Annotated in this window: 207 protein-coding genes and 1 tRNA gene (2 of these 208 cut by a window edge); 125 read left to right on the top strand and 83 right to left on the bottom strand. The window is 66.9% G+C overall.

Features of this window, described 5'->3' with window-relative positions; all coding sequences use genetic code 11:
- Positions 1–559, bottom strand: partial view of a Bug family tripartite tricarboxylate transporter substrate binding protein gene (locus EV667_RS07885; RefSeq protein WP_131834695.1) — the 5' portion only. It extends 407 nt beyond the left edge of the window; the window shows 559 of its 966 coding nt (coding positions 1–559); its start codon is at positions 557–559; its stop codon lies off the left edge, out of view.
- Positions 560–798: 239 nt separating this feature from the next.
- Between EV667_RS07885 and gor the strand changes: the two genes are divergently transcribed.
- The 4 genes from gor (at position 799) to EV667_RS07905 (ending at position 5,576) form a co-directional block, all read left to right on the top strand.
- Entirely contained in the window at positions 799–2,205 is a 1,407-nt protein-coding gene (gene gor, locus EV667_RS07890; RefSeq protein WP_131834696.1) for a glutathione-disulfide reductase, read from the top strand.
- Positions 2,206–2,343: 138 nt separating this feature from the next.
- A complete protein-coding gene (locus EV667_RS07895; protein ID WP_131834697.1) occupies positions 2,344–3,729 on the top strand; it encodes a class II 3-deoxy-7-phosphoheptulonate synthase in 1,386 nt (461 codons plus the stop codon).
- Positions 3,730–3,826: 97 nt separating this feature from the next.
- Positions 3,827–4,612: an alpha/beta hydrolase gene (locus EV667_RS07900; RefSeq protein WP_131834698.1), complete on the top strand. Its 786-nt coding sequence runs from the start codon at positions 3,827–3,829 to the stop codon at positions 4,610–4,612.
- A 220-nt stretch (positions 4,613–4,832) separates the two neighbouring features.
- The gene (locus EV667_RS07905) at positions 4,833–5,576 is read left to right on the top strand and encodes an alpha/beta hydrolase (protein WP_245516026.1); all 744 of its coding nucleotides are present in this window, start codon (positions 4,833–4,835) and stop codon (positions 5,574–5,576) included.
- Between the two features lie 30 nt (positions 5,577–5,606).
- On the opposite strand, the gene EV667_RS07910 is transcribed toward EV667_RS07905, so the two are convergent.
- Positions 5,607–6,620 carry a zinc-binding alcohol dehydrogenase family protein gene (locus tag EV667_RS07910; protein WP_131834700.1) on the bottom strand — a complete coding sequence of 338 codons (1,014 nt, stop codon included), beginning with the start codon at positions 6,618–6,620 and terminating at the stop codon, positions 5,607–5,609.
- 186 nt (positions 6,621–6,806) lie between these two features.
- Here EV667_RS07910 and EV667_RS07915 point away from each other — a divergent pair, with 186 nt between their 5' ends.
- The 3 genes from EV667_RS07915 to EV667_RS07925 all read left to right on the top strand — a co-directional run bounded on the left by EV667_RS07915 (position 6,807) and on the right by EV667_RS07925 (position 11,031).
- Positions 6,807–7,157: a winged helix-turn-helix transcriptional regulator gene (locus tag EV667_RS07915; RefSeq protein ID WP_131834701.1), complete on the top strand. Its 351-nt coding sequence runs from the start codon at positions 6,807–6,809 to the stop codon at positions 7,155–7,157.
- 113 nt (positions 7,158–7,270) lie between these two features.
- On the top strand, positions 7,271–9,271 hold the full coding sequence (locus tag EV667_RS07920; RefSeq protein ID WP_131834702.1) for a rhamnan synthesis F family protein: 2,001 nt from the start codon (positions 7,271–7,273) through the stop codon (positions 9,269–9,271).
- 65 nt (positions 9,272–9,336) lie between these two features.
- Positions 9,337–11,031 carry an NAD+ synthase gene (locus EV667_RS07925; protein ID WP_131835071.1) on the top strand — a complete coding sequence of 565 codons (1,695 nt, stop codon included), beginning with the start codon at positions 9,337–9,339 and terminating at the stop codon, positions 11,029–11,031.
- Between the two features lie 6 nt (positions 11,032–11,037).
- Here EV667_RS07925 and EV667_RS07930 read toward each other — a convergent pair whose 3' ends face one another.
- A complete protein-coding gene (locus EV667_RS07930; RefSeq protein WP_131834703.1) occupies positions 11,038–11,958 on the bottom strand; it encodes an AEC family transporter in 921 nt (306 codons plus the stop codon).
- Positions 11,959–12,112: 154 nt separating this feature from the next.
- Here EV667_RS07930 and EV667_RS07935 point away from each other — a divergent pair, with 154 nt between their 5' ends.
- Complete coding sequence (locus EV667_RS07935; protein WP_131834704.1) at positions 12,113–13,477, top strand: glutamate--tRNA ligase; 1,365 nt, start codon at positions 12,113–12,115, stop codon at positions 13,475–13,477.
- 22 nt (positions 13,478–13,499) lie between these two features.
- On the opposite strand, the gene EV667_RS07940 is transcribed toward EV667_RS07935, so the two are convergent.
- Positions 13,500–14,510 (bottom strand): DUF2865 domain-containing protein, encoded by a 1,011-nt coding sequence (locus EV667_RS07940; RefSeq protein WP_131834705.1) that lies wholly within the window; start codon positions 14,508–14,510, stop codon positions 13,500–13,502.
- A 208-nt stretch (positions 14,511–14,718) separates the two neighbouring features.
- Between EV667_RS07940 and EV667_RS07945 the strand changes: the two genes are divergently transcribed.
- Complete coding sequence (locus EV667_RS07945; protein ID WP_131835072.1) at positions 14,719–15,255, top strand: CreA family protein; 537 nt, start codon at positions 14,719–14,721, stop codon at positions 15,253–15,255.
- Between the two features lie 27 nt (positions 15,256–15,282).
- Here the strand turns inward: EV667_RS07945 and EV667_RS07950 are convergent, their stop codons facing one another.
- On the bottom strand, positions 15,283–15,615 hold the full coding sequence (locus tag EV667_RS07950; RefSeq protein WP_131834706.1) for a hypothetical protein: 333 nt from the start codon (positions 15,613–15,615) through the stop codon (positions 15,283–15,285).
- Positions 15,616–15,898: 283 nt separating this feature from the next.
- Here EV667_RS07950 and cysS point away from each other — a divergent pair, with 283 nt between their 5' ends.
- A complete protein-coding gene (gene cysS, locus EV667_RS07955) occupies positions 15,899–17,293 on the top strand; it encodes a cysteine--tRNA ligase (protein ID WP_131834707.1) in 1,395 nt (464 codons plus the stop codon).
- Positions 17,275–17,805, top strand: coding sequence for a GNAT family N-acetyltransferase (locus EV667_RS07960; protein ID WP_131835073.1), 531 nt, complete (start codon positions 17,275–17,277; stop codon positions 17,803–17,805). Before cysS ends, EV667_RS07960 begins: the two co-directional genes overlap by 19 nt.
- On the opposite strand, the gene EV667_RS07965 is transcribed toward EV667_RS07960, so the two are convergent.
- Positions 17,794–18,189 (bottom strand): hypothetical protein, encoded by a 396-nt coding sequence (locus EV667_RS07965; protein ID WP_131834708.1) that lies wholly within the window; start codon positions 18,187–18,189, stop codon positions 17,794–17,796. The two genes, EV667_RS07960 and EV667_RS07965, sit on opposite strands and share 12 nt — an antisense overlap.
- A gap of 111 nt (positions 18,190–18,300) precedes the next feature.
- Positions 18,301–18,912 (bottom strand): TIGR00730 family Rossman fold protein, encoded by a 612-nt coding sequence (locus EV667_RS07970; protein WP_165901565.1) that lies wholly within the window; start codon positions 18,910–18,912, stop codon positions 18,301–18,303.
- Positions 18,913–19,083: 171 nt separating this feature from the next.
- Here EV667_RS07970 and EV667_RS07975 point away from each other — a divergent pair, with 171 nt between their 5' ends.
- From EV667_RS07975 to pssA, 4 genes are all read left to right on the top strand, one after another.
- The gene (locus EV667_RS07975) at positions 19,084–19,479 is read left to right on the top strand and encodes an ArsR/SmtB family transcription factor (RefSeq protein ID WP_131834710.1); all 396 of its coding nucleotides are present in this window, start codon (positions 19,084–19,086) and stop codon (positions 19,477–19,479) included.
- Between the two features lie 106 nt (positions 19,480–19,585).
- On the top strand, positions 19,586–21,514 hold the full coding sequence (locus tag EV667_RS07980) for an ABCB family ABC transporter ATP-binding protein/permease (protein WP_131834711.1): 1,929 nt from the start codon (positions 19,586–19,588) through the stop codon (positions 21,512–21,514).
- A 136-nt stretch (positions 21,515–21,650) separates the two neighbouring features.
- Complete coding sequence (locus EV667_RS07985; protein WP_165901566.1) at positions 21,651–22,349, top strand: phosphatidylserine decarboxylase; 699 nt, start codon at positions 21,651–21,653, stop codon at positions 22,347–22,349.
- Positions 22,350–22,371: 22 nt separating this feature from the next.
- Positions 22,372–23,253, top strand: coding sequence for a CDP-diacylglycerol--serine O-phosphatidyltransferase (gene pssA / locus EV667_RS07990; RefSeq protein ID WP_131834713.1), 882 nt, complete (start codon positions 22,372–22,374; stop codon positions 23,251–23,253).
- 48 nt (positions 23,254–23,301) lie between these two features.
- Here the strand turns inward: pssA and EV667_RS07995 are convergent, their stop codons facing one another.
- Complete coding sequence (locus tag EV667_RS07995) at positions 23,302–23,538, bottom strand: transferase (protein ID WP_131834714.1); 237 nt, start codon at positions 23,536–23,538, stop codon at positions 23,302–23,304.
- 315 nt (positions 23,539–23,853) lie between these two features.
- Entirely contained in the window at positions 23,854–24,447 is a 594-nt protein-coding gene (locus EV667_RS08000) for a protease inhibitor Inh/omp19 family protein (protein WP_131834715.1), read from the bottom strand.
- 314 nt (positions 24,448–24,761) lie between these two features.
- On the opposite strand from EV667_RS08000, the gene EV667_RS08005 reads away from it, so the two are divergent.
- On the top strand, positions 24,762–25,532 hold the full coding sequence (locus EV667_RS08005; RefSeq protein ID WP_131834716.1) for an SDR family NAD(P)-dependent oxidoreductase: 771 nt from the start codon (positions 24,762–24,764) through the stop codon (positions 25,530–25,532).
- Between the two features lie 56 nt (positions 25,533–25,588).
- Here EV667_RS08005 and chrA read toward each other — a convergent pair whose 3' ends face one another.
- Together chrA and EV667_RS08015 are read right to left on the bottom strand one after the other, a co-directional pair.
- A complete protein-coding gene (chrA, locus tag EV667_RS08010) occupies positions 25,589–26,809 on the bottom strand; it encodes a chromate efflux transporter (protein ID WP_207907686.1) in 1,221 nt (406 codons plus the stop codon).
- A gap of 78 nt (positions 26,810–26,887) precedes the next feature.
- A complete protein-coding gene (locus EV667_RS08015; RefSeq protein WP_131834717.1) occupies positions 26,888–27,754 on the bottom strand; it encodes a LysR substrate-binding domain-containing protein in 867 nt (288 codons plus the stop codon).
- Between the two features lie 239 nt (positions 27,755–27,993).
- Here EV667_RS08015 and EV667_RS08020 point away from each other — a divergent pair, with 239 nt between their 5' ends.
- Together EV667_RS08020 and EV667_RS08025 are read left to right on the top strand one after the other, a co-directional pair.
- Positions 27,994–29,001 (top strand): DMT family transporter, encoded by a 1,008-nt coding sequence (locus EV667_RS08020; RefSeq protein ID WP_131834718.1) that lies wholly within the window; start codon positions 27,994–27,996, stop codon positions 28,999–29,001.
- Between the two features lie 76 nt (positions 29,002–29,077).
- The gene (locus EV667_RS08025) at positions 29,078–29,416 is read left to right on the top strand and encodes a rhodanese-like domain-containing protein (RefSeq protein ID WP_131834719.1); all 339 of its coding nucleotides are present in this window, start codon (positions 29,078–29,080) and stop codon (positions 29,414–29,416) included.
- Between the two features lie 30 nt (positions 29,417–29,446).
- Here the strand turns inward: EV667_RS08025 and EV667_RS08030 are convergent, their stop codons facing one another.
- Both EV667_RS08030 and EV667_RS08035 read right to left on the bottom strand, forming a co-directional pair.
- Positions 29,447–30,826, bottom strand: a complete 1,380-nt coding sequence (locus tag EV667_RS08030; RefSeq protein ID WP_131834720.1) for a transaminase — start codon at positions 30,824–30,826, stop codon at positions 29,447–29,449.
- A gap of 67 nt (positions 30,827–30,893) precedes the next feature.
- Positions 30,894–32,273, bottom strand: a complete 1,380-nt coding sequence (locus EV667_RS08035; RefSeq protein WP_131834721.1) for an aspartate aminotransferase family protein — start codon at positions 32,271–32,273, stop codon at positions 30,894–30,896.
- A 203-nt stretch (positions 32,274–32,476) separates the two neighbouring features.
- Between EV667_RS08035 and EV667_RS08040 the strand changes: the two genes are divergently transcribed.
- Both EV667_RS08040 and EV667_RS08045 read left to right on the top strand, forming a co-directional pair.
- Entirely contained in the window at positions 32,477–33,886 is a 1,410-nt protein-coding gene (locus tag EV667_RS08040) for a glutamine synthetase family protein (protein WP_245516028.1), read from the top strand.
- A gap of 115 nt (positions 33,887–34,001) precedes the next feature.
- Entirely contained in the window at positions 34,002–35,111 is a 1,110-nt protein-coding gene (locus tag EV667_RS08045) for a polyamine ABC transporter substrate-binding protein (RefSeq protein WP_131834722.1), read from the top strand.
- Positions 35,112–35,239: 128 nt separating this feature from the next.
- Here the strand turns inward: EV667_RS08045 and EV667_RS23055 are convergent, their stop codons facing one another.
- Positions 35,240–35,365 (bottom strand): hypothetical protein, encoded by a 126-nt coding sequence (locus EV667_RS23055; protein WP_280960220.1) that lies wholly within the window; start codon positions 35,363–35,365, stop codon positions 35,240–35,242.
- Positions 35,366–35,630: 265 nt separating this feature from the next.
- On the opposite strand from EV667_RS23055, the gene EV667_RS08050 reads away from it, so the two are divergent.
- The 4 genes from EV667_RS08050 to EV667_RS08065 all read left to right on the top strand — a co-directional run bounded on the left by EV667_RS08050 (position 35,631) and on the right by EV667_RS08065 (position 38,470).
- Positions 35,631–36,080 (top strand): VanZ family protein, encoded by a 450-nt coding sequence (locus EV667_RS08050; protein ID WP_245516029.1) that lies wholly within the window; start codon positions 35,631–35,633, stop codon positions 36,078–36,080.
- Positions 36,081–36,173: 93 nt separating this feature from the next.
- Positions 36,174–36,677 carry a DUF3833 family protein gene (locus EV667_RS08055; RefSeq protein WP_131834723.1) on the top strand — a complete coding sequence of 168 codons (504 nt, stop codon included), beginning with the start codon at positions 36,174–36,176 and terminating at the stop codon, positions 36,675–36,677.
- Between the two features lie 46 nt (positions 36,678–36,723).
- Positions 36,724–37,113 carry a hypothetical protein gene (locus tag EV667_RS08060; RefSeq protein WP_131834724.1) on the top strand — a complete coding sequence of 130 codons (390 nt, stop codon included), beginning with the start codon at positions 36,724–36,726 and terminating at the stop codon, positions 37,111–37,113.
- Position 37,114: 1 nt separating this feature from the next.
- Positions 37,115–38,470 carry an MFS transporter gene (locus tag EV667_RS08065; protein WP_131834725.1) on the top strand — a complete coding sequence of 452 codons (1,356 nt, stop codon included), beginning with the start codon at positions 37,115–37,117 and terminating at the stop codon, positions 38,468–38,470.
- Here EV667_RS08065 and EV667_RS08070 read toward each other — a convergent pair.
- From EV667_RS08070 to EV667_RS08110, 9 genes are all read right to left on the bottom strand, one after another.
- On the bottom strand, positions 38,467–39,138 hold the full coding sequence (locus EV667_RS08070; protein ID WP_131834726.1) for a DUF6064 family protein: 672 nt from the start codon (positions 39,136–39,138) through the stop codon (positions 38,467–38,469). The genes EV667_RS08065 and EV667_RS08070 overlap by 4 nt on opposite strands.
- On the bottom strand, positions 39,138–40,055 hold the full coding sequence (locus tag EV667_RS08075) for an aldo/keto reductase (RefSeq protein ID WP_245516031.1): 918 nt from the start codon (positions 40,053–40,055) through the stop codon (positions 39,138–39,140). The genes EV667_RS08070 and EV667_RS08075 overlap by 1 nt, the downstream gene beginning before the upstream one ends.
- A 191-nt stretch (positions 40,056–40,246) precedes the next feature.
- A complete protein-coding gene (locus EV667_RS08080) occupies positions 40,247–41,152 on the bottom strand; it encodes a lipid A biosynthesis lauroyl acyltransferase (RefSeq protein WP_131834728.1) in 906 nt (301 codons plus the stop codon).
- Between the two features lie 27 nt (positions 41,153–41,179).
- Complete coding sequence (locus EV667_RS08085; RefSeq protein WP_131834729.1) at positions 41,180–42,202, bottom strand: zinc-binding dehydrogenase; 1,023 nt, start codon at positions 42,200–42,202, stop codon at positions 41,180–41,182.
- Between the two features lie 160 nt (positions 42,203–42,362).
- A complete protein-coding gene (locus tag EV667_RS08090; RefSeq protein WP_131834730.1) occupies positions 42,363–43,142 on the bottom strand; it encodes an SDR family oxidoreductase in 780 nt (259 codons plus the stop codon).
- Complete coding sequence (locus EV667_RS08095; protein WP_131834731.1) at positions 43,112–44,392, bottom strand: beta-ketoacyl-ACP synthase; 1,281 nt, start codon at positions 44,390–44,392, stop codon at positions 43,112–43,114. The genes EV667_RS08090 and EV667_RS08095 overlap by 31 nt, the downstream gene beginning before the upstream one ends.
- Before the next feature lie 39 nt (positions 44,393–44,431).
- A complete protein-coding gene (locus tag EV667_RS08100) occupies positions 44,432–45,616 on the bottom strand; it encodes a beta-ketoacyl-ACP synthase (RefSeq protein WP_131834732.1) in 1,185 nt (394 codons plus the stop codon).
- Complete coding sequence (locus tag EV667_RS08105) at positions 45,609–46,115, bottom strand: 3-hydroxyacyl-ACP dehydratase FabZ family protein (protein ID WP_131834733.1); 507 nt, start codon at positions 46,113–46,115, stop codon at positions 45,609–45,611. Before EV667_RS08105 ends, EV667_RS08100 begins: the two co-directional genes overlap by 8 nt.
- A 35-nt stretch (positions 46,116–46,150) precedes the next feature.
- Positions 46,151–46,432, bottom strand: a complete 282-nt coding sequence (locus EV667_RS08110; protein WP_018390121.1) for an acyl carrier protein — start codon at positions 46,430–46,432, stop codon at positions 46,151–46,153.
- A 276-nt stretch (positions 46,433–46,708) separates the two neighbouring features.
- Here EV667_RS08110 and EV667_RS08115 point away from each other — a divergent pair, with 276 nt between their 5' ends.
- Together EV667_RS08115 and pbpC are read left to right on the top strand one after the other, a co-directional pair.
- Entirely contained in the window at positions 46,709–52,012 is a 5,304-nt protein-coding gene (locus tag EV667_RS08115; RefSeq protein ID WP_131834734.1) for an alpha-2-macroglobulin family protein, read from the top strand.
- Positions 52,009–54,120, top strand: coding sequence for a penicillin-binding protein 1C (gene pbpC / locus EV667_RS08120; RefSeq protein WP_245516032.1), 2,112 nt, complete (start codon positions 52,009–52,011; stop codon positions 54,118–54,120). The genes EV667_RS08115 and pbpC overlap by 4 nt, the downstream gene beginning before the upstream one ends.
- Here pbpC and EV667_RS08125 read toward each other — a convergent pair.
- Positions 54,107–54,313, bottom strand: a complete 207-nt coding sequence (locus tag EV667_RS08125) for a DUF1127 domain-containing protein (RefSeq protein WP_131834735.1) — start codon at positions 54,311–54,313, stop codon at positions 54,107–54,109. The genes pbpC and EV667_RS08125 overlap by 14 nt on opposite strands.
- An 824-nt stretch (positions 54,314–55,137) precedes the next feature.
- On the opposite strand from EV667_RS08125, the gene EV667_RS08130 reads away from it, so the two are divergent.
- A tRNA-Gln gene (locus tag EV667_RS08130) sits at positions 55,138–55,211 on the top strand.
- Positions 55,212–55,481: 270 nt separating this feature from the next.
- On the opposite strand, the gene EV667_RS08135 is transcribed toward EV667_RS08130, so the two are convergent.
- A complete protein-coding gene (locus EV667_RS08135) occupies positions 55,482–56,081 on the bottom strand; it encodes a recombinase family protein (protein ID WP_245516033.1) in 600 nt (199 codons plus the stop codon).
- 333 nt (positions 56,082–56,414) lie between these two features.
- Here EV667_RS08135 and EV667_RS08140 point away from each other — a divergent pair, with 333 nt between their 5' ends.
- From EV667_RS08140 to EV667_RS08155, 4 genes are all read left to right on the top strand, one after another.
- Positions 56,415–62,918 carry an autotransporter outer membrane beta-barrel domain-containing protein gene (locus tag EV667_RS08140; protein ID WP_131834736.1) on the top strand — a complete coding sequence of 2,168 codons (6,504 nt, stop codon included), beginning with the start codon at positions 56,415–56,417 and terminating at the stop codon, positions 62,916–62,918.
- Between the two features lie 320 nt (positions 62,919–63,238).
- Positions 63,239–63,778, top strand: a complete 540-nt coding sequence (locus EV667_RS08145) for an invasion associated locus B family protein (protein WP_131834737.1) — start codon at positions 63,239–63,241, stop codon at positions 63,776–63,778.
- A gap of 344 nt (positions 63,779–64,122) precedes the next feature.
- Positions 64,123–65,286: a Ppx/GppA phosphatase family protein gene (locus tag EV667_RS08150; RefSeq protein ID WP_131834738.1), complete on the top strand. Its 1,164-nt coding sequence runs from the start codon at positions 64,123–64,125 to the stop codon at positions 65,284–65,286.
- On the top strand, positions 65,283–66,017 hold the full coding sequence (locus EV667_RS08155; RefSeq protein WP_131834739.1) for an RlmE family RNA methyltransferase: 735 nt from the start codon (positions 65,283–65,285) through the stop codon (positions 66,015–66,017). The genes EV667_RS08150 and EV667_RS08155 overlap by 4 nt, the downstream gene beginning before the upstream one ends.
- On the opposite strand, the gene EV667_RS08160 is transcribed toward EV667_RS08155, so the two are convergent.
- Entirely contained in the window at positions 66,014–67,447 is a 1,434-nt protein-coding gene (locus EV667_RS08160; protein ID WP_131834740.1) for an MFS transporter, read from the bottom strand. The genes EV667_RS08155 and EV667_RS08160 overlap by 4 nt on opposite strands.
- Positions 67,448–67,760: 313 nt before the next feature.
- Here EV667_RS08160 and guaB point away from each other — a divergent pair, with 313 nt between their 5' ends.
- The 14 genes from guaB to EV667_RS08230 all read left to right on the top strand — a co-directional run bounded on the left by guaB (position 67,761) and on the right by EV667_RS08230 (position 86,990).
- Positions 67,761–69,251, top strand: coding sequence for an IMP dehydrogenase (gene guaB, locus EV667_RS08165; RefSeq protein WP_131834741.1), 1,491 nt, complete (start codon positions 67,761–67,763; stop codon positions 69,249–69,251).
- A 43-nt stretch (positions 69,252–69,294) separates the two neighbouring features.
- Positions 69,295–69,726, top strand: a complete 432-nt coding sequence (locus EV667_RS08170; protein WP_131834742.1) for an MAPEG family protein — start codon at positions 69,295–69,297, stop codon at positions 69,724–69,726.
- A 25-nt stretch (positions 69,727–69,751) separates the two neighbouring features.
- The gene (locus EV667_RS08175) at positions 69,752–71,062 is read left to right on the top strand and encodes an RsmB/NOP family class I SAM-dependent RNA methyltransferase (protein ID WP_131834743.1); all 1,311 of its coding nucleotides are present in this window, start codon (positions 69,752–69,754) and stop codon (positions 71,060–71,062) included.
- An 81-nt stretch (positions 71,063–71,143) separates the two neighbouring features.
- A complete protein-coding gene (gene guaA, locus EV667_RS08180) occupies positions 71,144–72,724 on the top strand; it encodes a glutamine-hydrolyzing GMP synthase (protein WP_131834744.1) in 1,581 nt (526 codons plus the stop codon).
- A 327-nt stretch (positions 72,725–73,051) separates the two neighbouring features.
- Positions 73,052–76,705 (top strand): PAS domain S-box protein, encoded by a 3,654-nt coding sequence (locus tag EV667_RS08185; RefSeq protein ID WP_131834745.1) that lies wholly within the window; start codon positions 73,052–73,054, stop codon positions 76,703–76,705.
- A 224-nt stretch (positions 76,706–76,929) separates the two neighbouring features.
- Positions 76,930–77,862 (top strand): ABC transporter substrate-binding protein, encoded by a 933-nt coding sequence (locus EV667_RS08190; RefSeq protein ID WP_131834746.1) that lies wholly within the window; start codon positions 76,930–76,932, stop codon positions 77,860–77,862.
- Positions 77,863–77,934: 72 nt separating this feature from the next.
- Positions 77,935–79,572: an amino acid ABC transporter permease/ATP-binding protein gene (locus EV667_RS08195; RefSeq protein ID WP_131834747.1), complete on the top strand. Its 1,638-nt coding sequence runs from the start codon at positions 77,935–77,937 to the stop codon at positions 79,570–79,572.
- A gap of 46 nt (positions 79,573–79,618) precedes the next feature.
- Positions 79,619–80,857 carry an acetamidase/formamidase family protein gene (locus EV667_RS08200; RefSeq protein WP_131834748.1) on the top strand — a complete coding sequence of 413 codons (1,239 nt, stop codon included), beginning with the start codon at positions 79,619–79,621 and terminating at the stop codon, positions 80,855–80,857.
- A gap of 84 nt (positions 80,858–80,941) precedes the next feature.
- Positions 80,942–83,308, top strand: coding sequence for an acetamidase/formamidase family protein (locus tag EV667_RS08205; protein ID WP_131834749.1), 2,367 nt, complete (start codon positions 80,942–80,944; stop codon positions 83,306–83,308).
- Between the two features lie 173 nt (positions 83,309–83,481).
- Positions 83,482–84,651 carry an extracellular catalytic domain type 1 short-chain-length polyhydroxyalkanoate depolymerase gene (locus tag EV667_RS08210; protein WP_207907688.1) on the top strand — a complete coding sequence of 390 codons (1,170 nt, stop codon included), beginning with the start codon at positions 83,482–83,484 and terminating at the stop codon, positions 84,649–84,651.
- A 418-nt stretch (positions 84,652–85,069) separates the two neighbouring features.
- Positions 85,070–85,372: a hypothetical protein gene (locus EV667_RS08215; RefSeq protein WP_131834750.1), complete on the top strand. Its 303-nt coding sequence runs from the start codon at positions 85,070–85,072 to the stop codon at positions 85,370–85,372.
- Between the two features lie 37 nt (positions 85,373–85,409).
- Positions 85,410–85,652, top strand: a complete 243-nt coding sequence (locus tag EV667_RS08220) for a hypothetical protein (protein ID WP_131834751.1) — start codon at positions 85,410–85,412, stop codon at positions 85,650–85,652.
- Positions 85,653–85,751: 99 nt separating this feature from the next.
- The gene (locus EV667_RS08225; RefSeq protein WP_131834752.1) at positions 85,752–86,027 is read left to right on the top strand and encodes a DUF1488 family protein; all 276 of its coding nucleotides are present in this window, start codon (positions 85,752–85,754) and stop codon (positions 86,025–86,027) included.
- A 144-nt stretch (positions 86,028–86,171) separates the two neighbouring features.
- Entirely contained in the window at positions 86,172–86,990 is an 819-nt protein-coding gene (locus tag EV667_RS08230) for a transglutaminase-like domain-containing protein (protein ID WP_131834753.1), read from the top strand.
- 18 nt (positions 86,991–87,008) lie between these two features.
- On the opposite strand, the gene EV667_RS23060 is transcribed toward EV667_RS08230, so the two are convergent.
- Both EV667_RS23060 and EV667_RS08235 read right to left on the bottom strand, forming a co-directional pair.
- Positions 87,009–87,140: a hypothetical protein gene (locus EV667_RS23060; protein ID WP_280960221.1), complete on the bottom strand. Its 132-nt coding sequence runs from the start codon at positions 87,138–87,140 to the stop codon at positions 87,009–87,011.
- A 197-nt stretch (positions 87,141–87,337) separates the two neighbouring features.
- Positions 87,338–87,547, bottom strand: coding sequence for a cold-shock protein (locus tag EV667_RS08235; RefSeq protein WP_131834754.1), 210 nt, complete (start codon positions 87,545–87,547; stop codon positions 87,338–87,340).
- 422 nt (positions 87,548–87,969) lie between these two features.
- On the opposite strand from EV667_RS08235, the gene EV667_RS08240 reads away from it, so the two are divergent.
- Positions 87,970–88,275, top strand: a complete 306-nt coding sequence (locus EV667_RS08240; RefSeq protein WP_131834755.1) for an antibiotic biosynthesis monooxygenase family protein — start codon at positions 87,970–87,972, stop codon at positions 88,273–88,275.
- Positions 88,276–88,330: 55 nt separating this feature from the next.
- Here EV667_RS08240 and EV667_RS08245 read toward each other — a convergent pair whose 3' ends face one another.
- Positions 88,331–89,050, bottom strand: coding sequence for a carbonic anhydrase (locus EV667_RS08245; protein ID WP_131834756.1), 720 nt, complete (start codon positions 89,048–89,050; stop codon positions 88,331–88,333).
- A gap of 367 nt (positions 89,051–89,417) precedes the next feature.
- Here EV667_RS08245 and EV667_RS08250 point away from each other — a divergent pair, with 367 nt between their 5' ends.
- From EV667_RS08250 to EV667_RS08275, 6 genes are all read left to right on the top strand, one after another.
- Complete coding sequence (locus tag EV667_RS08250; protein WP_131834757.1) at positions 89,418–89,846, top strand: c-type cytochrome; 429 nt, start codon at positions 89,418–89,420, stop codon at positions 89,844–89,846.
- Between the two features lie 43 nt (positions 89,847–89,889).
- The gene (locus tag EV667_RS08255) at positions 89,890–90,867 is read left to right on the top strand and encodes a quinoprotein relay system zinc metallohydrolase 2 (RefSeq protein WP_131834758.1); all 978 of its coding nucleotides are present in this window, start codon (positions 89,890–89,892) and stop codon (positions 90,865–90,867) included.
- Between the two features lie 434 nt (positions 90,868–91,301).
- Positions 91,302–93,047 carry a lanthanide-dependent methanol dehydrogenase XoxF5 gene (xoxF5, locus tag EV667_RS08260; protein ID WP_425359021.1) on the top strand — a complete coding sequence of 582 codons (1,746 nt, stop codon included), beginning with the start codon at positions 91,302–91,304 and terminating at the stop codon, positions 93,045–93,047.
- A gap of 215 nt (positions 93,048–93,262) precedes the next feature.
- Positions 93,263–93,856: a c-type cytochrome, methanol metabolism-related gene (locus tag EV667_RS08265; protein ID WP_131834760.1), complete on the top strand. Its 594-nt coding sequence runs from the start codon at positions 93,263–93,265 to the stop codon at positions 93,854–93,856.
- Between the two features lie 4 nt (positions 93,857–93,860).
- Positions 93,861–94,739, top strand: coding sequence for a substrate-binding domain-containing protein (locus EV667_RS08270; RefSeq protein ID WP_131834761.1), 879 nt, complete (start codon positions 93,861–93,863; stop codon positions 94,737–94,739).
- Between the two features lie 17 nt (positions 94,740–94,756).
- Positions 94,757–95,347 carry a PQQ-dependent catabolism-associated CXXCW motif protein gene (locus EV667_RS08275; RefSeq protein WP_131834762.1) on the top strand — a complete coding sequence of 197 codons (591 nt, stop codon included), beginning with the start codon at positions 94,757–94,759 and terminating at the stop codon, positions 95,345–95,347.
- 98 nt (positions 95,348–95,445) lie between these two features.
- Here the strand turns inward: EV667_RS08275 and EV667_RS08280 are convergent, their stop codons facing one another.
- The 6 genes from EV667_RS08280 to EV667_RS08305 form a co-directional block, all read right to left on the bottom strand.
- Positions 95,446–96,078, bottom strand: a complete 633-nt coding sequence (locus EV667_RS08280) for a hypothetical protein (RefSeq protein ID WP_131834763.1) — start codon at positions 96,076–96,078, stop codon at positions 95,446–95,448.
- A 67-nt stretch (positions 96,079–96,145) separates the two neighbouring features.
- Positions 96,146–97,000, bottom strand: a complete 855-nt coding sequence (locus EV667_RS08285) for an ABC transporter permease (protein ID WP_207907689.1) — start codon at positions 96,998–97,000, stop codon at positions 96,146–96,148.
- Positions 96,997–97,788: an ABC transporter ATP-binding protein gene (locus EV667_RS08290; RefSeq protein ID WP_131834764.1), complete on the bottom strand. Its 792-nt coding sequence runs from the start codon at positions 97,786–97,788 to the stop codon at positions 96,997–96,999. Before EV667_RS08290 ends, EV667_RS08285 begins: the two co-directional genes overlap by 4 nt.
- 87 nt (positions 97,789–97,875) lie before the next feature.
- Positions 97,876–98,304, bottom strand: a complete 429-nt coding sequence (locus EV667_RS08295; protein ID WP_131834765.1) for a cupredoxin domain-containing protein — start codon at positions 98,302–98,304, stop codon at positions 97,876–97,878.
- 41 nt (positions 98,305–98,345) lie between these two features.
- Positions 98,346–99,332 carry a PQQ-dependent catabolism-associated beta-propeller protein gene (locus EV667_RS08300; protein ID WP_131834766.1) on the bottom strand — a complete coding sequence of 329 codons (987 nt, stop codon included), beginning with the start codon at positions 99,330–99,332 and terminating at the stop codon, positions 98,346–98,348.
- Positions 99,333–99,358: 26 nt separating this feature from the next.
- On the bottom strand, positions 99,359–100,600 hold the full coding sequence (locus EV667_RS08305) for an ABC transporter substrate-binding protein (RefSeq protein WP_131834767.1): 1,242 nt from the start codon (positions 100,598–100,600) through the stop codon (positions 99,359–99,361).
- A 222-nt stretch (positions 100,601–100,822) separates the two neighbouring features.
- Here EV667_RS08305 and EV667_RS08310 point away from each other — a divergent pair, with 222 nt between their 5' ends.
- Genes EV667_RS08310 through EV667_RS08325 form a run of 4 tightly spaced genes read left to right on the top strand, consistent with a single transcriptional unit; the run spans position 100,823 to position 103,893 of the window.
- Entirely contained in the window at positions 100,823–101,419 is a 597-nt protein-coding gene (locus tag EV667_RS08310; protein ID WP_245516034.1) for a DUF3280 domain-containing protein, read from the top strand.
- Positions 101,416–102,420, top strand: a complete 1,005-nt coding sequence (locus EV667_RS08315) for an ABC transporter substrate-binding protein (protein WP_131834768.1) — start codon at positions 101,416–101,418, stop codon at positions 102,418–102,420. The genes EV667_RS08310 and EV667_RS08315 overlap by 4 nt, the downstream gene beginning before the upstream one ends.
- 4 nt (positions 102,421–102,424) lie before the next feature.
- Entirely contained in the window at positions 102,425–103,174 is a 750-nt protein-coding gene (locus tag EV667_RS08320; RefSeq protein WP_131834769.1) for an ABC transporter permease, read from the top strand.
- Entirely contained in the window at positions 103,171–103,893 is a 723-nt protein-coding gene (locus EV667_RS08325) for an ABC transporter ATP-binding protein (RefSeq protein WP_245516035.1), read from the top strand. The genes EV667_RS08320 and EV667_RS08325 overlap by 4 nt, the downstream gene beginning before the upstream one ends.
- Positions 103,894–104,172: 279 nt before the next feature.
- Here EV667_RS08325 and fae read toward each other — a convergent pair whose 3' ends face one another.
- Positions 104,173–104,679 (bottom strand): formaldehyde-activating enzyme, encoded by a 507-nt coding sequence (gene fae / locus EV667_RS08330; RefSeq protein WP_131834771.1) that lies wholly within the window; start codon positions 104,677–104,679, stop codon positions 104,173–104,175.
- A 474-nt stretch (positions 104,680–105,153) separates the two neighbouring features.
- Between fae and EV667_RS08335 the strand changes: the two genes are divergently transcribed.
- The 10 genes from EV667_RS08335 to EV667_RS08380 all read left to right on the top strand — a co-directional run bounded on the left by EV667_RS08335 (position 105,154) and on the right by EV667_RS08380 (position 112,398).
- Positions 105,154–105,363, top strand: a complete 210-nt coding sequence (locus EV667_RS08335; protein ID WP_131834772.1) for a hypothetical protein — start codon at positions 105,154–105,156, stop codon at positions 105,361–105,363.
- A gap of 110 nt (positions 105,364–105,473) precedes the next feature.
- Positions 105,474–107,105 (top strand): sensor histidine kinase, encoded by a 1,632-nt coding sequence (locus EV667_RS08340; RefSeq protein WP_131834773.1) that lies wholly within the window; start codon positions 105,474–105,476, stop codon positions 107,103–107,105.
- On the top strand, positions 107,102–107,791 hold the full coding sequence (locus EV667_RS08345; RefSeq protein WP_131834774.1) for a response regulator transcription factor: 690 nt from the start codon (positions 107,102–107,104) through the stop codon (positions 107,789–107,791). Before EV667_RS08340 ends, EV667_RS08345 begins: the two co-directional genes overlap by 4 nt.
- Before the next feature lie 193 nt (positions 107,792–107,984).
- The gene (gene pqqA, locus EV667_RS08350) at positions 107,985–108,062 is read left to right on the top strand and encodes a pyrroloquinoline quinone precursor peptide PqqA (protein WP_081620376.1); all 78 of its coding nucleotides are present in this window, start codon (positions 107,985–107,987) and stop codon (positions 108,060–108,062) included.
- 38 nt (positions 108,063–108,100) lie between these two features.
- Positions 108,101–109,039, top strand: coding sequence for a pyrroloquinoline quinone biosynthesis protein PqqB (gene pqqB, locus EV667_RS08355; protein WP_131834775.1), 939 nt, complete (start codon positions 108,101–108,103; stop codon positions 109,037–109,039).
- Entirely contained in the window at positions 109,036–109,770 is a 735-nt protein-coding gene (gene pqqC / locus EV667_RS08360) for a pyrroloquinoline-quinone synthase PqqC (protein ID WP_131834776.1), read from the top strand. The genes pqqB and pqqC overlap by 4 nt, the downstream gene beginning before the upstream one ends.
- The gene (gene pqqD, locus EV667_RS08365; protein WP_131834777.1) at positions 109,770–110,081 is read left to right on the top strand and encodes a pyrroloquinoline quinone biosynthesis peptide chaperone PqqD; all 312 of its coding nucleotides are present in this window, start codon (positions 109,770–109,772) and stop codon (positions 110,079–110,081) included. The genes pqqC and pqqD overlap by 1 nt, the downstream gene beginning before the upstream one ends.
- Entirely contained in the window at positions 110,078–111,223 is a 1,146-nt protein-coding gene (gene pqqE / locus EV667_RS08370) for a pyrroloquinoline quinone biosynthesis protein PqqE (protein ID WP_131834778.1), read from the top strand. Before pqqD ends, pqqE begins: the two co-directional genes overlap by 4 nt.
- Before the next feature lie 12 nt (positions 111,224–111,235).
- On the top strand, positions 111,236–111,925 hold the full coding sequence (locus EV667_RS08375; protein ID WP_131834779.1) for a hypothetical protein: 690 nt from the start codon (positions 111,236–111,238) through the stop codon (positions 111,923–111,925).
- A gap of 128 nt (positions 111,926–112,053) precedes the next feature.
- Entirely contained in the window at positions 112,054–112,398 is a 345-nt protein-coding gene (locus EV667_RS08380) for a hypothetical protein (protein WP_425359022.1), read from the top strand.
- A gap of 65 nt (positions 112,399–112,463) precedes the next feature.
- Here the strand turns inward: EV667_RS08380 and EV667_RS08385 are convergent, their stop codons facing one another.
- Positions 112,464–113,294 carry a quinoprotein dehydrogenase-associated SoxYZ-like carrier gene (locus EV667_RS08385; RefSeq protein WP_131834781.1) on the bottom strand — a complete coding sequence of 277 codons (831 nt, stop codon included), beginning with the start codon at positions 113,292–113,294 and terminating at the stop codon, positions 112,464–112,466.
- Positions 113,295–113,497: 203 nt separating this feature from the next.
- Here EV667_RS08385 and EV667_RS08390 point away from each other — a divergent pair, with 203 nt between their 5' ends.
- The 4 genes from EV667_RS08390 to EV667_RS08405 all read left to right on the top strand — a co-directional run bounded on the left by EV667_RS08390 (position 113,498) and on the right by EV667_RS08405 (position 116,281).
- The gene (locus EV667_RS08390) at positions 113,498–113,821 is read left to right on the top strand and encodes a YXWGXW repeat-containing protein (RefSeq protein WP_131834782.1); all 324 of its coding nucleotides are present in this window, start codon (positions 113,498–113,500) and stop codon (positions 113,819–113,821) included.
- A 120-nt stretch (positions 113,822–113,941) separates the two neighbouring features.
- Positions 113,942–114,163, top strand: a complete 222-nt coding sequence (locus tag EV667_RS08395) for a YMGG-like glycine zipper-containing protein (RefSeq protein WP_131834783.1) — start codon at positions 113,942–113,944, stop codon at positions 114,161–114,163.
- Positions 114,164–114,244: 81 nt separating this feature from the next.
- Positions 114,245–114,592, top strand: coding sequence for an ArsC family reductase (locus EV667_RS08400; RefSeq protein ID WP_207907690.1), 348 nt, complete (start codon positions 114,245–114,247; stop codon positions 114,590–114,592).
- A gap of 81 nt (positions 114,593–114,673) precedes the next feature.
- Positions 114,674–116,281, top strand: a complete 1,608-nt coding sequence (locus EV667_RS08405; RefSeq protein WP_131834785.1) for a peptide chain release factor 3 — start codon at positions 114,674–114,676, stop codon at positions 116,279–116,281.
- 23 nt (positions 116,282–116,304) lie between these two features.
- Here EV667_RS08405 and EV667_RS23160 read toward each other — a convergent pair whose 3' ends face one another.
- On the bottom strand, positions 116,305–116,919 hold the full coding sequence (locus tag EV667_RS23160; protein ID WP_342636716.1) for a L,D-transpeptidase: 615 nt from the start codon (positions 116,917–116,919) through the stop codon (positions 116,305–116,307).
- A 301-nt stretch (positions 116,920–117,220) separates the two neighbouring features.
- Between EV667_RS23160 and EV667_RS08415 the strand changes: the two genes are divergently transcribed.
- The 5 genes from EV667_RS08415 (at position 117,221) to der (ending at position 121,285) form a co-directional block, all read left to right on the top strand.
- Positions 117,221–117,790: an NnrU family protein gene (locus EV667_RS08415; RefSeq protein ID WP_131834787.1), complete on the top strand. Its 570-nt coding sequence runs from the start codon at positions 117,221–117,223 to the stop codon at positions 117,788–117,790.
- Between the two features lie 36 nt (positions 117,791–117,826).
- Complete coding sequence (gene panB / locus EV667_RS08420; protein WP_131834788.1) at positions 117,827–118,648, top strand: 3-methyl-2-oxobutanoate hydroxymethyltransferase; 822 nt, start codon at positions 117,827–117,829, stop codon at positions 118,646–118,648.
- A 152-nt stretch (positions 118,649–118,800) separates the two neighbouring features.
- The gene (locus EV667_RS08425) at positions 118,801–119,601 is read left to right on the top strand and encodes a tetratricopeptide repeat protein (protein WP_131834789.1); all 801 of its coding nucleotides are present in this window, start codon (positions 118,801–118,803) and stop codon (positions 119,599–119,601) included.
- 10 nt (positions 119,602–119,611) lie between these two features.
- Positions 119,612–119,914: a hypothetical protein gene (locus tag EV667_RS08430; RefSeq protein ID WP_245516036.1), complete on the top strand. Its 303-nt coding sequence runs from the start codon at positions 119,612–119,614 to the stop codon at positions 119,912–119,914.
- A 30-nt stretch (positions 119,915–119,944) separates the two neighbouring features.
- A complete protein-coding gene (der, locus tag EV667_RS08435; protein WP_131834791.1) occupies positions 119,945–121,285 on the top strand; it encodes a ribosome biogenesis GTPase Der in 1,341 nt (446 codons plus the stop codon).
- Positions 121,286–121,346: 61 nt separating this feature from the next.
- On the opposite strand, the gene EV667_RS08440 is transcribed toward der, so the two are convergent.
- The 5 genes from EV667_RS08440 to radA form a co-directional block, all read right to left on the bottom strand.
- Positions 121,347–122,117, bottom strand: coding sequence for an SDR family NAD(P)-dependent oxidoreductase (locus EV667_RS08440; RefSeq protein ID WP_131834792.1), 771 nt, complete (start codon positions 122,115–122,117; stop codon positions 121,347–121,349).
- 17 nt (positions 122,118–122,134) lie between these two features.
- On the bottom strand, positions 122,135–122,551 hold the full coding sequence (locus EV667_RS08445) for a VOC family protein (RefSeq protein ID WP_131834793.1): 417 nt from the start codon (positions 122,549–122,551) through the stop codon (positions 122,135–122,137).
- A gap of 5 nt (positions 122,552–122,556) precedes the next feature.
- Entirely contained in the window at positions 122,557–124,056 is a 1,500-nt protein-coding gene (gene purF, locus EV667_RS08450) for an amidophosphoribosyltransferase (RefSeq protein ID WP_131834794.1), read from the bottom strand.
- Between the two features lie 98 nt (positions 124,057–124,154).
- Positions 124,155–124,760, bottom strand: a complete 606-nt coding sequence (locus tag EV667_RS08455) for a CvpA family protein (protein ID WP_245516086.1) — start codon at positions 124,758–124,760, stop codon at positions 124,155–124,157.
- Positions 124,761–124,860: 100 nt separating this feature from the next.
- Positions 124,861–126,282: a DNA repair protein RadA gene (gene radA, locus EV667_RS08460; protein ID WP_131834796.1), complete on the bottom strand. Its 1,422-nt coding sequence runs from the start codon at positions 126,280–126,282 to the stop codon at positions 124,861–124,863.
- 61 nt (positions 126,283–126,343) lie between these two features.
- Here radA and EV667_RS22860 point away from each other — a divergent pair, with 61 nt between their 5' ends.
- Positions 126,344–126,838 (top strand): hypothetical protein, encoded by a 495-nt coding sequence (locus tag EV667_RS22860; protein WP_245516037.1) that lies wholly within the window; start codon positions 126,344–126,346, stop codon positions 126,836–126,838.
- Here the strand turns inward: EV667_RS22860 and alr are convergent.
- From alr to rpsF, 7 genes are all read right to left on the bottom strand, one after another.
- The gene (alr, locus tag EV667_RS08470) at positions 126,820–127,935 is read right to left on the bottom strand and encodes an alanine racemase (RefSeq protein WP_131834797.1); all 1,116 of its coding nucleotides are present in this window, start codon (positions 127,933–127,935) and stop codon (positions 126,820–126,822) included. The genes EV667_RS22860 and alr overlap by 19 nt on opposite strands.
- Before the next feature lie 10 nt (positions 127,936–127,945).
- On the bottom strand, positions 127,946–129,430 hold the full coding sequence (locus EV667_RS08475; RefSeq protein ID WP_131834798.1) for a replicative DNA helicase: 1,485 nt from the start codon (positions 129,428–129,430) through the stop codon (positions 127,946–127,948).
- 166 nt (positions 129,431–129,596) lie between these two features.
- On the bottom strand, positions 129,597–130,856 hold the full coding sequence (locus EV667_RS08480; RefSeq protein WP_131834799.1) for a cyclopropane fatty acid synthase: 1,260 nt from the start codon (positions 130,854–130,856) through the stop codon (positions 129,597–129,599).
- 221 nt (positions 130,857–131,077) lie between these two features.
- A complete protein-coding gene (rplI, locus tag EV667_RS08485; RefSeq protein WP_131834800.1) occupies positions 131,078–131,653 on the bottom strand; it encodes a 50S ribosomal protein L9 in 576 nt (191 codons plus the stop codon).
- A gap of 45 nt (positions 131,654–131,698) precedes the next feature.
- A complete protein-coding gene (locus tag EV667_RS08490) occupies positions 131,699–132,655 on the bottom strand; it encodes a DUF2232 domain-containing protein (RefSeq protein ID WP_131834801.1) in 957 nt (318 codons plus the stop codon).
- Positions 132,656–132,793: 138 nt separating this feature from the next.
- A complete protein-coding gene (gene rpsR, locus EV667_RS08495) occupies positions 132,794–133,063 on the bottom strand; it encodes a 30S ribosomal protein S18 (RefSeq protein WP_018390316.1) in 270 nt (89 codons plus the stop codon).
- Positions 133,063–133,554 (bottom strand): 30S ribosomal protein S6, encoded by a 492-nt coding sequence (gene rpsF, locus EV667_RS08500; RefSeq protein ID WP_131834802.1) that lies wholly within the window; start codon positions 133,552–133,554, stop codon positions 133,063–133,065. The genes rpsR and rpsF overlap by 1 nt, the downstream gene beginning before the upstream one ends.
- Positions 133,555–134,046: 492 nt before the next feature.
- On the opposite strand from rpsF, the gene fabD reads away from it, so the two are divergent.
- From fabD to gmk, 7 genes are all read left to right on the top strand, one after another.
- Positions 134,047–134,997 (top strand): ACP S-malonyltransferase, encoded by a 951-nt coding sequence (gene fabD / locus EV667_RS08505; protein WP_131834803.1) that lies wholly within the window; start codon positions 134,047–134,049, stop codon positions 134,995–134,997.
- A gap of 22 nt (positions 134,998–135,019) precedes the next feature.
- The gene (gene fabG / locus EV667_RS08510; protein ID WP_131834804.1) at positions 135,020–135,757 is read left to right on the top strand and encodes a 3-oxoacyl-[acyl-carrier-protein] reductase; all 738 of its coding nucleotides are present in this window, start codon (positions 135,020–135,022) and stop codon (positions 135,755–135,757) included.
- 225 nt (positions 135,758–135,982) lie between these two features.
- Entirely contained in the window at positions 135,983–136,219 is a 237-nt protein-coding gene (locus EV667_RS08515) for an acyl carrier protein (protein ID WP_131834805.1), read from the top strand.
- Between the two features lie 73 nt (positions 136,220–136,292).
- Positions 136,293–137,555 (top strand): beta-ketoacyl-ACP synthase II, encoded by a 1,263-nt coding sequence (gene fabF / locus EV667_RS08520; protein ID WP_131834806.1) that lies wholly within the window; start codon positions 136,293–136,295, stop codon positions 137,553–137,555.
- A 122-nt stretch (positions 137,556–137,677) separates the two neighbouring features.
- The gene (mltG, locus tag EV667_RS08525; RefSeq protein WP_131834807.1) at positions 137,678–138,793 is read left to right on the top strand and encodes an endolytic transglycosylase MltG; all 1,116 of its coding nucleotides are present in this window, start codon (positions 137,678–137,680) and stop codon (positions 138,791–138,793) included.
- An 85-nt stretch (positions 138,794–138,878) separates the two neighbouring features.
- Positions 138,879–139,766 carry a YicC/YloC family endoribonuclease gene (locus EV667_RS08530; protein ID WP_131834808.1) on the top strand — a complete coding sequence of 296 codons (888 nt, stop codon included), beginning with the start codon at positions 138,879–138,881 and terminating at the stop codon, positions 139,764–139,766.
- A 5-nt stretch (positions 139,767–139,771) separates the two neighbouring features.
- The gene (gmk, locus tag EV667_RS08535) at positions 139,772–140,434 is read left to right on the top strand and encodes a guanylate kinase (protein ID WP_131834809.1); all 663 of its coding nucleotides are present in this window, start codon (positions 139,772–139,774) and stop codon (positions 140,432–140,434) included.
- Here the strand turns inward: gmk and rsmA are convergent.
- The 6 genes from rsmA to lptF form a co-directional block, all read right to left on the bottom strand.
- Positions 140,407–141,291, bottom strand: a complete 885-nt coding sequence (gene rsmA / locus EV667_RS08540) for a 16S rRNA (adenine(1518)-N(6)/adenine(1519)-N(6))-dimethyltransferase RsmA (RefSeq protein ID WP_131834810.1) — start codon at positions 141,289–141,291, stop codon at positions 140,407–140,409. The two genes, gmk and rsmA, sit on opposite strands and share 28 nt — an antisense overlap.
- A gap of 9 nt (positions 141,292–141,300) precedes the next feature.
- Entirely contained in the window at positions 141,301–142,320 is a 1,020-nt protein-coding gene (pdxA, locus tag EV667_RS08545) for a 4-hydroxythreonine-4-phosphate dehydrogenase PdxA (RefSeq protein WP_131834811.1), read from the bottom strand.
- 7 nt (positions 142,321–142,327) lie between these two features.
- Positions 142,328–143,308 (bottom strand): SurA N-terminal domain-containing protein, encoded by a 981-nt coding sequence (locus EV667_RS08550; protein ID WP_131834812.1) that lies wholly within the window; start codon positions 143,306–143,308, stop codon positions 142,328–142,330.
- Between the two features lie 109 nt (positions 143,309–143,417).
- Positions 143,418–145,712 carry an LPS-assembly protein LptD gene (locus tag EV667_RS08555; protein ID WP_245516038.1) on the bottom strand — a complete coding sequence of 765 codons (2,295 nt, stop codon included), beginning with the start codon at positions 145,710–145,712 and terminating at the stop codon, positions 143,418–143,420.
- A 230-nt stretch (positions 145,713–145,942) separates the two neighbouring features.
- The gene (gene lptG, locus EV667_RS08560) at positions 145,943–147,028 is read right to left on the bottom strand and encodes an LPS export ABC transporter permease LptG (protein ID WP_131834814.1); all 1,086 of its coding nucleotides are present in this window, start codon (positions 147,026–147,028) and stop codon (positions 145,943–145,945) included.
- A gap of 49 nt (positions 147,029–147,077) precedes the next feature.
- Positions 147,078–148,238: an LPS export ABC transporter permease LptF gene (gene lptF, locus EV667_RS08565; RefSeq protein WP_131834815.1), complete on the bottom strand. Its 1,161-nt coding sequence runs from the start codon at positions 148,236–148,238 to the stop codon at positions 147,078–147,080.
- A gap of 200 nt (positions 148,239–148,438) precedes the next feature.
- Between lptF and EV667_RS08570 the strand changes: the two genes are divergently transcribed.
- The 3 genes from EV667_RS08570 to EV667_RS08580 all read left to right on the top strand — a co-directional run bounded on the left by EV667_RS08570 (position 148,439) and on the right by EV667_RS08580 (position 152,072).
- Positions 148,439–149,947: a leucyl aminopeptidase gene (locus EV667_RS08570; protein ID WP_131834816.1), complete on the top strand. Its 1,509-nt coding sequence runs from the start codon at positions 148,439–148,441 to the stop codon at positions 149,945–149,947.
- A 49-nt stretch (positions 149,948–149,996) separates the two neighbouring features.
- Positions 149,997–150,443: a DNA polymerase III subunit chi gene (locus EV667_RS08575; protein WP_131834817.1), complete on the top strand. Its 447-nt coding sequence runs from the start codon at positions 149,997–149,999 to the stop codon at positions 150,441–150,443.
- A 300-nt stretch (positions 150,444–150,743) separates the two neighbouring features.
- Positions 150,744–152,072, top strand: a complete 1,329-nt coding sequence (locus tag EV667_RS08580) for a porin (RefSeq protein WP_131834818.1) — start codon at positions 150,744–150,746, stop codon at positions 152,070–152,072.
- 335 nt (positions 152,073–152,407) lie between these two features.
- Here the strand turns inward: EV667_RS08580 and EV667_RS08585 are convergent, their stop codons facing one another.
- From EV667_RS08585 to EV667_RS08600, 4 genes are all read right to left on the bottom strand, one after another.
- On the bottom strand, positions 152,408–154,279 hold the full coding sequence (locus EV667_RS08585) for an ABC-F family ATP-binding cassette domain-containing protein (protein ID WP_131834819.1): 1,872 nt from the start codon (positions 154,277–154,279) through the stop codon (positions 152,408–152,410).
- A 75-nt stretch (positions 154,280–154,354) separates the two neighbouring features.
- A complete protein-coding gene (locus EV667_RS08590; protein WP_131834820.1) occupies positions 154,355–154,912 on the bottom strand; it encodes a DinB family protein in 558 nt (185 codons plus the stop codon).
- Positions 154,913–155,421: 509 nt separating this feature from the next.
- Positions 155,422–155,640, bottom strand: coding sequence for a hypothetical protein (locus EV667_RS08595; protein WP_131834821.1), 219 nt, complete (start codon positions 155,638–155,640; stop codon positions 155,422–155,424).
- 255 nt (positions 155,641–155,895) lie between these two features.
- A complete protein-coding gene (locus EV667_RS08600) occupies positions 155,896–156,102 on the bottom strand; it encodes a hypothetical protein (RefSeq protein WP_131834822.1) in 207 nt (68 codons plus the stop codon).
- A 220-nt stretch (positions 156,103–156,322) separates the two neighbouring features.
- Between EV667_RS08600 and ndk the strand changes: the two genes are divergently transcribed.
- The 4 genes from ndk (at position 156,323) to EV667_RS08620 (ending at position 160,873) form a co-directional block, all read left to right on the top strand.
- On the top strand, positions 156,323–156,745 hold the full coding sequence (gene ndk / locus EV667_RS08605; protein ID WP_018390338.1) for a nucleoside-diphosphate kinase: 423 nt from the start codon (positions 156,323–156,325) through the stop codon (positions 156,743–156,745).
- Positions 156,746–157,106: 361 nt separating this feature from the next.
- Positions 157,107–157,808, top strand: coding sequence for a TerC family protein (locus tag EV667_RS08610; RefSeq protein WP_131834823.1), 702 nt, complete (start codon positions 157,107–157,109; stop codon positions 157,806–157,808).
- Positions 157,809–157,974: 166 nt separating this feature from the next.
- Positions 157,975–158,718 (top strand): TerC family protein, encoded by a 744-nt coding sequence (locus EV667_RS08615; RefSeq protein WP_131834824.1) that lies wholly within the window; start codon positions 157,975–157,977, stop codon positions 158,716–158,718.
- A gap of 70 nt (positions 158,719–158,788) precedes the next feature.
- The gene (locus EV667_RS08620; RefSeq protein WP_131834825.1) at positions 158,789–160,873 is read left to right on the top strand and encodes a molybdopterin-containing oxidoreductase family protein; all 2,085 of its coding nucleotides are present in this window, start codon (positions 158,789–158,791) and stop codon (positions 160,871–160,873) included.
- A gap of 15 nt (positions 160,874–160,888) precedes the next feature.
- On the opposite strand, the gene EV667_RS08625 is transcribed toward EV667_RS08620, so the two are convergent.
- Positions 160,889–161,098 carry a hypothetical protein gene (locus EV667_RS08625; protein ID WP_131834826.1) on the bottom strand — a complete coding sequence of 70 codons (210 nt, stop codon included), beginning with the start codon at positions 161,096–161,098 and terminating at the stop codon, positions 160,889–160,891.
- Between the two features lie 126 nt (positions 161,099–161,224).
- Here EV667_RS08625 and EV667_RS08630 point away from each other — a divergent pair, with 126 nt between their 5' ends.
- Positions 161,225–161,557, top strand: coding sequence for a hypothetical protein (locus tag EV667_RS08630; RefSeq protein WP_131834827.1), 333 nt, complete (start codon positions 161,225–161,227; stop codon positions 161,555–161,557).
- A gap of 203 nt (positions 161,558–161,760) precedes the next feature.
- Positions 161,761–162,588, top strand: a complete 828-nt coding sequence (locus EV667_RS08635) for a transglutaminase-like domain-containing protein (RefSeq protein WP_131834828.1) — start codon at positions 161,761–161,763, stop codon at positions 162,586–162,588.
- A gap of 14 nt (positions 162,589–162,602) precedes the next feature.
- Here the strand turns inward: EV667_RS08635 and purN are convergent, their stop codons facing one another.
- The 3 genes from purN to EV667_RS08650 form a co-directional block, all read right to left on the bottom strand.
- Entirely contained in the window at positions 162,603–163,256 is a 654-nt protein-coding gene (purN, locus tag EV667_RS08640) for a phosphoribosylglycinamide formyltransferase (RefSeq protein ID WP_131834829.1), read from the bottom strand.
- A gap of 14 nt (positions 163,257–163,270) precedes the next feature.
- The gene (gene purM, locus EV667_RS08645; protein WP_425359008.1) at positions 163,271–164,353 is read right to left on the bottom strand and encodes a phosphoribosylformylglycinamidine cyclo-ligase; all 1,083 of its coding nucleotides are present in this window, start codon (positions 164,351–164,353) and stop codon (positions 163,271–163,273) included.
- 84 nt (positions 164,354–164,437) lie between these two features.
- Positions 164,438–165,586, bottom strand: a complete 1,149-nt coding sequence (locus EV667_RS08650) for a benzoate/H(+) symporter BenE family transporter (protein ID WP_131834831.1) — start codon at positions 165,584–165,586, stop codon at positions 164,438–164,440.
- 217 nt (positions 165,587–165,803) lie between these two features.
- Between EV667_RS08650 and EV667_RS08655 the strand changes: the two genes are divergently transcribed.
- The 4 genes from EV667_RS08655 to EV667_RS08670 all read left to right on the top strand — a co-directional run bounded on the left by EV667_RS08655 (position 165,804) and on the right by EV667_RS08670 (position 171,501).
- Complete coding sequence (locus EV667_RS08655) at positions 165,804–166,931, top strand: AI-2E family transporter (RefSeq protein ID WP_131834832.1); 1,128 nt, start codon at positions 165,804–165,806, stop codon at positions 166,929–166,931.
- A gap of 2 nt (positions 166,932–166,933) precedes the next feature.
- Positions 166,934–167,671: a P-loop NTPase family protein gene (locus EV667_RS08660; RefSeq protein WP_131834833.1), complete on the top strand. Its 738-nt coding sequence runs from the start codon at positions 166,934–166,936 to the stop codon at positions 167,669–167,671.
- A 136-nt stretch (positions 167,672–167,807) separates the two neighbouring features.
- Positions 167,808–169,979: an RNA degradosome polyphosphate kinase gene (locus EV667_RS08665; RefSeq protein WP_131835083.1), complete on the top strand. Its 2,172-nt coding sequence runs from the start codon at positions 167,808–167,810 to the stop codon at positions 169,977–169,979.
- 4 nt (positions 169,980–169,983) lie between these two features.
- Positions 169,984–171,501, top strand: a complete 1,518-nt coding sequence (locus EV667_RS08670) for a Ppx/GppA family phosphatase (protein WP_131834834.1) — start codon at positions 169,984–169,986, stop codon at positions 171,499–171,501.
- A 4-nt stretch (positions 171,502–171,505) separates the two neighbouring features.
- Here EV667_RS08670 and EV667_RS08675 read toward each other — a convergent pair whose 3' ends face one another.
- Both EV667_RS08675 and rnd read right to left on the bottom strand, forming a co-directional pair.
- Positions 171,506–172,441, bottom strand: a complete 936-nt coding sequence (locus EV667_RS08675; RefSeq protein WP_131834835.1) for an amidohydrolase family protein — start codon at positions 172,439–172,441, stop codon at positions 171,506–171,508.
- A gap of 52 nt (positions 172,442–172,493) precedes the next feature.
- Positions 172,494–173,651, bottom strand: coding sequence for a ribonuclease D (rnd, locus tag EV667_RS08680; protein WP_131834836.1), 1,158 nt, complete (start codon positions 173,649–173,651; stop codon positions 172,494–172,496).
- A 137-nt stretch (positions 173,652–173,788) separates the two neighbouring features.
- On the opposite strand from rnd, the gene EV667_RS08685 reads away from it, so the two are divergent.
- The gene (locus EV667_RS08685; protein WP_131834837.1) at positions 173,789–174,259 is read left to right on the top strand and encodes a DUF992 domain-containing protein; all 471 of its coding nucleotides are present in this window, start codon (positions 173,789–173,791) and stop codon (positions 174,257–174,259) included.
- A 165-nt stretch (positions 174,260–174,424) separates the two neighbouring features.
- Positions 174,425–176,212, top strand: coding sequence for an aspartate--tRNA ligase (aspS, locus tag EV667_RS08690; protein ID WP_131834838.1), 1,788 nt, complete (start codon positions 174,425–174,427; stop codon positions 176,210–176,212).
- 87 nt (positions 176,213–176,299) lie between these two features.
- Here aspS and EV667_RS08695 read toward each other — a convergent pair whose 3' ends face one another.
- Positions 176,300–178,294, bottom strand: a complete 1,995-nt coding sequence (locus EV667_RS08695) for a hypothetical protein (RefSeq protein ID WP_131834839.1) — start codon at positions 178,292–178,294, stop codon at positions 176,300–176,302.
- Positions 178,295–178,477: 183 nt separating this feature from the next.
- Between EV667_RS08695 and EV667_RS08700 the strand changes: the two genes are divergently transcribed.
- From EV667_RS08700 to EV667_RS08715, 4 genes are all read left to right on the top strand, one after another.
- Positions 178,478–180,757 (top strand): NADP-dependent malic enzyme, encoded by a 2,280-nt coding sequence (locus EV667_RS08700; protein ID WP_131834840.1) that lies wholly within the window; start codon positions 178,478–178,480, stop codon positions 180,755–180,757.
- A 116-nt stretch (positions 180,758–180,873) separates the two neighbouring features.
- Entirely contained in the window at positions 180,874–181,185 is a 312-nt protein-coding gene (locus EV667_RS08705; RefSeq protein ID WP_131835084.1) for a glycine zipper domain-containing protein, read from the top strand.
- A 235-nt stretch (positions 181,186–181,420) separates the two neighbouring features.
- Positions 181,421–181,633 carry a cold-shock protein gene (locus EV667_RS08710; RefSeq protein ID WP_131834841.1) on the top strand — a complete coding sequence of 71 codons (213 nt, stop codon included), beginning with the start codon at positions 181,421–181,423 and terminating at the stop codon, positions 181,631–181,633.
- Between the two features lie 283 nt (positions 181,634–181,916).
- On the top strand, positions 181,917–182,132 hold the full coding sequence (locus tag EV667_RS08715; protein WP_131834842.1) for a cold-shock protein: 216 nt from the start codon (positions 181,917–181,919) through the stop codon (positions 182,130–182,132).
- 128 nt (positions 182,133–182,260) lie between these two features.
- Here the strand turns inward: EV667_RS08715 and EV667_RS08720 are convergent, their stop codons facing one another.
- Both EV667_RS08720 and EV667_RS08725 read right to left on the bottom strand, forming a co-directional pair.
- Entirely contained in the window at positions 182,261–182,800 is a 540-nt protein-coding gene (locus EV667_RS08720; RefSeq protein ID WP_131834843.1) for a GNAT family N-acetyltransferase, read from the bottom strand.
- 92 nt (positions 182,801–182,892) lie between these two features.
- Positions 182,893–186,603 carry a vitamin B12-dependent ribonucleotide reductase gene (locus tag EV667_RS08725; RefSeq protein WP_131834844.1) on the bottom strand — a complete coding sequence of 1,237 codons (3,711 nt, stop codon included), beginning with the start codon at positions 186,601–186,603 and terminating at the stop codon, positions 182,893–182,895.
- 564 nt (positions 186,604–187,167) lie between these two features.
- On the opposite strand from EV667_RS08725, the gene EV667_RS08730 reads away from it, so the two are divergent.
- The 3 genes from EV667_RS08730 to EV667_RS23220 all read left to right on the top strand — a co-directional run bounded on the left by EV667_RS08730 (position 187,168) and on the right by EV667_RS23220 (position 189,653).
- Positions 187,168–188,358 carry an MFS transporter gene (locus EV667_RS08730; protein ID WP_131834845.1) on the top strand — a complete coding sequence of 397 codons (1,191 nt, stop codon included), beginning with the start codon at positions 187,168–187,170 and terminating at the stop codon, positions 188,356–188,358.
- 90 nt (positions 188,359–188,448) lie between these two features.
- A complete protein-coding gene (locus tag EV667_RS08735) occupies positions 188,449–188,862 on the top strand; it encodes an NADH:ubiquinone oxidoreductase subunit NDUFA12 (RefSeq protein ID WP_280960222.1) in 414 nt (137 codons plus the stop codon).
- Positions 188,863–188,984: 122 nt separating this feature from the next.
- Positions 188,985–189,653, top strand: a complete 669-nt coding sequence (locus tag EV667_RS23220; protein WP_425359009.1) for a DUF2155 domain-containing protein — start codon at positions 188,985–188,987, stop codon at positions 189,651–189,653.
- On the opposite strand, the gene aat is transcribed toward EV667_RS23220, so the two are convergent.
- The 6 genes from aat to EV667_RS08770 all read right to left on the bottom strand — a co-directional run bounded on the left by aat (position 189,584) and on the right by EV667_RS08770 (position 195,217).
- Complete coding sequence (gene aat / locus EV667_RS08745) at positions 189,584–190,264, bottom strand: leucyl/phenylalanyl-tRNA--protein transferase (RefSeq protein WP_131834847.1); 681 nt, start codon at positions 190,262–190,264, stop codon at positions 189,584–189,586. The two genes, EV667_RS23220 and aat, sit on opposite strands and share 70 nt — an antisense overlap.
- A 157-nt stretch (positions 190,265–190,421) precedes the next feature.
- Positions 190,422–191,774: an acetyl-CoA carboxylase biotin carboxylase subunit gene (accC, locus tag EV667_RS08750; protein ID WP_131834848.1), complete on the bottom strand. Its 1,353-nt coding sequence runs from the start codon at positions 191,772–191,774 to the stop codon at positions 190,422–190,424.
- Between the two features lie 10 nt (positions 191,775–191,784).
- Positions 191,785–192,261 (bottom strand): acetyl-CoA carboxylase biotin carboxyl carrier protein, encoded by a 477-nt coding sequence (gene accB, locus EV667_RS08755; protein ID WP_425359010.1) that lies wholly within the window; start codon positions 192,259–192,261, stop codon positions 191,785–191,787.
- 33 nt (positions 192,262–192,294) lie between these two features.
- Positions 192,295–192,738, bottom strand: a complete 444-nt coding sequence (gene aroQ, locus EV667_RS08760) for a type II 3-dehydroquinate dehydratase (protein WP_131834850.1) — start codon at positions 192,736–192,738, stop codon at positions 192,295–192,297.
- A gap of 181 nt (positions 192,739–192,919) precedes the next feature.
- Positions 192,920–193,705 (bottom strand): DsbA family protein, encoded by a 786-nt coding sequence (locus EV667_RS08765; protein ID WP_245516039.1) that lies wholly within the window; start codon positions 193,703–193,705, stop codon positions 192,920–192,922.
- A gap of 36 nt (positions 193,706–193,741) precedes the next feature.
- The gene (locus EV667_RS08770) at positions 193,742–195,217 is read right to left on the bottom strand and encodes a M48 family metalloprotease (RefSeq protein ID WP_131834852.1); all 1,476 of its coding nucleotides are present in this window, start codon (positions 195,215–195,217) and stop codon (positions 193,742–193,744) included.
- A gap of 143 nt (positions 195,218–195,360) precedes the next feature.
- Here EV667_RS08770 and EV667_RS08775 point away from each other — a divergent pair, with 143 nt between their 5' ends.
- Positions 195,361–196,563, top strand: a complete 1,203-nt coding sequence (locus EV667_RS08775; protein ID WP_207907692.1) for a pyridoxal phosphate-dependent aminotransferase — start codon at positions 195,361–195,363, stop codon at positions 196,561–196,563.
- Between the two features lie 52 nt (positions 196,564–196,615).
- On the opposite strand, the gene EV667_RS08780 is transcribed toward EV667_RS08775, so the two are convergent.
- The gene (locus tag EV667_RS08780) at positions 196,616–196,987 is read right to left on the bottom strand and encodes a winged helix-turn-helix transcriptional regulator (protein WP_131834853.1); all 372 of its coding nucleotides are present in this window, start codon (positions 196,985–196,987) and stop codon (positions 196,616–196,618) included.
- Positions 196,988–197,146: 159 nt separating this feature from the next.
- Between EV667_RS08780 and EV667_RS08785 the strand changes: the two genes are divergently transcribed.
- Complete coding sequence (locus tag EV667_RS08785) at positions 197,147–197,986, top strand: NAD(P)H-binding protein (protein WP_131834854.1); 840 nt, start codon at positions 197,147–197,149, stop codon at positions 197,984–197,986.
- Between the two features lie 48 nt (positions 197,987–198,034).
- On the opposite strand, the gene EV667_RS08790 is transcribed toward EV667_RS08785, so the two are convergent.
- Together EV667_RS08790 and EV667_RS08795 are read right to left on the bottom strand one after the other, a co-directional pair.
- On the bottom strand, positions 198,035–198,856 hold the full coding sequence (locus EV667_RS08790; RefSeq protein WP_207907727.1) for a transglutaminase-like domain-containing protein: 822 nt from the start codon (positions 198,854–198,856) through the stop codon (positions 198,035–198,037).
- A 172-nt stretch (positions 198,857–199,028) separates the two neighbouring features.
- Complete coding sequence (locus EV667_RS08795) at positions 199,029–201,845, bottom strand: Rne/Rng family ribonuclease (RefSeq protein ID WP_131834856.1); 2,817 nt, start codon at positions 201,843–201,845, stop codon at positions 199,029–199,031.
- A gap of 749 nt (positions 201,846–202,594) precedes the next feature.
- Here EV667_RS08795 and EV667_RS08800 point away from each other — a divergent pair.
- Positions 202,595–203,902 (top strand): N-acetylmuramoyl-L-alanine amidase, encoded by a 1,308-nt coding sequence (locus EV667_RS08800; RefSeq protein ID WP_131834857.1) that lies wholly within the window; start codon positions 202,595–202,597, stop codon positions 203,900–203,902.
- Positions 203,903–204,020: 118 nt separating this feature from the next.
- Entirely contained in the window at positions 204,021–206,459 is a 2,439-nt protein-coding gene (locus EV667_RS08805; RefSeq protein ID WP_131834858.1) for a penicillin-binding protein 1A, read from the top strand.
- Positions 206,460–206,477: 18 nt separating this feature from the next.
- On the opposite strand, the gene EV667_RS08810 is transcribed toward EV667_RS08805, so the two are convergent.
- A complete protein-coding gene (locus tag EV667_RS08810; protein WP_131834859.1) occupies positions 206,478–207,110 on the bottom strand; it encodes a glutathione S-transferase family protein in 633 nt (210 codons plus the stop codon).
- A gap of 165 nt (positions 207,111–207,275) precedes the next feature.
- On the opposite strand from EV667_RS08810, the gene prfB reads away from it, so the two are divergent.
- Positions 207,276–208,406, top strand: coding sequence for a peptide chain release factor 2 (gene prfB, locus EV667_RS08815; RefSeq protein ID WP_131834860.1), 1,131 nt, complete (start codon positions 207,276–207,278; stop codon positions 208,404–208,406).
- A gap of 62 nt (positions 208,407–208,468) precedes the next feature.
- Here the strand turns inward: prfB and bcp are convergent, their stop codons facing one another.
- A complete protein-coding gene (gene bcp / locus EV667_RS08820; RefSeq protein WP_131834861.1) occupies positions 208,469–208,936 on the bottom strand; it encodes a thioredoxin-dependent thiol peroxidase in 468 nt (155 codons plus the stop codon).
- Positions 208,937–209,178: 242 nt separating this feature from the next.
- Here bcp and EV667_RS08825 point away from each other — a divergent pair, with 242 nt between their 5' ends.
- The gene (locus EV667_RS08825) at positions 209,179–212,700 is read left to right on the top strand and encodes a YhdP family protein (protein ID WP_245516041.1); all 3,522 of its coding nucleotides are present in this window, start codon (positions 209,179–209,181) and stop codon (positions 212,698–212,700) included.
- A gap of 131 nt (positions 212,701–212,831) precedes the next feature.
- Here EV667_RS08825 and tyrS read toward each other — a convergent pair whose 3' ends face one another.
- Entirely contained in the window at positions 212,832–214,091 is a 1,260-nt protein-coding gene (gene tyrS / locus EV667_RS08830) for a tyrosine--tRNA ligase (protein ID WP_131834863.1), read from the bottom strand.
- A 100-nt stretch (positions 214,092–214,191) separates the two neighbouring features.
- Here tyrS and EV667_RS08835 point away from each other — a divergent pair, with 100 nt between their 5' ends.
- The 3 genes from EV667_RS08835 to EV667_RS08845 all read left to right on the top strand — a co-directional run bounded on the left by EV667_RS08835 (position 214,192) and on the right by EV667_RS08845 (position 216,848).
- Entirely contained in the window at positions 214,192–215,328 is a 1,137-nt protein-coding gene (locus tag EV667_RS08835; protein WP_245516042.1) for an anhydro-N-acetylmuramic acid kinase, read from the top strand.
- A gap of 240 nt (positions 215,329–215,568) precedes the next feature.
- Positions 215,569–215,937, top strand: a complete 369-nt coding sequence (locus tag EV667_RS08840; RefSeq protein ID WP_131834864.1) for a hypothetical protein — start codon at positions 215,569–215,571, stop codon at positions 215,935–215,937.
- Positions 215,938–216,128: 191 nt separating this feature from the next.
- Positions 216,129–216,848, top strand: coding sequence for a class I SAM-dependent methyltransferase (locus EV667_RS08845; protein WP_131834865.1), 720 nt, complete (start codon positions 216,129–216,131; stop codon positions 216,846–216,848).
- A gap of 130 nt (positions 216,849–216,978) precedes the next feature.
- On the opposite strand, the gene EV667_RS08850 is transcribed toward EV667_RS08845, so the two are convergent.
- The gene (locus EV667_RS08850; protein ID WP_018390502.1) at positions 216,979–217,644 is read right to left on the bottom strand and encodes an alpha/beta hydrolase; all 666 of its coding nucleotides are present in this window, start codon (positions 217,642–217,644) and stop codon (positions 216,979–216,981) included.
- A gap of 336 nt (positions 217,645–217,980) precedes the next feature.
- On the opposite strand from EV667_RS08850, the gene EV667_RS08855 reads away from it, so the two are divergent.
- The 11 genes from EV667_RS08855 (at position 217,981) to EV667_RS08905 (ending at position 227,468) form a co-directional block, all read left to right on the top strand.
- Positions 217,981–219,150 (top strand): cysteine desulfurase family protein, encoded by a 1,170-nt coding sequence (locus EV667_RS08855; protein ID WP_131834866.1) that lies wholly within the window; start codon positions 217,981–217,983, stop codon positions 219,148–219,150.
- A 118-nt stretch (positions 219,151–219,268) separates the two neighbouring features.
- Complete coding sequence (gene sufB, locus EV667_RS08860; RefSeq protein ID WP_131834867.1) at positions 219,269–220,741, top strand: Fe-S cluster assembly protein SufB; 1,473 nt, start codon at positions 219,269–219,271, stop codon at positions 220,739–220,741.
- Complete coding sequence (locus tag EV667_RS08865) at positions 220,738–221,169, top strand: hypothetical protein (RefSeq protein WP_131834868.1); 432 nt, start codon at positions 220,738–220,740, stop codon at positions 221,167–221,169. The genes sufB and EV667_RS08865 overlap by 4 nt, the downstream gene beginning before the upstream one ends.
- A gap of 1 nt (position 221,170) precedes the next feature.
- Positions 221,171–221,935, top strand: coding sequence for a Fe-S cluster assembly ATPase SufC (gene sufC, locus EV667_RS08870; RefSeq protein WP_131834869.1), 765 nt, complete (start codon positions 221,171–221,173; stop codon positions 221,933–221,935).
- Positions 221,936–221,945: 10 nt separating this feature from the next.
- Positions 221,946–223,259, top strand: a complete 1,314-nt coding sequence (gene sufD / locus EV667_RS08875) for a Fe-S cluster assembly protein SufD (protein ID WP_131834870.1) — start codon at positions 221,946–221,948, stop codon at positions 223,257–223,259.
- Between the two features lie 155 nt (positions 223,260–223,414).
- Entirely contained in the window at positions 223,415–224,656 is a 1,242-nt protein-coding gene (locus tag EV667_RS08880; protein ID WP_425359023.1) for a cysteine desulfurase, read from the top strand.
- A complete protein-coding gene (locus EV667_RS08885; protein WP_131834872.1) occupies positions 224,653–225,027 on the top strand; it encodes an SUF system Fe-S cluster assembly protein in 375 nt (124 codons plus the stop codon). Before EV667_RS08880 ends, EV667_RS08885 begins: the two co-directional genes overlap by 4 nt.
- A 30-nt stretch (positions 225,028–225,057) precedes the next feature.
- On the top strand, positions 225,058–225,489 hold the full coding sequence (locus EV667_RS08890) for a VOC family protein (RefSeq protein ID WP_131834873.1): 432 nt from the start codon (positions 225,058–225,060) through the stop codon (positions 225,487–225,489).
- Positions 225,490–225,807: 318 nt separating this feature from the next.
- Positions 225,808–226,164, top strand: coding sequence for a HesB/IscA family protein (locus EV667_RS08895; RefSeq protein WP_131835088.1), 357 nt, complete (start codon positions 225,808–225,810; stop codon positions 226,162–226,164).
- Between the two features lie 10 nt (positions 226,165–226,174).
- On the top strand, positions 226,175–226,540 hold the full coding sequence (locus EV667_RS08900; RefSeq protein WP_131834874.1) for a TfoX/Sxy family protein: 366 nt from the start codon (positions 226,175–226,177) through the stop codon (positions 226,538–226,540).
- 52 nt (positions 226,541–226,592) lie between these two features.
- A complete protein-coding gene (locus EV667_RS08905; protein ID WP_245516043.1) occupies positions 226,593–227,468 on the top strand; it encodes a mechanosensitive ion channel family protein in 876 nt (291 codons plus the stop codon).
- Here EV667_RS08905 and EV667_RS08910 read toward each other — a convergent pair.
- A protein-coding gene (locus EV667_RS08910; protein ID WP_131834875.1) for a DEAD/DEAH box helicase crosses the window boundary here: on the bottom strand, positions 227,455–227,645 show its 3' end. Its footprint extends 1,471 nt past the window's final position; only the last 191 of its 1,662 coding nucleotides appear in the window; its start codon lies off the right edge, out of view; its stop codon occupies positions 227,455–227,457. The genes EV667_RS08905 and EV667_RS08910 overlap by 14 nt on opposite strands.

Genomic DNA, 227,645 nt, shown 5'->3' on the forward strand with positions numbered 1-227,645 from the left:
CGCCCGAGAAGGCGATGTAGTTCACCTTGCGCGGGTCGACGCCGATGGCCTTGGTGAACAGCCCGGCGGTGATGTGATCGGTACCGCCGGCCGAGCCGCCGGCCCAGGACACCTTCTGCGGGTCCGCCTTCAGCGCGGCGACCAGATCGGCCAGCGATTTGAGCGGCGAGGCGGCCGGCACGGCGATGGCTTCGTACTCGCCGGTGAGGCGGGCGATCGGCGTGACCATGGAAAGGTCGACCGGCGACTTGTTGGTGATGATGGCGCCGACCATGACATAGCCGCCGACGATCATCACATTGGGATCGCCCTTGCTGGAGTTCACGAACTGGGCGAGGCCGATGGTGCCACCGGCGCCCGGCACGTTCAGCACCTGCACATTACCGACCAGCTTGTCGGACTGCAGCACATGCTGGATCGAGCGCGCGGTCTGGTCCCAGCCGCCGCCGGGCGCCGCCGGGGCGACGATCTTGAGCTCGTTGATTTCGGCATAGGCGGCGCCAAAAGGTGCGGCGGCGACGGCGGCGGCGAGCAGCGCCCCGCTGAACAGATGCTTCATGGTTTCCTCCAAGAGATAGCGACGGCACGTTCGACGCTGGCCGCCGCTTGGCACGCGGTGAGCGAAGCTAAGGCCGCAGGGGGCCCGCTGTCGAGTTCGCCGGAAGGATGAGCTTTGCGGTTGCCGGGATTCGCAAACCGGATTCGCAAACGGGATTCGCACGTCAGCCATGCGGGCGCTTGACGGGCGCGTCTCGCAGGGCGACATGCGAGGCACAAGCGCAGCGCGGAGAGTTTCACATGGACCAGTTCGACGTCGACCTGTTCGTCATCGGCGGCGGCTCGGGGGGCGTACGCGCCGCCCGCATCGCTTCGGGCCATGGGGCAAAGGTGATGCTCGCCGAGGAATACCGGCTTGGCGGCACCTGCGTCATTCGCGGCTGCGTGCCCAAGAAGCTGTTCGTCTACGCCGCCCGCTTTGCCCATGAGTTCGAGGACGCCGCCGGCTTCGGCTGGAGCGTGGAGGGCGCGCGTTTCGACTGGGGAACGCTGGTCGCCAACAAGGACAAGGAAATCGCCCGGCTGGAAGGCGCCTATCGCGCCAATCTCACGCGCGCCGGCGTCGAGATCGTTGCTCAGCGCGCGTCGATCGAGGGGCCGCACGCGGTGCGCCTCGCCGACGGCACGGCGGTGACGGCGCGCACCATCCTCATCGCCACCGGCGGCCGGCCCAATCGCGGGCTCGACTTCCCCGGCTGCGAGCTCGGCATCTCCTCGAACGAGATCTTCCATCTCGAACGCTTCCCCGCCCGCATCCTCATCCAGGGCGCCGGCTATATCGCGCTCGAATTCGCCAGCCTGCTGGCGGGGCTCGGGGCGAAGGTCACGGTCATCCACCGCGGCGACAGGCTGCTGCGCGGCTTCGACGAGGATATCCGTGCCCGCATTGTCGACGAGATGGCGCAGAACGGGGTGGAGTTCGCCTTCAACGTCACCATCGAGGGCATCTATCAGGAAGCCAGCGAAAAGCGCGTGCGCCTGAATGACGGGCGCGACCTGTTCGCGGACGAGGTAATGCTCGCCATTGGCCGGGTGCCGAACACGGTAGGGCTCGGCCTCGATACGGTGGAAGTGCATCTCGACGAGGCCGGCGCCATCGCGGTGGACGCGCACGCGCGCACCAACATCCCCTCCATCTACGCGGTGGGCGATGTGACCAACCGGGTGAACCTGACCCCCGTCGCCATCCGCGAGGGCCATGCTTTCGCCGACACCCTGTTCGGCAAGCATCCCTGGCAGGTGAGCTATGACAACATCCCGACCGCCGTGTTCACCGAGCCGGAAATCGGCACGGTGGGGATGAGCGAGCAGGAGGCGCGGGCGCAGGGCTGGCGGCTCGACATCTATCAGACCGATTTCCGCCCGCTGAAGGCGACGCTCTCGGGCCGCACCTCGCGCACCTTCATGAAGATCGTGGTGGACCAGGCCGACGACCGGGTGCTCGGCGTCCACCTCATCGGCGAGGGCTCGGGCGAGATGGTGCAGATGGCGGCGATCGCGATGAATGTCGGCGCCACCAAGGCCGATTTCGACCGCACCATGGCGCTGCACCCCTCCAGCGCCGAAGAGCTGGTGACGCTGCGTTCCCGGCACACCACCAGCGACCCGCTGCCGGAAGCCTCTGCCGAGGCGACGCCGGCGCTGTAGTCTGCAATAGGGGCAGGGCAGCGCTGCAATCACGCACCGCTGCGCGCCTCTGGTCTTGCCGGGATGCTTGGGTGTATAAGGCCCGCCTTTCCGCCGGGGAGAAGCCCTGGCGACGTGTTGAGCTTGTTGGAGGCCGTCATGTCTGAACGCTGGACGCCGGATAGCTGGAGGGCCTTGCCCGTTCAGCAGGTGCCGGAATATCCGGACGCCGCAGCTCTGGCTGCGGTGGAGCGTCAGCTGGCCACGTTTCCGCCGCTGGTTTTCGCCGGTGAGGCGCGCCGTCTGAAGCGCGAGCTGGCCAAGGTGGCGAATGGCGAGGCCTTCCTGCTGCAGGGCGGCGATTGCGCCGAGAGCTTCGCCGAGCATTCGGCCGACAACATTCGCGATTTCTTCCGCGTCTTCCTGCAGATGTCGGTGGTGCTGACCTATGCCGGGGCCTCGCCGGTGGTGAAGGTCGGGCGCATTGCCGGCCAGTTCGCCAAGCCGCGCTCGGCGCCGATGGAGACCGTGGACGGGGTGGAACTGCCCTCCTATCGCGGCGACATCGTCAACGACATCGAGTTCACGCCGGAATCGCGCATTCCCGATCCGCGCCGCCAGATCGAGGCCTACCGCCAGTCGGCGGCGACGCTGAACCTTCTGCGCGCCTTCGCCAATGGCGGCTATGCCAGCCTTGGCAACGCGCATCAGTGGATGCTCGGCTTCATCAAGGACAGCCCGCAGTCCGGCCGCTACCAGGCGCTGGCGGACCGCATCACCGAGGCGCTCGACTTCATGCGCGCCATCGGCCTCGATGCGGAAAACCACCCGGAGATGCGCTCGACCGAGTTCTTCACCTCGCATGAGGCGCTGCTGCTCGGCTTCGAGCAGGCGCTGACGCGGGTGGATTCGACCACGGGCGACTGGTACGCGACCTCCGGCCACATGATCTGGATCGGCGACCGCACCCGCCAGGCGGACCACGCGCATATGGAATATTGCCGTGGCGTGAAGAACCCGCTTGGCCTGAAGTGCGGCCCGTCGCTGAAGCCGGACGACCTGCTGCGCCTCATCGACACGCTGAACCCGCAGAACGAGGCCGGCCGCCTCACCCTGATCGCCCGCTTCGGCGCCGACAAGGTGGGCGACCATCTGCCGGCGCTGGTCCGGGCGGTGAAGCGCGAGGGCCGCACGGTGGTGTGGTCGTGCGACCCCATGCACGGCAACACCATCAAGGCGGCGTCGGGCTACAAGACCCGCCCGTTCGACCAGATCCTCAAGGAGGTGAAGGACTTCTTCGCCGTCCATGCGGCCGAGGGCACCTATGCCGGCGGCGTGCATCTGGAGATGACCGGCAAGAACGTCACGGAGTGCACCGGCGGCGCCCGCGCCATCACCGATGCCGACCTCAAGGACCGCTACCACACCTATTGCGACCCGCGCCTCAACGCCGAGCAGGCCATCGAGATGGCCTTCCTCGTCGCCGAACTGCTCAAGCAGGAGCGCTCGGGCCGGGTGCGCCCGGTGATCGAAGCCGCCGAGTGAGGCGCATACCGGCTGCGGCCCTGACGGGCCGGGCCAGTGCCGGATGGAATGGACACACCGCGGCCCCCGGGTCGCGGTGTTTTCATAGGAGGCGCGGGTGACACAGCTTGAGACCGGACGTCATGTCGTCGTCGAAAGCGAGAATGTGCGCGTGGTCCGCACCGACGGCACCCGCACGGATGTCGTGTTCGTCACCTTCGAGCCGCATGTGCTCGACCGGAATCCGCAGCGGCAGGCCTTCGCCGAGAAGTTCCTCCGCGACAACGGTTTCACGGCCTACCACTTCTTCGCCAACGACAATTTCTGGTTCCAGTACCCCGAAATGGAGGACGTGCTGGCGAAGGTACGGGCCAACATCGCCCCGGGGGTCGAGGTGGTCGCCTATGCCGTGAGCATGGGGGCCTATGCCGCCATCCGCTTCGCCGGCCGGCTCGGCGTCTCCCGCATCCTCGCCTTCTCGCCGCAATACAGCATCGACCCCAAGGTGGTGCCGTGGGACCGGCGGTGGGACGGGCTGTTCGACCGCCCGCGCCAGGTCCTGTGGGAACACCTGATGGTGCCGCGCGGCGTGCCGGTCTACCTGTTCTACGACCCGCACAACCGCGACCGCCGGCATGTCCGGCTCTATGAGCGGGTGGCCGATGTGGTGCGCGTGCGCGTGCCTTATGCCGGCCATGGCTCGATCACCGTCCTGATGCAGTGCGGACTGCTGGGAAAGGCGGTGCTCGATGTCGGCGAGAACCGCTTCGACGCCGCCGCCTTCGCGCGGGAGCTGGCCTCCCGGCTCGACGCCTCGCCCTTCTACCGCGACAAGCGCGCGCGCAAACGCAGCCGGCTGTTCCGACGGATCATCGCCGACATCGTCGATCGCTTCCGCCTCTAGAGCACGCGCCGCGCACGCGACCCACCGGCCACATCCGGCAGCAATCGCGCAATCCTCGGAAATTGTGATTGTCCGCTGACGACGCCTCTGGCTAGTTTGCCCTTCGCAAGAGAGGTCGCCGGGAGGCGGCCAGCGGGGCAGGTGCGTGCGTCAGGTCATCTTCGAGAGCGAGAACCTAACGGTCGTCAAGGTTCCGGGCCCCTGCACGGATACGGTCTTCGTGACCTTCGAATCGATGCGGGCGGACTGGCCGGAAGGCCGCAAGGGCTTCGGCGAGGACTTCTTCGCCAAGCGCGGGCGCACCGCCTACCATTTCATGCCGTCGGGAAATTGCTGGTATCAATACCGGGAAATGCCCGAGGCGCTGGCCCGCGTGCGCGCCGACATTGCCGAGGGTGCGCGCGTCATCACCTATGGCATGAGCATGGGCGGCTATGCCGCCTACCGCTTCTCCGAGCCGCTGGGCGCTGACGCGGTGATCGCCTTCTCGCCGCAATACAGCATCGACCGCTGGCGCGTGTGGTGGGAGCGGCGCTGGGGCTCGCAAAGCCGCGCGGTGATGTGGGACCGCCAGAGGCCGAGCGAGGGCGCGGTCAAACACATCTTCTACGATCCGCTGAACCTGGACCGCCGCCATATCCGCGCGCTGCGGCGCGAGGCGCCGCTCGATCTGGTGCGGATCTATTTCAGCGGCCACGCGTCCATCGCCTATGTCCAGGAATGCGGCCTGCTGGACAGTGCGGTGCTCGACATCGCCGAGGGCCGGTTCGACGCGGCGCAGTTCGAGCAGCGGATCTGGCGCCGCCGGCTGGCCTCGGCGACCTATGCCAAGATAAGGCAGCGCAAGCGCACGGGCCTGTTCCGCCGCCTGCGCTATCTCCTCATCGAGCACGTTCTCGAACGCCGGCTCGGCACGGCCGGCGCGCCCGACGCGGCAGGGCTCACGCCCGACCGCGCCGGCTGACGCCCGTCCCCCCGCGCGCGGGGCAGCGCGTCAGTTCCAGCCTTCCAGCACGATCTTGCCGATGGACCGCCCGCTCTCGACCTGTGCGTGCGCGCGCCTGAGATTGACCGCGTTGATGGGGCCGAAATTCTCCCCCAGCGTGGTGCGCAGCGTACCGGCATCGACGAGGTGGGCGACCTCCTCCAGAATCTCGTGCTGGCGGATCATGTCCGGGGTCTGGAACAGCGAGCGGGTGAACATCAGCTCCCAGTGCAGCGACAGGCTCTTGCCTTTGAGCGGCAGCGCGTCAAGCGTCGCCGGGTCATCGATGATGGCAATACGGCCCTGAGGCTTCGCGCCCTTGATGATCTCCGCCCAATGCTTGTCGGTGTTGGTGAGGGTGTAGGTGTAGTCCACAAGCCCGAGTCCGGCGGCTTCGAGCTCGGCCGCGAGCGGCCGGGAATGGTCGATGACCGCATGGGCGCCGAGGCCCTCCACCCAGGCGCGGCTCTCGGGACGCGACGCGGTGCCGATGACCGTGAGCTTGGTGAGCTGGCGGGCGAACTGCACGGCGAGCGAGCCGACGCCGCCAGCCGCGCCGATAACCAGTAGGCTGGTGGCTTCGCCGCCGTTCATCGGCACCTGGAGCCGGTCGAACAGCCCCTCCCACGCGGTAAGCGAGGTGAGCGGCAGGGCGGCAGCTTCCGCGAAGCCTAGGGAGGAGGGCTTGTGGCCGACGATGCGCTCGTCGACGAGGTGCAGCTCCGCGTTGGTGCCGGGGCGGTTGAGGTCGCCAGCGTAGAACACCTCGTCGCCAACCTTGAACAGGGTAACTTCGGCACCGACCGCCTCGACCACGCCGGCGGCGTCCCAGCCGAGGATGACCGGCGCGTCCTCGCTCCCGGCGCGGCGCATCCGCACCTTGGTGTCGACCGGATTGACCGAGACGGCCTTCACCCGCACCAGCAGGTCGCGCGGGCCGGGCGTGGGCGCGGCGGTTTCAAAGTCGAAGAGCGCGCGCTCTTCGGTGATGGGAAGCGACTGGATGTAGCCGATGGCCTTCATGGCAAATCTCCCGCGCGGCACCCTCAGGCGCGCGCCTCAAGTCATTGACGATGTGCCCCGACATGTCGCCATGCGCGCGCCAAGCGCAAGAACGCACGAGATTGTCGGCAGGTATCGAAAATGTAAGCCCCTTTCCCGGACGCGGCTGACGACCTAAATTCGCAAGGCTTGAAGCGGAGACAGGCCATGGCGAGGCGGCATCAGGATTATGCGTGCGGCGAGGGCTGCCCGGTCGAGGCGACGCTGGAGATCATCGGCGCCAAATGGAAGGGCGGCATCGTCTATCACCTGCTCTCCGGCGAGGTGCGGTTCAGCGAACTGGGCCGGCGCATGCCCAACGTCACCGCGCGCATTCTCGCCAAGGCGCTGCGGGAGCTGGAGGCCGATGGGGTGATCGCCCGCACGGTCTACCCGACGCTGCCCCCGCAGGTGGGCTACCGGCTGACCGAGAACGGCGAGCGCCTGCGCCCCGCCATCCTCGAACTGCATCGCTGGGGAAGCCGGTCGCGCGCGGCCTACGACGTCGCGGCAGAGTGACAATGCACGGCGAGGCTCTGGCCTTCGCTGGCCGCCCTCATTAGAACCGCCCGGAGCGCTGCGCTTCGGCGACGCGCGCTGCACGATTATCCGCATCGGCCCGCCGGAGTGCCATGACCCGTCCCGAGTCTTCCCTGCCGGAACAGGCATCGCCGGCAACCGAGAGCCCGGCTAAGGACTGCCCGGCCAAGGGCCGCCCGACAAAGCGCGCGCGCTATTTCGTGCCGAGGCAGCGCAGCCGGCTGCGGCGCTGGATAACCGCGAACACCCAGAAGACCGGGCGCCGGATTGGCCGGCTGCTTTTCGACGCCGAGGGCCACCCCCGCGCCTTCCTGCGCTCTCTTCTGTTCGATGCCTATCAGCGCCCGCGCCCCGGCCTGGAAGGCGTGATCTTCAAGGAGCCCGGCCGCCCCCGGCGCCCCTTCGCCAACTGGCTGACGGGCTCGGACGCGACGCTGCCCGCGCTGGTCGCCGGCCTGCCGTTTCCGCCGCGGTCGACGGGGCGACGTTCCGTGCTCGTGGTAATCGAGAAGAGTGCCACGTCGGCCTCGCCGCTGCTGCGGCTGCTCGCCCGCGATTACGCGGTGGTCCTGCTGGTGCTCGACGGCGAAAGGGGCGCCGACGAGGCTCTGGCTGCAGACGGGGTCGCTCTTGTGCCGGTCGATGTTGCCCGTGCGCGTGCCCCGCGCGCCGTGCTGGTCGACGCGCTGGCCTTTCGCGCCCGCGAGGACCGGCCGCTCTTCGCGATCACCGTGGGGCTGGCGACCATCGACGCGGCCGACGCGCTGGAGCAGCGCAACATTCCCGTCGTCGCGGTGTTCGGCGAGGCGGATGCCGATCCGGCGCGGCATGAGACGCTGGGCCCGGCGATGGAACTGGCGCTGGAGCGGGCCAGTGCCCTGGTTTTCCCCACGCCCGCCGCGCGCGAGGCGGCGCTGGTGGCCATGCCGCGCTTTGCCGCGCGTCGCCGGCTGGCGGCGGCCGAGGCGCCGCTGGAGGCGGGCGCGGCGGCGGTGCTCGCCATCGGTCGCGAGATCGGCGAGGAACTGGACTGTGAGCTTTCCCTCGTGCTGGCCACCGAGCCGGAGCGGCTGGAAATACTCGATATCGCGCGCGAGAATGACCCGCCCGGCGCGTTCACCGTGGCGCAGAAGCTGGAGCGCCTGATCGCCGACTGGCGGCGCAAGGCGCTGTTGAAGCGCCACCCCAACCGGCCGCCGCTGCGTCGGCCCTATTCCGGCTTTCACCCGCTGATCTATGCCGAGCACCACCCGGTCGCCTGCTTCGACCAGCGGCGCTACCCGCTCTCGCACTGGATCGAGAAGGGACGTCCGCCGGGGCCGTGGTCGATGCCGGTGTTCGGCCCGCTGCCGGGACCGCGTGCGAGCCGGCTGAGAAGCGCGCTGCACGGCCACTTCTTTTATCCGGACCTGCTGCCGGAACTGCTGGAGCGCCTGAACGTCAATGCCTCGCGCCCCGACCTTTTCCTGACGACGGACACGCCGGCCAAGGCGGATGAACTCCGGGCGATGACGGCCAGCTACCCCAGCGCCGTGCAGATCGATGTCGTGCCCAATCTCGGCCGCGACATCGGCCCGTTCCTGACCGGGCTGCGCGATGCGTTGACCGGGGGCGGCTATGACGTGTTCTTCCACGTGCACGGAAAGAAGACCAAGGGCCGGCGTCGTGCCATTGGCGATCCCTGGCGTCATTTCCTGTGGGAGAACCTGATCGGCGGGACGCATCCCATGCTCGATACCGTGCTGGCCCGTTTGGAAGTCAGCCCCGAGGTCGGCCTGATCCATCCGGAGGACTCGCATCTGGTCAATTGGGCGCGCAATGACCGTATCGTGCAGGAACTGCGCGAGGACCTGGAATTGACCGAGCCACTCGGCGCCTATGTCGATTTTCCCGTCGGCAACATGTTCGCCATTCGTCCGGCGGCGATGCGGTCCTATCTGGCGCTCGACCTGAGCTGGGAGGATTACCCGCCCGAGCCGATCCCGGACGATGGCACCCTCATGCACGGGCTGGAGCGGTTGCTGCCCATGGCCGTGCGGCAGGCGGGCTTCAGCACCATCGCCGTGCGGGTGCCCGGCACCGACTGGGACTGAGGTTCGCAGGCGCGGCGGCGATTGCCGGCGCCGGAGGGGAAGGCTAAACGACGCTCATGTCCAGCATGTCGCCATCGACCGCATCCAACGCGCAAGCGCCCGCCGACCAGATCCTCATCGCCTTCGCCCAGCTCAACCCGGTGGTCGGCGACGTCGCCGGCAATGTGCGGCGGGTGCGCGAGGCACGGGCGCTGGCGGGCGAGCAGGGCGCGGATCTCGTCGTCTTCACCGAGCTGTTCCTCTCCGGCTATCCCCCCGAGGACCTGGTGCTGAAGCCCGCCTTTCAGGCGGCATGCCGGCAGGCGGTGGAGGAACTGGCGCTTGAGACCGCCGATGGCGGACCCGCGCTGCTCCTCGGCGCGCCGTGGGTGGAGGACGGCAAGCTCTACAACGCCGCGCTGCTGCTCGACGCCGGCAGGGTGGCGGGCAGCCGTTTCAAGGTGGACCTGCCCAATTACGGCGTGTTCGACGAGCGGCGCGTCTTCTCCGCCGGCCCGATGCCGGGCCCGATGGCGTTTCGCGGCGTGCGGCTCGGCGTTCCCGTGTGCGAGGACATCTGGTCGCCGGATGTGATCGAGTGCCTGATGGAGACCGGGGCGGAGATCCTGCTTATCCCCAATGGCTCGCCCTATCGCCGGGGCGTCCATGACGAGCGGCTGAACGTGGCGGTGGCCCGCGTGGTCGAAAGCGGACTGCCGCTCGCCTATGTGAACCAGGTCGGCGGGCAGGACGAGCTGGTGTTCGACGGCGGCTCCTTTGTGCTCAATGCCGACCGTTCGCTCGCGGTGCAACTGCCGAACTTCCAGGAGCGCTTGCGCCTCACCCGCTGGGAGCGCTGGGCCGATGGCTGGCGCTGCGAGGAGGGTACGCGGGCGCCGCTGCTGGCGGGCGACGAGGCGGACTATGCCGCCTGCGTTCTCGGCCTGCGCGACTATGTCGAGAAGAACGGCTTTCCCGGCGTGGTGCTGGGCCTTTCCGGCGGCATCGATTCCGCCCTTGTCGCCGCCATGGCGGTGGACGCGCTGGGGCCGGCGCGGGTCCATTGCGTGATGCTGCCCTATCGCTACACCTCGGACGAGTCGCTCTCCGACGCCGCCGCCGTCGCTCAGGCGCTGGGCGTGCGCTACGACATCCTGCCCATCGCGCAGGGGGTCGAGGCGCTGGAGCAGGTGCTGGCGCCGCTGTTCGAGGGTCGGGCCCGCGATGTGAGCGAAGAGAACCTGCAGTCGCGGGTGCGCGGCACGCTGCTGATGGCGCTCTCCAACAAGTTCGGCGCCATGGTCGTGACAACCGGCAACAAGTCGGAGATGGCCACCGGCTATGCCACGCTCTATGGCGACATGAATGGCGGCTTCAATCCGCTGAAGGACCTCTACAAGACGCAGGTGTTCCGGCTGAGCGCGCTGCGCAATCGCTGGAAGCCGGCTGGGTCGCTGGGACCGGACGGCGCGGTGATCCCCGAGAACATCATCACCAAGCCGCCGACCGCCGAGCTGCGCGAAAACCAGACCGACCAGGACAGCCTGCCGCCCTATGAGGTGCTGGATGCCATCCTTGAACGTCTTGTGGAGCGCGAACTTCCCGTCACCGACATCGTGGCGGAAGGCTTCGAGCCGGCGCTGGTGGCGCGGGTGGAACGGCTGCTGAACCTCGCGGAATACAAGCGACGGCAGGCCGCGCCGGGGGTGAAGGCCACGACCCGTCAGTTCGGCCGCGAACGGCGCTATCCCATCACCAACAGGTTCCGCGAGGGGGCGTAGGCCCCCTCATCCAGCGAGGTGGCGGGCCAGCGACGTCCAGAGCGGCGCGGCGACGGCGAAGCCCAGTACGCTGACGATGAGTGTCGACGAGGCGAGGTCGACATAGGTCTGCTCGCGTCCGGCAATGACGATGCCGGAAAACGCCGGCGGCAGCGCGGCAAGAAGGACCACCTGCTCGAGATGGGTCGCGCTGACGCCCGTGATCAGCGCCAGGGCCAGCATCGAGGCCGGCATCAGGCCGACCTTGACCGCCGAGTTCCACAGCACTTCCGCGTTGAGCTGGAACTTGTGCGCCGCCAGCACCAGCCCGGCGGCGAAAACCGCGACACCCGAGGTGGCATGGCCGATGAGCGCCAGCGGCGCTTGGAAAAGATCAGGCATGCGGACGCCGGCCAGCACCAGCAGGACCGCGATAATCGGGGCGAGAACGACCGGCTCCTTGGCCGCCTTGAGCAGCGCCGCCGCCGGCTTGGTGCCCTTCGGCGCCACGAAGAACATGCCCAAGGGGACCAGTATCACGTTCACGACCAGCGCCACGATGGCGACGCTGAGCGCCGCGCTGCCGCCGAACAGCGGCGCGAGCACGGCCATGCCGAGGAACCCGACGGTCGGGGCGCCGGCGCTCAGTCCGGCGATTCCCGCCTCGCGACGGTCGTGCCCGAACAGGAAAATAGCGGCGAAAAACGCAACAAAATACCAGAACAGCAGCACGGCTACGGAAATCGTCAGCAGTCGCGTGTCGGAAAACAGCTCCTCGCGGGAGGAGTTGGCAATCGAGACGAAAAGAAGGGCTGGCAGGCAATAGGTGAGAACGAGGTGATTGAAGCCGGAGGCCTGAGCCTGATCGAAACTGGAGCGCTTGCCGGCAACATAGCCCAGGGCGAGAACGAAGAAGATCGAGAAGATATCCTGGATTATCGGCGTCACGTTGGGCTCCAAGGGTCTGTCGGTACGCGGCGAGGGCTGGCATATGGCCGACAGAATGCAAACTACCCAACCCTCCCTGCCGCCGTAAAGATCGGCAACGCCAAACAGGCGTGGCGGCTTGCTCCCATCCCCCAACCTCGGCGATAAGCGCGTCATGTCCCACGCCTCGTCACCCCCCCCGCCCGTCCTTCGCTTCGCGCCATCGCCGACCGGCCTGCTGCATGTCGGCAATGCCCGGACCGCGCTCTACAACGCCCTGTTCGCGCGGCAATGGGGCGGCACCTTCATCCTGCGCTATGACGACACCGACACGGCGCGCTCCAGCGACACCTTCGCCGAAGCCATCGCTGAGGATGTCGCCTGGCTCGGCCTCGCACCGGACCGGGTGGAGCACCAGTCGCGGCGGCTGGGGCGCTATGACGAGGCGGTGGCGCGGCTGAAGGCGCTCGGCCGGCTCTATCCCGCCTATGAGACCGAGGAGGAACTGGAGGCCAAGCGCCAGTCGCGTCGCCGGCGCGGCCTGCCCCCGGTCTATGACCGCGCCGCGCTGAAATTGGACGCCGCCGCCCGCCCGGCGCTGGAAGCCGAGGGCCGCCGGCCGCATTGGCGCTTCCGCCTCGACGGGCGGCAGGTGGTGTGGGACGACATGGTGCGCGGCCGGCAGGGCGTCGACACCGCCACCCTGTCCGATCCGGTGCTGGTGCGCGAGGACGGCTCCTACCTCTACACGCTGACCTCGGTGGTCGACGACATCGACATGAGCGTGACCCATGTGGTGCGGGGCGAGGACCACGTCACCAATACCGGCGTGCAGATCGAGATCATCGAGGCGCTGAGTGGGTGGGTGCCCCGCTTCGGGCACCATAACCTGCTGGTCCTGCCGAGCGGTGAGGGGCTTTCCAAGCGGCTCGGCCATCTCTCGCTGCGGGCGCTGCGCGAGGAGGGCGAGGAATCCCTCGCCGTGGCGGCGCTGGCGGTGCTCACCGGCACCTCGTTGGCGGTGGAGCCGGTGGCTTCACTGGAGGCGCTGGTGGCGAGGATCGACTTCGCCAAAATTTCCCGCGCGCCGGCGCGCTTCGACCCGGCCGAGCTTTCCGCGCTCACCGCCGCGACACTGCTCCATCTGCCCTTCGAGGCGGTGGCGAACCGGCTCGCGGGGTTCGGTGTCGGCGGCGGCGAGGGCTTCTGGCTCGCGGTGCGCGGCAATCTCGCCCGGCTGGCGGAGGCGGCGGACTGGTGGGGCGTGGTCGAGGGGCCGCTCTCTCCGGTGGTCGCGCCGGACGACGCGGCGTTTCTCGCGCAGGCGGCGGCGCTGCTGCCGGAAGGGGCGTGGGACAGCGACGTTTATGCGCGCTGGATCGCGGCACTGAAGCCGGCGAGCGGCCGCGCGGGGCGGGCGCTGTTCCACCCGTTGCGCCTCGCCCTCACCGGGCGCGAGAGCGGGCCGGAAATGAAAACGCTGCTGCCGCTGATCGGCCGCGAGCGGGCGTCGGCGCGGCTGCGGGGCGAGCCGGGGTAGGGCGGACGGAGGCCGACGCCCGTCAGGGCTTCTTCGTCGCCGGCGGTGCGGCCGGGCGCGGTTGCGCCATTTCGCGCGAGGCATCCTCGGTGACGACGATGTCGCCCTTGCGCAAGGTGGGGTCGTCCTGCCCGGACATCGCCTGCGACCAGTTCATGCCGGAGGGGCGGCAGGTGCAGGCGGGGACGAACTGCTTCTTGAACAGCAGCGCGGTGGGCAGCGACATATAGGACTGGCCGTTGATGCCGACCGCCTGGTTGATGTCCTCGCCCGGGTTGCGATAGGCGTACAGCCGTGCCTCGGTGCCGGGGCACTGGCGCTGGCACTGTTGTTCGTCCGAGCCGAACTTGGCCGGGGTGGCGGCAAACGAGACCGGGAAGAAGAAGCCGTCGCAGGTCCGCACGCAGACGGTGCGATAGGTCGAGACCTTCGGCATCTCCAGCGGCTGGACGTCCAGCGGGCCGGTTTCGTCCGCCGGCACGCCGAAGAGCTGCTCGATGAAATTTCGTGGCCGGCGATTCTGGTTGCCGTAATTGCCCCCTGCGCCCTGGCCCCCACCGCCCTGGCCGAGCGCGGCCTGGTACTGCGGGCCGCAGTTATTCTGGGCGAGGGCATAGATGAGCTGCCGGCGCTGCTCATTATTGCCGCTCTGCTGGCCGCGTGACTGCATCATGGTGCGGTCGAGCGACGAGCGGGCCTGGGTCAGGCGACGGTTCAACGAATCGCACTGGGGCGGCAGCTGCGGCTGGAAAATGAGGAAGCCACGCTTGTCGCAGCCGAGCTGGCGCACCTGGGCGGAAAGGTTGGCGATGTCCTGCTGCTGCTGGGCGATGGCGGCACCGAGATCGCGCTGTCCGCCCTGTCCACGGTCGAGCCCGGCGAGCTGGCCTTCCAACCGGATGCAGGTCGAGCGGTCGCCACCCTCATAGCCGCCACTGGGCGGATAATCCTGCGCGCCCGCAAGGCTGGCCGGCGCGAGAAGCGCCGCGGCGATGAGGAGGCGTGCGGCGAGGCGGTGGCTGCGGAGTGTCATCAAGGGGGACTGCAATCGCGATGGCGGACGGAAGCGGGTGTGCCGGAATCGGGCGAGGGCCGCAATGAGCACGGCAAGCTTGTCGAAAGTTTGAACCCGCTTTCGCCGCCCGATGCAAGCAGCACGCGCGGTGCGAAAGAGACGGGGGCGTTGCACGGGGGGCCGGGAGCCCCATATGCGGAACGTTCCGATCGGAGTTCACATCCGCATGATTCCCGCCTTCAGCGCCCGCACTTTCCTCGCGTTCACCTTCGCCGCCCTCGTGCTGGCCACGGGGCTGGCCGTCGGCCCTGCCGGGGCGCAGGAGCCGGACCTCATCTTTCGCAAGTCGACGGTTTGGAAATTCCTCACCCCCGACGACAAGCTCGCCACGTACGGCATTGACGATCCCGTCGTGGACGGCGTCGCCTGCCACTACACCGTGCCCGAGAAGGGCGGGGTGAAGGGCATGCTCGGCGTGGCTGAGGAAGTGTCGGACATTTCCATCGCCTGCCGGCAGATCGGCCCCATCAGCTTCAAGAGCAAGTTCGATCAGGGCGATATCGTCTATCGCGAAAGCCGCTCGCTGATCTTCAAGAAGATGCAGATCGTGCGCGGCTGCGATGCCAAGCGCAACGTGCTGGTCTATCTCGTTTATTCCGACAGGTTGATCGAGGGGAGCCCGAAGAACTCGACCTCGACCGTGCCGGTCATGCCCTGGGGCGCGACCAACGAGGCGCCCAAATGCGGCGACTTCCTGAAGTGAGGGCGCGCCCTCATCGGGAGCGGCCGTTCAGCGCGCGCAGGTAATGGCGACGGCGCCCTGGCACGCGCTACCCTCGCAGGCGGCGGTGCGGACCGGGGCGGCGGCGTTCGCCAAGCCAGCCTGCGCATCCGAGCGCGCCACGCCGAAGCTGGTAGCGCGGGTGAAGTCGTGCACCCGGCACCACGCATCCGCCATCGCCTGGCCGCAGGGCGCGCCGGAAGCGATGCAGGTGTCGATGCCGTAGCCGTCGGAGAGGTCGACGCTGAAGATTCCGGTGTTTTCGTCCGCCCAGGCAAGGCCAGGGGCCAGCGTGAGGGTGAGGGCGAGCAGGGACATGCGCAGGCGCGGCATCGTGTTCATGGGGGGCACGTTGGTTGGTGGCGACATGGTGGCGGCTTGACAACGTCAATGTGGCGAAAAGGTTTGAACCGACCCTTAAAAATTCGCACCACCATCGTCGTGGCGGCGAGATAGCCGTGCCTCCCGCACCCGTCAACCGTGGCCGAGCACGCTTACCTCCGTGCCCTGCAGTTTCCCGCAGCACGTGGCCGTTATGGCGCGCTCGGCTTGACGCGGACGGCCAAACGGACGACAGACGCGGCGCCGCGCCTCACCTGACGCGGCAGGATCCGGAAGGCACAAAATGTCGGGCACCAACGCACAGGCGCTTCCCGAGCTGAAGCTCTACAACACGCTGTCGCGCACGAAGGAGGTCTTCACCCCCCTCGATGCCGCCAAGGTGCGGATGTATGTGTGCGGCCCGACCGTCTACGACTTCGCCCATATCGGCAATGCGCGCCCGGTGATCGTGTTCGATCTGCTGTACCGGATGCTCCGCCACCTCTATGGCGCGGACCACGTCAAATATGTGCGCAACATCACCGACGTGGATGACAAGATCAACGCGCGCGCCGCGACGGAGCATCCCGGCCTCGACCTCAACGAGGCCATCGCCAAGGTGACGTTTACCACCGAGGCGCAGTTCCACGACGATCTGGAGGCGCTCGGCGTGCTGCACCCCGATGTGGAGCCGCGCGCCACCGAGCATATCGCCGAGATGCGCCAGCTGATCGAGAAGCTGGTTGCCTCCGGCAATGCCTATGTTGCCGAGGACCATGTGCTGTTCTCGGTGCCCTCCATGCCCGATTACGGCAAGCTCTCCAACCGGCCGCTGGACGACATGCTGGCCGGCGCCCGCGTCGATGTCGCGCCCTACAAGAAGGACGCGATGGACTTCGTGCTGTGGAAGCCCTCCCGGCCCGGCGAGCCGGGCTGGCCTTCCCCGGCGGGCATCGCGGCTCCGGGGCGGCCGGGCTGGCATATCGAGTGCTCCGCCATGTCGTGGAAGCATCTGGGCGAGACCTTCGACATCCATGGCGGCGGCATCGACCTCGTCTTCCCGCACCATGAGAACGAGGTGGCGCAGTCGCGCTGCGCCTTCCATTCCGGGCTCATGGCCAAGGTGTGGATGCATAACGGCTTCCTGCAGGTGGAAGGCGAGAAGATGTCGAAGTCGCTCGGCAACTTCATCACCATCCGCCAGCTTCTCGCCGACTGGCCGGGCCCGGTGCTGCGCCTCAACATGCTGAAGACCCATTACCGGCAGCCGATCGACTGGACGGTGAAGGGGCTGGAAGAAAGCGCCAAGACGCTGGAGCAGTGGTTCGATGCCGCTGCCCCCGACGCCTATCCGCGCCCTGCGCCTTCGGTGCTGGAAGCGCTGGCGGACGATCTCAACACGCCCAAGGCCATCGCCGAGATGCACGCCTTGCGCGACCACGCCGGCAAGAAGGCGCTGGCCGGCACGCTGGCCTTTCTCGGCTTCGAGCCCGGCCCGCTGGAAGCGTGGGCCGCCGCGCGGGTGCCGGAGCTCACCATCCCGGCCGAGGAAGTCGAGGCGCGCATCGCCGAGCGCATCGAGGCCCGCCGCAACCGCGACTGGGCGGCCTCCGACCGCATTCGCGACGAACTCGTCGCGCTCGGCGTGGCGCTGAAGGACAACAAGGACGGCACCACCTCCTGGGAGCCGAAGCGGTGAGCGGGGACGCGAAGAGGGCGCCCGCCGCAGCGCTGCGCCCGGCGCTGCCGGGCGACGTGCCGATGCTCGCCGCCATCGCCGAGGCGGCGATCCTTGAGCTGACCGGCGAGGATTACGACACCGACCAGCAGGAAGCCTGGGCGGCGGCGGCCTCCGACGAGGAGGCGCTGGCGGCGCGGCTCAAGGACCAGCTCACCCTTGTCGCCACCCGCGACGGCGAGGTGATGGGCTTCATCGCGCTGGCGGACAACAAGCTGATCGACATGCTGTATGTGCGGCCGGAAGCGGTCGGCGAGGGCGTGGCGTCGCTGCTCTACGACGCCATCGAGCGGCTGGCCGGGGCGCGCGGCGCCAAGAGCCTGACGGTCGATGCCAGCGACACCGCGCTCGATTTCTTCAGCACGCGCGGCTTCGCCCCCAAGCAGCGCAACACGCTGTCGCTCGGCGGGGTGTGGCTGGCCAACACGACGATGGAAAAGCTGCTCGGCCCGCCGGAAGGTTCAGTTCATTAGACCGTTGTCGCGACAGTGAGCAGCGGCAGGCAAAACGAACGGATACGGGCAGTCTGCCGAGATCATCTTTTCGCAAGGGCTTTCGCCGACCACCTTGAGCTCAGAGGGTAGGTAACCCGTCGCATAGCCTTGGCGCAATCGTGCGCCATTGTAGCAGCGGACTTCAATTGTCCCTTCCATCTTGGGAATAGTATAAAATAATCCCCTCCAAAGCCGGAAAAGTTTTTGTTCGGCTCCGGTACTGTTTGTTATCACGGCCGTCTCAACTCCATCGGTTTCGTCGATGACGATGACCCAGCCGGAGATCCAGAGAAACGCCCAAACCAACAAGAAAAGAGTTGCGCCCGTCAGCCCGAGCAAGAGACGATAGAGAAGCGTGCGCATGGTTTGGGCGTCCTCGACAAGCTTCCACAACGATGCCGATCAATCTGGCGGGCCGAATGAAACATCCCACACGCCCCGTCGAGCCTTCCCGCGACACTTGCATCGCGCCCGTCACATCCGGTTCAGCACCCGCTCTTCCGCCTCGCCGTGAAGCTCCGCCTCGCTGACATGCGCGACGGCCGCGTGCAGCTTCGGCAGCACGGTGCGCACATTATGCGCCACCAGCAGCTTTACCGGCCGGGCGATGTTGACGAAGCCGGTGGACTGCATGTGGTCCAGCAGCGTCAGCAGCGGGTCCCAGAAATTGGCGATGTTGAGCACCATCACCGGCTTGGAATGCCGGTTGAGCTGCACCCAGGTGAGCTGCTCGATCAGCTCCTCCAGCGTGCCGATGCCGCCCGGCAGGGCGATGAAGGCATCCGCCCGCTCGAACATCAGCCGCTTGCGCTCGTGCATGTCCTTGGTGACGATCAGCTCATGGGCGTGGTCGAAGGCCTGCTCCTTGCCGAGCAGGAAGTCGGGAATGATTCCCGTCACCTTGCCGCCGGCTTCAGCGCAGGCGCGGGCGGTCGCGCCCATCAGCCCCACGCCGCCGCCGCCATAGACGAGGCGGATGCCCTCCGTGGCAAGCAGGCGCCCCAGCGCCATCGCGGCTTCGAGATAGACGGCGTCGGCTCCCGTGGCCGCACCGCAATAGACGCATATACTCTTGATCTTTGTCATGGATACCATGGTGCACCGCAGCACGGGCGGGTTCAAGGGCTCTGATGATCCTCACATGGCATCGCCCGCCTCCGGGTGCAAATGGCCGGGCGGGCGATCCGTTTCCACGGCAGCGCCCTCGGCGTGCCCGAGAAGAGCTGTCTTGAAATCATCGTCTATCGACGATAAACGATGGCGATGATGTCTGCCGACGACCCCTCTCCCGATTCCGACGACATGCTGGCGCTGCGCCTGCGGGCGCTGGCGCATCCGGCGCGGCTCGCCATCGTGCGGGCGCTGGCGCAGACCGAGCGCTGCCAGTGCGGGCAGATCGTGCGCGGGCTTACCCTCGCGCAGTCCACCGTCTCGCAGCACCTCAAAGTGCTGAAGGAGGCGGGGCTGATCACCGGCACCATCGAAGGCCCGCGTTCCTGCTACTGCCTCGACCGTGACACGGTGGCGACGCTGGCCGGCGAAATGCTGGCGCTCTTCGCTTGTCTCGCTACCACACCGGCGGAGGGACAGGACGGGCGCGAGGCCGGCAACGAGGCAGGCAACCCTGATGCGCGCGCAGACGCACTGGTCTGAGGGACCCGCGTCCCCATCTGCGTGACGACGACCGACATTGGCACGGCCCCTTACGACGACGAGACCCGGGCGGCGACGCCCGCGAGTGAGAAGAACGGAAATACGCATGTCTGCTCCCCAGGCCCCCGCCGCCGCGCGCGCCTCCACCGCCTCCGAGATCAACCCACGCGGCAGCCTTCTCGTCGCGCTGAGGGGGCTGTGGCCCTATCTCTGGCCGGCCGACCGGGCGGATCTGCGCACCCGCGTCGTGTGGGGGCTGCTGCTGCTGGTCCTCGCCAAGATCGCCACCATGTCGACGCCCTTCTTCTTCAAATGGGCGACCGACGCGGTGGCGGAGGGCGAGGGGGCCCGCATCTCCACCGACACCATCGCCTGGCTCATCGCCGGGCCGCTGATGCTCACGCTCGCCTATGGCTTGACGCGCATCGTCATGGCCAGCCTGACCCAGTGGCGCGACGGCCTGTTCGCCAAGGTGGCGATCCACGCGGTGCGCCGTCTCGCGCTGGAAACCTTCCAGCACATGCACGCGCTCTCCCTGCGCTTCCATCTGGAACGCAAGACCGGCGGCCTGACGCGCGTTCTGGAGCGCTCGCGCGAGGGCATCGAGACCATCGTGCGGATGCTGGTGCTGCATCTGGGGCCGACGATCCTCGAATTCGCGATGGTGATCGGCGTGCTGTTCTGGCAGTTCGACTGGCGCTATGTCGCGGCCACGGTCGGCATGATCCTCGCCTACACGCTCTTCACCTTCGTGATGACCGAGTACCGCATGGGCATCCGCGCGGCGATGAACGAGAGCGACACCGACGCCAACGCCAAGGCGGTGGACAGCCTGCTGAACTACGAGACGGTGAAGTATTTCGGCGCCGAGAAGTGGGAGGCGGATCGCTACGACCGCTCCATGGCCCGCTATGAGCGCGCCACCGTCACCACCCACACCTCGCTGGCGTGGCTGAATGCCGGGCAGGCGGCGATCTTCACCCTCGGCCTCACCGCCGTCATGGCGCTGTGCGTGCTGGATATCCGCGCCGGGCGGCAGTCGGTCGGCTCCTTCGTCATGGTCAACGCCATGATGATCCAGCTCTACCAGCCGCTGAACTTCCTCGGCATGATCTACCGCGAGATCAAGCAGTCGCTGATCGACATCGAGGCGATGTTCGCCATCCTCGCCCGCGCACCGGAAATCCGCGACCGCGCGAGCGCCCATCCGCTGGAAATGAAGGGCGGCACGGTGCGCTTCGAGGATGTGCGCTTCTCCTACGATCCGGAGCGCGAAATCCTCAAGGGCGTCAGCTTCGAGGTGCCGGCGGGGCGCACGGTGGCAATCGTCGGGCCGTCCGGGGCGGGAAAGTCGACCATCTCGCGGCTGCTTTACCGCTTCTACGACATCAATGCCGGCCGCATCCTGGTCGACGGGCAGGATGTGCGCGAGGTGACGCAGGCGAGCCTGCGCGCCGCCATCGGCATGGTGCCGCAGGACACGGTGCTGTTCAACGACACGCTCGGCTACAACATCCGCTACGGCCGCTCCGGCGCGTCCGACGAAGAGGTGGCGCGGGCGGCGGAGCTGGCACAGATCGACGGCTTCGTGCGCCGCACGCCCAAGGGCTACGCCACCGAGGTCGGCGAGCGTGGGCTCAAGCTCTCCGGCGGCGAGAAGCAGCGCGTCGCCATCGCCCGCACCATCCTCAAGGACCCGCCCATCCTCATCCTCGACGAGGCGACCTCGGCGCTGGACAGCCACACCGAGCGGGAAATCCAGGACGCGCTGGAGCGCGTCTCGCGCGGGCGCACCACGCTGGTCATCGCCCATCGCCTGTCGACCGTGGTGGGCGCCGACGAGATCATCGTGCTGCAGCACGGGCGCATCGCCGAGCGGGGCACCCATGGCGAACTGATGGAGCGCGGCGGCCTCTACCATTCCATGTGGGAGCGCCAGCGCGAGGCGGAGCGCGCCATCGAGACGCTGAAGGCTGCCGACGATGTGGACGAGGATACGCTGCCGGCCGGGACGGCGGACGCGGTCCCCGCCTGAGGCCGGCTGCGGCGGCTCCGCTGCACATGCGGAACCATGTCGCGCATCCGGCATTTGACGGGCGGGCCGGCGCGCCCTACCTCTCGCGCAACGAGCCGGTGCGTGACCCATGGGCACCGGGCAGAAAGGCCAGTTGATGTCCGTCCTCGATTCCGTCCGCAGTGGCCTCGCCCCCATTCACCGCGAGGGCTACCCGTTCATCCTGATCGGCGCTGGCGTTTCGGCGCTGTTGCTGTGGTTGTTTGCGCCGCTGGGCTGGATCTGCGTGCTGATCACGGTGTGGATCTGCTATTTCTTCCGCGACCCCGAGCGGGTGACGCCGGTGCGCGAGGGGCTGGTAGTCTCCCCCGCCGATGGCCGCGTCTGCCTCGTCGGCCCCGCCGTACCGCCGGCCGAGCTTGGGCTCGGCGACATGCCGCTGCCGCGCGTCTGCATTTTTATGAACGTGTTCGACGTGCATGTGAACCGGGCGCCGCTGGCCGGCCGGATCACTCGCATCGCCTATCGCCCGGGCAAGTTCCTCAGCGCCGATCTCGACAAGGCGAGCGAGGACAATGAGCGCAGCGGCATGGTGCTCGACACCGCCATCGGCGCGGTCGGCGTGGTGCAGATCGCCGGGCTGGTGGCGCGGCGCATCGTCAGCTTCGTGCGCGAGGGCGACCTGCTGGCGCCGGGCGAGCGCTTCGGGCTGATCCGCTTCGGCTCGCGGGTCGATGTCTACCTGCCGCTCGGCACCCGCCCGGCCGTGGCCGAGGGCCAGCGCGCCATCGCGGGCGAAACCGTTCTGGCGGATCGCGCCGCCCTTGGCATCGAGCCGACATTCCGCGTCGATTGAGTTTCCAACCAGCGAGCGTGCGATGGCCGATCTCTTCCCTCCCTTCGAGCCCGATGCGCCGGAGCCGCCGCGCCGGCGCTTCCAAGCGGTGCCGTTCCGGCTGCTGCTGCCGAACCTGGTGACATTGCTGGCGCTGTGCGCCGGCCTCACCGGCATCCGCATGGCGATCGAGGGCCGGCTGGAGCTGGCGCTCGGCGCCATCGTGCTGGCAGCGGTGCTGGACGGGCTCGACGGCCGGCTGGCGCGCATGCTGCACGGCACCTCACGCTTCGGCGCGGAACTCGACAGCCTGTCCGACTTCGTGTGCTTCGGCGTCGCGCCGGGTCTGGTGCTCTATATGTGGGGGCTGGAGACGCTGGGCTCGGTCGGCTGGATCGCCGCGCTGGCCTTTGCGATCTGCGCGGCGCTCCGCCTCGCCCGCTTCAACGTGATGCTGGAAGACCCCAACAAGCCGCCTTTCGCCGGCGATTTCTTCACCGGCGTTCCCGCCCCCGCCGGGGCGATCTGCGTGCTGCTCCCGGTCTATCTGGAACTGATCGGGCTGCCGCGCCTCGTCGCCTCGCCAGCGCTGGCGGCGTTCTATTGCCTGGGCATGGCGCTGCTCATGGTGTCGAAGCTGCCGGCCTTCTCCGGCAAGCGGCTCGGCGCGCGCATCCCGCGCGACAAGGTGATGCCGCTCTTCATCTGCGTGGTGCTGTTCGTGGCAGTGCTGGTGACGTGGCCATGGACGGTGCTCTCCGTCATCTGCGTCGCCTATCTCGGGGCACTGCCCTTCTCGGTGATGCGCTACAACCAGCTGTCGCGGGCCTATAAGGCGCGGCGCGCCCATGCCCCTGCTGCCGAGCTTCACCCCGCGCCGGGCCCCGCCGGCGCGCATGACGACCGGCCGGGCCCGCTTAACTAGCGGCCGGCGGCCTTTTGAACCCAGAGTCGGAAATGGAAACGCCCGCTCTCAGCGGGCGCGGGCCTTCATCGCCTCGACCCGCGCGGCGAGCGGCGCGGAGGGAAAGGCCTGCCGCAATAGCCGCAGCGCCTCGGCATCCGAACCGGGGCGCGCAAGGTCGAGATGCTGGGACATCAGCTGCGCCGCGGTGGCGGCCTCGCGCCTGACATAGGCGATGCGGGGGTCGGCCTCGCGCAGCGGGCCGGGCGCCGGAATCTTCACTGTCACGCTCGCAGACTGCAGCATCACAACATCCTCCGATCGCCATCTCGAATCAATCGGCTTTCCTCATACATAAAATGGGGGCGCCGACCTCCAAACGCACGAACAAAATTTGCGTTCCCGTTCTTGTGAACGCCCCTGTGGCCAAGTTCTCACACTGTTACCGTGAGGCCCATACGAGACACTACCAAGACGAGACGACGATAGTCCCGTCCGGCGACGAGAATTGCGGGATCGAACGGTATTCATCGGTGGGGAAAATGCCGGGATCGGGCGGCCGGGAACGCTCCCGCCGCGCCGCAATGACCGGACATGTCCAGTCATTTTCCCGCAGGCCTATCAGGTGCGGGTGAGCGACACCTTGGCGCCGTCGCCGGTGGCAACGCCGTCATACTGGCCGGCGCCGGCAGGCTGCAGCCGCGCCGTGACCTTGCCGACATGGTTCTGCAGGACGATCTCGTTGCCCCACACGTCCCAGCCCTTGGTCATGAAGATATCGTTCGGGCAGTCGACATTGGCTGTTGCGGCAAAGCCGGACATGCCGCGCTCGGTGGAAAGCGTGACCTTGCAGGTCTTCTGGCCCTGGTCCCAGCTGAAATTCCAGGTGCCCGCGAGCTGGGTGCGGGCAGCGCCCGGCTCGGCATAGGCGACACCGCCCGGGGCGGTGGCCGGCGGCGGGGCGAGCGCGACGGGCGAAGCCGTCGTCGGCGAGGTCGGCGTGACGGCGGCGGCAGCGGTGGCGGCCGATGCGCCGTAGGTCGTGGAGGTCGGGGCCGGGAAGGGCGCGCTCGTGATCGAGCCCGAAGGCGCCGGGGTGATCTGGCTCGTTTCGACCGGAGACGAATCCTTGTCGCCGAACCCGTCGAGCACGGTGCTGCATCCGCCCAGAAGCAGGGCGGTTGCGGACGTGATGACGACGGCGGTGCACTTCATCGGCCCTGTACTCCCCGCCCGGCAGAACGCGCCGGGCATTTTCTGCAATCCTACACCGTGCGACGCCGCCTTTGGCATTCGCACGGTCCCTGTCACCCGCCCTGTTTCCCCGGGGAAGATGGCATCAGCGTGACCCCAACGCCCGATAGCGCCTCCGGGCCTTGCCCGAAGAGACATTTCGCGCGGTTATGCTCAATGAAAGCTTAACGCCGCCATCCTTCTGCGCAACAGGTTTGCGTTGGCCTCGCGCACGCGCGCCGTTCAGTTTTGTCTCAAACTGTTCTATGTGCGTTGCAGCGAAAAGGAGCTGCGCCATGTATCAGATGCTGGATCCCGCCACCCTGCGTGTCCTTGTCACCGGAGCCACCTCAGGCATCGGCGCCGCCACCGCCCGGCGCTTCGCGCTGGCGGGCGCCCGCGTCGTCGGCACCGGCCGCCGTGCCGACCGGCTGATCGCGCTGCGCGACGAGCTTGGCAGCCATTTCCACCCGCTGGAGGTGGACGTGCGCGACAATGACGCGCTGGTCGCGGCGCTCGCCGGCGTGCCGGAGGCCTTCGCCCCGTTCAACGTGGTGTTCGCCAATGCCGGCCTCGCTCTGGGGCTGGAGCCGGCCCATGCGGCCAGCCTCAAGGACTGGGACGACATGGTCGAGACCAACATCAAGGGCCTGCTCTACACCATCCGCGCGACGCTGCCGGCGATGGTGGAGCGCAAGGAAGGCCATGTGCTGTTCACCGGCTCAGTGGCCGGCGACTATCCCTATCCCGGCGGCAACACCTATGGAGCCACCAAGGCCTTCGTGAAGCAGTTCGCGCTGAACCTGATCGCCGACGTCGCCGGCACCGGCGTGCGCGTCACCAATATCGAGCCAGGCATGGTCGAGACCGAGTTCTCTCTGGTGCGTTTCCACGGCGATGCCGCGAAGTCCGACAATGTCTATGCCGGCACCGAGGCGATGAGCGCCGAGGATATTGCCGAGCAGGTCTTCTTCGCTTCCACCCTGCCGCGGCGCGTCAACATCAATCGCATCCAGGCCTTCGCGACCTGCCAGAGCTTCTCGCCCTTCAAGGTCTCGCGCGGCTGAGTTCTGCAGCTTGAGGAAGCCGCTTCTGCAGCTTGGGTTTGCAGCAGCGCCTGCAGCTAGGTTTGCAGCAGCACGGCGCCGCCGAGGGCGGCGCCTGCGACCACGGCCCAGGCCGGCACGCGCCACAGGGCCAGCGCCAGATAGGCGAGCAAGGCCAGCGCGAAGGCGCGGGGCGAGGTGAGGCTCGACGTGACCACCGGGTCCCAGAGCGCTGCGCCAAGCAGGCCGACCACGGCGGCATTGACTCCGGCGAGACCGTCACGCACCCGCCGGTTGGCCGCCAGCCGGGTCCAGAAGCGCAGCGCCCCATAAACCAGCAGCGCCGAGGGCAGGAACGCCGCCACCAGCGCCAGCAACCCACCGATCGCGCCATTGGGCGGCACAGGCATCATGGCGCCGACATAGGCGGCGAAGCTGAACAGCGGCCCTGGCACCGCCTGCGCCGCGCCATAGCCGGCGAGGAAAACCTCGCGCGTCAGCCCGCCGGGCCGCACCAGCTCGGCCTCGATCAGCGGCAGCACCACATGGCCGCCGCCGAACACCAGCGCTCCGGCGCGGTAGAGCGTATCGAACAAGGAGACGCCGGCGCTGCCGGTGGCCTGCGCCAGCAGCGGCAGGCCGGCGAGCAGGAGCGCGAACAGCGCGAAGGCGACCAGCGAGGCCGTCCGGCCCGGCAGATAATGCCCGGTTGGCTCGCGCACCGCCGTGCCATCCAGCCGTATGAAGGCAAGGCCGGCAAGGGCGCCGGCGGCAATGATGCCGATCTGGCCGAGCGCCCCCGGCACCAGCACCGCCACGGCCGCCGCGACAAGCGCGAGGCTGCGTCGGGGCCGGTCCGGGCAGAGCGTCTTCGCCATGCCGAGCACTGCGTCGGCGACAATCGCCGCCGCCGCCACCTTGAGCCCGGCGAGCCACCCACCGCCGAGGCCGGCGGCATCTGCGTGCATCACCCCATAGGCGAAGGCGAACATGAGCAGCGCCGAGGGCAGGGTGAACGCGATCCATGCCGCCGCCATGCCGGCCGGCCCGGCGCGCATGAGCCCGATGGCCATGCCGACCTGGCTGGAGGCCGGGCCGGGCAGGAACTGGCAGAGTGCGACGAGGCTGGCGTAGCTCTCCTCGCTCAGCCACTGGCGGCGCTTCACCAGATCCTCGCGGAAGAAGCCGAGATGCGCCACCGGCCCGCCGAACGAGGTCAGGCCGAGACGCAGAAAGGCGAGGAACACTTCGCAGATCGTTCCTTTATCCGTCGGCGCAGGGGCGGGCGTTTCGTTCATGGCGCAGCACTAACGCGCTGCCCTGTGAAGTGCATGTGAATTTTCAATGACGCGCGGGGACGCGCCAGTGGGGTCGCCTCAGGCGGCTTCCACCACCGGCATGGCGAGCGCCGCGCGCAGCATGTCGGCGAGGCGGCGGGCGGCCGAAGAGGCCGCGGGGGCAAGGAACAGCGCCACCTCGATATCGGGCAGCGGCGGCAGCCCCTCCGCCGGCCCAAGACGGCGCCAGTCCGACGGGGCGGCACATTCGGGCAGGGCGGTGATGCACAGCCCGGTCTCGATCGCGGAATGAATGCCGCCCTGCGAGGAGGAGGTGCAGGCCACGCGCCAGCTCAGCCCCGCCTTGTCGAGGCTGGAGGCAATGTGCGGGCGCGCGCGGCAGCCGGTGGGAAACAGCGCCAGCGGTAGCGGCGAATTGCGCTCGGGCCGATAGCCGCGCGCCGCCAGCCAGAGCAGCTTTTCGCGCTTGATGAGTTCGCCGGTCGGCCGGGCGCTGTCACGCGTCAGTAGAGCGACGTCGATATGGCCGCGATCCACCTCCGGCTCGATATGCTTGGAGAGGTCGGCACGGATGGAAATCTCGACGCGCGGATAGGCGGCGGCGAAACGGGCAATAGTGGGGGTGAAATAGGCGTCGACATAGTCGTCCGGCATCCCGACACGCACACTGCCCTCCGGGGTTCCGCCCTTGAGATCGGCCAGCGCTTCGCTCTCATAGGCCAGCAGCCGGCGCGCATGGGCCACCAGGCGCTCCCCCGTCTCGGTGAGCGAGATGCCGCGCCGCGAGCGCTCCAGCAGCCGCACGCCGAGATTGTCTTCAAGCTGGGCAATGCGGGCCGAGACCGCCGATTGGGTGCGGCCAACACGCTCGGCCGCCGCCGTGAACCCGCCCGTGTCGACGATGGCGATCAGCATGCCAAGCGATTCGGTGTCGAGATGTCGCATCGCGCCCTCCGGTCCGCCGGATGAGGATTTTCCGCGCTCCGCCACGCGATAGGCATTCATATCAGAAACGATGATGGAATGACAAAATAAACTCGCTTTCGCGATATCAAACCGCGCGGTAGACAGGCGGTTCTGGGCCGGGCCTGCCGACCCAAATCCGCACCAGCGCGGGCCGCCGCGCCGTTCGCGGCCGGGCCTATGCACCGCCTTCAGCTTTATTGCACCTGTCGAGTTCGGCAATGTCTCCGCCCCCAGCCGCCGTGATCGAGCCCTTGCTTGGGATTCTGCCCGATCCCAGCCCGTCCATGGTCCGCGACACGCAGCTGCGGCGTCAGGCCTTCCTGGCGGTGATCCTGGCGGCGATGTGCATCGGCTTTTCGGCACCGCTGGTGCGCCTTGCCGATGCCGGCCCGGCTGCCATCGGGTTCTGGCGCCTGTTCTTCGCGCTCGGGCCCGCGATGGTCTGGGCCTATGCCGAGCATCGCTCGCGGGTCCGCCATGCCCGCCTCGCCGGCGCCACCGCCCTTCGCCCCTCGCTGCGCCAGGTGCTTCTGGCGATGCTGGCCGGGCTGTTCTTTGGTGCCGATCTGATCGTGTTCCACAAGGGGCTGGCGCTGACGAGCACCGCCAACGCGCTGCTGCTCGGCAACCTCGCCGTTGTGTTCGTATTCGCCTTCGGCTGGCTGATCCTGCGCGAGCGGCCGACGCGGGGGCTGATGGTGGCACTGGTGCTGGCGCTGACCGGCACGGCCATCATCATCGGGTCGAGCGCCGTGGGCGGAAGCCGTCCCGGAACCTATGCGGTGAGCGTCGCCGGCGACATCCTCTGCGTCGGGGCGGCGCTGGCCTATGCCAGCTACATGCTCGCAACGCGCGCGGTGCGCCGGGCCGGGCGCGGCGACGCGGTGCCGCTCGGCGGCGGCATGGTTTCGCTGATCGCCAGCGCGACAGGCGCCGTTGTCTGCCTCGGCTGGGCGGTGGCGAGCGGGGAGACGCTGATCCCGCAGTCGCTGCAGGGGCTGCTGGCGGTGATCGGGCTCGGCCTGATCGCCCATGCCACGGGGCAGGGGCTGGCTACGTTTGCGCTGGGCCGGCTGCCGGCGGGGGTCATCTCGGTCGTGCTGCTGCTGCAGATCGTGGTCGGCACTGCGCTGGCAGCCCTGCTGTTCGGCGAGGTGCCCTCGCTGGTGGTTCTGGTGGGGGGGCTGCTCGTCGTCGCCGGCGTCACCACGGCGCGGCCCGGCTGAGCGAGACGTTGAGGCGACGGGCTTGCGTGACGCGGCCGGCGGGACTACGTCCTGCCATCAGCCAAGGAGCACGACGATGCAGCCCAATCCGTTCGGTGGCGTGATCGAGAATCTGACGGTCGAGGAGGTGAAGGCCGGCCTCGATGACGGCACTATCCTTCTCGTCGATGTGCGGGAGCCGAACGAGCTGGCCGCCGAGCGCATTCCTGGCGCGGTCGAGTTTCCGCTGTCGAGCTTCGACGCGGCCGCCCTGCCGGACCCCGGCGACAAGACGCTGGTCTTCTCCTGCCGCTCCGGCCAGCGCTCGCAGAAGGCTGCCGCCGCCGCGCAGGCCGCCGGCGTCGACCTTCACCGCCACATGGCGGGCGGCATTCTCGCCTGGAAGGATGCCGGCTTCCCGACAGACAAGGGCTGATCGATCCCGCGCGCGGCTTCGGGCGCGGGCCTATTCCGTCAGCCTGCCGACAACCTGCGCCGTCGCCTCGACCAGCCGCTCAACCTGGGCCTCCGAGGTGGCGGGGGAGGCAAGCATCATGTCGTGGAAGGGCGAGATCAGCACGCCGCGCACCAGAAGCGCGAGATGGGTCGTGGCCTCCAGCGCCGGATAATGCGCGCCCTTGGCCTGCCGTCCGTCGGTGAGCGGAAAGGGCGCGCGCACCACTTCCACCCGCGCGCCGCAGCGGGCGACGTGCCAGGGCAGGCGGGCCTGCGCCAGCACCTGCGCCAGCCCCGCCTCCATGCGGTCGGCGAGGCGGTTCATCTGCGCATAGGCCTCGTCGGTGGCAACCTGCTCCAGATTGGCGCGCAGGGCGGCAAGCTGCAGCGGGCTGCCCGACAAGGTGGTGCCCATGCCGGAATGGCCGTCGGGCCGGTTGATCCGTGCGCTGCGGAAGCGCTCGGCGACCTCTTCGTTCATGCCCCAGACGGCGGCGGGAATGCCGCCGGCGACCGCCTTGCCGGCGACGAACATGTCCGGCTCCAGCCCATAGGCGCGCGTATAGCCTCCCGGCCCGGTGGAGAGCGTGTGCGTCTCGTCGATCAGCAGCAGCGTGCCGTGCCGGCGGGTGATCTCGCGCAGCCCCTCATGAAAGCCGGGTTGGGGCAGCACCATGGCGCAGTTGGTCATCACCGGCTCGGTAATGACGCAGGCCACGGTGCGGTCGGCCAGTGCCGTCTCCAGCGCGTCGAGATCGTTGAACGGCACGACGCGGGTGAGCTTCGTGAGGTCGCGCGGCTCGCCCATCAAGGCCGGGCGGTTGCCGACGCGCCCGTCCGGCCCGATTTCGACGAAGGTCTCGTCCACCGCGCCGTGATAGGCGCCATCGAAGACGAGGATGCGCGGGCGCCCGGTGGCGGCGCGGGCGGCGCGGAGGGCAAAACGGTTGGCGTCGGTGGCGGTGGTGGCGATCTGCCAGTAGGCCAGGCCGAAGCGCTCGCTCAGCAGGTCGCCGACCATAGCGGCGTCCGGGCTCGGCAGCATAGTGGCGAGCCCGGCGCTCGCCTGCCGAATGAGTGCCTGCGCGACCGGGGTCGGTCCGTGACCGAACAGCGCGGCGGTGTCGCCAAGGCAGAAATCATCGTAGGAATGGCCGTCAATGTCGATGAGCCGGGCGCCGTTGGCTTCGGCGATCACCAGTGGCACCGGCGTCGACCAGTCGACCATCCAGTGCATGGGCACGCCGTCCAGCAGATGCGCGGCGGCCTCGGCGGCGGCGCGCGTCTTCGGGCGGGTGCCGAGATAGAGCGCTTCCGCCTCCGCCCGCAGCGCGGCGGTGCGGGCCGGGCTGACGCCCGGTCCATCGCTGATCGAGGTCACAGCATTCATGTCGGGCCCGTGCGTGTTGCTGCCTGCGGGCGATATAAGCACGTTTCCGCCGGCAAGGCGTCGCCTCTCAGCGCACCCAACCCCAGCGCTTGAGCTCGGCAAAGGTCTCGTCCAGCGTCTTGCGCACGCGGGCGACCAGCTCGTCGCATTCCTCATGCGAGATGACCAGCGGCGGGGCGATGATCAGTCGGTCGCGCACGGCGCGCATGACGAGGTTGTTCTTGAACGAGAAGTCCCGCGCCAGCGTGCCGGCCTTGCCTACATCGGGGAATTTGGTGCGGCCGGCCTTGTCGGGCGTCAGCTCCAGAGCGCCGACAAGGCCCATCATCGGCGCCTCACCCACCAGCGGATGTTCGGCCAGAGCGCTCCAGCGGGCCTTGAGATAGGGGCCGACATCGTTGGCAACCCGACCGATGAGGTCTTCGCGCTGCATGATGGCGAGATTGGCCAGCGCGGCGGCGCAGGCGGCGGGGTGGCCGGAATAGGTGTAGCCGTGGTTGAAGTCGCCGCCTTCATGCAGCACTTCCGCTACCCGGTCCGCCACCATCACGCCGCCGAGCGGCATGTAGCCGGAGGTGATGCCCTTGGCCATGACGAGAATGTCCGGCTCGGTGCCGAAAGCCTCGCAGCCGAACCAACTGCCGGTGCGCCCGAACCCGCAGATGACCTCGTCGGAGATGAACAGGATGTCGCGCTCGCGGCAGATGCGGGCGACTTCCGGCCAATAGGTGGCGGGCGGGATGATGACGCCGCCGGCGCCCTGGATCGGCTCGGCGATGAAGGCGGCGATGCGGTCCTCGCCCATGGCGTCGATGGTGGCTTCCAGCGCGCGGGCGGTGCGCAGGCCGAATTCCTCCGGCGTCTCGCCTTGGCGGGCCTCGCCCCACCAATAGGGCTGGGCGATGTGGAGGATGTCGGGGATCGGCGCGCTCTGCCCGTGCATCGGCGCCATGCCGCCAAGGCTGCCGGCGGCGACGGTGGAGCCGTGATAGGCGTTGCGCCGGGAGATGATGATCTTCTTTTCCGGCTTTTCCTTGATCTGGAAGAAGCGGCGGACCAGCTTGATCACCGTGTCGTTGGACTCCGAGCCGGAGCCGGTGAAGAACACCTTGTTGAACTGCGGCGGGGTGAGCTCGGCCAGCTTGGCGGACAGCTCGATGGCCGGCCGGTGGGTGGTCTTGAAGAAGGTGTTGTAATAGGGCAGCTCGCGCAGCTGCGCCGCCACAGCCTCGACGATCTCCTCCTGCCCGTAGCCGACATTCACGCACCACAGGCCGGACATGCCGTCGAGAATGCGGTTGCCGTCCGAGTCGGTCAGCCAGACGCCTTCCGCCTTCACCACGATGCGCGAACCCTCCTCGTTCAACGTCTTCATGTCGCTGAACGGGTGAAGGTGATGGGCCGCGTCGAGCGCACGCAGCTCGCTCGTGGATTTGGGCTGGGTCATGACGTGCACTCGCGCGGAGGGGAGGAGGTTTGAGGTGCAGAATGTGATCACATTTCGCGTGCGTCAAGCCATTCGGCGTGGCACAAGTGCGCCCGGCAGGGCTCCGGGGCCGGCAGGCCGCCAGCGCGGGAGCGTGCGGGCGGCTTGACCGACGCCCCTGTGCCGTGCCCAGATTTGACCTATCGACGTTTACCAGGTGGATCATGCCATTGCCCGAAGCCGTGGAAGACGCCACGGCCGCTGCGCGCGAAACCGTTCCGCAGATCGATGAATTCGGCGCCTATGTCGCCGCCAACGGCGCGCCCGAAATCGTCGAGGTTCTGCTGCCCGACACCCATGGCGTGCTGCGCGGCAAATGGATTCCCGGCGGGGCGGGAGGCAAGATCTGGGGCGATGGCGTCGCTATCCCGCTCTCCATCTTCGGCCTCGACATCTGGGGGCGCGAGGTCGAGGAAACCGGCATCCATATCGAAACCGGCGACCGCGACGGCATCTGCCGCCCTGTGCCGGGCACGCTGAAGCCGGTGCCGTGGTCGCCGCGCCCGGCGGCGCAGGTGATGCTCTCTATGTACGAGCCGGACGGGCGGGGCGGCGAGCGGCCGTGGGACCTCGACCCGCGCCACAAGCTGGAAGCGCAGGTGAATCGTCTGGCCGCGCTGGGGCTGTTCCCCTGTGTCGCGTTCGAGCTGGAGTTCTATCTGCTAAAGCCAGCGCCCGGGCCGAACGGCCTACCCGAGCCGGTGTTTCCCGCCTCAGTGGGCGGGCCGGCGCGGCAGAACATGTATTCCATGTCCGATCTCGACGCCTATGCTCCCCTGCTGCACGACGTGCGCGAGGCCGCCCGCATCCAGGGTCTGCCGGCCGATACGGTGATTTCCGAGGCGGCGCCGGGTCAGTATGAGGTGAACCTCTATCACCGCCGTGATCCGATGGCGGCGGCGGACGACGCCATTTTGCTGCGTCGCCTGATCGACGGCGTGGCCCGCAAGCATGGCGTGCGCGCCAGCTTCATGGCCAAGCCGTTCCTCGACTTCGCCGGCTCGGGCATGCATGTGCATGTGAGCCTGACCGATGGCGAGGGCCACAACGCCTTCGGTGCGGGCGAGGCCGGCGAGCGCCTGCTGCGGCAATGCGCGGCGGGGCTGCTCGACACCATGGCCGACACCGCCGTGCTCTACGTGCCGAGCTATAACGGCTTCCGCCGGCTCGTGCCGGGCAGCTACGCCCCCACCAGCATCTCGTGGGGCTTCGACAACCGCGCCGTCGCGGTGCGGGTGCCGAACGGGCCGCCCAAGGCGCGCCGGCTTGAGCATCGCATCGCCGGCGCCGACGCCCATCCCCATCTCGTGCTGGCGGCGATCCTCGCCGGCATGCTGGAGGGCATCGAGCGCGCGCTGGAACCGCCGCCGCCGCTGACCGGCAATGCCTATGAGCAGGAGGCGCCGCATCTGTCCTACGACATGGGAGACGCCATCCGCGCTTTCGGTCGCTCCGATTTCGTGGCGCGGTCCTTCGGGGCGGAATATCAGCGCGTCTTCGCCATCATGAAGGAGGCGGAGCTGTTCGCCTTCGAGCGGCGGATCAACCCGCTGGAGTACGAGACTTATTTGTGAGCCCTGCCGGGTTTGCGAGCACTGTCATGGCTTGAGCAGAGACGGTCGACGCTCTAGCCTTGGTCCGACGTGGTTTGCGTTCCATTCAAGAAACCCATTTCCCGAGGAGAATCGGATGTCTCGCCTCCTGACGACCATCGCGGCAGGCCTGTTGACGGCGCTGGCGATCGCGCCGGCCTCGGCGCAGGACAAGGTCGTGAACGTCTACAACTGGTCTGACTATATCGACGAGTCGGTGCTGGCGGCGTTCACCAAGGAAACCGGCATCAAGGTCCGGTACGACGTGTTCGATTCCAATGAGGTGCTGGAGACCAAGCTCCTTGGCGGCAAGACTGGCTATGACGTGGTGGTGCCGACGGGTTCGTTCCTGCAGCGCCAGATTCAGGCTGGCGTGTTCCTGAAGCTCGACAAGGCCAAGCTGCCGAACCTGCAGTATCAGTGGCCGCTGATCTCCGATCGTCTCGCCGTCTACGATCCCGGCAACGAATATGCCGTGAACTACATGTGGGGCACCACCGGCATCGGCATGAATGTCGACAAGGTGAAGGAGCGCCTTGGCGACATCCCGCTCAACAGCTGGGACATCCTGTTCAAGCCGGAAATCCTGAGCAAGCTGAAGGATTGCGGCGTCTACATGCTGGACGGCCCGGAAGAGGTGATACCGACCGCGCTGCGCTATCTCGGCAAGGACCCGAACTCCAAGGACCCGAAGGAAATCGAAGCCGCCGGCAAGCTGCTTGCGCCGATCCGTCCCTTCATCCGCAAGTTCGACAGCTCGGGCTACATCAACGCGCTGGCCGGCGGCGACATCTGCATCGCGCTCGGCTGGTCGGGCGACGTGTTCCAGGCCAAGGCCCGCGCCGAGGAAGCCGCCGAGAAGACCGGCAAGCCGCCGATCAACATCGAATACATCATCCCCAAGGAAGGCGCGCTGATGTGGTTCGACAACTTCGCGATCCCGAAGGATGCCCCGCATCCGGAAGAAGCGCTGGCGTTCATCAACTACATGATGAAGCCCGAAGTGGCGGCGAAGAACTCCGACTACATCTCCTACGCCAACGGCAATCTTGAATCGCAGAAGTTCATCGACAAGGCGATCCTCGACAACCCGGCGATCTATCCGGACAAGGAGACGCAGGACAAGCTGTTCACCGTCACCACCTATCCGCAGAAGGTGCAGCGCGTCGTCACCCGCACCTGGGGCGACTTCAAGCGCGGCCGTTGAGCGGTATCTGAGCAGCGCTCAGATTTTGACGCGAAAGGCCGGGACCCGTCCCGGCCTTTTTGTTGGGGTGGAGGGTACGATCCCAGGCTTTGAGGGTGCGGTCTGTCCGCGGAAGCCTGGTCCGTGCCCTAGCCGATCTGCTCGATGATGATGGCGCGGATTTGCTCGCGCGTGAGGCCGCAGGGCTCCGGCTTCCACTCCTGGCTGGAGCGGACAATGGCGGGCGCGGGCTGGGTGAGCTTTTGAGTACGCATATATCCTCTTGGCCGCTTCGACCTGTGGTCGGCGGCTGACGCTGGTGCGTCGAATGTGTGAGTGAAGAAAAGCCCGGCGTCTTTCAGACGGGGCTGGCCGCAAGAGCGACGATGGGAATTCTACTGTGCCAATGCGTCGCCATTGAGGCGCCCGGAGCGTTTCGTCCGCCCGTGTCGTGGGCGCAAGCGTGCGGCGTGCCCGTGCTCCGGCGATTGTGATGATCGGCGCCCTGCAATCCCTAAGGTGATGCTATATGCGGCAGCCATGAACAAGCCTGCTCCCGTGCCGCCCGCCGTCAATCTTCTGCTCTACGGAGCGGCCTTTGCCTGCCTGCTCATGATCGTGGTTCTTTCCTTGCTGCCGTCTCGGGAGATGCCGACCACAGGCATTCCGGATGGCACCGACCACTTCCTCGCCTATTGGGGAACGGGTGGCCTGATGGCGCTCGCCTTCCGCTCGCGGGGCAGGGTGCTACTGGTGGCAGGCGTCGCCCTGATCGGCCTGGGCGGTCTTATGGAGGTGCTTCAGCAACTCTCGCCGGGCCGCACCTCGACATGGAGCGACTTTTTCATGAGCGGCGGAGGGGCGCTCGCCGGCCTCCTCATGGGCACGGTGGCGGCCCGCATCATCAGCCATCTGCGCAGGCAGTACAGCGGCGCCTCGCGAGCCAGATCTACCTCGCAACATGCGCCTGTCGGAACGACTCGTCCCTGAGCCGGGTGACCGCCGCCAGCGTCGCGACCGGCTCCGCCATTTGATCCACCGCCGCCGCGCCCGCGTAACCGGAGCAAAGCTGCGGAGGTACCATTGATGAGAACGCTCCTCTTTGCCGGGATGCTCGCCTTTGTCGGGCTTGGCGCTTCGTCGGCTCAGGCCCGGGATCTGGTGCTCGAACAGTTCTTCGCCGGCCGCACGGTTGCCGAAGGCTCCTTCTCCGCCATCAACGGGGTGAAGCGCACCTTTACCGTCGACCTCGACGGTCGTTGGAACGGGCATGTGCTCACCCTCGTGGAGGATTTCCGTTTCGCCGACGGCGAGAAGGACCGGAAGACGTGGCGGTTCGAGAAGCTGGGGCCGGGGCGCTATCGCGGCACGCGCGAGGATGTGCGGGGCGACACGCTGGTCAGCGTCAAGGGCGACACCGCCACCTTCAGCTATGTCGTCGACCTCGATGCCGGCGCCGATGAAAACCTTGTGCGCTTCCACGACAAGATGGTGCTGCGCGACGACAGCACCGTGCTGAACACCGCCTGGGTCACGAAGTACGGCTTTCCGGTGGCTCTGACTCGGGTCGCGTTCCGTCGGCCCTAGGACCGTTCCACTCCTCGCTTTCCCTCTACATTTCCGGAGGAAGTCCATGCGCTCCCATCTGACATCCGCTTCGATCGGACTTCTTCTCGTTATTGCGGCGGCGCCCGCCGTGGCGGAGCCGCTGAGTGGCGCCGAGATCAAGGAAAGGATCGGCGGCGAACTGGTGCGGCTGAGCACCCCCTATGGCGTGACCCTGCCGCTGATCTACCGCGATGACGGGGTCGTCTCCGGCGATCTCTCCGGCTTCTCCGTTGGCGCCATGCTCGCCCCGCGCGAGGAGGGCCGCTGGTGGGTGAAGGATGACCGGCTCTGCCAGAAATGGCCGACCTGGTACGACGGCCGCACCTATTGCTTCACCATCACCTCGCTGGGGCCCACGAAGATTGCGTGGACACGCGACGACGGGTTGTCCGGAACTGCCGTGATGGGTCGCTGACGTGGCAACCCAGGAGGCGCGGGAACTTCCTGTCCGGCGCCTCGCGCTTTACTCGCTGCCGGCGCTGCCACTCGCCGCCTTGGCGCTGCCTTTCTACGTGATCGTGCCGAGCTTCTATGCCGAGGCGCTCGGGCTCTCGCTCGCGTCCGTCGGCACCGCCCTGCTGGCGATCCGCATCCTCGATGCCGTCGCCGACCCGTTTCTCGGCTGGGCCTCCGACCATATCGCTCCCGCCATGGGTCGGCGGCGCGCGCTCATGCTGGTGGCGACGCCGGTCACGGCGCTGTGCGCGTTCATGGTGTTCTGGCCCGGCGCGGGAGCGGGCATCGCCTATCTCGTGCTGTGGGGGCTCGGCTTGTCCCTCGGCTATACGGCCCTCAGCCTCGCCTACACCGCCTGGGGCGCCGAGATCAGCCCGGATTATCGCGGCCGCGCGCGGGTGGTCGCCGCGCGCGAGGCCGTGACGCTGCTGGGCACGTTGCTCGCCATCGCGCTGCCCTTCGCGATCGGCATCGGCGGCAGTGCGGGCGGCTTCAATGGGCTCGCGGCGATGGGCGTGTTCGTGCTGGTCGCCTTGCCGCTCGCCACCGCCGGCTGTGTCCTCGGCGTGCCGGAGCCGGCCAACCGGACACGCGCGCGGCTTCGTTTCAGTGCGGGGCTGCGCCATCTCCGGGCGAATCGTCCCTTCCTCCGGCTGATCGCCGCGTTCCTGCTCAACGGCATTGCCAACGCCATTCCAGCGACGCTGTTTCTCTACTTCGTCGCCGACCGCATCGGCGCGGCCGCGCTGCAGGGGCCGCTGCTGTTCCTCTATTTCCTTTGCGGGGTGGCCGGGCTGCCGTTGGCACTGCGCTGCGCGGGCCGCTTCGGCAAGCACCGCGCCTGGTGCGGCGCCATGGCTGTGGCCTGCGTCGTCTTTGCCGGCGCCGGCTGGCTCGGGCCGGGCGATGTCGTGCCCTTCGCGCTCATCTGCGCCGCCACCGGCCTGCTGCTCGCCTTCGATGTGGCGCTGCCGCCGGCGATCCAGGCCGATGTGATCGATGTGGACACCGCCGCCTCCGGCGAACAGCGCTCGGGGCTTTATTTCGCGCTCTGGGCGCTTGCCACCAAGCTGGCGCTGGCGATCGCGGTGGGCGTCACCTTTCCGCTGCTGGACTGGGCCGGCTACCAACCCGGCGATGGTGCGCCCTCGACGGAAGCCAGCGCGGCGCTGGCCATGCTTTATGCGTGGCTGCCTATTCCGGCCAAGCTGGCGGCGATTGCATTGATGTGGGGATTTCCGCTCGACGAGACCGCGCAGGGCCGGTTGCGTCGCGAAATCGACGCCGGCGCGGCGGCGGTGCACCGGCCCGGCTAGGGCGCCCGGCGCCGCAGCCTCAGCGCCCCCAGCACGGCGGCCAGCATGGACGTCGCCAACATAGGCCAGGCCTGCGCCTCCCCCATCGCCAGCAAGGTGAGGCCACTGAACAGGCACCACAGGAGCGGAATCGGCAGCAGCACGGCAAGCCATCGCCCGCGCGCCATGAGCAGCAGGCCGATTGTCACCAGGACGGTCGGGTCGGGCGCGATGCCGAACATTTCCGCTCCCGCGAGCGGGCGGCCGGTGACAAACGGCAGCGCGGGATAAAGCAGCAGGCCGGCGAGAGCCAGCCCCAGCCCGGTATTCGCGATGGCGTCGAGCCGCCCCATCAGCGGGCCGCCGGGCACAAGGGCGGCGGCGAGCAGCAGCAGGGCCTGCACGAAGAAGGCCGGTGCGGCATAGGCAACGGCCCAGTTGATCCCGGCATAGCGCTGCAGCAGGAACGACCAGCCTACCAGGGCCCAGACGGGACCGAGAAGGAGCCCGGTCCACAGCATCGCCCGGCCGGGCCAGCGCAGGATCACGAGTACCAGCACCAGCCCTGCCAAGGTCGTCGCCAGATGCAGTGGCCACAGCGCCGCGTTCTGCGCCTCGAACAGTCGCCAGTAGACGCGGGGCGAAAACAGCAGGAAGTCGTCCAGCCGATAGGTCCACCATTCGGACATTAAAGCGCGCCGATATGGGCGGCGATGCGCCCGCGCAAGTCCCTGTCGGGCAGCGCGCCGCCGGCGGCGGCGAGATTTTCCCGTACATGGTCGACGCGGGTGGTGGCGGGGATGACGACGGTGACCGCCGGCTCGGCCAGGATGAACTTCAGGATCAGCTGCGCCCAGCTCGTCGCGCCGACCTCGGCCGCCCACTGCGGCAGCGGCTCGCCGTCGAGACGCCGTGTCAGCGCGCCTTGCTGGAAGGGTCGGTTGACGATCACCGCGATCCCGCGCTCGGCCGCGAGCGGCAGCAGACGCTGTTCGGCGTCGCGGTCGACCGGGTTGTAGCTGAGCTGCACGAAATCGAGCGGGTGGCGCTGCATGATCTGCTCGACCAGATCGTGACGGCGCCCCTCCGACGTTGTGATGCCGACATAGCGCAGCCGGCCTGCGGCCTTCATGGCGAAGAGCGTGTCGAGATGCGCCTCCCAGCCCGCCAGATTATGCACCTGCAGGAGATCGAAACGTTCCACGCCCCAGAGCCGGCGCGTCTGCTCGATCTGGGCTGGACCATTCGTGCCCGACGAGGTCCAGACCTTTTCCGCCGAGAACAGCGTGTCCGGTCGCCCCAGCGTGGCGAGGCCGCGGCCGATCACCGCCTGCGAGGATCCATACATCGGCGAACTGTCGATCATGCGTCCTCCGCCCGCGAAGAACGCCGCCATGACGGCGGTGCACTCCGCCTGCAATGCCGTATCGTCGCCGACATTGAAGGTGATCCAGCTGCCGAGCCCGATGGAAGGGATCTGTTCGCCGGAGGAGGGGATGGGTCGGGCAAGGGGCGCCGTCTTACCGAACACCCGCCCCGCCGGCAGGGCGAGCATGGCGGTGCCGAGGGCGGCTGTTGCCATGAGACTTCTGCGTGTGAGTGTCACCAACTCTCCCGTCGCGCTACGACCCTTGACCTAAGGTCTGATCCTATCGCGTCCACCGGGGTGGGGGATCACAGCTGCGTGGGCGGCTCATTCGTGCGGCGAGACGAGACCGGCGCGCGTCGCTCGTCCGTGCACGAAGGTGGGGGCAGGGAGGTCGAGCCTGCCCCGGGGGGGCGCCGGGCGAGGCGGGTCTACATCCGCCAGCGCTTGTAGAACCAGGTCCATTGATCGGGATACTCGCGCACCCAGCCTTCAACCACCGAGGTGATCATCTGCATGGCGCCGTCGACATCGATCTTGCCCTTGGCGTCGCGCGGCAGGTCGAGCGCGGGCGTGCACTGGATGCGGAAACGCCCCTCCGGCAGGCGGATGACCCGTACCCCGTGCACCGGGCATTCATAAAGGCGGGCGAGGCGGGCAATGGTGGGATTGGCCGAGCAGGGCTGGCCGAAGAACTGAACCGTGGGGCCGCCCCGGCGTGCCTGATCGACGAGGATGCCGAGATGCTTGCCCTGGTCGAGCACGGCGGCGAGTTCGAACACCGCCACATGCGAGGCGGCGACCAGATTGCCCATCACCCGGCTGCGCGCCTCGAACAGCAAATCGGCCAGGAACGAATTGTCGGGCGCGCGGAACAGCACCGCACTGTCCAGCCCCTGTGCGGCGGCGGCGATGGCCGGCAGCTCCCAGTTCGCCAGATGCGCGGTGAAGACGAGGGCCGGCTTGCCGTCGATCCGCATGGCGACGAAATTGGAGACGCCTGTGGTCTCGATCCGGCTCTTGGCCGGCTCCCACATATTGTACTGCCAGATGCGGTCGAGATGGACGAACTCGCCGCCCATGCGGCCGAGATTGTCCCACATGCCGATGGCAATGGCTTCGCGCTCGGCCTCGGTCTTCTCGGGGTAGGCAAGGCGCAGGTTCCTCAGCGCAATGCGGTGGATCGAGGTGCGTGGCCCGATCTTGCGGGCCCAGAAGCCTCCGGCCCACGAGGCGAAGCGCGGCGGCTGCAGGCGCATCAGGCGCGCCAGCGTCCACACGCCCGCCGAGAGCGTGGCATCGCGCAGGCGCGTGGTCCAGGGGCGGGGCGCAGCCATCAGCGGTTGCTTCGATCCTTGCCGGCGTCAGAAGGTGATGACGACCTTGCCGAACACGCGGCGCGTCTCCAGACGCTCCAGCCCGGCGCCGAACTGATCCAGCGGGAACTGCGAATCGATGACCGGCAGCACACCGCGCTCCATCCGCTTCAGCCCGTCGGCAATCGCGCGGATCGGCGCGCCGAAGGAGCCGATGATGCGGTACTGGCGCTGGAACAGCTGCATCAGGTTCATGCTCACCGAAACGCCCGAGGTCGACCCGCAGGTGACGAGCCGCGCACCCGGCTTCATCGACAGCAGCGAGCCGTTCCATGTCTCGGCGCCGACATGCTCGAACACCACGTCGACACCCTTTTTCTTGGTGATCTTGCGCACCTCGTGCTCGAAGCGGTCGGTCTTGTAGTTGATGACGTGGTCGGCGCCCAGCGCCAGCGCCTTGGCGCACTTCTCGTCATCGCCCGCCGTGGTGATGACGGTGCAACCGATTTCCTTGGCCATGCGGATCGCCACCGTGCCGATGCCCGAGCCGGCAGCGTGGACCAGAATGGTCTCGCCCGGCTCCAGCCTGGCATTGTCGAACAGCATGTGCTCGACGGTGGAGAAGGTGACGGGCGCGGTGGCGGCGTCGGTCCAGGAGATGCCGTCCGGGATCGGCACGCACAGGCGTTCCTTGATGTTGAGCTGGTCGCGGGCGAAGCCGTCGACATGGAAGCCCATCACGCCAGCGACCTCCTCGCAGAGATTGTCGCGTCCCTGACGGCACTTGGAGCACTGGCCGCAGGTCAGCGCGCCATACATGGCAACCTTCGAGCCGGGCTTGAAGCGGGTGACGCCCTCGCCGATGGCGGTGACTTCGCCCACCGCCTCGGCGCCCACCACCAGCGGCATCTTGCGCTTGGCGAAGGCCATGCCGCGCCAGCCCCAGACGTCGATGTGGTTCAGCGCCAGCGCCTTGACGCTGACCTGCACCTCGCCCGGCTCCGGCGCGCCGGGGGCGGGCAGGTCGGTAAGGATCAGTTCGCGGTCGGAGACCAGTTGAAGCGCGCGCATTGAAAACTCCGAAGCACCGAGCCGCCCAATCGCCCCATCCCCGGACCGTATCCGGGGATCCAGAACCGGAACCGCGAGGGCAGGGTCTGGGTGGCCGGGTCACGCCCGGCCATGAGGGGGCTGCGCCGCCCGTGAAAAATCTGAAGGCTGGATAGCGAAATCAGCGCTGAATGGCTAGTGCGGCGGTGAGCCCGCCATCCACCGGCAGGGTCGCGCCGGTGACATAGGCGGCGCCGGGCGACAGCAGGAAGGCGACCACCGCCGCCACATCCTCCGGCACGGCGAAGCGGCCGGCGGGGATCTGCTTCTCGACATTGGCGCGGTAGGCGGCATAGGGCGCCAGCATCGCCGTGTCGACGAAGCCGGGCGCGACGACATTGACCGTCACCCCGCGCCGGGCGCTCTCGATGGCCAGCGTCCGGCAATAGCCTGCCAGTGCCGCCTTGGAGCCGGCGTAGATGGCATTGCCGGCATTGGCGACTTCGGCGGCGATCGAGCCGATGGCGACAATCCGCCCGGCGCGGGCGCGCGTCATCGGCCGTACCAGCGCGCCCACTAGCTTCACGAAAGACCAGTAGTTCACCTGCATGAGCTGCTCGGCGCGGTTCTGGTCGACCAGCGCGGCCAGCGTGTCGTAGCTCATCCCGGCATTGTGGACGAAGCCGAAATAGGTCGGCTCCTCGGCGAGGACGGCGGCGAAGGCTTCCACCGCCGCCTTGTCGGCGAGGTCGAGCGAGCGCGCTTCAACGCGGGCGTCCGGCTTCTCGGCCATGATCGCGGCGATCAGCGCCTGCGCCTCGGCTTCCGCCGTGCGGACGGTGAAGACGACCTCGCAGCCCGCCAGCGCCAGTGCGCGCACGATGGCCGCGCCGACGCCGCGCCCGCCGCCGGTGACGAGGACACGCTGGCTCACGCCGGCTCGCCCGTCAGGACCAGGCACACATTCTGCCCGCCAAAGCCGAAGGAGTTCGACATGACGCGCGTCACGGTGGCGTCGCGCGCCACATTCGGCACCACGTCGAGCGGGATGGCCGGGTCGGGCAGTTCGTAATTGATCGTCGGCGGGATGCGACCATTGGCGATGGTCATCAGCGAGATCACCGCCTCGATGGCGCCGGCGGCGGTGAGCGTGTGGCCGATCATCGACTTGTTGGACGAGATCGGGATGCCGGTCAGCCGCTCGCCAAACACCGCGCTCATGCCGGTGAATTCCATGCGGTCGTTTTCCGGCGTCGAGGTGCCGTGGGCGTTGATGTAGTCGATGGCATCAGGCTCGACGACCGCATCGGCCAGCGCCCGGCGCATGCAGCCGATGACCGGCTTGGCGTCCGGCGAGGAGCGGGTGCGGTGGAAGCTGTCCGCCATCTCGCCGACCCCCTCGACCACGCCGAGGATCTTGGCGCCGCGGGCGAGAGCGTGTTCGAGGCTCTCCAGCACCAGCGCGCCGGCGCCCTCGGCGATGATGAAGCCGTCGCGGTTCTTGGCGAAAGGACGCGAGGCCGCCTCGGGAACCTCGTTATTGGTCGACAGGGCCGAGAGCAGCGAGAAGCGGATCAGCGCTTCCGCCGTCACCGAACCGTCGGTGGCGATGGACAGCGCCGCGTCGCAGTCGCCGCGCCGGATCGCCTCGACGCCGAGCTGGATCGAGGTGTTGCCGGACGCGCAGGCGGTGGACAGCGAGATCGGCTGGCCGCGCGTGCCGAAGCGGTCCGCCAGATGGTCGGCGATGGAGCCGTAGAGGAAGCGCTCGTGCCAGGCGTCGTGGCCATTGGCCTCGGCGGCACGCAGCAGGTCGTCATAGGTCACAGCGGCGTTCGGTGCGGCTTCCTGCGCGAGGATACGGCGCTGCGGCCATTCCAGCTCGATGGGCGGCACGGCGCAGAACAGCGGGCCGGGAAAGCGACCCTTGCCGCCGATGCCCGATTCAGCAATCGCCTCGTCCGCAGCGAGCGTCGCCAGTTCCTCGGAGAGGTCCGGCGCGGTGCTCTTGCTCTTCGGCAGATAGTCCACCGTGCCGGCGATGGTGGTTCGCATGGCGTCGATCGGGAAGCGGGTGATGCGATGGATGCCGGACGTGCCGGAGGTCAGCTTCGCCCAGTTATCCGTCTTTCCCTGCCCGAGCGAGGTAACGAGCCCCATGCCGGTGACGACGACGATGGGCCGGCCGGCCTTGTCGGTATAGGAAGCCATGATCTGCTCCTCGGAAGCGCAACGCTTCCGTCGTTCGATTCAGTCCGCGCGCTCGACGAGCGCAACGCCTTCACCACGCCAATGCCCCACGCCGGTAACTATCGCACGCGATAGAGTTTCGGTGAAAGGCTTTTCGAGCGGCTCGCCTTCCAGGGGCGCAAACAGGCTTCCCTGCGAGACCGCGAGCGCGGCGATCGCCAGCGCCACCGGCATCTGTGCTTCGAGCCCATGGCCGACGCGATCGGTGATCGAGCGCACCGGCAGGCCGGAACGCGCCAGCACGGCCACTTCGGCGGCCGTCGGCTCGGGCGCGCCGGAGGCGGCCGACAGAATCGCCGTGCCCTCGGTGACGTCACCCCTGGCCTGATTGATCAAGGCCTCGATCACGGCCTCGACGGCGCCGGGCTCGTTGCGCTGGGCGCGCTCGGACCAGACGCCGGAGAGCTTGGCGATGGGCTTGGCGCCGCGCGCGGTCGCGTGCTCGGGCGATTCAAGGACGAGGAACGCGCCGGCCGAGCCGGTCGGCACGCCCCTGGGCTGCGCCAGCACCGGCGCCCAGGGGGCGTGCATGGCGAGGCGCTTGAGGGCAAAGAGCAGCAGCATGTCGCGCCGCTCGGCATTATAGGCGCCGCCGACCAAGGCAATCTCGCTGGTGCCGGCCGCGATGCGCGACCAGCCGATGCGGACCGCGTCGGTGCCCGAGCTTTCCTCGCCCATGAAGGTGCGCGAGGAGCCGGTGACGCCGTGCACGATGGAGATGTTGCCGGCGAGAAGATTGGAGAGCTGGGCCAGGAAAAGCGTCGGGCGCAGGTTCGACTGGAGCTGCTCGTTGAGGAAGATTTCGGGGTTCGGCTGGCTCTCGATCTCGGTCAGGATGGCGCCGTCGACCGACTGGTCGCGCTCGCCGCCGCCGGCTGCCACCACCATGTCGGTGGTGCCGAGAATGTCCTTGTTGCCCTTGATCCCGGCCGAATCCAGCGCGAGGCCGGCGGCATAGGTGCCGATGCGCTGCCACGGCTCCATCTGCCGCTGATCGCCCTTCTTGGGGATCTGCGCGTCGAAGCTTATCGGCGCGAGCGGGTGGACGACATAGGGAGCGAAGCCGGTTGCGTCGACGACCGGGGCGGTGCCTGAGGACAGCGCCTGCATATGGGCTTCCGGGCCTTCACCGAGCGAGGACACGAGCCCGATGCCGGTGATCCAGACGTCGCGACGATTAGACATGCGTGAGATTTCCTGCGCGTTCCACCGTGTCGATCACGGCGTCGCCCATCGGCATGCCGATGCGCTCGGCGGTGGAGAGCAGATAGCCGCGCAGTTCCGGGGCCGGGAAGGGCATGGTCTTGAGCGTGACGTCGGCATTGCAGACGAGCTTGCCCTCGACACGGCCCTCGGCCTTCAGCCGGGCATAGCCCGAGCCGTCATGTTCCAGGCGCGCGAAGACGTCGATCACCTGGCCCGGCACCACGAAGGTGCGCAGCTTGCCCTTGTCGACCGAGGCGAGAAACGCCATGCGGTCGTAATTGTGCAGCCGCAGCAGCAGCATGCCGCAGCTCTGCGCCATGATCTCGAACAGCAGCACGCCCGGCAGCAGCGGATGACCCGGGAAGTGGCCTTCAAAAATCGGGCTCTCGCACGGGACAGTGTTGGCGGTTCGCAAGGTGCGAGCTTCGAGATCGAGCTCGGTCACCTTGTCGATCATCTGGAAATATTCGAGGCGCATCACCTGTCCCGCTTGTACGACGTCCTTCCGCCGGATCAGGCGGACTTGGCAGCAATCAGCTCGTCGATGCGCGCGCAGAGATTTTTGAGGACGAAATACTGCTCGGTCGTCGCCTTGCCTTCGTTGACTTCCTGCGTCCAGCTTTCAAGCGGCAGCTTGATGCCGAACGCCTTGTCGATGGCGAAGGCGATGTCGAGGAAGTCCAGGCTGTCGATGCCGAGATCGTCGATCGCGTGGCTTTCCGGCGTGATGTTCTCGCGCGGGATGTCGCACGTCTCGGCAATGATGTTGGCAACGGTCTCGAACGTGGTCGACATGAAAGGCCTCTGGTCTCGGCAGCCGCGTCCGGCCACGGTTGAATGGGTTCGCCCGGCGCTCCCGCGTCGCAGGTCCCCGAATGGATGTCGGCCCGTATACCTAAGCGCGAACGGCGATTCAATGGCGGCGGCGCGGCAATCCTCGGCAGTGTGACATCCGTGCCGTCGCCATGGGCTGCGGCGGAGGCTGCCGCGGGGTGCATCGTCGTGGCCCCGCGGCCGATTTCGTCCTATCGTTGCGCCATCGGATATGCGGTCAGTTTCGGAGCAGGTGCCATGATCCCCTTTACTTCGGCCGTTTCATGGCTCGGGCGGGGGACGGCCCTGTCGGTGCTGGCGCTTTCGCTCATCGCACCGGCGGCAGCTCAGAGCGCGAAGCCCCCGGCTGCAAAGCCGACTGCAGCCGCCGCAGCCAATGCAGTTGCCGACGCCCTGCCGAAAACCTATGCGCCGCAAGAGCTTGTCGAGGCCGCGCGCCGGCTGCAGGCACTGCTGCAGCGTGAGCGTTCCCCGTTACCGAAGCCTGCAGCCCAGCTGCGCAAGGAGGCGGATACCGCGCTGGCTGCCGGCGACGCGCGCACCGCCGCCGGTCTTTATGGACGGTTGGCGCAGGCGAGCCCGGGCGATGCCGGGCTGTGGCAGCGCTTTTCCCGGGCGCTCTCGCGTATCAAGCCGAACGATAATGAAAGCGCCGATATCTTCCTGGAGCGTGCGCAGGCGGCCGCCTTCCTCGCCTACCGGGCGGCGACGACGCGCGTGCAGCAGGCCGAGGCGCTGTTCGCCATCGGCCATCTCTACGACCAGCGTTCGCTCTGGCGCCCGGCGCTCGACACGTTCGCCACGGCGCTCGGCTACGCCGATGTTCCCGAGCAGCGCGCCTTCTATAACAAGCTGCGCGAGGAGCGCGGCTTCCGCATCCTCGACTACAGCGTCGATTCGGATGCTTCCAACCCGCGTATCTGCGTGCAGTTCTCCGAGCCGCTGGTGAAGGGCGGCAAGGACTATTCCGCCTATGTGACGCTGAGCGGCCCCGCCGGGCCGATCGACAAGCCGGCGGTGACGGCGGAGGGGAGCCAGCTCTGCGTCGAAGGCGTGAAACATGGCGAGAGCTATGATGTGACGCTCCGCGAGGGCCTGCCGTCCTCCATCGCCGCCGAGCCGCTCCGCGCCAATGCCGCGCTCACCATCTATGTCCGCGACCGCAAGCCGGGCGTGCGCTTCACCGGGCGGAACTATGTGCTGCCCCGCACCGGGCCGCGCGGCATTCCCGTGGTCTCGCTCAACACCGCGCGCGTGGCCGTCGATCTCTACCGTATCGGCGACCGCAGCCTGATTCCCACCGCGCTCGACGGCGAGTTCCGCCGCGACCTCGGCGGCTATGACCTGCAGCAGCTGAAGGACGGCAAGGCGGAGCGGGTCTTTACCGGCGAGCTGGAGACGGCTTCGCCGCTGAACGAGGACGTGACCACCTCCTTCCCCGTGGACGAGGCGGTGAAGACGCTGGCGCCCGGCGTCTATGTGCTGGCGGCCCGTCCCGGCGGCGATGCCGCCAACCCCAATGACGAGTGGAGCTCCCGGGCGACGCAGTGGTTCGTAGTTTCCGATCTCGGACTCACCGCGCTGTCGGGCAGCAAGGGCCTCACTGTGCTGGTCCGTGCGCTGGGAACGGCGCAGCCGCTTGAAGGCGTCGAACTGCGCCTGCTCGCCAAATCCAACGACGTGCTCGCCACCGTCCGCACCGACGCCAGCGGCAGCGCCGCCTTCGATGCAGGGCTGATGCGCGGCACGGAAGGGTTTGCGCCGTCGGTGATCGTGGCGCAGGCGAAGGAGGGCGACTATGCCTTCCTCTCGCTGGACGATCAGGCTTTCGACCTCACCGACCGGGGCGTCGGCGGGCGGGCGGCGCCGGAACGCTTCGACGCCTTCGTCACCACCGAGCGCGGCGTCTACCGCTCCGGCGAGGAGGTGCATGTTACCGCGCTGTTGCGCAGCCCGCAGGTGGCGGCCGCCGTGGGCGTGCCGCTGACGGTGATGTTCAAGCGCCCCGACGGCGTCGAGGAGCGGCGCGTGCTGGTGGACGACCAAGGTGCAGGCGGGCGCACGCTGACCTATCCGCTGATGGGCGATGCCATGACCGGCACCTGGCGGGTCGAGGCCTATGTCGACCCGCGCGGCGCGCCGGTGGGGTCCACCACCTTCCTGCTGGAGGACTATGTCCCCGAGCGCCTCGCGCTCGATCTCTCAACCACCGCGACCTTCCTTGCCCCGAACGCGCCGGTGACGGTGGCGGCGGATGGGCGCTGGCTGTTCGGCCCGCCGGCGGCGGGGCTGGAGGTCGACGGTGAGATCGAGGTGCGCGTGGCCGACGCACGGCCGGGCCTGCCGGGCTGGCGCTTCGGCCACGTTGACGACGGTTTCACCCCCGTGCGCCAGCCCCTCGCCGATGCGCCGGTGACGGATGCGCAGGGCAAGGCGAGCCTGTCGGCCACGCTGCCCACCCTGCCGGCGACCGCCCGGCCGCTGGAGGCGGAGATTTTCGTCGCGCTGAACGAGGGTGGCGGGCGCGCGGTGCGTCGCTCGCTGGTGCTGCCGGTGCGCCCCGCCGGTGACGGCATCGGCGTCAAGCCGCTGTTCGACAAGGCAGGGCCGGGCGAGAACGCCACGGCCGGCTTCGAGGTGCAGGGCTTCGACGCCGCCGGCCAGCCGGCCGCACGCAAGGGCGCGCAATGGGCGCTCTACCGCATCGAGACGCGCTATCAATGGTATCGCCTCAACGGCAGTTGGGACTTCGAGCCGGTCGAATCCATCGCCAAGGTGGCCGACGGCGCGCTCGACCTCGCGGTCGGTGCCCCGTCGCGGCTCAGCGTGCCGGTAGGCTGGGGCCGCTACAGGCTGGAGGTGACGGACGGCACGCTGGCCACCACTGTGTCCTTCGATGCCGGCTGGGGCGGCGGGGCGACCGCCGATGCGCCGGACCGGCTGGAGGTCGGCCTCGACAAGGCGCAATACGCCGCAGGCGACACGCTGAAGGTGAACCTCACCAGCCGCATGGCCGGCTCGGCCACCGTGCTGGTCGTCGGCGACGGCGTGCTGGCGGCGAAGACGCTCGACGTGCCGGCCGGCGACACTTCGATCGATTTCACCGTCGCCCCGGAATGGGGACCGGGCGCCTATGCGCTGGCCTTCGTCCACCGTCCGCTCGACGTGGCGGCAAGCCGCAATCCCGGCCGCGCCATCGGACTTGCCTGGTTCGGTGTCGACCGTGCGCAGCGCGTGCTCGGCGTCACCCTGCAGGCGCCCGACCTTGCGCGGCCGGAGACGACGCTTTCCGTGCCGGTGCAGGTGACGGGCAGCGGGGAGGGGGAGGCCTATGTGACGCTCGCCCTCGTCGATGTCGGCATTCTCAATCTCACCGGCTTCAAGGCTCCCGACCCCGATGGCTTCTATCTCGGCCAGCGGGCGCTGGGGACTGAGGTGCGCGACTTCTACGGCCAGCTCATCGACGGCATGCTCGGCAGTCGCGGGCGGCTGCGCTCCGGTGGCGACGCCATGGGTGCCGGGCTGCAGGCCGAGCCGCCGACGCAGCCGCCGCTGGCGCTGTTCTCCGGGCTGGTGAAGCTCGATGCGCAGGGGCGCGGCACGATCGACTTCGCGCTGCCGCCCTTCGACGGCACCGGCCGGCTGATGGCGGTGGCGTGGTCCGGCGCGGCGGTGGGGCATGCGCAGGCCGATGTGACGATCCGCGATCCCGTCGTCATCACCGCCACCCTGCCGCGCTTCCTCGCCATGGGCGACCGCTCGACGCTCAACCTTGCCTTCGACAATGTGGATGGCGAGGCGGGCGATTACGCGCTCGAACTGGTGACGGACGGGCCGGTGAAAATGGCCAGCGCGCCGAAGACGGTGCCGCTCGCCGCGGGCGGGCGCCAGTCCTTTGCCGTGCAGATGGACGGCACCGGCATCGGCGCGGCGAAGGTCTCGGTGCGGCTGTCCGGCCCCGGCGGGCTCGCTATTGTCCGCGACTATGCGCTGAACGTGCGGCCGGCCTATCCTGCCATCTCCCGCCGCAGCGTCGAGACGCTGGCGCCGGGGGCGGCGCTGACGCTGAGCGCCGACCTTGTTGCCGACCTCGTGCCGGGGCGCGGCGGGGTGAGTGTCTCCGCCGGGCTGGACCCGGCCTTTGACGTGCCGGCGCTGATCGGCGCGCTCGACCGCTACCCCTTTGCCTGTTCCGAACAGCTCACCAGCCGGGCGCTGCCGCTGCTCTATCTCAGCGAGTTCGGCCCGCCCTCGCGTTTCCGGCTGACCAAGGACCCGGCCGAGACGATCCGCAACGCCATTGCCCGGCTGATCGCCCGGCAGGGCTCGGATGGCTCCTTCGGCCTGTGGGACGCGGGTGGCAACGATCTGTGGCTCGACGCCTATGTCAGCGACTTCCTCACCCGCGCCCGCGAGCGAGGCCACGCCGTGCCGGAACAGCCCTTCACCATGGCGCTTGACCGGCTGCGCAACGCGCTCGCCTATGCCAGCGAAGGCGCGACGGACGACGGCACCGCCTATGCCATCTATGTGCTGGCGCGCAATGGGCGGGCGCCGCTGGGCGACCTGCGCTACGTCGCGGATGCCAAGCTCGACGAGGTGAAGAGCGCCTTCGCGCGCGGCCAGCTCGCCGCCTCGCTCGCCATGCTCGGCGACAAGGGGCGGGCGGAGAAGGTGTTCGGCGCGGCGCTGGAGCTGCTTCCCGGCGCCGCCGAGACGGTGACATCCGGCCGGCCGGATTTCGGCTCAATGCTGCGCGACGCGGCGGGGGTGGCGACGCTCGCCGCCGAGGCCGGCTTCACCGGCACGGCGCGCACCGCCCGCCAGAGGGTGGCGGTGGCCTTCGTCGATACCGGCCCGACCTCGACGCAGGAGGATGCCTGGCTGCTGCTCGCGGCCCGTGCGCTGCGCGAGGGGCGCGGGATCGCGGTAGATGTCGACGGCACCGCCCATAGCGGCCTCTATGAGCGCACGCTGACGCTGCAGGAACTGGCGCGGCCGATCGTGCTGACCAATCGCGGCACCACCCCGCTCGACGTCGCCGTCTCCATCGACGGCCCGCCAGTGGCGCCCGAACCGGCGGCAGCGAACGGGTTTGCGCTTACCCGCAGCTACTTCACCCTTGCCGGCGTGCCGGCCGATCCGGCGAAGGTGGCGCAGAACCAGCGGCTCGTCGTGGTGCTGGAGGCGCAGGAGGATGAGGCGGCGCAGAGCCATGTGCTGCTGGTCGACCATCTCCCCGCGGGCTTCGAGATCGACAATCCATCGCTGGCGGTGGGTTCCGATGTTGGGGCGCTGGCGTGGCTCGGCGACACCACCCAGCCGGCGCATGCGGAATTCCGCGACGCCTTCTTCGCCGCCGCCTTTGACCGCACGCAGGGTTCGGAGGAGCCGGAGCTGCTGCGCGTCGCCTATATCGTGCGCGCCGTCTCGCCGGGCCGCTACGCGCATCCCCCGGCCATTGTCGAGGACATGTACCGCCCCGGCCGCTTCGCCCGCACCGGCGCGGGCCAGACCGAAGTAACAGGTCCTGTGCGGTGAAGCGCGCGGCGGGCATCGCCGTTCTCGGTGCGCTGCTGCTGGCGGGGGGCAGCACCGCGTGGCTCGCCGGCGTGTGCGCGGCGGCGCCCCTGCCGCCGACGCCCGCGCTTTCGGTGGAGGTGCGCGACCGCGAGGGGCGGCTGCTGCGCCCGTTCGCGCTCGCCGACGGTCGCTGGCGGCTCAAGGCAGAGACCCGCGACATCGACCGGCGCTTCCGCGACATGCTGGTCGCCTATGAGGACAAGCGCTTCTGGGAGCATGGCGGGGTCGACCCGCTCGCCTTGCTGCGGGCGGCGGGGCAGGTGCTGCTTCACGGGCGCATCGTTTCCGGCGGTTCCACCCTGACCATGCAGGTGGCGCGGCTGCTGGAGCCCCGCGAGGGAAGCGGTTTCGCGGCCAAGCTCGGCGCAAAGTTTTCCGAGATGCGCCGCGCCCTTGAGCTGGAAGCAAGGCTGAGCAAGAGCGAGATCCTCGCGCTCTACCTCACGCTGGCGCCCTATGGCGGCAACATCGAGGGCGTGCGGGCGGCAAGCCTCGCCTGGTTCGGCAAGGAGCCGCGTCGCCTCTCGCTGGCCGAGGCGGCGCTGCTGGTCGCCCTGCCGCAGGCCCCCGAAGCGCGCCGGCCGGACCGCCAGCCGGCGCGGGCGGCGCGGGCGCGCGACACGGTGCTCGCCCGGCTAAGCGAGGCGGGGCTGTTCGGCGCGGCGGAGGTGGAATTCGCCGGGCGCGCGCCGGTGCCCGCCGGCCGTCTCGCTCTGCCAATGTTCGCGGCCCACGCGGCAGAGAACGCACGGCGCCAGCAGCCGGCGGCGCAGGTGCATGAACTCGCCATCGACGCTTCGGCGCAGGCGCGGCTGGAGGCGCTGGCGGGCGAGCGGGTGCGCGAACTCGGCAAGGGTGTGTCGCTGGCGCTGGTGATGGTCGACAATGCCAGCGGCGAGGTGCTGGCGCGGGTGAGTGGCGCCGATCCGCTCGACACCGAGCGCGCCGGAGCGGTGGACCTGACGCGGGCCATCCGCTCGCCCGGCTCGACACTCAAGCCGTTCATCTACGGCCTCGCCTTTGAGGACGGCGTCGCCCATCCCGAAACGCTGATCGAGGACCGGCCGGCACGCTTCGGCGCCTACCGGCCGCGCAATTTCGACCGCGACTATCAGGGCACGGTATCGGTGAGGCAGGCGCTGCAATTGTCGCTGAACGTGCCGGCGGTGGTGCTGCTGCAGGCGGTGGGGCCGCAGCGGCTGGCCAGCCGGCTGGGGCAGTCCGGGTTCGCGCTGAAGCTGCCTCCGGGCGAGGTGCCGGGCCTTGCTGTCGGGCTGGGCGGTGTTGGCATGAGCCTCGACGCGCTGGCTGGCCTCTATGCCGGTATCGCCAATGGTGGAACGGCAAATGGCCTTCGCGACCGGCTGGATGACGCGGGCTCGGGCCCCGATGGTGCCCGGCAACTGATGAGCCCGGTGGCCGCCGCCTATCTCGGGCAATCGCTGGCCGGCACGCCGGCGCCGCGCAATGAGCGCGCCGGGCGCATCGCCTTCAAGACCGGTACGTCCTTCGGCTATCGCGATGCGTGGGCGGTGGGGTTCGACGGGCGCCGGACGGTGGCGGTGTGGGTGGGGCGGCCCGATGGCCAGCCCGTGCCCGGCATGATCGGGCGCGAGGCGGCGGCGCCGATCCTGTTCGAGGCTTTTGCCCGGCTGGTGAGCCGGCCAGCCCCGTTCGCTCCGGCGCCACGCGAGGCAGTGGACGTGAAGAACGCGCAATTGCCGCCGCCGCTTCGGCATTTCGGCCGGGCGCCAGGGCAGGGGAGTGGGGAAGAAGGGCCGAAGATCGCATTTCCGCCCGAGGGGGCGAGCCTTGAGCGCGAGGGCGACGAGCCGCTGGTGCTGAAGGTGAGCGGCGGGACCGGCAAGCTGACGGTGTTCGTCGATGGCGTGCCGGGCGGCCAGCCCGCCGGGGCCGCCACATGGTTTTGGCGGCCGGCGGGCGCGGGTTTCGTGCGTCTGACCGTCATGGACGCTGCTGGATCAACCGACAGCGTCACCTTGCGTATTCGCGGAGCGGCCGATCCGGACGGGGCCGCTCAGCCGGGACGTCTCAGCGGCCGTTGACAGCGGCCTGGGCGATGTCCTGGCGGGTCAGGCCACGCTTGGCGAGGGCGGCGTCCGAAAGACGGGCGAGAGCCTCGTAGCGCTGGGCAATGCGACGGCCTTCGCCAATGGCTTCAAAGAAGCTGGCGACGCCATCGACGGCGCGGGAGAAGAAGTCGGACGAGGTGGTGTGGTTCAGGGTCGTGGTGTTCATTTGAGCCTCCAGTATTCTGTATGCCACGGAATATAGAGGTTTCACCGCAGCGCAAAAGACGGAATGCTGCATGGCAGCACTGAGGTTCGCGCATGCCTGATTTTGCCCGTTAATCCGGCATTAAGGGCAAAGGTCGCGATAAATCAACCAAAATGGTTGAAAGAGGTTCGACCGTCCCGTTTCGACTGCCTTTTCATGTGCCTTTTGGCTGATGAGCCATGTCCAAAGTGACGGTCAGTCGTCGCGCGCTTGGAGGGGAGCGATGGCGGCGTGGATCGCCTGGCAATGCCGCACGAGGGCGCGCCAGCCGGAGACAGGCGAAGATCTTCAGCTCGTAGCCATTATTGTCGGCGGCGCTGAAAAGCGGGAAAGGAATAGAGAACGATCAAGACGGCCTCCCGCGGCGTGGCGCGGCTTGCGGGGCCCGCTCTGTCGCGACACGCCAGACCAACCGACGAACCCGCCCGCGTCCGCCGATCACGTGCGCTGGTCCCCGTGCGCCAGCCGCGCGTGCCAGCCTTTGCACGTTCCGTAGCCGCCGGTCGCGTGTTCGTCGAATCGGCGTCGCGATGGGGCCGCCTTCATGCGGCTGGCGGATAGGGCGCCGCCCGGCGGAAGGCGCATCGAGGCCGAGTGGCGCCCCGCCGGCCGACCGCAAGACGAGCGTTTCCAGTCCTTCAGCGGGGTGGTCGTGGAAACTGCACGCGAGGGGGTAGACCGAACCGGCAGGAGCGTTTATAGAGCGCGCCACTGCCGCTGCCCCCGCGCCCCGACACACAGTGTCGCCGCGGAAGGCCCCGGAAGCGCCGCTCGCGGCGCGACGGTGGGGGATAGTTTAACGGTAGAACTGCGGACTCTGACTCCGTTAGTCCTGGTTCGAATCCAGGTCCCCCAGCCACCCCAGATAAGTCTTTGAATCCAAAGATCTATTTTGCGGTTGCGCGCCAAGATGAACCCACGAATACCTCAATCGTAAAGCCGGCACAGGGCTGCGCGCGGCCATGGGCAACTGGCGGCGAGGCCGCAGGCCATCCGGCAGAGGGCTGGCATCCGCTGGCACGACCATGCCCCCGGCTCCCATCCCAGCCCCACACCGAAGTCACCCTCCCGGATCGCCAGGCGTTACCCGGGCGATCCGCGCTGCCGATCCGCTGATCCCAACCGCCGTTCAGTTCGCGGTGTCGTCGGGGTGCCCGGATTTCGACGGGCGGCGGGGGAATATCCGGTACACGGTGGCCGGGGAGACGCCGAGCGCCCGCGCTACCTCCGGAACGGCATTGCCGTTCGCCAGCAACCGATGGGCCTTGGCGATATCCTTGTTGGAGAGCGATTGCGGCCGGCCTCGCCGCCGCGGGCCGGTGGACGAGGCCGCAGGCGCCGGGCCGGGCTCGGTCAACTGGACCAGCGCGCGGCAGGCGAAGGCCAGCGCTTCGCCCGAGGGAATCATCATGTCCATCGGCATGCCGCCCAGCCGGATCGTCACGCCCTTCTGGCTGAGGGACGCCACGATGCGGACGACCGCTTCGACATCGGCACCGAGATGGCCGAGCGCCGGTACCGTCAGCACATCGCCGAGGCGCGAAAAATCCAGCGCCGCCCGCAGGCCGGGCCGGTCGACCCGCCGATCGTCGTCAATATCGGTAAAGACATGCTCGCAACCGAGCGCCCGCAGCGCCGCGGCCTCGGGTGGTTCCGGCTCGGCCCGCGCGGGCGCGCCGCCATTGGAAGCCAGCAGATCGCCCGCCGGGAGAAAGGTGGGACCGGACACGGCGCTGCCGTTCGTCCGGCCATCGGATTCGACGAGACAATAACCAATGAGCATATTTCCCCGCAGGCCGGGCACCCCCCGCAAAAAGGATGTTCGATCAGAACCGCTCCAACCGCCTCCGGCCTTCCCCTTATTAGTAGCAAAAATAGCACACGCTGTGAGAACCGCCATGGCGTTGAGCTTCAAATCTACGGAGGTAACATTCTGGCGATAATTCTGAGAAATCCGTTGTGCCAAAAACGCAATTAATAAAACATTGAAAATCCACGTATCTTCATTGCATGCCCCTCTTTCGGCGTTTGCATATGTTTTTTTGGAGGCATTTTAGCAACTTTGCTGCGGCACCCGGGTGGTCTTGCGACCCCTGATCCGCCCGGACTAGGGTGCCGTCGAATCGAAGAGTCGGGGCATGCGGGTGCCGGCGGATTCGAAAGAGCGGCGCAGGTCCGCTCGGTGAATTGTAGGGATCGGGGGCATTTGATGTCTAAGAAGTTTGCCAACGCGCGCCGGGGTGCCGGCAAGGCGAAGATCGTTATCAGGCGGAAAGCCAAAGCGCCGGCCCCCGTGGCCGTCGATCACAGCAAGGTCGCCCTGTTCGGGTCGGTGTCATCCCTTGCGCTGGGCGTCTTCGTCGCCACGCTTGCGGTGTCGGCCCTTCCCCAGCAGGCGGGTGCAACGGACTGCTTTGGCAACGGCACGACCAATATCTTCTGCGACACGAGTGGCCCCGGCGGTTGGGGTACCAACATCGAGGGTACCGGCGGCGCGGACTCGATCAACGTGGTCGGCGGATCGTACGGCTACGACGCCCTGTACAACCCGACGCCGATCGTACTCGAGGGCCTGGGTGGCAACGACGTCATCAACATCGGCGCGGACAACGTGTCGCCCAACGTTGGCAACGTCCAGTTCAACGGTTCGGTGGACGGTGGCTCGGGCGACGACACGATCACGATCGGCAGCTCCAACAGCTCGACCTCTTACTGGGTGGCAATCCAGGAAAATGTGAGCGGTGGCCGCGGCGATGATACGATCAACCTGAACGCCATTTACGGTGACACGGAAGTCACCGGCTATGTGGACGGCGGCCGGGGCGATGACAGCATTGTCGGCACTGCCTCGGGTAGCGGCAATGTCCTGACCTTCGGCGACGACATTCGTGGTGGGACCGGCGACGATTACATCCGCCTCTCCGCTACCGATGATGGAGCAGTCAGCTTTACGGATATCGAGGGCAACGGCGGCTTCCCGAGCTGGTTCTCGAGCGATGACGACACGATCATCCTCACCGCGACCGATGGCGGCGACATCTCCGGCGACGACATCCGCAGCGGCCAGGGCGACGATTTCATCGGCCTGTTCGCCACGAGCCGTGGCGACATCACGGTTGACGACATCGACGGCGGGTCGGGAGACGATGCGATCGTCCTCGGAGCCTTCGGCTTCCGCAGCGACGTGCGGGCCGACGACGTCGACGGCGGCTCCGGCGACGACTTCATCGCCGTGGTCAGCGGCTTCGGCGGCGAGACCCGCGTGGACGACATCGACGGCGGCCGTGGCGACGACGCCATTCTGGTCGGCAACCTGTTCGGCGGCTACACGCGCGCCGACGACATCGACGGCGGTTCGGGCGACGATTTCATCGGCGTGGTCAGCCTTGTCGGTGGAATGACCCGTGTTGACGACGTCGACGGCGGCTCCGGCGACGACGCCATCGTGCTGGCGGCGATCGGTCCCGGCTCGGATGTGCGCGCCGACGACATCGACGGCGGCTGGGGCAATGACTTCATCCTCGTCGGCAACGCGCTGGGCGGCGAAACGCGCGTCGACGACATCGACGGCGGCGCCGGGAATGACTTCATCGGCGTGGTCAGCGTTCTCGGCGGCGAGACCCGCGTCGACGACATCGACGGCGGCTGGGGGAACGACGCCATTGTGCTGGCGGCGATCGGGCCCGGCGCGGATGTGCGTGCGGACGACATCGACGGTGGCCGGGGCAACGACCTCATCCTCGTCGGCAATGCGCTGGGCGGCGAAACCCGCGTCGACGATATCGACGGGGGCGACGGCAACGACTTCATCGGCGTGTTCAGCCTCTTCGGTGGCGAGACCCGCGTCGATGACATTGAAGGCGGCGACGGCAATGACCTCATCGTCCTCGGTGCGGCGTTCGGCGGCGATGTCCGTGCGGACGACGTCAGCGGCAATGACGGCAACGACCTGATCGTCCTCGGCGCGGCGTTCGGCGGCGATGTGCGCGCGGACGACATTTCGGGCGGTTCGGGTGACGACGCGATCGTTCTCGCGGCGGCTGGTCGCTGGAGCGACGTGAGCGTCGACGACGTCTCCGGCGGTTCCGGCGACGACTTCATCGGCGTGTTCGCGACCGAAGGCGGCGAAGTGCGCTTCGACGACATTTCGGGCGATGGCAGCTGGTTCTCCAGCGGCGATGACGTGATCGTCCTTGCGGCGTCGGAAGGCGGCGAAATCCGTGGCGACGACATTGACGGCGACGGTGGCGACGACTTCATCGGCCTGTTCGCCTCCGAAGGTGGCGACGTCCGCGTCGACGACATTTCGGGCGGCTTCGGCGACGACACGATCATCCTTGCGGCCACCGACCGTCGCAGTGATGTGAGCGCCGACGACATCTCGGGCGGCTTCGGTGATGACTTCATCGGCCTCTTCGCTTCCGAGGGCGGCGAAGTGCGCTACGGCGCCAACACCATCTCCGGCGGTTTTGGCGATGACGTCATCGGCCTGCTGGCGACGCGGGGCGGCGAGATCACCGGCGGCGACATCGACGGCGGCTTCGGCGAGGACGAGATCACGCTGACCGCCACCCGTGGCGGCGAGATCCGTGTCGACGACATCTCCGGTGGCGATGGCGACGACACGATCGCCCTGAACGCGAACCGTGGCGGCGAAATCCGCTTCGACGACATCTCGGGCGACGGCAGCTGGTTCACCAGCGGCGACGACCGGATCGTCCTTGCGGCGTCGGAAGGCGGCGAAATCCGCGGCGAAGATATCGACGGCGGCCGTGGCGACGACTTCATCGGCCTGTTCGCCTCCGAAGGTGGCGACATAAGTGTCGAAGACATCGACGGCGGCTTCGGCGACGACACCATCCTCCTTTCGGCGACCGACCGTCGCAGCGACGTCCGTGCCGACGACATCTCCGGCGGCTTCGGTGAGGACTTCATCGGCCTCTTCGCTTCCGAGGGCGGCGAAGTGCGCGTCGAGGATATTTCGGGTGGCTTTGGCGACGACGAAATCGCCCTGCGGGCGACGCGTGGTGGCGAGATCCGCGGCGAGGACATCGACGGAGGCTTCGGTGAGGACGAGATCACGCTGACCGCCACCCGTGGCGGCGAGGTCCGTGTCGACGACATCTCCGGTGGCGATGGCGACGACGAGATTCGCCTGTCGGCGTCGAGGGGCGGCGAAATCCGCTTCGACGACATCTCCGGCGACGGCAGCTGGTTCACCAGCGGCGATGACGTGATCGTCTTGACGGCGTCGGAAGGCGGCGAGATCCGCGGCGACGATATCGACGGCGGCCGTGGCGACGACTTCATCGGCCTGTTCGCCTCCGAAGGTGGCGACGTTCGCGTCGACGACATTTCGGGCGGCTTCGGCGACGACACGATCCTCCTTGCGGCCACCGACCGTCGCAGCGATGTGAGCGCCGACGACATTTCGGGCGGCTTCGGTGATGACTTCATCGGCCTCTTTGCTTCCGAGGGCGGCGAAGTGCGCTACGGCGCCAACACCATCTCCGGCGGCTTTGGCGATGACGTCATCGGCCTGCTGGCGACGCGGGGTGGCGAGATCACCGGCGGCGACATCGACGGCGGCTTCGGCGAAGACACGATCGGCCTGGTCGCCACCCGTGGCGGCGAAATCCGCGTCGACGACATCTCCGGTGGCGATGGCGACGACACGATCGCCCTGATCGCGAACCGTGGCGGCGAAATCCGCTTCGACGACATCTCGGGTGACGGTAGCTGGTTCACCAGCGGCGACGACCGGATCGTCCTGGCGGCGTCGGAAGGCGGCGAGATCCGCGGCGAAGATATCGACGGCGACCGTGGCGATGACTTCATCGGCCTGATTGCCTCCGAAGGTGGCGACATAAGTGTCGAAGACATCGACGGCGGCTTCGGCGACGACGCGATCATCCTTGCGGCAACCGATCGCCGTAGCGACGTCAGCGCCGACGACATCTCGGGCGGCTTCGGCGACGACTTCATCGGCCTCTTCGCTTCCGAGCGGGGCGAAGTGCGTTTCGACAGCATCTCCGGCGGCTTTGGCGATGACGTCATCGGCCTGCTGGCGACGCGGGGCGGCGAGATCACCGGCGGCGACATCTCCGGCAGCTTCGGCGACGACGCAATCGGCCTGATTGCTACCCGTGGCGGCGAAATCCGCGTCGACGACATCTCCGGCGGCGATGGCGACGACACGATTGCCCTGATCGCCAACCGTGGCGGCGAAATCCGCTTCGACGACATCTCGGGTGACGGTAGCTGGTTCACCAGCGGCGACGACGCGATCATCCTGGCGGCATCGGAAGGCGGCGAAATCCGCGGCGAAGATATCGACGGCGACCGTGGCGACGACTTCATCGGCCTGATTGCCTCCGAAGGTGGCGATATCCGTGTCGAAGACATCGACGGCGGGTCAGGTGAAGACACGATCATCCTTGCGGCGATCGACCGTCGCAGCGACATCCGTGCCGAAGACGTCGACGGCGGCTCCGGCGATGACCGGATCGTCCTCTTCGCCGATGGCGGCGAGATCGCGATTGACGATATCGATGGCGGCTCGGGCGATGACACCATCGTCGTCGCCGCTACCGATGCGCGGCGGACCGATATCTCCCTCGACAACATCCGCGGCGGCAGCGGCGATGATCTGGTCGTGCTGTCGGGCCTCGACAACATGAACTCGAACTTCTCCATCGACGGCGAAATCGATGGCGGCCGCGGCTTCGATACGCTGGTGGTCACCAATGAGAGCGCACTTGAACTCGATGACGTCGAGCGTTTCCAGGAACTGATCGTCAACGACGGGTCTTATCTCGACCTCACCCAGCGCTGGGTGAACTTCAACGGCAACAGCGGCAAGGACGGTTTCGTCGGGGTCGACTCGACCTCCTACCTCCGCCTCTCGAACACCGACGCCGATCTCGACACCGGAACCTTCGTGCTTGAAGGCTCTGGGGGCGAGGATGGCTATCGGTCGATCTACACGGGCGTCGCCGCTGGCAATCTGTCCGCCACGGGCGGCGTGCTCGATGTGGCCGGTGACTCGGTCAATGGCGTGCACGACACCCGGATCGAGCTCTACGACACCGAGGGCAGCGAGCCGGACGAGTTTCTGCCCGACGCGACCTTCATCAACCAGGGCACCATCGCCCTGCACAATGGCATCGACGACATTGCCGGCGACCGTCTGACGATCAATGGCGACTATATCGGTGGTGGCAACCTGCTGATCGATACCTACCTCTATGACTCCGCGAGCGTGAGCGACGTTCTGGTCATCAATGGAAATGTCGCGGCCGAAAACACGACCACGGTCTACGTCAACAACACCAATCCGGGTCAGGGTCTCTACACCGGCACCACGCTCGGCTCGGGCATCAAGGTGGTCGACGTGTCCGAGGGCAGCGAATCGCCCGACGACGCCTTCCAGCTCGCGCGCAACACCATCAGTGGCGAGCGCGAAGTGATGGGCGGTGCCTTCTCGTACCGCCTGTTCCAGGACGCTTCCGACGGCGGTCTCGCCGATGGCGGCAGCGGCGGCGACTGGTACCTGCGCGCGGGCTATACCGCCCAGGCGACCGGCTATGCGACGGCGCCTTCCGCCATGCAGCGCCACTTCTATGCCGGCCTCGACACGCTGCATAAGCGGCTTGGTGAGATCCGCCAGCAGGATCAGCTTGAGGGCCGCAACGCCGATATGGCGCAGTCCGTCGAGAAGGCCCCGACCTATCAGCCGGTGCCGGCACCTCGGTTCCAGATGTGGGGCCGCGGCGGCGGCTCTGACCTGAGCTATGATGTCAGCAACGGGTGGGACTTCTCGCAGCAGACCTGGGGCCTGCAGGCCGGCGGCGACTATACGTTCGACTATAATGACTGGCGCATCAGCGCCGGCGCCTTCGGCGGCTATGGCTGGTCGGATGTCGACGTGGATGGCAACTGGTCGTCCTGGGGTGGAAACTCCAGCATGGAGATCAATGGCTGGAATGCGGGTGTCTACGCCACGATCCGTCAGGTCGGCCTGGTGGCGGGCGCCGGCTTCTACACCGACATCGTCGGCAAGGTGGACGTGCTCGATCTCGACATAGCTTCCAGCAGCACGGTCACGGCGAAGACCGACGCGACAGTCTGGGGTGGCTCGCTCGAGATGGGCTATGGCTTCGAACTGTCGAACGGGTGGGTGCTCCAGCCGCAGGCCCAACTCGCCTATGTCAGCGCGAACCAGGACTCCTACTACGACTCGATCGGAACCTACATCTCGCCCGGTGACGCCGAATCGCTGATCGGCCGCCTCGGCCTGCAGGTCCAGTCGACCTTCGTGATGTCGACCGGCCAGACGATTACGCCCCACGCGATCTTCAACATCAACTCCGAGTTCCTCGGAGACAACAAGACCAACGTTGCGGGCACCGTGCTCACCAGCGACATCAACGGCACCTGGTACAATGCGGGCATTGGCTTCACGGCCGACCTCAATGGCAGTATCGCGCTGTTCGGTACCGGCGAATACAACTTCGGCGATGTCGAGGGTTGGGCTGGCCAGGGTGGCATCAAGTACCGCTGGTAAGCTTCAGTGGACGGCACGCGGCCCCGGTCGCGTGCTGACAGGATGACGCCTGCAAAATAAGAATGGGCCGACCCTCGTGGTCGGCCTATTGCTTTTTTGAGAGGGCATTCGCGGCCGCGCGGCCAGGGGCATCTTTCCGCCCGGGACGCGGGGCGCCAGGCGCGGATGAGCCGATCGGCACGGCGATCGCGATCTCGCTCGACGCCCCTCGCCATGTGCGCCGCGCAGTGGCACAAACAGAACAATGATTCTCGCCCCGTGGCGCCTGTCGACAACGCAGACCAGCGGTCGACAGCCCGGGACATTCGCCGGAGGACATCATGCACACATTCGCCAATCGGGCTGCCGCACTGCTGCTGGCGCCCTGCCTTCTGGCCGGCATTCCCGCCGCCCTAGCGCAGACGGCGCCGGCCGAAAGCAAGGCCCCGGTCCGTACCGAAACCACCACTTATGACAACTGGATCGTGACCTGCCGCGCCGGTGTCGAGAAGGGCGCCAAGAAAACCTGCGTCGCCACGATGAAGGTGACGGAGGCCAAGTCCAAGAAGAACGTGCTGCTCTGGCAGGTCGGCCAGGACAAGGCGGGCGTGCCCACCTACCTGATCCGTACCCCGCTCGGCGTGCGGCTGAAGGATGGCGTGCAGATCATCATCGGCAAGGGCAAGCCGCGCAAGATCGACTTCGCCTCGTGCAGCCGCGGCGGCTGCGAAGCCATCGGGCCGTTCGAGGATGCCTTCGGCAAGGAATTGCTGACCGCCAAGGAAGTGGTGGCGAGCTTCGTCCTCGCCAATGGCCAGACCGTGAATGTCACCCTGCCGATCACGGGCATCGCACAGGCGCTGCCGGCGCTGAAGGGGTAACCAGCCGCTTGCCGCGCTGACGTGCCCCGCCGTAACGCCCTCGGCGTGCGGCGTGCGGCGTGCGGCGTGCGGCGGGCGATCCGCCGCCGGCGCGGCAGCGAATCGGCTCGGTCTGCTGGCGCACAGCAAGAGATCGGCACCTGTGACGCATGCAGGGCAGGGGCGCCGCGCCTTGCCCTGCGCGTCTTTGCGCTGCGCCAAGCCCCGCTTCCCGCGCCGGGCTGCCATGAAGTCGATTGCGCCAGCGCTCGCGAATGTTACATTTCAACCGAGATGTTGAACAATGCGAGCCTGAGCCGCCTTTCGGGATGGCCGGGACGACGGCTTCGGCCGGGGAAACTGAAATGGTCGACGAGACCCAGATGTGGGCCGGGGAGCGGGTGACGGAAACGTCGGCCGGCGACGGGCGGCCCGTTGCGCGCGAGCGCCATCGCCAGGGTGGTGGACCGTCCTTTGGCGGCTCGCCGGCCGGCGCGGCGGGGCGCGACCCGCGGTCGAATACGCGGCCGCGCAACAATGATCCCTGTTATGCCGCGCTGGACCTGGGTACCAATAATTGCCGCCTTCTCGTGGCCCGCCCCACCGGCAGCGGCTTTCGCGTTGTCGATGCCTTCTCGCGCATCGTTCGGCTGGGCGAGGGGCTGATCGGCTCCGGCCGGCTGGGCGAGGCGGCGATGGACCGCGCGGTCGAGGCGCTGAAGGTCTGTGCCTCCAAGATCGGTTCCCGCCACATCGTCGACCGCCGGCTGATCGCCACCGAAGCGTGCCGAACGGCGGTGAATGGCGCGGAGTTCATCAGCCGGGTCGCGCGCGAGACCGGGCTCGAACTTGAGATCGTCGACAGGGAGACCGAGGCACGGCTGGCGGCTTCCGGCTGCACGCCGCTGGTCGATCCCACCTCTGACGGGGCCGTGTTGTTCGATATTGGCGGCGGCTCAACCGAAGTGGTCTGGCTCGACCGGCTGGAGACGCGCGACGGCGGCCCGCCGGCGGCGGTGATCCGCGCCTGGGTCTCGGTCCCGCTCGGCGTGGTGACGGTGGCCGAGCGCCATGGCGGCGTGAAGGTGACGCGCGACGATTTCGAGGCCATGGTCAACGAGTTCACCCCCCACCTCGCTGGCTTCGTGACGGCGGTAGGGCCGCATAATTGCGGCCGGCTGCATCTTCTCGGCACGTCGGGCACGGTGACGACGATTGCCGGTGTGCATCTCGACCTGCCGCGCTATGACCGCTCGCAGGTTGATGGTACCTGGCTCGGTGCCGAACAGGTACGGGTGGTGGTCGACCGGCTGCTGGCCATGCCCTTCGCCGAGCGCGCCGCCAATCCCTGCATCGGGGTGGAGCGCGCGGATCTGGTGCTGGCCGGCTGTGCGATATTGGAATCGGTGCGCCGGGCTTTTCCGTGCGACCGTCTGCGCGTCGCCGATCGCGGCCTGCGGGAAGGAATTTTGGTGGAATTGATGCGTGCCGATGGTGTGTGGCGTCAGAGGGCTGGAGCCCCGGCGTGATCGACAAGCCCCAGCCCGGCAAGGGCGGCGAGTCACGGCCGCTCAAAGTGCGGCTCAAAAAGGCCCGCTCGCTCAGTTCCTCCTCGCAGAAATGGCTCCAGCGCCAGCTCAACGATCCCTATGTCGCGCGCGCCAAGCGTGAGGGCTGGCGCTCGCGTGCCGCCTTCAAGCTGATCGAGATCGACGAGAAGGTGAAGATCCTCAGGCCCGGCCTGCGCGTGGTCGACCTTGGCGCCGCCCCCGGCGGGTGGAGCCAGGTGGCGGCCTTGAAGCTGAAGCTGGACGAAGGACACGGCAAGATCATCGCCATCGACCTTCTGGAGATCGACCCCATTGCCGGCGTCGACTTCGCCCAGATGGACTTCCTCACCGACGAGGCGCCGGCGCGGCTGAAGGAGATGATCGGCGGCGACGCCGACCTTGTCATGTCGGATATGGCCGCCAACACCACCGGGCACCGGGCGACCGATCATCTGCGTATCGTCGGGCTGGTGGAGCTGGCGATCGATTTCGCCCGGCAGGTGCTGGCCCCCGGCGGGGCGTTCATCGCCAAGGTATTTCAGGGCGGCACGGAAAGCACGCTATTGGCTGAGCTGAAGCGCGATTTCACAACCGTGCGCCACATCAAGCCGCAGGCCAGCCGGGCGGATTCTTCGGAGCTCTATGTGGTGGCGACGGGGTTCCGCGGACGGCAAGCTTCCGTCGTCGATCCGGCGTCCGTGGCCGATTAGGCCGCGCTGCCGAACTCCCCGGGGGTCTCCGGCGGCACGGCCGGCTTCACCCTGCCACGGGCGAGTTCGGCGCCGGCATCGGCCGGCAGGCGCAGGAAGAAGAACACCGAACAGACCGCGATTGTCGCCACGACGAGGAAGGCGACGCTGAAATCGCCCAGTGCGATGGTGCCGTCGCCGCGCCAGCCGCGCATGCCGTCGAGCACCAGTGCCGCCACGGCGACGCCGGTGGAGATCGACACTTGCTGCGCCACGCTGGCGAAGCTGGTCGCCCGGCTCATCTGCTCGCTGGAGACATCGGCGTAGGAAAGCGCGTTGGTGCTGGTGAACTGCAGCGAGCGGAAAAAGCCGCCGAGCACCAGCGCGCCGATCAGCACGAGATACGGCATGTCCGGCCGGAACAGCGCGCCCACCGCGATGAACACCGAAGCGATGACGCAGTTCACCACCAGAACCCGCCGGAAGCCGAAGGCGCGCAGGATGGGGGCGGCGGTGAACTTCATCGTCATCGCCCCCACCGCCGAGGCGAAGGTGATCATACCGGAGGCGAAGGGGCTCAGGCCGAAGCCGAGCTGCAGCAGCAGCGGCAGCAGGAAGGGCAGGGCGCCGATGCCGATGCGGAACAGCGAGGCGCCCACCACCCCGGCGAAGAAGGTGGGGATCTTCAGCAAGGCCAGGTCGAGGATGGGTTTGATCGTCCGCCGCGCGTGGCGGACGTAGAACCCCATCGCCACCGCGCCGACGCCGATGATGGCAAAGGCGAACCTTGCATCGACCGCATGCTGGCCGAGCAGCGCGAAGCCGAAGACGAGGCCGGCGAGGCCAAGGCCCGACAGGATCATGCCCCTGATGTCGAAGGGCGGCACGTTCGGTTCGCGAATATCGGGAATGAAGCGGCTGACCAGCACGAAGCCGAGCAGCCCGATCGGCAGGTTGAGGAAGAAGATGTAGCGCCAGTCGAAATAGGTGGTGATGAAGCCGCCGAGCGGCGGGCCGATCACCGGCCCCAGCAGCGCGGGAATGGTGAGCCAGGCCAGCGCCGAGACGAGTTCCTCCTTCGGCACGGTGCGCAGAATGACGAGGCGCCCGACCGGCACCATCATCGCCCCGCCCATGCCCTGCAGGATGCGGTAGGCGACGAAGTCCGGCAGCGCCTGCGCAAGGCCACAGAGCAGCGAGCCGGCCGTGAAGACAACGATGGCGGCCCGGAACACGGTGCGCGAACCGAATCGGTCCGCGAACCAGCCGCTGGCCGGGATGAACACGGCGAGGCTCAGAAGGTAGGAGGTCAGCGCCAGCTTCAGCGCGATCGGGTCTTCCTGCAGGTCGGCGGCGATGGCCGGCAGCGAGGTGGCGATCACGGTCGAATCGAGCTGCTCCATGAACAGCGCGCAGGCGACGATGAGCGGGACGAGACGTTCGGAGCGCACGGGCCGGTCCGGATTTGCAGGCGGGGGGTGAGACGGGCGGGTTTCCGGCTATAACGCCGGCACGGCCATCGGGCGATCGATATCGCACGCACAAATCTGTCATCACGGGTGGGTTACGCAGGGGCCGTCCGGCGCGTAGCGGCATTGCGCCAGGCACAGAGATAGATGCCTAGGAAAGCGTGACGGGCCATGGTATGAGCCCTCGCCAACTCGAAGCGAGCGGGCACTGTCTGCTAGGCCGGCCCGCTTCGTCCATCCATTCATCGGGCGGGTCTGGAGCCATGCTCCCCTTGCCCCCAATCGGGAGTTGGCGATGTCGGTCTATGACGGCCTCGCGCGGGAAGCGCTTACCTTCGACGACGTGCTGCTGAAGCCCGGCCTGTCCGATGTCATGCCGGGTGAAGTCGATATCCGCTCGCGGGTGACGCGCACGATCTCGCTCAATATTCCCATCCTGTCCTCGGCCATGGATACGGTCACGGAATGGCGCCTCGCCATCGCCATGGCGCAGGCCGGCGGCCTTGGCGTCATCCACCGCAACCTCGATCCCGAGGTGCAGGCCGAGCATGTGCGCCTCGTCAAGAAATTCGAGAGCGGCATGGTGGTGAACCCCGTCACCATCCATCCCGACCAGCCGCTCGCCGACGCGCTGGCGCTGATGAAGCACCACGGCATATCGGGCATTCCGGTGGTCGAGCGCGGCCCGAACGGGCGTGCCGGCAAGCTCGCCGGCATCCTGACCAATCGCGACGTACGCTTCGCCACCAACCCGGCCCAGCCGATCTCCGAGCTGATGACCAAGGAGCGGCTGATCACCGTGCGCGAGGGCGTCGATCAGGCCGAGGCCAAGCGGCTTCTGCACACGCACCGCATCGAGAAGCTGCTGGTGGTGGACGATGAAGGCCGCTGCGTCGGCCTCATCACCGTCAAGGACATGGAAAAGGCCGTCACCAACCCCAACGCCGCCAAGGACGAGCAGGGCCGCCTGCGCGTCGCCGCTGCGACCTCGGTGGGCGATGACGGTTTCCGCCGCGCCGAGTTGCTGATCGATGCCGGCGTCGACCTGCTTGTCGTCGATACCGCGCACGGTCATTCGCGCAAGGTGCTGGACCAGGTCAGCCGTATCAAGACGCTGTCCAACAGCGTTCAGATCCTCGCCGGCAACGTCGCGACCGCCGAGGGCACGCAGGCGCTGATCGACGCCGGCGCGGACGCCATCAAGGTCGGCATCGGCCCGGGCTCGATCTGCACCACCCGCATCGTCGCCGGCGTCGGCGTGCCGCAGCTCACCGCCATTCTCGACGCGGTGGAGACGGCGCGGCGGAGCGACGTGCCTGTCATCGCCGATGGGGGCATCAAGTTCTCCGGCGATCTCGCCAAGGCGCTGGCGGCCGGCGCCGAGTGCGCCATGATCGGCTCGCTGCTGGCCGGCACGGACGAGAGCCCGGGCGAGGTCTACCTCTATCAGGGCCGTTCCTATAAGTCGTATCGCGGCATGGGCTCGGTGGGTGCCATGGCGCGCGGCTCGGCCGACCGCTATTTCCAGGCCGAGGTGAAGGACACGCTCAAGCTCGTGCCGGAAGGCATTGAGGGGCAGGTGGCCTATAAGGGGCCGGTCGGCGGCGTGCTGCACCAGTTGGCCGGGGGGCTGCGTGCCGCAATGGGCTATGTCGGCGGCGCCACGCTGCAGGATTTCCGCGAGAAGGCACAGTTCGTGCGTATCTCCGGCGCCTCCCTGCGCGAGAGCCATGTCCACGACGTGACCATTACCCGCGAGAGCCCGAACTACCCGGGCGCTGTCTGAGCGGGGGCTGCGCCGCGATGAACCGATGAGGGAGGGCTGATCCATGTATGTCACTGCCGCTCTGCTGCCCGTGTTCGTGCAGGTCGCCCTCACTTTCGTCGTGCTGTTCCGGCTTGGAGCGGTGCGGCTGGCAGCGATACGCGCGGGCGGTCTCGTCCGCGACGAAGTGGTTCTCGACGACAGGGGCTGGCCACCCAAGGTGCGGCAGGTCAGCAACTGCTTTCGCAACCAGTTTGAACTGCCGGTGCTGTTCTATGTGCTGGTCATTCTGGCGCTGATGACGCGCCAGACGAGCGACTTCTTCCATGTGCTGGCGTGGCTGTTCGTGCTCAGCCGCGTCGTCCACGCCTTTGTGTACGCGACCAGCAACCATGTGGGCTGGCGCTTCGGCGCCTTCGCCTTCGGCGCGCTCGTGCTGCTGGCGATGTGGGTGCTTTACGCGCTGGCGATCCTGCTGGCGCCGGCCCTGCCGTGACGCCCTTGTTGAAATTGGAGTTGAGATGACACCGGCTGCCCGGCTTTCCGCCGCTATCGAGGTAATCGGCACCCTCCTCGCCGAACGCCGCCCGGCTGCCGACGTTTTGAAGGATTGGGGCCGTAGCCACCGCTTCGCCGGGTCGGGCGACCGTGCGGCGCTGGCCTCGCTGGTCTATGACGCCCTGCGCCGGCGCGCCTCCGCCGCCTGGATCATGGGTGAGGAAAGCCCGCGCGGGCTGGTTCTCGGCATGCTGAAGGTCGCCCGCGGCCTCGACGTGGCGGCCATTGCCACGCTTTGCGATGGGTCGCGCTTTGCCCCGGCGCCGCTCAGCGAGGCCGAGCACGCCCGGCTGGCGCAGGCCTCGCTCGACGACGCCCCCGCCCATGTGCGCGGCGACTATCCCGAATGGCTCGACACGCCGCTCGCCGCCGTGTTCGGTGAGGGTCGGGCTGAAGAGGGCGCGGCGCTGGCCGAGCGGGCGCCGCTGGACTTGCGCGTCAACTCGCTCAAGGGCGATGTCGACAAGGCGAGCGAACTGATTTCGCATCTCTCCCCCGAGCCCGGCCGCTGGTCGCCTCTGGCGTTGCGCATCGCGCTGGAGGCCGACGGCAAAGCGCCCCCGCTCACCTCCGAGCCGGCCTATCTCAAGGGGCTGGTGGAAATTCAGGACGAAGGCTCGCAGATCGCCGCCATCCTCGCCGCGCCCCCGCGTGGCGGGCAGGTGCTGGACCTGTGCGCCGGCGGCGGCGGCAAGACGCTGGAACTCGCCGCACTGATGGACGGCGCCGGCCAGCTCTACGCCTATGACGATGATCTGCGCCGCCTCGCACCCATCCATGAGCGGGTGCAGCGCGCCGGCGCCCACAATGTCCAGGTGCGCTCGCCGCGCGGCAAGATGGACGTTCTGGAGGACCTTGAAGACCGCATGGACCTCGTGCTGGTCGATGCCCCCTGCACCGGCACGGGCACCTGGCGCCGCAACCCCGACGCCAAATGGCGCATGCGCCCCGGCGCGCTGGCGGAGCGGATGAAGGAGCAGGCCCTGATCCTCGACACCGCTGCGCGCTATGTGAAGCCCGGCGGGCGCCTCGCCTATGTCACCTGCTCGCTGCTCGACGAGGAGAATGTCGACCAGGTGCGTGGCTTCCTCGATCGCCACCCCGGCTATCGCCTCGTGCCGCCGGCCGAGATGGTGCTGGCGTTGGGCGAGCGCGGCATGACGCTGCGAGCGGCGGCGCTGGAGCGCCCCGAGGGCCTGTTGCTGACCCCGCGCCGCACCGCCACCGATGGCTTCTTCATCAGCCTGATGGTGCGCGGCGATCAGGCCGGATAATGAACGCGGACGAGACCGCCCGCGCCGCCGGGAGCCACCAGACAGAGCCCGCCAGATAGAGCCAGCCAGACAGAGCCCGTCATGACCCAGTTTGAACCGACCGCCGCCACCGCCGAGCACGACACCATTCTCATCATCGACTTCGGCTCGCAGGTGACGCAGCTCATCGCTCGCCGCGTCCGCGAGGAAGGGGTGTATTCCGAGATCGTGCCGTTCCAGAGCGCGGCCGAGGCGGTGCGGCGGCTGAACCCGGTCGGCATCATCTTCTCCGGCGGCCCGGCCTCGGTGATGGACGAGAACAGCCCGCGCGCGCCGCAAGAGGCGTTTGAATTGGGCGTGCCGATCTTCGCCATCTGCTACGGCCAGCAGACCTGCGCGCTGCAACTCGGCGGCGAGGTCGAGGGCGGGCACGCCGCCGAATTCGGCCGCGCCGAGGTGACGGTGCACAAGCCGAGCGCGCTCTATGACGGCGTGTGGGAGGTGGGCGAGCGCTACCCCGTCTGGATGAGCCATGGCGACCGCGTGACCCGCCTGCCGGAAGGGTTCGAGGTGGTGGCCACCTCCGAGAACGCGCCCTTCGCCGTCGCGGTGAATGAGGCACGGCGCATCTACACCACGATGTTCCACCCGGAAGTGGTGCACACCCCGCATGGTGCGGCGCTGATCCGCAATTTCGTCCGCAAGATCGCCGGCGCACGGGGCGACTGGGGGATGAGGGCCTATCGCGAGGAAGCCATTCGCCGCATCCGCGAGCAGGTGGGTTCGGGACGGGTGATCTGCGGCCTCTCCGGCGGCGTCGATTCCTCGGTGGCGGCGGTGCTGATCCACGAGGCGATCGGCGACCAGCTCACCTGCGTTTTCGTCGATCACGGCCTGCTGCGCCTTGGCGAGGCCGAGCGGGTCGTCACGCTATTCCGCGACGCCTATAATATCCCGCTGGTCCATGTGGACGCCTCCGAGATGTTCCTTGGCGCGCTGGAAGGCGTGAGCGACCCCGAGGTGAAGCGCAAGACCATCGGCAAGCTGTTCATCGACGTGTTCGAGGACGAGGCGAAGAAGGTCGGCGGCGCGGGGTTCCTGGCCCAGGGCACGCTGTATCCCGACGTGATCGAAAGCGTCAGCTTTACCGGCGGCCCCTCGGTGACGATCAAGAGCCACCACAATGTCGGCGGCCTGCCCGAGCGGATGAACATGAAGCTCGTCGAGCCGCTGCGCGAGCTTTTCAAGGACGAAGTGCGCGCTCTCGGCCGCGAGCTTGGCCTGCCGGAAGTATTTGTCGGCCGCCATCCCTTCCCGGGTCCGGGCCTCGCCATTCGCTGCCCCGGCGAGATCAGCCGCGAGAAGCTCGATATTCTGCGCCTGGCCGACGAAATCTACCTTGAAGAGATTCGCCGCCATGGCCTCTACGACGATATCTGGCAGGCCTTCGCCGTCATCCTGCCGGTGAAGACGGTGGGGGTGATGGGCGACTTCCGTACCTATGACTACGTGGTCGGCCTGCGTGCCGTGACCTCGGTGGACGGCATGACGGCGGATTTCTACCCGTTCGACATGGCCTTCCTCGGCCGCGTGGCAACCCGCATCGTCAACGAGGTAAAGGGCGTCAACCGCGTGGTCTACGACATAACCTCGAAGCCGCCGGGGACCATCGAGTGGGAATAATTCAGGCCCATCCAAACCTATCCGGCAGCGCGCTGTTTTTCGATCTAACTCGTTGAACTGACGCAGCCGGTGAGACTTCCGAGCCCCAAAGCGTGGCCGCGACGATCAAAACTTAGTTTCGGGATGGAACTGTCGCGCCACTTGTACGTTGGGGCAGTTCGGAGCCCCGTCCGGCTGGGGTTTGGGGCTGACGCTGGTGGATCGACCGTAGTGGATGGTACCCGTCCACTACGGTCGATCCACCACATCAATGCTTTGTAGTTCGACTGGGTCGCGACATCGGGATTCCCCTGTCGCGGTCGGACCACCAGGGTCAAGGGGTTTGACGTGCGGCTGGACGAGAGTGTCGTTGCCTCCGATCGTGCAATTGCTGCGGGCGGTGGTGCACTTGCGCGCCGTATCGCGGGGTATGACTGGGCATCGACGCCGATCGGTCCTATCGAAGCCTGGCCGTCCAGCCTGCGCAACACCGTCAACCTGATGCTCGCCAGCCCCGTGCCGTTGGTGCTGCTGTGGGGCGAGCACGGCGTCATGATCTATAACGACGCCTATTCCGTCTTCGCCGGCGGGCGCGACAGCCGGCTTCTGGGATCGAACGTTCGCGAGGGTTGGGCCGAGGTCGCCGATTTCAACGACAATGTCATGCGGGTGGGGCTGGCGGGCGGTACGCTCAGCTATCGTGACCTGCCGCTGACCCTGCACCGCGACGGACATCCCGAGCAGGTGTGGCTCAATCTGGACTACTCGCCGGTTGCCGGTGATGACGGCAACCCCGCCGGGGTTATCGCCGTCGTGGTGGAAGTAACGGAGGCGTACCATACCAGGGTCGCCCTTGAGGAGAGTGAGACGCGGCTGCGTTTCCTCGATGATCTTGGCCGCGCCGTGGCAGACAGCCCGGATGCGGGAGGCATCCTCGCCACCATTACGCGGATGGCCGCGCAGCACCTTCGCCTGTCCAGTTGCTCCTATGCCGACATGGACGATGACGAAAACGGCCTGACTGTTCGCGGTGACTGGCATGCCCAAGGCACGCCCTCCCTTGTCGGGCGCTATCGGCTCGGGGATTTTGGCGAGAGAGCCATACGTGAACTTCGCGCAGGCAACCCATTCATCGTCAATGACTACGCGGCGGAACTGCCGTCCAGCGTGGCGTCGGCGTTCCGCGACGTCGGCATCGCCGCGGCCGTGTGCATGCCGTTGATCCGGGACGGGCGGCTGACGGCGCTGATGGCCATGCACGACAGCGTGCCACGTCGATGGTCGGACTACGAACTTGCCGTCATCCGCGAGATTACCGAGCGCTCCTGGGCGCATATCCAGCGTGCCCGCGCCGAAGGGGCCTTGCGCGAGCGCGAGGCCCACCACCGGCAGATCCTCGACAGCGCCATAGATTATGGCATCGTCGCGACCGATCTCGACGGCTATTGCACGCTCTGGAACCGGGGCGCCGCCGAAATGCTCGGCTGGAGCGAGGCTGAAATGCTCGGCCGGGCGATGGATATGTTCTTCACCCCCGAGGATCGCGAGGCCGGCCGCCCACTTGCCAAGCGCCGCGAGGCGCTCGATTCCGGCCGGGCGCATGATGCACGTTGGCACCTTCGCAAGAGCGGCGAGCTTTTCTGGGGCCTGAGCGAGATGATGCCCCTGCGCAACGAGGCGGGGACGCCCATCGGCCTCGTCAAGCTGATCCGCGACAGGACTGCCGAGTATGAGGCGCAGGAAGCGCTTCGGCTGAGCGAGGAACAGCTGCGCCGGGCCCAGGCGGCGGGTGGGGTCGGGCTCTTTTCCGTCGACCTCGCCAGCAACCTCATCCGTGCCACGTCCGAGTTCTGCCGCCTCTTCGGCCTCCCACCGGCAGCGGAAATCCCGGCCTCCATGGTCGAGCGGCTGGTGGTGCCGGAGGACGCCCTGCGCGTCTCCAATACGGAGAGCCGCGAGGCGGGGGTGGCCCCGCTGGATGTCGAATACCGTATCCGCCGACACGACACGGGCGAAGAACGGATCATCGCGCGCAAGGCCGGCTATGAGCGCGACGAGGCCGGCCGCCCGGTCCGCATGGTGGGTGCGGTACAGGATGTGACCGACCGGCGCATGACCCAACTGGCGCTGGAAAAGAGCGAGGCGCAGTTCAGTGCGCTGGCGCAGAACATGCCCAACCAGGTGTGGACCGCCCGCGCCGATGGCGCGCTCGACTGGTTCAACGACCAGATCTATGTCTATTCCGGCGCCGCACCCGGCACCCTCGACGGCGAGGGCTGGACCCGCCTCGTGCATGCCGACGACCTGCCGAATGCGCGCGAGCGCTGGGGGCGGGCGGTGGCCTCGGGCGAGACGTACGAGACCGAAATGCGCCTGCGCGACGCCGGCGGGGTCTATCGCTGGCATCTGGCGCGCGCGGTGCCGCTGATCGACGCCCGTGGCACGATCAGCGCCTGGGTCGGGACCAATACGGACATCGAGGCGCAGAAGCGCGCCGAGGAGGCTTTTGCACAGGATCGCGACCGGCTGTGGCGGATCAGCCAGGACCTGATGCTGGTGTGCGACTTCGAGGGCTTCATCACGGCGGTCAACCCCTCTGGAGAGCGGCTGCTGGGGTGGGGCGAGGGCGAAATGGTCGGGCGTAGGGTCGCCGACTTCCTCCACCCGGAAGATCTCGACGCCAATGCGCGCGAACTGGCCGATTCCTCGTCCGGCGCGACCACCTTCGCCTTCGAGAACCGCTATCGCACCAAGGCGGGCGAGTACCGTCTGCTGGCCTGGAGCGCGGTGCCCGGCAATGGCCGCATCCACGCGGTGGGGCGCGACATCACCGAGCAGAGGTCGGTGGAGGAGGCGCTGCGCCAGAGCCAGAAGATGGAGGCGGTTGGCCAGCTCACCGGCGGCATCGCTCATGATTTCAACAATCTGCTGCAGGGCATCACCGGCAGCCTCGACATTCTGGGCAACCGCATCGCCCAGGGGCGTTCGGACGATCTGGCGCGGTGGGTTGGCGGGGCGCGGACCTGCGCCGACCGCGCCGCCGCGCTCACCCATCGGCTTCTGGCTTTCTCGCGTCGCCAGCCACTCGACCCGCGCCCGGTGCGGGCCAACCCGCTCGTCGCCTCGCTGGAAGACATGCTGCGGCGCACGCTGGGCGAGCGGATCGAACTGGAACTGGTGCTCGGCGGCAGCCTCTGGCTCACGCGCTGCGACCCCAACCAGCTTGAAAGTGCCATCCTCAATCTCGCCATCAACGCGCGCGATGCGATGCCCCAGGGTGGCAAGCTGACAATCGAGACCTGCAACGCCCATCTCGACAGCCACTTCGCCGCGCGCCAGCGCGAGGTGAAGCCGGGCCAGTATGTCTGCATCTGCGTGACCGACACCGGTACCGGCATGAGCCGCGAGACCATCGCCCGCGCCTTCGAGCCGTTCTTCACCACCAAGCCGATCGGCCAGGGCACCGGGCTCGGGCTTTCCATGGTCTATGGTTTCACGCGCCAGTCGGAAGGCTATTCCCGCATCTATTCCGAACTCGGGCAGGGGACGACCATCAAGCTCTACCTCCCGCGCTATCGCGGCGAAGAAGAAGCCGAGGACAGCGCAACCAGCCTCGGCGATGCCCCGGGGTCGGAAGCGGGAGAAGTCGTGCTGGTGGTCGAGGACGAGCCGGTGGTGCGCGGCCTCATCGTCGAGGTGCTGAGCGAGCTCGGCTACCGCGCCATCGAGGCCAGCGATGGGCCCAAGGGGCTGGAGATTCTCCAATCCCGCCGGCGTATCGACCTCCTGATCACCGATGTCGGCCTGCCCGGCCTCAATGGGCGGCAGGTGGCCGATGGCGGGCGCGTGTCCCGCCCCGGGCTCAAAGTGCTGTTCATGACCGGCTACGCCGAGAACGCCGCGCTGGCGTCCGGCTTCCTGGAGCCCGGCATGGCGATGATCACCAAGCCGTTCGCCATGGACATTCTGGCGACCCGCATCCGCGAGATCATCGAGAAGTAGCGCCCGGCGACGAGCGCGCGCGCCGGGCACACGGGACCGGCCCGCGCGGCCTTCGATGCCGGGAGATGCTCATTAAATGGGCGGTCGTGCCTGCGCCTTGGCATCTGCCCATCCAATAATCGGTACGCCCTCAGACAAGTCTCCTCGACCTCTCCTGCGTCACACTTCGGACCTCGCTATCCGTCTGGCCGTCCCCCGGGGCACGCCTGCAGAGGAGAAGTTAAGTGGCACACGCTCTCGACATCCATTCCGGCAGGAACCGCCTGTCCGTTGTCTCGCACCTTCGTTCGGCCTTCTTCGGCGCCTTTGGCCTTGCCGTCGCCACCGGGGGGCTTACCGCCGGCCTGCCGCAGCCGGCACAGGCCGCCACGCCGGAAGCTTGCGCCGCGCTGCAGGCGAAATATCCTGACCTCAAGGGCAAGACGCTGGTCAATGCCATCAACCCGCACACGCCGGGCTATGAGACCATCGACCCCAAGGACCCGACCAACTACATCGGCTTCGACATCGACCTCGGCGAGGCAATCGGCGGCTGCCTCGGCTTCACGCTGACCTACAAGGCGGTGACGTTCGCCTCGCTGCTCACCACCCTGCAGGCCGGGCAGGCCGACATTGTCATCTCCGACATCTACGCCACCAAGGACCGCGCCAAGGCGGCGGACTTCATCACCTATTTGAAGGTGTATGACGGCGTTCTCGTCGCCAAGGGCAACCCGAAGAAGATCACCGGCATCGACGCCTCGCTCTGCGGCGCGGTGGCGGCTGAGAACACCGGCTATGTCGAAGTGCCGCTGATCCAGGCGCTGGAGCCCGAGTGCAAGGCGGCGGGCAAGCCCGCACCGGAAATCCTGCTGTTCGACAACAACGCCAATTGCATCCAGGCGATCCTCGCCGGGCGCGCCGACACCTACATCAACGACGTCAACACTGTCGACGGCGCGGTGAAGGCCTATCCCGACAAGCTGGAGAAGGCGACGGCGGTCACGCTGCCCTATTCGGTCGGCATCGCCGTGCCGCGCAACAACATCCCGTTCCGTGACGCGGTTATGTCGGCGCTTGGAGAGCTTCAGAAAACCGGCGTGCAGGCGGAGCTGATGAAGAAGTGGAACCTGCCCGCCGACCAGCTTGAGACCCCCAAGCTGGTGCTCGCCGACTGATCCTCCCGACGCGCTGACACGGCGGCCGCGCCCTCACGCGGCCGCCGCTTCCCTCCGTTGCGAAGAAGGCTGATGGATCTTTTCCTGCATTATCTGGGCATGCCCTATCTGCTCGACGGGGTGGGCTACACGCTCCTCATCACCGTGCTCGGCCTGCTCGGCGGGCTTGTCATGGGCGTCGTCCTCGCCGCCATGCAGCTCTCGCGCTTCCGCAGCATGGCCATCGTCGCGCGGGCCTATGCCATCGTGTTTCGCGGCACGCCGCTGATCCTGCAGATGGTGTTCTGCTACAACGCCCTGCCGTTGATCGGCATCAAGCTTTCCGCCATCTCCGCCGCCAGCCTGGCGCTCGCGCTCAACGAGGCGCCGTTCATCGCCGAAATCCTGCGCGCCAACGTGCTGGGCGTGGAGCGCGGGCAGGTGAGCGCCGGGCAGGCGCTGGGCATGACGCCGGCTGCCATCATGCGCCGTATCATCGCCCCGCAGGCCATCCGCTCCATGGTGCCGGCGCTTGGCAACGAAGCGGTGAGCGCGCTGAAAAACTCCTCGCTCGCCTCCGTGGTGGCGGTGCAGGAACTCACCCTGCGCTCGACCCAGCTGGCCTCGGCCACCTTCGATTTCTTCTCCATCTTCTTTGCCTCCGGGCTGATGTATCTCGTGCTCACCGGCGCCATCGCGGTGATCCAGATCGTGGTCGAGATGCTGCTCGATCTTGACCGGCCGCCGCCGCGCGAACAGTTGCGCCGCTTCCTGCGCGCGCTGGTGCCGGGCCGGCCGGAAGCGGTGCCCGCGCTGGCGGGCGCGGGGGAAGGCGATGTCACCCCGCCTGACGTCGCCGACGAAAGCGTCGCGGAACGCGTCGCCGATCCGCTGCCGCCGGTGGTGCCGAAGCCCGCGAGCGTGGGGCGCGACCCCGCCGCCCGTGCCGCGCGTCTCGCCGGCAACAACATCGCGGTAGAGGTGAAGGGCCTGCGCAAGAGCTACGGCGCGCAGACCGTGCTGGACGGCATAGACCTGACGGTCCGCGCTGGCGAAGTGGTGGCGCTGCTCGGTCCCTCGGGCTCGGGCAAGTCGACGCTGCTGCGCTGCATCAACCGGCTGGAGGGCTGGGAGGACGGCACCATCCGCGTCGGCGGCCAGTCCCTTGGCACAGACGAAAACGGGCGCCCGCTTTCCCCCCGCTTGACCGCGCAGATGCGCGCCAGCGTCGGCGTTGGCATGGTGTTCCAGCAGTTCAACCTGTTCGGCCATCTCACCGCCCGCGAGAACATCGCCGGCCCGCTGCGCTGGGTGCAGGGGCTCTCACGCTTCGATGCCGACCGGCGTTGCCGCGATCTTCTGGAGCGCATCGGGCTTGCGCACCGGGCCGATGCGCTGCCGCGCCATCTCTCCGGCGGCCAGCAGCAGCGCGTCGCCATCGCCCGTGCCGTGGCGCCGGCGCCGACCGTGCTGCTGCTCGACGAGCCGACCTCTGCGCTTGATCCCGAGCTGGTCGGCGAGGTGCTGGAGGTGATCCGCCGCCTCGCGGTGGAGGAGGGCCTAGCCATGATCATCTCCACCCACCAACTGCGCTTCGCCGGCGATGTCGCCGACCGCATCGTCTTTCTGTCCGGCGGCGTGATCGTCGAGGAGGGGCCGGCCGCGCAGATCCTTTCGGCTCCGTCCCACCCGCTCACCGTGCGCTTTCTCAGCTCCATGACCGCCGAATAGGTGCACTGCCCGCGCCGCCGCCCGTTCCTGTTTCCCGAGGTTCGACATGACCAAGCATCATCTGCCCGCCACGCCCGATACGGTCCATTGGGGCTATTTCAGCAAGACCCTGGCGCCGGTGCTCACCCTGAAGTCCGGCGAGCGGGCGGTGATCGAATCCATCACCCATCACGCCAATGATGATTACGCCCGCATGATCGAGGGCGACCGGGCGGCGGAGGAGATATTCCTCTGGACCAAGGACCAGAAGACGATGCGCCGGCGCGGTGCCGGCACCACGGATGGGCCGTTCACCTATGGTTCCGGCGAGGGGATGGGCGTGCACCTGCTCACCGGCCCGGTCGCGGTTGAGGGCGCCGAGCCGGGCGACATCATCGAGGTGCGCGTCATCGACACCTGGCCGCGTCCGAGCGCCAACCCCGCCTATGCCGGGCGCTTCTTCGGCTCCAACCCGGCGGCCAATTGGGGCTTCCAGTACAAGGATCTGATCGAGGGGCCCACACCGCGCGAGGTCGTCACCATCTATGAGCTCGACATGGGCGAAGCGGTGGTGCGGGCGCTGTATTCCTATCTCTGGACGCCGCAGACTGACCCTGATGGCATCACCCACCCGACCATCGACTATCCCGGCGTGCGTGTCGACCACTCCATGGTCGTCAAGAAAGAGGGCATCCTGCCGGGCATCAAGGTGCCGGCGCGGCTGCATTTCGGCACGATGGGGCTGGCGCCGGCCGAGGCGGATTTCGTCTCCACCATCCCGCCCAACTACACCGGCGGCAACATGGACGACTGGCGCATCGCCAAGGGCGCGCGGATGTACTATCCGGTCGCCGTGTCCGGCGGGCTGTTCTCCTGCGGCGATGCCCATGCCTCGCAGGGCGACAGCGAGTTGTCGGGCACCGCGATAGAAATCTCGCTCACAGGCGAGTTCGAGTTCATCCTGCACAAGAAGGAGCAGCTCGAAGGCACGCTACTGGAGGGACTGACCCATCCGCTTCTCGAAAACGACGAGGTCTGGTCGGTCTATGGCTTTAGCGTCGCCAACTACCTCGCGGAGCTTGGCCCCGATCACCAGTCAGAGATCCTGAAGCGCGGCAGCCTCGACAGCGCCATGCGCGACGCCTTCCGCAAGCTCCGTCGCTTTCTCATGACCACGCAGAACCTGTCCGAGGACGAGGCCATCTCGCTGATGTCGGTAGCAGCCGATTTCGCCGTTACCCAGGTGGTCGATGCCAATTGGGGCGTCACGGGCTCGATCCGGAAGAGCATTTTTCCAGCGCGCTGACCGGGCCGTTACACTCCCGGTTCCGGGCGACGACGGATCGAGGCATGCTTCTTGCTGGCAGCGAGCCATGCCGAGGCGCCGTCGATGAATGCCCAACCCTTCACCAGCGAGTCCTATTCGGGCGATGCGGGCGAAGCTGCGTGGCAGGACGTGCTGCGGGGCTTCGGCCTCCAGTCCCAGGGTGCCCGGCACGGATCGCCCGCCCATGCCAGTGCGCTTTCGCGCCTGTCCTCGACGGGCGTGCGGCTCGGCAAATTCTCCGCCGATGCGCAAAGCCTGCGCCCTCTGCCCTCCCGTTCCGGCCTGCCGCTGCTGCTGATGCCGGTGGAGAACAGCACGGTGCTGGTCGTCGACGGCGACCGCCAGATCGTCCCTGCCGGCCAGATCATCCTGGCGCCGCGCGCGGGGGACTGGCAGTTGCAGTTCCAGCGCGGGTTGCGGGCCGTGGTGCTCTCCGTACCGGCCGAGGCGTTTCGCGGCCGCAAGGTGCCGCCGCTCCCCGCTGCCCCGCCGAGGGTCTTCGAGGCGCAGGGTCTGCCGGACATTATGGGTCGCACCGCGCTCGCCACCGCCGAGGCGCTCGACCGGCTCTCGGAGGCGGAATGGGAAGCGGTGGCGCAGAGCGCGGCCGAACTGCTGCTCGCTCTGTCCGGCGAGCTGGTGGCGGCAACCAGCGACCCGTCCTCCAGCCGCGCGGCGCTGCTCCAGCGGCTTTACGCCACGATTGAGCGCAGCATGGGGGGCGAGGACCTCTCGATCACTGACATTGCCCAGGCCGAGGGCATTTCGGAACGCTATGTGCAGAAGCTGTTCGAGGGTACGGGCGAGAGCTTCAGCCACTATCTGCGCGAGCGCCGCCTGCAGCGTGCCTGGCACGACCTCGCCAACCCGGCCGAGGCGGCGGTTCCTATTGCCGAGGTTGCCTATCGCTGCGGCTTCGCCGATGCCGCGCATTTCAGTCGCCTGTTCCGCGAGCGCTTCGGCCTGCCGCCGCGCGAACTGCGCCGCCGCGAGGCGGACCGGCAGGCCCATAGCGCGGTGGCGAGCGGGCAGCGCGGCTGGCCGCAGCAGGCGCTGGTGCAGTTGCGGGCGGGGCAGGGCGCCGGCGGTCCTGCCCGCCGGCCAGCGTTGCGCGAGGGTGGAGAGGCATCGGCCCCGGTGGCGGAAGCGCAGACGCCTGCGCGGCACTATCTCCCCGTCCACGCCCAGCACGTGCATTGGGGTTATTTCAGTCGTTCGCTCGAACCGCTGATCGAGATCGCCTCCGGCGACATCGTCACTATCGAGACGCTGACGCAGCACGCCTCGGATGATCCTGAGCGCATGATCGAGGGCGATCCCGGGGCGGAGAGCGTGTTCCACTGGACGCCCACGGCAAAAACCGTGAACCGTCGCGGCGCCGGCCCGCTCGACGCTTCGGTGTTCGGACGCGGGGCCGGGGAGGGGTTCGGCGTGCATATCTGCACCGGGCCTATCGCGGTGCAGGGCGCGCAGCCGGGCGACGTGCTGCAGGTGCATATTCTCGACATCGAGCCGCGCCGCTCCCGCCATCCCGCCCATGCCGGCCGGGTGTTCGGCAGCAGCGTCGCGGCATGGTGGGGCTATCACTATTCCGAGTTGCTCAGCGAACCGCATCCGCGCGAGTGCGTGACAATCTACGAAATCATCACCAATGCGGACGAGCCCTATGCCGAAGCCCTGCATTCCTATCGCTGGGAGCCGCAGACCGACCCCTCGGGGGTGCAGCATGTTCTCTACGACTATCCCGGCGTTCTGGTTCGACCCGGCACCGTGACCTTGCAGGCGAATGTGCTGGAAGGGGTGCGGATTCCGTTGCGGCCGCATTTCGGCGTGGTCGCGGTGGCGCCGCGTGAGGCCGAACTCGTCGATTCCGTACCGCCGGCCTATTTCGGCGGCAATCTGGACAATTGGCGACTCGGCAAGGGGGCGACGGTGTACCTGCCGGTGTCCGTCCCCGGCGCGTTGCTCTCCGTCGGCGATCCGCACGCGGCGCAGGGCGACGGCGAACTCTCGGGCACGGCGATTGAATGCTCGATGACCGGCACCTTCCGCGTCACACTGCACAAGAAGGCCGATATCGGCAGCACCGTGCTCGCCGACCTGACCTATCCACTGATCGAAACGCCGGACGACTGGATTCTGACCGGCTTCAGCCATCCCAATTATCTCGCGGAATTCGGCGCCAGCAGCCAGAGCGAGGTTTATGCCAAGTCCTCGCTCGATCTCGCCATGCGCGATGCCTTCCGCAAGATGCGGCGTTTCCTGATGACGACGAAGGCTCTGAGCGAGGACGAAGCCGTCGCCCTGATGTCGGTGGCGGTGGATTTTGGAATCACCCAGGTCGTGGACGGCAACTGGGGCGTCCATGCCATTCTGAGCAAACGGCTTTTTGCGCAGCATCGGCGCAGCGAAAGCGCGCGCGACATTTGATCCAGGTACTTCCTCGGGGCCACGGCTTGGCCCCCTTTTCCAAGACACAGGCTACACTGAACCGTCCCGGTCTCGCCGGGGCTCTTGTTTTTGTGCAGTGCAGCAACGATCTGTTGGCGGGGGCGTTAGCCCATGCCGTCCAGCTGCTGGGCGCCGCAGCCAGGAGGCCTCCCTTGCGGACAATGTCAGATACGATCGCCCATCTCACCGCACTTGGCGCGCGTCCGGGTGGCCCCTTCGCGAATTTCAGAACGCCGGGCCAGCCGACGGGCCGTCTTGCCGCGCTGGCGGATTTCGGTTCGAATCCGGGTGGCCTGCGGGCGCATTACTACCGGCCCGCCGATTTGCCGGACGGTGCGCCGCTCGTCGTCGTGCTGCATGGTTGCAAGCAGAATGCGGGCGAATACGACCACCGTGCCGGCTGGTCGCAGCTTGCCGATCAGGCGGGCTTCGCGCTGCTTTATCCCGAGCAGCATCACGGCAACAATCCCAACCTGTGCTTCAACTGGTTCCGCCCGCGCGACGCGCGGCGCGGTTCCGGCGAGGCGCTGTCCATCCGCCAGATGATCGCGACGATGGTCGAGACCCACGGACTTGATCGCGACCGTGTCTTCGTCACGGGACTTTCCGCCGGCGGGGCGATGGCCAATGTGATGCTGGCGACCTACCCCGAACTCCTCGCCGGCGGGGCCATTATCGCCGGCCTCGCCTATGGCACCGCGACCACCGTGCCGGAGGCGTTCGACTGCATGCGCGGGCAGGGCACATCCTCGGACGAGGAACTGTGGGCGTTGCTGCGAGAGGCGTCGGCGCATGGCGGGCCGTGGCCGCGCGTGGCTATCTGGCAAGGCGCGGCCGACCATACCGTCGCCCCCTCCAATGCCGACGACATCGCCGCGCAATGGCGCAGCGTGCATCATCTCGGCGAGGCGCCAACGCATGAGGAAGTGTCCGGCGGCCGCGCCCGGCGCATCTGGTGCAACGGCGCCGGCGAAGTGGTGATCGAACTGAACACTGTCGCCGCCATGGGCCATGGCACCCCGCTCGGCGAAAATCTCGGCGTCCCGGGTCCCTATATGCTGGATGTCGGCATTTCCTCGACGCGCGAGATTGCCCGCTTCTGGGGTATCGAGGCGCCGCAAAAGGCTGCCGCCGCACCCTCCCCGACACGTAAGAACAGCTCTCCGGCGACGCTTGCGGTGCCCGCGCCCCACACTTCTCAGCAGGGTAAACGCCGCGACACCGCCGCGCCGTTTATATTGTCTGGGCCATCCGCTACTGGTGTGGACAGCGTCAAGCGGGTCATAGAGCAGGCCCTGCGGGCGGCCGGGCTGATGCGTTAGCCACTCGTCGCACGCCTGATCGGACACCCCGCCGGGCGCGGGGTGGACTCGGTTCAGGCGCGGATGGGTCGACGCCCGTAATACTTGGTTTTCGCCTTGTTTGAATCGCAATTCGAACGTATATTAGAAATTGTTCCTGATTGAACCGACGCGCTTGTGCTGCATATCGGTTGTTCAGGATTTCAAATTCCCGACGGGCAGACAGGTGGCGCCGGTGCGGTGCTCGTGTTTTCCGACCTCTGGCGGAATTTGTCCTCCCGCGATCGCCGATTTACTGACGATCATCGGACAGTTCCACTCCGGGTAAAGCCGTGTGCGCCGTGAGCGTCTTTCTGCCTGCCCCTATCGCCGCGTCACCAGACCGGCAGTGGCGACCCTTCAAGTCGCCCTTCCGCCTTACAAAGGACGACACGACATCATGACCCCCGCAAATTCCGCGACCCGCCGCGAGCCTTCGGTCCACCGCGACCCGACGATCCATCTTTTCGAGATCGGGCAGGTGGTCCGGCTGCGGGGCGGATATGGCGTTTTCACCTCGCGCGTGGGTGACATCTACCGCATCACCGCCACGCTGCCGCCGAGCGGGAATGCGCTGCAGTACCGTATCCGCAACGAGCGCGAGCAGTATGAGCGGGTGGCGCCGGAAGACAGCCTGGAGCCGATGCGCGCCGCCGAGCCGGGCGAAGAATCCGCGCTTATGGACCGGACGTTCAGTCGCTGACGGCCGCGCGCCCGGTTTCTGGCGGGGACGCGCCGCGATGAAGGTTGTGATCGAGTTCTACCGCACGCGGGCTCAGGACAGTGCGCATGCGGTCGTCGGCCGCGAGACCGTCGAGGTGAACGACCTGGACGGCGCCATCGAGATGGCGCGGGCCTTGGCCTTTTCCCTCGACATGCCGCAGCGACCCGATGCCCTGACGATCGCCGATGCGGAAGGCCGGGTTCTGCTGTCCGGCGCATTCGACAGTTTCCAGCGCTCGGACGAGGGGACGACGCCGTGAACGCTACGGGCATGGGTGTTGAACGGGGCGGAAGCGCCGGCGCGATCCGGTGCCGGATTGCCGCCCGCACGGACTTCGGGCGGGACGCGGGAGCACATCGTGACGCTGAACTTTCCTAATCCGAGCCGCAGTTTCGACAGCGCGCGCAGCGCCGTCCGCTTCTCCGGTTATGACGGCATGTTCGAGGTGCCGTTCCTGGTCGAGAGCGCCGCGCTGGGCACATCGACCCCGGATGTGCGCCCGTCGGAGGCGTTTGAAACCACCTGCCTGTCCGCCTTCGACACGTTGCGCTCTTCTATCTATGCCGCTGCCGTCAAAGCCTATTCGGAGGGCCGCCGCGCGCCATTGATCCTGACCTCCGCCGATATCCGCTGATTTCCCTAATCGATCGGGCGGAAACCGCCGGGGGGCAGCCTCTGTGCCGTTCATGCCTTGTCAGGGGCTGGGATATCCGATGCTATGTCGGGGTCTGCCGCTCGGCGCCTGTTTCGTATCGCACTCTGTTTCCGGGAACTCTTCATGCTGATCCGCTACGGCTACGAGATGACGCTCACCTGTCCGCAGCCGACCGCGTTGGTATGTCTCCTCTCGGTCCATGAGGAGAGGGGTCCCGACATCCGGGCGCCGGAGACCTTTTTCTCCACCCCGGACGTGCCGTCCTCGACCTATCGCGATCTGTTCGGCAATCGCTGCCGGCGTCTGGTGGCGCCGGTTGGCGATCTAATGATCTGGGGCGATGCGACGATCGAGGACGATGGCCAGCTTGACCCGGTGCACCCGCAGGCGCGCGAAGTGCCGGTGCCGGAACTGCCGGACGAGTGCCTCGTCTATCTCCTGGGCAGCCGCTATTGCGAAACCGACCTGCTTAGCCAGACAGCCTGGGATCTTTTCGGCGGGCTAACGCCGGGCTGGAGTCGCGTGCAAGCCATATGCGATTTCGTCCATGGCCATATCCGCTTCGACTACCAGCAGGCGCGTTCGACCCGGTCGGCCTTCGACGCGTATAATGAGCGGGTCGGCGTGTGCCGCGACTTCGCCCATCTGGCGGTGGCGTTGTGCCGCTGCCTCAACATTCCCGCCCGCTATGTGAACGGCCATCTCGGCGATATCGGCGTGCCGGTGGTCGACCCGATGGATTTCAGCGCCTGGATCGAGGTGTACCTCGACGGCGCATGGCACACTTTCGATCCGCGCAACAATGTGCGGCGGATCGGCCGGATCGTCGTTGCACGCGGGCGCGACGCGGCGGACATTCCGCTCATCAACTCGTTCGGGCCGCATGTGCTGAAGTCGTTTCGCGTGTGGACCTATGAGGTCGACGCCGCGCCGCAGACATAGCCGTCTGCGAAAACGCCTTCAGCCCTTTTTCTTCTTCGGCAGGGTGATCGGCGTTTGCAGGCCTTTGGTGAGGTTGGACGTCGCCGGCTCGGGTGCCTTCACCTTCTTCGGCTTCTTGGCTTCTCGATTGCTGCGTTGTTCCTTGGCCATGACGATCCCCGTGGGTTCGGTTGAAGGGCGCTGTGGACGAACGAAAAGCCCCGCAACCTCAAGGAGGAGCGGGGCTGACAGGCGCGATGCGCCTTGTCGCTTCTTCCCAATCCGGCCGCCAGTACATCCGTGGTCGACGCGGTAGGAGAAAGGGCGATGTCGGCAGGGCCCCGGACGGGGCCGCCAACATCAAGCCCTCAGAGAGCTTCGAGCTTGTCGGCGGTCATCTTGCCGCTGCGCTGGTCGGTGACGAGCTCGAAGCCCACCTTCTGACCTTCGCGCAGATCGCTCATGCCGGCACGTTCCACGGCGCTGATGTGAACGAACGCATCGCTGCCGCCGTCGTCCGGAGCAATAAATCCAAAGCCCTTCTGGGCGTTGAACCACTTAACGGTTCCCACGGTCATGGAAAACCCTTTCGTAATTATAGACCTAGCGTCCCCGCAAAGTTACGGGTCGTCGAAATTGCATTTTCAGGGATAAAAAGCCGCGCGACACACATGCATTCATGTATGAAAACTGGGCGCATTCACCGTCTATCGACCAAATCAATATGCGCCGCAAACGGCAATTATTCAAGTCCCTTTACTTTTAAATCTGGAAATCGAACCGGGCGGGATGTTTTTTCCCGCGCCGCCGCGAGGGAATACATCCCGGCTTCCCTCGCTTGCGGGCGTCGCGGCAATGCCGAGGCACAGGACGGCGGGCGTGGCGCTTCACTCGCCGGTCCAAGCGATCCGCCCGTCTTGTTGCGTCGCCGCGTTTGTGCTTGTGATCGCCGCTGGGGGAGCGCTTTGGCGCACCGCGTCAACAGGCTTGAGGAACGCGCATGATCATCGAGATTGCCGAACTGCGGATCAAGGCGGGCGAAGAGGCGGCTTTCGAGGGGGGCGTGGCCAAGGCGGTGCCGCTGTTTCAGCGCGCCAAGGGCTGCCACGGCGTCGCCCTGCATCAGGTCATCGAGACGCCCGGTGTCTATCGGCTCGTCGTGCGGTGGGAGACTTTGGACAACCACATGGTGGATTTCCGCAATTCCGAGGACTTCCAGCTGTGGCGCGGCCTGGTCGGCGGCACCTTCGCCGCGCCGCCGGTGGTGACGCATGAGCGCATTGTCGATCTCGGCCCGTCCATCTGACGGGTGCGGTTGCGTAAGGCGAAAGCGGCCCGGTTGCGCCGGGCCGCCAAGGTGATCAGACCAGGCTGACTTTTCCGCTGGCGAGGTCGTAGAGGCCGCCGACGACCTTCAGCTTGCCGTTGGCCACGTACTCGGTGATGATCGGCGTCGCCTCTGACAGCTCCCTGACGTTGTAGCGCACGTTCTCAATGATCGCGGCGTTCAGCGGATCCTGCGGATTGTCCTTCAGCGCGATCTCGACCGCCGGCTTGATGCTGTCGATCAGTTCGTCGAGATGTCCGGGCAGGCTGATATTTTCCTTCACCACCTTGATCGTGGCGTCGACCGCGCCGCAATTGGTGTGGCCCAGCACCATGATGAGCGGCACGCCGAGGAACTTCACGCCATATTCGAGGCTGGCGAGTCCGTCGACATTGACGAAGTTGCCGGCCACGCGCACGACGAAAAGCTCGCCCGGTCCCCGGTCGAAGGCGAGCTCGGGCGCGACCCGCGAATCGGCGCAGCTTACCAGCCCGGCAAAGGGGTACTGGGCCTTGGCGCGGGCAGCCCGGCCGGCCGTGAAGTCCTTGTTGGTCATGGTGTTGGACGCATAACGGGCGTTTCCATCCATCAGCCGCTTCAGCGCCTCGTCAGGGCTGATGGCGTTGGGCGTCGGCTCCTGTGCCCAGGCGCCGACGGGAAGCGCCACGCCGCCGAGAAAGGCTGCCGAGGCGAGCCCCAGTCCGGCGGTGAGCGCCATGCGACGGGACGGGACGAAGGTGTGATCGTTGCACATGGGCGTTTCTCCCGGGGGCGTTTCTTGGGTGAATATTTCGGCGCGGGGCGGCCTATAGAGGGCGCCCTTTCCATGGTACCTCCACGCACGATGGAGTTCCAAGTATTTCTAAATGGAGCGGGCAAACCTGCCCAATTTTTGCAGGTACGCCAAGTGTGGAGACGCGCGCTGGAGGTGGCTCCATCCCGTCTCTACCTCGCCGATCTCACCCGTTGAACGCGGTGCGTGCCCGATCCGGGCTCCCGCGACGAAATGCGCCGGGCGTTTCAGTGCCGGCGGGCTGGACCTTTGGCCCCCTAGGATCATTCTAAAGGTAGCGCTAACATCCGCGCCTCACCGCAAGCGCCTCGCATAAGGGCGCCGTTCAATGATCATCGCCTGGAAGGACGCCATGAACCGCTTCGTCACCACAGCTGCCCTGCTCGTGCTCGGCACCACCGCCGCGCTGGCCCAGAGCCCTGCCGGCGACCCCGTCAAGGGCGCCAACGTCTTCAAGAAGTGCATGGCCTGCCATGCCATCGGCGAGAACGCCAAGAACAAGGTCGGCCCGGAGCTGAACGGCATCGTCGGCCGCAAGATGGGTGCTGTCGAAGGCTTCAACTATTCCGACACGCTGAAGGAGCACAACGCCAAGGGCGACGTGTGGACGGCGGAAGTGCTCAGCGCGTATCTCGAAAATCCGAAGGGCTACATGCCCGGCGTCAAGATGGTGTTCGCCGGCCTGCCGAAGGAAACCGACCGCGCGAATCTCGAGGCGTATCTCGACCAGTTCAACCTCGACGGCACCAAGAAATAGTCCTCCCGCCTCCCAAGGGAGGCTGCTGATGCAGGAGGCTCCGATGTTGGTCCTGCCGCGACTGCATCGACGCGGCCTGCTCGCTCTCGGCGTCGCGCTTGCGGCCGAGGCCGGGTGGGCGTTTCCCGCTCGCGCCGACGCTGCGAAGCGCGCTGCCGGTGCTGGTGCCGCCTTGCCGCTGGAGCCTGTCGCCGAGGGCGTGCACGTCTTCCGTGCTCCCTATGAGCTGATCGCTCCGTCCAATGACGGGGCGATCGCCAACATGACGCTGATCGTTGGCGACGAGGCCGCGGCCGTTATCGACACCGGCAACAGTTGTCACGCGGGCGCTCGCATGTTGGCGGCGGTGCGCGCCACCACCGACAAGCCGCTGCGCTATGTCATCAACACCCACATGCATCCCGACCATACCCTGGGCAACGCGGCTTTTGCCGGCGAGGGCGTGCGTTTCGTCGCCCACCACAAGATGCCGCGCGCCCTCTCTCTCCGGGCCGAGACCTATCTCGCCCAGGTCGAGCGCCTGCTCGGTGCCGAGGCGGAGGGGACGCGGATCGTGCTGCCGGACCTGCTGGTGGAAGACCGCCTGACGCTCGATCTCGGGGCAAGGCCACTGGAACTGCGGGCTCACCCGACGGCCCACACCGACAACGACCTCACGGTGTTCGATGTGGTGAGCGGCACCTGGGTCATGGGCGACCTGCTGTTTGTCGGGCACATCCCCACTCTCGATGGCAGCCTTCAGGGCTGGCTGGCCCTGCTTGATGTGCTGGCCGGGACGCCAGCCGCGCGTGCGGTGCCCGGGCACGGCCCGGCCAGTACCCCATGGCCGCAGGTGAGCGAGGCCGAGCGGCGCTATCTCGCCGCGCTGCAGCGCGACATGCGTCGGTTGCTTGAGGAGGGGGGCGCGATGAGCGAGGCGCCGGCACACGCGGTTGTGTCCGAGCGCGGGGATTGGGCGCTCTTCGACGAGTTCAACGCCCGGAATGCCATTGCCGCCTATCATGAGCTGGAATGGGAATAGAATGCTGCAATGCAGCATTCCGGCGTGGTAAAACTGCCCGTATTCCCGTGATTGCTTCTGGTATAATGTATATTAATTCGCTCTTGCAGCAAAATCATAATAAGAGTGTTTTCTCATAAGAGTTCTTATTGCCAGTCCGAGGGATTCGGATTAGCGTAATCTCGTCTTCGGCTTCAACGGCAATCGGGAAGAAGTTCCCGGGTCCGGTTCGTAGGCCAGCTTGGGGCGGGATGCCCCCGTGAGATCCGGCTGTTTCTCCCTCCAGCCGGTCGTGACACGCTGTCGAAGACAAAAAGGTCAGACGGCAAACAAGCCGCGGCGGGTCGTCCGTGCATTCGGCCGGTCCCGGAGGATCGTTCACGAGGAGAATAAGCATGCGCAAGTTTCTTGCGACAGCACTGCTGGGTGCTGCTGCAGTCTATGCTTGGCCCGCCATGGCCAATGATGGGCTGGTCAGCATCATCAAGGATCCCAAGCAATGGGGCATCCAGACCGGCGACTACGCCAACACCCGCTATTCCAAGCTCGACCAGATCAACGCCGGCAATGTCGGCAAGATCCAGGTGGCCTGGACCTTCTCGACGGGCGTCCTCCGTGGTCATGAGGGCGGTCCGCTCATCATCGGCGACGTGATGTACGTCCACACGCCGTTCCCGAACATCGTCTACGCCCTCGATCTGAACAACGATGGGCGGATCATGTGGAAGTACGAGCCCAAGCAGGACCCGAACGTCATTCCTGTGATGTGCTGCGATACGGTGAATCGCGGTCTCGCTTATTCCAACGGCATGGTCTACCTGCACCAGGCTGATACCACCCTGGTCGCGCTCGACGCCAAGACCGGCGAGAAGAAGTGGTCGGTGGTGAACGGCGACCCGAAAAAGGGCGAGACCAACACCGCCACCGTTCTGCCGGTGAAGGACAAGGTCATCGTCGGTATTTCGGGCGGCGAGTTCGGCGTGCGCTGCCACGTCACCGCTTACGACACCGCCACCGGCAAGCAGGTCTGGCGCGGCTATTCGCTGGGCCCGGACGATGAGATGATCGTCGACCCCGAGAAGACCACCGCGCTCGGCAAGCCGATCGGCAAGGACTCCTCGCTGAAGAGCTGGGAAGGCGATCAGTGGAAGATCGGCGGCGGTTGCACCTGGGGCTGGTATTCCTACGACCCCGAGACCAACCTCGTCTATTACGGCTCGGGCAACCCCTCGACCTGGAACCCCTCGCAGCGCCCCGGCGACAACAAGTGGTCGATGACCATATTCGCGCGTGATGCCGACACCGGCATGACCAAGTGGGTCTACCAGATGACCCCCCACGACGAATGGGACTTCGATGGCGTCAACGAGATGATCCTCACGGATCAGCAGTTCGACGGCAAGCCGCGCAAGTTGCTGACCCATTTCGACCGAAACGGCTTCGGCTATACGCTGGACCGCGTGACGGGCGAACTGCTCGTCGCCGAGAAGTTCGATCCGGTGGTGAACTGGGCTACCAAGATCGACATGGACAAGAGCAGTGCGACCTATGGTCGTCCGCTGGTCGTCTCCAAGTATTCGACGGCCCAGCAGGGCGAGGACGTGAACACCAAGGGCATCTGCCCGGCGGCTCTCGGTACCAAGGACCAGCAGCCGGCGGCCTTCTCGCCCAAGACCAACCTGTTCTACGTGCCCACCAACCACGTCTGCATGGACTACGAGCCGTTCCGCGTCAGCTACACGGCGGGCCAGCCCTATGTCGGCGCCACCTTGTCGATGTATCCCGCCCCGGGCAGCCATGGCGGCATGGGTAACTTCATCGCCTGGGACAACACCAAGGGCAAGATCGTCTGGTCGCTCCCCGAGCCCTTCTCGGTGTGGTCGGGTGCTCTCGCCACCGCCGGCGACATCGTGTTCTACGGCACCCTCGAAGGCTACCTGAAGGCCGTGGATTCCAAGACGGGCAAGGAACTCTACAAGTTCAAGACCCCGTCGGGCATCATCGGCAACGTCACCACCTATGAGCACAAGGGCAAGCAGTACATCGCCATCCTGTCGGGTGTCGGTGGCTGGGCGGGCATCGGCCTTGCGGCCGGCCTGACCGACCCGAACGCCGGTCTCGGTGCGGTGGGTGGTTATGCCGCCTTGTCCAACTACACCAATCTCGGTGGCCAGCTCACGGTGTTCGCACTGCCGAACTGAGCCGGGGAACGGCGGGCCTCCACGGAGCGCCCGCCTTTTCCGAGACGAAAAAGGGGCCCGGCCGCCGGATCATCCGGTGCGTCGGGCCCCGACGTCTCGGGGCCCGCTCGTTTATGAGACTCTTAGAAGAATTCTGAGCTGTCGAGCGGTGTCCAGCGCGACGCCCGCCCCTACGCCAGATACGCCCCCATGCGGCGCCTTAAGGAGACTGCTTCATGAAGAATTCCGTTCGCGGATGGTTTGTTACCGACATGCTGCCGGCGTTTGCCGGTGCGTCGGCGCTGATCCTGGCCGCCGCCCTGTCCTTTTCCGCCCCGGTTCACGCCCAGCAGCCGGCCCCAGCAGCGGCGGCAACGCCGGCACCCGTCGAGAAGGAAAAGGACGAACTCGGCAAGTACACGACGGCGGATGGCGATCCGATCTACAACATCCAGCCCGACGGCACGCTCGACTGGTACACCTATTCCGGTTATCGCCGCTACCACGCCGAGTGCCATGTCTGCCACGGCCCCGACGGCATGGGCTCCAGCTACGCGCCCGCGCTGGCCACTTCGCTGAAGACCATGACCTACCCCGAGTTCATGGAGATCGTGGTCAACGGCAAGCAGAATATCGGTGTCGGCACGGCCGACCAAGTCATGCCGGCCTTCGGCGAGAACAAGAACGTCATGTGCTATCTCGACGACATCTACATCTATCTAAAGGCCCGCGCCGATGGCGCTCTCGGCCGCGAGCGTCCCAACAAGCGCGAGGACAAGACCAAGGCGTACACCGCAAATGAAAACCAGTGCTTCGGACGGCCGAGCTGACGCCATGGCGATCATGGCGCAGCCGGGAAACACCGATCGCTCGGCGCGCATGAGGGGGAGGGGCGTCGCGGCACTCGCGACGCTCGTCACCCTTGCCGCCCTTTCCATCCCGGCCTCGGCCCAGGTGGCGGATCTGGTCGATCGCTCGACGCTGCGCGTCTGTGCCGACCCCGCCAACATGCCCTTCACCGACGAGGAGGGGCAGGGCTTCGAGAACAAGATCGCCGAACTGATGGCGCAGAAGCTGGGCTTGGCATTGGATTACACGTGGTTTCCCCAGGCCACGGGTTTCTATCGCATGACGCTCGGTGCCAAGCGCTGCGACGTGGTGATGGGCTACGTCGCGGGCGGCGATCCCGTGCTGAACACCAATGCCTATTACCGCTCGGCCTGGGTACTGGTTGCCAAGAAGGACAGCGACCTCGCCGGCATCGACACGCTGGAGGATCCCCGCCTGAAGGGGCGTCGGATCGGCGTCATTGCCGGCACGCCGCCCGGCGACCTGCTCACCCGCAATGGCCTCATGCCGATGGCGCGCCCCTATGCGCTGATGGTGGACCGCCGATTCGAAAGCCCCGCCGAGGCGATGATTGCCGATATCGATGATGGCGAAATCGACGCCGGCATATTGTGGGGGCCGATTGGCGGCTACTACGCCAAGAAGTCGCAAATACCGCTCTCGGTCATGCCGCTGGTGAAGGAGAAGGGCGACCCGTCGCTGGTCTACCGCATCACCTTCGGCATCCGCCCGGGCGAACTGAACTGGAAGCACCAGCTCAACGCCTTCATCAAGGACAATCAGGGGGCGATCGACCGCATCCTGCTCGACTATGGCGTGCCGCTGCTCGACGGTCAGAACCGCCCGATCGACGCGGCGCCCTGAGCCCGCGGGAGGCGGCGGTGAAACACTCTCGGCCCGATCCCTCGCTCCGTCGCCTGGCTTGGCTGGGCATCGCCGGGCTGGCCGCCGTTCTCTACGCCTTTGCCCCGACCAACGGCCGGGGCGAGGAAGCCGTGCCCGAGCCGGCGGGCTACCGCATGGAAGAATACCGGGCACCGACGCCGGCGACGCTCAAGGGCGCGCGGGTGATCGACACCGCCGAAGCCGAGCAGCTCTGGCGGGCCAAGACGGCGGTTTTCGTCGACGTGATGCCGCGCGACGTGAAGCCGGCCAATCTTCCCCCCGGCACGCTCTGGCGAGACAAGCGGCGCGATCACCTGCCGGGCAGCGTGTGGCTGCCCAATGTCGGCTACGGTGCCCTCACTGCCGAGACCGATGCCTATTTTCGCACCCGCCTGGAGGCGTTGGCCGGGGGCAACCGGGCCGCACCGCTGGTCATCTACTGCCAGACCGATTGCTGGATGAGCTGGAACGCCGCCAAGCGCGCGATCGAGCACTATGGCTATACCAATATCGCCTGGTACCCCGCCGGCAGCGATGGCTGGGCGAGGAGCGGCCTGCCGCTTGAACAGGGCCAGCCTGCGCCCTGAGCGCCGCTATCCGTGTTGCGGCTTTCGCGCATGCCCTTCGGGCGCGAGCCCGCTCCGGCAGGGGGTGGGCCCCGACCGAAAGGCCGGGGCGCGTCGGGTCACTGCATCTTTTCCTGGATGACGCGCGCGAGGCTGAAGATGCGCTGTTCCAGCAGCACCGGGCTTTCGCACACGGCTGTCATGGACTGTTGGCGGGCGTCGTAGATTCGGGTGTCCCAGAGCAACTGCCGCTCCAACTCCAGCGCCTTGGCATTGTCCAGTTCGGCTCCAGCGGCCTTCTTGGCCTTGGCAACGGCCAGGCTCTCTTCCTTGATCCGCTTGGAGAGTTCGATCTGGTGCTGCGAGTAGCGTTCAATGCCGTTCATGATCCGGCTGCGGCGCGCGTTGATCTGCTCGAACAGGCCGGCGAACAGCAAGGTGAGCCGCTGCTTGCCATCGGCGCCGAGCGTGACGGCGAAGGCGTCGATCTGCTTTGTCGCCTCGTCGACCGACGTGCGCTGGGCCGCCAGCACCGGCACCAGATCGGCGACCTGCCGATCGTCCTGCCATTTCAGATTTTCGATCGGTGGGCCGGACCACATCTGTCCGGCCGCCAGTTCGGGCACTTTGCGCTGAATGCATGGCCAGAGCCCGCCTGCGGGTGCTGCCGCGAAACTGGGCGCGACACCGGCGAGCAAGAGCACGGGAACGGTCAGGTAGACCAAGCGCAGGGAAGAGGGGAATGTGGGCATGGGTTTTCCTCGAGATTTTGTCCGGAAGCTCTGCGGCTTCCGTTTCGAAATGGCCGGCGCTGCGGATTCATTTGGCATTGTCTGGCCCGCCACGACGGGCCATCACGCCGGCTGAGGGATCATACGCCAGTATCGAGGCCGCGAGGAACACCACTGCGCAGCCGGCCACGACCAGCGCCGGCAGGGGGGTAAACTGGCCGTAGAGGGCGAAGCGGATCAGTTCCACGGCATAGGTGAACGGATTGAACGTGCAGATCCACCACAGCGCCAGGCTGCTCTCCTGTATCCGCCAGAGCGGATAGAGCGCCGACGAGGCGAAGAACATCGGGAAGATCACGAAGTTCATCACGCTGGCGAAGTTCTCCATCTGCCGGAAGAGCGAGGACATTAGCAGCCCCATGGCGCCGAGCATCAGCCCGGTGAGCAGAAGCGCCGGTATGACGGCGAAATAGCCGATGGGCGGCAGCTCCACGTCCCAAAACCAGGCAACGGCGAGAAAGGCGTAGACCTGCAGCAGCGAGACGCAGATGCCGGCGATGAGCTTGCAGACCAGCAAATACCAGCGCGGATAGGGGCTCACCAGCAGGATGCGCATGGCCCCAACCTCGCGGTCGTAGACCATGGACAGCGAGGATTGCAGGCCGTTGAAAAGCTGGATCATCGCCACCAGCCCCGGCGTTACATAGACCTCGTAGAGCACATAGGTCTCGTAGGGCGGAATGATCGAGACGCCGAGCACGGAACGAAAACCGGCGGCGAAGATGAACAGCCATACCAGCGGGCGCACCAGCGCCGACAGGAAGCGGCCGCGCTGGTTGAGGAAGCGCAGCCCTTCCCGCCAGCAGATGCCGGCGAGGACGATGAGATAGCCCGCCAGCGGCAGGCGGAACCGGGCGGAACGGGGCGGGGAAGGGTCGCTCATGCCGCCGCTTCCCCGGTATCGTCGACAAGGTGCAGGAAGGCCGCCGAGAGGTCCTCGCCGCCGGTCTGCGCCAGCATCCCCTCATAGGTGCCATTGGCGCGGACCCGTCCACGATGCAGCACCACAACCCGGTCACCGGGACCGATCTCCTCGATGATGTGGGTCGCCCACAGCACGCCGATGCCCTCGGTGGCGACCAGAGACCGGACCTGGGCCACCAGCGCGGCGCGGGAGGCGATGTCCAGTCCCACGGTGGGCTCGTCGAGCAGGAGGAGGCGGGGGCGGTGCATGAGCGCGCGGACAATCTCCACCCGCCGCATCTGGCCGCCGGAAAGGTTGCGAACCCGGTCGCGGGCGCGCTCGGCAAGCCCGTCCTGCTCCAGCAGTTCCATCGCCCGCCGGCGCCCGGCACCAAAGCCGACGCCATGCAGCGTCGCATGGTAGAGCAGATTGTCGAGCACGGAGAGTTCGAGATCCAGCGTGCGGGCCTGGAACACCACGCCCAGCCGGCTCAGCGCGGCGGCCGGCTGGCGGCGGACATCGAAGCCCAGCACATGGATGGCGCCGCTGCGATTTTCGTAAAGGCGGGTGATCAGCGAGAACAGCGTGGTCTTGCCGGCGCCATTCGGGCCGAGAAGCGCGGTGAAGCTGCCAGCGGGGACGTCGAGGCTTACATCGTCCAGCGCCTTGCGGGCGCCGAAAGTGTGGGTGACGCTGCGCACGTCCAGTGCCGGCACACCGGCATCGGGAGCCTGCGGCGCAGCGATGTCGCGAGACTGGGCCGTCATGGCGTCTCCCGGGCCGAGAGAAGAAAAGTCCCCGGGATGAACCGGGGACAGTGTTTACGAGGAGTAGAAGTCAGCGAGGACGCGCACTCACTTGACGATGAATTCGCCCTTCATGCCGCGCTCTTCCATGCCCTTGCAGTACCACGCGAAGGTGCCGGGCTTGATCGGCACGAAGAACATTTCAGCCTCACCCTCTTCCTCGAACTCAAGCTCGGTGAGGTGGATGGCCTTGATCTCCATGCCGCCGGCCTCGACCTTGCGCAGGAAGATGTTCTGGAACAGGCCCGGCGACTGCCAGGCACATTCCTTCTTGCCGGTGGACTTGATGGTGAGCGTGTAGGACTTGCCGGTCTCCATCTCGTACTTCGTCTGCGAGACGCCGAAGCCGGAATTGCCGGTGCCGACGGTCAGTTCCTCCAGCTCCACGGGCTTGAGGGTGAGGTCGCCCTTGGCATAGGCGAGGCCGGTAAGCGCGAGGGTCGCGGCGGTGGCGGCAAGGATCAGGCGGGTCTTCATGGTGTTTCCTCCGAATGGGCTGTTTGATTGATTTTTTGCGGCTACGGCACCACGACCACGCCCCAGGGCGCGCGACCGACGGTGAGGGATTTCGTGACCTTCTGGCTTTCGACATCGATGACCGAGATGTCGTTGGAATTGCCGTTGGTCGAAATCAGGAACTTCTCGTCCGGCGTGAAGCCGAGCTGCCAGACGCGTTGGCCGACGAGCAGATAATCCTCGACCTCAAGCGTCTTGGCGTTGACGACGGCGACGCGGTTGGCCGGGCCGAGGGCGACGAAGGCCTTCGAGCCGTCCTTGGTGATCCGCACGCCGACCGGCTGAATGGCGTCGTCCGCCACGCCCGGGATCTTGAAGTCGATCTTCTTGATGATCTGCCAGTTGGAGGGGTCGACCACCGCCACCGTGCCGCCGACCTCCGCCGACACCCAGAGCTGCTTGCCGTCCTTCGAGAATTCGGCAATGCGCGGACGGGAATCAACGAGGATGTTCTCGATGATCTCATTGTTCGAGGTGTCGACCACATGCGCCATGTTGGTCGTCTCTGACGTGTTGACCATGTACTTGCCGTCGGGGCTGATGCCCATGCCTTCCGGCTCGACGCCGACCGGGATCTCGGCGATCAGTTCGTTGTTCTCGACATTTACCACCGTGACCATGTTGTCGTCTTCGTTGGCGATGTAGAGCGGGTTGCCCGAGGGATGCAGCACGAACAGTTCCGGGTCGGGGCCCGAGCGCAAGGTCTTCACCAGCTTCAGCGTGGCGGCGTCATAGACCTCGACGCGATTGTCATCGGAGGCGCACACATAGATCAGCTTGCCATCCGGGCTGGCGATGATGCCGCGCGGGCGACGCCCGGTCTTGATGGTGTCGATGACCTTCAGCGTCTCCATGTCGACGACGCTCATCGTGTGGTCGCGTTCATTCGTCACGAAGGCGCGCGGGCTGGCCGCCGCCGGCAGTGCATCGACCAGCATGAGACCCGCAAGGGTGAACATGCTCGTGGACAGCAGAATCTGTCGTTTCATCGTTTCCTCCAGGCAATCGTTTGATTTTATTTGAGCTTGCAGAGAGACTCGGGACGATCGAAGCCAAGTGTGTCGAGCGGCGAGCTCTGGTGCAGGAAGCCGCTCTGCGGCGAGAGCGTGACCGTATTGGTGGCGTGGGTCAGCAAAATCGGCTGGCGCAGTTGCTGGTCCCAGTCGCGGAAGGTGGCGGCGACGCCCTTGAACACCGGCAGGTCGTAATCGGGCGACAGCATCTGCGCCTTCACCTTGGCGGGGTCGCTGTTGCGCGTCTTGAGGCTGGCCGAGCCGATGGAGAAGGCGCCCTGCCACATCTGGAAATCGAGCGGCTGCATCATCCGCTTGGACTGCTTGAAGAAGCGGCTTTGCAACTGGGAGGCACCCCAGTTCTCCATGGTCGGGTGCCAGGACAGCGCCATCAGGCCCTGCGTGCCGGCAATCGGTCGCGCGAGCCAAGTGTTGTAGGGCAGGATGTCGCCGAACTCGCCGAGTTCGTCGGCGACCAACAGCATGTCGTAGTCGCCGACCTGGGTGCCGCGCGGCACTTCCGACTGCGCCGTGGCGCGCGCGTCCGGGCCGTAATCCCACGTCTTTTCGGCGACGATCTTGGCCCCGAACTTCTTGGCCGAACGCCGCACCGCCTCGGCATAGAGCTTGTCATTGTCGGTGCGCCCGACCATCAGGAACCAGTTCTGCCAGCGCTTGGTGACGAGAAACTGGGCGAGCGCGTCGGTCAGCATCGAGCGGCTCGGGGCGATGTGGAACACATTGGCGCGGCAGTCCTGCTGGCGCAGCCGGTCGTCGGTGGCGCCGACATTGATGAAGATGATGTCGCGGTCCTTATAGGTGTCGGCGATCTTCACCAGCGCATCCGGCGGCACGTCCAGCAGGATGAAGCGGTTGCCGGCCTCGACCAGCTTCGCGACGGCCGGGAGCGGGTCGCCATCGGTCGGGACGATCTCGCTCGACAGCTTGTAGTCGAGCTTGAGGAAGCGGCCGCTGGTGAGATTGTCGCGAATGCCGAGCTGGGCGCCGGCGATGCCGAGGTCGTCGGGCGGCATCTGCAGCGGGGCTATCCACGGCGGCGGCTCCGGCATCTGGCGCACCACGCCGATGAGGAAGGTCTGTTCCGGACCGATGGTGGGTGCCGGCTTGGCGGCCAGAGGCGCCGCCGGGGCGGAGGTAGGGGCGCCATCCTGCGCCCAGGCGGGTACAGACGCGCACATCATCGACAAAAGCGTCGCGCCGACGGCGCTTGCCATCCTGGTCATCGGCCTTTTCATCCCGCGGCTTGCTTTGTCCGGGACATTGTCCTCGGAACTTTTCTCGTGTGCCTTGGGGAAAACTCTACGCAAACAAAATCAAGCATTCAATAAAATTGAGAGTATAAGAAACTAATAAGAACATGTAACGTCAAATGTTGATGAAAGCATCGCCCGAATATTTCAATCGGGAACTTTTCCCTGTGGGTTGCAGGGAGGCTTGTTGGCGATATGATTGATATGACCGGGAAGAAATCTCGGCGCGGAGGTGAAAACGCCATGACAATTCGAGCCGCGATCGCCAGCGTTCTCCTCGCAATCACAGCCGTCATGGCGATGGGGGTCCTCCCGGGGCTCGGCACTGAGGCCCGCGCGGCGAAAAAGGTGGCCGTGTTCGACTTCGAGCTGCTCGACACCAGCAGCGAGTTCGACCTGCGCGGCCCCAAGCCGGACGAGGTGCGCCGGCTCAACCTGATCACCGACGAAATGCGCAAGCGTTTGAAGGACGCCGGGTATGAGCTGGTCGATCTGGCCCCCCAGGCCGCGCAGATCGAGGAGGCGGCTCCGTTCCGAAACTGCAACAGCTGCGAGCTCAGGATCGCCCGCGCGCTCGGCGCCGAGATCGAGGTGATCGGGCTGGTGCAGAAAGTGTCGAACCTCATTCTCAACATCAATTTCCAGGTGCGCGACGTCGCCACCGGGCAGGTGCTACGGGCCGGCAGCGCCGATATCCGCAACAACACGGATGAATCCTGGCTGCGCGGCGTTTCCTATCTGATACGCAACCGCTTGCTCGATCCGCCGCTCACCGGGAAAGCCGCACCATGAAAGTCTCTGGCCGTGTCGCCGCGCTGTCCCGCCGTGCCGTGCTTGCCACGGCCGCCGGCCTGCTTGCTTCGCCGGTGGTGCGTGCGCAGGACGCGCCGCTCGGCCTTCGCGTCGGCGCGCTGAAATTCGGTACGCTCAACTGGTTGGTGGAGACAATCAGCGCCGAGGGGCTCGACCGTCGCGAGGGGCTCGCGCTGGAGAGTGTCGACTTCGCGGGCGGGCAGGCGACAACGGTGGCACTGCAGGCGGGGGATGTCGACCTCATCGTCAGCGACTGGCTGTGGGCGCTGCGCCGCTCCAATGACGGCGAGCCGATGCGCTTCGCCCCTTTTTCCAACGCGCTCGGCGCGGTGATGGTGGCGGCGGACGGCCCGGTGAAGATGCTCGACGATCTTCGTGGCCGCCGGATCGGGGTCGCCGGCGGGGCGCTCGACAAGAGCTGGCTGCTGCTGCGCGCCTATTCCAAGGTGAAGATCGGCGTCGACCTCGCCAGCGCGGCCGAGCCGGTCTATGGCGCACCGCCGCTGGTCAGCGAGCAGTTGCCGCTCGGCCGGGTCGATGCGGTGTTGACCTTCTGGCCCTATGCCGCCCGGCTGGACGCGCGCGGCTTCACTCGCCTGATGGACGTCAGCGAGATGATCACCGGGCTCGGCATTGCGCCGGTGCCGCCGCTAGTCGGGTTCGTCTGGCGCAACGCCGTCATGGCGGAGAAGGGCGCAGCGATTGCTGCTTTCCTGCGCGCCGCAGCGGCTGCCAACCGCGTGCTGGCGACCAAAGACGCGGCGTGGGAGCGCATTCGCCCGCTGATGCAGGCCGCTGACGACGCCGAGTTCGTCCGGCTGCGCGACTATTACCGCGCCGGCATTCCCGGCAGCTTCGGCGAGGCGGAGCGGCTCTCCTGTGCGAAGCTCTACGAGGTGCTGGCGCAGATTGGCGGGCCGGAACTCGTCGGGCCCACCCCCGGCTTCGACCGGGCGCTGTTCGGCCCTGTCGGCGAGTGAGGCCGTGTCGACGCCAAAGCGCCTGCTGCTGACCGCCGCCTCGCTGCTGGCGCTGCTGCTGCTCTGGCAGTTCGCGGCGCTGTGGGCTCAGTCGCGCCTGCTTCCCGGCCCGCCGGAGGTGTTCGAGGCGATGGCCCGCGCGACGCGGACCGGCGTGCTGCCCGAGAGCATCGCGATCACCCTGGCGCGGGTGGCGGCGAGCTTCCTCATCGCCATGACCCTCGGCTCGGCCATCGGCATCGTGCTCGGCCGTTCGGTGGCGCTCAACGAATTGTTTGGCCCATGGGTGGTGGTGCTGCTGAACCTGCCGGCGCTGGTGGTCATCATACTCTGCTATGTCTGGTTTGGTCTCACTGAGGTGGCGGCGATCACGGCGGTGGCGGTCAACAAGATTCCCAATGTCGCGGTAACGATGCGCGAGGGGGCGGTGGCCCTGTCACGCGATCTCGACGAGATGGCGCAGGTCTACCGCCTGCCGCGCCTGCGCGCGCTGCGCCATGTAACGCTGCCTCAGCTGGTTCCCTTCTTCGCCGCCAGCGCCCGGTCCGGCCTCGCGCTGACGTGGAAGATCGTGCTGGTTGTGGAACTGCTGGGCCGCTCCAATGGCGTCGGCTTCGAGTTGCAGACGGCGTTCCAGCTGTTCGATGTCGCCGGCATTCTTGCCTATGCGCTGGCGTTCACGGCGGTGGTGCAGGTGATCGAGATCGGCCTGCTCCAGCCGTGGGAGCGGCGCGCCAACAGGTGGCGGCGATGAGCGGGATAGGCATCGACATCGCGGAAAAGCGCTACAAGGCGCAGGCTGGCGGGCCGGGGCGGGAGGTTTTTCGCAGCTTCCGCCTTGATATCGGTGCCGGCGAGTTCGTCGCCCTTCTGGGGGAATCCGGTATCGGGAAGACGACGCTGCTCAACATCGTCGCCGGGCTCGATCCCGATTTTCGCGGGCAGGTGCGTTTTTCCGGCGCGGCGCCCCGCCTTGCCTATGCCTTCCAGAACCCCCGCCTGCTGCCCTGGCGCAGCGTGCTGGACAACGTGGCCTTGCCTCTGCCGGCGGGCGAGGAGGGCCGTCGCCGGGCGCGGGCGATGCTGGAAGAGGTCGGCCTGGCGGAACTGGCTGACGCCTATCCCGAGCGCCTGTCGCTCGGCCAGCAGCGGCGGGTGGCGCTGGCGCGCGCCTTCGCCATCGGGCCGGACGTGCTGCTGATGGACGAGCCTTTCGTGTCGCTGGACGAGGCGGGGGCGGCACGGCTGCGCGACCTGCTGCGACGCCTGCTGGCCGGGCGGCCAGCAACCGTGCTGTTCGTCACCCATGACCGGCGCGAGGCAGTGGAACTGGCGAGCCGCATCGTGGTGCTGGAAGGCGCGCCGGTGCGTATCGTCCGCGACATGCCGCTGGCGCTCACGGCGGCAGAGCGGGCGAGCCCGGAACGCATCGACGCGGTGCGGCGGGCGCTCGGCGCCGAGGCGCCCGGCTGACCTTACTCGGAACGTCGATGCCCTGCTGTGCTCAGTGCGAGCCCGGCGACAGCTCCCTAAGAAAGAACGCATGTACGAAAGAAAAAGGCCCGGAGCAGTGATGCCCCGGGCCAGATCTACTGTGTCGGCGTGAGAGGGCGGAACCCGCCGCCTCCGTTGCACAAGTGACAGCGGCTGCCGCCGTCACTTGTTCAGGAATATCGCCGCCAACCGCTGGAGCAGGCCCTTCGGATACTGGGCCGCGGGCGGAGCTGTTGTCTGCCCAGGGTTGCTTCCGATCTAAGCGGCGAAGGGGTGCTTGGCCGTGGCGGCCTGAGCGAGAACTTCCTTCACCGTCGGCTGGCCGTCCACGGCGCGCTTGAGCGCTTCCTTGGTGGCCTCATAGTTGAACTGCTGGATCTTGGCGTCGTCCGCCGCTTCCCAGTGAATGAACACGCCGACCGAGATGAAAAGGTCGTCGGCTTCGTCTTCCGGGATCACGCCTTCGGCGACGCTGTCGACGACGGCCTTGGCCACCGCATACTGAGCCGGGCCGAACATCTGGACGGCCTGACGGGCGTCCTTGATCGTTACCTTGTTGAACAGGATGGTGTTCGGCTTGGCGAGCAGGTTCGGGGTCACGACCGCGAGCAGCGAGGTGAAGCCGTCCTTGTTGTTGGTCAGCGCATTCAGGAAGGCGCTTTCGGCCGCAGAGCCGCGCGGTCCGATGATGAGGTCGATATGGGCGACCTCGTTGCCGTCACCCACCAGCGACTCGCCGATGAGCACCTTGTTGATCTTGGCCATCTATTCCTCCCAGAACGGGGTTGCATGACAAGGGACGGGAATTGTCCCCCGATGTCCCGGCTATCTTTGTTGCAGCGTTTGGAACACCAAACCGGTTGGCCCGATAGCGCGACCAGACACGTTACGACGAGAGACTAGGCCCGCTTCGTCTTTATCTGCAAGGGATTCTTCAACCGTGTGACGCGCGCGCAAGCGCTTGCCCCATGGTTTCTTGTCGCGGAGGGATAATGCTCCTAAGGTTGCGGATTATGGCGGCAGGGTCAAAAATGCGGCATGCTTCCTGCGGCGTGAAGACAAGGCGCTCGCACAGGCCGCGTGCATCTCGGCCGGCGACGTCGGAAGCTTGACCGGCCTAAAAGTTGCTGCGGTGCGGCATGAAAAGGTGATCCAACTGCCGCGTGCGGCGTATGAGATCGGGACAGCCATCGGGGAAGCGCTGAGGCGGTATCGAACTCACGCCACGAGGAATTTGCAGTGGAGCTCATTCTGTCGATCTGCCTTATTGCCAGCCCCGGCACATGCCGCGAAGAGGCCGTGTCCGTTGGGTTGGAGAAACCGCCGGCGCCTGTGCAGTGTCTGGTCGGGGCCATGCCGGTGATTGCCGAGTGGCGTGAGACGCATCCCAAGTGGAAGGTTCTCAAATGGCGCTGCGCCGCGCCCGGTTCCAGCGGCCGCGAGATCTGATCGCCGACGGTTTTACTCTGTTCTGTTGCACCGCAGCGTGCGCGCGCGCCGCGTCCGTGAAATCATCGGCACGCCATCATGTTCGGGATGGCGCCATTCGGTGAGACACCATGGGGCGTGGCTTGTTCTCGTCGCTCAGGGCGCGCATGGCGCTGCTGCTGTCCGTTGCCGTACTCGTTACGGCAGCGTCGACCTTTGCGCTCGTGCTCGCGCTCGGCGCGGTCAGCGCCCAGCTCGACCGGCTGGTGTCGGCGCAGAGCCGGCTTGAGTTGCTCTCGACCATTTCGGGCCGCATCGGCGACTACGCGCTGCTGGCCCTTCAGGCCGGGCATGAGCCGCCCGATGCCGAGCGCACGCCCATGCGTACCGGCCGGAAGCTGGCTGCCGACCGGGCGCGCGAATCTTTTGCTCGCCTGGAGGAGACGCTCGCCGCCTATGTCGGCCGCCTGGTGGGGGAAGAGCAGCGCACCCTGATGGCGGCGCGAAGCCGCACCATTGCCCGGCTGCGGGCGCAGTTCGAGGTGCTGGACCGGCAGGTCGACCGGGCGCTGGCGTCGGAGGAGCCGGCAACTGCGGCCCGGGTGGCGCTGGACGTGTTCGCCGCCGGCTTTGGCGCGCCGCTCAGCCAGGCCATGGAGGAAGAGCGCACCACCGCCCTCGATGCCTATAATCAGGTCCGCGAACTGCGCGAGCGGACGATACGCTGGGGGCTGATCGGCGTGGCGCTGGCCTGCCTGCTGGCGGTGGCGCTTTATCATCTGCTCGGTCGCTCGCTGGTCAATCGCGTTTCCGATGTCTCGGCGGCTGCGGCGGCGATTGCGCGCGGGCGCTCCGACACCCGGGTCAACGTGACCGGGCACGACGAACTCAGTCTCGCCATGGCGCGCTTCAACCGCATGGCCGTGCACCTTGCCCGGCGCGAGGCGCGGCTCGTGGCGGCGCAGAAGCAACTGCAGGAAATTGTCGACGCCCGAACGGCGGAATTGCGCGCCGCCAATACGCGATTGGAAAATGTCGATATGGCGCGTCGGCGCTTCTTCACCGATGTCAGCCACGAACTGCGCACGCCGCTGACCGTGATCCTCGGCGAAGTGGAAATCACGCTGCGCCCGCAGCGCCCGCGCGAGGAGGACCTGCGCGCCGCGCTGCTCGTCATCCAGTCGCGTGCCCGCCGCCTGCACCGCCGGGTGGAAGATCTGCTGCGCATCGCACGCTCCGAGAGCGGCCAGATCGAGCTCGACCGTTCGCTCTTCCTGGTTTCGGACCTGCTCGCGGAGGTCTGCGAAGGCATGGCGCCGGTGGCGCGGGCCGGCGGGCTGGTGCTGGAGGCGGACGAGGGCGCCGAGAGCCTCGCCGTCGATGCCGACCATGAATGGCTGCGCCAGACCTTTGACGGCCTCGTCGCCAATGCGGTACGCCATTCCCCGCCTGGCGAGAGCGTGCGATTGGCGGCGCGGCGCGAGGGGAGCGAGGCGGTGATCGAGGTGCGCGACCACGGCACCGGCATCCCCCCGGACGAGCTGCCGCATGTGTTCCAGCGGTTCTGGCGCGGTAGCGCCGGCACGCGGGAAGGCACGGGATTCGGCATTGGCCTCGCTTTGGCGAAGTGGATCGTCGATCGCCATGGTGGGCGCATCGACATAGAAAGCAGCACCGGGGACGACGGGCGGCGGCGCGGCACCTGCGTTACCGTGCGCCTGCCGCTCCCCTTGCCGGAAATGACACTGGAGGCCGCCCAATGAACATTCTGGTCGTGGAGGACGATCCCGACATCGGCTCCCTGCTGCGTCGCGGCTTCTCCTCGGAAAGCTACGATGTTGAGCTAGTCGGGGACGGCGAAGCGGCGCTGCGGGTGGCCAATGGCAAGACCTGGGGCGCGATCATCCTCGACGTCATGCTGCCCGGCCGTTCCGGCGTCGATGTGTGCAAGGCGCTCCGCGCCGGCGGACAGACCGCGCCCATCCTCATGCTCTCCGCCCGCTCCAGCGTGAACGAGCGCACCGAAGGGCTGATGGCCGGGGCGGACGACTATATCGTCAAGCCCTTCGCCTTCGAGGAATTGCTGGCCCGGGTGAAGGTGCAGGCGCTGCGTCGCAGCAATGCCGGCACCGAGCCGCGCCGGCTGGAAGTCGGGACATTGTCGCTCGATCTCGACACGCGCCAAGCGCAGCTCGGGGGCACGCGCGTGCGGCTCACCGAGCGCGAGGTGGAACTTCTCGCGCTGCTGATGCGTCATCCCGGAGAGCCGCTGTCGCGGGCCGACATTTTCGCCGCGCTCTGGGCGGGGCATGGCGGCGCCTCCCTCAACGTCGTCGACGTTTATGTCGGGTATCTCCGGCACAAGCTCGCCGAGGCGTTGCCCGAGGGGGCGCACCTGATCATGACGGTACGCGGCCGTGGCTTCATGCTGGAAGCCGAGGAAAGCTGAACGGCTTTCCGTGAAAGAACGCACCGGAGGTCCAGTGGTATTATGTGCGCCAGGCGGAAAGATGACAGGGTCTTCTTGACGGATTGCGAAACGATCATCACATTACTGGTGCGGTGTAATATCCGCAAAGCAACTCAATCTCTTATGAACTTCTTATGAAGTAAAATGAGATTGAATAAACGAGGAGGACGATATGGCCTGGACTGCTCCCCGCATTGTTGAAGTTTGCGTCGGCATGGAAGTCAACGCCTACTATCCGGCTGATTTCTGAGCCTAATAAGGGACGGGATGGCGTAAAATCGGTCACCGATGGAAACGTCCCCGTCCCGCTTCAAACTCGTGATCCTTGGATCCGCCGCTGGCGGTGGCTTCCCTCAGTGGAACTGCCGTTGCGCGGTTTGTTCGCTTGCTTGGGACAATGACCCGCGCGTGAAGCGGCGGACCCAGGCTTCGATTGCCGTCAGCGCCACTGGCGTGGACTGGGCCCTGATTAATTGCGCGCCCGAAATCCTGTCGCAGCTTCAAGCCACGCCGGCGCTGCACCCGCGCCATGGGTTGCGGGATTCGCCGTTGGCGTCGGTGCTGCTCACCAATGCCGATATCGACCATGTGGCCGGGCTGCTGAGCCTGCGTGAGGCTCAGCCCTTCACTCTGATGGCGACACCCGGCGTGCATGGCGTGCTGGCCAGCAGCAGCGCGTTTGACGTACTGGCGCCCGATGTCGTTGAGCGCCGCCCGGTGCAACTCGGCTCGTCTTTCGATCTGGTCCCGGGGGTGAGGGCCACCATCTTTCCGGTGCCCGGCAAGATCGCCCTCTATCTCGAAGCGCGCGAGCAGGCGGAAAAAGGCTCGCTCACCACGGACATGGAGGGCGAGCAGACCATCGGCGTGGAACTCACGGCCGGCGACCGCCGTGTCCTCTATATCCCCGGTTGCGCGACGATGACCGAGCCTTTGCGTGCGCGCCTTGAGGGCGCCGATGCCGTGTTGTTCGACGGCACGCTGTGGCGCGACGACGAGATGATCCGCGCCGGGGTCGGCACCAAGACCGGCGCGCGCATGGGGCACATGTCGATGTCCGGCGAGCGCGGTTCGATGGAGGCCTTGAGACACGTCAACGTCGGCCGAAAGATCTATGTTCACATCAACAACACCAATCCGGTGCTCGTTGATGGCTCAGAAGAGCGGATAACGGCGAATAATGCCGGATGGGAAATCGCTCACGATGGGATGGAGATTGCCCTATGACCACGCTTCTGTCGCCGGAAGAACTGGAAGCGCGCCTGCGTGATGTCGGCACCCGCCGCTATCACAGCCTGCACCCGTTTCATAAGCTGCTGCACAGCGGCAAGCTGGATTTCGGGCAGATCCAGGCGTGGGCGCTGAACCGCTATTATTATCAGGCGATGATCCCGGTGAAGGATTCTGCCATCCTCGCCCGCATGGAAGAAGCCGAGTTGCGCCGCGTCTGGCGCCAGCGCATCATCGACCATGACGGTGACAACGAGGCCGATGGCGGGATCGCCCGCTGGCTCGTGCTGACCGACAGCCTCGGCCTCGACCGCCATTATGTGACCTCGCTGCGCGGCCTGCTGCCGGCCACCAAATTCGCTGTGGATGCCTATGTGCATTTCGTGCGGGAGAAGACCCTGCTGGAGGCCATCGCTTCCTCGCTCACGGAGATGTTTTCGCCCGGCATCATCGGCGAGCGTGTCGCCGGCATGCTGAAGAACTATGATTTCGTCTCAAGGGACACTCTGGCCTATTTCGACAAGCGCCTGACCCAGGCGCCGCGCGATGCGGATTTCGCGCTCGACTATGTCAAGCAGCATGCCCGGACGCCGGAGCAGCAGGAGCAGGCGGTCCGGGCGCTGGAGTTCAAGTGCAACGTGCTCTGGGTGCAGCTCGACGCGCTGTATTTCGCCTATATCGACCCGAAAATGGCCTATCCGGGTGCTTTCGTCCCGAAGGAGGGGTGATGACAGCGACTCTTACCGCAACTGGCGTTCCCAAGCTCGCGCGTGGCGTGCGGTTGCGTCACGATGAGGCGCGCGGCCAGTGGGTGCTCTTGGCGCCCGAGCGCGTGCTGAACCCCGACCCGGTCGCGGTGGAGATCCTGAAAAAGGTGGACGGCGCCCGCTCCATCGACGTCATCGTCGATGAACTGGCGGCCACGTTCACGGTGGAGCGCGCCACGGTGGCGACCGATGTCGATGCGTTTCTTTCCGGTCTCGCGGAAAAGGGCCTCATCGATGTGACGTTGCCGGTGATTGGGGATGCCGCGTCATGAGCCTGATCGAGGAACCCCGCAGCCGCGTGGAGGTGCCGGTTCGCCCAGCGCCCCCCATCCCCTATGGCATGTTGGCCGAGCTGACGCATCGCTGCCCGCTGCAATGCCCCTACTGCTCCAACCCGGTCGAGCTCGACCGGCGCAATGTCGAGCTCGACACCGAGACCTGGCTGCGCGTCTTCTCCGAGGCCGCCAAGCTCGGCGTGCTACAGGTTCATCTTTCCGGCGGCGAGCCGACGGCGCGGCGCGATCTGGAACAGATGATCCGCCACTGCGTCGAGGTCGGGCTCTACACCAACCTCATCACCGCTGGCGTCGGCGTCACGCCGGAGCGACTGCAGTCGATTTCGGACGCCGGCATCGACCATGTCCAGCTGTCCTTCCAGGGCGCCACGGCCGAGATGACCGACAAGGTCTCGAATTTTCGCGGCGCCCATGAGAGGAAGCTGGCTGTTGCGCGCGAAGTGCGCAGGCTCGGCCTGCCGCTCACCGTCAATTCGGTGGTGCACCGGGCCAATATCCACCAGATCCCGGACTTCATCGAGCTGGCGCTGGCACTCGACGCGCGGCGCATCGAAATCGCCCATTCGCAATATTATGGCTGGGCGCTGCGCAATCGCGGCGCGCTGATGCCGACCCGCGACCAGGTGTTCTGGGCGCTCGATGTCGTGGAAGAGGCGCGAATTCGGCTCAAGGGCGTGCTCACCATCGACGCCGTGGTGCCGGACTATTACGCCAAATACCCGAAACCCTGCATGAATGGGTGGGGCCGGCAGTCGCTCAACGTCACCCCGTCCGGCAAGGTTCTGCCCTGCCACGCGGCCGAGACCATTCCGAGCCTTGATTTCTGGAATGTGCGCGAGCATTCGCTCACCGATGTCTGGCTCAATTCGCCGGCCTTCAATGCCTTTCGCGGCACCGACTGGATGCCCGACCTGTGCAAGAGCTGCGAGCGCAAGGAAATCGACTGGGGGGGCTGCCGCTGCCAGGCCATGGCGATCGCCGGCGATGCCGCCGCCACTGATCCGGCCTGCCATTTGTCGCCCCTGCATGCGGACCTGCTGGCGCTTGCCGAAGCCGATGCCGAAGGCACCGACATTTATGATTACCGGCGCTACTTCCAGCCTGATCGCACCGGCTGACGGAGACACTTCATGTTGCGTTTTGCCCATACCCTCGCTGCGGCGGCTTCGGTTGCGACGCTTTTTGCGACCGCTGCGCTGGCCGCCAGCCCAACGGCTTCCGAATTGTTCTTCGAGAAGCCCTACCTCTCCAAGATCGAGCCGGGCACCACGCTGACCTATGCCTACAAGCACGTGACCGCCGAGGCCAAGCTGGGCGACGGCTTCGACGAGACGCTGGAATTGAAGGTGGGCGCCCCCGCCGACGACCCTTCCAAGCGGATCGCCGACGTGCTCATCCATCGCGGTGGCAAGGAAGGCGAGGCCGGGCCGTTCCCAACCATGAACGGCAACCCGATCGCGCTGATCCTGCTGGAGCGCGACGTGAAGGAACTGGCGCAGCTGAGCAAGGGCAGTCCGTTCTATCTGCGCAACCGGGTGCGCGAGCATCTCGCCTCGGGCACGGTCACGCCCGCGCGCCTTACCTTCGAGGGCCGCGAGGTCGAGGGCTGGAAGCTCACCATGCGTCCCTTTACCGAGGATCCGAACAAGGACAAGCTGCAGGAACTGGTCGGCCGTCGCTACGAATTCCTGTTCTCCGACGCCGTGCCCGGCGGGTTGTATTCCATCGACGTTGTCACGCCGAAGGCGGATGGCGCTGCCAACATGATCGAGACCAGCCTGACGCTGACCGGCGCCTCCGTGGCCCCGGCGGTGAAATAGGCGGCCGCCCCCAAGGAGGAATGACCATGGCGAACACACGCCCCCGGCGGGGGGAGAAGGCCTTCCGCTTCACCGCCGCAGCCCTGATGTTCACGGTGCTTGGCGCTGGCGGGGTTCTGGCGCAGGACATGCTGTCGCCCGGCCTTACCCCCGGCGCCCGAAAGCCGGTTCCGCAGGCCCCGCAATCGGGACTGATCAACGATTATCCCACCGCCGCCCGCGCCGATTACGTGTTCGGCTGTATGGTCGCGAATGGCCAGACACGGACGGCGCTGGAGAAGTGCTCGTGCTCGATCGACACCATCGCCACCATCCTGCCCTATGAGCGGTACGAGGAAGCCGAGACGATCATGAGCGTCGGGCAGGTGGCGGGCCAGCAGGCGGAGTTGTTCCGCAGCACCGGCATTTTCCGCGACATCGTCGCCGATCTGCACCGGGCGCAGGCAGAAGCGGAAGTTACCTGCTTCTACTGAGTGAGAGAGAGGGAGGCGCGCCATATGGACCGGCGCGGCTCCGCATTCCCGACCGCATGGATGGCTCAACTCGCCGGCTTCAGAGCGCCCTCGAACTTGCGCCCGTCGGTGTCGCCGGCGTCGACATGGATCTCCTTGCCGGCGGGGTCGTAAGAGACCCGGATCGCCGGGTCCTCGCTCAGCGAGATGCCGCCCTGCATGGAGAACACCAGCTCGTCGCCCTGCGTCACGCGGATATTGTCGACGAACTTGGCCGGGATATATGCCCGGGTCAGCGGGTCCATCTGCAGGCCCGAATAATTGGGGTGGCGGATCATCAGCTGAAGCTGCGAGACCCGGCTCGCCTTGCTGGCGTCCCCCAGCGCGTCGGCCTTCACCGATTTCAGCTTGAGCTGGCCCAGATTCTTCAGCTGCGCCTCCTCGTCCTTCATGGCAGGGGCGGAGCAGCCGCCGGACGCCTTCACATAGCTCTCGGCCATGTGGAGCCCGCCATCGCTGGTTTCGGCGATGGCCCGCACATAGGAATAGGAATTCACCCGCAGCCGCGTGCCCAGCGCGACATCGCGGCGGTTGCCGCCGAAGGTGAAGGTGGCGGCGAGCGGGGCGGGGTTCTCGTCGACGATAAGCGTCAACTTGGAGATGGTGCGCGGATCGCCTTCCGGGAGCACGATCTCGACGCTGATCGGTACCATGGCCGCATCCTCCGCCCGCTTGGGAGCGGTGAGCCGCACGAGCGGGCTTGCCGCCTCGATCGGCCGCTCGCCGAACACGTCCGGCTTGAACGATTTCCAGCTGGCGTCGGCCCCCGGCTCCTGCGCGGCGGCCGCAGTGACAGCGAGAGCAGAGAAGAAAGTGACGGCGAGGAAAAGGCGGATACGGCGGCTATAACGATGCATGGCGACCTCCCGGCCTGCCGGATCGTTGGCCCGTCCGGCGGTTGCGCGCATCATACACCCTTCCCGCGTTGAATTGCAGGCACGAACGCGCGAGCGCACCGACGCGGCTTGCGCAGCGCAAAGCCGCCGGTCATCATCCCCAAGGTGCGATGCTGCCGCAAAGGCGACCCGCCCGATCCGCCATTATTACCTGAGTGACCGCCATGCTTTCGCGCCGTTCCCTTTTCAAGGTCGCCCTCTCGCTGTTGGCCGTGCCGATCGGCATCGCATCGCAGGGCGAGGCGCAAGCGCAATCCGCGCCGAACAACCGTCCGCCGCCCCCGCGCCGGGAGCCGCGCCCGGCGCCGCGACGGGGCTACACGTGGGTTCCCGGCCACTGGGCCTGGCTGCCGCGCCGGGGCTGGGTGTGGACGGCGGGTCACTGGGAGGAGAACCGTCGCGGGTTCGAGTTCGTCGGGCCGCGCTGGGTGCTGCGCCGTGGCCAGTGGATCTATGAGCCCGGCCGCTGGGTGCGCAGCTGGCGCTGAGCCGGGCTCGGCACGGTAATCAAGGCCGGGTTGTGCCCCGTCTCGTTACCTCTTGTGGTGCGATTGTAGGCGCGAGCGACCGGCGTTAAGCTCCCCTCGGAATCAATCGGGGGAATGCCCATGTCGAAATCCGTAGCCGCCAAGCTCACTGTCGTCGCCGTCGTCGCGCTTGTCGCGGCGGGCTGTTCCAACACCCAGCGCCGCACCGGCACGGGCGCGCTGATCGGTGCCGGTACCGGTGCGGTGATCGGCGGCATCGCCGGCGGTGGCACCGGCGCCGCCTGGGGCGCGGGCATCGGCGCGGTGGCCGGTGGCGCCATTGGCGCCGCGACCGCCAACTGAGTACGGCGCGGCCTCGTCGCTTCGGCCTTCAAACGACGCGCCGCCCCGGCTATGACGGGACGGCATTGCGAGGAGGCGGGTGTGGGCGTCACGATCTACGGCATCAAGAACTGCGACACGATGAAGAAGGCACGCGCTTGGCTTGACGGGCGAGGCGTGACCTATGTTTTCCACGACTATAAGACCGCCGGGATCGACGTCGCACGGCTCGGGCAATGGGCCGGCAAGGTCGGCTGGGAAGGGCTGATCAACCGCGCCGGCACCACCTTCCGCAAGCTCGAAGAGGCGGAAAAGGCAGATATCGACGAGGAGAAGGCGCTCGCTTTGATGCAGGCGCACCCTTCACTCATCAAGCGGCCGGTGCTGGATGTCGACGGTACGCTGCTGGTGGGCTTCAAGCCGGAAGCGTACGAGGCGCAGTTCGGCTAAGCGGGGCCGGCGGAGGGTCGGCGACGCGCTAAAGCACGCCACCCCTTGATCCGGCGCGGCTTCCCTGCCACATCCGCCTGCATGAACGCTCTCTCCAATTCCGCCGCATCGCCCATCGCCACCGAGGTCGCGCGCCGGCGCACCTTCGCGATCATCTCGCACCCGGATGCGGGCAAGACCACGCTGACGGAGAAGCTGCTGCTGTTCGGCGGCGCGATCCAGCTGGCCGGTCAGGTGCGCGCCAAGAAGGACCGGCGCTCGACACGCTCGGACTGGATGGCGATCGAGCGCGAGCGCGGCATCTCTGTCGCCACCTCGGTGATGACCTTCGAGTTCAACGGCCATGTGTTCAACCTGCTGGACACGCCGGGCCATGAGGACTTCTCCGAGGACACCTACCGCACGCTGACCGCCGTCGACGCGGCGGTGATGGTGATCGACGCCGCCAAGGGCATCGAGGCGCGCACCCGCAAGCTGCTGGAAGTCTGCCGCCTGCGCGATATTCCGATCATCACCTTCATCAACAAGATGGATCGCGAGAGCCGCGACCCGTTCGACATCCTCGACGAGATCGAGAAGACGCTGGCCCTCGACACCACGCCGATGACCTGGCCGGTGGGGCAGGGGCGGGACTTCGTCGGCACCATGGACATCGCCAGCGGCGGCATGCGGCTTCTGGATGGCGATGAGGGCAAGACCGGCGCGCTGCGGCAGATGAGCATGGCGGAAATCGCCGCGCTGAACGTCACCCTCAAGGAAGCGACGCTGGCCGAGGAACTCGGGCTGGTGCGCGAGGTGTGCAACCCGTTCGAGCTGCAGGCCTTCCTCGAAGGGCACCTGACTCCGGTCTATTTCGGCTCGGCGTTGCGCAATTTCGGCGTCGGCGACCTGCTCGAAGGCCTCGGGCGCTACGCCCCGCCGCCGCGCGCGCAGCAGGCGGACAAGCGCCGGGTCGAGGCGGAAGAACCGCGCATGACCGCCTTCGTGTTCAAGATCCAGGCGAACATGGACCCCAACCACCGCGACCGCATAGCCTTTGCGCGCCTGTGCTCGGGCAGGCTCCAGCGCGGCATGAAGGCGAAGCTGGTGCGTACCGGCAAGCCGATGGGTCTTGCGACGCCGCAATTCTTCTTCGCCCAGGACCGCCAGCTGGCCGAGGAAGCCTATGCCGGCGATGTCGTCGGCATTCCCAACCACGGCAATCTGCGCATCGGCGACACGCTGACCGAGGGTGAGGACATCAATTTCATCGGCGTGCCCTCATTCGCGCCGGAAATTCTGCGCCGGGTGAAGCTGCCGGACGCGATGAAGGCCAAGAAGCTGAAGCAGGCGCTGCAGGAAATGGCCGAGGAAGGCGTGGTGCAGGTTTTCCGCCCCACCGACGGCTCGCCGGCGCTGGTCGGCGTGGTCGGCCCGCTGCAGCTCGACGTGCTCAAGAACCGGCTGGAGGCCGAATACGGGCTGGAGGTCGGCTTCGACATGTCGGAGTTCCAGCTCGCCCGCTGGGTATCGTCGGAAGACCCCAAGAAGCTCGACGATTTCGCCGCCGGTAACCGCCTGTCAACGGCGGAAGATCTCGATGGCGATCTGGTGTTCCTCAGCCCGTCAGCTTTCATGATCGGTTACACCGGCGACCGCTGGCCGGGCATCGTCTTCACCGATGTGAAGGATGTGAAGAAGACCGGCTGAACCCTGCCGTAATAGGGGCCGGCCTAGCGCACGACCACGATCCGCGTATTGGCGCGGCCATACTGCCCGACGATCGCGAACAGCGCTTTCGCATTGCTGGGGTGCAGCCGCACGCAGCCATGCGAGGCAGGGCGGCCGAGCCGGCGCAGATCGTTGGTGCCGTGGATCGCCCAGCCCTTGTGGAAGAAGATCGAATAGGGCATCGGCGCGTTGTCGTACTTGCGCGAGAAATAGCGCTTGTGCATGCGCTCGGGTCGGTAGCTGCCGAGCGGGGTGCGATAGCCCTTGCGGGCGGTGGAGACCGGCCAGGCGTGCCGCTCGACCCCCTCCACCATCACACGCATGCGTTGCTTCGAGAGGCTGATCTCCACCCTCACATCGGGTGGTGGCGGCAGGACTTCTTCCAGCGGGCCGGCAGGGTTCCCGATCGCTATCGCCTGCGCCGGCGGTGTCGCAAAGGCCGCAGGGGAGGGGACAGCGGGCGGCGTGGTCGACATGGCGGGGGCGGAGAGCGCCCCCGGAGTGGCGGTCGAGGGCGGGCTCATTGCCGGCGGCGCAGCGATCGTGGCCAGCGCGGCGTCACTTGGAGCCGCCACCCGCAGACCTGTGGCCGGCGGCGCGCTGGTGGCTGTTGCCACGACCCCCTGGGCGCGCGCTGACGGTGCGAGGGCCAACAACAGGCCCAGTGAGACAATCGCCAGCACGGATTTCATTCCGGTTCCCCCAAACCGATGGCGTCATCATTGTGACACGCAACCTTCGGGCGCGGGAGAGCCGATACCGCTTATGGTTTACACATCCAGGTGTTGGCGGAAGGCAGGCATTGGCACGAGGCGCTCGCTGCGGGCGGACCGGGACAAATAGTCAGCCCACCTGCGGATGGCGCGGGGATTGGAAACGATCTAGCGTGCGCGCCATCGCACACCGGGGAGCACGATCATGATCCTGATGCTGACGGGGCTCGCCCTGTTTGTCGCCATTCACATCGTCGCCGCGCGCCGCAAGATGGCCGCGGCGGTCACGGCGCAGTTCGGCGTCACCGCCTACCGGATCGTGCACGGCGTTCTCGCCATCATCGGCGTTCTGATGATTGCCTATGGCTTCGGCCAGTGGCGGGCCGAAGGCCCCGCGCAGCTTTACAACCCGCCGGCCGGACTGCGCCATCTCGCGCTGCTGCTGATGCTGTTCGCCTGCATCTTCGCGGTGGCGGCGCTGGTGCCGAGCCACATCAAGGCGCGGCTGAAATTCCCGTTCCTGGTAGCGATCAAGACCTGGGCGCTGGCGCATCTGCTCGCCAATGGCGACGCCGCGACCGTCACTCTTGCCGTCGTTCTGCTCGCGTGGGCGGTGGTTCTGCGGATCATGGCCAAGCGCCGCGCAGCGCCCCTGCCGGTCGCCCCCGCCAATTGGTGGGGCGACTTCGTTGCGGTCGGCGGCGGTGTCGTGCTTTATGCGATCCTCTCCTTCTGGTTCCATCCCGCTATTGTCGGGGTGCCGGTCATGGGCTGACCAAGCCCTTGCAAGAAAACGAGGAAACTGCCTGACATGTCCGTCCAGTCCGCTGCCCGCCGCCTCACCGCACCCGATATCCGGGCGCGCAAGGGTGGAGAGCCGATCGTCTCGCTGACCGCCTACCACGCCCACACTGCGCGTCTTGTCGACCCGCATGTCGACTTCATGCTGGTGGGCGATTCGCTCGGCATGGTGATGCACGGGCTGGAAACCACCGTGCCGGTGACGGTCGACATGATGATCCTTCAGGGGCAGGCGGTGATGCGCGGCTCGGCGCGGGCGCTGGTGGTGGTGGACCTGCCTTTCGGCTCCTATGAGGGCTCGCCGCAGCAGGCCTTCGCCACCGCCGCGCGGGTGCTGAAGGAGACGGGCGCCGGCGCCATCAAGCTGGAAGGCGGGCGCCGCATGGCCGAGACGGTGCGTTTTCTCGCCGATCGCGGTGTGCCGGTCATGGGCCACGTCGGTCTCACCCCGCAGGCGATCAACACACTCGGCTCGTTCAAGGCGCTCGGCCGCGACGAGGCGAGCGCGGCGCTGATTCTTGACGATGCCCGCTCGATCGCGGAGGCCGGTGCGTTCTCCATCGTGCTGGAGGCGATTTCCGAGCCACTGGCCCGCCAGATCACGCAGGAGGTCGCTCCGCCCACCATCGGCATCGGCGGCTCGCCAGCCTGCGACGGACAGATTCTCGTGCTCGAAGACATGCTCGGCCTGTCCGATCGCGTGCCGCGCTTCGTCAAAAAGTTCGCCGAAATCGGCCCCGCCATCGGCGCGGCGGTGGAGGCCTATGCGAGCGAGGTGCGCGCGCGCAGCTTCCCCGGGCCGGAGCATGTCTACGCCCCGAAGAAGAGCTAGAATCCAGGCTCGCGCGGGCAAAGGGCGCGGTGTGGACGCCGCGCACCGCGCGATTTGCCTTGTTGAAGCCGCATCGGTAGTTTACGCGGCCCTTTCCAGTACCGGCCCCGCGCATCTGCGGCGCCCTTCCGACGAGTGCCCACGGACGCGACATGGCTGACATCTTCAACGAGATCGACGAGGACCTGCGCCGCGAGCGTTTCGGTCGGCTATGGACGCGCTACGGCGCCTATCTCATCGGCTTTGCCGTGCTCATCGTCGTCGCCGTCGCCGGGTGGCGCGGCTATGAATGGTGGCGGATGCATCAGGATCAGGCCGCCGGCGCGCAGTTCGAGGCGGCGATGGCGCTGTCCACCGAGGGCAAGACCGCCGAGGCCGAGGCTGCCTTCGCCGCGCTTGAGAAGGACGCCCCTCGCGGCTACCGCGTTCTGGCCCGCTTTCGCTCCGCCGACGAACTCGCAAAGACCGACCGCACAGCCGCCGTCGCCGATTACGATGCGCTGGCGCGCGACGCCTCGATAAGCCCGCTGATGCAGAATGTGGCGCAGATTCGCGCCGGCCTGCTGCTGGTCGACACCGCCCCGCTTGCCGACATCGAAAGCCGGATGAAGCCGCTCGACACCCCCACGGGGGCGTTCCGCCATTCGGCGCGCGAGATCATCGGCCTCGCCCAGTACAAAGCCGGGGACTATGTGGGCGCGACCGCGACGTTCACCGCCGTTCTCGGTGACGGCGAAACCCCTCCCGGGCTGCGCCGCCGCGCGGATCTGATTCGGACACTCGCGGCGTCGTCGCTGCCACTGCCGGCGCCCACCGCCTCCACCGCCCCGGCACAGACGACACCGCCGGCGATGGAGCCGGCCGCAGTGCCTGCTTCGCCCGAGGTGCCCGCTGCGGCGCCCTCGACATCCCCGACATCCGAGCCGGCGGCGGCCCCCCCCGCCGCGCCGTGAGGAGATGCTGATGCGCCAAGAGATGTCCACGTTCCGCTCGCGCCTGCGTCGCGCCCTGCTGTTGCTGCCGGTGCTGGGTCTCGCGCTCGGTGCCGCCGGCTGCGAAACGCTCGAATCGCTGAACCCCTTCAACGAGCGCGAAAAGCCGCTGCCCGGCGCGCGCGCGCCGGTGTTTCCCGAAGGCGTGCCCGGGGTCGATTACAATCAGGCACCGCCGCAGCCGGCGAATTCGGCCTATAATCCCTATATGAACGAGCCGCCGGCCGAGGGCGCGGCGTCCGCTGCCGGTCCTGGCGCCGCCCCGGCTCAGTAGAACTGCCGGGCGCGGAGGCCCTCTTTTCCCATGACGATGACCGTCGCGATTGTCGGCCGGCCGAATGTCGGCAAGTCGACGCTGTTCAATCGCCTGGTCGGCAAGCGTTTGGCGCTGGTCGACGACCGGCCCGGCGTAACGCGCGACCGACGCGAGGGCGACGCCCGGCTCGGGCATTTGTCGTTCCGCATCATTGATACGGCGGGGCTGGAGGAGGCGAAGGCCGAATCGCTCGAAGGCCGCATGCGCGCGCAGACTGAGGCCGCCATCGCCGACGCCGACGTGCTGCTGTTCATGATCGACGCCAAGGCCGGCATCACGCCGAGCGACCGCTCCTTCGGCGAGCTCGCCCGCCGCTCCGGCAAGCACACCATTCTCGTCGCCAACAAGGCCGAGGCGAAGGGCTCCGAGAGCGGCACGCTGGATGCTTACGCCCTGGGGCTCGGCGAGCCTGTGGAGGTTTCCGCCGAGCATGGCGACGGCATGGGCGATCTTCTCCGCGCGCTGGCGCTGTGCGTGCCGGACGAAGGGGATGAAGAGGAAGAATCCGAGGCCGGCCGGCGCATCCGCGTCGCCGTGCTCGGGCGCCCGAATGCCGGCAAGTCGACCCTGATCAACGCACTGCTCGGCGAGGATCGGTTGCTCACGGGACCGGAGGCGGGCATCACCCGCGATTCCATCGCCGTCGATATCGAGCGCCACGGGGTGGAACTGCGCGTGTTCGATACCGCCGGCATGCGCAAGCGCGCCCGGATCGAGGACAAGCTGGAAAAGCTCTCCGTCGCTGACGGCCTGCGCGCCGCTCGCTTTGCTGAAGTCGTCATCGTGCTGATGGACGCGACGCATCCGTTCGAGGAACAGGACCTGCGCATCGCCGATCTCGTCGAGCGCGAGGGGCGGGCGGTGGTTCTGGCGATTTCCAAGTCCGATCTCGTCAAGGACCAGCAGGGCTTCGTCACCCGCATGCGCGAGGAAGCCGACGATCGGCTCTCGCAGGTCAAGGGCGCGCCGGTGGTGCTGGTGTCGGGCCTGACCGGCGAGGGGCTGGACCGTCTGGTGCGCGCCGTGCAGCAGGCGCATGAGGTGTGGAACCGCCGGGTCGCCACCAATCCGCTGAACCGTTGGCTGATCGAGACCACCGACCAGCACCCGCCGCCGGCGGTTTCGGGGCGCCGCATCAAGCTGCGCTACATCACCCAGCCCAAGGCCCGCCCGCCAAGTTTCGTGCTGTTCTGCTCGCGTGCCGACGCACTGCCGGAGAGCTATGTGCGTTATCTCGTGAACAATCTGCGCGCCAGCTTCGACCTGCCCGGCGTACCGATCCGGCTGACGCTGCGCGAGAAGGACAATCCCTACGCCGAGAAGGAGTAGGCGGAATAAAAAAGGGACGGCGCGAGCCGTCCCTTTTTCGTTGCGGGTAAGGATCCGGCATTCATGTCGGAAGCCGGTAGTCCTTGAGGCTCTGGCTGGGGAAGTCGTAGAGACGGCCGGTTTCCTCGAAGCTCGGCAGGCACAGCGCGAGGATTGCCCGCGCCACCTCTTCGGGCGTGGGCAGCGTGTTCGGGTCCTCGCCCGGGAACGCCTTGGCCCGCATGCGGGTGCGGATCGGGCCCGGATTGATCAGGTTGACCTTTAGGCTGGAGATGTTCTCCACCTCGGCCGCCCAGGTGCGCGCCAGCACTTCCACCGCCGCCTTGGTGACGGCGTAGGGGCCCCAGAACGGTCGCGCCTTGTGCGCCGCGCCGGAGGACACCATCACTGCCCGCCCGGCGGTGGAGAGCCGCAGCAGCGGGTCCAGAGAGCGGATGAGCCGCCAGTTCGCGGTGAGGTTTACTGCCAGCGTGTCGTTCCATTCCTTGGGGTCGACCTGCGCCAGCGGCGTCATCGGACCGAGCACGCCGGCATTGCCGACAAAGACGTCGAGTTTGCCGAAACGCTCAAAAAGCGCGCCGCCGAGCCGGTCGATGCCCTCGCCATCCTTGATGTCGAGGGGCACGAGAGTCGCGGTCGAGCCTGCCTTGACGATCGCGTCGTCGAGTTCCTCGAGCGCGCCGCTGGTGCGGCCCACAGCCACCACATGCGCGCCGGCCGCGGCCAGGGCCAGGGCGGTGGCATGGCCGATCCCGCGTGTGGCGCCGGTGACGAGGGCGATGCGGCCGTCGAGCGGACGCGCGGCAGGCTCTGCCGTGGAAAGGTCGGACATGGCGTTTCCTCGAAGGCTCAGGTGTCGTCGGTCATGACCACGGAAGGCACGGAGCGCCGGGCCGGGCCGTGCGTGACCGCTTCGATGTTGTTGCCCTCGGGATCGAGCACGAAGGCGGCGTAATAGCCGGGATGATAGTCGCGCAGGCCCGGCGGCCCGTTGTCGCGCCCGCCGGCGGCAAGCGCGGCGGCGTGGAAGCGGCGCACCGTTTCCTCGTCGCTCGCCTGGAAGGCGATGTGCGCCCGCCCGGTCGGCGGGTCGCCGGGCGAGACGAAGAGTTCATCAGCGAAGAAATAGCCGTCGCCCTCGACCAGCGGCACGCCGAGAACCGCGAGCACGGCCCCATAAAAACGCCGGCAGGCCTCATAGTCGGCGACCACCAGCGAAACGTGGTCGATAAGCCGGCCGCGATGCCATTCGCGAAGCTCGACCATTGCGGTCAGCTCGCCTCGGCCAGCAGGGAGAGCTGACGGGGCGACACCTCACCCTCGCGATCGGAGAGCAAAGTGGGGTACTCTCCAGTGAAGCAATGGTCGGTGAATTGCGGGCGCAGCGGGTCACGGCCCTCATAGCCCATCGACTTGTAAATGCCGTCGATGGAGAGGAAGGCGAGGCTATCGGCACCGATATAGCGGCGCATGCCTTCGAGGTCGTGGGTGGCGGCCAGCAGCTTGTCGCGGTCGGGCGTGTCGATGCCGTAATAGTCGGGATGGGTGATCGGCGGCGAGGAGATGCGGAAATGCACCTCGCGGGCGCCGGCCTCGCGCATCATCCGCACGATCTTCACTGAAGTGGTGCCGCGCACCAGGCTGTCGTCGATCAGCACGATCCGCTTGCCTTCGACCACGGCGCGATTGGCCGAGTGCTTCATCCGCACGCCCTGGTCGCGCACCGACTGGGTCGGCTGGATGAAGGTTCGCCCCACATAATGGTTGCGGATGATACCGAGTTCATAGGGCAGGCCCGAGGCCTGCGAGTAGCCGATGGCCGCCGGCACGCCGGAATCGGGCACGGGCACCACGAGGTCGGCATCGGCAGGCGCCTCGGCGGCAAGCTGCATGCCCATGGTCTTGCGGACCTGATAGACCGAGTGTCCGCCCACCACCGAATCCGGCCGGGCGAAATAGATGTACTCGAAGATGCACGGGCGGGGCGGCACGCTGCCGAAGGGCCGCAGGGTTTCCACCTTGTCCGAAGAGAAAACGATGACCTCGCCGGGCTCGATGTCCCGCACGTGGCGCGCACCAATTATGTCGAGGGCGCAGGTCTCCGAGGTCAGGATCGGGTGCCCGTCGAGCTCGCCGAGGACCAGCGGGCGAATCCCGAGAGGGTCGCGGGCGCCCACCAGCTTCTTGTTGGTGAGGCCGACAAAGGCATAGGCGCCTTCCAGCATGCGCAGGGCGTCGATGAAACGCTCGGTGAAGCGCGGGCGCTTGGAACGGGCGACGAGGTGAAGCATCACTTCCGTGTCGGAGGTCGACTGGCAGATCGCGCCGTCGCGGATGAGCTGGCGGCGAAGCGTCAGGCCATTGGTCAAATTGCCGTTATGGGCGATCGCGAAGCCGCCGCCGTCGAGCTCGGCGAACAGCGGCTGGACGTTGCGCAGAATGGTTTCGCCGGTGGTCGAGTAGCGGACGTGGCCAACCGCGATATGCCCCGGCAGGCGCTTGATAGCCTCGCCGTCGGAGAAGGCGTCGCTGACCAGGCCGAGGCGGCGTTCGGAGTGGAAACGCCTGCCGTCATAAGTGGTTATGCCTGCCGCTTCCTGGCCGCGGTGCTGCAGCGCATGCAGGCCGAGGGCCGTTATCGCCGCCGCGTCGGGGTGGCCATAAATGCCAAACACGCCGCACTCCTCGCGCAGCGTGTCCCCGTATTCGTCGTAGAAATCGTCCGATTCCGCCGATTTCGGCGCCACGTGATCACCCATCAGATCGGCCATAGGATCTTCGCTCCTCGGCGCAGTTCAAGGCTGCGCCCGCTCCACTGTGCTCAAAAACAACTGCGCCCGGGACGCCTTGTCCCATGGGCGCGGTCGAATTAAGGCGCCGACGGCGTCACCGGGGCCGGCGTGACCGGCGCGGTACCCGGTGCAACGGGCTCAGGCGGCGGCTCGGTCGGCTCGGCGTCCTTCGAGCTGCGCATCTCTCGGATGAGGCTCTCGGGGTCTTCCGGCAGAATGGAAATGAGCCAGTCACCCGCACTTTGCAAGACCAGCTTGGCACGCGCGTCACGAATCCACTCCGGCTGGCCCTGCTCGTTCTGGACCAGCCAGTTGAAGAACAGGAAGGCCACAACCATGATCAGGAAGCCGCGGGCGAGGCCGAACAGGAAGCCGAGGGTGCGGTCGAGCGCGCCGATGCGGCTGTCGAGCACGAGGTCGGAGATTCGCACCGTGATAATCGAGACGATCAGCAGGGTGACGATGAACAGCGTGCCGACCGTCGCCGCCATCGCGAAGGTGTCGTTGGCGATGTACTGCTTGGCGAAGGGCAGGGCGTGCGGATACGCATAAAGCGTGACCAGCGCCGCCGCGAGCCAAGAGACGATGGCGAAGACCTCGCGCACGAAGCCGCGGACCATGGCGAGCAGGCCGGACACAACCATCACGGCGATCAGGATGATGTCGAGGAGCGTCAAGACGATCTCACCGTGGTCGAGGTGGTGCGCGGGAAAGCACAGCGAATCTGCGCCTTCCAGCCTCGCAGGAGGCAGGGGCGACGTATAGCGCGGCGCCGGGCGCGCGTCATCCCTCTTGCTTCGCTGGTGCGGCGCGGCGCGGCCCCTTGGCGGCGATTGCGGCGACGATATCCCCAAGGGAGGCAATGGCGTCGATCGCGAGGGGGGCCTCGGCCGGCTCTCGCCCTGCCGCGCCCGCACCCTTGGCCGACGGCGCCACGGCCCGGGTGAAGCCGAGCTTGGCCGCCTCCTTCAGCCGCGCCACCGCGTGGGGCACGGCACGCACCGCCCCGGTGAGGCTGATCTCGCCGAAATAGACGCTGTCCGGCGGCAGCACCGTCCCCGCCAGCGAGGAGATGAGCGCCGCCGCGACGGCGAGGTCAGCCGCCGGTTCGCTGATGCGGAAGCCGCCGGCGACGTTGAGATGCACGTCATGGCCGCCGAGCTTGATGCCGCACCGTGCTTCCAGCACCGCGAGCACCATGGACAGGCGGCTGGGGTCCCAGCCCACCACCGCCCGGCGCGGCGTGCCCAGGCTTGTGGGCACCACCAGCGCCTGGATTTCCACCAGCACCGGGCGTGTGCCCTCCATGCCCGCATAGACCGCCGTGCCCGGCGCGCCGCTGTCGCGGTTCGACAGGAACAGTTCGGAAGGGTTGGCCACTTCGGCGAGGCCGAGGCCGGTCATCTCGAACACGCCGATCTCGTCGGTCGGCCCGAAGCGGTTCTTCTGCGCCCGCAAGATTCGGAAATGGTGAGCGCCGTCGCCCTCGAAGGAGAGCACGGCATCGACCATGTGCTCGACCACGCGCGGGCCGGCGATCTGGCCGTCTTTCGTCACATGGCCGACCAGAATGACGGCGGCCCCGGCGCGCTTGGCGTAGCGGATGAGAATCTGCGCCGAGGAGCGCACCTGCGTCACCGTGCCGGGCGCGGATTCCACCGTGTCGGTCCACATGGTCTGGATCGAATCGATCACCACCAGCACCGGCCGCCGGCCCTCCGAGAGCGTCGCGACGATGTCTTCGACATTGGTTTCGGCGGCGAGTTCCACCGGGGCGCCGGAAAGGCCAAGCCGCTCGGCGCGCAGGCGCACCTGGGCGACGGCTTCTTCGCCGGAGACATAGATGATGCGGTGCCCGGCGCTCGCCAGCGCGGCGGAGGCTTGGATCAGCAGCGTCGACTTGCCGATGCCGGGATCGCCGCCGATGAGCAGCACTGAGCCTGGCACGATGCCGCCGCCGGCCACGCGATCGAGTTCGGAAATTCCGACCTGAACCCGGGGGGCGTCCTCCGAGGTGCCGGTGAGGCTTTCCAGCGCGATCAGCCGCCCCCGGCGCCCGCCCCGCAGATTGGCCGGCATGGTGTCGGTGGCCGTCGCCTCTTCGGCGATCGAATTCCACGCCCCGCACGAATCGCAGCGGCCCTGCCAGCGCGAATGCACCGCGCCGCAGATCTGGCAGATGACAGAGGCAGTGCGCTTGGCCATGGAGGACCGATCAGGTTTGTTCTGGTGGCCGTCTTCTAGCCGTTATACGCGGCAAGCCAAAATGACCAAGCGAACGCTCGCGCGCCTCGCGCGGCATGTGGCGCGGCTTTTGCTTCACATCTCATGCAGTCGTCCTGCGGCGAGACGAATTTCCGTTTCATCATTCCGAATCGTGAAGATGACAGTCGTTGCGCGATTGAACGGTCGATTTCTGCTGTGGTTCATTGTCCTGCTGCCGCTCACGCTCGGCGTGGGGAGCGCAATACTGTGGTTGCGTCGGCGTTTTTCGGTCTATCAGGTTGATGAAGCGGGTGTCACGCTTTGGGCGGGGCGCAATCTTCCCTGGAGGAAGGTGCGCAACTTTCATTTCCGCAAGAGGATGGAGGGCGCCGGGCCGCGCATTACCCGCGTCGACATCCAGTTCGAGGTCGGGCGAGGCTTCATTGCGCCGGAATGGCTCGCCAATGGAGACGAACTCGTCCAGGCGTTCCGCGCCGGGGTGCGCGATGGTCTGCCGGAGCGTCGCCTGCGCTCCAACTACACCCAGCGGCGGTGATAGCGCCGGCCCAGCGAGGTGAGGATTTCATAGTCGATGGTGTGGGAGTGGCGCGCGAGGTTGTCGAGCGTCAGCCCGTCGCCGAGCAGGGTGGCGAAGTCGCCCGGCTGCACCACATCCTCCGCGAGTTCGGTGATGTCGACGGCGAGCAGGTCCATCGAGATGCGGCCGATCAGCGGGCAGCGATGGCCGGCGACCACGGCTTCCGCGCCGGGGCGCACATCCGAGGCGCCGGCAAGGCGGGGGATACCGTCGGCATAGCCGGCGGAGAGAATGGCGACGCGCGAGGGGCGGATGGCGGTGTGGGCGCCGCCATAGCCGACCGTCTCTCCCTCATGCACATGGCGTATGCGGGCGATGCGCAGTTCCAGCCGCACCACCGGCCGCAGGGGAGCAACATCCCCCCGTGGCCGTCCGCCATAGACGGCGATGCCGGGTCGCACGAGGTCGAAATGATAGGCTGGGTCGCTAACCGTCCCTGCGGAGTTCGCCAGCGAGGCGCGCACATCGGGGAACAGCGCGGCGATGGCGCGGAAATCTTCAAGCTGGCGCGCATTGAGCGGGTGGACGGGTTCGTCGGCGCAGGCGAGGTGGCTCATCACCAGCGCCAGCGGGAAGCCGAGTTCGGCGCGTCCCTCGGCGACGCTCACCGCCTCGGCCGGCGTCAGGCCCAGCCGGTTCATGCCGGTGTCGACATGGACCGCGGCGGCCAGTCCCTCGCCGGTGCGCTCGCAGAACGCCCGCCAGCGCGCGATTTCCGCCGGACTGCCGAGCACCGGGCGCAAATTGCGTTCCCGATAGGCCGCCTCGGTGTCGGGGAACAGGCCGTTGAGGACGAAGATCTCCGCGTCCGGAAGAAGGTCCCGCAGGTCACGCGCCTCGCCCAGCAGCGCCACGAAGAAGGTACGCGCGCCGGCCTGCCACAGGGTCTTGGCAGCGGGCGCGAGGCCGATCCCGTAGCCATCGCCCTTCAGCACGGCGGCACAGGCGGCGGGTGCCGCGCGGCGCACCAACTCCTGATAGTTTGCCGCCAGCGCCGAGAGGTCGATGGTGAGCAGCCCGCCGGCTTCGGCGAGCGGGATGTCGCGGGCGTTCAAGATCCGGCCCTCACGGCTCGGGCAGGCGGTCGGACTGGACCAGGTTGGAGAAGCGGGTGAACTGGGGCTCGAACGAGACCTTCACCGTGCCGGTGGGGCCGTGGCGCTGCTTGCCGATGATAATCTCGGCGACACCCTGCGCGGCCTTCATGTCCTGATCCCACTTGAACCATTCCTCGCTGCCTTCCTTCGGCTCGCGGCCCTTGAGGTAATATTCCTCGCGGAACACGAACATCACCACGTCGGCATCCTGCTCGATCGAACCGGATTCGCGAAGGTCGGACAATTGCGGACGCTTGTCGTCCCGGCTCTCCACCTGACGCGAGAGCTGCGAGAGCGCCATGATCGGCACGCTCAGCTCCTTTGCCAGCGCCTTCAGGCCGGTGGTGATCTCGGTGATTTCCTGCACGCGCCCCTGCGAAGAGCTCTTGGAGGAGCCGGTGAGCAGCTGGAGATAGTCCACCACCATGAAATCGAGGCCGCGCTGGCGCTTGAGGCGACGGGCGCGGGCGCGCAACTGGGCGATGGAGATGCCGCCGGTGTCGTCGATATAGAGCGGGATCGTCTGCATCATCTGCGCGCAGCTGGCGAGCTTGTCGAACTCATGCTCGGAGATGTCGCCGCGACGGATCTTGTAGGAGGCGATCTCGGCCTGTTCGGCGAGGATACGGGTGGCGAGCTGTTCGCCGGACATTTCCAGCGAGAAGAAGCCGACCACCCCGCCGTCGACCGCGCGGATGGAGCCGTCCGGCAGCGTCTCCGAACTATAGGCCGCCGCGACATTGAAGGCGATGTTGGTGGCGAGCGAGGTTTTTCCCATAGCCGGACGGCCGGCAAGAATGATGAGGTCGGACGGCTGCAACCCGCCCATCATCTGGTCGAGATCGCTGAGACCGGAGGCGGTGCCGGAGAGGTGGCCGTCGCGCTGGAAGGCGCGGCTCGCCATGTCGACGGCTTCCTTCAGCGCGTCGTTGAAGCGCATGAAGCCACCATCGTAGCGACCCGTTTCCGCCAGCTCGTAGAGGCGCTTTTCCGCTTCCTCGATCTGTTCCTGCGGCGTGGCGTCGATCGGCGCCTCATAGGCCTCGTTGACGATTTCCTCGCCGATCTGGATCAGGTCGCGCCGCACCGAGAGGTCGTAGATGGTGCGGCCATAGTCCTCGGCATTGATGATCGTCGTCGCCTCGGCGGCGAGGCGAGCGAGATATTGCGGCGCCGTCAGCCCGGCGGCATCGAAATCGCTCGGCAGGAAGGTCTTCAGCGTCACCGGCGTTGCCACCTTGCCGGCGCGGATCAGCGCCGAGGTGGTCTCGTAGATGGCGATGTGGATCGGCTCGAAGAAGTGCTTCGGCTCCAGAAAGTCCGAGACCCGGTAGAACGCCTCGTTGTTGACGAGGATCGCGCCCAGCAGCGCCTGTTCCGCTTCGATGTTGTGCGGGGCGGTGCGATAGGACGCGTCGGTCTCCGCCGTGGGGCGGTTCGGAGAATCGAGCATGGCTGTTCCGGGTGCGGGTGGACCAAGGCCACAGCTAGCGCTGCTCCGGGGAGAAGTCCGGGACGAATCGCACAGCGCCTATTTTGTCCTGTGGAGGGCCTGTGGAAAGCGGAATCTCGCTTGACGGGATTCGGCCACCATCGGGCCGGGTCGCAGCGGTGGCGGGCTACTCGCCGGCCAGCCGCAGGCCGGGGCGGTTCTGGTTTTCCACTTCGCGCAGCGCGGCCTCGCCGTCAGCGATGTAGTTCCGCGTCAGCGGCACCACGCCTTCGCGCTTGGCAAGCTGGATCTGGAAGACCATCATTCCCTGGTGGCGGAAGGCCATCTCCGACGAGGCGAGATAGAACTCGAACATCCGCACGAAGCGCGGATCATAGAGCCGCTCCACTTCCTCGCGGTGGGCAAGGAAGCGCTCGCGCCAGGCTTTGAGCGTCTCGGCATAGTGCAGGCGCAGGATCTCGATATCAGTGACAAGCAGGCCCGCCTTCTCCACGGCCGGCAGCACCTCGGACAGCGCCGGGATATAGCCCCCGGGGAAGATGTATTTCGCAATCCACGGATTGGTGATGCCCGGCCCTTCTGAGCGACCGATGGAGTGGATGAGAGCGACGCCGTTGTCGTCAAGCAGTTCCGCCACCTTGGCGAAATACTCCTCGTAATGACCGACGCCGACATGCTCGAACATGCCGACCGAGACGATGCGGTCGAACGGGCCGGGCACGTCACGATAATCCTGCAGGAGGAAGTCGGCGCGGCCGGACAGGCCCCGCTCCTCGGCGCGCGAACGGGCGACGCCGAGCTGCTCCTGCGAGAGCGTGACGCCGGTGACGCGGGCGCCGGCATGGCCGGCGAGGTACAGTCCCATCCCGCCCCAGCCGCAGCCAATGTCCAGCGCCGTGAGGTTCGGCCGATCGAACAGAAGTTTGGCCGCGATGTGCCGCTTCTTCGCCAGTTGCGCATCGTCGATCGACTGGCCGGGCGCCTCGAAATAGGCGCAGGAATATTGCCGGTCGGCATCGAGGAACAGCGAATAGAGCCGTCCGTCCAGATCGTAGTGATGGGCGACGTTCTTCTGTGAACGCTCGGGCGGGTTGAACTGGGCGAGCCGGCGGAACAGGAAGCGCAGCCGCATGAAGAACTTCGCGCTGGCGCTCGGTACCTGCAGGCCGACCTGCGACATCAGGAGGGCGAGCACCTGGGCGAGGTTGCCCTGCTCGACCACCATCCCGCCCTCCATATAAGCCTCGCCGAAGGTGAGTTCGGGATCGAGGACGATCTGGCGTTGCCAGGCATTCGAGGTGAAGCGCACCGCTAGCGGTTCGCCGCTGCCATCGCCGAAGATGGCGCGCGCTCCAGATGCAAAAGTGACGGCAAGAGAGCCATGGCGCGCGATGCGCGCGAGGACTTGGGCAAGCAACCGTTCCATCGGCCAACCCCAAATATGGGCAGTCGGGGGACGACAAACCGCAAAAGGCTCGTCTCCGCTTGAAGACTGCCTGCCCATGCTCTGGGCATGTTTGTTACCTGCCGATCATTGCATCACACCCTTATTCGCCTCGCAACATGCCGCGAAGTGCCTCAATGCAAAAAAGCCCGGCCGTGACCGGCCGGGCTTTGCCTTCTGACGTATTACGTAACGTCAATTCTTCAGGCTTCCTCAGCCTCTTCCTCGGCGGCGGCCTCGTCATCGGCCGTCTCCAAGTATTCGCTCTCGTCCTCGTCCTCGTCGTCGCGCACGACGCTGAGGTCCTCACCGCGCGACTGGCGCTGGGCTTCCTCGGCGCTGCGGGCGACGTTGGCGCGGATCGACACCTCGACCTCGGGATGCAGCGTGACCGGCACGTCATGCACGCCGATGGTCTTGATCGGCTGGTTGAGGACGATCTGGCGGCGCTCGACCGAGAAGCCGGCAGCGGTCAGGGCGTCGGAGATGTCGCGGGTTGAGACCGAGCCGTAGAGGTGGCCGGTTTCGCCGGCCTGACGGACGAGCACGATCTCGGTGCCCTTCATCTTCTCGCCGACCTTGCTGGCCTCGGACTTGAGTTCGAGGTTGCGGGTCTCCAACTGGGCCTTCATCGAGTCGAAGCGACCCTTGTTCTCCTTGGTGGCGCGCAGCGCCTTGCCCGAGGGCAGGAGGAAATTGCGGGCATAGCCATCGCGTACGCGAACGACTTCGCCCATCTGGCCGAGCTTGGCGACACGCTCAAGCAGGATGACTTCCATTTCAGTTCTCCATTCAATGCGTCAAGGCGAAAAGTTTGGGTGGGTTCAGACGTCGTTGGCGGCCGGTGGGCGCCCAGGCGGACCGCCCTTTTTGAAGCGCTGGCGCACGCCGAACAGTGTTTCGGCGAGGCCCAGCAGCGCGAGCAGCGCGAAGGGCCAGCCCAGTGCGAGCGCGGCGATCCAGACCGTGGCAATGACCAGCGCGCGGCCAGCGGCACCGCGGGTGATCCAGTGGATGGTGGCGAGCCCGATGAAGGCGAAGGCCATGACCAGGGTGGAGGTCAAAAGCTGCGCCATCAGCCCGACGAAGCCGCCCGCCAGATTGGTGGCGATGAACGTGCCCACGAGCAGCACGGCAACCGGACGGGGAACTGAGATCGTCGCGAGATCCGGCCAGGGCCGCATCAGCCGGCCGGAGACGCGGGCGATGTGCGCGGCAAGCCAGAGATTGCCGATCTGCGTCACCATGGTGACGACGGCGGCCGCCGGCGGCATGATCAGGACCAGAAGGTCCACCATACGCTCGACATCCGGCCCGCCGGCGCCGGGGCTTTCTTCGAACATCGCCTGGAACAGCGTGCGCAGCGCTGCCTGATAACCCTCGACGCTTCCCGCCACCAGCGGGATCAACGCGGCCACCGCCAGGCAGCCGAGGATGGCAGCGGCGAGTACCACGCGGCCGACGGGGAACCATTCAAGCGGCGCGCCGGGCTGCGGCTCGCGCGCCATCAGGGCCAGATAGGAGAGCACATAAGCGGGAAGGCCGACGCCAGCGATATAGGCGAGGAGAAGCTCGACGCCGAAGAACACGCCGATGGCGACAGCCGCTGCCGAGGCGGCGATCAGCGCCGAGACGTGTGTCCAGCCGAGGCCGACGATCAGCACCGGAAGCGGAGCGAGGTAGAAGAGGGGGAGGGCAAGGGGGCTGCCGGTCGCGACGGTCGCAACCAGAAGCGCAGACGCCGCGCCGGCACCCAGCGCTATGAGCGAGTTCTGAACCATCGACTTGCTGTCCCGCCCTTAGCGGTTAGGGGTGGATCACCGTCCATCCCAGCCAAAGCCACCGGAATTCCGGGGCCGGTCGTCATCTTACGTCGTGAAGCGTCCCCGGCCGTGGCCGGGGACGAAGGCGCTACGCGATCAGCGGATCACGAAGGGCAGCAGGCCGAGGAAGCGCGCGCGCTTGATCGCCTGAGCCAGTTCGCGCTGCTTTTTGGCCGAAACGGCCGTGATGCGCGAGGGAACGATCTTGCCGCGCTCGGAAATGTAGCGCTGCAGCAGTCGCACGTCCTTGTAGTCGATCTTCGGCGCGTTGGCGCCGGAGAACGGGCAGGTCTTGCGACGGCGGAAGAAGGGGCGACGCGCGCCCGACGTGTTTGCGGCTGCGCCGCCGGTGCCACCGAAAGCCATCACTCAGTCTCCACGCTGGCCGGAGCCTCTTCGCGGTCACGGCGCGGGCCGCGATCGCCACCACGATCACCACCGCGGTCGCCGCCGAAGCTGCGCCCGCCGCCACCGAAGCCGCGATCACCGCCGAAGCCGCGATCACCGAAGCCACGATCGCCACGATCGTCGCGATCACGCTTCTGCAGCATGACCGACTGGCCTTCTTCAAGCTCTTCAACGCGAACGGTAATGAAGCGCAGGATGTCCTCGTCGATGCGCATCTGGCGCTCCATCTCGGCCACGGCGGCCGGCGGGGCGTCGATGTTCAGCAGCGAGAAATGCGCCTTGCGATTCTTGCGGACGCGATAGGTGAGGGTCTTCACACCCCAATACTCGACCTTGGGGACCGAGCCGCCATTCGCTTCCAGCACGCCCTTGAAGCGTGCCGTGAGTTCCTCGACCTGCTGCGCCGTCACATCCTGGCGCGCGAGGAACACGTGCTCATAAAGAGCCATGTGTCGTGCCTTTCCTATGTTCCGCACTATTGCGGCCATCGTCCCGACGCCGAGCCCTTCGAGCCCGGAAAGGCTCGAATATTCTCGAAGGCGGGGACACGGGACGACGCGAACCCTCGGATTCGCTGCCACGCCCGGCAAAAAGCCATGCGCAACCGTCCGTTCAGCCCCCGGCCGGGACTGACAGTGCGCGGGCTTATACGCGAAAAGAGCGGAAAATCAAGGTTCGATGGAAAAGCCGCGAGAGGGGGTCTGCGTATAAGCAGCCGCTCCGGCACCACCGCCTTCCGCATGCCGCCCTATATAAGAGTGCCGATGAGCTGCCAATGATGCGCCCCGGCTACCCCCCGACGGAGGATGCGCTGGCGCGCGCCTGTTTCAGAGGTTGAGAACCGCCGAGGTCTGGGCGACGGGGGGCATGCAGCTTGACATGGGACGCAGGGCGTTGTTCCTGCGGCCGCCAATTCAAAGAGGAATGGATATCGCAACGTCATGAGCATCGCGTTCGTTTTCCCCGGTCAGGGCAGCCAGGTCGTCGGCATGGGCAAGGCCCTCGCCGATCAGTTCCCGGTGGCCCGCGCGGTGTTCGATGAAGTTGATGCGGCGCTGGGCGAAAAGCTCTCCGCCATCATGTGGGACGGGCCGCTCGACGCCCTGACCCTGACAGCGAACACCCAGCCCGCCCTGATGGCGGCCTCTCTCGCTGCGTTGCGTGTGCTGGAAGCCGAAGCGGGGCTCGATCTCGCCCGTGACGCCGCCTTTGTGGCCGGCCATTCGCTCGGCGAATATTCGGCGCTCGCCGCCGCCGGCTCTCTCTCCATTACGGATACGGCGCGGCTGCTACGTCTGCGCGGCACCGCCATGCAGGCAGCGACGCCTGTTGGCACGGGTGCGATGGCGGCGATTCTCGGGCTCGACTTCGACAAGGTCGCCGCTGTCGCCGCCGAGGCCGCGCAAGGCGAGGTCTGCGACATCGCCAATGACAACGCGCCCGGCCAGGTCGTCGTCTCCGGCAATGCCGCCGCCGTCGAGCGTGCCTGCGAGATCGCCCGGCGCGAGGGCGCCTCGCGCGCCATTCCGCTGACCGTCTCCGCCCCTTTCCACAGCCGCCTGATCGCCTCCGCCGCCGACGCCATGCGCGAGGCGTTGGCCGGCGTCGAGGTTCGCGTGCCGCGCGTGCCGCTGGTCGCCAATGTGACCGCAGCCCCCGTCAGCGCGCCGGACGAGATTCGGTCTCTTCTGGTTCGCCAGGTGACGAGCACGGTACGCTGGCGCGAATCGGTAGCCTTCATGGCCGAGCAGGGCGTGACCCGGCTCGTCGAGGTCGGCACCGGCAAGGTGCTCGCCGGCCTCACCAAGCGCATCGCCCGTCAGGTGGCCGCCGTCAGTATCGGCGCGCCCGAGGACGTCGCCGCCTTCGCCGTCGCACCGGCGCAGGCTTGAGACAGCAATTCAGGAGGTTCCCATGTTCGATCTGACGGGGAAGACGGCACTCGTCACCGGCGCTACCGGCGGGATCGGCGGGGCCATCGCCAAGGCACTGCACGCGCAGGGCGCCACGGTGGCGCTCTCGGGCACCCGACGCGAAGTTCTCGAGGCGCTCGCCGCCGAGATGGGCGAGCGTACCCATGTGCTGCCCTGCGACCTCTCGAATATCGAGCAGGTGGAGCAGCTGGTGCCGCAGGCCGAAGAGGCCATGGGCGAGATCGACATTCTGGTCAACAATGCCGGCATCACCCGTGACGGGCTGTTCGTGCGGCTGACCGACGAAATGTGGGACACGGTGATTGCGGTGAACCTCACCGCCGGCTTCCGCCTGACCCGCGCAGCCGCCCGCACCATGATGCGCCGGCGCTCCGGCCGCATCATCGGCATCACCTCCGTTGTGGGCGTGACCGGCAATGCCGGGCAGGGCAATTATGCCGCCGCCAAGGCCGGCATGATCGGCATGTCCAAAGCGCTCGCCAAGGAAGTGGCGGCGCGCGGCGTGACGGTGAACTGCATCGCCCCGGGCTTCATCGCCACGCCGATGACCGAGGTGTTGAACGACAAGCAGAAACAGGCGATTCTCGCCGCTGTCCCGGCCGCACGGCTGGGGTCGCCGGAGGATATCGCGGCCGCCGCCGTCTACCTCGCCTCCAGCGAGGCCGGCTATGTCACGGGGCAGACGCTGCACGTGAATGGCGGGATGGCCATGATCTGACGAAGCCCGCCCAGAGCGCTGTTAACCCGCCCTTTACGGTGCTGGTTTTGGCGTTTGAAGTGTGCTAACAGCCGCCACGGCTCACAGGTTGGACACCGCAACTCCATCGCGGAAACGTTCAGGACATCCTGTAATCGGGGCAAAAAACAGGCCGCCAACGCCGCGTTCGCGCGGGGGCCAAATGGTATAACGTAGCAACCTCCGGATACGGACGAGGGTGAACCGATGAGCGATATTGCCGAGCGCGTGAAGAAGATTGTAGCCGAGCATCTGGGCGTCGAGCCCGAGAAGGTTACCGAGAATGCGAGCTTCATCGACGACCTCGGCGCCGACAGCCTCGATACGGTCGAACTGGTCATGGCCTTTGAAGAAGCCTTCAACTGCGAAATCCCGGACGACGCCGCCGAGACGATCCTGACCGTCGGCGACGCCATCAACTTCCTGGAAAAGAACGCGGCCTGATCGCCGCTCCCGCGCGCTGCGACGGTTCGCCCGTCGCGGCGCCACCTGATCAGAAGTTCTCCGGAGATATCGGATGAGGCGCGTCGTCGTTACCGGCCTCGGCATGGTGACGCCGCTCGGATGCGGTGTCGAGATTACCTGGCAGCGTCTGCTGGCCGGGCAGAGCGGCGCAAACCGCATCGAGAACTTCGACGTCTCGGACCTGCCGGCCAAGATTGCCTGCCAGCTTCCACGGGGAGACGGCACCGACGGAACCTTCAATCCCGACCAGTGGATGGAGCCGAAGGAGCAGCGCAAGGTCGACGAATTCATTATCTATGCCATGGCGGCGGCCCGTCAGGCGCTGGATGATGCCGACTGGCACCCCACCTCATATGAAGACCAGTGCGCCAGTGGCGTGCTGATCGGCTCCGGCATTGGCGGCCTTCAGGGCATCGCCGAGACCGCCCTGCTGCTGCAGGAGCGCGGACCGCGGCGCGTTTCCCCCTTCTTCATTCCTGGTCGCCTGATCAACCTTGCCGGCGGCTATGTGTCGATCGAGCACGGCCTCAAGGGGCCGAACCATGCGGTCGTCACGGCCTGCTCCACCGGCGCTCACGCCATCGGCGATGCGGCCCGTCTGGTCGCTTTCGGCGATGCCGACGTGATGGTCGCGGGAGGCACCGAATCACCGATCAACCGGCTGGCAATGGCGGGCTTCGCGGCCTGCCGTGCGCTGTCGACGAGCTATAACGACACCCCCGAAAAGGCCTCGCGCCCCTATGACCGGGACCGGGACGGCTTCGTCATGGGCGAGGGTGCCGGCGTCGTGGTGGTAGAGGCGCTGGAGCACGCTCTGGCGCGCGGCGCCAGGATCTATGGCGAGATTGTCGGCTACGGCTTGTCGGGCGACGCCTATCACATCACCGCCCCTTCCGAGGACGGCGACGGCGCCTTCCGCTGCATGACGGCAGCGTTGAAGCGAGCCGGCATCAGCCCGGCCGAAATCGACTACATCAACGCCCATGGAACCTCGACCATGGCGGATGGGATCGAACTTGGCGCCGTGCAGCGCCTGCTCGGCAACAGCGCCGCGACGGTCTCCATGTCGTCCACCAAGTCCGCCATCGGCCATCTTCTGGGCGCGGCCGGCGCGGTGGAGGCGATCTTCTCCCTGCTGGCGATCCGCGATCAGATTGCGCCGCCGACGATCAACCTCGACAACCCGTCGGTCGAGACGGCCATCGACCTCGTGCCGCACACGCCGCGCGAGCGGAAGATCGACTACGCGCTGTCGAACTCCTTCGGCTTCGGCGGCACCAATGCCTCCGTCGTCTTCAAGCGCTACACGCAGTGAACGCGGCGGGGCGAACGCTGGGGAACTGCGGTCTTTAAGACAGGCGTTTTCCCGCTTTCGCCATCTTTTCGGGTAGTCTGCCAGTGCGTTGCGCTGCCCGCGAACGCTAGGCGAGGCTTCCGATGACCGATCCGATCTCCCCGACGCCGGGAAAGTCCCCCGACCCGCACAAGGCGTCGCGCCGGGCGAATCATCCCCTTGTCGTCGCCGGCAGCATGGTGTTCACGCTTCTGATCGTCGCCATCGTGCTGGGGGGCGGCGCGCTGTGGATCGGCAAGGAACGCTTCTACGCGCCGGGCCCGCTGGCGCAGGACAAGGCCGTCATCGTGCCGAACGAATACGGCGTGATGGACATCGCCGACCTTCTGCTGAAGCAGGGCGTCATCGACGACAAATGGGTCTTCGTCGGCGCGGCGGTCGGCAGCCGCGCCTCGGGCAGGCTGAAGGCCGGCGAGTACGCTTTCACAGCCGGCGCCTCGATCCAGCAGGTTCTGGACACCATCGTCTCCGGCCGGGTGATCGAATACACCGTCACCGTCCCCGAGGGTCTGACCAGCGACCAGATCGTCGAGCGGCTGCTGGAGATGGCGGAACTGTCGGGCGCCGTGCGGCAGGTGCCGCGCGAAGGCAGCCTGATGCCAGACACCTACAAGGTCACGCGTGGCACCTCGCGCGAAGATGTGCTGCGCCGCATGGCCCGCACCCAGGACGCGACGCTGAAGGAAGTCTGGGCGAAGCGCGACCCCTCCCTGCCGCTGAAGTCGCCGGAGGAATTGGTGATCCTCGCCTCCATCGTCGAGAAGGAAACCGGCGTTCCCGAGGAGCGGTCCGAGGTAGCGGCGGTGTTCGTCAACCGACTCAACAAGAAGATGCGCCTGCAATCGGACCCGACGATCATCTACGGGCTGGTGCGCGGGAAGGGCCGGCTGGAGCGTCCGCTGACGCGCACCGACATCTCGACGCCCACGCCGTTCAACACCTATACGATACCGGCCCTGCCGCCGGCGCCGATCGGCAATCCCGGCCGCGCCTCGCTGGAGGCCACCGCCCGTCCGGCGAAGAGCGACAACCTGTATTTCGTCGCCGACGGCACGGGAGGGCACGCCTTTGCACCATCACTGGACCAGCACAACAAGAATGTCGCGCGCTGGCGCCAGATCGAGCGGGAGCGCAAGGTCGATCCAGGCGCCCAGCCCGCCGGCACGTCCGGCACGACCGGCGCCACCGCCGTCGATTGACCCAATAGCGGCGCGTCTGGCTTGAGGCCGGCGGCGGCCCCCGTTATGGTCCGCGCGCCGTCTGGCGACGGGGCAGGGGGATGGCATGACGCTGGCCAGCATGACGGGTTTCGCACGCACGCAGGGCATCAGCGGCGCGTGGAGCTGGGTCTGGGAGCTCAAATCGGTCAATGGCAAGGGTCTCGATGTCCGCCTGCGGCTTCCCGGGGGATGGGACGGCGTGGAGACGGGCCTCAAGCAGTCCGCCGCGCGCGTGCTCTCGCGCGGCAACGTCAACGCCAATCTCGCGCTCACCCGGGAGGACCCCGAGGTCAGCGTGCGCGTCAACGAGCAGGTGCTGCGCACCATCGCGCAATCGGTGCGCCGTGTCGCCGAGGAGCTTGGCGCTCCGCCGGTGCAGCTTGAAAGCCTCATCGGCTTGAAAGGCGTGCTGGAGATCAGCGAGGCTCAGGAGGGCGAGGCGGCGCGGGCGGCGCTGGAGGCGGCTGTCGTCGCCGGCTTCGCGCAGGCGCTGACTGAACTTGCCGCCATGCGCGCGCAGGAGGGCGCGGCTCTCGGCCTCGTGCTCATAGAACGGCTCGACGGGATCGCCGCGCTCACCGCCGCTGCCGAGGCAAACCCCTCCCGCCGGCCGGAGGCGATCCGTGCCAAGCTCGCCGACCAGTTGCGGGTGCTGATGGACACCGGCGCCAGCTTCGATTCGGACAGGCTGCATCAGGAAGCGCTGTTGATGGCGTCCAAGGTCGATGTGCGCGAGGAACTGGACCGGCTGGTGACGCATGTCGCCGCCGCCCGGGCCATGCTGGCGGAGGGCGGGGCCATCGGCCGCCGCCTCGACTTCCTCGCCCAGGAATTCAATCGCGAAACCAATACGTTGTGCTCCAAGGCCAATGACGTGTCGCTGACCGCCATTGGGCTTGAATTGAAGGGGCTGGTCGAACAGTTCCGCGAGCAGGTCCAGAACATCGAGTGAGCGCCATGACCAGCCCTTCCCAGATTTCCGTCGTCCGCCGCGGGCTGATGCTGGTGCTGTCTTCCCCTTCCGGGGCGGGCAAGTCGACGCTGGCGCGCCTGCTTCTCGAGAAGCACCCGGAGATCCATCTCTCGGTCTCGGTGACGACGCGCGACAAGCGCCCCAGCGAGGTGGAGGGCATTCACTACCACTTCATCAAGCGCGAGCGCTTCGAGAAGCTGCGCGACGCCGGAGACCTGCTCGAATCGGCGGAGGTGCATGGCAATTTCTACGGCACGCCGCGCGAAGCGGTGGAGAATGCGCTCGTTGCCGGCAAGGACGTGCTGTTCGATATCGACTACCAGGGCACGCTGCAGCTCTACGACAAGATGCGCACCGACATTGTGGGCGTGTTCATCCTGCCGCCCTCCGCCACCGAGCTGAAAACGCGGCTGGAACGTCGCGCCGAGGATGCTTCGGGCGTGATCGAGAAGCGGCTGAAGAACGCGCGCACGGAGATCGCGCATTGGGAACACTATGACTACGTGCTGGTCAATGAAGACCTCGGCGAGACCTTCCGAAGCCTCGAAGCCATACTCGCTGCCGAGCGCCTGCGCCGCGAGCGCCAGCTCGGCCTGCCGCCGATCGTCGACAGGCTCGATCAGGAACTGGCGACGCTGACATCCTGATCGGCGCCTGCGCGACGCATCGCCACCCATTCGTTGGCAAGGGCCACGAAGCCCTCGACCGTCACGCGCTCGGCGCGCTCGGTCGGGGCGATGCCGGCCGCCTCCAGCAGGGCTCCCGTATCCACGCCGAGGCTCTTCAGGCTCTGGCGCAGCATCTTTCGGCGCTGTCCGAAGCCGGCCTCGGTGACGCGTTCCAGCGCCTTGAGCGAGCAGGACAGGGGTGCTGGGCGGGGAACGATGTGAACCACCGACGACGTGACCTTGGGAGGCGGCACGAAGGCCGAGGGCGGCACGTCGAAGGCGATATGCGCCTGCGCCCGCCAGCCGGTCAGCACGGCGAGGCGGCCATAGTGATCGTCTCCCGGCGCGGCGACGATGCGCTCGGCGACCTCGCGCTGGAACATCAGCGTCAGGCTCTCATACCAGGGCGGCCAGGGATCGGCCGAGAGCCAGCCGACCAGCAGCGGCGTGCCGACATTATAGGGGAGGTTGGCGATGACGATGGCGCGCTCATCAGGCACGAGAAGGGCGCGATAATCCGTCTGGAGCGCGTCGCCCTCGATGACCTCCAGCCGCTCCGGATAATGCGCCGCCACCTCGGCCAGTGCCGCCACGCAACGGGCATCGCGCTCGATGGCAATCACGCGCCGCGCGCCGAGCGCGAGGATCGCCCGGGTCAGGCCGCCCGGGCCGGGGCCGACCTCTATCACGGTCAGCCCGTCGAGCCGGCCGGCCGTGCGCGCGATCTTCGAGGTAAGGTTGAGGTCCAGCAGGAAATTCTGCCCAAGGGATTTCAGCGCCGAGAGCCCATGATCCCGGATGACGTCGCGTAGCGGCGGCAGGCTGTCGATGCTCATCCGCCAGCCTCAGCCTTCCGCCCGCGCGGCGTCTCGCGCGCTGAGCCGGTGCGCCAGAAGCAGCGCCTCAATGAGACTGGAGGGATCGGCACGCCCGGTGCCGGCAAGGGCGAACGCCGTGCCATGGTCCGGCGACGTGCGGACGAACGGCAGCCCGAGCGTGACATTGACCGCGCGATCGAATGCGAGGGCCTTGGCCGGCGCCAGAACCTGATCGTGATAGGCACCGATGGCGGCATCATATGTGGCACGGGCTGCTGCATGGAAAAGTGTATCGGCCGGCAGCGGCCCGCGCACGTCCATTCCCTCCTGCCGGAGCGCCGCCACGGCGGGACGGGTGACGTCCTCGTCCTCGCGCCCCAGCGTGCCGTCCTCGCCTGCATGCGGGTTCAGCCCGCAAATGGCGAGGCGCGGGGCAGCGATACCGAAGCGGTGCCGCAGATCATGGGCAGTGATGCGAGTGGTCTCGATGAGCAGGTCGCGGGTGAACAGACGCGGGACATCGGCCAGAGGCACATGGATCGTGGCCGGCACGACGGCAAGGTCGGGCGACCAGATCATCATCACCGGGCGCGGCGCCGGTGTGGCGGCGAGATAAGCGAGATATTCGGTGTGACCGGGAAAGGCGAAGCCATCGGCATACAGCACGGCCTTGGAGATCGGGTTAGTCACCACGGCTGCCGCACGCCCGGCCTTCACCAGCGCCACGGCGCTGTCGATCGCCGCGCGGGCGAGGGGGGCACTGGTCGCGTCCGGCCGGCCGGGGGCGGCGGTGGTCGCCGGCCCGGCGGTAACAACCGGCAGGGCGTTGGGAAATACCGCAACGGCGTCATCTGACGTGCATTCCTGCACCGGCACGGCAAGGCCGAGAGCTTCGGCCCGGCGGCGCAGCAGGTTGGCATCGCCGGTGACGAAGAAGGGCGGCAAGGCCCGCGCGTCGCGCATCAGCCAGGCCGCGAGGGTGATGTCGGGGCCGATGCCGGCCGGTTCGCCCACTGTCAGGGCCAAGGCAGGCGAGGGGCGTGCCATGAGCCGGTCAGCGGTACTGGATCATGGCGGACTTGCGGGCATCGTCCAGCAGCTTCTTGGAGACCGAATCGAACTGCTTGTTCTCAAGCTCGGTGCGGACTTCGCGTTTCTGCGCGCTCTCGCCAACAACCTCGCGGCGACTGCAGATGGCGATCATCTCGATGCCGGCGCGGGTGACTTCCGGCGCCGTCATCTGGCCGACCGGCGTGTCGTCCATCACCTTGCGGACCGCCGCGCTCATGTCGGCCGAGGTCCGGATGACGGGATCGCGGACCACCGTCTCGCGCATGGCGCGGGCGGTCTGGACGCCAGTCTCGCAATCGGTGAACTGTTTGCGCAGGCCATTGGCCTCTGCCATGCGCCGCGAGCGTTCGCTAGGATTGGCAGTGCGGCCGACCACGAGGACGATCTGGCGCACCGTGTACTCGGTGGTGCGCTGCGCGCGTGTCAGGTCTTCGCCCTTCGACTCAAGCGCTGCGAACACGTCGGAATCGCGGATCGTCGAGGCAGACGAGAAACGCCCGCGCACATAGTTGTTCCAGACGTAGTCAGCCCGCATCTTCGTCTTGAGCATGCTGGCATCGAGGCCGGATTGCGCCAGCGCCTGGGTCAGTTGCTCCGACGAGCGGCCGCTGCGGCTGCCCATGCGGGCGAACATCTTCTCGATCTCATCCTTATCGGCGGTGACGCCGAAGCGCTCGGCGGTGACAATCTTCAGCCGCTGGTCGATCAACTCCTGCAGCGCTTCCTTCTGCGAGAGATTGCGGCGCTCGGTGAGCTGGGAGAGCTTGATGCGCTGAGCGACATCGAAACTGGTGATGGGCTGCCCCTGCACCAGAACGAGGATCTGCTGGGCGCTGGCGGGCGAGGGCGGGAGCGTGGTGACGGCGACGACCGCGCAGGCAAGGACCAGCGCGCGGACGAGCGGTCCCGCGACGCGATGACGACCGGCGCGCCAGCCATCCCGTATCCTAGACCGTCCGAGCATTTTCTCTCCACTCTTGCTGTCGGCTGGACGCAAGGAACGTGCTCCACCGCGTCCTCGCCGATCCGCGATGTTCTCGTCGGCGGATGTGGCATCAATGCGACGCCGCAGTCTAGTCGTCGTCGCTGCTGCTAGACCCGACCTGGGTCGAGAACCCGGCTTCACCCAGCGTCTTCAGCGTGAAGGTGACGAGAACCGTGTCGACCCGCTCGCGATTACCGCTCTCCGTGTAGTCCGAGCGGTAGCTGAGCGCGATGCCGAAGCACTCGTCGATGTAGGAGATGCCGAACAGCGTGTAGTCGATCTCGTCGAGATTGAGGTTGTAACGCGCGGCCGCCCGCAGGTTCCAGTTCTCGTTCAGCTTCAGCGTGCCCGTACCGAGAATGCCTTCGCGCTCCTCGTAATAGCCGAGCAGGGGCTGCGCCGTGTAGAGGCCGTAAAGGGCGGACACGGTCAGGTGCTTGTTCACCGTTGCCCGGCCCTCGACCTCGTAGCGCTCGACCGACCAGTCGTCATTGTCAAAGCGAAAGCGGTTGATGAGCGAGAACCTGTCCGTCGGCTGATAGTAGAGCCGGGCGACATAGTCGGAGGCGTCGTCCTCAAGGCCGGATTCGGCGCCCGTATTGGCCATGTCGTAATTGGCGTACGAGTTGGTGCCGAAGATCTGGTAGGACTGGCCGAACAGGGCGTTGATCTGGCCGCCATCGTTGAAGTTGGCGGAATACTGGATGCCCACATTGGCGCGCCCGCCGCCTTCCACGCGGTCATAGCCGGAATATTTGCTGATCTCGAACAGGTTGGTGTCGTCGAAGATCAGGCTCTGCGCGTCTTCGTTCGGGAACTGGCCGATATCGGTCTCGTCCGGGCGGATGATGACCTGGGCGATCGGCTCGATTGTTTGCGTGCCCCAGCTCTGCACGGCAATGAAGGGGTAGCGGTATTCCAGACCGACGGCCGGCATGGCACGGATCAGCTGGTTGTCGCCGCCCGGCAGCCAGGGCGAATCTTCCGTCTGCGCCTGCACCGAGGCGACATCGAGCTGCATGTTGAAGAAGGGCGTCCAGGTCTGGCCGGCGGTGTCGATGAAGGTCCGGCGCCAGTCCACCACGCCGGACAGGCGGGTGTAGCTGCCGACCATGCCGCGCATCAGGCAGTCCTGCCGCTGCTCGATCGGGTTGGTGCCGACCTTGTCGAGGTCGCACTGGTTGGTCGGGCCGTCGTAAAGCGACGGGAAGGTCGGCGCGTAGGCCGCCGAGGTCGCCCGTAGGTCGATTTCGTCTCGCGTCAGGCTGGTAAAATTGATGTCGTAGCTGAGCTGGCCGCCGAACACCGAGTCGCCCAGCGTCTTGCTGTAATCCAGCACCGGATGGACGATCGGTTGCTGACCCTGGATGTCATAGGAGGTCAGGCCGGTGAAATACATCGCCCGCGCGTCGAAATAGGAGCGGTCGCCCTGGCCGACGAGGTAGAGCTGCGAGGTGACTTCACGGGTCGTGGCGTTGATCAGGTTGTAGTCCTGCAGGAAGGTCTCGTCTGACATCAGCCAGCCGTCCCAACCCCAGTACCAGTTCTTGTTGATGTTGAACCGGCCATGCGTCTCAATCACGCCGCGCTGGTCGCGATAGCCAGGCTCTGCCTGCGGCAGCCCGTCCAGGCCTGTGCCCAGGAAGGCATCCTTGTCGAGCTGGTCGATGCCGGCCGCGCGGATGCTGTAGGAGCCGGTTTCAAGCCTGTGCCGGAACTCGGCGTCGAGCATCACGCCCTGCTTGGAGACGATGAGCGGCGAGAACGTCACGTCCATGTTGGGCGCGATGTTCCAGAAATAGGGGATGGTCGCGCCGAAGCCGATTTCCGTCGTGTTGACGAATTGCGGGATCAGGAAGCCGGACTTGCGCTTCACCGTCGGATCGGGAGCCTCAAGGTAGGGAACCCACGCGAACGGGACGCCCAGGAATTCGAGCCTGGCGTCCTCGAAATAGATCATCTGCTCCTTTTCTTTATGGATGATCTTTGCGGCCTTCACCTGCCACATCGGCGGCTTCTGCGGATTTTCCTTACAGGGTTCGCAGGGGGTGTAGGCGCCGCTGGTCAGCACGGTCGTATCGCCATTCTCGCGATCGGCGCGAGCGGCGACGAAATGCATGTCGTCGGGCGAATCGATGCGCAGCGAGTTGACGAAGCCGTTGCTGAAATCCTGCGACAGGTCGAGGTTATCGGCCGCGATGACCGTGCCATCCTTGTCCTTCAGCCGCACGCCGCCCTCGGCCCGCAGCCGGTTTGCGTTGCGGTCGTAGACGACCTTGCGCGCTTCGAGGACAGCCCCGTCATAATAGATCTGGACGTTGCCCTCGGCGATCACCTCGTTGCGGGTGTTGTCGTAGACCAACTCGTCGGCGGTCACGAGCATCTTCGCATCAGGGTCGGTCTGCCGCGTGACAAGGCCACCGGCGAGACCGGCCGGCTGCGAAGCCGTTGTCTGGGCAGTGTTCGTCTGGGCATACGCCAGCGACGCCGGGCCAAAGGCGACCAACGCAACGGAGCCAGCTCCGATAATCAACGCGCAGGCAGAACGGCGCAGGCGACTTCTCAGTCGCGGGATCGCCGAATCTGCCTGGCCGGCTATCACGTTGCCGACCTTCATCCGTCCTCCCGGTGAAGCAGGATGAGAATGCCCATCAATGCTCCTACGCCTGCTGGAAACCATGCTGCTATAATGGGATGCACAATCCCGGCCTCACCGAGGTCCTCGGCGAGCTTGGTGAAAACATAAAGCAGAAAGCCGGCCGCGACGCCACCGAGAATCGTCTGGCCGATGCCGCCGAACCGGAACACGCGCAGGCTCACCGAGGCGGCGATGAGCACCATCGCCAGCAATAGCGCGGGTCGCGCCAGCAGGCTCTGATACTGCAGACGGTAGCGTTCCACGCCAAATCCGACCCGGCTCGCCGCATCGATGGCGGCGGGCAGATCCCAAAACGGAACGGTCTCGCTCTGCAGCGTTTCCTGCACCTGATTGGGAGTGAGATTGGTGGCCAGCATGTACACCTCGTACTCCTGCAAACCTATTGCGGGAGTTAATACGCGCGCATTTTCCAGCCGCCAGGCCCCGGGATCGAGCACCGCGCGGGTTGCCTCGATACGCTCCAGCAGCTTGTCATGCGTGTCGAAAAGGAAAACGTTGACGCCGGTGAGTTCGCGCCCCCCATCGCTGGTGGCCGCCGCCTGGATGATCGCCTGCCCGTCAATGCTCTGCTGGCGGAGCCAGAAGCCGCTGCGGCCCGCCGCGAACAGGCCGGTCTGGCGGTTGAAGATCTCCGCTTCCAGCCGGCTTGCCCGCTCCTTGAACACCGCCGAGACCGGGTTGTAGACGGTTGTGGAAAACGTACCGAGCGCGAGGGCGATCAGCGCTGCTGGGGCAATGAACTGCCAGGCCGAAATGCCCGCGGCGCGCGCCACCACCAATTCCAACCGCCGCGACAGGGTGAGGAAGGTGCCGATGGCGCCGAACAGCACGGCGAAGGGCAGCAGCTGCTCGGTGAAGTACGGCATGCGGTAGAAAACCAGCAGCAGCAGCGTGCTGAAATCGACATCGCGCTCGCCGACGCGGCGCGACAGCTCGAGCAGGTCGATGAGCATGATCAGGGTGGCGCAGCCGACGAAGATGCCCATCACCGAAGTGATGAATCGTCGACCGAAATAGAGCCCCAGCGTGCGCCCGATCATGCCGCCGCTCCGCTGCCGGTGATTTCTTTGTGATCGGCCATCGGGGGGCTCAGTTCACGGTCGCGCGGACGACGCGCTGGGCGAGGCGGTCGATCCGTATGCGAATCGCTTCTGGCATGCGTGGCTTGAACCGCCCGCTCAGTGACGCCATCGCGCCGATGATGAACAGGATCGGCACAAGATAGACGACGGGGATCAGGGCGGGCTCGGTGCGGACCTGGTTGATCAGCCCGAAGCTCGTGATCTGAAGGAAGATGATGAAGGGGGCGGTGCCGGCCAGCGCCAGTCCTCGCCCTTCGCGCGTGGTGCGCGGCTCCGCCAACGCCGCACAGGCGATCGCGAAGAAGGCAAGCACATAGAGCGGCAGCGACAGCCGCCGGTGAAGCTCCTCGGTAAACCGTCCCGTCCCTTCGATCCTGACCATAATATCCTTCGGGTCGGGACTCCACAGATCGCGGAAGGACCGCTCCGGCGCGCGATAGACGGTCGGCTCGCCGCTATTGGTGAAGGGCGAGAGATCGAAGGCGTAGCGCTGGAATTCGACGACATTGCTGTCCGGCTTGCCCGGGGTCCGCCTGTGGATGGCGCCCTCTTCGAGAACCAGAAACGTGCCCTCGGCGGAGTCGATCACTTGGCCGCGCTCGGCGAGATAGGTGTTCACTTCCTTGGGATCGCGCGCATCGTTGATGAAGATGCCGCCGAGCACGCCGTTGGCGTTGCGCTCGCGCACATGGAACACCATTCCCTGCGAAAGGGTGGTGAAACGGCCGGGCTGGGCGATGAAGGCGACCACGTCGGCGCGCACCTGCGTAATCTCGAAGCGGAACTGGCGCATCGCGGCCGGCACGATCTCGATCGACAGCGCGGCGCAGCACGCCGCCACCAGTACGGCGAGAATCACCAGCGGGCGCAGGAAGCGCCACGTGGAGATGCCGGCCGCGCTCGCCACCACGATTTCGGAATCGCTGTTCATCCGGAACAGCGTCTGCGCCACCGCCATGAACAGAGCCGCCGGCGCGAGGCCGAGGATGAGGGCTGGCAGGGCGAGGGCGGTGATGACGACAAAGGCAATGATCGTCTGGCCCTGCGTCGTCATGATGTCGAGTTCGCGCAGGGCCTGCGTCACCCAGATCATGGCGGTAAGTACCAGCAGCGTTCCGAGAAAGGCCGTCGCGGCCGAGCGGAACACATAACGGTCCAGGCGGTTCATCGAGCGGCGTATCCTGATCCCTGTCGGTGAATGCCCGCTGCCCCCGGCGTGGCCATCTTGCGCAAGATGCATAATTGGCCGAGCGCTTCGGCGCAAATCGGGCGGCGCCGCGTTAACGCCGTGACCCTTTGAGGCTCGTCGCCCGTCGCGCATTCGGCTAAAGAGACATAAAGAAAGCCGCGACCAATAAAGGTGCCCCGATGCCCGACCATGTGAAGATCAGTTTCGCCAAGCTTCCGGCCGCTCTGGAAGGGCTCGTCGTACTCCTCGCCGCAGAGCCGGCGGAGGGGGAGACGCCGGACTTCGCGCCGCCCGTCGACGCGCTTCTGGCGCCCGCCGCCACGCTGGTGGCGAGTGCGATGCAGGCGGACCGATTCACCGGCAAATCCGGCAAGGGCATCGACATCCTCGCGCCGACGGGGCTCGACGCCTCCCGCCTCATCGTCATGGGCGTGGGCAAGGTGGCCAGCCTCAAGACCTTTGACTGGCTGAAGCTCGGCGGGGCCATCATGGGTCGCCTGCCGGCCTCGGCCAGGGAGGTGAGCGTGGTTCTGGCGCTGCCGGGCGGCGAGGTGCCGGGTGAGGCGGCGGCTGAACTGGCTCTTGGCCTGCGTCTGCGCGCTTATGCCTTCGACCGATACAAGACGAAGAAGAAGCCCGATGAGGCGACAGCCAAGCCGAAGGTGACTCTCTATATAGAGGACGATGCGGCGGCCAAGCGGGCATGGAAGAAGCGCGAAGGCATCGGCGAGGGCGTGGTGATCGCCCGCGACCTGGTGAACGAGCCCGCCAACGTGCTCACCCCCACCGAATTCGCCAAGCGCGCCGGTGATCTCGCAAAGGTCGGCGTCGATGTCGAGGTGCTGGGCGAGAAGGACCTGAAGAAGCTCGGCATGGGCGCGCTGCTCGGCGTCGGCCAGGGGTCCGCCGAGGAAACCCGCGTCGTGGTGATGCGCTGGAACGGCGGCAAGTCGGGCGAGGCGCCGGTAGCCTTCGTCGGCAAGGGCGTTGTGTTCGACACCGGCGGCATCTCGATCAAGCAGGCTGCCGGCATGGAAGACATGAAGGGCGACATGGCGGGCGCCGCCTGCGTTGTCGGCCTCATGCATGCGCTCGCGAGCCGCAAGGCCAAGGCCAATGTGGTCGGCCTCATCGGTCTGGTGGAGAACATGCCGGACGGCAAGGCGCAGCGCCCGGGCGACATCGTCACCTCGATGTCCGGCCAGACCATCGAGATCATCAACACCGACGCCGAGGGCCGCCTCGTGCTCGGCGACGTGCTCTGGTACGCCAAGGAGCGCTTCAAGCCCCAGTTCATGGTGGACCTCGCCACGCTCACCGGCGCCATCATCGTTGCGCTGGGCACCGAGCATGCGGGCTTGTTCTCCAACAACGACATTCTGGCCGAGCGGCTGGCCGATTCGGGGCTGACGACGGGCGAGAAGGTGTGGCGCCTGCCGCTCTCGGCGGAATACGACAAGCTCATCGATTCGAAGTTTGCCGACATGAAGAACACCGGCGGGCGCTTTGGCGGCTCGATCACCGCGGCGCAGTTCATCCAGCGCTTCGTCGGCGACGTGCCGTGGGCGCATCTCGATATTGCCGGCACCGCCATGTCCTCGCCCGCCACCGAGTTCAACCGCAGCTGGGGTTCGGGCTGGGGCGTGCGCCTGCTCGACGATCTGGTGGCGCGTCACTACGAATCGTGACGCCCGTTCGCGAGCGGTCGTGCCGGCAAGGGAAGAGGGGAGGCGTTTCATGAGCGAAGTGTTCTTCTATCACCTGCAGAACCGGCCGCTCGACGCCGCCTTGCCCCAGCTCCTGGAGAAGTGCCTGGAGCGGGGATGGCGCTGTGCGGTGCAGGCGAGTTCCCCGGAGCGGGTCGAGGCGCTGGACGCTCTCCTCTGGACCTATGACGACAGTTCTTTCCTGCCGCATGGCACCGATCGCCAGGCCGAGCCGGCGCGCCAGCCGATTCTCCTCACCACCGACGAATCAAATTCCAACGGCGCCGTGGTCCGTTTCCTGGTCGACGGCGCCGTGATCCCCGATGTCGGCAGCTATCAGCGGGTCATCCATCTGTTTGATGGCAACGATTCCGAGGCTGTCGCGCCTGTCCGTCAGGCCTGGCGCGACGCCCGTGCCGCCGGGCATGACGTGACCTACTGGCAGCAGGACGCCAACGGTCGCTGGCAGCGGCGCTGATTGGGGCCTCGAAGGGGCACCCGGTGCCACAATCGGCACGCCCACCTTCCTGCATGTGCCCGTTAACCCCTGATTTACCAACGTTTTTCGCAATGTTCGTGCGCGTTCCGTCCAGGAACAGGGTGGCGTGAAAATTGTGTCTCGATGGCAACACTTCGTTGCGGAATAGGCAGGAGGGGCCGTTTGGTACCACTTTGGCTTTGCACCGCCCGGTGGTTTCGAACAGTATCGCTGTGGGTGCCGCGCCGTGCGGCGGGTCCTGACAATTGAAAACCCAACATTGGTCCAATTTGGGGGAGAATGAAATTGAAGACGGTCATTAAGAATGTGCTGCTCGGTTCGGTTGCCGGGCTTGCTATGGTCGGTACCGCTGCGGCGGCTGATCTGCCGGTGAAGGCGAAGGCTGCGGAATATGTGAAGATCTGCTCCACCTATGGCGCGGGCTTCTACTACATCCCCGGCACCGACACCTGCCTCAAGGTTGGTGGCTACGTCACCGCCGACACCTACTACACCGACATCGACGCCAAGTCGCGTTACACCTCGCCGGACCTTCTCATCCGCAACTCGGATGATCCGGACGGTCAGAGCTACTTCCTGACCCGCGTCGGCGTTCAGCTCGACGCCCGCACGCAGACCGAATACGGCACCCTGCGTTCGTACTTCGAAGGCCGCTTTAATGCGGGTGAAGACTACGGCTTCGGTCAGGAAATCGAGACCGGCGAGTTTGACTTCAGCGACGGCTCGGTCAACTCGGCCCAGATGAAGTACGGCTACATCCAGTTCGCCGGCTTCACCTTCGGTCGCGCCACCTCGGCGTTTGACTTCTGGGCCGGCGACGGCTGGCAGGGCATTCAGCCGGGTTCGTTCTACTCGGACACCACGCTGAACGTGGTCCAGTACACCGCTGACTTCGGCAACGGCTTCTCGGCGACCATCGCTCTTGAAGACTCGTATGGCCGTGAAGACCAGTACGCGAACTTCGTTGAGCTCGATGGCCAGCAGGTTCCGGACATCGTTGCCAACATCGCTTATGAAGGCACCTGGGGTGCGTTCAAGATCGCCGGCGCTTATCACCAGATCGGCAATTACGATCCGCTGACGCCCGATCTGGCGCCGTTCTTCAGCTCGGACGACTCCGGTTGGGCCGCACTGGCTGGCGTTCGCTTCGACTTCGCTGAGACCACCACCCTGTACGTTGAAGGCGCTTACGCCTCTGGCGCTCCGGGCTATCTCGGCCTGGCCGGCACGATCCCGGTTGTCGACCTCTATGGCAACGGCATCGCTGGCTGGTATGTCGGCGGCGCGCTGATCCACTACTGGACCCCCTCGGTGTTCACCACCCTCGTTGGTAGCTACACCCAGAGCGATAACTTCCAGACCGAATACGCTTTCGTTTACGGGCCGGTTACGGATCCGTCTGTCGTCAGCGGCATCGCTTCGACCGACTTCACCGGCTACAATGTCGGCGTCAACATCGGTTGGGTTCCGGTCAAGGGTCTGACCCTCGTCCTGCAGTATGACTACCTCAGCGCCGAATACGCTGGTACCGACTACATCAACACCGCTGCGGTTTCGACCGAAGCCACCCAGAACCGCATCACCTTCTCGGCGAAGCGTTCTTTCTGATCTCTTCCGAGATTGGCTCTGCGGAAAGCCCCGGCCTTGTGCCGGGGCTTTTTGCTTTTGGAACTTTGACGGTCAAAAGACGTATCCCCACCAACCCCGCACCCCTCCGAGCAAGGGCGGAAGATGGTGCGTCTCGGAAACGAGGCCGGGCTATGGGGCTGACGGCGGGGTGTGCGAGCAGCGGAGCAGAGGCCCATTCGCACGCCGCGTCGTGCGGCTCGCCCTCCAACGCTTGCCAAAGACCGCGCTATCCAATCCGCTTGCGGGACAGGCTGATCGGCGCACGCTCTAGAGGGCGCGCTGCCGTGCGCTCGGTTTGAGGGCGGAGGTGCGCCCTAGGACGCGGTCGCCTCGTCGAGGCTCGCCGATGCGCGCAGCCAATCCTCTTCCGTCCGGGCGAGGGCTTCGGCCGCCGCCGCGCGCTCCCGGGCCAGACGCTGCGCATCGAGCGGAGCCCGCGTGTAGAGCGTATCGTCGGCGAGCTTTGCGTCGAGCGTGGCAATGCCGCGCTCCAGCTTCACGATGGCCGCCTCCAACTCCTTGATGCGCTTGCGCAACGGCGCGGTCTCCGTGCGCCGGTCGGCTGCCTGCCGCCGCTCGTCGGCGCGGGTGCCGGACGCCTCTTTGCGCGACGCCGAGGCGCTGCGGCCGACGACAAGCTTCTGGTACTCGTCGAGATCGCCGTCATAGGGACGCACGGTCCCCTCCGCGACCAGCCAGAGGCGCTCGGCGCTGGCGTCGAGAAGTGTGCGGTCATGGCTGATGAGGATGACGGCGCCGGGAAAATCGTTGATCGCCTCGGTCAGCGCCTGCCGGGCGGCAATGTCGAGATGGTTGGTCGGCTCATCGAGGATCAGCAGGTGCGGCCCGTGAAAGGCGGCGAGGCCAAGCAGCAGCCGCGCCTTCTCGCCACCCGACAGCGCCGCGATCGTCGTATTGGCCGTCGGACCGGAAAAGCCCATCTCGGCCGCGCGTGAGCGCACCTTGGCTTCCGGCGCTTCCGGCATCAGCCGGCGCACATGGTCATAGACTGTCTCATCGGCCACGAGTTCGTCGAGCTGGTGCTGGGCGAGGTAGGCAATCTCCAGCCCGGCGGCACGCACCATGGCGCCGCTCAGCGGCGCCAGCCGGCCGGAAATCAGCTTCGCAAAGGTGGACTTGCCGTTTCCGTTGGGACCGAGCAGGGCGATGCGGTCGTCATGGTCGATGCGGAGCGTCAGGCCGCGCAGGATCGGCTTGCCCGGCTCATAGCCGGCCGAAACACCGTCGAGAGTAAGAATGGGCGGGGAGGGGATGCGCTCGGGATGGCGGATGGAGATGGCGGCGGCCTGCTCGCTGGCGGCGGCGGCGATCGGCGCCATGCGGGCCAACGCTTTCAGCCGGGACTGCGCCTGCTTGGCCTTGGTCGCCTTGGCGCGGAAGCGCTCGACAAAGGCTTCCATGTGCTTGCGCTTGGCTTCCTGCTTGAGCCGGGCTTTCTGGTCGACCACAAGCTTTTCGGCCCGTTGGCGCTCGAAGGAATCATAGCCTCCACGCCAGAGTGTGAGCTTGCCTTGGTCGAGATGCAGGATGAACCCGACGGATTCGTTGAGCAGTTCGCGGTCATGGCTGACGATGAGCACGGTGCGGGGATAGCGGGCGAGAAAGTCCTGCAGCCATAGCGTGCCTTCGAGATCGAGATAATTGGTCGGTTCGTCGAGCAGCAGCAGGTCCGGCTCGGCGAAGAGCAGGGCGGCTAGGGCCACCCGCATGCGCCAGCCGCCGGAGAATTCCGAGCAGGGGCGTTGCTGGGCGGCGTCGTCGAAGCCGAGACCGGCAAGAATGCGTGCCGCGCGGGCCGGGGCGGCGTGGCCGTCGATGTCGACAAGGCGCAGTTCGATCTCGGCGATCCGTGCGGGATCGCTGGCGTCAACCCGTTCCGTCAACAGCCTGGCGCGCTCGATATCGGCCGCGAGCACCACGTCGATCAGTTTCTCGGGTCCCGCCGGCGCCTCCTGTGCCACCTGGCCGATGCGGGCGGCGGCGGGAATGCGGATGTCGCCGCTCTCCAGTTCCAGATCGCCGGTGATGGCACGGAACAGCGTGGTCTTGCCGGTGCCGTTGCGGCCGACTAGCCCGATCCGGGCACCCTCCGGCAGAGCCACGGAGGCGTGGTCAATGAGAAGCCGGCCGGCAATGCGGAGCGAAATATCGTCGAGGATGATCATGCCCGTCTTGTGCCGTGCTGCGAGCCGGCGGGCAAGAGAGGCGTGCCGCCAGAATTGAGCGGGCAGCCGCGCAGGTCACCCGGTGCGGGCGACGCCGTTTTCACGCTGGAAGGCGATCAGGTCGAGCGGGGGTGCGGCGGCGTTGCCGAGGAGGCCGCTGATCAGGCAGTGCACCTGCCCGCGATGATGGGTCTGGTGGTTGAAAACATGGTCGAGCACGGTGGCGAGAGGCTGGGTGAAGTGGTCGCCGGCGACATTGGCATAGGTGAGATCGGCCGCCAGTGCCTGCGCGTCGAGGCTCTCGACATGGGCGAGAATACGCTCGTCCTCGGCAATGCGGGCCCGCGTGAGTCCCGGCAGGGTCTCGAACAGGATGGTGTCGAGCCCGCCTGGCTCCTCGCCGCTGCCGGTGATCCGGCGCATCCATAGCCGGTCACCGACCAGGATATGGTTGAGCGTGCCATGCACCGAACCGAAAAAGGCGCCCCGATCGGTGCGGTACTGTACGTCGCTGAGATGGGCGGAGGCGGCGTAAAGGCGCCGGTTCGCCCATCCATTATAGGCAGCGAAGTCGCGGTAGCGGCGTGTGACGAGATGCTCGAAGGCGTATTGGGGCGGAGTGGCTGTCGGCATCGCTGGGAATCCCCCGTCCGGATGCCATCGGTGGCAACCGTATCGGGCCATAGTGCGTTGGCGAGCCGAGCCTGGCCAATTCGCTCTGGTGATCGAAGCCATCACATCCGCGATGCCCAGCGATGGCCGAGCGAATAGCGGGCGGCGAAAAAGGAAACGCCCCGATCCTGCGGGAAGCAGAACCGGAGCGTTTGCGTCGGGCCTCCGCCGGGTCGGCGGGAACGGTGGGTGCCGTCGGCTTTCCGTTGCCGGAATGGACGTATCTTGCACGTCGCGCGGCAACGGCCGCTGAACGCTTCGTTGGCGATTGTTCATGCTGCGCGCCGGAGCGGACGAGAACAAAAAATGCCCCGGCTCCTTGGGGGAGAAGCCGGGGCTGATGGGCTCGCGTTGGGGCTTGGGGGAGTGGGGATGCCGCGAGCCTAACCTTAAAAAAGAATGGAGCGTGAGCGGGACGAGGAACTGCGGGCCAATCAGGCAACCCTACCGGGTAAGCCCGACTTCACGCCTCAGTAGCAAACGGGACGCTCGACCTCGACCATGCGGCCGGCATCGCTCACCCAGCGCGACTGCATCACGCAATCACCCGCGACCTGCTCAACCGGGATTTCCACCGTCGCGACAGGCATCTGACGTTTGAAATAACCCGTGGCGTCGGCCGCACCCACGAAGAGGGCGGTAAAACCCATGGCGGCAGCAACGGCACTGATGGCAATGGCCTTGTACATCTCGGCACCTCATCCACCTGCCGGTGGATGAACCACCGGAATTCATTTGGTCATTACGTCGCTCACGACTGCGGAAGGAAACACGAAGCACAAGAAACCAACTGCTGCGTCGCCACCCCAAGTGGCCGGCCCAGCGGAACGAAACGTTTTGCGTTCGTTCATCCGTATCTGCCTCATTCCGTCCGTTAACACCCCCTTAACGTGCGAACTCTTCAGGAAGTTCCAAGAGGTAATCATGAAGTCGTGATCGCACGGCTACTGGGCGAATACGCAGCGCCTTTCCTTAACCCAGCGCGGCGCTCCCTCGGTGAACACCGCGCGGCGCTCCAGGAAGCAGGTCTTGTAGCCGGCCGGCTGCCGCGACGGATCTGTGGTCGCATCGGCGACAGGCAGGAAGGGGAGGGCGAGGAGCCCGACGAGAACAGCCGCCAGAGCCGACGCGGCGACAACGCACTTCTTCATTTGGGCAACATCCTGAGCTGCGGCACGGGCCGCTCCGTTGCTAAGCAAATGAGCCCGCCGGGGTTCCGGCGCAAGGCAGGGGTTTCGAATCCACACGATCCTCCGGCGCGGGTACCAAGGCCTTGTCGAAAACGCCGCCCGCGCTTCTCTTGTCCGCGGGCGGAGGCGCCGCTATAAGCCGCTGCGAACCTTTCCCCTCGCTATCTCTAGGAAGCACGTCATGGCGCTCGAGCGCACTTTTTCGATCATCAAGCCCGACGCCACCCGTCGTAATCTCACGGGCGCGATCAACGCCACCATCGAGAAGGCCGGCCTGCGTATCGTCGCGCAGAAGCGCATGCTGCTCACCCGCGCCCAGGCCGAGACCTTCTATGGCGTCCACAAGGAGCGCCCCTTCTTCGGCGAACTCGTGGACTTCATGATCTCCGAGCCGATCGTCGTGCAGGTGCTGGAAGGCGAAGACGCCGTCGCCAAGTATCGCGAAGTGATGGGCGCCACCAACCCGGCCAATGCGGCCGAGGGCACCATCCGCAAGGAATTCGCCCTCTCGGTCGGCGAGAATTCGGCCCATGGCTCCGACAGCCTGGAGAATGCGCAGATCGAGATCGCGCAGTTCTTCGCCGGTAACGAGATCGTCGGCTGACCTTATCGCCGTCTTCGGCCAACAGCGTTCGCACCCCGTCCGGTCCGGCGGATGGGGTGTTTCTTTTCGCACAGCAGCGTAGATTAAGCGTCCGCAGCATCATTTGCTGCAAAAAATGCGGTATTCGGGCTTGGCCACCGCATGGATTATTATGTATGTTCCTGCGATGGGCGCTGCGGGGGTCCGGCCATGGAGAAGTGGCCCGCAGCGGGGATGCCGTTAATGGCGCGCCAAGAGCGCCCGGGAGTGGGCCCGCCGGAGCCACCTCCTCTTGCCTCACCAAAAATAATGGCGCGCCAACGCCGACAGAACAAACTTGAGTCCTGCCCGCATCCGGGTGGGAAGGTGAGGGAATGACCACATGGATTATCTTGAGCCGCTCTTCTGGCTAGCCCTGTTAAAAATCATCTGGATCAACGTCCTGCTTTCCGGCGACAATGCCGTCGTCATCGCCATGGCGTGCCGCTCGCTGCCCGACAGAATGCGCCGCACCGGCATGATTCTCGGTGCCGCCGTCGCGGTTGGCATGCGTATCGTGTTCACGGCCATCATCGCGGTGCTGCTGGGCCTGCCCTGGCTGCGCGTCATCGGCGCGCTGGCGCTGATGTACATTGCGGTAGACCTTGTGCTCCCCGAAGAGGCCGATGAAGGCGGCGTCGCGGCGCACGACAATCTGTGGCGCGCGGTCGGCACCATTGCCGTCGCCGATCTGGTGATGAGCCTCGACAATGTGGTCGCCATCGCCGCCGTCGCCGATGGCAACTGGACGCTCATCATCATCGGCCTGGTCATTTCCATCCCCATGATCATCGCCGGCGCGGCGCTGATCATGAGCCTGCTGGCGCGCTTCCCCTTCCTGGTGTGGGCCGGCGCGGCTTTGCTGGGCTGGGTCGCGGGCGAGATGTTCGTCTCGGATATCAAGGTGCTGGATTATTTCGGCGAGGCGATGGTCCACCACTATGAATACGCGGCGGCGGCTGCCGGTGCGGTGATCGTGCTCGGCACGGGCTGGGCCCTGGCCCGGCTGAAGGGTTCGCATGCGGCGGGACCGCACGGCTCGTAATGTAATCGGGATTCCCTCCCCAGCAGCGCCCGCGACCTCACCCGTCGCGGGCGCTGCCCGTTTGGACGGTACATTCTGGCGTACTTAATAATGTATTCCAGAGATGTCGCCGGTGGGCTGGGAAGTCCTTCCCCTGTTTCTAAATTCGACCCTCGGAGAGGACACGATGGATTTCTCAAGCCCGATCTTCTGGGTGGCACTGCTCCAGATCATCTGGATCGACCTGCTGCTTTCCGGCGACAATGCGGTGGTCATCGCGCTCGCCTGCCGCTCGCTGCCCGAGAAGCAGCGCAAATGGGGCATTCTGCTCGGCGCCGGCGCGGCGGTGGGCCTGCGCATCATCTTTGCGCTCGTGGTCTCCTACATGCTCGGCGTGCCGTTCCTGAAGGTAGTCGGTGGCGTGCTGCTGTTCTGGATCGCCATCAAGCTGGTGCTCGACGAGGGCGCCGAGGGGCATCATGTCGAAGGCGCCGACAGCCTGTGGAAGGCGGTTCGTACCATCGCCATCGCCGACGCGGTGATGAGCCTCGACAATGTGGTGGCCATCGCCGCCGCCGCGCGCGGCCATGCGGAGCTGTTCATTTTCGGCCTGCTGCTCACCATCCCGCTGATTATCTTCGGCTCGCAGTTGATCCTGAAGCTGATTTCGCGCTTCCCGATCCTCATCTGGTTCGGCGCGGCGCTGCTGGGCTGGATCGCTGGCGAAATGCTGGTCAGCGACAAGGTGGTGCTGGAGACGATGCAGGGAATGGCTCCCTGGCTGGTCGACGTGATCGCCGATCCCGAGGACCCGGTCGGGCTGAAGCCCTCCGCCATCCCGCACTATCTCGCGGCCGTGGTCGGCGCGGTGTTCGTGATCAGCTTCGGCTGGATCGTGAAGAGCCGCCGCCGCGAGGCGACCGCGCACTGAGCGTGGGCGTAACCGCGTAGGTGTAAAAAAGGGAGGCGCTCCGCTAGGATACTGGCGGAGCGCCTTTTTCATGAATCAGCATCTCTCGCCTGCCCGCACCGCCTCTTCCGCCTGCCCCCATGACTGCCCCTCCACCTGCGCGCTGGAGATCGAGGTCGTGGACGGGCGCATCGGCCGCGTGCGCGGCGCGCGCGACAACAGCTTCACCGCCGGAATCATTTGCGCCAAGGTCGCGCGCTACGCCGAGCGGGCGAACCATCCCGACAGGCTGACCCGCCCGCTGCGCCGCATGGGCGCGAAAGGCAATGGCGCCTACGCACCCATCGGCTGGGACGAGGCGCTGGACGAGATCGCCCACCAGTTCCGCGAGGCCGAGCGCCGCTTCGGGCCGGAAGCGGTATGGCCCTATTACTACGCCGGCACGATGGGGCTGGTGATGCGCGACGGCATCAACCGGCTGACCCGCGCCAAGGGCTATTCGCGCTTCTTTTCCAGCATCTGCGTCAACCCGGCCTGGAGCGGGTTCATGGCCGGCACCGGCAAGCTCGCCGGGCCGGACCCGCGCGAAATGGCCAAGAGCGACTTTGTCGTCATCTGGGGCACCAACCCGGTGTCGACCCAGATCAACGTGATGACGCACGCTATCCGCGCCCGCAAGGAGCGCGGGGCCAAGATCGCCGTGGTCGATGTCTACCGCTCGCCCACCATGGAGCAGGCGGACATTTCCGTTCTCATCCGGCCGGGGACGGATGGGGCGCTGGCCTGCGCGGTGATGCATGTGCTGTTTCGCGACGGCTTTGCCGACCGCGACTATCTCGCTGAATTTGCTGATGACGCGGAGGGTTTCGAGGCTCATCTCGCCGAGCGCACGCCTGAATGGGCTGCTGCCATCACCGGACTGCCGGCTGCAGAAATCGAGGCGTTCGCGCAGTTCATCGGACGCACGCCGAAAACCTTCATCCGCGCCGGCTATGGCTTCACCCGCTCGCGCAACGGCGCGGTGGCGATGCACGCGGTGAGCTGCATTCCCACCATTACCGGGTCGTGGAAGCATGAGGGCGGCGGGGTGTTCCACTCCAACAGCGCCATCTATGGCTGGAACAAGACGATGGTGGAGGGGCTGGACATCCCCACCCGCGCGCGGGAGCTTGACCAGTCGCGCATCGGCGACATCCTGACCGGCGACCCCGAGGCGCTGCTCGGCGGCCCGCCAGTGAGTGCGATGCTGATCCAGAACACCAACCCGGTCTCCGTCGCGCCCGACCAGGAGACGGTGCGGCGCGGCTTTGCGCGCGAGGACCTGTTTGTCGCCGTGCATGAGCAGTTCATGACTGAGACGGCTGCCATGGCCGACATCGTTCTGCCGGCGACCATGTTCACCGAGCATGACGACCTCTACCAGGGCGGCGGCAACCAATATGTCATTCTCGGCCCCAAGCTGGTCGAGCCGATGGGCGAGTGCCGCAGCAATCACGAGGTGATCGGCGCGTTGGCCGACCGTCTCGGCGCCGTGCATGAGGGCTTCCAGATGAGCCCGCGCGATCATATCGACTTTATGCTGCGGGCGGCCGGGCGCGGAACGGTGGAAGCGCTGGAAGAAGCGCGCTTCCTCGACATCCAGCCCGATTTCGCCACCGCCCATTATGAGAAGGGCTTCAACTGGCCCGATGGCAAATTCCGCCTGAAGCCGGACTGGGCCCGCTCGCGGTTCTCCTCCCCGGCGAAGTTCGGGCCGGTCGAGGACATGCCGGCATGGCCGGACCACTGGGCGGTGATCGAGGAAGCGACAGCGGAGTATCCGTTCCGCCTCGTCACCGCGCCCGCGCGCTCCTTCCTCAACTCGACCTTCACCGAAACCGAGGGCTCGCTGGTGCGCGAGAAGCGGCCGGAACTGCTGCTCCACCCTGAGGATGCGGCGGCGCTGGAGATCGGCGATGGCGACCTTGTCGTCGTGACCAGCGCGCGCGGCCAAGTGCAGCTCCACGCCCGCCTGTTCGACGGCCTGCGGCGCGGCGTGGTGGTGGCGGAATCGATCTGGCCCAACCGCGCCCATGAGGGCGGGCGCGGCATCAACAGCCTCACCGGCGCCGACCCCGTCGCCCCGGCCGGCGGCGCCGCGCTGCACGACAACCGGGTGCGGATCGGGAGGGTGTGAGGGGGACGGCCGGTTTTAATCCGGGTGCTCTCCGGCAGCGGTCGTCGCCAGGCGGGTGTCCACCCACGAACGTATTCCGCGCTCGTCTGCACGCTGCAGGAGGGTGCGAAGTGTGTCGCTGAAATCGCTGCCGGCGGCGGCTTCTTTCGCAATAGCGAGGGGGACTGTGTGGAGCAGGTCCGCCAGCGCGAAGCTAACGTTGTTGTCGCCTTCGCGGGACGCCATGCGTATCTCGATGAACGCATCGTATAGAAGTCTGCATATCCTAGTCAGGTTTGCGTTTTCCACAGTTTGGTCTCCCGTCCTTGAGGCTGCTGCGGTCGAGCGATTGGTAGGTTGTTGAGAGGCGCTATGCCGAAGATCAGGGATATGCTGTCGCCCGAGGATGTCGATATGGTCGGCCGTGCGGTAAAAGCCGCGACTGAGGGCGACTTCTTCCCCGAAATAGAGTTCTCCACGATATTCGGCATCGATAGAGCAACGTTGCGGCGCGTCTATGTGGGCTGGCCTGAGCCAGAGATGGACTTGCGGGACTTCAGGCTCGCTGTGCTCGACACGCTGAACAACCTGACCGGTTATCCCCACAACATGGATGACGAACTCGCCTACTACGTGCCTGAGGGCATCGAAGCGCTTCTAAGGGTGCAGCGCGAACTGAGAGCCCGCTGGCCGGGCGGCCATTAGGGGCGATCATGCTTGCATGGCCTGCGTGGCACGGGTTACGCCGGGAGCGCACGCGATGGGGCCGGCAGAGGGGAGGGCCACGCCGACTCGGCCGCGAAATGCGCCACCGTCGTAAATTTCCCGGCCAAGAGGTGGTACCTGAGGGGAACCGATCGTCCCCATCGGCGTCATATCGACATCTCTCCTCGTAGCGGAACCACCTCATGAGATTCAACGTCGCCTCCCGGCTCGCCTATGAGGTGCGCGACAGGGCCGTCTTCATCCTCAACATCGAGGCGGCGGCGCTGCGCCACCAGACGATTCTCTCGGAAACGCTGAAGCTCACCCCCGCCGTCGCGCTGGAGCGGCACGATCTGGCGGGCGGCACGCGGCTGGTGCGCGTGGTGGTGGAGCCCGGCCGGTTCGAGGTCGCCTATGACGCGACGGTCGAGCTGGCGATGCTCGATGCCGACCCCTCCCATGTCAGCGAGACGCCGGTGGCGGAACTGCCGCTGGAGGTGGTGCCTTTCCTCAACCCCAGCCGCTACTGCCAGTCCGACCAGCTGGGGCGCTTCGCCTATCACCAGTTCGGAGGCCTGCCGCCCGGCCATGAGCGGGTGACGGCGATCTGCAACTGGATCTACGACAATGTCGAATATCTCAGCGGCAGCACCAATTCCGAAACCTCGGCCTATGACACGATGGTGCAGCGCGCCGGCGTGTGCCGGGATTTCGCCCATCTCGGCATCGCCTTCTGCCGCGCTCTGTCGATTCCCTCGCGCTTCGCCAGTTCCTATGCCTGGCAACTCGACCCGCCGGATTTCCACGCGGTGTTCGAGTGCTATCTCGACGGCGCCTGGTATGTGTTCGACCCCACCCGCAAGGCGGCGCTGCAGGGGCTGGTGCGGATCGGCGTCGGCCGCGACGCGGCGGATGCCGCCTTCGCCACCATCTATGGCGACGCGATGATGACCGACCTGCAGGTGTCGATCGCCCCGCTCGACGAGGTGACGCAGGCCGCGCCGACGCTGCGGGCGGTGGGGATCGCTTAGAGCCAAGCGGGTGTTCAGCCGACCGGCGGGACGACCAGCGCCGGAGGGGCGAGGATGAACTCGTCGAGGACGACGCGGCCATTCTCCAGCCGGGCGCGGCCCTCGGCGACGAGGCGCAGCGCGGCGGGATAGATCACATGCTCCTGCGCCAGCACGCGGGCGCCGAGCGTGCCGGGCGTGTCGGCCTCCAGCACCGGCACGGCGGCCTGGATGAGGATGGGGCCGACATCCATCTCCGGCGTGACGAAATGCACCGTGCAGCCATGGATGCGCACGCCCTCGGCCAACGCCCGCTCATGGGTGTGCAGGCCCTTGAAGCTGGGCAGAAGGGCCGGGTGAATGTTGAGCATCCGGCCCGTCCACTTCTCGACGAACGGCCCGGTGAGCAGGCGCAGGAAGCCGGCGAGGCAGACGAGATCGGCCGCCTCCTCCTCCAGCACCGCGTCGAGCGCCGCATCGAAGGCGGCGCGGTCGGCATGCGCCTTGTGGTCGACAATGCGGGTGGGGATGTTGCAGGCCTGCGCGCGGGCGAGGCCGTGCGCGTCCGGGCGGTTTGAGATGACCACGGCGATCTCGGCCGGAAAATCCGGTGCGGCGGCCGCCTCGATCAGCGACATCATGTTGGAGCCGCGCCCGGATATGAGGACGGCCACGCGGGGCTTGGTCATGGCGCCAGCCTGGCTCAGAGCGGCGTGTCGAGGGTGAGCGTGCCGTCATAGACGGTGTGGGCTGCGCCCTCGCCGGGCTCGATGACACCCAGATGCATCACTTCCTCGCCGCCCTCGACGAACGCGCCGGCCACTGTCTCGGCATCTTCCGGGGCGCAGACCACCACCATGCCGATGCCGCAGTTGAAGGCGCGCAGCATTTCCTCCGGCGCCACCTTGCCGACCTGTGCCAGCCAGCGGAACACCGGGGGCACGTTCACGCCGTCAAGGTCGATGCGGCCGATCGTGTGCTTGGGCAGCACGCGCGGCAGGTTCTCGGTAAGCCCGCCGCCGGTGATGTGGGCGAGCGCCTTCACCTTGCCGGTGGAGCGGATGGCCGCGAGCGTCGACTTCACATAGAGCCGCGTGGGGATGAGCAGCGCCTCGCCCAGCGTGAGGCCGCGCGCGAAGGGCGCGGGGGAATCCCAGGTGAGGCCGGAGACCTCGACGATGCGGCGCACCAGCGAATAGCCGTTGGAATGCACGCCGGAGGAGGCGAGGCCGAGCAGCACGTCGCCGGGGCGCACATTGGGGGAGGGCAGAAGTTCGCCGCGCTCCACCGCGCCGACCGAGAAGCCGGCGAGGTCATAGTCGCCTTCGGCATACATGCCGGGCATTTCCGCCGTCTCGCCGCCAATCAGCGCGCAGCCGGCCTCGACGCAGCCCCGCGCGATGCCGGCGACGATGGTGGCGCCGATTTCCGGGGCCAGCTTGCCGGTGGCGAAATAGTCGAGGAAGAACAGCGGCTCGGCGCCCTGCACCACGAGATCGTTGACGCACATGGCGACGAGGTCAATGCCGATTGTGCCGTGCCGGCCGGTCTCAATCGCGATCTTCAGCTTGGTGCCGACGCCGTCGGTGGTGGCGACGATGAGCGGGTCCTTGAAGCCGGCGGCCTTGGGGTCGAACACCCCGCCGAAGCCGCCGATATCGGCATCGGCGCCTGCCCGGCGGGTCGCCTTGACCAGCGGCTTGATGAGATCGACCAGCCGGTTGCCGGCGTCGATGTCGACGCCCGCATCGCGATAGCTGAGGCCTTTTTCCGTCCCGGTCATCATGCGTCCCCGATCAATGCTCGCGGATTAAACGCTTATCGGGCGGCGGGCAAGGTGGCGGGCGGCTTTCCCCCGCACCCTGCAGCCTCAGCCCCGGCGTCCTGCATGCTCGATGGCGAGCGCGGTGAGGCCGGCGGCCAGCCCCCAGAAGGCAGAGCCGAGGCCGAACAGCGACAGGCCCGAAGCGGTGACCGCCAGCGTCAGCACGGCGGGGAAGCGCTTGGCGCCATCGCCCATGGCGGAGCCGAGCGCATTGACCAGCGGGCCGAGCAGAGCCAGCCCGGCGAAGGTCGCCACGAGTTCGGGCGGCAGGGCGGCGATCAGTGCCACCGCGCCGGCGCCGAAGCCGGCGAGCACGACATAGCTCAGCGCGTAGAACGGCGTCGCCAGCCAGCGCTTTTCCGGGTCGGGATGGGTGTCCGGCCCGGTGCAGATAGAGGCGGTGATGGCGGCGAGGTTGCTTGTCAGCGAGCCGATCGGCGCGGTGATGAGCGAGGCGATGGCGGTGGAGGCGAGGATCGACGGCGCCGGTGGCTTGTAGCCGGCCGCCTGCAGCACGGCCAAGCCGGGCAGGTTCTGCGAGGCCATGGTGACGATATAGAGCGGAATCCCGACGCCGATCATCGCCTGAAGGTCGAACTGCGGCACGATCAGTTCAAGGGTCGGCCACGGCACGCCGTCGGGAAGCGGGCCGACGCGGCCGAGGACGAAGGCCAGCGCGATGCCGAGCACCAGCACCGCCAGCACCGCTCCGAAAGGGCTGATGCGCCGCGCCACCAGGAAGAGCAGCACCAGCGGCAGCACCAGCAGCGGGTCGACCTGCCCGGCGGTGAAGACGGCGGTGCAGAATCGGAACAGCACGCCCGCCAGCATGGCGGCGGCGATCGCCACCGGCAGGCGCTGCACCAGCGCGCCGAGCGGCTTGACCGCGGCGGTGACGAGGATGAGCACGCCGGCGACGATGAAGGCACCTACCGCCAGCTCGATGGTGAGGCCGTGCGAGGCGGCGATCAGCGCCGCGCCCGGCGTGGTCCAGGCGGTGATGATCGGCATGCGGTGGCGCCAGCCGAGCCAAGCGGAGGTCGCCGCCATGGACAGGCACAGGCCGATGACGCCGGAGGTGATCTGCCCCGGCGTGGCGCCGAGCGCCTGCGCGGCCGCGACGATGAGGGTGAGCGTGCCGCCAAAGCCGACAAGGGCGGCGACGATGCCTGAGGTGACGAGCGAGGAGCGCATGCGGCGGGCCAGTGGAGCGTCGGGATGGGTGGGTGCGTCCCGCCTTCTGCCACGCCGGAACGGGCAAGGCCACGCTCGCGTTGGGGAAGGTGCTGTGAATGGCGGGGGCGAGCTCGTCGGCAGCGCCGCTTGTGCATCGCACGCGCGCCGTTTTCCTGTATTTATGTGAAAGAGGCGGCGCCGCGATGCGTGGGGCCGGGCAAGAGGCGGACGGCGAATGGCGTGGCACAAGCAGGTGATGTTCTGGCTGACCGTGCTCGGTCTGTTCATTGCGGCCTCATGGCTGCTGTCGAGCGTGCTTTTGCCCTTCGTCGCCGGCCTCGCGCTCGCCTATTTCCTCAACCCGGTGACGACGCGGCTGGAGCGCTGGGGGGTCAACCGACTGGTCGCCTCGCTGCTGACGATCACCCTGACGCTGCTGCTGGCGATCCTGCTGATGCTGCTGGTTGTGCCGATCTTCGGCTCGCAGCTCGCCGCTTTCATCCAGCGCCTGCCCGAATATATCGGCAAGCTGCAGAACCTGCTGACCGGCGAGGGAGAGAGCGCCGCGTGGCTGCGCGATTTCGTCGGCGACCGCATGCCGAGTGTGCAATCCGGGCTGAACGAGCTGGTCTCGCAGGGCGCAGCGTACATGCTGACGCTGATCCAGGGGCTTTGGACCGGCGGGCAGGCGCTGCTCTCCGTTTTCACGCTACTGGTCATTACCCCTGTGGTGGCGTTCTACATCCTCAATGACTGGGACAGCATGGTGACAAAGGTGGATTCGTGGCTGCCGGTGCGCCACCGCGCCACCCTTCGCGACCTTGCCGGCCAGATGGACAGCGCCATCGCCGGTTTCGTGCGTGGCCAGTCGCTGGTCTGCCTGATCCTCGGCAGCTTCTACGCCATCAGCCTGACCATGACAGGACTGAATTTCGGCTTCGTCATCGGCTTCGTCTCGGGGATCATCACGTTCATCCCCTATGTCGGCTCGCTGACCGGGCTAGTGCTCGCCGGCGGCGTCGCCATCGTTCAGTTCTTCCCGGACTATTCGATGATCGCCATCGTCATCGGCATCTTCGTATTCGGCCAGTTCATCGAGGGCTACATCCTCTCGCCCAAGCTGGTGGGCGACAGCGTCGGCCTGCACCCCGTGTGGCTGATGTTCGCCCTGCTGGCCTTCGGTTATATGCTGGGCTTCCTCGGCCTGCTGCTGGCGGTGCCGCTGGCGGCGGCGGTGGGGGTGCTGGTGCGCTTCGCCATCGGCCAGTACATGGAAAGCCCGCTCTATACCGGGGAAGGGGAGGCGGAACTGCACAGCGCCCCCGCGCCCGTGCCCTACCTGCCCGAGAGCCGGGTGCGCTGAGCATGGCCGCCCGGCAACTTGCCCTCGATCTCCCGCACGCCGACAGCCGGTCGAGGGATGATTTCCTGCCCGGCCTCGCCAATGAGGCGGCATTGGACCTGATCGATTCCTGGCCGGACTGGCCGGCCCGCGCCGTGGCGCTGGTGGGACCGGCGGGCTCGGGCAAGTCGCATCTCGCCGCCATCTTCGCCGGGGCCACCCATGCGCCGGTCATTCCGGCGGCTGCGCTCGATATTGCTGCCGTGCCCGGCCTGCTCGCCAGCGGCGCGCTGGTGGTGGAGGATTTGGGCGAGGGGCCTGTGCCCGAGGCGGCGCTGTTCCATCTGCTCAACCTTGTGGGCGAGCAGAAGGCGGGCCTGCTGATCACCTCGGCGCGGCTGCCCTCGACCCTTTCGGAAACCCTCGCCACGGCCGATCTCGCCTCGCGGTTGCGGGTGCTGCCGGTGGTGCGGCTGGGTCCGCCAGACGAGGAATTGCTGGCGGCGGTGGCGGTGAAACTGTTCGCGGACCGGCAGATACTTCCCGACGAGGCGCTGCTGGCCTACCTTCTGCCCCGCGTGGAGCGGTCCATTGCCGGGCTGCGCGATGTCGTCGCCGAACTCGACCGCGAGGCGCTGGCGCGCAAGCGCCCGCTGACAAGGGCACTCGCTGCCGCGCTGCTTCGCGAGCGTGTCGAGCCGTCGGACGAGATGGAACGGGCGCCCGGCGAAAATGTCCTCAACGACTTGACCATAGGTTAATCCCAACATGTCATCCAGCCGTCACGATGCCCGGCGACCTTCGCGCCGGACGAAGCGGGCCCCCCGCAAAGAGGATGGAGTGGCGACGGTGAGCGAGACGGAAACGCAGGTCGAGCAGGTTACCGAACTAACCGAAATGCCCATCCAGCCGACGGTGCCGGCCCGTCCACTGGAAGACGAGCTGATGAAGTCGCCGGAACGCTTCATCAACCGCGAACTGTCCTGGCTCGAATTCAACCGCCGGGTGCTGGAGGAGGCTGCCAACACCGAGCACCCGATGCTGGAGCAGCTGCGCTTCCTCTCGATCTCGGCCAACAATCTCGACGAGTTCTTCATGGTCCGCGTCGCCGGGCTGAAGGAGCAGGTGCGCGAAGGCTACACCGCCCGCAGCCCGGACGGGCTCAATCCCATCGAGCAACTGGCACGCATCGGCGTGGCGGCGGCCGAGCTTGCCGAGGACCAGCAGGCCCGCTGGCGCGGGCTGCGGCAGTCGCTTATCGGCTGCGGCATCGTGCTGGTGGACGGTGCCGACGTGCAGAAGGCCGACCGGGCGGTGCTCGACGACTTCTTCCTTTCCCACGTCTTCCCGGTGCTGACCCCGCTCGCCATCGACCCGGCGCACCCGTTCCCGTTCATCCCCAATCTCGGCTTCTCGCTGGCGCTCCAGCTCTCGCGCATCCATGACGGGCGCTCGATGAACGCGCTCATCCGGGTGCCGGCCAAGATCGACCGCTTCATCCGCCTGCCGGACAGCGAGGCAGGGGTGCAGCGCTTCATCACGCTGGAGCAGATGATTGGCCTGTTCATCGGCCGCCTGTTCCCGGGCTATCAGGTGAAGGGCCAGGGCGGCTTCCGCGTCATTCGCGACAGCGACCTCGAAGTCGAGGAAGAAGCCGAGGACCTGATGCGCCAGTTCGAGACGGCGCTGAAGCGCCGCCGGCTGGGGCAGGTCATCCGGCTGGAGATCGACGCCTCCATGCCCGAGGAACTGCGCGTCTTCGTCGCCCGCGAACTCGGCGTGGTGGAAGATGAGATCTTCCTCGTCGACGGCGTGCTGGCGCTGAACGAGTTCAGCCAGCTGGTCGGCGTCGACCGGCCGGACCTGAAGTTCAAGCCCTACAATCCGCGTTTCCCCGAGCGCATCCGCGACCATGCCGGCGACTGCTTCGCCGCCATCCGCGAGAAGGACCTCGTCGTTCACCACCCCTATGAATCCTTCGACGTGGTGGTGCAGTTCCTGCGCCAGGCGGCGCGCGACCCGAACGTCGTCGCCATCAAGCAGACGCTCTACCGCACCTCCTCCGACAGCCCCATCGTCAAGGCGCTGGCCGAGGCGGCGGAGGCCGGCAAGTCGGTGACGGCGCTGGTCGAGCTGAAGGCGCGCTTCGACGAGGAGGCCAATATCCGCTGGGCCCGCGACCTGGAGCGCGCCGGCGTGCAGGTGGTGTTCGGCTTCCTTGAGCTGAAGACCCACGCCAAGCTGTCGCTTGTGGTGCGGCGCGAGGGTGGGGCGCTGGCGAGCTACTGCCATGTCGGCACGGGCAATTACCACCCGATCACCGCCCGCATCTACACCGACCTGTCCTTCTTTACCGCCGACCCGGCGATCGGCCGCGACGTGGCGCGGATCTTCAATTTCATCACCGGCTATGCCGAGCCCGTCGGACTGGAAGAACTGGCCATCGCGCCGCTGACGCTGAAGCAGCAGATCCTCGACCATATCGCTGCCGAGATGGAATTCGCCAAGGCCGGCAAGCCGGCGGCGATCTGGCTGAAGATGAACTCGCTGGTCGACCCGATGATCATCGATTCGCTCTACCGTGCCAGCCAGGCCGGCGTGCCGATCGACATCGTGGTGCGCGGGATCTGCTGCCTGCGTCCCGGCGTGCCGGGCCTGTCGGAGAACATCCGCGTCAAGTCCATCGTCGGGCGCTTCCTGGAGCATGAGCGGGTCTATTGCTTCGGCAATGGCCACGGCCTGCCGCATGCCGAGGCGGCGCTCTATATCTCCTCCGCCGACCTGATGCCGCGCAATCTCGACCGCCGGGTCGAATCGCTGTGCCCGATCATCAACCCGACGGTGCACATGCAGATCCTCGACCAGATCATGGTCGCCAACCTGCAGGACAACCAGCAGAGCTGGCGGGTGTTGTCGGATGGTTCGTCGCAGCGCATAGTACCCGGCGAGGGCGAGGAAAAATTCAACGCCCAGCAGTACTTCATGACAAATCCGAGTCTGTCGGGACGTGGCAAGTCGCTCAAGGAATCCTCGCCCCGCAACCTCCTGCGCCGTCGCGATCGGACGTGAGCGCATGAGTGAAGTGTTGCGTGATGCCGGACACGGGCTGTTGTCCGGCATGTCGGTCGCCGTCATCGATATCGGCTCCAACTCCGTCCGCCTCGTCGTCTATGAGCGGCTGTCGCGCTCGCCGACGCCGATCTTCAACGAGAAGGCCTCCTGCGGGCTCGGCCGCGAGGTTCTGACCACCGGGCGGCTGAACCCGGACGCGGTGGAAAAGGCGCTCGCCGCCCTGCGCCGCTATCGGGTGCTGTGCGACCGCATGGGGGTGGGCAAGCTCTATGTGCTCGCCACGGCGGCGGCGCGCGATGCCGCCAACGGGCCGGACTTCGTTGCCGCCTGCACCGCGATCTGCCGCACCGAGGTGGAGGTTTTGTCGGGCAAGCGCGAGGCCCAGCTTTCCGCCCTCGGCATCCTCTCCGGCGTCCATCACGCCAATGGCGTGGTCGGCGATCTCGGCGGCGGCTCGCTCGAACTCGCCGACTTGCACGGCCAGCGCATCGGCTCCGGCGTGACCTTCCCGCTTGGCGGTCTCGCTTTGCAGGACACGTCCGGCCGGTCGCTCAAGAAGGCCGACAAGATCGTCAAGGACCTGCTGACCAAGGAGCCGCACCTCGAACATCTCAAGGGGCGCACCTTCTACGCCGTCGGCGGCACCTGGCGCGCCTTGGCACGGCTGCACATGTTCCAGCGCGGCTATCCCCTGCACGTGATGCACGGCTACATCATCCCCGGCCGTGAGGCGCTGGAGTTCTGCCGGCTGGTGCGGCGGGTGCCGATCGACACGCTCTCGCGCATCGACACCGTGTCCGATGTCCGCCGTCCGCTGCTGCCCTATGGCGCGCTGGTGCTGGAGCATCTCATCCGCATCGGCAAGCCTGCCAACATCTTCATCTCCGCGCAGGGCGTGCGCGAGGGCCTACTTTACGAGCTGCTGGGCACCGAAGAGCGCCAGCACGACCCGCTGATCACGGCCGCCGCGGAACTGAACGAGGTCCGCGCCCGTTCCCCCGCCCATGGCTGGGAGTTGATCGACTGGACTGACCATTTCATGAAGAGCAGCGGGATCGACGAGAGCGTCGAGGAAAAGCGGCTGCGCCACGCCGCGTGCCTGCTCTCGGACATCAGCTGGCGGGCGCATCCCGATTATCGTGGCGAGCAGAGCCTTAACCTCATCGCCCACGCCTCCTTCATCGGCGTCGACCATCCCGGCCGCGCATTTTTGGCCCTGGCCATCTATTACCGGCACATGGGGCTGGTGGACGAGGATCTCTCCCCGCGCATCCGGGAGTTGGTCTCGGCGCGGCTGTTGGACCGGGCGCGCATTCTCGGCGCGGCGATGCGGGTGGGCTACATCCTCTCCGCCGCCATGCCGGGCACGCTGCCGCTGACGCCGCTGACGGTGGAGCGCGGGAAGCTGGCCTTGCAGTTGCGCGGCGAGCTGGCCCCGCTCAGCGGCGACCGCATCGCCAACCGCCTGCGCTCGCTCGGCCGGCTGATCGGCCGCGAAACGGTGGTGCTGGCGGGGTAGGCGCTCAGGCGCGCGGCAGGCGGAACCAGTCGCGCGCCGTGCCCGAAAACAGCGCCGTGCGCTCCACCTCGGAACAGCCGGCGAAGATACGCTCGTAAGTCTCATACAGGGCGTCGAAGCCGTGTGAGAGCGCGCTGATCGGTAGGTGGCTGCCGAGCATGCAGCGCGAGGGCCGAAAGGTCTCGACAATGGCGAGGATCCACGGCCGCACTTGCTCTTCGCTCCATCCGAGCCCGAAGATGCACTCCACCGCCGAGATGCTGGCGCAGACATTTGGGCAATGGCTGAGCGCTTTGAAGTCGGCGCGCCAGCGCTCGAAGCCCTCGCGATCGAGTTGGGTCGGCCAGCCCATCACCGCGACCGTGAAGGCGATGTCGGGATGGGCGCGGACCACGCGGGTCAGCTCCGGCAATTGCGGGCCGCAGACTTCCAGCCCGCAGCGCAGATCCGTGCCGTTCAGCCGGGCGAGACCGGCAAGCCATGCCGGATCGGTCATGAGGTCCGGGCGCGGCGCGAAGCGGCGCAGCGGATGGACCGGGTCCCATAAGAGATGCTGGCGCACGCCCGTCAGGTTGGGCAGCGTGCGATAGATGTCGAGGCGGGCCTCCAGATCAGGCTGCTGGAGATCGACCAGCCCGACCAGTGCCATCGGCACGCAAGCCGTGTCGGCTATCCGCTGCGCCCAGCACGCTTCGGCGATCGGATCGGCCGACATGAATTCGTGCCAGATCACGCCCTCGACCTGCCGCGCGGCGGTAGCCTCAATGTAATCCTCGATCAGGAAGCGCCTCGGCATCGCCGCGTAGTCGCCGACGAAGGATTCGAACACCACATCGCGTCGCTCGAAGATGCCGAAGCGGTTGGCCTGCCCGTCATACAAATGCAGATGGGCGTCGATGATGGCGGTGCGGCCCTTAGCGGCGGTCAGGGTGTCGGTCATCGTCGTCGCCTCGTCGGTTCCCGCCGGGAGTTCCGCCGGGCCTTGCGGAAGGCTACCCAGCCTCGCGCTCCAGCGCGATAACGCGGCCCTTCTGCATCGCCAGCGCCAGCCGCCCGGACTTCAGCGCCATGGCGCGCTCGCCGAACAATTCGCCGCGCCAGCCGCGCAGTGCGCCCACATCGGGCTCGTCCTCGGAGGCGATGCGTTCCAGGTCGTCCACCGTGGCGATGACCTTGGCGGCGACGCCGTGCTGTTCGGCGGTCATGCGAAGCAGCACCTTCAGCAGTTCCACCGTCGCCGAGGCGCCGTTGGAGAGCGGCCGGTCGCGGTCGATGCGCGGCAGCGTCTTGGGGTCGCGCGCCAAGCCCGCTTTCACCGCCTCGACGATCATCTCGCCGGCGCGGGAGCGCTCGAACCCCTTGGGGATGGCGCGCAACTGGCCGAGCTTCTCGATGGATGTGGGGTGCTGGGAGGCGATCTCGCCGATCACGTCATCCTTGAGGATACGCGAGCGCGGCGTGTCGCGGGCCTGCGCCTCGCGTTCGCGCCAGGCGGCGACCTCCATCAGCACGGCGAGGTCCTTGGGCTTGCGGGCGCGCGAGCGCAGCCGCTCCCAGGCGCGCTCCGGCTCCTGCCGATAGGTGTCGGCGGAGGTGAGAACCGCCATCTCCTCGCCCACCCAATCGGCGCGGCCGCGCTTCTTGAGGTCGGCATCGAGCTTGAGGAAGACGTCGCGCAGATGGGTGACGTCGGCCTCGGCATAGGCGATCTGCGCGGCGGAAAGCGGGCGGCGCGACCAGTCGGTGAAGCGCAGCGACTTGTCGAGCACCTCGCCGGTGATGCGCTGCACCAGCTGGTCGTAGGAAATGGAATCACCATGGCCGAGCACCATCGCCGCGACCTGGGTGTCGAACACCGGGTGCGGGATGATGCCGGCGAGGTGCCAGACGATTTCGATATCCTGCCGGCCGGCGTGGAACACCTTGAGCACGTTGGCGTCCGACATCAGCGCGAAGAGCGGCGCGAGATCGAGGCCCTCCGCCAGCGCGTCGACCACCAGCGCTTCGTCCACGCTGGCAAGCTGCACGACACAGAGCTTGGGCCAGAAGGTGGTCTCGCGCAGAAATTCGGTGTCGATGGTGATGAACGGATGGCGAGCCAGTCGTGCGCAGGCCGCGGCGAGTTCGTCTGTGCTGGTGATCATGTTCATGTCGGTTTTTACATATCGGAGTCGGGGCGCCGTTTCGACCCCGAAACATGCCGCAATTTGGCGAAAGGATTAACCATTCGCGGCTACGAGTCGCAAAACTTTTCCGGCGGGGTGCCCGCCATCACTGGGGGATACCGATGAAAAAGACCGCCTTCGCTCTCGCCACCGCCGCTCTGGCGCTGTCCTTCGTGCCCGCTTCCGCCGCCGACCGGGTGAAGGCCGGGGTGCTGGTCTGCAATGCCGGCGCCAGCATCGGCATGCTCATCGAGTCCAAGCAGGAACTGACCTGCACCTACACCCCGGCCGATAACAGCCCGGTGCAGAACTATGCCGGCACCATCAAGAATATCGGCCTGGAGCTGGGCGTTACTGGCGGCGGCGTGCTGACCTGGGGCGTGCTGGCGGTGACGAATTCCTTCGCGCCGGGCGCCCTTGCGGGCACCTATGCCGGCGTGACCGGCAATGTGGCGCTCGGCGTCGGTGTCGGCGCCAATGTGCTGGTCGGCTCCGACGAGTCCTTCGCGCTCAACCCGATCTCGGTAGAGGGCAATGTCGGGGCCTCGCTGGCGCTGGGCGTCGGTGGCCTCACCCTGCGCTACGTGCCCTGAGCCGGGGCCGCCCGCGGCCGGCACGCCGGCGCCGGGCACCCGTCTCGCCTTGACAAAGGCAAGCCTCGCATGCACCCCTCCGCGCGCCCCGCGTGAGGGGTGTTTTGCTATGTTCCGCCACGTCGTTCAGCCACGTCTCGGCGGCACCAACTCCGGGAAGACGCCATGCACCGCTATCGCTCGCACACCTGTGGCGCCCTTCGCGCCAGCGATGTCGGCTCCACCGCGCGCATTTCCGGCTGGTGCCACCGCATCCGCGACCATGGCGGCGTGCTGTTCATCGACCTGCGCGACCATTACGGCCTGACGCAGGTGGTGGTCGACCCTGATAGCCCGGCCTTCAAGCTGGCCGAGAGCGTGCGGGCGGAGTGGGTGATCCGGGTCGACGGCCGCGTGCGCTCGCGTCCCGCCGGCACCGAGAACCCCGAACTGCCGACCGGGCAGGTGGAGATGTACGCCACCGAGATCGAGGTGCTGGGCCCCGCCGCCGAGCTGCCGATGCCGGTGTTCGGCGATGTCGAGTACCCCGAGGAAACGCGGCTGCGCTACCGCTTCCTCGACCTGCGCCGCGAGAAGCTGCACAAGAACATCATGACCCGCGGCGCCATCGTCGATGCCATGCGCGCGAAGATGAAGGGGCAGGGCTTCTTCGAGTTCCAGACGCCGATCCTCACGGCTTCCTCGCCGGAAGGCGCGCGCGACTTCCTGGTTCCCTCGCGCCTGCACCCCGGCAAGTTCTACGCCCTGCCGCAGGCGCCGCAGCAGTACAAGCAGCTGATCATGATGAGCGGCTTCGACCGCTATTTCCAGATCGCCCCCTGCTTCCGCGACGAAGACCCGCGTGCCGACCGCCTGCCGGGCGAGTTCTACCAGCTCGACCTGGAGATGAGCTTCGTCGAGCAGGAAGACATTTTCGCCGCCGTCGAGCCTGTCATTACGAGCGTGTTCGAGCAGTTCGCCGAGGGCAAGCCGGTGACGAAGAACTGGCCGCGCATTCCCTACGCCACCTCGATGCAGAAATACGGCACCGACAAGCCCGACCTTCGCAACCCGATCGAGATGCAGGATGTGTCCGAGCATTTTCGCGGCTCGGGCTTCAAGGTCTTCGCGCGGATGCTGGAGGACCCGAAGAACCGGGTCTGGGCGATCCCGGGCACCGGCGGCGGTTCGCGCGCCTTTTGCGACCGCATGAATTCGTGGGCGCAGGGCGAGGGCCAGCCGGGGCTTGGCTACATCATGTGGCGCGAGGGCCAAGAATCCTCTGAAATTCCGGGCGCCGGCCCGCTTGCCAACAATATCGGACCCGAGCGCACCGAGGCTGTCCGCGCTCAGCTCGGCCTCGGCGCGGGCGATGCCGCCTTCTTCGTGGCCGGCAACCCGGAAAAGTTCGTCCGCTTCGCCGGCCTCGCCCGCACTCGTGTCGGCGAGGAGCTCAAGCTGGTCGACCATGACCGCTTCGAGCTGGCCTGGATCGTCGATTTTCCGTTCTACGAGTGGAGCGAGGACGACAAGAAGGTCGACTTCTCGCACAACCCCTTCTCCATGCCGCAGGGCGGGCTGGAGGCGCTGAACAATCAGGACCCGCTGACCATCAAGGCGTTCCAGTACGACATCGCCTGCAATGGCTTCGAGATCGCCTCGGGCGGCATCCGCAACCACCGCCCCGAGGCGATGGTGAAGGCGTTCGAGATCGCCGGCTATGACGAGGCGACGGTGCAGGAGCGCTTCGGCGGCCTCTACCGCGCCTTCCAGTATGGCGCGCCCCCGCATGGCGGCATGGCGGCCGGTGTCGACCGCATCGTGATGCTGCTGTGCGGCACCACCAATCTGCGCGAAATCTCGATCTTCCCGATGAACCAGCAGGCGCAGGACATTCTGATGGGTGCGCCGAACGAGGCGAGCCCGAAGCAGCTGCGCGAACTGCACATCCGCACCAACCTGCCGGAGAAGTAAGCCGCCAGAAGCAAGCCGCCCGACAGAGCGCGACTGAAAAGGGCGGCCGGTGGCCGCCCTTTTTGCGTGAGTTGGCGCTCTGGCGGCTCAGGGGGAGGGGAGTGTCTCGACATTCAGCTCTTCGACTAGCCCCAGCGGGTCTTCGCTGTTCAGCGCCTCGACGATCAGCAGGATCGGCAGCGGCTCGTGGCGCGGGGTGACGCGCAGGGCGAGCGTGCCCATGGGCTTCTGCACGAAGCGCACGAAGGCTTCCACCGCCGGGCCGAGTTCCGGCCGGTCCGTCACGGCCTGCGCCAGCAGCAGGTCGGCGAAGCCGGCGAAAAGCTGGCGGATATCCTCCGCCTTCAGCCCCTGCTCCTTGGCGGCGGCCTCCAGCTTCTGGTCGTAGAGGCCGGCATCGGTAACGGTCAGGTCGAGCGCGCCGAGGTTCACCTCCATCGCCCCGGCCAGTGCCTCGTCCGGCTGGGTGGAAAAGACCGAATCGTCCACCGCGCTCAGGGTGAGCTTGCCGTTGAAAGAAAAGGCGTCGGAGACTTCAACATAGGCGGGGTCGACCACCACGCTGTTTTCCGCCTCGTTCCAGGCGGCGCCGAAATCCATGGCGATGCTGGCCCGGTCCACCTGCCCCGGCACCAGCGCGAAGGCGGAATGGCCGGCGTTGATCATGGCGGTTGGCCCGCTCATGCGCAGCGTGGCGGAAACGCGGGTGGGCAGGGCGTCCGGCTCGGCGGTCCAGGTGAGGGCGAATTTGTCGATGTTGACCGGCGAGTCGTCCTTGGTGCTTGCAGCGAAATTATCCAACGTGATGGCACCGAGGGTGTTGAAAAAGGGCACAGGCCAGCGGGCGAAGGCCTGGGGATCCTCGCTTCCATCAGCCAAAAGGCTCATCAGCGTGCCGAGCCGCAAACTGCCGAGAGCGAAGCTTCCCATCTCGACGGCGATGTCGTCGGGCGCCTTGATCGCCAGCTTCTTCACGCTGAAGGTTTCGATCCGCCCACCATCCACCCCGGCGACTGTGAAGGCGCCCATGCCGACGGAAATGTCGCCCGGCACGGCAACTTCCAGGCCCTCGATCCCCATGGAGGTGAAGCGCACCCCTTCATCGAGCGCGCCTGAGAGCAGGCGCAGGAGCCGGGCGTTTTCCGGCATCGACGGCTGTATTTCCGTCGCTTGCACGTCTTCGAGGTGCTGGCCCGCAACGCGCAGCTCTTCAAGGGGAATGGCCGAGGGCCGGATCGCCACATCCTTCATGGACATGACCGCCATGCGATACGACGTGCCGCTGCCCACAGTGACCGCGTAATCGTTGATGGTAACAGAGTCATGTATCGTGATGAACGCGTCGCTGGCCTCGCGCTGTTCGGGATCGAACAGGACGAGCATTCCCGCGATATCGAAACCCTTGATGTCGACATGCCCCACCGAGCCCTCTCCGGAAAGCTCGGGAGGACCGCTGAAGGTCAGGCGGGAGGGCTCCGCCGTCATGGTGGCGAAGCGGCCATTGGCCAGCTTTTCGAGGCGGATGGGTCCGTTATTCTCCTCGTTCTTGACTAGGACGTCGCCCGCGCCGGTGCTGCCGGTGCCGATCGAGGCGGGAATGTCGACGCGCTCCGCCGTGATCGCGCGGAAGAAATCGAGGGCGATCTGCGACGGGCTGCCGTTCACCGGAGCCTGCGCGGGGAATTCGAGCGCCGCGAGGTCGACGCGGGGTGCGGTGTAGCGCGTGATGCCGGGCGTGCTGAGGCCGGCCGGGATGTCGATCGTCACATCGGTAATATCCACCGTGCGGGCGAAGACCCGGTCGGAAGGGCGCTGCTCGACCCCGTTCGCGACGAGCGAGCCGATCTTGAGGACGCCCTGGGCCGGGCCGGTGAGCGACAAGTCGTGCAGCTCGAACCGGCCGGCGAACAGGTCGTAGCGAACCTCGCCGACGCTCCCCTCGGCGCCGCCGCCCCGCAGCGTGGACAGCGCCGCGTCGACCTGGCTGCGCGCCACATGGTTGACGTAGGCGGCAAGGCCGAAATAGCCGCCGACACCGACGACCAGAAGGGCAATGAGAGCGAGGAGGAACGGCTTGCGCATGCGAGGCTGACTCTGGGGACGTGCCGGGGGACGGCGTGAGGCTGACGGGCTGGCAGGGTCATGCCGGCCAATGGCTCACCTTAAACCAACCGCCCAAAGACCAGCACCAGAAAATCGGAAAGGCGTTGTGCCGCAGGCCAGAATCCCTATGCTCCCGCGCCAAGCTCCGGGGAAGGAAACACGATGGCCTCTTACATCTCCGACGATCTGCGCTCTGGCGCCATGTTCTATCACCGCAATCCGCGTCCCGGTAAGCTTGAGATCCAGCCGACCAAGCCGCTCGCCAACCAGCGCGATCTTGCCCTCGCCTATACGCCCGGCGTCGCCGCCGTCTGCGAGGCGATCGCCGCCGACAAGTCGCTGGTGGCCGAACTGACCGCCCGCCAGAACCTCGTCGCCGTTGTCACCAACGGTACCGCGGTGCTCGGCCTCGGCAATATCGGCCCCGAAGCCTCCAAGCCGGTCATGGAGGGCAAGGCGGTCCTGTTCAAGAAATTCGCCGGCATCGACGTGTTCGACATCGAGATCAACGCGCTGGAGCCCGACCATGTGGTGAGCGTGGTGGCCGCGCTGGAGCCGACCTTCGGCGGCATCAACCTCGAGGACATCAAGGCGCCCGAGTGTTTCGAGATCGAGACCCGGCTGCGCGAGATCATGAAGATCCCGGTCTTCCATGACGACCAGCACGGCACAGCGATCATCGTGGTGGCGGCTGTCGTCAACGCGCTGTTCCTCGGCGGCAAGAAGCTGGAGGACGTGAAGATCGTCACGTCAGGCGCCGGCGCGGCGGCGATCGCCACGCTGAACCTGCTGCTCTCCATGGGCGCGCGGCGCGAGAACATCTGGGTCACGGACATCGAGGGCGTGGTCTACGCCGACCGCAACGTGCTGATGGACCCCTACAAGGGGGCCTTCGCCCAGAAGACCGACAAGCGCACCCTGGCCGAGGTCATCGAGGGTGCCGACATCTTCATCGGCCTTTCCGCCGGCGGCGTGCTGAAGCCGGAGATGCTGGCGGCGATGGCGGATCGCCCGCTGATCATGGCGCTGGCCAACCCGACGCCGGAAATCATGCCCGACCTCGCCCGCGAGGCGCGCCCGGACGCCATGATCTGCACCGGCCGCTCGGATTTCCCCAATCAGGTCAACAATGTCCTGTGCTTCCCCTTCATCTTCCGCGGCGCGCTGGATGCCGGCGCGACCACGATCAACGAGGAGATGAAGGTCGCAGCGGTCAACGCCATCGCCGAGCTGGCGCGCGAGACCCCCTCCGATGTCGTCGCCCGCGCCTATGGCGGCGAAACCCCGGTGTTCGGGCCGAATTCGCTCATTCCCTCGCCCTTCGACCCGCGCCTCATCCTGCGCATCGCCCCGGCGGTGGCCAAGGCGGCGATGGAATCGGGCGTGGCCAAGCAGCCGATCGCCGATTTCGACGCCTATCAGGAGCAGCTCGACCGCTTCGTCTTCCGCTCCGGCCTGGTGATGAAGCCGATCTTCGCCCTCGCCAAGCAGGCGCCCAAGCGCGTGATCTACGCCGAGGGTGAGGATGAGCGCATCCTGCGGGCGGCGCAGGTGGTGGTGGAGGAAGGGCTGGCCCGCCCCATCCTCATCGGCCGCCCCTCGGTGATCGAGACGCGGCTACAGCGCTTTGGCCTGTCGATCCGCCCGGGGCGCGAATTCGACCTCATCAACCCCGAGGACGACCCGCGCTACCGCGACTATGTCACCACCTATGTCGAGCGCGCCGGCCGGCGCGGGGTCACGCCGGAACTCGCGCGCACGCTGGTGCGGACCACGCCGACGGTGATCGCGGCGGTGGCGGTGGTTCGCGGCGACGCCGACACCATGCTGTGCGGCGTCGAGGGGCGGTTCATCCGCCATCTGCGCCACATCCGCACCATCATCGGCCTCGCGCCGGGGGTGCGCGACGTGGCGGCGCTGTCGATGTTGCTGACGCAGAAAGGCGCGTTCTTCCTCTGCGATACCCAGGTGCAGACCGACCCCACCGCCGAGGACCTCGCCGAGATGGCGCAGCTGGCCGCCGCCCATGTGCGCCGCTTCGGCATCGAGCCCAAGGTGGCGCTGCTGTCGCATTCCGACTTCGGCTCGCGCGACGATGACAGCGCCCACAAGATGCGCCGCACGCTCGACCTGATCCTCCAGCGCGCCCCCGACCTGATGGTCGATGGCGAGATGGAGGGCGACAGCGCGCTGGTGCCGGAGATGCGCGAGCGGGTGCTGCCGGGCTCGCGCCTGCAGGGCGTGGCCAACATCCTCGTCATGCCCAATCTCGACGCCGCCAATATCGGCTACCAGATGGTCAAGGTGTTCGGCGACGCGCTGCCCGTCGGCCCGATCCTGCTCGGCGCGGCCCGGCCGGCGCATGTGCTCACACCCTCCGTGACGGCGCGCGGCATCGTCAACATGACCGCCATCGCGGTGGTGGAAGCCCAGCACGCCTGAAAGCGGCGAGACGGACAAGGGGGCGCGTGCCGACGGGCGTGCGCCCCATTTTAGAATGGGCCTGTCATGCCGCCATGGCGTGACGGATCTGCCAAGCGGAGACGACGGACGTGAAGATGCGCTGGATGATTGCCGCCACTGTCGCCGGGCTGACGCTGTGGGCGACGCCGCCGGTTTCCGCCCAGAACAGCACCGCGCGCGGCGCCATCATCGGAGGAGTCGCGGGCGCGGCCATCGGCGGGGCGGCGACCGGCACGGCGGGCGGTGCCGCCGCCGGCGCTGCCATCGGCGCGGGCACAGGCGCCGTGATCGGCTCCAACCGCAACCGGCGCGCGCGCGCCTATTATTTTCAGCGCGGTGGCCGCTGCTATCTGCGCCAGAACAATGGCCGGGTGGTGCGGGTGGACCGCCGGCGCTGCTGGCGCTGACCCCGACACGTCGGGCAAAGCTGCCGCAGCGGCATCTTTTCGCCTGCCGGTTGTTTTATGACCGAAATGTGGCTGGTTTTGCCGTGGAAATGACATATTTCTGACCAAGCTGTACACAGCGCGAACGTGCCCGGACGGGTCGCCTCAAGGTGGTGCGGCAGGGTGGCGTTCGGCGCAATTCGGCGGGTCCCGCGGGGATGCGTCGGTGTCTCACTGGTCTCGAAGGTTGTGTCTGATGGCGGATACCGGCACGGTTAAGTGGTTCAACGAGCAGAAGGGCTACGGCTTCATTCAGCCCGACAATGGCGGCAAGGACGTTTTCGTCCACATCAGCGCGGTGCAGCGCTCGGGCCTGCAGAGCCTGCGTGACGGTGACAAGGTCTCCTTCGATCTGCAGACCGACCAGCGTTCGGGCAAGACCTCGGCGGTTGATCTTCGCCCGCTCTGACGCGGACATTCGACTGAAATCGGACGGTTTCGTCCGATTATACTCAATACAATGTCGTCGTTCCCCGGCGGGACGGCGACATTTATGCTGGTGCGATGCCCCCCGATACCGTGCACGCCTCTTGCAAACAGGGCCATTCGCGGTAGTCTCACGCGCAGACTTTGGCTGAATTCGGGGCCGTTCACCTCCTTGGGGTGGCCGGTCGGCTTTTCGTCCAAATTCAACCCAGCGGCGGGGCCGTGCCTGCGCCGGATGTGCAACCTCGATACGTGAGACTTTCCGAATGTCTACCCAGACCGGCACCGTGAAGTGGTTCAACGAACAGAAGGGCTACGGCTTCATTCAGCCCGATGGCGCTGGAAAGGACGTTTTCGTCCATATCAGCGCGGTACAGCGTTCGGGCCTGCAGGGCCTGCGTGACGGCGAGAAGGTTTCCTTCGAGCTGCAGACCGATCAGCGCTCCGGCAAGGACTCCGCCGTCAACCTGCGCGTCGGCTGATCCGAAGCCGGCCCTGGTGCCGGCTTCCGCGTGAACAATGGAAAGCCGCTGGCCCTTGGGGGACGGCGGCTTTCTTTTTGGGGCGCGCGCGTTACGGGCCCCCGATCCGCACAGCGCGGTGTGCCCGTTCAGCGCCCGGTGTTCGTAGCGCCCCGCGGGCGCTCCAGCAGCGCCATAGGCTGGCCGCCATAGGAGCTCTCGGCGAAACGGCGGAATCCGAGCTTGCCGGCGATGTGCAGCGAGGCGCTGTGGTCGTTCTGGATCATGCAGGTGAGGCGGCTGCCGGTGCCGTGCGCGTCCGCCCAGCCGAGGACGGCGCGCATCGCTTCCTCGGCATAGCGCTTGCCCTGCGCCGCTCCGGCGAACACCCAGCCCGCCTCCATCGTGCCCTCGATCGAGGGAATGAGGGCGCGCTTGAAATCATGGAAGCCGACCTCGCCGACGAAGGCGCCGCTCGCGCGCTCCTCGACCGCGAAGGAGCCATAGCCGAGAAATTGCCACAGGCCGGGAAGGCGCAGGAACCGGCTCCACGCCGCCTCGCGCGAGAACGGCACCCCGCCGATAAACCGCACCACGTCCGGCTCCGCCCACAGGACGGCATAGGCCTCGAAATCCTCGGTCCGGTGCGGGCGAAGGAGGAGGCGGGCGGTGGTGAGGGTGGGGATCATCGTTGCTGCCGTGCTGCTGCCGTCTCACATGAAAACGGCCGGGAGTGACCCCGGCCGCCGTTTATTCCAGTGTCGATGTGGCAGTCAGAAGGCTACGAGCACCCCGTCGTCGAGCCGCAGGTCTCGCACTTCAGGCAGGTGCCGTTCCGCACCATGGTGAAGTTCTGGCATTCGGGGCAGGATTCGCCCTCATAGCCCTTGGCGCGGGCCATGGCGCGGGCTTCCGCCTTGGTCGGGCCGGCAGCCGGGGCCGGGGTGGGGGCGGACCAGGGGAGGGCGTCGGTGGCGCCCAGTTCCTGCTCTTCCTCGTCCATCGGCTCGGCCTTGAGCGCGGTGGCGCCCTGAATGCCGCCGCGCAACGCGGTGACGTTGGAGCTTGCGGTGGGCACGGTGGGGGTGCCGGCCGGCACCACCATCAGGCTCACATTCTTGCCGCGCATCAGGCCCTTGGAGACCATGCGCGAGGCGGCCGAGGTCGGCGAGGCCTTGCCCTCGTCCACGCCCTTGCCCAGCGCGTCGAAATTCGATTCCGACGGCTCGACATGGCCGAGTTCGTGGCGTCCGAGATAGGACACGGCGAGCTCGCGGAAGATGTAGTCGAGGATCGAGGTGGCGTATTTGATCACCTCATTGCCCTGCACCGGGCCGGCGGGCTCGAAGCGGGTGAAGGTGAAGGCGTCGACATATTCCTCCAGCGGCACGCCGTATTGGAGGCCCAGCGACACCGAGATGGCGAAGTTGTTGATGAAGGAGCGCAGCGCCGCGCCTTCCTTGTGCATGTCGATGAAGATCTCGCCGAGGCGGCCATCATCATACTCGCCGGTGCGCAGATACACCTTGTGGCCGCCGACCACGGCCTTCTGGGTGTAGCCCTTGCGGCGGTCCGGCATCTTCTCGCGGTCGCGCATGGCGATGACGCGCTCGACGATCTTCTCCACCACCTTCTCGGTGATCTGGGTGGCGCGGGCGGCGGCGGGCTTCTCCAGCAGCGCCTCGACCGCGTCTTCCTCGTCATCCTCGTCGGAGATGAGCTGCGAGTTCAGCGGCTGGGAGAGCTTGGAGCCGTCGCGGTAGAGCGCATTGGCCTTCAGCGCCAGGCGCCAGGAGAGCAGATAGGCCTCCTTGCAGTCCTCGACGGTCGCCTCGTTCGGCATGTTGATGGTCTTGGAGATGGCGCCCGAAAGGAAGGGCTGCGCCGCCGCCATCATCAGAATGTGGCTGACCACGGAGAGATAGCGCTTGCCGATGCGCCCGCACGGATTGGCGCAATCGAAGACCGGGTAGTGCTCGGTCTTGAGGAAGGGCGCGCCTTCAAGGGTCATCGCGCCGCAGACATGGATGTTGGCGGCCTCGATGTCCTTCTTGGAGAAGCCGAGGAAGGGCAGCAGCTCGAAGGCCGGATCGGCCAGCTTGTCGGCCGGCACGCCGAGCTTGGCCAGCGCCTCGTCGCCGAGCGTCCAGCGGTTGAAGACGAACTTGATGTCGAAGGCTGCCTTCACGCTGCCGTCGATCTTCGACAGCATGGCGTCGTCGAAGCCCTTGGTGCGCAGGGTCGAATGGTTGATCGCCGGCGCCTGGGTGATGGAGCCGTGGCCGACCGCATAGGCCTCGATCTCGGCGAGCTGGCTCTCGGAATAGCCGAGCGTGCGCAGCGCCTCCGGCACGGCGCGGTTGATGATCTTGAAATAGCCGCCGCCGGCCAGTTTCTTGAACTTCACCAGCGCGAAATCGGGCTCGATGCCTGTCGTGTCGCAGTCCATCACCAGGCCGATCGTGCCGGTGGGCGCGAGCAGCGTGGTCTGGGCGTTGCGGTAGCCATGCGCCTCGCCCAACGACAGGGCGAGGTCCCAGGTCGCCTTGGCGCGCTCGACGAGGAGCGCCTCGGGCACCTTGGCATGGTCGAGCGGGACGGGGTTGGTGTTCAGCCCCTCATAGCCCTCGCGCTCGCCATAGGCGGCGCGCCGGTGGTTGCGCATCACCCGCAGCATGTGGGCGGCGTTGGGCGTGTATTCCGGGAACGGGCCGAGCTGCTTGGCCATTTCGGCCGAGGTGGCATAGGCGACGCCGGTCATGATGGCGGTGAGCGCGCCGCAATAGGCACGGCCGGCATCCGAATCATAGGGGATGCCGGAGGTCATCAGCAGGCCGCCGATATTGGCGTAGCCGAGGCCGAGCGTGCGGTAGTCATAGGAGAGCTGGGCGATTTCCTTCGAGGGGAACTGCGCCATCAGGATCGAGATTTCGAGCACCACGGTCCACAGCCGGCAGGCATGCTCATAGCTCTCGACATCGAACGTGCCGTCCGCGTTGCGGAACTGCAGCAGGTTCAGCGAGGCGAGGTTGCACGCCGTGTCGTCGAGGAACATGTACTCCGAGCACGGATTCGACGCGCGGATGGGGCCGCCGGCCGGGCTGGTGTGCCAGTCATTGATGGTGGTGTGGAACTGGATACCGGGATCGGCGCAGGCCCAGGCGGCGTGGCCGATCTTCTCCCACAGCTCCTGCGCCTTCAGCGTCTTCGTCACCTTGCCGGTGATGCGCGAGGTCAGGTTCCAGTCGGCGTCCGCCTCGACCGCGTTCAGGAAGGCGTCGTCGACGCGCACCGAATTGTTCGAGTTCTGGCCGGAAACGGTGAGATACGCCTCCGAATCCCAATCGGTGTCGTAGATCGGGAACTCGATGTCGGTGTAGCCCTGCTTGGCGAACTGCACCACGCGGCGGATATAGTTCTCCGGCACCTGAGCCTTCTTGGCGGCGCGGATTTCACGCTTCAGGGCGGGGTTCTTCTCCGGGTCGTAGCAATCGTCGCCGTCGCCCTCGCAGTTCACGCAGGCCTTCATCACGGCCTTCATGTGCTTGGCGACGGTCTTGGAGCCGGTGACGAGAGCGGCGACCTTCTGCTCCTCCTTCACCTTCCAGTCGACATAGGTCTCGATATCGGGATGGTCGACGTCGACCACCACCATCTTGGCGGCGCGGCGCGTGGTGCCACCCGACTTGATGGCGCCCGCCGCGCGGTCGCCGATCTTCAGGAAGCTCATGAGGCCGGAGGAGCGGCCGCCGCCGGAAAGCTTCTCGCCCTCGCCGCGCAACGCGGAGAAGTTGGAGCCGGTGCCGGAACCGTATTTGAACAGGCGCGCCTCGCGCACCCACAGGTCCATGATGCCGCCCTCGTTCACCAGATCGTCGGAGACGGACTGGATGAAGCAGGCATGCGGCTGGGGGTGCTCATAGGAGGTCGCCGAGCGGGTGAGCTGGCCGGTGACGTGGTCGACATAGAAATGGCCCTGGCTGGGGCCGTCGATGCCATAGGCCCAGTGCAGGCCGGTGTTGAACCATTGCGGCGAGTTCGGCGCCGCCATCTGCATCGCCAGCATGTAGCGGTGCTCGTCGAAGAAGGCCTGCGCGTCCTCCTCCGAATCGAAATAGCCGCCCTTCCAGCCCCAATAGGTCCAGGTGCCGGCCAGACGGTCGAACACCTGGCGGGAATCGGTCTCGCCGATGATGCGTTCCTTCTCGGGAAGAGCGCTGAGCGCCTTCTCGTCGGCGACGCCACGCCAGAGGAAGGACGGCACGGTCTCTTCCTCGGCCTTCTTCAGCCGCGCCGGCACGCCCGCCTTGCGGAAATACTTCTGCGCGATGATGTCGGTGGCGACCTGCGAGAAATGTTCCGGCACGTCGATGGCTTCGAGGCGGAACACCACCGACCCGTCGGGATTGCGAATCTCGCTCGTCGCCTTGCGGAACGCGATGTCCGCATAGGGTGAACGGCCGGCCTGCGTGTAACGGCGCTGGATGCGCATTCTGGTTCGTCCCCGGTTCGCGGCGGACCTGTCCGCGGCCCGCGTGTCGATCTTCAAAGCCTCGGACCTGCGTCCGCATACCTGTCATCCCGGAATCGAACGGCTCGGAGGCCGCTGCGTTCCGGTGGTTGTTGGTACACACGTGACACGCATAAACGCCTCGCCGGAATGTGGTACCGGCGATAGAGCCCGCTTCAATCTGGATGATGCCGGCCCGCAAAACCTACGCTGCGGACGACGGCGCCAAACTGGCCGACTCCCTCTGACGCGTCAACCTTACGTCACAAACTCTAGTGTGGAGTATGTGAAAAATCTCTAAATGTAGATGGTAATGCAACAGCCTGATCGCCAGAGCCGACCCCCAATCCGTGGGGGATTCGGCCTCTGAGTCCAGCGCCAATGCGCCCACCCGTCAGCGGGCGGTGAACAGTGGGGATGACGGGCATGGCCGTGCTTTACGCTTTCGCACTTTCATCCCTGGCGTCCTGACCCACCGGCATCTGGACAGCGGCGGCGCGGGCGCCCAAATGGCATCCAACCCGCCATTCCAACCCGGCCCCCTCCATGTCCTCCGCCACCGACGCGCCTTCCGCCGCCGGCGCCCTGACCTTTTTCCTGCTCGCGCTGGCGGCGGGGCTTGGCGCGGCCAATCTCTATTACGCCCAGCCGCTGATCGCGCTGATCGCCGACGATATCGGCCTCGACGAGACGCTTGCGAGCCTCGTCGTCACCGTCGGGCAACTCGGCTACATCGTGGGCCTGCTGCTGCTGGTGCCGCTCGGCGACATTGTCGAGAATCGCCGGCTGATCGGCGCCATCCTGCTCTGCGCCGCGGCGGGGCTCGGCCTCGCCTTCGTTTCCACCGCGCCCTCCATGTTCCTGCTGGCGGCGCTGATGTTCGGTGTCGGCTCGGTGGTGGCGCAGGTCGCGGTACCCTTTGCCGCCCATCTCGCCCGGCCTGAGGAGCGCGGCCGCAAGGTCGGCAGCGTGGTCAGCGGGCTGATGACCGGCATATTGCTGGCGCGGCCGGTCTCCTCGCTGCTGGCGCACTGGTTCGGCTGGCGGGCGGTGTTCCTCATTGCCGCGCTGGCGATGCTGGCGCTGGCGGCGGGGTTGCGCCTCGCGCTGCCGGCGCGCCGGCCGGGCGGCCGCTCCAGCTATCGCCGTCTCGTCGGCTCGCTATGGCCGCTGCTGCGCTCGCAGCCGGTGCTGCGCCGTCGCGCGGCCTATCAGGCGGCGATGTTCGGCGCCTTCACCCTGTTCTGGACCGCCGCGCCGCTCCAACTCAGCGCGCCGGAATTCGGCCTCGGCCAACAGGGCATCGCGCTGTTCGCGCTGGCCGGCGCGGCCAGCGTCGTGGTGTCGCCGTTCGCCGGCTGGCTGGCCGACCGGGGATTCTCGACGGCGGCGACGGGGGCGGCGCTGCTGCTGGCGATCGCCGGCCTGCTGCTGACGGAATTGGGTGTCGCCGTTTCCTCGGTGGTGGTGCTGGCACTGGGCGCCATCGTGCTCGACTGCGCGGCAACGGCCAACCTGGTCTTCGGCCAGCGCGCCATCTTCATGCTGGCGCCGGAAATCCGCTCGCGGCTCAACGCGCTCTATATCGCGACCTTCTTCTTCGGCGGTGCGCTGGGCTCGGCGCTGGCCAGCCCGCTCTATGCGCTGGGCGGCTGGGCCGCGGTGACGACGGCGGGCAGCGCTGTCCTGCTGCTGGCGCTGGCCTATTACGCCACCGAGTTCCGCGCACGCGGATAAGCGCCACGGCGCGCCGCGTGCGGCTGGACTTAGCGCGGTGCGGATGGCATGTTCCGCGCGAGATTTACGGCCGGCGCAGGGACGAATTTCGTGAAGCTTTCTGACTTCATCACCGAGACCTTCACCTGGTGGAACGCCCAGACCATGGGCACGCGCTTCCACACATGGCGGCATGGGGAGTTCGTCGGCACGGACGATTTCGGCAACCGCTACTACCGCACCAAGGGCGGCCGGATCGACCCTTCGCTCGGCTTCGAGCGGCGCTGGGTGATCTTCAACGGCGTTGCCGAGGCGACCAAGATTCCGCCCGGCTGGCACGCCTGGATGCACCAGCGCTCGGACGTGCCGCCGAGCCAGGAGACCTATGTGGCGCATGAATGGGAAAAGCCGCACCGGCCGAACCCCACCGGCACGGTCGATGCCTATCACCCGCCCGGCTCGGCCATCGGCTTCGGCCATCGCCCCGAAGTGACGGGCGACTACAAGGCCTGGACGCCCGAGTGAACCTGGCCGCGCCGGCGGGGCCGCGCGCGGCATTTTCGCGCCCGCCCCGACATCGCCGCATTGCCCGGCATCTTGGCCCCCTGCACGTGCCGGAGGGCTGGCGCGCTTCGCGAGGCTTTTCGGTGCACGGCATTTACGCTTTCCGACCGTTCCTGCGTTCCACGCTTATCGCGGGAGCGATGCTGGCCGCGCTGGCTTCCGCCGCGCCGCTGGCCGCCCAGCAGGGCTGGCAGGGCGGGGTCGAATCGCAGCCTCTCGCGCCGCCGCCCGGCGGGCTGGACGGCCCGGTGCAGGACCCCGATTCGCTGCCCGGCGGCGTCGGCGTTCCCTCCATCATGGACGACCCGGATGCCGGCGCCCCGCGCGCCCCGACGCAGGCGCAGCCGGAAGTGCCCGGCACCGCCACCGTCGGCCCCAGCGGTGACATCGAGGTCATCCAGCCGCCGGAGCAGAAGGTGGAGAACCGCACGGCGGTGTTTTCCGGCCTCGACAAGATCACCGGCCGCATCACCAGCTTCGACGTGTCGATCAATGAGACGGTGCAGTTCGGCGCGCTGCGCATCACCCCGCGCGCCTGCTACACCCGGCCCGAGACCGAGCAGCAGAACACGACCGGCTTTGTCGAGATCCAGGAAATTTCACTGGACGGCAAGATGCAGCCGCTGTTCGGCGGCTGGATGTTCGCCTCCAGCCCCGGCCTGCACGGCGTCGAGCACCCGATCTATGATGTGTGGCTGACCGACTGCAAGCAGACCGACCCGGTGATCGCCTCGCCCGGCGGCCAGCAGTAGAAATCGGCCTCGCCCGCTTCCAGCGCTTGTGCCAGCAGGCGGTGATACTGGCGCCTCGGCACCTCGACGGCGCCGAAGCTTTTCAGATGATCGGTGACGAACTGGGTGTCGAGCAGCACGAAGCCGCCCTTCTTCAGCCGCGCCACCAGATGCACCAGCGCCACCTTCGAGGCGTCGCGGGCGGTGTGGAACATGCTCTCGCCGAAGAAGGCGCGCCCCAGCCGCACGCCATAGAGCCCGCCGACCAGAACCCCGTCCTGCCAGGCTTCCACCGAATGGCAGTGGCCGCGCGCGTGGAGGTCGCAATAGAGCTTGCGGATGCGCCGGTTGATCCAGGTCGAGCCGCGCCCGTCGGCAGGTGCGGAGCAGCCGTCGATCACCGCCTCGAAATCATGGTCGATGCGAATCTCGAATTTGTCCGAGCGGATGGTGCGGGCGAGGCGGCTGGAAATGGCGAAATCGTCGAGCGGGATGACGCCGCGCCGCTCCGGCTCGATCCAGTAGAGGCCGGGGTCGTCGGCGCTCTCGGCCATTGGGAAGATGCCGCAGGCATAGGCCTTCAGCAGGACTTCCGGGGTGATCTCGACCTGGTGTTCGCGCGGGCGTGACATAACGTCAGCATGACGGAGATGCGCGGCGCTGTGAAGGCGAGGGCCCGGCGGTGTGTCCCGCGGCGGACATGAAAATGGCCGGGACGAACCCGGCCATAGTATCGTTCGGGTGGGACGAGACTGGTCACATCGTTAGAGATTAACAATGGGACCAGTATCAGGCGCCCGGCTCGCCCTCGGCGAGGAAGTGTTCGAGCCAGTGGATGTCGTAGGCGCCGCGCTTGATGTCGTCGTTCTCGACCAGTTCGCGGAACAGCGGCAGCGTGGTCTCGATGCCTTCCACCACGAACTCGTTCAACGCCCGGCGCAGGCGGGCGAGGCATTCCTCGCGGTTGGCGGCGTGGACGATCAGCTTGCCGATCATGCTGTCGTAATAGGGCGGGATCGAATAGCCCTGATAGACCGCCGAATCGATCCGCACGCCAAGGCCGCCCGGCACATGCCAGTAGCCGATCTTGCCGGGCGAGGGCCGGAAGGTGCGCGCATGCTCGGCGTTCACCCGGCACTCGATCGCATGGCCGTTCAGCACCACGTCGTCCTGGGTGAAGCTCAGCGCCTCGCCGGCGGCGACACGGATCTGCTCGCGGATCAGGTCGATGCCGGTGATGGCCTCCGTGACCGGATGCTCCACCTGGATGCGGGTGTTCATCTCGATGAAATAGAACTCGCCATTCTCGTAGAGGAACTCGATCGTCCCGGCCCCGAGATATTTCATGTCCCGCATCGCCTTGGCACAGGTCTCGCCAATGCGGGCACGCTGTTCGGCGGTGATGGTCGGGGAGGGCGCCTCTTCCAGCACCTTCTGGTGGCGGCGCTGGAGCGAGCAGTCGCGCTCGCCCAGATGCGCCGCGTTACCCTTACCGTCGCCGAAGACCTGGATTTCGATGTGGCGGGGCGTGCCGAGATACTTCTCGATATAGACCGCATCGTCGCCGAAATTGGCCCGCGCTTCCGAACGCGCGGTCGACAGGGCGGAGGACAGCTCGTCTTCCGAGCGCGCCACCTTCATGCCACGTCCGCCACCGCCGGCAGCCGCCTTGATGAGCACGGGATAGCCGATCTCCCGGGCGACCTTGATCGCCTCATCCTCGGAGGTAATGCCGCCTTCGGAGCCCGGCACGCACGGAATGCCAAGCTTCTTGGCGGTGCGCTTGGCTTCGATCTTGTCGCCCATGACGCGGATATGCTCGGGCTTGGGCCCGATGAACGCGACGCCGTGGTCGATGAGAATTTCGGCGAAGCGCGCGTTCTCGGAGAGGAAGCCGTAGCCCGGATGCACCGCTTCCGCCCCGGTGATCTCGCAGGCGGCGAGGAGGGCGGGAATGTTGAGGTAGCTGTCCTTGGCGGCCGCAGGGCCGATGCACACGCTCTCGTCGGCCAGCTTCACATGCATGGCGTCGGCGTCGGCGGTGGAATGCACCGCCACGGTGGCGATGCCCATTTCCTTGCAGGCGCGCAGCACGCGCAGGGCGATCTCGCCGCGATTGGCAATCAGGATCTTGCCGAACATCAGGCGCGCCTCACTCGATGATCAGGAGTGGCTCGCCATATTCGACCGGCTGCGCATTCTCCACGATGATTCGGGTCACGGTGCCGGCGCGGGGCGCGGGAATCGCGTTCATGGTCTTCATCGCCTCGACGATGAGCAGCGTCTGGCCTTCCTTCACCACCGAGCCGACATCGACGAAATACTTCGCGCCGGGCTCCGCACCGAGATAGGCGGTGCCCACCATCGGGGAGGTGACGAGGCCGGGGTGCTTGGACACATCGGCGGGGGAGGCGGCCGCAGCCGCAGCGGCGAGCGGGGCCGGCGCGGCCGCCAAGGGGGCCGGGGCCGCCGCCAACGGCGCGGTGGCATAGACGGTGGGAGGGGCACGCACGACGCGGATGCGCAGATCTTCCTGCTGCACCTCAATCTCGGTGAGGTCGCTTTCGGAGAGCAGGTTGGCGATCTCGCGCACCAGCGCGGGGTCGATGTTCGGCTTGTTGGTTTTCATCATGATCCCGTGACGGTCGCTAGCCCGTCTCCCTCAGCTGATCCTGCCACCGGCGGTGGCGAGCGCGTCGATGGCGAGCCTGTAGCCCTCGATTCCCAGGCCGCAGATCACCCCACGGGCAACCGGCGAAACATAGGAGTGATGGCGGAAGGCTTCGCGCGCGAAGACGTTGGACAGGTGGACTTCGACGACAATGAGGCCGACCGCCTTGATGGCGTCGGCAATGGCGACCGAGGTGTGGGTGTAGGCCGCCGCGTTCAGTACCACGCCGCGCGAGCCACGCGCTTCCTGGAGGAAGGTGACGAGCTCGCCCTCATGGTTGCTCTGGCGGAACACCATATCGAGCCTGTGGCGCGCGCAGGCGGCGCGGCAGGCAGCCTCCACATCGGCGATGGTCGCATGGCCGTACACCTCCGGCTCGCGCGTGCCGAGCAGGTTGAGGTTCGGTCCGTTGAGAACATGCACCGTGTCGGGCATCGCGCCTCAGTGAGCCAGCCGCCGGCGGCCCCATGCCGGGACGGCCGCGGGGTTATAGGCAATGGCTTGCCCCGCGCCAAGCCCCGCCGCGCCTTCCACAGGATTATCCCCGGCCGGCAGGAGCCGGGGAGCCGGTTTGTGAGGAAGGACCTGGCGCCGCGCGATCAGCACGCGGCCCGGTTCAGCATTCGGTTTTGCCGCAGCTGCGCACCGAGGCGATGGCGCCCTTGAGCTGGTCGTGGCCGACCGCGCCGACCACCACCTGGTCGCCCAGCACATAGCTCGGCGTGCCGTCGATGCCGAGCGCTTCGGCCAGTTGCAGGTCGTCCTGCAGCGTGGCGTTGACTTCGGGGTTCTCCAGCGCCTTTTCCAGCGCCGCCTTGTCGACGCCTACCGCCAGCGCGGCTTCGATCGCCTTGTCCTTGTTGGCCTGCCCGCGCTCGCCGAGCAGCTTCTTGTGGAAGGCGAAATACTTGTCCGGCGCCGCCAGCCGCACCGCGACGCCGACCCGCGCGGCTTCCACGGAGCCGGGTCCAAGCACCGGGAATTCCTTGAGGATGACCTTAAGCTTGGGGTCGCCTTCGATCAGTTCGGTGAGGTCGGTCAGGGCGCGCTTGCAGTAGCCGCAATTGTAATCGAAAAACTCGACCAGCGTGACGTCGCCCTGCGGGTTGCCGACCACGATGCCGCGCGTGGTGTCGTAGATGCGCGGCTTCAGCTCGGCCACGGCGCTTTCGCGCTGCTTCGCCTCGGCGGCAGCCTGGCGCTTCTGCAGCACCATGATCGCCTCCTGGATCACCTCGGGATTGTTCACGAGATACTCGCGGATCACGCTCTCGAATTCCTTGCGCTGGGCGTCGTCGAGCGCTGAGGCAGGCGTGTGGGCCGCGCCGAGCAGCAGGCCGGCGGCAAGGCCGAGCGCGAGGGCGGCGCGGCCGGCGCGGCGGAAGAGGCTGAGGGGCGACATGGGCTTCTCCAGAGGGAAGGTGGCGGGCGCGGCCATTTACTGGCCGGCTCTCTTGCTGCGGGCGTTCCGGTCGACCGGCGGCTTGTAGTTGACGATGTCATCGGCCTTCAGCCAGCCCGGGGTGCCGAGCTTGAAGCCGTTGCGGGCCCGGGTCCCCAGTTCGCGCGAGAGGCGGAAATCGCCGCTCATGAACGCGGCCTGGGCCGAGGCGAGGTCGGCGTTGGGAATGTCGCCCTTGCGTCCGTAGGCCATCGCGAGATAGCGCCAGCCGGCCGGCGAGGAAGGCTCGCGCTGCAGACTGAAGGTCAATTCGCGCACGGCCTCTTCCATGGATGCCTTGTCGTCATTGGCCACCAGCGCCTGGCCGAGCAGCATGCGGATCAGCGGGTTGCCATCGGACAGCGCCACCGCGCGGCGCAGCGGCGGCACCGCCTCGCGCGCCCGCCCGGCCTCCAGCAGGGCCTGGCCCTTCAACTCGTGGAAATAGGGGTTGTTCGGCTGCTCGGCGATCAGCGAATCGATCTGGTTCAGCGCATCGGGGATGCTGCCGAAGCGGTAGCCGGAAATCGCCCTCGCGTAGCGCGCCGGCATCGACGTGTCGGAGCGTGGATAGGTGCGGCTCACCGAATCCGGTGGCTGGGTGAAGCCGACCAGCTTGGCCCGCATCATGTCGTGCCGCGCCTGCAGAGCGGGCGAATCCTTGGCGTCGTAATAGGGGCTCTTCTTCGCCAGATCCGAGAGCAGCGCGATGCGCTCGGTCGCCATCGGGTGGCTGAGCACATAGGGGTCGATGCGCTGGCTCAGAAACATCTGGTCGTTCTGGAAGCGCTCGAACGTGGTCAGCATGCCCTTGGCGGACTGCTTGGTGGCGTTGAGATAGTTCACCGCCGCGCGGTCGGCGGAAGCTTCCTGCCCGCGCTGGTAGGACAGCAGGGTGCGGCGAATGACTTCCTGCGGCGCCATGATGGCGCCGGCCGCCGCCCCGCCCATATTGGCGCCGCTCGCGGCGCCTGCCGCGACACCGCCGGCGGCGAGCAGCATGGCGACGATGGAGGCGGTCTGCGCCGTCTCCAGCTGCTGGCGCATATTCGCGAGGTGGCCGCCGGCGATATGGCCGGTCTCGTGTGCCAGCACGCCGATGATCTCGTTCGGCACCTTCGACTGCTTGAGCGCCCCGGTATTGACGAATATGCGCCGCCCGTCGGCGACGAAGGCGTTGAAGCTGTCGCTGCCGACCAGCACCACCTGGATGTTCTGCTGCTGCAGGCGCGCGGCCTTGAAGATCGGGCGCGTATAGTCGCGCATCAGCGTCTCGATCTCGGCATCGCGGATGATACTTGGCTGGCGGCTTTGCGCCTGCGCCGGCCCGGCGGGCAGGGCAAGCGCGGCGGCAGCAAGAAACGCCGCTCCCCGCGCGCCAAGGCGAGCAAGGCCGCGCGCGCGGGCGTCCGGGTTCGACGCCGGCCGGCGTCGCGTAGGGGAGGGGTTGTCAAGCAACAGCGAAGGCATCATCCATCAACATAGTGGGTTCGCGGCGAACTGACGCTGTCGTGACGGCAGGGTCAAGCCTCCGCCTCATCATCTTCTATTGAACGTCAGCCGAAACGGCCCGGAAAATGCGGCGGCGTCACGGCGGTTCGGCAAGGTTCGTACATATGAGCGCATCTCCTTCCTCTCCCCGCATCGAGGCAGCCGCTCGTCTGGCCGGCGCGTCCCGCCGCAGCGAGATCGCCCCCTTCATCGTCATGGACGTGATGGAGCGGGCGGCGCGCATCGAGGCGGCGGGCGGACATGTCATCCATATGGAAGTCGGCCAGCCGGCCGCGTCCGCGCCCTCCACCGCCCGCGAGGCGGCGCGCCGCGCGCTCGACCATGGGCGCATCGGCTACACCAGCGCGCTCGGCATTCCCTCTCTGCGCGCCCGCATCGCCCGCCATTATGGCGAGACCTATGGCGTGGAGGTGGACCCGGCGCGGGTGGTGGTGACGACGGGCTCGTCGTCCGGTTTCCTGCTCACCTTCCTCGCCCAGTTCGAGCCGGGCGACCGGGTGGCGATCGCCAATCCCGGCTATCCGCCCTACCGCCACATCCTCACGGCGCTGGGCTGCGAGCCGGTGCTGATCGAGACCGACGCCGCCTCGCGCTGGGTCATCACCCCCGAGGCGCTGCTGGACGCGCACCGGCGCAAACCGCTCAAGGGCGTGCTGGTGGCGAGCCCGGCCAACCCGACCGGCACGATGATGCGCCCGCAGGCGCTGGCCGAGCTGGTCCGCACCGCCGAGAGCGCCGGCATCCGCTTCATCTCCGACGAGATCTATCACGGGCTGGACTACGCCTTCCCCGCCTCCACGGCGGCGGCGATCAGCCCGGAGGCCACCATCATCCATTCCTTCTCGAAATATTTCTGCATGACCGGCTGGCGGGTCGGCTGGATGGTGATGCCGCAAACGCTGGTGCGTGCTGTGGAGCGGCTGCAGCAGAACCTCATGATCTCGGTGCCGACGCTTTCGCAGATTGCCGCCGAGGCGGCCTTTGACGGCGCGAGCGAGATGGAGGCGGTCAAGCACGGCTATGAGGAGAACCGGATCATCCTCACCACAGGCCTGCCCGCCGCCGGCCTGCCGGAGTTCCTCCCCGTCGACGGGGCGTTCTACCTCTACGCCGACGTCGCGCGCTTCACCGACGATTCCGCCGCCTTCGCCCGCCGCCTGCTCGACGAGGCGCATGTGGCGGCGACGCCGGGCGTCGATTTCGACCCGCATCGCGGCCACCATTATCTGCGCCTGTCCTATGCCGGTGCCCCGGACGAGATGCGCGAGGCGGTGCGGCGCATCGGGGATTTTCTACGCAAGGGGTGAGGGGTACTTGGCGGTTCCGATCGGCGTCCTTCGAGGCCGATTGCCTCTGCCCTCACCGCGCCGCCCGCGCGGCGTCATAGGCCGCCTGGGCGGCGAGGATGGTGTCCATATTGTGCTCGGCCCAATGGGTGAGGGCGGCCGCGGTCTGCGCCAGCGTGCGGCCGAGCGGGGTGAGGGCGTATTCCACCGTGACCGGCACGGTGGGATAGACCGTGCGCGTCACCAGTCCGTCGCGCTCCAGCTTCTTCAGCGTCTGCGACAGAACCTTCTGCGAGATGAGCTTGATATCGCGCCGCAGATGGTTGAACCGCACCGGCCCGTCTTCCAGCCGGTCGAGGATCAGCAGCGCCCATTTGTCGGCCAGCCGGTCGAGCACCAGCCGGGTCGGGCAGCGATCTTCATAAACGTCATAGGCTTGGCGCATCGCTGTCTCCCTTTGCCGCCGTCCTGCCGACGGCGTTCCGGCGGGTCGGTTTCCTCGAGGCTACCTTGTGAGCCGAAAGTGCTCTCTTTCGGCCTTTCAGTGGAGAGAGTATGTAGTCTGTTGAAACATGGTTTCCAACAGATACCAAGGAGATTGATGATGGCAGGCAAGATTCTGGTGCTCGGGGCGAGCGGTCATGTCGGGCGTCCGCTGGTGCGGGCATTGCGCGCCCGGGGAGAGACGGTCAAGGCCGCTTCGCGGAGTGGTCAGCCCCTGGAGGGCGCCGAAGGCGTCGTCTTCGACATCGCCGCGCCGGATTTTGCGACGGCGTTCGACGGGGTCGACCGCGCCTTCGTGATGCTGCCGGGCGGCTATGTGAACTCAAGGGAATTGCTCACCCCGGTCATCGAGGCCGCCGCCGCGCGCAAGGTTAAGGTGGTGCTGCAGACGGCACTTGGCGTCGATGCCGACGATTCCATCCCCTATCGACAGGTCGAACTGGCGCTGATCGCTTCGGGCACGCCCTATGTGATCCTGCGGCCGAACTGGTTCACCGACAATTTCCTGAACTTCTGGAAGCCCGGCATCGACCATGCCGGTGTCATCGCCGTGCCGGCGGGGGAGGGTGCGTCCGCCTTCATCGACGCCCGCGACATCGCCGCCAGCGCCGCGGCAGCGCTGACAACCGACGCCTTCGACGGGCAGGCCTTCAACCTCACCGGCCCGCAGGCGCTGGGCTATGCGCAGGCGGCGGATATTCTTGCGCCGGTTATGGGCAAGCCGGTGGGCTACACCCCGATCGACGACGACACTTTTGTCGGCATCCTGACCGGGGTGGGCATTGACGAGGACTATGCGCGCTTTCTCGCCAGCATTTTCCATCCCGTGCGCGAAGGCTGGACCTCCGGCGTCACCGATGCCGTGAAGGTGTTGACCGGCCATGAGCCGCGCTCGGTGGCGCAATGGGCGCAGGACAACGCGGCGGCGCTGCGGGCGTGAGGCCGCGCGCCCGGGACCCTCGGGAGTCTCCGGGGGCCGGGGCGTCGCTTACGCCACCTGCTCGGTGATCACCTCGAAACGCTGCAGCATGTGCGGCCCGAAGGTGTGGATCATCGGGATATCGGCGGCGTCCCGCCCGCGCGCCACCAGCACCCGGCCAATGCGCGGCACGTTGTGGCGGGCGTCGAACGTGTGCCAGTGCCCGCCAATATACGCCTCGAACCAGGCATTGTAGTCCATAGGCGCCGGGTCCGGCGGCACGCCGATGTCGCCGAGAAAGCCATTGCAGTAGCGGGCCGGAATGTTCATGGCGCGGGTGAGAGCCACCGCCAGATGGGTGAAATCCCGGCAGACGCCGACTCGCTCGTTAAAGGCCTGAGCGGCGGTGCGGGTGTTGCGGGCAAACTGGTAGTCGAAGCGAATCTGGGCGTTGACGAAATTGCAGATCTGCTGGACCCGGTTCCAGCCGGGGGCATAGGTGCCGAACAGGCTCCACGCCGTGCCGGACAGTTCGTCGACCTCGCAATAGCGGCTCGGCAGCAGGAATTGCAGCATGTCGGGAGGAAGCTCGGCCGGGGGGTGCTCGATGGCGTTCTGGTCGAACACGTCGAGCGTGCCGGGATCGGCGATGTTGACCTGGCTCTCGAACCGCACGCCGCCGCTCGGAATAACCAGGCGCCGGCAGATATTGCCAAAGCCGTCTTCATAATTTTCGCAAGGAACCGGGCTGCCATCGCCGAGCGAGGTGACGCGGGTCATGGGGCGGTCGATGATGTCGACCTGCCGTTCCGGGTGGGGGTCGAGCAGGGTGATGGCGGCGGTCGGCTGGTTGCAGACCACCTCTATCCGGTACCCGCATTGTATCGTGATCATCCCGCGCCCCGCATCGCTGTCATTGCAGCACAGAACACCGCGCGTGGGCGGAGGTTCCAGCCGGAAACGCTGAGATTACAGGCAGGTCAGCAAAAGAAAACGGCGCCGCAAGGCGCCGTTTCCATGAGCGGTGGCGAGGCGGATGCGCTCGCCGGTGTCTAATCGCCGATCATTCGCCGAAGATCTTGCGCTGCCACCAGCCGGTGCGGCGCGGGCGATCGGCTTCCGGCTCGGCCGGGGCGGCTGCCTCGGTGGAAGCGGGCGCGTTCGTCTCCGGCTCATGCTTCTCCGGCTCGGCCTTCGATGCCTCGACGGGGGCGTCAGGGGCCGGGGCCTCGGCCGGTACGTCCGGCGCGGGGGCCTCGGCCGGCGCTTCGCTCACGCCTTCGCTGTCGGCCGCGACCACCGGTGCCTTTTCGCGCACCGTCGAACGGCGGCGGCGGGGCTTTGGCTTGGCCGCTTCCGGCTCCTCGGCCGGTGCCGCTTCCGCAGCCGGGGCTTCGGCAGCGGGTTCGGCCGCAGCCGCAGGGGCCTCGACGATTTCGGCCGTCTCGGCGGCAGCCGCCTTGGTGCGACGTCCGCCACGGCGGCCACGACGCGGCTTCTCGTCCTCGGCAGGCGCGGCTTCGGCCGGCGCTTCGGGCGCAGCCTCGGGAGCAACCTCCTTGGGCGCCTCTTGCGGCGTGGCGGTCGCTTCCTCGGCCAGCGCAACGGCCTGTTCGGCGGGTTCGCCGGCCACCGGCGCCTCGGCGGTGACGTTGGCCGTCACCTCCGGCGCAGCCTCGGAGGTGACGGTGGAGCGCTCCTCATCGTCGCCCTCCTCGCCGTCATCCTCGAACTCGGCGCCGGAGAAATCCGACCCCGATTCGCCGTCGGCATGACGCTCGCCGTTCTCACCATTCTCGCCATTGGCGCCACCGCCGCGCCGACGCCGACGCCGACGGCGCCGACGGCGTCCGCCATCGCCGGCCGGATCACCTGCGGCCGGGGCCGGCGGGGTGCTGCGGCTCTCGCCGGCTTCCGTCTCGCCCTCGGCTTCGATCTCCACCGTGGCGACGGCCGCGGTTTCGGTCTCGGTCTCGTCCTCTGCGTCATCGGTGATAGCGAGGTCGATTTCGTCCTCGGGCTCGAACACCATTTCGGGCGGGCGCGGCAGGGGAATCGGGTTCAGCACCGCCTCGCCCTTGTCGATCGCGAACGGGGTGAGCCCGGTCAGCGTCTGGTCCGCCGCGATGGTGATCAACACGCCGAAGCGCTCTTCCAGCTCGTGCAGATGCGCGCGCTTGTGGTTGAGCACATAGAGCGCGTTCTCGGCGCGGGTGCGGATGACGAGGTTATGCGTGTTCGAGCGCTGGAGAATATCCTCGGCGCCGCGCAGCATCTGCAGCGCGACCGAGGGCGAGGAGCGCACATGGCCGGTGCCGCCGCAATGCGGGCAGACTTCGGTGGAGGATTCAAGAACGCCGGTGCGGATGCGCTGGCGGCTCATTTCCATCAGGCCGAAATGCGAGATGCGGCCGAGCTGGATGCGGGCGCGGTCGTTCTTCAGGCAGTCCTTGAGCTTGCGCTCGACAGCCCGGTTGTTGCGCTTCTCGTCCATGTCGATGAAGTCGATGACGACAAGGCCGGCAAGGTCGCGCAGGCGCAGCTGGCGGGCCACCTCCTCGGCGGCCTCCAGATTGGTCTTCAGCGCCGTGTCCTCGATATTGTGCTCGCGGGTCGAGCGCCCGGAGTTAACGTCGATGGAGACGAGCGCCTCGGTCGGGTTGATGACGAGATAGCCGCCGGAGCGCAGCTGCACCTGCGGCAGGAACATCGCGTCGAGCTGGCTTTCCACCCCGAAGCGGGTGAACACCGGCTGCGTCTCCTTGTAGGGCTTCACGTTCTTCGCATGGCTCGGCATGAGCATGCGCATGAAGTCCTTGGCCTCGCGATAGCCGTCTTCGCCGGCGACGAGAACCTCGTCGATGTCCTTGTTGTAGAGGTCGCGGATCGAGCGCTTGATCAGCGAGCCTTCCTCATAGACCAGCGAGGGCGCGGTGGAGCCCAGCGTGAGCTCGCGCACATTCTCCCACAACCGCAGGAGATACTCGAAGTCGCGCTTGATTTCCGGCTTGGTGCGGTTGGCGCCGGCGGTGCGCAGGATGACGCCCATGCCCTCCGGCACTTCGAGGTCGGAGGCGACCTCCTTCAGCCGCTTGCGGTCCTCGGCCGAGGTGATCTTGCGGGAGATGCCGCCGCCGCGCGCGGTGTTGGGCATCAGCACCGAATAGCGGCCGGCGAGCGAGAGATAGGTGGTGAGCGCCGCGCCCTTGTTGCCGCGCTCTTCCTTGACGACCTGCACCAGCATCACCTGCCGGCGCTTGATCACTTCCTGGATCTTGTAGGTGCGGGCCCGGCCGCGCGGCGGGGCGCGCTCCGGCATTTCTTCCATGGCGTCGTCCGAGCCGACCTCGTCGACGATCTCTTCCTCGTCGGCGATCTCCTCGATCTCGCCGCCACCTTCGCTGCCGCCATCGTCATCGGAGGAGGAGCGGCGACGGCGCGAGCGGCGCGCCGGGGCGGCGTCGCCCTCGCTTTCGCCAACTGTTTCTTCGGAAACGCTCTCGTCGCCCTCGGCGGCCTTGGCCGCGCCGCGCGCCCGGCGGGGACGGCCCTTGGGCTTGTCCTCGTTCTCGGCTTCGGCGTCGCGCCGCTGCTGGCGTTCTTCCTCGGCGAGCAGAGCCTGCCGGTCGGCGACGGGGATCTGGTAATAGTCGGGATGGATCTCGCTGAAGGCGAGGAAGCCATGCCGGTTGCCGCCATATTCGACAAAGGCGGCCTGGAGCGAAGGTTCTACCCGCGTAACCTTGGCGAGGTAGATGTTGCCGCGCAGCGGCTTGCGGTTGGCGGCCTCGAAGTCGAATTCCTCGACTCGGTTGCCGCGCACCACCACCACCCGAGTCTCCTCGGGATGGGTGGCGTCGATGAGCATCTTGTTGGCCATTGAACTCTCTTATGGGGCAGCGGTTGCGTCGACGTCGCCAGCGACGCCGGACGGCTCAGGCCGTGCCAGTAAGCGGAAATTGAAAGCGCGAAGAGGATGCGGCGGTCAGGACGGGGAGCCTCGCAGGCGGGGCGCCGACGCGGTGCGCAGGTCACGGGCCGGCGGGCGGGTGCGCGGCGGAAAACCGCCCGGTGCACGAGACCCACACTTGCCGGCTGACGCATCATCGTTGGTTGCCGTCCTTACACGACCGAACAGGGCAAGCCGCGACCGCGCGCGGTCCGGCTCAAGGCAGATGGCCGCGCCCGCAGGGTACGACGCGACGAAATGCGCCGCGCGAGAACACCACGTCCACTCGTCCGTGAATGACAAAACCGGGCCGCGTTCCCCTGGCGCGCAGTCATGACGACCGCCGAGGCACGGCTACGGGTCCTGAACGGAATTCGCGCCTTGTGCCGGGCCCTCCATTGCTGGATAGCCCTTTGCCGCAGGGGCCGCGAGAGCCGGGCGTCGACGGGCGACCGGAAAGCGAACCATATGCGTGCTCTTAATAGCGGCATGCGTGCCGATTTGGCAAGGATCGCGTCCGACAGGCTTGCCGGGCCCGCCGTTGCCCGCCGGCCACGGCGGCCGGGCGAAGCGGCGCAGGGCGAAGCGGCCGGTTAACGGTTCCTTCTTATTTCGCTAGAAAGGTCGTGAGCGCGGGCCGGCCTGTGCGCCGGACGGCCGAATGGGAGAAGCAGACCGACATGGCATGGCGAACCGGGATGCGGAAGATCTGGCTGGTGGCGGCGCTCGCGCTCCTTCCGGCGTGGCTTTCCACGTCCCATGCGGCGTCCCCGGCCTCCTCCAATGCCGCCGGCGAGCCGGTGGTGGCCAGCGATGCGCGCCTCGCCGGTGATGGCGAGCGCACGCGGCTGGTGATCGACCTGTCGCGCGCGGTGCCGCTCGGTGCCTTCACCCTCGCCGATCCCTACCGGGTCGTGGTCGACATTCCCGATGTCATCTTCGCCCTTCCGGACTCGGCCGGGCAGGAGGGGCGGGGCCTTGTCGCCGCCTATCGATTCGGCCTGTTCGCGCCGGGCAAGGCGCGAATCGTGCTTGACGTCACCGACCCGGTGACGGTCGACAAGGCTTTCGTGCTGGAGCCGATGGACGACCAGCCGGCGCGGCTCGTCATCGATCTCGTCAAGACCGACCGGGCCAGCTTCCTGCAGGCGGTGGCCGCGCCGCTGCGCGCCACCGAGCAGCCGGAAATGCCGCAGGCCGAGGCTGCCGTTGCCGGCGACTTCCGTCCGGTCATCGTGCTCGATCCCGGCCATGGCGGCATCGATCCCGGTGCGGTGAATCCCAAATTCAGCGTCACCGAGAAGCATCTCGTGCTCACCATCGCCCGCCAGCTGGAGCGGCGCCTGGAGGAGACGGGGCGCTACCGCGTGCTGCTGACCCGCACCAAGGACACCTATATTTCGCTCGGCCAGCGCGTGCGCTTCGCCCGCGACAACGGGGCCAAGCTGTTCATCTCGCTGCACGCCGATTCGCTGGGCTCGCGCGACGGCGATGTCCGCGGGGCGACCATCTACACCCTCTCCGATCGCGCTTCCGACGCCGAATCGCAGCGACTGGCGGACGCGGAAAACAAGGCGGACATGATCGCCGGCCTCGATCTTTCCGAGGAACCGGCAGATGTCGCCGGCATCCTGTTCGACCTTGCCCAGCGTGAGACGCGCAATTTCTCGGCGCTCTTCGCCCGCAGTCTCGCCGGCAGCGTCAGCGGGGTGGCGCGCATGCACAAATCGCCGCTCAAATCGGCGGGATTCAAGGTGCTCAAGGCGCCCGACGTGCCCTCCGTGCTGTTCGAGCTGGGCTATCTTTCCAGCGCCAAGGACCTCGAACTCATGACATCCGCTGCATGGCAGGCTAGTGTGACCGAGGCCATGGTGGTGGCGATCGACGCCTATTTCGCCGCGCAGGGACCCGTCGAGGGTACCCCCGTGGCGTTACCGGCCAGCGTTGGCCGGACGAGCGGCGATCCACTGGCGGCGACCGGGCCCTGAACGGTCGCGATTAGGCCATAGTTGCCGCGCAAACGCTGCCCTTGGGGCGGCGACGGGCATCTGGACTCGCATCGTGCAGGCGCGCGGTGGCGTCCTCAGCTTATGGGGGCCTGGCCGCATGCGGCTGCTTCTGCGGTTCTTGGGATTCATGTTCGCGCTCGGCACGATCGTCTTCGTGATCGGCGGGGCGGCGGCCGGCTATTTTGCGTGGAAATTCTCGCAGGATCTGCCGGATTACAGCCAGCTGCAGAATTACGAACCGCCGGTGATGACCCGCGTCCACGCCACCGACGGCTCGCTGCTGGCCGAATATGCCCGCGAGCGCCGGCTTTATCTGCCGATCCAGAACATCCCGCCTTTGGTGAAGGAGGCCTTCCTCGCCGCCGAGGACAAGAACTTCTATTCCCATGGCGGTATCGACCTCACCGGCATCGGCCGCGCCGCCTTTGCCTTCGTGCAGAATTACGGCTCCGGCCGCCGCCCGCAGGGCGCCTCCACCATCACCCAGCAGGTGGCCAAGAACTTCCTCCTGACCAACGAGGTCTCGATCGACCGCAAGGTGAAGGAGGCGCTGCTGGCGCTGCGCATGGAGCGCGCCTATTCCAAGGACAAGATCCTCGAACTCTATCTGAACGAGATATATCTCGGCATCGGCTCCTATGGCGTCGCCGCCGCCTCGCTGCTCTATTTCGACAAGTCCGTCTCAGAGCTGAACATTGCCGAGGCCGCCTATCTCGCCGCCCTGCCGAAGGGCCCGAACAATTACCACCCCTTCCGCCGCCACGACGCCGCCGTCGAGCGCCGCAACTGGGTGATCGACCGCATGGCCGAGAATGGCTACATCACCCAGCAGCAGGCCGACGAGGCCAAGAAGACCGACCTCGCCGTTACCGTGCGCCCGACCGGCGCGCATATCTTCTCGGCCGAATATTTCGCCGAGGAAGTGCGCCGCGAGATTTTCGAGCGCTATGGCGAGGACAAGCTGTATGGCGGCGGCCTCTCGGTGCGGACCTCGCTGAATCCCAAGCTTCAGGCCTATGCCAAGGAAGCGCTTCTCGCCGGCCTGACCCGCTATGACGAGCAGCGTGGCTTCCGCGGCCCGGTCACGCGCATCGAGACGACGGGCGACTGGGGCGCGCGCCTCGCCGATGTCCGCACCTTTACCGATATTCCCTGGCGGCTCGCCGTGGTGCTCGATTCGGATACCAAGGGCGCCAATATCGGCCTGCAGCCGGAGCGCGACCGTTCCGGCGTGCTCGGCACCCAGCGCGATGTCGGCATGATCACCGCCGAGGGCGCCAAATGGGCGATGCGCAACGCCAAGGGTGGCGTGGCCGGCGTGCTCAAGCCCGGTGATGTGGTCTATGTCGAGCCGGTCGATGGCAAAGCGGATCAGTGGCGCCTGCGCCAGCAGCCGCTGATCGAGGGCGCTCTGGTGGCGATGGACCCCTCGACGGGGCGCGTGCTCGCCATGGCGGGTGGCTTCTCCTTCGACGAAAGCCAGTTCAACCGCGCCACCCAGGCCCAGCGCCAGCCGGGCTCGTCGTTCAAGCCCTTCGTCTATGCGGCAGCGATCGACAATGGCTACACGCCCTCCAGCGTCGTCCTGGACGCGCCTTTCGAACTGGCCCAGCAGGGGCAGGCGACATGGCGGCCGGAAAATTATTCCGGCAAGTTCTACGGCCCGCAGACACTGCGCTTCGGCATCGAGCAGTCGCGTAACGTGATGACGGTGCGGCTGGCCAACGATCTCGGCATGCCGCTGGTCGTCGAATACGCCAAGCGCTTCGGCGTCTCCGACAATCTGCTCCCCGTGCTCTCCATGTCGCTCGGCGCCGGCGAGACCACGGCGCTGCGCATGGCCGGCGGCTATTCGATCCTCGCCAATGGCGGCAAGCGCATCAAGCCGACGTTGATCGACCGTATCCAGGACCGCTACGGCAAGACCATCTACCGCCATGACGAGCGCGAATGCCGCGGCTGCGACGCCGCCGGCTGGTCCGGCCAGAACGAGCCGGTGCTCGTCGACCGGCGCGAGCAGGTGCTCGACCCGATGACCGCCTACCAGATCACCTCGATGCTGGAGGGCGTCGTCCAGCGCGGCACCGGCACGGCGCTGAAGGTGCTCGGCAAGCCGATCGCCGGCAAGACCGGTACGACGAACGAGGAAAAGGACGCCTGGTTCGTCGGCTACTCGCCGGAACTCGTGGTCGCCGTCTATCTCGGCTTTGACACGCCCAAGCCCATGGGCAAGGGTTCGACCGGCGGCCTGCTGGCGGCGCCGGTGGTGCGGGATTTCATGAAGCTGGCGCTGGCCGACCGGCCCGCCGTGCCCTTCCGCGTGCCGCCCGGCATCAAGCTGATCCGCATCAACCCGAAGAGCGGGCTGCGCGCCGGCCCGGGCGAAGGGTCGATCCTGGAGGCGTTCAAGCCGGGCACCGCGCCGCCGGATAGCTATTCGATCATCGGCGCCACCGATGCGGCGGGCAATCCCATCGGCATCAATCCCGACGCCGACCGCGCGGTGGGCGCCAGCGGCACCGGCGGACTTTACTGAGCCGCGCCGGCCACATCCTCAGCCATCATAGGGCCAGGCCTTGAACGCTTCCTGCGCCTCGGCGCGGGCGGCGAGGCGGGCGAGGGCCGGGAATGCCTCCGCCGGTAGCGCGTCGGGGATCATCCGGGTGGTGAAGGTCCAGGCAACAGCGAGGGTGATGTCAGCCTGCATCGGCGCCGCGCCGAAAAGCCAACCCTCCGCCACGCCGGCGTCCCCCGAGGCGATCTCCGCCTCGATCAGGCGGTAGGCCGCGCGAAGCTGTTCGTTCACCCGGTCCAGCCAGGGCTGGTGGCGCTTCTCCTCCGGGCGCAGCTGGTGCTCATAGACGATTTGCACGCTCTTCTCGCAGGCGGCGAGCGCGAGGCCGATGAGCCGCTGCGAACGGGCATGCCGGGCGGGATCGTCCGGGGCGAGCGAGCGGCCGGGGCCGGCCAGCTTCTCCGCATGCTCGAGAATAAGGGTCGAGTCCATCAGCACGACGCCGCCATCGGTGATCAGTGTCGGCGCCTTGACCACCGGATTGATTCCCTGGAACCGCTCATAATGGCGGAACACGGAGACAGATTCGTGGGTGAAGGGCAGGCCAAGATAAGTCAGCGACACCGCGACGCGGCGCACATAGGGGGAATCGAGCATGCCGACGAGGTGCATCTGTTGTTCCTTGTCATAGGGTTCGCTGCATCCTAGGGCCGGCGGCGCCCCCCGCAAGCCAATGAGCGCGGCTCGCCCGGAGCCAACCGCAGCGCGGGGCGTTTACACTGTGCGGCAACGCCTCTATTTTCCGCCGCCTTCAATGTCCTATCGAGAGTAGCCATCATGCGCGCCGAGCTCGCCGCGAGCGTCGACGAAATCCGGGAAGCCGCCCAGTTGCTGCGGCAGCACATCGATTTCGACCGTTCCAAGGCCCGACTTGCCGAGCTGAATGCGCTCGCCGAGGACCCCAATCTGTGGAACGACCCCGAGCGGGCGCAGAAGCTCATGCAGGAGCGTGGCACGCTGGAAGACGGGCTCGGTGCGCTGGAGCGCATCACCCGCGAGCTCTCCGACAATGTCGAGCTGATCGAGATGGGCGAGGCCGAGGGCGACGCCTCCATCGTCGACGAGGCCGCCACTGCGCTCACCAAGCTGAAGGCCGAGGTCGCACGCCGCCAGTTGGAAGCCCTGCTTTCGGGCGAGGCCGACGCCAATGACAGCTATCTCGAAGTCCATGCCGGGGCGGGGGGCACCGACAGCCAGGACTGGGCGCTGATGCTGCTGCGCATGTATACGCGCTGGGCCGAACGCCGTGGCTTCAAGGTGGAACTGGTGGACGAGCAGGCGGGTGAGACCGCCGGACTGAAGTCGGCTACCATCCTGGTCAAGGGCCACAATGCCTATGGCTGGATGAAGACCGAAGGCGGCGTGCATCGGCTGGTGCGTATCTCGCCCTTCGATTCCAACGCCCGGCGCCAGACCTCCTTCGCCAGCGTCGACGTCTACCCGGTCATCGACGACCGCATCGTCGTCGACATCAAGGAAAGCGACCTGCGCATCGACACCATGCGCTCGGGCGGCGCGGGCGGGCAGCACGTCAACAAGACCGAATCCGCCGTCCGCTTCACCCATCTTCCAACCGGCATCGCCGTGGTGGCGCAGGGCGACCGCTCCCAGCACAAGAACCGCGCCACCGCTTGGGAGATGCTGCGCGCCAAGCTCTATGAGATGGAACTGAAGAAGCGCGAGGCGCAGGCTGCCGCCGACCAGGCCGCCAAGACCGATATCGGCTGGGGCCACCAGATCCGCTCTTATGTGCTGCAGCCCTATCAATTGGTGAAGGACCTGCGCACCGGCGTCACCTCGGGCACCCCGCAGGAAGTGCTTGATGGCGACCTCGACCCGTTCATGGAGGCGGCGCTGGCGCAGCGCGCCTATGGCGGCGGGCCGGCCAGCGTCGAGGATGTGGACTGATCTCGCCCGCGCCCCGCCGGGGGCCGGGCGCGCGCTTCCGAGCCTTACAGCGCGCCGTCGGGCTAGAGCGATCTGGCGGCGGCGAGGACCTCCTCGGCGTGGCCGGCAACCTTCACCTTGGGCCAGAGGCGGGCGATCTTGCCCTCGCGGTCGATCAGCACGGTGGTGCGCTCGACGCCCATATATTTGCGCCCATACATGCTCTTCTCGCCCCACACGCCATAGGCTTCCAGCATGCCGTGCGCCTCGTCGCCGGCGAGGTCGAAGGTGAGGCCCTCCTTGGTGCGGAACTTTGCCAGCGCCGTGTCGGGATCGGGCGAGACGCCAACGATGCGGGTGTCGGCCGCGTCGAAATCGGCCTTGAGCCGGTTGAAGTCGTGGGCCTCCACCGTACAGCCGGACGTGCCCGCCTTGGGGTAGAAATAGAGCACGAGCTTTTTGCCCCGGCAGGCGGCGAGCGACAGCACCTCGCCCGAATCGGTGGTCAAAGTGAAGTCGGGTGCGGGGGCTCCCACCTCTATCTCGGTCATGTGCCTTCCTTTCGGCGTGTTTGGGGGTGATCGGCTGGAGTGGCGGCGTTGCCGACAGGGGAGGCTCGCCAAGGGATGTGCAGGTCCGCCATTGTGCGGAACGATCAGCGGGATGTCAGCATGCAGGTGGATAAGGTGTCGCCGCTTGCCATGCGCGCGGGCATTATGAACAGCCTCAAGGATTCGTGCCGTAGATGACAGAGCAGACGACGCACAGGTCGCCGACAGCCGGGAAGCGCCAGGTGAAGCGCCTTCGCGTCAAGCGGCTTCCGAAGGCCTGCTCGACGCCGGCCCGCCGGCGCCGCTGGCTGCGTATGTGCGCCTGGTCGGGGGGCTCCACCTTCGTCGTCGTCGCCGCCGCGATCGGTGTGGTCTACCTGCTCTTCACCGCCGGCGTACTCACCGTCGACATGGCGCGTCCCTATGTCGAGCGCACGCTTGAGGCGAGGCTCGGCGCCGGGCGAACCGTGCAGATCGGGGCTATCGTCGCCGAGCGGGCGCCGAGCGGGGGCATCGTCCTGCACGCCGCCGACATCGCGGTGCGCGACGACGACGGCGATATCATCGCCACCGCTCCGCAGGCCGAGGTGGCGCTTCAGGACAGCTGGCTGCCCTGGCTGATGCAGCCCGAGCGGGTCGATCTGGTCGGCGTGCGGCTGAACGTGTTCATTGATGCGCAGGGCCAGCTCTCCATCTCCACCGAGGCTGACGCCGACGCCGCCAATGGCGCCAGGGTGCAGCCCAAGCTCCTTGCCACCGTACCCACGGCCGAGCCTGCTGCGCCGGCCGCAGCGACCGGTGCCCCGGCGGCGGCGGACGGCGTGCCCGGCATCGCGGCGAACGGTGGGGAGGCGGCGACACCGTTTGGCCCGCTCCGTCTCGGTAGCCTTGCCGCGCTCGCCCGCCAGTTCGACGAGGGCGGGCTCGATGGCGGCACGCTGAGCGAAATCGGCCTCAAGGAAGGCATTGTCGTCATCCGCAACGAGGCCAGCGGGCGGGAATGGACCTTCGACGACATCGACCTGTCGCTGTCGCGCCCGGACCAGGGCGGCGTCACCTTCAACATCAAGGCCGGCGGCATGGACGGGCCGTGGTCGGCGCGTGCCACCGTCGGCGCGCTGGCGGAGGGGCGGCGTGCCCTGGAGCTGGAAGTGCGCGACCTCGCGCCTCGCGATCTGCTGATCGCCGCCGGCAAGGCCGGAGCCGACATTCTCGCCACCTCGCCGCTGTCGGTCGACCTTGCCGCCACCATCGACCCGCGCGGCATTGTGCTGGCGAGCAGCGGGCGGCTCGCGGCCGGTGCGGGCGAACTGCAGCTCGGCTCCGATCCGGATGGGCGGATGCTGGTCGACGAGGCGGTGCTGGCCTTCACGCTCGATCCGTCGGCGCGGCGGATCAACCTCACCTCCGTCACCACCCAGGCCGGGCCCTTTGCGATGGATCTGGCCGGCACGGTGGATATTCCCGCCGACAGCGCCGGCCTCTGGCGGCTTCAGACCCAGTCGGCGCGCGCCAGTTTCCTCGGCGGCGGCCCGCACCAGACGCAGGTGCCGCCCTTCGTCCTCGACGATATCGCGTTCGACCTTTCCTTCGACCCCGTGGCACAGCGCGCCAACATTGATCGCGGCGTGCTCAAGGGGCCGCAGGGCGGCATCACGCTGGGCGGCGCGCTCGATCTCGGTGCGCCCGTGCCCTCGCTGTCGATGGCCGTGTCGGCCACGCCGATGACGGTGGCCTCGCTGATCCGGCTCTGGCCGGCCGTCGCCGCGCCGGCGCCGCGCAAATGGGTGTACGACCATCTGGTCTCCGGCGAGGTGACCCGCGCGGAGATTTCCTTCGACGCGCCGCTGGATTCGATCGGCAATGACGACCGCCCTCTCGCCGATGACGGGCTGAGGATCGACATCGCCGGCACCAATGGGCGCTTCATCCCGGTTCCCGGCCTCCCTCCCATCGTCGACGCCGATGTGGCGGTAAAGATCACCGGCCGCACCGCGCATGTGCAGGTGGCGAAGGCGGCGATGCAGACGCCCGGCGATCGCCGGCTGGAGATCACCGAGAGCATTTTCGACATTTCCGACACCGCCCCCGACAAGCCGGAGGCGAAGGTGCAGGTGAATGTGAGCGGCCCGGCGGCGGCCGCCATCGAGCTGGCCGGCATTCCGCCGCTGCGTGGCCCGACCTATGTGCCGATCGAGCCGCAGACGGTGTCGGGAACGATCAAGGGCACGGCGCAGATCAGCGTCAAGCTGTCCGACAACATCCAGCCCTCGGATATCGACTACGCCTTCGACGCCACCCTCAACGATTTTGGCGCGTCGAAGATGGTGCTTAACCAGAATCTCGACGACGCGACGGTGCGTGCCTTCGTGACCCAGGCGGCGACGGTGGCGCGGGGCGAGGGCAAGTTCGGCGGGGCGCCGGCGAGCTTCGACTACAGCCGCCCGGCCACCGGCGACATGACCTTCGCGCTCGCCGCCTCGCTGGACGACGCCGCGCGGCAGAAGCTCGGCTTCGAACTGCCCGGCATGTCCGGCACGCTGGGCGTCAAGCTGGCCGGCACGGTCGGGGCGAAGGCCAAGACGGCGGATGTCGAGCTCGACCTTACCGGCGTGAAGCTCGCCGACCTGGTGCCGGGATGGACCAAGCCCGCCGGCAAGCCGGCGCGGATGACCGCCAAAGCCGTCATCACTCCCAGCGGAACGCGCCTCGACAATCTCGTGGTGACGGGGCAGGGGGTGGACATTCGCGGCACGGTCGATCTCGATTCCAAGGCCGCCGTGGTCAGCGCCAATCTCCCGACCTTCAAGCTTTCCGATGGCGACAAGGCCAGTGTGAAGCTTGAGAACACTGGTGGCTCCTACAAGGTTACGGTGCGCGGCGAGGTCATCGAGGCGCGGGCCTTCCTCAAGCAGCTGACAGACACGCCCCCCAGCGGTCCCGGCACGCTCCGCCCGCCCGACATCGATCTCGACATCAAGGTCGGCGTCGTCGTCGGCAATAATGGCGAGGCCATGCGCGACGTGGTCCTGATCATCTCGCGTCGCAATGGCGATCTGCGGGCGTTTTCGCTCGGCGCCCTTGTCGGCCGTGGCGGCGGCGTGACCGGCGAGCTGAAGGCACAGGGCAATGGCCGCCCGCAATTGAGGGTGGCGACCAGCGACGCCGGGGCACTGTTGCGCTTCATCGACCTCTACCCGAAGATCTATGGCGGCGATCTCTGGATCGACGTCGACGCGCCGGCGGGTGATGGCCGGCCGCAGAGCGGCGTCATCAATGTCCGCGACTTCGTAATCCGTGGCGAAGCTGGCCTCGACCGGCTCATCGCGGCCGCGCCGGCGACCATGCGCGACGGGCGCCCGCAACCGGGTTCGGCCATCTCCTTCCGCAAGCTGCAGGTCAGCTTCCAGCGCTCGGCCCAGCAGATAACGCTGCGCGAGGGCGCGATCTGGGGCCCCTCGATCGGCTCGACCTTCGACGGCACGCTTGATCTCGCCAATGATCGGGTCTCGGTGCGCGGCACCTATGTCCCGGCCTATGGGCTGAACAACCTCTTCAGCCGCCTGCCCGTGCTCGGCTTCTTCCTCGGCGGCGGGCCCAATGAGGGGCTGGTCGGCGTGACCTACGAAATTGTCGGACCGGTGTCCGGCCCGACGCTGCGGGTCAACCCCATCTCGGCGGTGGCGCCGGGCTTCCTGCGCAAGATCTTCGAGTTCCGCCAGGCCCCCGACCCGACCCCGCCGGCGGTGGTGCCGACGCGGTAGGTTGTCCGGGGCGTCATCCCGGCCGCAGCGAAGCGAAGAGCCGGGATCGCTGCCCGCTGCTGGCGCGCGGACCCGGATCGGCCATCGGCCGTCCGGGGCGGGGTATGGCGGGCGCGTTCCGCCTTTACCGGCTAAACGGGCTTCAGCAGCACGTGCTTCTTCTTGCCGAGCGAGAGCTTGATTACGCCCTCGGGGGTGAGGTCGCGCTCGGTCAGCACGGCCTTCTCGTCGGTGACGGCGGTGTCGTTTACCTTCAACCCGCCGCCCTTGATCTGGCGCCGCGCCTCGCCATTGGAGGCGACCAGCCCGCTTTTCTCGGCGAAGGCGGCCAGCACGCCGATCCCCGCTGCCAGCTCGGCTGCCGGCACGTCGACGCTCGGCAGGTCGGCGGCGATGCCGCCTTCCTCGAACGTTTTGCGTGCGGTCTCAGCGGCGGCATCGGCGGCGGCGCGTCCGTGCAGAAGGGCGGTAATCTCCGTGGCGAGGATCTTCTTCACCTCGTTGATCGCCGCGCCCTGCGCTTCCTGCGCGAGGCGGGCGATCTCGTCCATCGGCAGGGTGGTGTAGAGTTTGAGGAAGCGCTCGACATCGGCGTCCTCGGTGTTGCGCCAGTACTGCCAGAACTCATAGGGACCAAGCATGTCGGCGTTCAGCCACACCGCGCCGTTCAACGACTTGCCCATCTTGGCGCCGGAGGCGGTGGTGAGCAGCGGCGAGGTGAGAGCGTAGAGTTGGGGCGTGCCCATGCGGTGGCCGAGGTCGATGCCGTTGATGATGTTGCCCCACTGGTCGGAGCCGCCCATCTGCAGGCGCACGCCGTAGCGCTTCGACAGTTCGACGAAGTCATAGGCTTGCAGGATCATGTAGTTGAATTCGAGGAAGGAGAGCGATTGCTCGCGGTCCAGCCGGGTCTTCACGCTGTCGAAGGACAGCATGCGGTTGACCGAGAAGTGCCGGCCGACATCGCGCAGGAATTCAAGATAGTTGAGATCGCGCAGCCAGTCGGCATTGTTGATCATCAGCGCGTCGATCGGGCCCTCGCCATAGGTGAGGTAGTTCGAGAACACGCGCTTGATCGAGGCGATGTTGGCCTCGATCGTGTCCACCGTCATCAACTGGCGGGCGTCGTCCTTGAAGGAAGGGTCGCCCACCATGCCGGTGCCGCCGCCCATCAGCGAGACGGCGCGGTGGCCGGTTTTCTGCAGCCAGTGCAGCATCATGATCTGGATCAGCCCGCCCGCGTGCAGGCTCGGCGCCGTCGGGTCGAAGCCGATATAGGCCGTGACCGTTTCCTTCGCGAAGAGGTCGTCGAGGCCCTGTTCATCGGAGATCTGATGAATGAAGCCGCGCTCGTGAAGGGTGCGGAGGAAATCGGACTTGAACGTGCTCATCTCGGGCCTGCGGGCGTCAACGCCATGTTAGGAACGGGCGGGTGATTTAACAGCTTCGCGCGGCGAAAGCACCCCGAGGGCAGTAATGGATCGGCCATTGATGGCGATTGGGCTGATGAGCGGCACCTCGCTCGACGGCATCGACGTGGCGCTGATCGAGACCGATGGAGAGACCGTCGCCTCGTTCGGGCCGGGGCGGACCTATGTCTACGCGCCGGAGACGCGGGAATTGATGTTCCGGGCTATCTCCGACGCGCGCGAGATGACCGACCGCCACGCCCGCCCCGGAATTCTCGCCCGCGCCGAACGGCTCTCAACGGAGCGCCATGGGCAGGCGCTAGCAGCCTTCTTCAAGGAGTTTCCGGCTTACCGCGAGGTCGAGGTCATCGGCTATCACGGCCAGACCGTGCTGCATCGACCGGAGATGCGGCTGACCGTTCAGCTGGGCGATGGGCCCGCATTGGCGCGCGCGGTTCGGGGCATGACCACCGGGAGCGGGGCGACTCTGGTCTATGACATGCGCGCCGCCGATGTCGCGGCCGGCGGGCAGGGGGCGCCGCTGGTGCCGGTGTATCATCGCGCGCTGGCACGCGGGCTGGGGCCGCCGAAGCCCTTGCTGGTGCTCAATCTCGGCGGGGTGGGCAATGTCACCTATGTCGACGGCATGGCCGACCCGATCGCCTGCGACACCGGCCCGGCCAATGCGCTGATCGACGATTTTCTGAAAGCGCGCACCGATCTGCCGTTTGACGAGGACGGCGTCATCGCCGCGTCGGGCAAGGTGGACGAGAAGGTGGTCGACACGTTGATGACCCATCCGTTCTTCCACCGCCCGCCGCCGAAGTCGCTGGACCGAAACGATTTTCGCGCCTGGGTCCACGAGCATGCCGGGCTCGATGCCATGAACACGGCGGACGGGGTGGCGACATTGACGGCCCTTAGCGCGGCCAGTGTTGGCGCGGTGCTGGCTTTTCTTCCTGCCCGACCCACCAGGCTCATCGTGGCGGGCGGCGGGGCGCACAACGCGACGCTGTTGCGGATGCTTGCCGCTCGCACCGGCATTGAAGTCGTGACGGCCGATGAGGTGGGCTGGTCGACCGACGCGTTGGAGGCGCAGGCTTTCGCCTTCCTTGCGGTGCGTGCGCTCAGGGGATTGCCGCTGAGCTTTCCCACCACCACGGGCGTTCCCGTGCCGCTGACCGGCGGGATCATCCGGCGGCCCGGCGAGGCTGCATGAGTGCTGCATCGTCAAGCTGCAGGAGGGGATCGAGCCTGCAGCAAATCTGAATGGCTGCTTCAAAAAAACTTAATTCAAACCATAAGTGTCGCAGTATTCCTGAAACGCAATAGTGCGATGCAAAAACGTATGATGCGGTGCACAATATTCCATGTAGTTTGACGGCTCCCGGAAGTCCGGCTCGCCAGGCAGGCAGCTTCCTCTTCAACACGCCTGGACAGAAACTTTGGAGCCCTCGACATGCGCAGCCTCAGCCGCGATATCCTGCCGCTTGCCGTCGCCGGCGGCCTCATTGCCGTCGCCGTCATCGCCCCCGTTCGTGCCGCCGACAAGGTCGGCCTGAAGCCGGCTACCGCCCAGACCATCAATATCGGTTACGTGAACGGCGTTGCGTACTATACCCCGCAGGCCGACGGCTATCACGTCGTCGCCACGCTGACCGTTGCCGGTGGCGCCCCGATCCGCGTCTCCGCCACCCTCCAGCCCGACCAAGTGGTCAGCTTCTCGGTGCCCGGCGCCGCCGACACGGCCGAGAGCCTGGTGCAGATCGCCCGTCGCGGCGACCAAATCACGCTGACCAACCCGCCCACGCGGCTCGTGCTCAACTGAGCCTCGGCTCCTGACGTTTGCGAAGGCCCGGCACGGCGCGTGCCGGGCCTTCTGCGTTTGCGGAACGGCTTTTGCCCTTTCGCATCCTGCGCGCGCATTGGCGGGTTGTGCTGCTTCCTGTAGTAAGGACGTTCACGCATAGGTGCGGTGGGGGCCAGACTCATTTGCTCGTTTCCTTGGCCAAGAGGGTGATGCCCGGATCCCTCAGGAGACAACTGTCGAAGCGCAAATGGCAGTTCAGGGCCTATCTCGAAAGCCACCGCAATCGAAAACGGACGGCGTCGGATGTGTTCTCGGAAATATATGAGAACAACATCTGGGGTGGCGAGGATAAGGTATTTTTCTCAGGAAGCGGCTCGCGCGGGCGAGTGGCCGATGAATACATAATTAAAATAAACAATTTTATTGAAAAGAATAAAATAAAATCAGTCGTCGATATTGGTTGCGGCGATTTCTACATCGGAAGCCGATTGAAATGCTCGGATTACACGGGAATTGATATCGTGCCGAGCCTGATCTCACACCATAATGCGACATTCGGCGGGCCGGGACGCCGCTTTCTCTGTGTCGATGTGTCGGGCAGCGAGGCGCTGCCCTCGGCCGATCTCGTCCTCATAAGGCAGGTGCTCCAACACCTGTCCAATCGGCAGATAGAAGCCATTCTCGCGAAGCTGGGTGGCTTTAGGCATGTCATCGTGACGGAACACCAACCGGCGGCGGGCGATCTCGTGACGTTCAACCGCGACCATGTGCATGGCAACAGCACACGCCTGCTCCACGGCTCCGGTGTCTACCTGGAGCGGCCGCCGTTCAATCGTTCGGTCGAGTTGCTGATGGACTGCGCCGGCAATGAAGGCTCGGGCGATGTTCACGAGCGCGGAGCCATCCGCAGCTTTCTCGTCAAGCCCTAGGACGGACCGACGGCAACAGATCACCGATCCGTCGCCGTCGAATCCCAACACGTCGATGGGCCAGCAACCGGCCCGTGCGTCGGAGGGATCGAGAAGAGGGGGGCGACCTAGTCGACCCCCCACGCCACGTTCAGGCGGCGCTGGTCTTCTTGGCGGTTTCCGGCAGGCGCTTGTCGAGATAGGCGCCGACAACCTCCATCAGGTCCTCGGTCTTGCCGTCGAAGAAGTGGTTCGCGCCCGGCACGGTCTGCTGGTCGATGACGATGCCCTTCTGCGTCTTCAGCTTCTCGACGAGGCCAGTGACGGCGGAGAACGGCACCACCGCATCCTTGTCGCCATGCACGAACAGGCCGGAGGACGGGCAGGGGGCGAGGAACGAGAAATCATAGAGATTCGCCGGCGCGGCGATGGAGATGAAGCCTTCCACCTCGGGGCGGCGCATCAGCAGTTGCATGCCGATCCAGGCGCCGAAGGAGAAGCCGGCGATCCAGCAAGCGCGCGCGTCCGGATTGATCGACTGCGCCCAGTCGAGCGCGGCGGCGGCATCGGCCAGTTCGCCCTGGCCATGGTCGAACGAGCCCTGCGAGCGGCCAACGCCCCGGAAGTTGAAGCGCAGGGTCGAGAAGCCCCGGTTCACGAACTGGTAGTAGAGATTATAGACCACCGGGTTGTTCATCGTGCCGCCGAACTGGGGGTGCGGGTGCAGGATGATGGCGATGGGCGCGTGGCGCGCCTTGGCCGGCTGGTAGCGGCCTTCGAGCCGCCCCTTCTCGCCGGTGAAGATGACCTCGGGCATGAAGTTCGTGACCTTGAATGCGGCGGGGCAAGGCGAGATTGGTCCGGTGGGCCGTGAACCCGTTCCGGCCTGCGTCCCGAAAGACTGCCTTACCGCATGCGCCTTGACGACCTGGGGCGTGAGCCCTAATTTATTAGAATAATTCTAAATATCTACGTCGGGTTGCAACCGTGTCGCGTTCAATCTGCGCGCGATGGGGCATCCTACGTAGAGGACGGGACGGTCAGCTATGCCGGACGACGCCTGAATTTGCAAGCAATAGCCGAAAGGAACGGGCAGACGGCGCCGCGCCTTCCTATATAGGGAACGCAAACGGAACCACGAGCCCCCGGACCCATGAACGCACGCACCTATCTCGACCATAACGCGACATCGCCGGTTCGCCCGGAAGCGCGCGAGGCCCTGCTGGCGGCGCTGGACGCCACCGGCAACGGCTCTTCCGTGCATGCCGAGGGCCGCGCGTCGCGCGGGACGATGGATGTGGCGAGGGCGCAGGTGGCGGCGCTGGTGGGGGCGAACCCGTCAGGGGTTATCTTCACCTCCAGCGGTACCGAGGCCGACGCGCTGGCGCTGACCCCCGATTATCGTCGTGGCGAGACGCCGCTGGTCCATGATGTGCTTGTGGTGAGCGCGGTGGAACACGCCGCCGTGCTGCGCGGCCATCGTTTTTCCGCCGAGCGGGTGGAGGTTCTTCCCGTCGACGCGCGCGGAAGGGTGCTGCTGGAGGCGCTCGACGCGGCGCTGGAGCGCCATTCCGCCGCCGGGCGGCGGGTGCTGCTCTCGCTGATGGTGGCCAATAACGAGACAGGCGTGATCCAGCCGCTGGCCGAGGCAGCGCGCCGCGCCCATGCGCATGGCGCGCTGGTGCATACGGATGCCGTGCAGGCGGCCGGACGCATCCCGCTGTCGCTGCCCGCGCTCGGCGCCGACCTGATGTCGGTCTCTGCCCACAAGCTCGGCGGCGCGCCGGGTGTGGGGGCGCTGATCCTTGCCGACCCTGATCTTCGCCCTTCGCCACTCATCGGTGGCGGCGCGCAGGAGCGGGGCCGGCGGGCGGGCAGCGAGAACGTGCCGGCCATTGCCGCCTTCGGGGCGGCGGCGCTTGCCGCGTCGGCGGCTGTGGAAGCCGACGGCGCGCGCATCAATGGCTTGCGCGAGCGGCTTGAAGACGCTCTAAGGTGCGAGTTCCCTGAACTCGTCCTGCTCGTGGGCGATGTCGACCGGCTGCCCAACACGTCGTGCCTCGCCCTGCCGGGCGTGCCGGCGGAAACCATCGTCATCGCGCTCGATCTCGCGGGCGTGGCGGCGAGCGCCGGTGCCGCCTGCTCGTCGGGCAAGGTGGCCGCCTCGCATGTGCTGGGGGCGATGGGCGTATCGGAGCGCATTGCGCGCTCGGCGATCCGCCTGTCCTTCGGCTGGTCGAGCGGGGAAGAGGATGTTGACCGGGCGCTCGGCGTGTTTCGCCGGGTGTTGCCCGGTCTTTTGCGTCGCCGCGCGGCGGCGTGAGGGTGAAGGCCGCCTTCGGGTGGCGCGCAGGACGCAGGTGGCCGCCTCGGCGGACGCCGGCGGGAATGGTTGACCTGACCCGTGGGCCTTGACCCCGCGTGGGAGAGGAGATGAGACGATGCCGGCCGTACAGGAGACAGTGGACCAGGTCCGCTCGCTTGACGTCGATCAGTACAAATACGGGTTCTTCACCGAAATCGAGACCGAGAAGGCCCCCAAGGGCCTGACCGAGGACACGGTCCGCTTCATTTCGGCGAAGAAGAACGAGCCCGAATGGATGCTCGAATGGCGGCTGGAGGCGTTCCGCCGCTGGCTGACCATGCGCGAGCCGGACTGGGCGCGGGTGAGCTACCCGCCCATCGACTATCAGGACCTCTATTATTATTCCGCGCCGAAGCGGCCGAGCGAGCTGTCGATCGACGACATCGACCCGGAGATTCTCGCCACCTATGCGAAGCTCGGCATTCCGCTGCGCGAGCGCGACGCGCTGCTCGGCATTGCCAGCGGCGGCACCAAGGTGGCGGTCGACGCGGTGTTCGACAGCGTTTCCGTCGCCACCACCTTCAAGGAGGAGCTCTCCAAGGCCGGCGTGATCTTCATGCCGATCTCCGAGGCGGTGCGCGAGCATCCCGAGCTGGTGAAGAAGTATCTCGGCTCGGTCGTGCCGGTGACGGACAATTATTTCGCCACGCTGAACTCGGCGGTGTTCTCCGACGGGTCCTTCGTCTACGTGCCCAAGGGCGTGCGCTGCCCGATGGAGCTGTCGACCTATTTCCGCATCAACGAGCGCAACACCGGCCAGTTCGAGCGCACGCTGATCATCGCCGACGAGGGCGCCTATGTGAGCTATCTCGAAGGCTGCACGGCGCCCCAGCGCGACGAGAACCAGCTGCACGCCGCCGTGGTCGAGCTGGTGGCACTTGATGACGCCGAGATCAAATACTCGACGGTGCAGAACTGGTATCCCGGCGACAAGGACGGCAAGGGCGGCATCTTCAACTTCGTCACCAAGCGTGGCGATTGCCGGGGCGACCGCTCGAAGATCTCATGGACGCAGGTCGAGACCGGCTCGGCGATCACCTGGAAATACCCGAGCTGCATCCTGCGCGGCGATAACTCGCAGGGCGAGTTCTACTCGATCGCCATCTCGAACGGGCGCCAGCAGGTCGACAGCGGCACCAAGATGATCCATCTCGGCAAGAACACGTCGAGCCGCATCATCTCCAAGGGCATCGCGGCGGGTTATTCCGACAACACCTATCGCGGCCTCGTCTCGGCGCACCGCAAGGCGACGGGCGCGCGCAACTTCACCAATTGCGACTCCTTGCTGATCGGCGACAAATGCGGGGCGCATACCGTGCCCTATATCGAGAGCAAGAACTCCTCCGCCCAGTTCGAGCACGAGGCCACCACCTCGAAGATCTCCGACGACCAGCTGTTCTACTGCCGCCAGCGCGGCCTCGATCCTGAAGAGGCGACGGCGCTGATCGTCAACGGCTTCGTCAAGGACGTGCTGCAGCAGCTGCCGATGGAGTTCGCCGTCGAGGCGCAGAAGCTGATCGCGGTGAGCCTTGAGGGGAGCGTGGGGTGAGCGGCGGCGAGACTGACGGGGAGGAGGAGTCCCCTGAGGCGCTGGTTGTCGCTCGCGTAATGGCGTTCGATGAAGATGACGGCAACGTCGTCGAAGCGCCCGATGACTACGCCACTAATTTTGACGAGGAGCTCGGTTCGGCGGTCGCCGAATCCCTCTGCAATTATCTCGTCAATTTCGCCGCAGAGAACGACAGTCCTGTCGTCTTCAAACGGGACAATAACGAGATCGATGGTCAGCGTGAGGACGGGTCGTCGTTGTCGATCTCATGCTTCACGCCACAGTTGTTTGATCTTCAGCGGTGGCCATCTCACGAAGAGACCAGCGAAGCCGGTAAAATCGTCTTCGATTTAGTAGGCCGGTTGAACGCAGACTTTATGATTACGTTAGCGCGCCGGTTTATCATCAACGGACATCTGGAAGACTGACATGGCCATGCTCGATATCGAAAACCTCCACGCCAGGATCGACGGGGAACACGGCAAGGAGATCCTCAAGGGCCTCTCGCTGAAGGTGAATCCCGGCGAGGTCCACGCGATCATGGGGCCGAACGGCTCCGGCAAGTCGACGCTCTCCTACATCCTCGCCGGCAAGGAGGATTACGAGGTCACCGACGGCTCCGTCACGCTCGACGGCGAGGACCTGCTGGAGATGGAAATCGACGAGCGCGCCGCGAAGGGCGTGTTCCTTGCCTTCCAGTACCCGGTGGAAGTGCCCGGCGTCGCCACCATGACCTTCCTGCGCGCCTCGCTGAACGCCCAGCGCAAGAAGCGCGGCGAGGCGGAAATCTCCACGCCGGACTTCCTGCGTCTGGTGAAGGACAAGGCGGCCAATCTCGGCATCAACCAGGACATGCTGCGGCGCGGCGTCAATGTCGGCTTCTCCGGCGGCGAGAAGAAGCGCGCGGAAATCCTGCAGATGGCCATCCTTGAGCCGAAGCTGTGCGTGCTGGACGAGACCGATTCCGGGCTCGACATCGACGCGCTCAAGGTCGTCTCGGAAGGCGTCAACGCGCTGCGCTCGCCGGACCGTGCGATGATCGTCATCACCCATTACCAGCGCCTGCTCAACCACATCGTGCCGGACTTCGTGCATGTGATGAACCAGGGCCGCATCGTCCGCTCGGGCGGCAAGGAACTGGCGCTGGAACTCGAAGCCAATGGCTATGCCGAGTACCAGCAGGACGCGGCGTGAGGTGGACGAAATGAACGCTGACATCCGTCCGATCCGCACGCCGGCCGAGCAGGCGATCCTCGCCTCGCTGGACGCCGTGCCGGCCGGCACCGACCGGCTGGCCGACCTGCGCCGCGCCGCTGCCCGCTCCTTCGAGGAACATGGCCTGCCGCATCGGCGGGTAGAGGAATGGAAATACACCGACCTGCGCTCGCTGATGCGCGAGGCGGTGCCGGTGGCCGGCAGCGCGGCGGTGGCCGAGGCGGACGCCCGTGCGCGCCTGTTGCGCGGCGTCGAGGCGCGCCGCATCGTCATCGCCAATGGCGCGGTGGTGCCCGAGCTTTCCGACCTTGCCGATCTGGAAGAGGGGCTCACCCTCACCACGCTGAAGGCGGCGATGGAAGCGGGCGACGAGGTTCTGAGCCGAATCGGCGGCATCGTGCCGAGCCGCTATGACGCCTCGCTGGCGCTGAACACGGCGCTGTCCCGGGACGGCGTGGTCATCACGGTTGCGCCGGGTGCGAAGATCGCGCGGCCGGTGCATGTGGCGCATGTGTTCGCCAGCGCGGGCGCGGCGGCGATGTATGCCCGCTCGCTGGTCGTGGTCGGGGCCGGCGCCTCCTTCACCTATGCCGAAAGCTTCGAGGGACCGGACGGCCTCGCCTACCAGGCCAATTCGGCCACCGAGTTCACGGTCGGCGACGGTGCCCATCTCGACGTGGTGCGGCTGCAGGAAGAGGGCGCCTCGGCGTTCCACCTCTCCACCCTGCTGTTCGATGTCGGGCGGGACTCGCAGGTCCACGCCTTTACCTTCGGCCTCGGCGCGGCGGTGGCACGCACCACGCTCTACGCCACGCTGTCGGGCGAGGACAGTCATGTCGGCTTCAACGGCGCCACCCTTTTGAAGGGCCGGCAGCACGCGGATTCGACGCTGTTCCTCGACCACCAGGTACCGGGTTGCGAGAGCCGCGAACTGTTCAAGACCGTGCTCGACGACAATGCGCGCGGCGTGTTCCAGGGCAAGATCGTCGTCCGCCAGGCGGCGCAGAAGACCGACGGGCGGATGATGAGCCGCGCGCTGGTTCTCGGCGACGAGGCGGAAATGGACAACAAGCCGGAGCTGGAAATCTTCGCCGACGACGTGCAGTGCGGCCATGGCGCCACCTGCGGGGCGATCGACGACGAACTGCTGTTCTACCTGCGCGCCCGCGGCATTCCGATGAAGGAGGCGCAGAGCCTTCTGGTGCAGGCCTTTGTCGGCGAGGCCATCGAGACCATCGAGCATGACGGCCTGCGCGAGGCGCTGGTCGAGCGGGCCGAGGCGTGGCTCGCGGCGCGGGCGTGAGGCGCTGTTGCGCCGTCGCGTGAAGCCGTCATCCCGGACGCGGCATCGCCGCGATCCGGGATCGTCCGCAGAAGAAGGGCCATATCTCGGCCCGCGATCCCGGCTCTGCGCTTCGCTCCGGCCGGGATGACGCCTTAACGAAAGGCCGGAAGATGATCCTCCACCCCGCCGTCGCCAACGGCACCTATGACGTCTCCCGCGTGCGGCAGGATTTTCCCATCCTGTCCAAGCAGGTCTACGGCAAGCCTCTGGTCTATCTCGACAACGCCGCCTCGGCGCAGAAGCCGGTGCAGGTGCTGGACCGCATGCGCTTCGCCTATGAGAACGAATATTCCAACGTCCATCGCGGCCTGCACTTCCTCGCCAATGCGATGACCGAGGCCTATGAGGAGGCGCGCGAGCTCTGCCGCGCCTTCCTCAATGCCCCGACGCTCGACGAGGTGATCTTCACCCGCTCGGCCACCGGGGCGCTCAACCTTGTCGCCTCCTCGCTCGGCCAGTCGATCGACGAGGGCGACGAGATCGTGCTCTCGATCATGGAGCACCACTCCAACATCGTGCCGTGGAACTATCTGCGCGAGCGCAAGGGCGCGGTGATCCGCTGGGCGCCGGTGACGGAAGACGGGGCGTTCGATCTTGAGGCCTTCAAGGCGCTGCTGAACGAGCGCACGAAGATCGTCGCCATCACCCACATGTCCAACGTGCTGGGCACGGTGACGCCGATCAAGGAGATCGCCCGCCTCGCCCATGAGGTCGGCGCGCTTGTCGTCGTCGATGGCTCGCAGGCGGCGGTCCACATGCCGGTCGACGTGGTCGACCTCGACGTCGACTTCTATGCGGTGACCGGCCACAAGCTCTACGGGCCGACCGGCATCGGCCTGCTCTATGGCAAGCGGGCGCTGCTGGAGAAGATGCCACCCTATGAGGGCGGCGGCGAGATGATCCGCACCGTCACCGAGGAGGGCGTCACCTATGGCGAGCCGCCCCACCGCTTCGAGGCGGGCACGCCGCCCATCGTGCAGGCGATCGGGCTCGGCGAGGCGCTGGCCTATATCGAAAGCCTCGGGCGCGAGCGCATCGCCGCGCATGAGGCCGCGCTTGGCGCCTATGCCCGCGAGCGGCTGGCCCGCATCAATTCGGTGCAGGTCTATGGCGACGCGCCGGGCAAGGGCGCCATCTTCGCCTTCGACGTGAAGGGCGCCCACGCCCACGACATCGCCACCGTGATCGACCGGGCCGGGGTGGCGGTTCGCGCCGGCACCCATTGCGCGATGCCGCTTCTGGGACGATATGGTGTAACAGCGACGTGCCGGGCGTCGTTCGCCCTCTACAACACGCATGAGGAAGTCGACGCTCTCGCCGACGCCCTCATCAAGGCTCAGGATCTTTTCGCATGAGCGAAACCCAGACGTCCGACAGTCCGAACGCGCCGGCAATCCAGTCCGGCATTCCGGAGGAGGAGCTTGTGCGCCTGACCGACGACATCGTCGCGGCGCTCAAGACCGTCTACGACCCGGAAATCCCGGTCGACATCTACGAGCTCGGGCTCATCTACAAGGTCGACATCGCCGATGACCGGCAGGTCGCGGTGGAGATGACGCTGACCACGCCGAACTGCCCCGCCGCTGCCGAACTGCCCGGCATGGTGGAGGGCGCGGTGGCGAGCGTGGGCGGCGTCTCCGGCGCCAGCGTCAACCTCACCTTCGATCCGCCCTGGGACCAGGGCCGGATGTCCGAGGAAGCGCGGCTGGCGCTCAACCTCTGGTGAGCGAGACACAATCGTGAGCGAGACTCGGTCGTGAGCGAAACTCCCGCCGCACCGCCGCTCTCGGGCGTGCTGGAGACCGGGCTCTACGTCGACGACCTGCCCCGCGCCCGCGCCTTCTACGAGCGCGTGCTGGGGCTGGAGGCGATGATCACCGATGACCGCTTCTGCGCCTACAAGGCCGGGCCGGGCAGCGTGCTGCTGCTGTTTGTGCGCGGCCAGACTCTGGAGCCTGTCCATATGGCGGAAGGCACCATTCCCCCACATGACGGCAAGGGGCCGCTGCATTACGCGCTGGCGATTCCATCGAGCGCGCTGGCCCATTGGGAGCAGCATCTCGCCGTGCATGGCGTGACGCTGGAGAGCCGGGTCGACTGGAAGGGCGGCGGGGTGAGCCTGTATTTCCGGGACCCCGACCAGAATCTGGTGGAACTGGCAACGCCGGGGCTGTGGCCGAACTATTGAGACGGCGCGGCAGGGCGTTTGCCCAAGGGTTTTCCCTGGGTCCCGGATCGGCGCCGCACTTTGTGCGGCTGGTCCGGGAAACGACAGAGTTCCGTGTCCCGGACCAGCGGAGCCGAAGGCCAAGCGCCGCTCCGGGACCCAGCAAAGACTCTTCTGCATAACCGGTTCCGCACCGTGCGATCCAGCTCCGCCGCCTTCGCCCTTGCCTGCGCCCCGTGCATCCCCCATCTTAGGCGTACCGATCCGCCGGCCTTGAACCGGCGTCGATTAGGAGACAGCGAAATGACCCAGCCTCAGCCCCGCCCCCGCCCGCAGGTAATGACCCTGACCGATGCCGCCGCCGACCGCGTGCGCTCGGTGATCGCCCGTTCGCAGACGCCGGTGGCGGGCTTGCGCATCGGGGTGAAGAACGGCGGCTGCGCCGGCATGGAATACACGATGGAGTTCGCCGAAGCGGCCGGCAAGTTCGATGAAGTCGTCGAGGACAAGGGCGTCAAGGTGCTGATCGACCCCAAGGCGATCCTGTATCTGCTCGGCACGCAGATGGACTTCAAGGCGGACAAGCTTTCCGCCCAGTTCGTGTTCAACAACCCCAACCAGACCTCGGCCTGTGGCTGCGGCGAATCGGTTGCCATCACCCCGGTGCAGGCGGGAGGCACCGAAGCCAGCGCCTGAACATCGCGCGATGGACGAGGCCGAGATCGCCGACATCTTTACCGCGCTCGGGCCGATACGCTGCCGGCGGATGTTCGGGGCGCTTGGCGTCTATGCCGAAGGGGCGATGTTCGCCATCGCGGCCGGCGACATCCTCTATCTGAAAGCAGATGCCGCCCTTGCCGAGCGGCTGGAGGCCGGTGGTGCGCAGATTTTCACCTATGAACGGCTGGGCCGGCCGGTGACGCTCGGCTTCTGGTCGCTGCCCGAGGCAGCGCTTGACGATGCCGATCTGGCGGCCGAGCTTGGCGGACATGCGCTGCGTCTCGCCCAGCAGGCGGCCGCTTCCCGCCGTCCTGCGCGCCGACGGACCGCGCGAAAAGACGGCGTGGAGTGAACCCAGCCCCTGCCTGATCGTTGCCGTGGACACACCCTCCCGGAGCGACGGCATGAACCTGGACCAACTCGGCAATCTCTTCATTCTCTATGGGCTGAACGTGCTCTATGCGCTGGCCATGCTGCTCATCGGCTGGTGGATCGCCGGGCTGGTGGAGCGGCTGGTGCTGCGGGGGCTCGGCAGTACCCGCCGGGTCGATTCCACCGTGGCCGGTTTCCTCGCCAGCATCGCCCGCTATGGCATTCTGGTGTTCGTCGGGGTGGCGGTGCTGCAGCGCTTCGGCATCCAGACCACCAGCATCATCGCCGTGCTCGGCGCCACCTCGCTGGCCGTCGGCCTCGCGCTGCAGGGCACGCTGTCCAATGTCGCGGCGGGGGTCATGCTGCTGCTGTTCCGCCCGTTCAAGGTCGGCGACGCGGTGGAGGTCGGGGGACAGAGCGGCACGGTCAAGGCGCTGTCGCTGTTCACCACCGAACTCGCGGCGGGGGACAATGTGCAGGTGCTGATGCCCAATGGCCGGGTCTGGGGCGCGCCCATCGTCAACAAATCGGTCTATGGCACGCGCAGCTTCGCCTTCGCGCTGGAGCTGAAGCCGGATGCCGATATCGAGGGGGTGATGGAGAAGGCACTGGCCTTCCTGCGCGGCGATCCGCGGGTCAGCCAGTCGCCGGGGCCCTCCGCCTCCATCGCCAAGCTGGGGCTCGACCGGGTGGAGATCGGCTTTTCCGGATGGGCGGCGGCGGGCGATGCCGGCGGCGTGCGCGGCGACCTGATTCGTCGCCTGCGCGAGATGGTTCGCGATCCGCAGTCAGCCCCTGTGCCGGGCGTAAGCCAGACTGCCGCGCCGGTCGAGCCGGCGGCAGCAGCAGCGCCCGAAATCCCTGCGAAGGCGCCGAGGCGCCCCCGCGCGTCGCTCAGCCAGCCTTGATCTTCACCGGCCGCAGCAGGAACGCCGGCAGGTGCGAGGTATCTGCCGGCTCGTCCATCGGAGCGCGCTCGGAGCGGCGATGGGTGAGCGGCGTCACCGGCGCCCGGGCAGGAGCCTGAGCCGGCTTTTCGCGGTTGCGCTCGCGCTCCCGCTCACGTGGGGCGGAGGTGGCAGCCG

The organism is Ancylobacter aquaticus (assembly GCF_004339465.1).
GTDB lineage: Bacteria > Pseudomonadota > Alphaproteobacteria > Rhizobiales > Xanthobacteraceae > Ancylobacter > Ancylobacter aquaticus.

Excerpts from the sequence above, each read along its gene's own strand:
- gor (WP_131834696.1), top strand. The coding sequence starts at position 799 with ATGGACCAGTTCGACGTCGACCTGTTCGTCATCGGCGGCGGCTCGGGG.
- EV667_RS07895 (WP_131834697.1), top strand. The coding sequence starts at position 2,344 with ATGTCTGAACGCTGGACGCCGGATAGCTGGAGGGCCTTGCCCGTTCAG.
- EV667_RS07910 (WP_131834700.1), bottom strand. The coding sequence starts at position 6,620 with ATGAAGGCCATCGGCTACATCCAGTCGCTTCCCATCACCGAAGAGCGC.
- EV667_RS07915 (WP_131834701.1), top strand. The coding sequence starts at position 6,807 with ATGGCGAGGCGGCATCAGGATTATGCGTGCGGCGAGGGCTGCCCGGTC.
- EV667_RS07920 (WP_131834702.1), top strand. The coding sequence starts at position 7,271 with ATGACCCGTCCCGAGTCTTCCCTGCCGGAACAGGCATCGCCGGCAACC.
- EV667_RS07925 (WP_131835071.1), top strand. The coding sequence starts at position 9,337 with ATGTCGCCATCGACCGCATCCAACGCGCAAGCGCCCGCCGACCAGATC.
- EV667_RS07935 (WP_131834704.1), top strand. The coding sequence starts at position 12,113 with ATGTCCCACGCCTCGTCACCCCCCCCGCCCGTCCTTCGCTTCGCGCCA.
- EV667_RS07940 (WP_131834705.1), bottom strand. The coding sequence starts at position 14,510 with ATGACACTCCGCAGCCACCGCCTCGCCGCACGCCTCCTCATCGCCGCG.
- EV667_RS07945 (WP_131835072.1), top strand. The coding sequence starts at position 14,719 with ATGATTCCCGCCTTCAGCGCCCGCACTTTCCTCGCGTTCACCTTCGCC.
- EV667_RS07950 (WP_131834706.1), bottom strand. The coding sequence starts at position 15,615 with ATGAACACGATGCCGCGCCTGCGCATGTCCCTGCTCGCCCTCACCCTC.
- cysS (WP_131834707.1), top strand. The coding sequence starts at position 15,899 with ATGTCGGGCACCAACGCACAGGCGCTTCCCGAGCTGAAGCTCTACAAC.
- EV667_RS07965 (WP_131834708.1), bottom strand. The coding sequence starts at position 18,189 with ATGCGCACGCTTCTCTATCGTCTCTTGCTCGGGCTGACGGGCGCAACT.
- EV667_RS07970 (WP_165901565.1), bottom strand. The coding sequence starts at position 18,912 with ATGACAAAGATCAAGAGTATATGCGTCTATTGCGGTGCGGCCACGGGA.
- EV667_RS07975 (WP_131834710.1), top strand. The coding sequence starts at position 19,084 with ATGGCGATGATGTCTGCCGACGACCCCTCTCCCGATTCCGACGACATG.
- EV667_RS07980 (WP_131834711.1), top strand. The coding sequence starts at position 19,586 with ATGTCTGCTCCCCAGGCCCCCGCCGCCGCGCGCGCCTCCACCGCCTCC.
- EV667_RS07985 (WP_165901566.1), top strand. The coding sequence starts at position 21,651 with ATGTCCGTCCTCGATTCCGTCCGCAGTGGCCTCGCCCCCATTCACCGC.
- pssA (WP_131834713.1), top strand. The coding sequence starts at position 22,372 with ATGGCCGATCTCTTCCCTCCCTTCGAGCCCGATGCGCCGGAGCCGCCG.
- EV667_RS07995 (WP_131834714.1), bottom strand. The coding sequence starts at position 23,538 with ATGCTGCAGTCTGCGAGCGTGACAGTGAAGATTCCGGCGCCCGGCCCG.
- EV667_RS08000 (WP_131834715.1), bottom strand. The coding sequence starts at position 24,447 with ATGAAGTGCACCGCCGTCGTCATCACGTCCGCAACCGCCCTGCTTCTG.
- EV667_RS08005 (WP_131834716.1), top strand. The coding sequence starts at position 24,762 with ATGTATCAGATGCTGGATCCCGCCACCCTGCGTGTCCTTGTCACCGGA.
- chrA (WP_207907686.1), bottom strand. The coding sequence starts at position 26,809 with ATGAACGAAACGCCCGCCCCTGCGCCGACGGATAAAGGAACGATCTGC.
- EV667_RS08015 (WP_131834717.1), bottom strand. The coding sequence starts at position 27,754 with ATGCGACATCTCGACACCGAATCGCTTGGCATGCTGATCGCCATCGTC.
- EV667_RS08020 (WP_131834718.1), top strand. The coding sequence starts at position 27,994 with ATGTCTCCGCCCCCAGCCGCCGTGATCGAGCCCTTGCTTGGGATTCTG.
- EV667_RS08025 (WP_131834719.1), top strand. The coding sequence starts at position 29,078 with ATGCAGCCCAATCCGTTCGGTGGCGTGATCGAGAATCTGACGGTCGAG.
- EV667_RS08030 (WP_131834720.1), bottom strand. The coding sequence starts at position 30,826 with ATGAATGCTGTGACCTCGATCAGCGATGGACCGGGCGTCAGCCCGGCC.
- EV667_RS08035 (WP_131834721.1), bottom strand. The coding sequence starts at position 32,273 with ATGACCCAGCCCAAATCCACGAGCGAGCTGCGTGCGCTCGACGCGGCC.
- EV667_RS08040 (WP_245516028.1), top strand. The coding sequence starts at position 32,477 with ATGCCATTGCCCGAAGCCGTGGAAGACGCCACGGCCGCTGCGCGCGAA.
- EV667_RS08045 (WP_131834722.1), top strand. The coding sequence starts at position 34,002 with ATGTCTCGCCTCCTGACGACCATCGCGGCAGGCCTGTTGACGGCGCTG.
- EV667_RS23055 (WP_280960220.1), bottom strand. The coding sequence starts at position 35,365 with ATGCGTACTCAAAAGCTCACCCAGCCCGCGCCCGCCATTGTCCGCTCC.
- EV667_RS08050 (WP_245516029.1), top strand. The coding sequence starts at position 35,631 with ATGAACAAGCCTGCTCCCGTGCCGCCCGCCGTCAATCTTCTGCTCTAC.
- EV667_RS08060 (WP_131834724.1), top strand. The coding sequence starts at position 36,724 with ATGCGCTCCCATCTGACATCCGCTTCGATCGGACTTCTTCTCGTTATT.
- EV667_RS08070 (WP_131834726.1), bottom strand. The coding sequence starts at position 39,138 with ATGTCCGAATGGTGGACCTATCGGCTGGACGACTTCCTGCTGTTTTCG.
- EV667_RS08080 (WP_131834728.1), bottom strand. The coding sequence starts at position 41,152 with ATGGCTGCGCCCCGCCCCTGGACCACGCGCCTGCGCGATGCCACGCTC.
- EV667_RS08085 (WP_131834729.1), bottom strand. The coding sequence starts at position 42,202 with ATGCGCGCGCTTCAACTGGTCTCCGACCGCGAACTGATCCTTACCGAC.
- EV667_RS08095 (WP_131834731.1), bottom strand. The coding sequence starts at position 44,392 with ATGGCTTCCTATACCGACAAGGCCGGCCGGCCCATCGTCGTCGTCACC.
- EV667_RS08100 (WP_131834732.1), bottom strand. The coding sequence starts at position 45,616 with ATGTCTAATCGTCGCGACGTCTGGATCACCGGCATCGGGCTCGTGTCC.
- EV667_RS08105 (WP_131834733.1), bottom strand. The coding sequence starts at position 46,115 with ATGCGCCTCGAATATTTCCAGATGATCGACAAGGTGACCGAGCTCGAT.
- EV667_RS08110 (WP_018390121.1), bottom strand. The coding sequence starts at position 46,432 with ATGTCGACCACGTTCGAGACCGTTGCCAACATCATTGCCGAGACGTGC.
- EV667_RS08115 (WP_131834734.1), top strand. The coding sequence starts at position 46,709 with ATGATCCCCTTTACTTCGGCCGTTTCATGGCTCGGGCGGGGGACGGCC.
- EV667_RS08125 (WP_131834735.1), bottom strand. The coding sequence starts at position 54,313 with ATGAACACCACGACCCTGAACCACACCACCTCGTCCGACTTCTTCTCC.
- EV667_RS08145 (WP_131834737.1), top strand. The coding sequence starts at position 63,239 with ATGCACACATTCGCCAATCGGGCTGCCGCACTGCTGCTGGCGCCCTGC.
- EV667_RS08150 (WP_131834738.1), top strand. The coding sequence starts at position 64,123 with ATGGTCGACGAGACCCAGATGTGGGCCGGGGAGCGGGTGACGGAAACG.
- guaB (WP_131834741.1), top strand. The coding sequence starts at position 67,761 with ATGTCGGTCTATGACGGCCTCGCGCGGGAAGCGCTTACCTTCGACGAC.
- EV667_RS08170 (WP_131834742.1), top strand. The coding sequence starts at position 69,295 with ATGTATGTCACTGCCGCTCTGCTGCCCGTGTTCGTGCAGGTCGCCCTC.
- EV667_RS08175 (WP_131834743.1), top strand. The coding sequence starts at position 69,752 with ATGACACCGGCTGCCCGGCTTTCCGCCGCTATCGAGGTAATCGGCACC.
- guaA (WP_131834744.1), top strand. The coding sequence starts at position 71,144 with ATGACCCAGTTTGAACCGACCGCCGCCACCGCCGAGCACGACACCATT.
- EV667_RS08195 (WP_131834747.1), top strand. The coding sequence starts at position 77,935 with ATGGATCTTTTCCTGCATTATCTGGGCATGCCCTATCTGCTCGACGGG.
- EV667_RS08200 (WP_131834748.1), top strand. The coding sequence starts at position 79,619 with ATGACCAAGCATCATCTGCCCGCCACGCCCGATACGGTCCATTGGGGC.
- EV667_RS08205 (WP_131834749.1), top strand. The coding sequence starts at position 80,942 with ATGAATGCCCAACCCTTCACCAGCGAGTCCTATTCGGGCGATGCGGGC.
- EV667_RS08215 (WP_131834750.1), top strand. The coding sequence starts at position 85,070 with ATGACCCCCGCAAATTCCGCGACCCGCCGCGAGCCTTCGGTCCACCGC.
- EV667_RS08220 (WP_131834751.1), top strand. The coding sequence starts at position 85,410 with ATGAAGGTTGTGATCGAGTTCTACCGCACGCGGGCTCAGGACAGTGCG.
- EV667_RS08230 (WP_131834753.1), top strand. The coding sequence starts at position 86,172 with ATGCTGATCCGCTACGGCTACGAGATGACGCTCACCTGTCCGCAGCCG.
- EV667_RS23060 (WP_280960221.1), bottom strand. The coding sequence starts at position 87,140 with ATGGCCAAGGAACAACGCAGCAATCGAGAAGCCAAGAAGCCGAAGAAG.
- EV667_RS08235 (WP_131834754.1), bottom strand. The coding sequence starts at position 87,547 with ATGACCGTGGGAACCGTTAAGTGGTTCAACGCCCAGAAGGGCTTTGGA.
- EV667_RS08240 (WP_131834755.1), top strand. The coding sequence starts at position 87,970 with ATGATCATCGAGATTGCCGAACTGCGGATCAAGGCGGGCGAAGAGGCG.
- EV667_RS08245 (WP_131834756.1), bottom strand. The coding sequence starts at position 89,050 with ATGTGCAACGATCACACCTTCGTCCCGTCCCGTCGCATGGCGCTCACC.
- EV667_RS08250 (WP_131834757.1), top strand. The coding sequence starts at position 89,418 with ATGATCATCGCCTGGAAGGACGCCATGAACCGCTTCGTCACCACAGCT.
- EV667_RS08255 (WP_131834758.1), top strand. The coding sequence starts at position 89,890 with ATGTTGGTCCTGCCGCGACTGCATCGACGCGGCCTGCTCGCTCTCGGC.
- xoxF5 (WP_425359021.1), top strand. The coding sequence starts at position 91,302 with ATGGCCAATGATGGGCTGGTCAGCATCATCAAGGATCCCAAGCAATGG.
- EV667_RS08265 (WP_131834760.1), top strand. The coding sequence starts at position 93,263 with ATGAAGAATTCCGTTCGCGGATGGTTTGTTACCGACATGCTGCCGGCG.
- EV667_RS08270 (WP_131834761.1), top strand. The coding sequence starts at position 93,861 with ATGGCGATCATGGCGCAGCCGGGAAACACCGATCGCTCGGCGCGCATG.
- EV667_RS08280 (WP_131834763.1), bottom strand. The coding sequence starts at position 96,078 with ATGCCCACATTCCCCTCTTCCCTGCGCTTGGTCTACCTGACCGTTCCC.
- EV667_RS08285 (WP_207907689.1), bottom strand. The coding sequence starts at position 97,000 with ATGAGCGACCCTTCCCCGCCCCGTTCCGCCCGGTTCCGCCTGCCGCTG.
- EV667_RS08290 (WP_131834764.1), bottom strand. The coding sequence starts at position 97,788 with ATGACGGCCCAGTCTCGCGACATCGCTGCGCCGCAGGCTCCCGATGCC.
- EV667_RS08295 (WP_131834765.1), bottom strand. The coding sequence starts at position 98,304 with ATGAAGACCCGCCTGATCCTTGCCGCCACCGCCGCGACCCTCGCGCTT.
- EV667_RS08300 (WP_131834766.1), bottom strand. The coding sequence starts at position 99,332 with ATGAAACGACAGATTCTGCTGTCCACGAGCATGTTCACCCTTGCGGGT.
- EV667_RS08305 (WP_131834767.1), bottom strand. The coding sequence starts at position 100,600 with ATGACCAGGATGGCAAGCGCCGTCGGCGCGACGCTTTTGTCGATGATG.
- EV667_RS08310 (WP_245516034.1), top strand. The coding sequence starts at position 100,823 with ATGATTGATATGACCGGGAAGAAATCTCGGCGCGGAGGTGAAAACGCC.
- EV667_RS08315 (WP_131834768.1), top strand. The coding sequence starts at position 101,416 with ATGAAAGTCTCTGGCCGTGTCGCCGCGCTGTCCCGCCGTGCCGTGCTT.
- EV667_RS08325 (WP_245516035.1), top strand. The coding sequence starts at position 103,171 with ATGAGCGGGATAGGCATCGACATCGCGGAAAAGCGCTACAAGGCGCAG.
- fae (WP_131834771.1), bottom strand. The coding sequence starts at position 104,679 with ATGGCCAAGATCAACAAGGTGCTCATCGGCGAGTCGCTGGTGGGTGAC.
- EV667_RS08340 (WP_131834773.1), top strand. The coding sequence starts at position 105,474 with ATGGGGCGTGGCTTGTTCTCGTCGCTCAGGGCGCGCATGGCGCTGCTG.
- EV667_RS08345 (WP_131834774.1), top strand. The coding sequence starts at position 107,102 with ATGAACATTCTGGTCGTGGAGGACGATCCCGACATCGGCTCCCTGCTG.
- pqqA (WP_081620376.1), top strand. The coding sequence starts at position 107,985 with ATGGCCTGGACTGCTCCCCGCATTGTTGAAGTTTGCGTCGGCATGGAA.
- pqqB (WP_131834775.1), top strand. The coding sequence starts at position 108,101 with ATGGAAACGTCCCCGTCCCGCTTCAAACTCGTGATCCTTGGATCCGCC.
- pqqC (WP_131834776.1), top strand. The coding sequence starts at position 109,036 with ATGACCACGCTTCTGTCGCCGGAAGAACTGGAAGCGCGCCTGCGTGAT.
- pqqD (WP_131834777.1), top strand. The coding sequence starts at position 109,770 with ATGACAGCGACTCTTACCGCAACTGGCGTTCCCAAGCTCGCGCGTGGC.
- pqqE (WP_131834778.1), top strand. The coding sequence starts at position 110,078 with ATGAGCCTGATCGAGGAACCCCGCAGCCGCGTGGAGGTGCCGGTTCGC.
- EV667_RS08375 (WP_131834779.1), top strand. The coding sequence starts at position 111,236 with ATGTTGCGTTTTGCCCATACCCTCGCTGCGGCGGCTTCGGTTGCGACG.
- EV667_RS08380 (WP_425359022.1), top strand. The coding sequence starts at position 112,054 with ATGCTGTCGCCCGGCCTTACCCCCGGCGCCCGAAAGCCGGTTCCGCAG.
- EV667_RS08385 (WP_131834781.1), bottom strand. The coding sequence starts at position 113,294 with ATGCATCGTTATAGCCGCCGTATCCGCCTTTTCCTCGCCGTCACTTTC.
- EV667_RS08390 (WP_131834782.1), top strand. The coding sequence starts at position 113,498 with ATGCTTTCGCGCCGTTCCCTTTTCAAGGTCGCCCTCTCGCTGTTGGCC.
- EV667_RS08395 (WP_131834783.1), top strand. The coding sequence starts at position 113,942 with ATGTCGAAATCCGTAGCCGCCAAGCTCACTGTCGTCGCCGTCGTCGCG.
- EV667_RS08405 (WP_131834785.1), top strand. The coding sequence starts at position 114,674 with ATGAACGCTCTCTCCAATTCCGCCGCATCGCCCATCGCCACCGAGGTC.
- EV667_RS08415 (WP_131834787.1), top strand. The coding sequence starts at position 117,221 with ATGATCCTGATGCTGACGGGGCTCGCCCTGTTTGTCGCCATTCACATC.
- panB (WP_131834788.1), top strand. The coding sequence starts at position 117,827 with ATGTCCGTCCAGTCCGCTGCCCGCCGCCTCACCGCACCCGATATCCGG.
- EV667_RS08425 (WP_131834789.1), top strand. The coding sequence starts at position 118,801 with ATGGCTGACATCTTCAACGAGATCGACGAGGACCTGCGCCGCGAGCGT.
- EV667_RS08430 (WP_245516036.1), top strand. The coding sequence starts at position 119,612 with ATGCGCCAAGAGATGTCCACGTTCCGCTCGCGCCTGCGTCGCGCCCTG.
- der (WP_131834791.1), top strand. The coding sequence starts at position 119,945 with ATGACGATGACCGTCGCGATTGTCGGCCGGCCGAATGTCGGCAAGTCG.
- EV667_RS08440 (WP_131834792.1), bottom strand. The coding sequence starts at position 122,117 with ATGTCCGACCTTTCCACGGCAGAGCCTGCCGCGCGTCCGCTCGACGGC.
- EV667_RS08445 (WP_131834793.1), bottom strand. The coding sequence starts at position 122,551 with ATGGTCGAGCTTCGCGAATGGCATCGCGGCCGGCTTATCGACCACGTT.
- purF (WP_131834794.1), bottom strand. The coding sequence starts at position 124,056 with ATGGCCGATCTGATGGGTGATCACGTGGCGCCGAAATCGGCGGAATCG.
- radA (WP_131834796.1), bottom strand. The coding sequence starts at position 126,282 with ATGGCCAAGCGCACTGCCTCTGTCATCTGCCAGATCTGCGGCGCGGTG.
- EV667_RS22860 (WP_245516037.1), top strand. The coding sequence starts at position 126,344 with ATGACCAAGCGAACGCTCGCGCGCCTCGCGCGGCATGTGGCGCGGCTT.
- EV667_RS08475 (WP_131834798.1), bottom strand. The coding sequence starts at position 129,430 with ATGCTCGATTCTCCGAACCGCCCCACGGCGGAGACCGACGCGTCCTAT.
- EV667_RS08480 (WP_131834799.1), bottom strand. The coding sequence starts at position 130,856 with ATGGAACGGTTGCTTGCCCAAGTCCTCGCGCGCATCGCGCGCCATGGC.
- rplI (WP_131834800.1), bottom strand. The coding sequence starts at position 131,653 with ATGGAAGTCATCCTGCTTGAGCGTGTCGCCAAGCTCGGCCAGATGGGC.
- EV667_RS08490 (WP_131834801.1), bottom strand. The coding sequence starts at position 132,655 with ATGGTTCAGAACTCGCTCATAGCGCTGGGTGCCGGCGCGGCGTCTGCG.
- rpsR (WP_018390316.1), bottom strand. The coding sequence starts at position 133,063 with ATGGCTTTCGGTGGCACCGGCGGCGCAGCCGCAAACACGTCGGGCGCG.
- rpsF (WP_131834802.1), bottom strand. The coding sequence starts at position 133,554 with ATGGCTCTTTATGAGCACGTGTTCCTCGCGCGCCAGGATGTGACGGCG.
- fabD (WP_131834803.1), top strand. The coding sequence starts at position 134,047 with ATGAGCATCGCGTTCGTTTTCCCCGGTCAGGGCAGCCAGGTCGTCGGC.
- fabG (WP_131834804.1), top strand. The coding sequence starts at position 135,020 with ATGTTCGATCTGACGGGGAAGACGGCACTCGTCACCGGCGCTACCGGC.
- EV667_RS08515 (WP_131834805.1), top strand. The coding sequence starts at position 135,983 with ATGAGCGATATTGCCGAGCGCGTGAAGAAGATTGTAGCCGAGCATCTG.
- fabF (WP_131834806.1), top strand. The coding sequence starts at position 136,293 with ATGAGGCGCGTCGTCGTTACCGGCCTCGGCATGGTGACGCCGCTCGGA.
- mltG (WP_131834807.1), top strand. The coding sequence starts at position 137,678 with ATGACCGATCCGATCTCCCCGACGCCGGGAAAGTCCCCCGACCCGCAC.
- EV667_RS08530 (WP_131834808.1), top strand. The coding sequence starts at position 138,879 with ATGACGCTGGCCAGCATGACGGGTTTCGCACGCACGCAGGGCATCAGC.
- gmk (WP_131834809.1), top strand. The coding sequence starts at position 139,772 with ATGACCAGCCCTTCCCAGATTTCCGTCGTCCGCCGCGGGCTGATGCTG.
- rsmA (WP_131834810.1), bottom strand. The coding sequence starts at position 141,291 with ATGAGCATCGACAGCCTGCCGCCGCTACGCGACGTCATCCGGGATCAT.
- pdxA (WP_131834811.1), bottom strand. The coding sequence starts at position 142,320 with ATGGCACGCCCCTCGCCTGCCTTGGCCCTGACAGTGGGCGAACCGGCC.
- EV667_RS08550 (WP_131834812.1), bottom strand. The coding sequence starts at position 143,308 with ATGCTCGGACGGTCTAGGATACGGGATGGCTGGCGCGCCGGTCGTCAT.
- EV667_RS08555 (WP_245516038.1), bottom strand. The coding sequence starts at position 145,712 with ATGCTCGTGACCGCCGACGAGTTGGTCTACGACAACACCCGCAACGAG.
- lptG (WP_131834814.1), bottom strand. The coding sequence starts at position 147,028 with ATGATCGGGCGCACGCTGGGGCTCTATTTCGGTCGACGATTCATCACT.
- lptF (WP_131834815.1), bottom strand. The coding sequence starts at position 148,238 with ATGAACCGCCTGGACCGTTATGTGTTCCGCTCGGCCGCGACGGCCTTT.
- EV667_RS08570 (WP_131834816.1), top strand. The coding sequence starts at position 148,439 with ATGCCCGACCATGTGAAGATCAGTTTCGCCAAGCTTCCGGCCGCTCTG.
- EV667_RS08575 (WP_131834817.1), top strand. The coding sequence starts at position 149,997 with ATGAGCGAAGTGTTCTTCTATCACCTGCAGAACCGGCCGCTCGACGCC.
- EV667_RS08580 (WP_131834818.1), top strand. The coding sequence starts at position 150,744 with ATGAAATTGAAGACGGTCATTAAGAATGTGCTGCTCGGTTCGGTTGCC.
- EV667_RS08585 (WP_131834819.1), bottom strand. The coding sequence starts at position 154,279 with ATGATCATCCTCGACGATATTTCGCTCCGCATTGCCGGCCGGCTTCTC.
- EV667_RS08590 (WP_131834820.1), bottom strand. The coding sequence starts at position 154,912 with ATGCCGACAGCCACTCCGCCCCAATACGCCTTCGAGCATCTCGTCACA.
- EV667_RS08595 (WP_131834821.1), bottom strand. The coding sequence starts at position 155,640 with ATGTACAAGGCCATTGCCATCAGTGCCGTTGCTGCCGCCATGGGTTTT.
- EV667_RS08600 (WP_131834822.1), bottom strand. The coding sequence starts at position 156,102 with ATGAAGAAGTGCGTTGTCGCCGCGTCGGCTCTGGCGGCTGTTCTCGTC.
- ndk (WP_018390338.1), top strand. The coding sequence starts at position 156,323 with ATGGCGCTCGAGCGCACTTTTTCGATCATCAAGCCCGACGCCACCCGT.
- EV667_RS08610 (WP_131834823.1), top strand. The coding sequence starts at position 157,107 with ATGGATTATCTTGAGCCGCTCTTCTGGCTAGCCCTGTTAAAAATCATC.
- EV667_RS08615 (WP_131834824.1), top strand. The coding sequence starts at position 157,975 with ATGGATTTCTCAAGCCCGATCTTCTGGGTGGCACTGCTCCAGATCATC.
- EV667_RS08620 (WP_131834825.1), top strand. The coding sequence starts at position 158,789 with ATGAATCAGCATCTCTCGCCTGCCCGCACCGCCTCTTCCGCCTGCCCC.
- EV667_RS08625 (WP_131834826.1), bottom strand. The coding sequence starts at position 161,098 with ATGGCGTCCCGCGAAGGCGACAACAACGTTAGCTTCGCGCTGGCGGAC.
- EV667_RS08630 (WP_131834827.1), top strand. The coding sequence starts at position 161,225 with ATGCCGAAGATCAGGGATATGCTGTCGCCCGAGGATGTCGATATGGTC.
- EV667_RS08635 (WP_131834828.1), top strand. The coding sequence starts at position 161,761 with ATGAGATTCAACGTCGCCTCCCGGCTCGCCTATGAGGTGCGCGACAGG.
- purN (WP_131834829.1), bottom strand. The coding sequence starts at position 163,256 with ATGACCAAGCCCCGCGTGGCCGTCCTCATATCCGGGCGCGGCTCCAAC.
- purM (WP_425359008.1), bottom strand. The coding sequence starts at position 164,353 with ATGATGACCGGGACGGAAAAAGGCCTCAGCTATCGCGATGCGGGCGTC.
- EV667_RS08650 (WP_131834831.1), bottom strand. The coding sequence starts at position 165,586 with ATGCGCTCCTCGCTCGTCACCTCAGGCATCGTCGCCGCCCTTGTCGGC.
- EV667_RS08655 (WP_131834832.1), top strand. The coding sequence starts at position 165,804 with ATGGCGTGGCACAAGCAGGTGATGTTCTGGCTGACCGTGCTCGGTCTG.
- EV667_RS08660 (WP_131834833.1), top strand. The coding sequence starts at position 166,934 with ATGGCCGCCCGGCAACTTGCCCTCGATCTCCCGCACGCCGACAGCCGG.
- EV667_RS08665 (WP_131835083.1), top strand. The coding sequence starts at position 167,808 with ATGCCCATCCAGCCGACGGTGCCGGCCCGTCCACTGGAAGACGAGCTG.
- EV667_RS08670 (WP_131834834.1), top strand. The coding sequence starts at position 169,984 with ATGAGTGAAGTGTTGCGTGATGCCGGACACGGGCTGTTGTCCGGCATG.
- EV667_RS08675 (WP_131834835.1), bottom strand. The coding sequence starts at position 172,441 with ATGACCGACACCCTGACCGCCGCTAAGGGCCGCACCGCCATCATCGAC.
- rnd (WP_131834836.1), bottom strand. The coding sequence starts at position 173,651 with ATGAACATGATCACCAGCACAGACGAACTCGCCGCGGCCTGCGCACGA.
- EV667_RS08685 (WP_131834837.1), top strand. The coding sequence starts at position 173,789 with ATGAAAAAGACCGCCTTCGCTCTCGCCACCGCCGCTCTGGCGCTGTCC.
- aspS (WP_131834838.1), top strand. The coding sequence starts at position 174,425 with ATGCACCGCTATCGCTCGCACACCTGTGGCGCCCTTCGCGCCAGCGAT.
- EV667_RS08695 (WP_131834839.1), bottom strand. The coding sequence starts at position 178,294 with ATGCGCAAGCCGTTCCTCCTCGCTCTCATTGCCCTTCTGGTCGTCGGT.
- EV667_RS08700 (WP_131834840.1), top strand. The coding sequence starts at position 178,478 with ATGGCCTCTTACATCTCCGACGATCTGCGCTCTGGCGCCATGTTCTAT.
- EV667_RS08705 (WP_131835084.1), top strand. The coding sequence starts at position 180,874 with ATGCGCTGGATGATTGCCGCCACTGTCGCCGGGCTGACGCTGTGGGCG.
- EV667_RS08710 (WP_131834841.1), top strand. The coding sequence starts at position 181,421 with ATGGCGGATACCGGCACGGTTAAGTGGTTCAACGAGCAGAAGGGCTAC.
- EV667_RS08715 (WP_131834842.1), top strand. The coding sequence starts at position 181,917 with ATGTCTACCCAGACCGGCACCGTGAAGTGGTTCAACGAACAGAAGGGC.
- EV667_RS08720 (WP_131834843.1), bottom strand. The coding sequence starts at position 182,800 with ATGATCCCCACCCTCACCACCGCCCGCCTCCTCCTTCGCCCGCACCGG.
- EV667_RS08725 (WP_131834844.1), bottom strand. The coding sequence starts at position 186,603 with ATGCGCATCCAGCGCCGTTACACGCAGGCCGGCCGTTCACCCTATGCG.
- EV667_RS08730 (WP_131834845.1), top strand. The coding sequence starts at position 187,168 with ATGTCCTCCGCCACCGACGCGCCTTCCGCCGCCGGCGCCCTGACCTTT.
- aat (WP_131834847.1), bottom strand. The coding sequence starts at position 190,264 with ATGTCACGCCCGCGCGAACACCAGGTCGAGATCACCCCGGAAGTCCTG.
- accC (WP_131834848.1), bottom strand. The coding sequence starts at position 191,774 with ATGTTCGGCAAGATCCTGATTGCCAATCGCGGCGAGATCGCCCTGCGC.
- accB (WP_425359010.1), bottom strand. The coding sequence starts at position 192,261 with ATGAAAACCAACAAGCCGAACATCGACCCCGCGCTGGTGCGCGAGATC.
- aroQ (WP_131834850.1), bottom strand. The coding sequence starts at position 192,738 with ATGCCCGACACGGTGCATGTTCTCAACGGACCGAACCTCAACCTGCTC.
- EV667_RS08765 (WP_245516039.1), bottom strand. The coding sequence starts at position 193,705 with ATGTCGCCCCTCAGCCTCTTCCGCCGCGCCGGCCGCGCCGCCCTCGCG.
- EV667_RS08770 (WP_131834852.1), bottom strand. The coding sequence starts at position 195,217 with ATGATGCCTTCGCTGTTGCTTGACAACCCCTCCCCTACGCGACGCCGG.
- EV667_RS08775 (WP_207907692.1), top strand. The coding sequence starts at position 195,361 with ATGAGCGCATCTCCTTCCTCTCCCCGCATCGAGGCAGCCGCTCGTCTG.
- EV667_RS08780 (WP_131834853.1), bottom strand. The coding sequence starts at position 196,987 with ATGCGCCAAGCCTATGACGTTTATGAAGATCGCTGCCCGACCCGGCTG.
- EV667_RS08785 (WP_131834854.1), top strand. The coding sequence starts at position 197,147 with ATGGCAGGCAAGATTCTGGTGCTCGGGGCGAGCGGTCATGTCGGGCGT.
- EV667_RS08795 (WP_131834856.1), bottom strand. The coding sequence starts at position 201,845 with ATGGCCAACAAGATGCTCATCGACGCCACCCATCCCGAGGAGACTCGG.
- EV667_RS08800 (WP_131834857.1), top strand. The coding sequence starts at position 202,595 with ATGGCATGGCGAACCGGGATGCGGAAGATCTGGCTGGTGGCGGCGCTC.
- EV667_RS08805 (WP_131834858.1), top strand. The coding sequence starts at position 204,021 with ATGCGGCTGCTTCTGCGGTTCTTGGGATTCATGTTCGCGCTCGGCACG.
- EV667_RS08810 (WP_131834859.1), bottom strand. The coding sequence starts at position 207,110 with ATGCACCTCGTCGGCATGCTCGATTCCCCCTATGTGCGCCGCGTCGCG.
- prfB (WP_131834860.1), top strand. The coding sequence starts at position 207,276 with ATGCGCGCCGAGCTCGCCGCGAGCGTCGACGAAATCCGGGAAGCCGCC.
- bcp (WP_131834861.1), bottom strand. The coding sequence starts at position 208,936 with ATGACCGAGATAGAGGTGGGAGCCCCCGCACCCGACTTCACTTTGACC.
- tyrS (WP_131834863.1), bottom strand. The coding sequence starts at position 214,091 with ATGAGCACGTTCAAGTCCGATTTCCTCCGCACCCTTCACGAGCGCGGC.
- EV667_RS08835 (WP_245516042.1), top strand. The coding sequence starts at position 214,192 with ATGGCGATTGGGCTGATGAGCGGCACCTCGCTCGACGGCATCGACGTG.
- EV667_RS08840 (WP_131834864.1), top strand. The coding sequence starts at position 215,569 with ATGCGCAGCCTCAGCCGCGATATCCTGCCGCTTGCCGTCGCCGGCGGC.
- EV667_RS08845 (WP_131834865.1), top strand. The coding sequence starts at position 216,129 with ATGCCCGGATCCCTCAGGAGACAACTGTCGAAGCGCAAATGGCAGTTC.
- EV667_RS08850 (WP_018390502.1), bottom strand. The coding sequence starts at position 217,644 with ATGCCCGAGGTCATCTTCACCGGCGAGAAGGGGCGGCTCGAAGGCCGC.
- EV667_RS08855 (WP_131834866.1), top strand. The coding sequence starts at position 217,981 with ATGAACGCACGCACCTATCTCGACCATAACGCGACATCGCCGGTTCGC.
- sufB (WP_131834867.1), top strand. The coding sequence starts at position 219,269 with ATGCCGGCCGTACAGGAGACAGTGGACCAGGTCCGCTCGCTTGACGTC.
- sufC (WP_131834869.1), top strand. The coding sequence starts at position 221,171 with ATGGCCATGCTCGATATCGAAAACCTCCACGCCAGGATCGACGGGGAA.
- sufD (WP_131834870.1), top strand. The coding sequence starts at position 221,946 with ATGAACGCTGACATCCGTCCGATCCGCACGCCGGCCGAGCAGGCGATC.
- EV667_RS08885 (WP_131834872.1), top strand. The coding sequence starts at position 224,653 with ATGAGCGAAACCCAGACGTCCGACAGTCCGAACGCGCCGGCAATCCAG.
- EV667_RS08895 (WP_131835088.1), top strand. The coding sequence starts at position 225,808 with ATGACCCTGACCGATGCCGCCGCCGACCGCGTGCGCTCGGTGATCGCC.
- EV667_RS08900 (WP_131834874.1), top strand. The coding sequence starts at position 226,175 with ATGGACGAGGCCGAGATCGCCGACATCTTTACCGCGCTCGGGCCGATA.
- EV667_RS08905 (WP_245516043.1), top strand. The coding sequence starts at position 226,593 with ATGAACCTGGACCAACTCGGCAATCTCTTCATTCTCTATGGGCTGAAC.